Genomic DNA, 228,578 nt, shown 5'->3' with positions numbered 1-228,578 from the left:
ACCCGGGCGCCGTGCCGACCTCCGCCGTTCCGGCCGGGTCCGCGGGGGCGAGGGGCGAGCCGGCGTACGTTCCCGGCGCACCCAGCGCGCCGCGTCCCAGGTGACCGTCGGCGAGCAGCGTGTCGTGACCGCGGGACGATCCGGGGACGTACGCACGCAGTCCGCTGCCCCCGCGCAGCAGCGGGAGCACCTGGTCGGCGGCGCGCAGCCGCGCCGCGATCGCCGCGCGCCGCTCGGCCTGGTAGCTGTCGAGCAGCGCCTCGTGCGGCCCCTGATGCCAGGCCAGGGCGAGTTTCCAGGCGAGGTTGTCGGCGTCCAGCAACCCCTCCTCCAGGCCCTGGGTGCCCAGGGCACCCAGCAGGTGGGCGGCGTCCCCGGCGAGCAGCACGCGGCCCACCCGCCAGCGCCGGGCCAGCCTGTGGTGGACGGTGTGGACGCCGGTGTCGAGCAGTTCGTACGCCGGGGGCGCACCGTCGGACCAGCCGGTCAGGGTCTCGCGGACGCGGTTCACCAGCAGTTCGGGCGTGACCAGGTCCTTGCCGGGCGGCAGCAGCCAGTCCAGCCGCCACACGCCGTCCGGGAGGGGGCGGGCCACGACCTCCCCGGCCGACGGGCCGGACATCCGCCACGGCGGCATCCGGTGCAGCAACGCCTGGTCCGTCCAGGGGAGTTCGGTGCGCAGCGCGGCCACGGCGTATCGTTCCACCGCCGTACGGCCGGGGAAGCGGATGTCCTGGAGCTTGCGGACGGTCGAGCGGGGGCCGTCGCAGCCGACCAGGTAGCTGCCGCGCCACCAGGTGCCGGCGGGGCCGCGGGTGTGCGCCGTGACGCCCGACTTCTCCTGCTCGACGCTGTCCAGACGGCTGTCCACCGCGACCTTGACCAACGACTCGCGGGCGAGTGCCGTGCGCAGGACCTCGGTCAGCTCGTGCTGGGCGAGGTGCAGCGGCGCCGACCCGGCTTCGCCGAACTCGACCTCGCGGATCACCTGCTTGCGCCGCACCGACCGCCATCCGGCCCAACGGGAACCCAGCCCTGTCAGCGATGCGCCGGTCAGCCGCTCGACGAGCGCGACGGCGTCCGCGCGCAGGACGACGGTGCGGGCGGGGCGTGGTTCGTCCTTGCCGGGCCCTTCGTCGAGGACGACGCAGGGCACCTCCTGCCGCGCCAGCGCCAGGGCGAGCGTGAGCCCGACGGGCCCCGCTCCGGTGATGATCACCGGGTCCACGGCGCGGCGCCCCCTGCCCGTGGCGGTGTCCCGGGGGACGTAGGTGAACAGGACGTTGGAGCAGGGTGCACGGTCACAGAACGTATGCAACCTATTGCCGCTGCTTGCGTCAAGTGACGGAGGCCGTGGCGATCATGCCACGGCCTCCGCTTATGGCCATACGAGATGACCGAGTGTCAGGTGAGCTAGACCTTGCCGACGGATCCGGCGTCGGCGGTCTCCACGTCGTCCGCGCGCAGTACCGCACCGGTCGACTTCTTCGCCCGCCGCAGTCGGCGCTCCAGCCAGCTTGCAAAGCTGGTCAGGGCGAAGTTTATCGCGATGAAGATCACGGCCACCACCGTGAAGCTGGCGATGGTGTTGGCCCCGTAGTAGGCGCTCATCGTGTTGGCGGCGGCGAGCGTCTCGCCGAAGGTCAGAACCGCGCCACCGAGGGCGGTGTCCTTCACGATCACCACGAGCTGGCTGACGATGGCCGGGAGCATCGCCGTGACCGCCTGCGGCAGCAGGATCAGCCGCATGGTCTGACCCTTGCGCAGACCAATCGCCATCGCACCCTCGGCCTGGCCCCTGGGCAGCGCCAGGATGCCGGACCGGACGATCTCCGCGAGCACTGAGGCGTTGTACAGCACCAGGCCCGTGACGACCGCGTACAGCGGACGGTCGTCGGAGCTGACGTTCGAGTACTCGGAGAACAGGGCGAGACCGAAGATCATCAGGACCAGCACGGGGATGGACCGGAAGAACTCGACCACGACCGCCGCCGGCACCCGCACCCAGGAGTGATCCGAAAGCCGGGCGATACCGAGGACTGCGCCGAGCGGCAGGGCGATGACCACCGAGAGCGCGGCGGCCTTCAGCGTGTTCTGCAGGCCCGGCCAGATGTACGTCGACCAGGGCTCGCTGCTGGTGAAGAACATCTCCCACTTGGCCCACTCGAGCTGGCCCTTGTCGGAGAGCGTGCCGATGACCCACCACAGCACGGCCGCGAAGGCGGCGAAGAAGACGACGGTGAAGAGGATGTTGCGCCGCTTGGCCCGGGGGCCCTGGGCGTCGTAGAGAATGGAGCTCATCGCTTCACCGCCACCTTCTTGCCCAGCCAGCCGAGGAACAGGCCGGTCGGCAGGGTCAGGACCACGAACACGAGGGCGATGATCGCGGAGATCAGCAGCAGCTGTGCCTCGTTCTCGATCATTTCCTTCATCAGGAGCGCCGTCTCGGCGACGCCGATGGCGGCGGCCACCGTCGTGTTCTTGATGAGGGCGATCAGCACGTTCGCGAGGGGGACGACTGAGGAGCGAAACGCCTGGGGCAGCACCACGTGCCGTAGCACCTGGCCGAAGCTGAGCCCGATCGCACGGGCCGCCTCCGCCTGCCCGACCGGCACCGTGTTGATGCCGGAACGCAGTGCCTCGCACACGAAGGCCGAGGTGTAGAGGATCAGACCGAGAACCGCGAGCCGGAAGTTGATCGTCTCGAAGTCACCCTCGGCGCCGAGGGTGATCTGCAGCGTCTGGTTCAGACCCAGCGACGCGAACAGGATGATCACCGTCAGCGGGATGTTCCGCACGATGTTCACGTACGCGGTCCCGAAGCCGCGCATCAGGGGGACGGGGCCGACGCGCATGGCCGCCAGTATGGTTCCCCAGATCAAGGAGCCGACGGCCGACAGCACAGCGAGCTGCACTGTCGTCCAGATGGCTCCCGCCAGGTCGTAATCCTGAAGAAAGTCGAACACGATCTCCCGCGCTTCCGCGTGTAGGGATGCCCGCCCCGGTGCGCCGCCGCTGCCGGAGGGCGGCGCACCCTGTCAGGCCCGGCCTCAGCTCTTGATGTCGCCGATCTTCGGCGCCGGCTCGTTCTTGTAGTTGGCCGGGCCGAAGTTGTCCGAGACGGCCTTGTCCCACGACTTGTCGGAGACCATTTCCTCGAGGGCCGTGTTGATCTTGGCCTTGAGGTCGCTGCCCTTCTTGACGCCGATGCCGTAGTTCTCGTTGGTCATCTTGAAGCCGCCGAGCTTGAACTTGCCCTTGAACTGATCCTGGGAGGCGTAGCCGGCGAGGATCGAGTCGTCCGTCGTCAGCGCGTCGATGGCACCGTTCTGGAGACCGGTGAGGCAGGCCGAGTACGTCGGGTAGTTCTGCAGCTGGGCCTTGGGCGCGAGGTCCTTCTTGACGTTCTGCGCCGAGGTCGAACCCGTGACCGAGCAGAGCTTGGCGTCGTTCAGGTCCTCAGGCGACTTGATCTTGCTGTCGTCGGCGCGAAGGAGCACGTCCTGGTGGGCGAGCAGGTACGGCCCGGCGAAGTCGACCTTCTCCTGGCGCTCCGGGGTGATCGAGTACGTCGCGGCGATGAAGTCGACGTCACCGCGCTGCAGCATGGTCTCGCGGTCGGCGCTCTTCGACTCCTTCCACTCGATCTGGTCCTCGGTGTAGCCGAGCTTCTTGGCGACGTACGTGGCGACGTCCACGTCGAAGCCGGCGTAGCCGTCCGGGGTCTTCTGGCCGAGGCCGGGCTGGTCGAACTTGATGCCGATGGTGATCTTCTTGCCGTCACCGCCGGAGGAGCCGCTGTCCTTGTCGTCGCCGCCGCACGCGGTGGCGGTCAGGGCGAGGGCGAGCACGGCGGCCGAGGCGGCGGAGACCTTGCGAAGCTTCATGGTGAACATCCTTTGGCTGTGATCAGGCGATCAGGCGATCGGGCGATCGGGCGATCAGGCGCGGGAGACGAGGTCTCAGTGGTGCAGGATCTTCGACAGGAAGTCCTTGGCACGGTCGCTGCGCGGGTTGCTGAAGAACTGGTCCGGCGTCGCCTCTTCGACGATGCGGCCGTCGGCCATGAAGACCACGCGGTTGGCCGCCGAGCGGGCGAAGCCCATCTCGTGCGTGACCACGACCATGGTCATGCCGTCACGCGCGAGCTGCTTCATGACCTCCAGGACCTCGTTGATCATCTCGGGGTCGAGAGCCGACGTCGGCTCGTCGAAGAGCATGACCTTCGGGTCCATGGCCAGCGCCCGCGCGATGGCGACGCGCTGCTGCTGACCGCCGGAGAGCTGAGCGGGGTACTTGTCCGCCTGGGCGCCCACGCCGACCCGGTCGAGCAGCGCGCGCGCCTTCTCCTCGGCCTTCTTCGCGTCGACCTTGCGGACCTTGACCTGGCCCAGGGTCACGTTCTCCAGCACCGTCTTGTGCGCGAAGAGGTTGAAGGACTGGAAGACCATGCCGACGTCGGCACGGAGCCTGGCCAGTTCCTTGCCCTCCGCGGGGAGCGGCTTGCCGTCGATCGCGATCGACCCGGAGTCGATGGTCTCCAGTCGGTTGATGGTGCGGCACAGGGTGGACTTGCCGGACCCGGAGGGTCCGATGACCACGACGACTTCGCCGCGGGTGATCGTCAGGTCGATGTCCTGGAGCACGTGCAACGCGCCGAAGTGCTTGTTGACACTCTTCAGGACGACCAGTTCGTCGGTCGCGGCCTTGTCTTCCTTGGCCACCGATACTTCGGTCATCGCTCTCGGGCTCCGTCCTCCTCGGTTTCGGAGGACAGTAGTGACCGGGGACACTCCTCGTCTCTACATCTGAGGGAGATCTGAGCATCACGATCCGATAGCAATCGGACACGAGTCGTAGCACTTGTGAGCAGGGCGCATATCGGCCGGATAACTTCGAGCGGCCGCGACCGGAGACCTCTTGACGCGGTCCCTCCGCATCAGCGTCACTGCACAGGGCGCGCACGCGCGTGCACGCGTCTTTCGCACTTTCTACGCGTCCTGAGCGTACGGCCGATGAACCGAAGGGAGCCCGGATGAGACTGCTGCTCGTCGAGGACGACAACCACGTGGCCGCCGCCCTGTCCGCGATCCTGGCACGGCACGGCTTCGACGTCACCCACGCTCGCAGTGGCGAGGAGGCGCTCCAGGCGCTCGTCCCGGAGGTCGACGGCTTCGGCGTCGTCCTTCTCGACCTCGGCCTGCCCGACCAGGACGGCTACGAGGTCTGCGGCAAGATCCGCAAGCGCACCAGCACGCCGGTCATCATGGTCACCGCCCGCTCCGACGTCCGCTCCCGCATCCACGGCCTCAACCTCGGTGCCGACGACTACGTGGTCAAGCCGTACGACACCGGAGAGCTGCTCGCCCGGATCCACGCCGTCAGCCGGCGCACCGCCCAGGAGGACGCCACCGGGAGCACCGAGACGGTGGTGCGCCTCGGCGCGCTGCGCATCGAGCTGCCGACGCGCCAGGTGAGCGTGGACGGAGCGGCCGTCCAGCTCACCCGCAAGGAGTTCGACCTCCTCGCGCTGCTCGCCCAGCGCCCCGGAGTGGTGTTCCGCCGCGAGCAGATCATCAGCGAGGTCTGGCGGACCAGCTGGGAGGGGACCGGCCGCACCCTGGAGGTGCACGTCGCCTCCCTGCGCGCCAAGCTGCGCATGCCCGCGCTCATCGAGACCGTCCGCGGCGTCGGCTACCGCCTCGTCGCGCCCACCGGATAGCGGGGCCGGGTGAGCACACGCCTGCTCCCGCTGCTCATCGTCCTGATGGCGGCCGTACTGCTCGCGCTCGGCGTTCCGCTCGGCGTGAGCGTCGCACGCGCGGAGCAGCAGAAGGTCGTCATCGACCGCATAGACGACACCGCACGCTTCGCCGCGCTCGCCCAGTTCGTCACCGAGGACGCGCCGGGCGGCTCCCGCCCGACCAGCACGGACGAACGCCTGGAGACCCTTCAGACCGAGCTGACCAGCTACTACGAGGTCTACGGCATCAAGGCGGGCGTCTTCTACCGCAACCACATCCCGATGGCCAACGCGCCGACCACCTGGTTCCTGCCCCAGACCGGAGAGGTACGCGACTCCTTCGACGAGGCGCTGCTGAGCCGCCGCAGCCACGACCCGCGACAGGTGTGGCCCTGGCAGGACGGACAGCTGGTGGTGGCCTCGCCCGTGATCCGGGACGGCGACGTGGTCGCGGTCGTCGTGACGGAGTCGCCGACCGACTCGATGAGGTCGAGCACCCTGCGCGGCTGGCTGGTGATCGGCGCCGGTGAGATCGCCGCGATGCTGCTCGCCGTCGGCGCCGCGCTCCGGCTGACCGGCTGGGTGCTCAAGCCGGTGCGGGTCCTCGACGCCACCACCCACGACATCGCCACCGGGCGGCTCAAGTCCCGGGTCGCGCCGGCCGGCGGGCCGCCGGAGCTGAGACGCCTCGCCGGTTCGTTCAACGAGATGGCCGACCACGTGGAGGACGTGCTGGAGCAGCAGCGCGCCTTCGTCGCCGACGCCTCGCACCAGTTGCGCAACCCGCTCGCGGCCCTGCTGCTGCGCATCGAACTGCTCGCCCTGGAACTGCCGGAGGGCAACGAGGAGATCGCCTCCGTCCAGGCCGAGGGCAAACGCCTGGCCCGGGTCCTGGACGACCTGCTCGACCTGGCGCTGGCCGAGCACAGTCAGGCCGACCTGAAGGTCACCGACGTCGGCGCGCTGGCCGCCGAGCGGGTGGCGGCCTGGGCGCCGACGGCCGAGGCCAAGGGCGTACGGCTGGTGGGGGAGTGCCCGCCGACCACGGGCTGGGCCGACCCGGTGGCCCTCTCCAGCGCCCTGGACGCGGTCATCGACAACGCGGTGAAGTTCACGCCGCCGGACGAGACCGTCCGGGTCGAGGTCGCCTCCACCGGGGACGCCGCCACCGTCGTCGTCACCGATGACGGGCCCGGGCTCACCGACGAGGAACTCGCGCGCGTGGGCGACCGTTTCTGGCGCAGCGGCCGGCACCAGAACATCAAGGGGTCGGGGCTCGGCCTGTCCATCTGCCGGGCGCTGCTCGCGGCGGGCGACGGCTCGATCTCCTTCGGCCACCACGTGCCGCACGGCCTGGAGGTCACCGTCACGGTGCCGAGGACGGGCACGGCGCCCAAGGAGCCCGAGCGGCCCTACGGCTCCGGTGGCCGGTAGGCGGCAGGACGCCGCAGCTACGGCTTGACCGAGCGGTAGTAGCGCCGGGCGCCCTCGTGCAGCTCCAGTGGGTCGGTGTAAATCGCCGTGCGCAGATCCACCAGCTGCGCGGAGTGGACGTGCGCTCCGATGCCGTCGCGGCTGTCCAGCACGGTCCGGGTCAGCCACTCGGTGAGCCGCGGATCGACGTCCGCGCGGGTCACCAGCAGGTTGGACACCGCCATGGTCGGCACCACGGCGCCGTTCTGCACGGTGGGGTAGGCCGACTCCGGCATGTTGGTGGTGCGGTAGTACCGGGTCGCGCCGCCCGACTCGTGCAGCTCGGTCACGAGGTCGTCGCCGATCGGCACGAACCGGAAGGCGGACGTCTCCGCGATCTGCCTGAGCCCGTCGGTGGGCACGCCGCCCGACCAGAAGAACGCGTCCAGTTCGTCGCCGAGCCGCCCGGGGCCGGTGTCGATGCCGTCCGCGCGGGGCGTGATGTCCGTCTCCGGATCGATGCCGACGGCCTTCAGGAGCCGGGTGGCGATCAGCCGTACGCCCGAGTTGGGCAGCCCTATCGCGACCCGCTTGCCCCGCAGGTCGGCGACCGACTGGATGTCCGAGTCGGTCGGCACCACGAGCTGCACGTAGTCGTCGTAGAGGCGGGTGACCCCCCGCAGCGCCTCGGCCCCGGGGCGGCCGGAGAGTTTGTACGTCTCCACCGCGTCGGCCGCGGCGATCGTGAAGTCGGCCTCTCCTGACGCGACCCGCTCGACGTTCTCCTGCGAGCCCGCGCTGGTCATCAGCCGCACGTCCAGACCCGGCATGTCCTTGCGCAGCTCGGAGCGCAGCAGCTCGCCGTACTTCTGGTAGACGCCCGCGCGGGTGCCGGTGCTGAACGTGATGTTCCCGCCCGGCGGCTTCTCACCCAGCGGCAGCAGCCACCACAGCAGCAGTCCGAGCACGACGGCACCGGCGACCGCGCCCTGGGCGGCCCGGCGCCTGCCGATACGGGAGAGCAGCGTGGACATGGGGCCGATCCTGCCAGCCCGCACCGGCACTGACCAGGGCCGAGCTCACACCGCGGCACCGAGAGCGCGGGACCGTTGTCGGTGGCGGTCGCTAGAGTCCTCGGCATGAGCAACACCTCGCCCGCCGACCTGGTCCACGCCTTCCACCTCGCCTTCGGGCTGGACGCCCGCAGCGCCCCGACCGAGGTCCCGCCCGGCCTGGCGGCGCACAGAGGTGAGCTGCTCGCCGAGGAGGCCGCCGAGGTCGCGGAGGTGTCGGTGACGGGCCCGCTCGACCGGCTCGCGCACGAACTGGCCGACGTCGTCTACGTCGCCTACGGCACGGCCCTCGTCCACGGCATCGACCTGGACGAGGTGATCGCCGAGATCCACCGCTCCAACATGACCAAGCTCGGCCCCGACGGCAGCGTCAGCCGCCGCGCCGACGGCAAGGTGCTCAAGGGCGACCACTACGAGGCACCGGACGTCTCCGCCGTCCTGCGCCGCCAGGGGTGGACGCCACGGACGCCGGACGCGGCGGGGACGCCGCCGACACCGGACGGGACGGGGACGCCGCGCGGCTGAGGACCTGGCGGATGTCCGCGCGGCTGAGGCTCTCGCGGACAGTCCGCGCGGCCGAGGTCCTCGCGGATGTCCGCGCGGCCGAGGTCCTCGCGGACAGTCCGCGCGGCCGAGGTCCTCGCGGATGTCCGCGTGGCCGAGCCCGCCGTCAGTCGGCGACCGACGCCTCCGCGCCCGTCGTCGTCCGGGACGCCCTGTCGGAGACACCGCCGCCCGGGTGGTCGGGACGGTCCCGGCGGCCGAACAGGCGCATCCCCAGCGGCTCGGTGAAGCGGGCGGTGAGGGGGCCGAGGACGACCAGGATGAGGACGTAGGCCGTGGCGAGCGGGCCCAGGGACGGTTCGATGCCGGCCGAGACCGCGAGACCCGCGATGACGATCGAGAACTCGCCGCGCGCCACCAGCGCCCCGCCCGCACGCCAGCGGCCCTTGACCGAGATCCCGGCGCGCCGTGCCGCCCAGTACCCGGTGGCGATCTTCGTCACCGCCGTGAGCAGGGCCAGTGCGAGGGCCGGCAGCAGGACCGGCGGAATGCTGGCCGGGTCCGTGTGCAGGCCGAAGAAGACGAAGAAGACCGCCGCGAACAGGTCCCGCAGCGGGCTCAGCAGCGTGTGCGCGCCCTCCGCGACCTCCCCCGACAGCGCGATGCCCACCAGGAAGGCGCCCACCGCGGCCGACACCTGGAGCTGCTGCGCCACACCCGCGACCAGGATCGTCAGGCCGAGCACCACCAGCAGCAGCTTCTCCGGGTCGTCGCTGGAGACGAACCGCGAGATGAGCCGTCCGTAGCGCAGCGCCACGAAGAGCACCAGCCCCGCCGCGGCCAGCGCGACCGCCAGCGTGATGCTGCCGGTCATCAGCCCGGCACCGGCGACCAGCGCGGTGACGATCGGCAGGTACACCGCCATCGCCAGGTCCTCCAGGACCAGCACGCTCAGGATCACCGGCGTCTCGCGGTTGCCGACCCGGCCGAGGTCGCCCAGCACCTTGGCGATCACACCGGACGACGAGATCCACGTGACGCCGGCGAGGACGACGGCCGCCACCGGCCCCCAGCCCATCAGCAGCGCGGCCACCGCGCCCGGCACCGCGTTGAGCGCGCAGTCGACGAGGCCGGCCGGATAGTGGGACTTGAGGTTCGTGACCAGGTCGCTGGCCGTGTACTCCAGGCCCAGCATCAGCAGCAGGAGGATGACACCGATCTCGGCGCCGGTGGCGACGAACTCCTCGCTCGCGCCGAGCGGGAGCAGACCGCCCTCGCCGAAGGCCAGACCGGCCAGCAGGTACAGCGGGATGGGGGAGAGCCGGTAGCGACCGGCGAACCGGCCGAGCAGCCCCAGCCCCAGGATGATGGAACCGAACTCGATCAGGAGGACCGCGGAGTGCACTGGCTCACTCCTGCCCGAGTATCGCCGCGGCGGCGTCGACGCCCTCACGGGTGCCGATGACGATCAAGGTGTCACCACCCACGAGCCGGAAGTCCGGCGCCGGCGAGGGGATCGCCTCGGCCCTCCGCAGCACCGCCACGATCGACGCGCCGGTCTCGGTCCGCATGCATGTCTCGCCCAGCAGCCGCCCGTTCCAGCGGGAGGTGGCGGCCACCTCGATCCGCTCGGCGACCAGGCCCAGGTCCGTGGTGTAGAGCAGGTTGGCGCTGTGGTGCGAGGGCTTCAGCGCGTCGATCAGCGCGCCCGCCTCGGCGCCGCTCAGCCGCAGCGAGTGGGCGCACGAGTCGGGGTCGTCGGCCCGGTAGACGTTCACCGTGCGGGCGCCGTCGCGGTGTGCCACCACCGACAGATGGCCGTGTTCGCGAGTCACCAGGTCGTACTGGACCCCGATACCCGGCAGCGGCGTCGCCCTCAGGCGTGGTGCTGACACGAGCTGTCCCCTCATTCGTCTTGCTTCCTTTGCCGCACCTTCCCGCACGTACGCGACGTGCTCGCGGCCCCGCCATGCTGTCATCCGCACGTACGGTGGCGATATGGGTGTCGTGACGGATATACGCAGCCGGTCGCTGGCGCGCAGACTGGCAGCGGCGGTGTCGTGCGCGGAAGCCGGGAGGAGCGGAAAGAGGACCGTGTCGCTCTTCTGGCGGATCTTCTCGCTCAACGCCGCGGGCCTGTTCGTCGCCACCGCGCTGCTCCTGGGGCCGCTCACCGTCTCGACGCCGGTCCTGCCCGGCGAGGCACTGATCCTGCTCGTGGGCCTCGCGGCACTGCTCGCCGGAAACGCGGTCGTCCTGCGCGTCGGTCTGAACCCCCTGCACCGGCTCGGCCGCGCCATGGCCACCGCCGACCTGCTGGTGCCAGGCGCCCGCCCGGCGGTCGCCGGACCGGCCGAGGCCGCGCAGCTGATCGCCACGTACAACACGATGCTCGACCGGCTCCAGGCCGAACGCGCGGCCGGCGCCGGCCGCGCGCTCCAGGCGCAGGAACGCGAACGCCACCGCATCGCCCGCGAACTGCACGACGAGGTCGGTCAGACCCTCACCGCCGTCCTCCTCCAGCTCAAGCGGGTCGCCGACCGGGTCCCCGGCGATCTGCGCGAAGAGGTGTCGCTGGCGCAGGAGGCCACCCGGTCCGGCCTCGACGAGATCCGCCGCATCGCCCGCCGGCTGCGCCCCGGGGTCCTGGAGGAGCTCGGCCTGCCCAGTGCGCTGCGCTCCCTCGCCGCCGAGTTCACCCACCACGGGCTCTCCGTCGAGCACCATGTCCCCGGCGACCTGCCCCCGCTCGCCCCGGAGGCGGAACTGGTGCTCTACCGGGTCGCCCAGGAGGGCCTGACCAACACCGCCCGGCACGCCGCCGCCGACCACGCCGCGATCAGCCTGCGTCCGCTGGCCGACGGTGTCGAACTGCTCGTCCGCGACAACGGCACCGGTCTCGGCACGGCCGCCGAGGGCGCCGGGATCCGGGGCATGCGTGAGCGTGCCCTGCTGATAGGAGCCGAGATCCACTTCGAAACCGCCCCCGGAGGGGGCACCGACGTACGCCTGCGCGTCCCCGCCCCGCCCGGGGAGCGTTCCGCAGACCGAACCGGAGACAGCCCCTGATGTCCGCACGGCCCCCGATCCGCGTCCTGCTCGCCGACGACCACACCCTCGTACGCCGAGGGGTACGCCTCATCCTCGACGGCGAACCGGACCTCACGGTGGTCGCCGAGGCCGGTGACGGTGCCGAGGCGGTCGCGGCGGCCCGGGCCACCGAGGTCGACCTGGCCGTCCTGGACGTCGCGATGCCCCGCATGACCGGCCTCCAGGCGGCCCGCGAACTCTCCCGACGGCTGCCCGGGCTGCGCATCCTGATCCTGACCATGTACGACAACGAGCAGTACTTCTTCGAGGCCCTCAAGGCCGGCGCCTGCGGATACGTCCTCAAGTCCGTCGCCGACCGCGACCTGGTCGAGGCGTGCCGGGCCGCCGTGCGCGACGAACCGTTCATCTACCCCGGCGCCGAACGGGCCCTCGTCCGGTCCTACCTGGAGCGCATGGACCGGGGCGGCGACCTGCCGGAGCGGCCCATCACGGAACGCGAGGAGGAGATCCTCAAGCTCGTCGCCGAGGGGCACACCTCCAAGGAGATCGGCGAACTGCTCTTCATCAGCGCCAAGACCGTCGAACGCCACCGCGCCAACCTCCTGCAGAAGCTGGGCGTCCGCGACCGCCTGGAGCTGACCCGGTACGCGATCCGCGCGGGCCTGATCGAGCCCTGACCAGCCCCGATCCGGGTTGTCCACAGGTGGCCCGGGCCATCGCCGCCGACCGCCTACCCTTATTGCCATGAGCAGCATCGACCGGAGCCAGACAGTGGGCGGCACGCGCACCTACGAAGTACGCACCTACGGGTGCCAGATGAACGTCCACGACTCCGAGCGATTGTCCGGCCTGCTGGAGGACGCGGGGTACGTCCGCGCCGCCGAGGGCGCCGACGGCGACGCGGACGTCGTCGTCTTCAACACCTGCGCCGTCCGGGAGAACGCCGACAACAAGCTGTACGGCAATCTCGGCCACCTCGCCCCGAAGAAGGCGAGCCGCCCCGGGATGCAGATCGCGGTCGGCGGCTGCCTCGCGCAGAAGGACCGCGACACCATCGTGAAGCGCGCCCCCTGGGTGGACGTCGTCTTCGGCACGCACAACATCGGCAAGCTCCCGGTGCTGCTGGAGCGCGCCCGCGTGCAGGAGGAGGCGCAGGTCGAGATCGCCGAGTCCCTGGAGGCGTTCCCGTCCACGCTGCCGACCCGGCGCGAGAGCGCCTACGCGGCCTGGGTCTCCATCTCCGTCGGCTGCAACAACACCTGTACCTTCTGCATCGTCCCGGCCCTGCGCGGCAAGGAGAAGGACCGCCGCCCCGGCGACATCCTCGCCGAGGTCGAGGCCCTGGTCGCCGAGGGCGTCTCGGAGATCACCCTCCTCGGGCAGAACGTCAACGCCTACGGCTCCGACATCGGCGACCGCGAAGCGTTCAGCAAGCTGCTGCGCGCCTGCGGGAGCATCGACGGCCTGGAGCGCGTCCGCTTCACCTCCCCGCACCCGCGCGACTTCACCGACGACGTCATCGCCGCCATGGCCGAGACGCCGAACGCCATGCCGCAGCTGCACATGCCGCTCCAGTCCGGCTCCGACCCGGTGCTGAAGGCGATGCGCCGCTCCTACCGGCAGGAGCGCTACCTGGGGATCATCGAGAAGGTGCGGGCCGCCATCCCGCACGCGGCGATCACCACCGACATCATCGTGGGCTTCCCCGGCGAGACCGAGGAGGACTTCGAGCAGACCCTGCACGTGGTGCGCGAGGCCCGGTTCGCCCAGGCGTACACCTTCCAGTACTCCAAGCGGCCCGGCACCCCGGCCGCCGAGATGGACGGCCAGATCCCCAAGGCGGTCGTCCAGGAGCGCTACGAGCGCCTCGTCGCCCTCCAGGAGGAGATCTCCTGGGAGGAGAACAAGAAGCAGGTCGGCCGCACCCTGGAGCTGATGGTCGCCGAGGGCGAGGGCCGCAAGGACGGCACCACCCACCGCCTCTCCGGCCGCGCCCCCGACAACCGCCTGGTGCACTTCACCAAGCCCGGGCAAGAGGTCCGGCCGGGCGACGTGGTGACGGTCGAGATCACCTACGCCGCCCCGCACCACCTCCTCGCCGAGGGCGAGGTCCTCGACGTGCGCCGCACCCGCGCGGGCGACGCCTGGGAGAAGCGCAACGCGGCCGAGCAGGCCAAGCCCGCGGGTGTGATGCTCGGGCTGCCGAAGATCGGCGTGCCCGAGCCCCAGCCGGCGGTGGCGAGCGGCTGCGGCTGCGACTGACCGCGGGGGAGTGCGACCCCGGGAGAGCCGCGGGGTTACGCTGCCGATCATGCTTGTCGCCGCCGCCGTCTGCCCCTGCCCGCCGCTCCTCGTCCCGGAGGTCGCCGCGGGCGCCGCACCCGAGCTGGACGCCGCCCGCGCGGCGTGCACGGACGCGCTGGGCGTGCTCGCCGCCGCCCGGCCCGACCGGCTCGTGGTCGTCGGACCCGCGGACGCGGCCGGGCCGGAGATCTACCCGCAGGGGACGCCGGGCTCGTTCCGCGGCTTCGGCGTGGACCTGGACGTGCGGCTGGGGCCGGACACCGGGGCGGCCACGTCGGCGGCCGGGAGTGAACTGCCGTACGGCTTCGCCGTCGGGGCCTGGCTGCTGGCCCGTACCGGCTGGTCCCACGCGCCTGTCGAGGGCGTCGGGGTGGGGGAGGACCTTCCCGCCGACCGGTGCGCCGCCGTCGGCCGGGACCTCGCCGGGCGAGCCGGGCGGATGGCGCTGCTGGTGCTGGGCGACGCCAGCGCGTGCCGCACGCTCAAGGCGCCGGGCTACCTCGACGAGCGGGCGGCGCCCTTCGACGCGGTGGCGGGGCGGGCGCTGGGCGCGGCGGACGTGACCGCCCTCGCCGGGCTGGACGTCGCCCTCGCACGTGAGCTGAAGGTGTCCGGCCGGGCCCCGTGGCAGGTCCTCGCGGGCGCGGCCGGGGCAACGGGCCTGTCGGGAACGCTGCTGTACGAGGACGCTCCGTACGGGGTGGGGTACGTCGCGGCCGCGTGGTCGTAGTACGTAGTCGTGGCCACGCCTCGGCGGACGGCCACGGAGCCGGTCAGCCGACGCGCTGATCCGCTCCGTGACCGTCCGCCGACGCGGGGGTGACCCGCCGGTGTGACGGGTCAGGAGGCAGGAGGGGGCCCGGCCGGTGGCGGTCCGCCCGGGGCGCTGCCCGGCGTGCCGCCGCCTCCGCCCGTTCCCTCGTCCTTGTGAGCGAGACGGTCCACGGCACCCTTGGCCTTGCCCGTGCCGGTCTGGATCCGGTCGCTGTACTTGCCCTTGGTCTTCTCGTCGACGGTCCGCGCCATCTTGTCGAGGCCGCGTTCGATCTTGCCCTCGTGCTGCTGCGCGAGGTCGGAGACCTTGCCCTTCGCCGGTCCGAGTCTGGCCTTCAAGTTGTCCAGGAGACCCATGGTTCGCCTTCCCTCACGGGGCGGTCAGGTGCGGGCGCCCTTGTCGGCCTCGTTGTCGACGGCCTCCCCGGCGGACTGCTGCTTGGGGATGCCGACACCGTCCGAGTCGGCGGCCTCGGGGGCCGTGGCGGCCTCGTCGGTCTCCGCGGTGTTCCGAGGGCCGGACTCGGCCGTCTCCGCGGCCTCCGCCGTGGTCTCCTCCGCGACTCGCTCGGTCTCCGCGGCGTCGGCCCCGGTCTCGGCGACCGACGCCTCCTCGGTGTTCTTCGACTTCCGGAGAAGCCGTGCAAAAACGCCCATTTCAACTCCATACGTTACTCGTGCGGGCGAAATCCCGCGGCATCCGGTGCGTCCGACCGCGTGGCCGGGGCCATCGCCCCGGCCGTCCGGGGAGCGGGAACCTCGCAACGGGCAACGACCCCGGCAGCGGACCGTCACGTAACTCGTTCGAGGGCGAGGTGCGGGGTTTGCGAGACTGGTGCGGTGAGCAGCGCACCCTCCGCCCCCCGTGTCATCGCCGTAGTCGGACCCACCGCGGCCGGAAAGTCCGATCTGGGCGTCTTCCTGGCCCAGCGGCTGGGCGGCGAGGTCGTCAACGCCGACTCCATGCAGCTCTACCGTGGGATGGACATCGGCACCGCCAAACTGACCCCCGGGGAACGCGGCGGCGTCCCGCACCATCTCCTGGACATCTGGGACGTGACGGTCGCGGCGTCCGTCGCCGAGTACCAGCGGCTGGCCCGGGAGCGGATCGACGCCCTGCTCGCCGAGGGACGCTGGCCCGTCCTCGTCGGCGGCTCCGGCCTCTACGTCCGCGGCGCCGTCGACAACCTGGAGTTCCCCGGCACCGACCCCCAGGTCAGGGCCCGGCTGGAGGAGGAACTCGCCGAGCTCGGCTCGGGGGTGCTGCACGCCCGGCTGGCCGCCGCCGACCCGGAGGCCGCGCGGGCCATCCTCCCCGGCAACGGCCGCCGGATCGTGCGCGCGCTCGAGGTGATCGAGATCACCGGCCGCCCCTTCACCGCCAACCTCCCCGGTCACGACTCCGTCTACGACACCGTGCAGATCGGCGTCGACGTGGCGCGCCCCGAACTGGACGAGCGCATCGCCCGCCGCGTCGACCGGATGTGGGAGGCCGGACTGGTCGAGGAAGTGCGCGCACTCGAGGCGCGCGGGTTGCGCGAGGGGCGTACGGCCTCGCGCGCGCTCGGCTACCAGCAGGTGCTCACGGCGCTCGCCGGTGACTGCACGCTCGACGAGGCGCGCGCGGAGACCGTCCGTGCCACCAAGCGCTTCGCGCGCCGTCAGGATTCATGGTTCAGGCGCGACCCGCGGGTGCACTGGTTGAGTGGGGGTGTGGCGGATCGCACGGAACTTCCGCAGCTCGCCCTGTCGTTGGTCGAACGACCGGTTACAGCCTGATCACGTGATGGCATCGGGACGCCCCGGCCGTCATCCCGGCCTCCGACGGCGTGCCATCATCGAGCTTCGATCGACCGAGTGAGTCCTAGTTGGGAGGGCGCGTGGCGATGGAGGCCGGCCCTCGCGACACCGCACCGAGCACCGAGCACGGCACCGCCGGCACCGGTGGCCCGGAGCCGGACGGACCCGCCCTGAGCCCCGACGGCCCCGACGAGACCCCGCAGGGCGTGGCGGCCGACGGCCCCGAGCCCGACGCGATGTACGGGGACGAGGTCGAGGTCGAACTGCGGCCCCAGCGGCGACTGCGGATCTGGCAGCTCGCGCCCATCGTCTGCCTGGCCGCCGTCGGCTCCCTGATGTTCGCCTTCCCCCTCGCCTTCGACTTCGGCGACAGCGGCGCCGTGATCGCCATGCTGGGGCTGCTGATCTGCTCGTGCGCGGCCGGCTGGGGCATGATGGCCGCCCGCCGCGTCGGCTACACCTGGCCCGGCCTCCCGCAGCGCGGATCCGGGCGCCGCGCGGACTGGCGGATGATCACCGTCTACGCCCTGGCGGTCGTCGCGATCGTCGTCCTGGCCGTGTGGCGGGTGGCCCGCCTGCGGGGCTGAGACCCCCGCCCGCACGCACCCCCACGCTCCCGCTCCCGGCTCGTCGTACCCAACCCGTACGATCGAGGAATGAGCACGCGGATCGCCTTCCTCAAGGGTCACGGCACCGAGAACGACTTCGTGATCGTCCCGGACCCGCAGAACACCGTCGACCTGCCCCCCGCCGCCGTCGCCGCCCTGTGCGACCGCCGCGCGGGCGTCGGCGGTGACGGACTCCTGCACGTGGTGCGGTCCGCGGCGCACCCCGACGCCCGGGACATGGCGGCCGAGGCGGAGTGGTTCATGGACTACCGCAACGGCGACGGCTCGGTCGCCGAGATGTGCGGCAACGGCGTACGGGTCTTCGCGCGCTACCTCCAGCGCGCCGGGCACGTCACCGAGGGAGACCTCGCCGTCGCCACGCGCGGGGGTGTGAAGACCGTGCACCTCGCCAAGAACGGCGACATCACCGTCGGCATGGGCCGCGCGCTGCTCCCCGAGGGCGACGTCGAGGTGAGCGTCGGCCAGCGCCACTGGCCCGCGCGGAACGTGAACATGGGCAACCCGCACGCGGTCGCCTTCGTCGCCGACCTCGACCACGCGGGCGACCTGTACACCGCGCCGCCCGTCGGCCCGGCCGCCGCCTACCCGGACGGGGTCAACGTCGAGTTCGTCGTCGACCGCGGCCCCCGCCACGTCGCGATGCGGGTGCACGAGCGCGGCTCCGGGGAGACCCGCTCCTGCGGCACGGGCGCGTGTGCCGTCGCCGTCGCCGCCGCGCGCAGGGACGGCGCCGACCCGGCGGCCACCGGGACCCCGGCGACCTACACCGTCGACCTGCCCGGCGGCACCCTGGTGATCACCGAGCGCCCCGACGGCGAGATCGAGATGACCGGTCCGGCAGTGATCGTCGCGGAGGGAGAGTTCGACTCCGCATGGCTGGAAGGGGTACTCGCCACGACGACGGCCGGGTGAACCACAGCCCGGTCCATGACACTCAGTACGAAAACGTAAACCCTCGGCTCATCGCTCGAATGGGTGATCCGTTTCACGCTCGGCGAGAGGCGGTCGGCCGCACGTGGTGGGCTCGATAGCATCAAGCACCGGCCCGGACGGGGGACCGACACCATCCCCTGAGCCGTGTCCGCCCTGGGATACCCCGTCCGCCGGTTTACGCAGCCGGAGGTGCCCATGAACGCGGAGGCCGTGAATCCAGCGAGCCCCGGCCCCGTGACGCCCGCGAGCGTCGGCCCCGTCGCGCCCGCGGCGGCCCGCAGAAAGGCCCGCCCCCGGATCGATCTGCGCCGCCTCGGCCGCGCCGCGCTGCGCGGCTCCACCGCCCGCGGCCGGCTGCCCGACGCCATCGGCCACGTCGTCGAGGCCCACCGCGCCCACCACCCCGACGCCGACCTCGACCCGCTGCGCCGCGCCTACGTGCTGGCCGAGTCCTCGCACCGCGGCCAGATGCGCAAGAGCGGCGAGCCGTACATCACCCACCCGCTCGCCGTGACCCTGATCCTCGCCGAACTCGGCGCGGAGACCACCACCCTGACCGCCTCGCTCCTGCACGACACCGTCGAGGACACCGACGTGACGCTCGATCAGGTCGGCGAGGAGTTCGGCGCCGAGGTGCGCTACCTCGTCGACGGCGTCACCAAGCTGGAGAAGGTCGACTACGGCGCCGCCGCCGAGCCCGAGACCTTCCGCAAGATGCTCCTCGCCACCGGCAACGACGTCCGCGTGATGTCGATCAAACTCGCCGACCGGCTGCACAACATGCGCACCCTCGGCGTGATGCGCCGCGAGAAGCAGGAACGCATCGCCAAGGTGACCCGGGACGTCCTCATCCCGCTCGCCGAACGGCTCGGCGTCCAGGCGCTCAAGTCCGAGCTGGAGGACCTCGTCTTCGCGGTCATGCACCCCGAGGAGTACGAGCACACACGCGAGCTGATCGACGAGAACGCCGCCCGCGCGGACGACCCGCTGGCCGAGGTCGCCGAGGACGTCCGCAAGGTGCTGCGCGAGGCCGACATCAACGCCGAAGTCCTCATCCGGCCCCGCCACTTCGTCTCCCTGCACCGCGTCTCCCGCAAACGCGATCCGCTCCGCGGCGCCGACTTCGGACGCCTCCTGGTGCTCGTGCAGGAGGACGCCGACTGCTACGCCGTCCTCGGTGAACTGCACACCTGTATGACGCCCGTCGTCTCGGAGTTCAAGGACTTCATCGCCGTCCCGAAGTTCAACCTGTACCAGTCGCTGCACACCGCGGTGGCCCGCGCGCAGGACGGCCAGGTCGTCGAAGTCCTCATCCGCACCCACCAGATGCACAAGGTCGCCGAGGCGGGCGTCGTCGCGCTCGGCAACCCCTACGCCACACCGCCGGAGGAGCAGACCGCGAGCGACGGCGAACGCGCCGACCCGACGCGCCCCGGCTGGCTCTCCCGGCTGCTCGACTGGCAGCGCGGCGCACCCGACCCCGACACCTTCTGGTCCACCCTGCGCGAGGACCTCGCCCAGGACCGCGAGATCACCGTCTTCCGCCCCGACGGCGGCACCCTCGGCCTCCCCGAGGGCGCCACCTGCGTCGACGCCGCCTACGCCCAGTACGGCGAGGATGCGCACGCCTGCATGGGCGCCCGGGTCAACGGCCGCCTGGCCACCATGAGCACGGTGCTGCGCGACGGCGACGGCGTGCAGCTCCTGATGGGCCAGGACCCCGCCTCCGAGCCCGACGGCGACTGGCTGGAGCACGCCCACACGCCCGCCGCGCGGATCGCCATCCAGCGCCGGCTGGCCGCGCGTCCGGCGCCCACGTCCGCCGACCCGGAGACCGAGGCGGCAGCAGAGGCGGAGACAGAGGCAGCGGCCGGGAACCCGGCACGCGCCGCCGCCCCGGCCGACGACGCCCCCGCGCCCGCCGCACGCCCCGCGGCCGACGCGCCGGAGGGCCGCCCCGGCTCGGGAGCCGCTTCCCCCGATGTACTGGTCGACACGCCGGGCGCGACCGTCCGCCTGGCCGGCTGTTGCACGCCCGTGCCGCCGGACCGGATCACCGGCTTCGCCGTCCGCGGGGGAGTGGTGACCGTGCACCGCGCGGAGTGCCCCGCCGTGGCCCGCATGACGAGCGCCGGGCGCCCCGAGGTCGATGTGCGCTGGGGTGACAGCACCGAGTGCCGGGTCACGCTGCTCGCCGAATCGTTCGGCCGCCCGCACCTCCTGGCCGACCTCACCGAGGCCATGGCCCTCGAGGGCGCCGAGATCGTCTCGGCGACCGTCGAGCCCCCGGACCGGCAGCGGGTCCGCCACACCTACACCGTGCTGCTCCCGGACGCGGCCCGGCTGCCCGCCCTGATGCGCGCGATGCGCGACGTGGCCGGGGTGTACGACGTCAGCAGGTCACAGCCGCAGCCCACCGGGGCCTGAGTGGGACGTACCCGTTCGGGTGCCCCGGGCGCGCGCCGTCACCGCCGGGCACGCGCGCGCTGATAGCCGTGAGGGATGCCGCACACCCCTCACAGCGCTCACACCGCTCACGCCCCTCAGCCCCCGCATCCACGGCCCCGGGTACGCTCCCGCCGTCGACTCAGGGCGGCGGCGCTGCTCGCCTCCGCCGTCTCCGTCTGCCTGGTCGCCGCAAGCGCCCCGCCGGCCCCGCTCGGCGTCGGCGACCGCCTCTACCCGCACCTGGGCAACCCCGGCTACGACGTCACGGCGTACGACCTCTCCTTCACCTACTCGGGCAGCAACACCAAACCGCTGAAGGCCGTCACCACCATCGTCGCCCGGACGACGGCCGACCTGGACCGGGTCAACCTCGACTTCGCCCACGGCAAGGTCGACTCCGTCGAGGTCGACGGCGAGCCCGCGGACTTCGTCACGGCCGGCGAGGATCTGGTCGTCACACCCGCGGAGGCCCTGGACGAGGGCGAGCGGACGCGGATCACCGTGCGGCACAGCAGCGATCCCGTCTACGCCGAGGACCGCCCGGGCGGCTGGGTGCGCACCGTCGACGGCCTCGCCATGGCCAACCAGGCCGACGTCGCCCACCTGGTCTTCCCCTGCAACGACCACCCCTCCGACAAGGCGAGCTTCACCTTCCGCGTCACCGCGCCCGACGGGCTCACCGCCGTCGCCAACGGACTCCCGACGGGCGTCGAGCGCACCGGCTCCTCGACCACCTGGACCTACCGGACCCGGCACCCCATGGCGACCGAGCTGGCCCAGGTCTCCGTCGGCCGCTCCACGGTGCTGCACCGCACCGGCCCGCACGGCCTGCCGGTACGAGACGTCGTGCCGACGAAGCACCGCGCGGCACTCGAACCGTGGCTGCGGAAGACGCCGGACCAGATCGCCTGGATGGAGAAGAAGGTCGGGCGCTACCCCTTCGAGACGTACGGCCTGCTCATGGCCGACGCCACCACCGGCTTCGAGCTGGAGACCCAGACGCTCTCCCTCTTCGAGCGCGAACTGTTCACGGAGCCCGGCTACCCCGCGTGGTACGTCGAGTCGATCATGGTCCATGAGCTGGCCCACCAGTGGTTCGGCAACAGCGTCAGCCCGGGCACCTGGTCCGACCTGTGGCTCAACGAGGGGCACGCCACCTGGTACGAGGCGCTGTACGCGGAGGAGACCGCGGACAAGCCCATGGCGGCGCGCATGAAGGCCGCCTACGGCGCCTCCGACGGCTGGCGCGCCAAGGGAGGGCCCCCGGCCGCCCCCAAGCCGCCCACTTCCGGCAGCAAGACCGGCATCTTCCGCGCCAACGTCTACGACGGTGCCGCCCTCGTGCTCTACGCGCTGCGCCAGGAGATCGGCCGGACCGCCTTCGAGCGCCTGGAGTCCGCCTGGGTCGACCGCCACCGGGACGCCAACGCCACCACCGCGGACTTCGTCCGGCTCGCCTCCGAGATCTCCGGCCGCGACCTCGGCGCCTTCTTCCAGGGCTGGCTGTACGCAGAGAAGACGCCGCCGATGCCCGGCCACCCGGACTGGAAGCCGACGGCCGCCGCCAAGGCGTCCGCGTCCCACAAGGCTCACGGGTCCCAGAAAACGCACGGGTCCCAGAAGGCCCACGGGTCCCAGAAGGCGCACGGCGAATAAGCCGGTGACGAGACGGCCCGTGCCGTGCGACCATCTTCGGGACGGCGCGGTGCGGGCCGCGGGAATCTCCCCGACGGCTCGTGCGTTGTGCAGAATGTCGCAGCCGAAGTACCGCGCGATTTCCTACCCAGCTACGTAAGGATCCAATGACCTCCTCTTCTTCCCCCTCCCAGGACACCAAGCGTCTCGAGCAGACCTATCCCGAGGGCCTCCGGGCCGATGCCCTGATGGAAGAGGACGTCGCCTGGAACCACGAGAACGGCTCGCAGTGGGACGGTGAGCAGTTCGACCGCTCCGACCGCGCGGCCCTGCGCCGCGTCGCCGGCCTGTCCACCGAGCTCGAGGACGTCACCGAGGTCGAGTACCGCCAGCTCCGCCTGGAGCGGGTCGTCCTCGTCGGTGTGTGGACCTCGGGCACCGTGCAGGACGCGGAGAACTCGCTCGCCGAGCTGGCAGCCCTCGCCGAGACCGCCGGCGCCCTCGTCCTCGACGGCGTGATCCAGCGCCGCGACAAGCCCGACGCCGCGACGTACATCGGCTCCGGCAAGGCCGAGGAGCTGCGCGACGTCGTCCACGACACCGGCGCCGACACCGTCATCTGCGACGGTGAGCTGAGCCCCGGACAGCTGATCCATCTCGAAGACGTCGTCAAGGTCAAGGTCATCGACCGTACGGCCCTGATCCTGGACATCTTCGCCCAGCACGCCAAGTCCCGAGAGGGCAAGGCGCAGGTGGCGCTCGCGCAGATGCAGTACATGCTGCCCAGGCTGCGTGGCTGGGGTCAGTCGCTGTCCCGTCAGATGGGCGGCGGCAAGGGCGGCGGCCTCGCCACCCGTGGCCCCGGTGAGACCAAGATCGAGACGGACCGGCGCCGGATCCGCGAGAAGATGGCGAAGATGCGCCGGGAGATCGCGGAGATGAAGACCGGCCGCGAGATCAAGCGCCAGGAGCGCAAGCGCCACAAGGTGCCCTCGGTCGCCATCGCGGGCTACACCAACGCCGGCAAGTCCTCGCTGCTCAACCGCCTCACGGGCGCGGGCGTGCTGGTGGAGAACGCCCTGTTCGCCACCCTGGACCCGACCGTGCGCCGTGCGGAGACGCCGAGCGGCCGGCTGTACACGCTGGCCGACACCGTCGGCTTCGTCCGGCACCTGCCGCACCACCTGGTCGAGGCGTTCCGCTCCACGATGGAGGAGGTCGGCGACTCCGACCTGATCCTCCACGTGGTCGACGGTTCGCACCCGGTCCCGGAAGAGCAGCTGGCCGCCGTGCGCGAGGTGATCAGGGACGTCGGCGCCACCGACGTACCCGAGATCGTCGTGGTCAACAAGGCCGACATGGCCGACCCGCTGGTGCTCCAGCGGCTGCTGCGGGTCGAGAAGCGGGCCATCGCCGTCTCGGCACGCACCGGCCGGAACATCGACCAGCTGCTCGCGCTGATCGACAACGAGCTGCCGCGTCCCTCGGTCGAGATCGAGGCGCTCGTGCCGTACACCCACGGCAAGCTGGTCGCCCGCGCCCATGACGAGGGCGAGGTGATCTCCGAGGAGCACACCGCGGAGGGCACCCTGCTCAAGGTGCGGGTGCACGAGGAGCTGGCGGCGGAGCTGACGCCGTACGTTCCGGCGCCCGCCCTCTGACCCGGGTACCGCGGCGCCGCAAGCGCGAAGAAGGCCCGCCCCCGCACATCGCGGAGGCGGGCCTTCGGTCTGCCGGGAGCAGGAGCCCCCGGCAGACCGCGCGGTCACTGGCCGCCGTACGTCTCGCTCATGTTCTGGTACATCGACCGGGCCTCCGGGCCCAGTTGCGGACCCGCCAGCCAGGTGTTCTCCAGCGGGCCGATCGAGGTGTTCGAGACCAGCTTGGTCTCGCCGTCCACGACCCGGAACCAGCCGCCACCCGACGAACCGCCGGTCATGGTGCAGCCGATGCGGTACATCGTCGGCAGCGACGGGCTCAGCGAGAGCCGACCCGGCCGGTCGAGGCACTTGAACATCTTCAGCCCGTTGTACGGCGCCGCGGCCGGGTAGCCCCAGGCACCCATACTGGGAACCTCGGTCGCCGAGGGGGCGGAGAAGTCCACCTCCAGCGCGGCACCGACCGTCTCCTCCAGGGACTTGCTCCCCTGCTCGGGCTTCACGTGCAGCACGGAGTAGTCGTACGCGGCCCCGTCGCCGCCGTTCTCCGAACCACCCTGGATCCACTGGTTCGACGTCGACGCCCAGTTCGCCCACCAGGTGCCGTACGGCGCCATCTCGGTGGTGGACGCGTCGGCCAGCTGCGCCTCGGACTTGCCGAGGTCGTTGTAGGACGGCACGAACGCGATGTTGCGGTACCAGCCGCCGCTGCCGCCGGCGTGCACGCAGTGGCCCGCCGTCCACACCAGGTTGGACTTCCCCGGGTGGTTGACGTCCTTGATGACGGTGCCCGAGCAGACCATCGAGCCCTCGGGGGAGTCGAAGAAGACCTTGCCCACCGGGGCGGCGTTGTCGTGGTACGGCGTCTTCTCGGCGACGGCCTCCACCGGGGCCGGTTCGGGGTCGGTGGCGCCCTGGTCGGCGGACGCGTCCTTGGTGGTGACCGTCTTGTCCGCCTCCTTCGCGGACTTCATCCGGTCAGGCTTCCACAGGCCCTCGATCATCGGGTTGACGAAGTCCTTGGCCTCGGTGAGCCACTTGTCCTTGTCCCAGTTCTTCCAGCCGCCGTCCTTCCACCGGTCGACGTCTATGCCCTGCTCCTTGAGCCGGTCCGCGACACCCGCGGGCAGACCGCCCTCGCCACCACCGGTGTCACCGGCGTCGGCGGCCTGCGAGGTGCCACCGCCGGGCTTGGCCGCGGCCTCGTCCTCCTCCGAGCCGCCGCAGGCGGTGGCGGTGAGCGCCAGCGCGGTGACGAGACCGGCGGCGGTGAGTGCGGTGCGCCGCGCGCGCCGTGGCGCGCCGGACCTGGGTGTAGAACGCATGCTGGGTCGACCCCCGTTGGAACGTGTGTGAGTGAACTTGATCTAGCGCGGTGTACGGGCCGCGCTCACTGCCCGGCGAACTTGCCGCTCACCGCGTCGAGCACGCCCTTGGCGCCCTTGTCCAGCCGCGGACCGGCCAGCCAGCCCGCCGTCACCGGACCGATCGAGGTGTTGGACACCAGCGCCGGCTTGCCGTCGGAGCCGGTCGCGACCCAGCCGCCGCCGGAGGAGCCGCCGGTCATGGTGCAGCCGATGCGGTACATCGTCGGGTCGGCAGCCTGGATGGACAGCCGCCCGGGCTTGTCCTGGCACTGGAAGAGCTTCTGACCGTCGTACGGCGGCGCGGCCGGGTAGCCGGTCGCCTCGATGCTCTCGACCTCGGGCACCGCGGGCGCGTCGAAGTCCACCGGCAGCGCCGCCCCGACCGTCTCCTCCAGCGACTTGCCGCCGCTGCCCTTCTCCGGCGTCACATGGATGACGGCGTAGTCGTACGGGGCCCCGTCACCGCCCGTCGCACCGCCCTGTTCGATCCACTGGTCCGAGGTCTGCGCCCAGTCGCCCCACCACACGCCGTACGGAGCGACCTCCTCCTTGGTGGCGTTCTGCAGTTGCTCGGCCGACTTGCCGGCGTCGTTGTACGACGGCACGAAGGCGATGTTGCGGTACCAGCCGCCCTTCTTGCCGGCGTGCACACAGTGGCCCGCCGTCCAGACCAGGTTGGACTTGCCGGGGTTGGCCGGGTCCTCCACCACGGTCGCCGAGCAGACCATCGAGCCCTGGGGGGAGTCGAAGAGCACCTTGCCCGCGGTGGCGGCGTTGTCGTGGTAGTTGGGCTCGACGGCCCGTGCCTCGACGGGCGCCGGCTCGGGGTCGGTGACGCCCTGGTCACCCGAGAGGTCGTTCTCGTCGACCTCCTTGCCCGGCTCCTCGGCGTCCCGCATGCGGTCCGGGTCCCACAGGCCCGCGATGATCGGGTTGACGTAGTCCTGCGCCTCGCGCAGCCAGTCGTCCTTGCTCCAGTCCCGCCAGGCGCCGTTCTTCCAGTCGTCGACGTCGATCCCGCGTTCCTTGAGCTTGTCCTTGATGTGGTCCGGGATCCGGATCCCGCCGTTGCCGTCCTCCGCGGCCGTCGCGGAGGCGGAGGCGTCGCCGCCCGCCTCCGGGTCCCCGGACTCGCACGCCGTGGCGGTGAGCGCGAGCGCCGAGACGAGCGCCACGGCGGCCGCGGAGGAGCTCCCGCGCCGTCCGCGCCCCTTTCCGCGCATGCTGAACGACGGACGTATGGATCGCATGGTGTCGACTCCCCCTGCTGTGAACGAACGTGGTGCCGCGCCGGTCGCTCCGCTGCCCCGGCCCGGTCTCCCGGACTTCCCGAACTCCGCGGAGCGGCGGCGACCTGGAACGGGACCACACACTATGCGCCGCCTGTGGGGGAGTTCCGACGGAACGGCAACGGTTCGGCCACAGCCGTCCGGCCGGCAAGGATCTTCGGGCAACCCGTAACCCCCGGCACGCGCCGCGGTTGCTAGCGGTGGGGTCCGTCGACGGATCGCGTCCGGACAGCGGGAGGTGGGGGAGACCGTGATGGGTTCCGCGCACGAGGTGATCGCGGCCGGCGGCGGGAGTGCCGTGCGCTTGTGTGCCCGGCCGGAGGGCGAGAGCGGAAGCGGGGGTGGGGGCGGGGGCGCTCCTAGGCGTCAGCCGGCCCGCGAGACCGCGGCGCGTACCTACGCGCGCGCCCTGCCGGTGGTGCCCGTGCGGGCCCGGGGGCTGACCATCGAGGACGCCGACGGCCGCCGCTACCTCGACTGTGCCTCGGGAGCGGGGTCCCTGGCCCTGGGGCACAACCATCCCGTCGTGCTGGAGGCGATCCGCGGGGTTCTCGACTCCGGCGCGCCCTTGCAGGTCATGGGCCTCACCACCCCGGTCGAGGACGCCTTCGTCACCGAGCTGCTGCGCACCCTGCCGCCCGGTCTCGCCGACCACGCACGCGTGCGCTTCTGCGGACCCGGCGGAACCGACCCGGTCGCCACCGCCGTCGCCCTTGTCCGCGCCGCCACCGGCCGGACCCGCATCGTCACCCTCACCGGCGCCCACCACGCGGCGGACGCCACTGCGTTCTGCCCGGCCGACGCCGGTGAAACGCCCGCCGGAGTGCTCCTCGAACCGGTACGTGGCGAGGACGGCGTCCTGCCCGTCCCCGACCTCTGGCTGCGCGACCTGCGGCGGAGCACGGCCGAAGGGTCCGTGCCGCTCATCGCCGACGAGACCGAGACGGGCGTCGGACGGACCGGTGCCTTCTGGGCGGTGGAGCACAGCGGAGTCACCCCCGACGTGCTGGTCCTCTCCAAGGCGATCGGTGGCAGCCTGCCCCTGGCCGCGGTGGTCCACCGGGCCGACCTGGACGGCGGACACGCCGCAGGGCCCGGGACCGCAGCCTTCCGCGGCAACCAACTCGCCCTGGCCGCGGGGGCGGCGACCCTCGCCCACGTCCGCGAGCACCGCCTCGCCGGGCACGCCGCCGTCCTGGGGGACCGCATACTGTCCCGACTGCGCGGTCTGGCCGAGGAGTTCGCGTGCGTCGGGGCCGTGCGCGGGCGCGGACTGATGATCGGCATGGAACTGACGGCGCCGGGCGACGGGTGCGAGTTCCCCGGCCGTGGCGGTGGCCGCGACACCGCGAGCGAACTCGCCGCCGCCGTCCAACGGGAGTGCCTGCGCCGCGGGTTGATCGTGGACCTGACCGGCCCGGCCAGGAACGTCGTACGACTGCTGCCGCCCCTGATCGTCACCGAGGAGCAGACGTCGGCGGTCCTGGAGCGCCTCGCCGACGCCGTGCAGGCGGTGGAGCGGGGCCTCGGCGACCACGGCCCGCCCCACCGGCCGCGCACCGCGCGCTGAGACCGAGAGCCGCCGCACCCACTCCCGTACGTCACGAGGACCGCGTTGCACACCACCCCCACACCCGATCCGGCCGGTACCCGCCCGCCCGCCACCCCGCCGGCGGCACTCGCCGCGAGGACGGTCCCCGCTCCGAGACCGGCGACCGCAGCGGCTCCGGCAGCGCCTGCCGGTGGGCCAACGCTCGGTGTGCCAACGCCCGGTGTGCCAACGCTCGGTGGGCCAACGCCTGGTGCGCCCGCAACGCCTGGTGTGCCGGAATCGGCTGATGTCCCGACGGCAGGGCACCACGCCGCAGCCCAGGCGGCGACCGTCGAGAACCTGCTCCGCTGCTGGGTCCGCGAGGCCGGCCCGGACGCTCCGGACGACGGCGACCTGCACATCCCGCTCCCGGCCAGCGGCACCGCCCTGGCCGTTCCCGTCCGCTACCGGTCCCCCACCGGACACCACCGCTTCGGCCTCCCGAGGCTGGCCGGCGCCCCGGCCTCGGCGCCGCCCGTGGACGCGGTCACGCTCGCCGCGCTGCTCGCGCGGGAGTCGTCCGGCGACCCGGGACCCGACGGCATCGACCTCGTCGCACGCGTGGCCGACTCCGTCCGCCGCACCGCCGTGTTCCTCCGCGACCGCGAGACAAGCCCCGACGGCGGCTCCCCGGCCGAAGCCGGCACCGACTTGTTCCTCGCCGCCGAGCAGGCGCTCCTCCTGGGGCACCCGCTGCATCCCACCCCCAAGAGCCGCGAGGGCCTCACCGAGGCCGAGGCCCGGCGGTACTCACCCGAACTGCGCGGCTCCTTCCCCTTGCACTGGGTGGCCGTCGCCCCGTCCCTCCTTGCCACCGACTCGGCCTGGACCGAGCGCGGCCGCCGGGTCACGGCGCCCGACCTCACCGCCCGCCTGGCGGCGGACGGGCCGGCGCCGCCGGACGGATACGCGCTCCTGCCCCTGCACCCCTGGCAGTTCCGCGCCCTGCGGCACCGCCCCGCGACCGCCGCGCTGCTGGACGCAGGGCTGCTCAGGGACCTCGGGGCCCGGGGCGCCCCATGGCACCCCACATCCTCGCTGCGGACCGTCCACCGCAGCGGCGCGCCCGCCATGCTGAAGCTCTCGCTGGCCCTGCACATCACCAACTCCCGGCGCGAGAACCTCCGCAAGGAACTCCACCGCGGCGTCGAGGTCCACCGTCTGCTGCGCGGCGGACTGTCCCGCCAGTGGCAGACCGTCCACCCGGACTTCGACATCGTCCGGGACCCGGCCTGGCTCGCCGTGGACGGACCGGACGGCGGTCCCGTGCGCGGACTCGACGTGGTCGTCCGGCACAACCCCTTCCGGCCCTCGGACGACGTGTCCTGCGTGGCCGGCCTCGTCGCGCCGCGACCGCACGCGCGGGTGGACGGTTCCGGCGGGCCGGAGGACACCGACGCCGGCGCCCCCCGCTCCCGGCTGGCCGGCCTCGTCACCCGACTCGCCCGGCGGACCGGCCGCACGCGCGGGGCCGTCGCCGCCGAGTGGTTCCTGCGCTACCTCCACCACGTCGTACGTCCCGTCCTGTGGCTGGACGCGCACGCGGGGATCGCCCTGGAGGCGCACCAGCAGAACACGCTCCTGCTGCTGGACGCCGACGGCTGGCCCGCCGGCGGCCGCTACCGCGACAACCAGGGCTACTACTTCCGGGAGTCCCACCGCGCGGTACTCGACGCCCGCCTGCCCGGGGTCGGCGAGCGGAGCGACACGTTCGTCGCCGACGCCGTCACCGACGAGCGCTTCGCGTACTACCTCGCGGTGAACAACGTGTTCGGGCTCATCGGCGCCTTCGGCTCCCAGCGCCTCGCCGACGAAGCGCTGCTGCTAGCCGCCTTCCGGCGGTTCCTGAGCGGGTCGGCCCCGGGTTCCGCCCCGCCGGGCGGTTCACTTCCGGGGCACCTGCTCGACTCGCCCGTCCTGCGCTGCAAGGCGAACCTCCTGACCCGGCTGCGCGGACTCGACGAACTGGTCGGCCCGGTGGACACCCAGTCCGTCTACGTCACCATCGCCAACCCACTGCGTGCCTGAGCGGGGCGCCGCCCCGACTCCAGCCCATCGAGCCCATCCAGCCCATCCCAGCCCCCTCCCCCTTCCGCCCCCTCCGTCCCCGAAGGAGCGCACCCTTGGTTTCCACCGACGCGAGCGCCGACGACACTCTCGACCTGCACCTTCCCGCGGAGTTCGTCGCCCTCTACGGGAAGGCGGGGGACGACGACCTGCTCGGCCGGGTCGCCGACTGGGGCCCGGCCGACACACCCGCGGGCGTGTTCCACCTGGTGCCCGTCCACGCCGAGCGGGACGCGCCGCTCATCGCCCGCTGGATGAACGACCCCGCCGTCGCCGCGTACTGGGAACTGACCGGGCCGCCGAGCGTGACGGAGGACCACGTGAGGGCGCAGCTCACCGGCGACGGACGCAGCGTCCCGTGCCTCGGCGTGCTCGACGGTGTGCCGATGAGCTACTGGGAGGTCTACCGGGCCGACCTCGACCCGCTGGCGCGGTACTGTCCCGTCCGGCCGCAGGACACCGGCCTCCACCTCCTGATCGGCGACGCCGCCTACCGCGGGCAGGGCATCGGGACCACGCTCATCCGGGCCGTCACCGACCTCGTCCTCGCCGCGCGGCCCGACTGCACGCGGGTCCTCGCCGAACCCGACGTCCGCAACGCGCCCTCCGTCGCGGCGTTCCTCGGCGCCGGGTACCGGTACTCCGCCGAGGTCGACCTGCTCGCCAAGCGGGCCGCCCTCATGATCCGCGAACGGGCGCCGCGCGTGTCACCGTGAAGCGCGGACCCGCCCCCCTGGGGCCGCATCCCCCCGTCGGCCAGTCGCCCGTCCCGGAGACACTCTTGCCCCACCCGTCCCCACAGCCCCCCGCATCGCCTCTCCCGTCCCACGAACCCGCCTTGCCCGCCCGATTGTCAGTGCCGGGTCGTAGGGTGGTCGCGCTATGACGAAGCCCTCACTCCCCGAACTCCTGCACGCCGCCGTCACCGCCGTCGGCGGCACGGAGCGTCCCGGCCAGGTGGCCATGGCCGAAGCCGTCGAGGAAGCCATCGACGGCGGCTCCCATCTGCTGGTCCAGGCCGGCACCGGCACCGGAAAGTCCCTGGGCTATCTGGTGCCCGCGCTCGCGCACGGGGAGCGGGTCGTCGTGGCCACCGCGACGCTGGCCCTCCAGCGCCAGCTGGTCGAGCGCGACCTGCCCCGCACGGTCGACGCGCTCCACCCCCAGCTGCGCCGCCGCCCGGAGTTCGCGATGCTCAAGGGCCGGTCGAACTACCTGTGCCTGCACCGCCTGCACGAGGGCGCTCCGCAGGACGAGGAGGAGGGCCTCTTCGACCAGTTCGAGGCCGCCGCCCCGACCAGCAAGCTGGGCCAGGACCTGCTGCGGATGCGCGACTGGGCCGACGAGACCGAGACCGGCGACCGCGACAACCTCACGCCGGGCGTCTCCGACCGGGCCTGGTCGCAGGTGTCGGTTTCCTCCCGGGAGTGCCTGGGCGCCACGAAGTGCGCCTACGGCGCCGAGTGCTTCGCCGAGATGGCCCGCGAGCGCGCCAAGCTCTCCGACGTCGTCGTCACCAACCACGCCCTGCTCGCGATCGACGCCATCGAGGGCGCCCCCGTACTGCCGCAGCACGAGGTGCTGATCGTCGACGAGGCGCACGAGCTGGTCTCCCGCGTCACCGGCGTCGCCACCGGCGAGCTGACCCCCGGCCAGGTCAACCGCGCCGTGCGCCGCGCCGCGAAGCTGGCCAACGAGAAGGCCGCCGACCAGCTGCAGACGGCCGCCGAGGGCTTCGAGCGGCTGATGGAGCTGGCGCTGCCGGGCCGCCTGGAGGAGATCCCGGAGGACCTCGGCTACGCCCTGATGGCACTGCGCGACGCCTGCCGCACGGTCATCTCGGCCATCGGCGCCACCCGCGACAAGTCCGTGCAGGACGAGGACGCGGTCCGCAAGCAGGCCCTGGCCTCCGTCGAGGCCGTGCACGACGTGGCGGAGCGCATCACGAACGGCTCCGAGTGGGACGTCGTCTGGTACGAGCGGCACGACCGCTTCGGCGCCTCGCTGCGGGTCGCCCCGATGTCCGTCGCGGGCCTGCTGCGCGAGAAGCTCTTCACCGACCGCTCGGTCGTCCTGACCTCGGCGACCCTGAAGCTGGGCGGGGACTTCAACGGGGTCGGGGCCTCCCTCGGCCTCGCACCCGAGGGCACCGAGGGTGACGACGTGCCCCAGTGGAAGGGCGTCGACGTCGGCTCACCCTTCGACTACCGCAAGCAGGGCATCCTCTACGTCGCCAAGCACCTGGCCCGCCCCGCGCGCGACGGCGACCGGGGCGACATGCTCGACGAGCTGACGGAGCTGATCCAGGCCGCGGGCGGGCGCACCCTGGGCCTGTTCTCCTCGATGCGTGCCGCCCAGCTGGCCGCCGAGGAGCTGCGCTCCCGCATTCCGGAGTACCCGATCCTCCTCCAGGGCGAGGAGACCCTGGGCGAGCTGATCAAGAACTTCGCGGCCGACCCCGCGACCTGCCTCTTCGGCACCCTGTCGCTGTGGCAGGGCGTCGACGTCCCCGGCCCCAGCTGCCAGCTGGTCGTCATGGACAAGATCCCCTTCCCGCGTCCGGACGACCCGCTGATGAGCGCGCGCCAGAAGGCGGTGGAGGAGGCCGGGGGCAACGGCTTCATGGCGGTCGCCGCCACCCACGCCGCCCTGCTGATGGCGCAGGGCGCGGGCCGGCTGGTGCGGGCGTCGGGCGATCGCGGCGTGGTCGCCGTACTGGATCAGCGGCTGGCGACGGCCCGGTACGGCAGCTATCTGAAGGCGTCGCTGCCCGACTTCTGGTTCACCACCGACCGCAATCAGGTCCGCAGGTCCCTCGCCGCCATCGACGCGAAGGCCCGCGAGACGGAGAGTACTCAGGAGACTGAGGGCGCCTGAGCACGGGCCTCGCGCAGCACGCGGGGCCCGGACAGCGCTGGGCCCCGGAACCGGCGCAGAGGTTCCGGGGCCCGGTCGGGTCGGCGGGGCGCTGTCGTCGCGTGCCCGCCCGCCGTGGCGCTCAGACGCGACGCAGTACGGCCACCACCTTGCCGAGGATGGTCGCGTCGTCACCGGGGATCGGCTCGTAGGCCGAGTTGTGCGGGAGCAGCCAGACGTGGCCGTCCTCGCGCTTGAAGCGCTTGACGGTGGCCTCGCCGTCGAGCATCGCGGCGACGATGTCGCCGTTCTCCGCGACCGGCTGGCGGCGGACCGTGACCCAGTCGCCGTCGCAGATGGCGGCCTCGATCATCGAGTCGCCGACGACCTTGAGGACGAACAGCTCGCCGTCACCGACCAGCTGCCGGGGAAGCGGGAAGACGTCCTCGACGGACTCCTCGGCGAGGATCGGGCCACCGGCGGCGATGCGGCCGACGAGCGGGACGTACGACGCGGCCGGCTTTCCCGCGGTGTCCGTCGGCTGCACGCTGGCCGCCTGGTCGGATCCGCGCACCTCGTAGGCGCGCGGGCGGTGCGGGTCGCGGCGCAGGAAGCCCTTGCGCTCCAGCGCCATCAGCTGGTGCGCGACGGAGGAGGTGCTGGAGAGACCGACGGCCTGGCCGATCTCCCGCATCGACGGCGGGTAACCGCGGCGCTGCACGGAGTCGCGGATGACCTCGATCACCCGGCGCTGCCGGTCGGTGAGCCCCGAGCTGTCCGCCCGGATGCCGGGAGGTCGGCCCGGTAGGGAGCGCTTGTGTCCCTCGGGACTCGCGGCGTCGCTCATCGCGTGCGCCGGCTCAGGTCGGCCCTGGGGGCGGTCCTGGCCAGTGATGGTGGCACTGTCGGCGGTGGTGGTCACGTCGGCCCCTCTCGATGGTCTCCCTGCTGCACAACGGTAGTAGCTTTCGAAAGGTTGCGCCAAACACACGTTCGAGTGAAAAAACGTGAATCGCTCGCTCGTACTGCGTGTCTGGGTGTATGGCTACCGCGGTGGCCTACGGGCAAAAACGCAACAAAAGGGCACATTGCTGTACTCTTCACCGCCGTGGTGACAACCTCGGGGATGTCGCCCCAGTCTGCCATCCGGCAGCCCGTCCGACGGGGTGGGGCCCGCATCTGTTGCGGTAGTCCCACGTCCCCTCCGCGCGGTGCCCACGCTATCTCCGCATGCCTCCCGGCGATACGCCCGTCCGGGTGTGCCGGGCTCGAGCGGGCATGTGCGTACGGAGACGACATGCGTGCGGGGCGTGTTTGTATGCGCCAATCCCCACATCTAGTGGTTGGATTGCAGCAGCAGCCCATAAGTTGTGGTCCCCCGGGTCTTCGGGCCCGCCGAGATCGCCTATGCTGGGGGCTGCTTCGAGAGGCCTGAAGGGCCTTTCGAGGCTATGGAGTCTGCTGTGAGGAGGGTTCGGAAGCCATGCACTGTCCCTTCTGCAGGCACCCCGACAGCCGTGTCGTCGACAGCCGTACGACGGACGACGGCACGTCGATCCGCAGGCGCCGCCAGTGCCCTGACTGCTCCCGTCGGTTCACGACCGTAGAGACGTGCTCGCTCATGGTGGTGAAGCGGTCCGGGGTCACCGAGCCGTTCAGCCGCACCAAGATCATCAATGGTGTGCGCAAGGCATGTCAGGGCCGGCCCGTCACCGAGGACGCGCTCGCCAAGCTCGGCCAGCGGGTCGAGGAGGCGGTGCGGGCCACCGGAAGCGCCGAGTTGACCACCCACGACGTGGGGCTGGCCATACTCGGCCCGTTGCAGGAACTCGACCTCGTCGCCTATCTGCGATTCGCCTCCGTCTACCGGGCGTTCAACTCGCTCGACGACTTCGAGGCCGCGATCGCGGAGCTCAGGGAGGCGGCGGGTCATCCCGGCGACGACGGCGACGGGGCCGTCGAGGGGAGCCGGGAGAACGAGAAGGATTGCGGGTCCGCGGGGGCGGCACAGGTCCCCGAGCCCGCCGGCGCCGCCGACTGACCGGCGGGCCGGACCCGGTTTCGGCGCCAGGGTCCGGCCGGGCGGCGGCGCGTCACGAAGACCTGCCGGGGACGCAGTGAGAGATGTCCTCGGCACCAGACAGAAACACCGTGCCACGGGAACAAACGCGGCACTTCAGGGCGTTTTCGCCCGTACAGGGAGGCGGCATGACAGAGACGGCGAGCGGTCCGGCACGGAGTACCCGCGCCAAGGGCACCAAGGCGGGTAAGGGACTCCGCGTCGAGCGCGTCCACACCACTCCCGGAGTTCACCCCTACGACGAGGTGGCCTGGGAGCGTCGTGACGTCGTCATGACCAACTGGCGCGACGGCTCGGTCAACTTCGAGCAGCGTGGCGTCGAGTTCCCCGAGTTCTGGTCGGTGAACGCGGTCAACATCGTCACCAGCAAGTACTTCCGGGGCGCCGTGGGCACCCCGCAGCGCGAGGTGAGCCTCAAGCAGCTCATCGACCGCATCGTGAAGACGTACCGGAAGGCCGGTGAGGACAACAAGTACTTCGCCTCGCCCGCCGACGCCGAGATCTTCGAGCACGAGCTGGCCTACGCCCTCCTGCACCAGATCTTCAGCTTCAACAGCCCCGTCTGGTTCAACGTGGGCACGCCCCAGCCGCAGCAGGTCTCCGCCTGCTTCATCCTGTCCGTCGACGACTCCATGGAGTCGATCCTCGACTGGTACAAGGAAGAGGGCATGATCTTCAAGGGCGGCTCGGGCGCCGGCCTGAACCTCTCCCGGATCCGCTCCTCCAAGGAACTGCTGTCCTCGGGCGGCAACGCCTCCGGGCCGGTCTCCTTCATGCGCGGTGCCGACGCCTCCGCCGGCACCATCAAGTCCGGCGGTGCCACCCGCCGCGCCGCCAAGATGGTCATCCTCGACGTCGACCACCCCGACATCGAGGACTTCATCCAGACCAAGGTGAAGGAAGAGGAGAAGATCCGCGCCCTGCGCGACGCGGGCTTCGACATGGACCTGGGCGGCGACGACATCACGTCCGTCCAGTACCAGAACGCCAACAACTCGGTCCGCGTGAACGACACGTTCATGAAGGCCGTCCAGGACGGCGGCAAGTTCGGCCTGACGTCCCGGATGACCGGCGAGGTCATCGAGGAGGTCGACGCCAAGGCGCTCTTCCGCAAGATGGCCGAGGCCGCATGGGCCTGCGCCGACCCGGGCATCCAGTACGACGACACCATCAACGCCTGGCACACCTGCCCGGAGTCCGGCCGCATCAACGGCTCGAACCCGTGCAGCGAGTACATGCACCTGGACAACACGTCCTGCAACCTCGCCTCGCTGAACCTGATGAAGTTCCTGAAGGACGACGGCAAGGGCAACCAGTCCTTCGACGCCGAGCGCTTCGCCAAGGTCGTCGAGCTGGTCATCACCGCGATGGACATCTCCATCTGCTTCGCGGACTTCCCGACCCAGAAGATCGGCGAGAACACCCGCGCCTTCCGCCAGCTCGGCATCGGCTACGCCAACCTCGGCGCCCTGCTGATGGCGACCGGCCACGCGTACGACTCCGACGGCGGCCGCGCCCTGGCCGGCGCCATCACCTCCCTGATGACCGGCACGTCGTACCGGCGCTCCGCCGAGCTGGCCGCGGTCGTTGGCCCGTACGACGGCTACGCCCGCAACGCCGCGCCGCACCTGCGGGTCATGAAGCAGCACTCCGACGAAAACGCCAAGGCCGTCCGCATGGACGACCTGGACACGCCGGTCTGGGCCGCCGCCACCGAGGCCTGGCAGGACGTGCTGCGTCTCGGCGAGAAGAACGGCTTCCGTAACTCCCAGGCGTCCGTCATCGCCCCGACCGGCACCATCGGCCTGGCGATGTCCTGCGACACCACCGGCCTGGAGCCCGACCTCGCGCTGGTCAAGTTCAAGAAGCTGGTCGGCGGCGGCTCGATGCAGATCGTCAACGGCACCGTCCCGCAGGCCCTGCGCCGCCTGGGCTACCAGGAGGAGCAGATCGAGGCGATCGTCGCCCACATCGCCGACAACGGCAACGTGATCGACGCCCCCGGTCTCGCGCACGAGCACTACGAGGTGTTCGACTGCGCCATGGGCGAGCGTTCCATCTCCGCGATGGGACACGTCCGCATGATGGCCGCCATCCAGCCGTGGATCTCCGGCGCGCTCTCCAAGACGGTGAACCTGCCGGAGTCGGCGACCGTCGAGGACGTCGAGGAGGTCTACTTCGAGGCCTGGAAGATGGGCGTCAAGGCGCTCGCCATCTACCGCGACAACTGCAAGGTCGGCCAGCCCCTCTCCGCCAAGACCAAGGAGAAGGAGAAGACCGAGGCCGACGCCGTCACGGAGACGACCGAGGCGGCCATCCGCGCGACCGTCGAGAAGGTCATCGAGTACCGCCCGGTCCGCAAGCGTCTGCCGAAGGGCCGTCCCGGCATCACCACCTCCTTCACGGTCGGCGGCGCCGAGGGCTACATGACGGCCAACTCCTACCCTGACGACGGCCTCGGCGAGGTCTTCCTGAAGATGTCCAAGCAGGGCTCGACCCTCGCGGGCATGATGGACGCCTTCTCCATCGCGGTCTCGGTCGGCCTCCAGTACGGAGTGCCGCTGGAGACGTACGTCTCGAAGTTCACCAACATGCGCTTCGAGCCGGCCGGCATGACCGACGACCCGGACGTGCGGATGGCGCAGTCGATCGTCGACTACATCTTCCGCCGCCTGGCGCTGGACTTCCTGCCCTTCGAGACCCGCTCCGCGCTCGGCATCCACTCCGCCGAGGAGCGTCAGCGCCACCTGGAGACGGGTTCGTACGAGCCCTCGGACGACGAGGTCGACGTCGAGGGCCTGGCGCAGTCCGCGCCGCGCGCCCAGGAGCTGAAGGCCGTCGCCACGCCGAAGGTCGAGGCCGAGGCGGTCAAGCCTGTCCCGCAGCAGGCGCACACCAGCGCCGAGCTGGTGGAGATGCAGCTGGGCATCCAGGCGGACGCCCCGCTCTGCTTCTCCTGCGGCACGAAGATGCAGCGGGCCGGTTCCTGCTACATCTGCGAGGGCTGCGGCTCGACCAGCGGTTGCAGCTGATCACTGAAGCCTGATCACCGTTGAGTAAGGGGCGTCCGCCATGGCGGACGCCCCTTACTCATGCCGCTGGGGTCAGGAACGGCGCGCCGCCCCCATGGCGCGGGTGAACGTCGCCGGGTCCTCCTCGAAGCCGTGCACCCCGGCCCGGAACTCCCACGCCCCGGTCTCGTCCCGGACGAACTCCGCGACCGTCGCCGCGGTGGCGCCGAGGACACCGGTGAAGTCGTCCGCGGCCAGGTCCGTGTAGCCCTCCCGGATGCGCAGGCCCGGGTTGGTCACGTCGGCGAAGGTCCGGTCCTCGGTGCGCTGCTGTATGGCGACGCCCACCACCACGCGCGCGTACCGGGCGTCGAGCCGCTCCAGTTCGATCGTCATGACCTCGTCGAAGCCGAAGCCCTTGCCGTCCTTGCTGTCCCGGTTGAGATAGATGGTGCCGTCGGGGGAGCGGCTGTCGAAGTGCACGATGTACGAGGGCTCGCCGTACGGATCGTCCGCCGCATACGTTCCGGCGACGAGGTCCAGGTCGGCGGGTGGCTCTCCCGCCGGACTCGGGTCCCACCGCAGCGCGATCTCGACCTTGCCGGTCCCCTTGCTGAGGCCGTTCACAGACTTCCCCTTCCCAGGTCCCCCGCCCTGCCCGGCGACCTGAACTGCCGAGCGGTGACGGCCGGTTGTCCATCCTGCCACGCACAGCGACGCACGTGGGGCGAGCGGTCCGCCGGAGCGTGACCGGTGCCACGTTCTCTGGCCTTACCATGGCGCGGTGCTGGTCAAGTGGATTCGCTGCACCGTGGTGGACCGCCGCGGTTTCGAGCGGGGGCAGCGGAAGTGGGCGGGGCTTCCGGGGGAGCCGGGATTTCGGGGACAGGGGGGTGGCTGGAGCCGTCGGCAACCGGACGTGGCGCACGTCTTCGCGTTCTGGGAGAGCCGTGCCTTCTACGACTCCTTCATGGCGCGTTCCCACGACCGGCTGGCCTCCGCCCAGGTGGGCACCTTCAAGGACGCCCGCGTCAGGCTCTTCGACTACCGCTTCGACGTGAAGACGGGCTTCGAACCGCGCTTCACCGACGCCGACCTGCTGCGCGTGGCGCTCTGCCGGGTCCACGAGGAGCGGGCCGAGCACTACGTCCTCATGCAGGAGAAGGTCTGGAACCCCGCGATGGCCGGCTCGCCCGGCATGGTCCGCGGTCTGTTCGGCGAGGCCCCGGGGCACGAGTACCTGGTGCTGTCCATGTGGCGGTCGGCGGCCGAGCACGGCAAGTACCGCACCGAGCGCGTCGAACGGCTCGCCCTGCGCGCCCAGACGGAGGCCGACATCGCGGCGCTGACCGGTGACGTCGTCGAGATGGAACCCACCTGGACGATCTGAGATCCGGACCCGCGGCCCCGCCGCCGGGGTGTGGAATCTGTGTGACGTACGCCGTACGACGCCCGTTCGAGTGCTTGGTTCCGGCCGACTCGATCTAGGGTGCTGGCATGGCACGACCACGGCGCATCGTTCTTGTCCGGCACGGCGAATCGACCGGAAACGTCGATGACACCGTGTACGAGCGCGAACCCGACCACGCGCTGGCCCTCACCGACCGGGGCCGGGTGCAGGCCGAGGAGACCGGCAAGGAGCTGCGCGACGTCTTCGGCCGCGAGCCGGTCAGCGTGTACGTCTCGCCGTACCGCCGGACGCACGAGACGCTCCGCGCCTTCCACCTGGACCCCGGACTGATACGGATACGGGAGGAGCCCCGGCTGCGCGAGCAGGACTGGGGCAACTGGCAGGACCGCGACGACGTACGCCTGCAGAAGGCCTACCGCGACGCCTACGGCCACTTCTTCTACCGCTTCGCCCAGGGCGAGTCCGGCGCCGACGTGTACGACCGGGTCGGCGGCTTCCTGGAGAGCCTCTTCCGCAGCTTCGAGGACCCCGACCATCCGCCGAACGTGCTGCTGGTGACCCACGGACTGGCCATGCGGCTGTTCTGCATGCGGTGGTTCCACTGGACGGTCGCGGAGTTCGAGTCCCTGTCCAACCCCGGGAACGCCGAGATGCGGATGCTCGTTCTCGGTGAGGACGGCAAGTACACCCTTGACCGGCCCTTCGAACGCTGGCGAGATCCGGAACCGTACGGGATCACCGGATAGAGTGGCAGGGCGATGACCGCTCATTCATCTCCTGACGGGCGCCTGGACCGGGCCCTGTCCAGCCTGCGCGGACTGTCGGTGGGCGACGCGCTGGGCTCCCAGTTCTTCGTACCCGCGAACTATCCGCTCCTGAAGCGCCGCGAGCTGCCGCCCGGCATCTGGCAGTGGACGGACGACACGGAGATGGCCTGCTCCGTGGTCTCCGTCCTCGCCACCCACCAGCGCGTCGACCAGGACGCACTGGCCCTCTCCTTCGCCCGGCACCACGACTTCGACCGCGGCTACGGGCCCGCGGTCAACCAACTGCTGCGGCTGGTCCGCGAGGGCGGCGACTGGCGCGAGCTGGCCGCCGCCCTGTTCAACGGCCAGGGCTCGTGGGGCAACGGTGCCGCGATGCGCATCGCCCCGCTGGGCGCCTGGTACGCGGACGACCCGGAACAGGCGACCCACCAGGCCGAGATCTCCGCCTACCCCACGCATCAGCACCGCGAGGCGGTGGTCGGCGCCATGGCGGTCGCCGCGGCCGCCGCACTGGCCGCGGACCCGGCCGGACCGCCCAAGGCGCACGCGCTCCTCGACGGGGTGATCGCCCTGGTGCCGAAGAGCGCGGTGGGCGCCGGACTCCGGCGCGCCCGGGACATGCTGGACTACGGCGACGCGGCCACGGTCGCGGCGGTCCTCGGCTGCGGCAGGCGTACGACCGCGCACGACACGGTGCCCTTCGCCCTGTGGTCCGCCGCCCGCGCCCTCGGGGACTACGAAACGGCCTTCTGGACGACCGCCCAGGTCGGCGGGGACGTGGACACCACCTGCGCGATCGTGGGCGGGGTGATCGCGGCCGGCGAGGCGGGCGCGCCCCCGGCCGAGTGGGCAGGACGGGTCGAGGAACTGCCCGAGTGGATGGCGGCGCGGTCCTAGACGACGTCTCCCGCACGGAGGGAACTCTCCGTGCGGGATGGGAACTCTCCGTGACCGGTCGCGCGTTGTCGGGACATCCGCTGTGCGCGGTCCGGCCTCCGGACGGGGCCGGGAGGGTCACGAGGGGGTGGGACATGGGTGTGCTCGTACTGCCGACCGCCGGACACCGGCGGCGGGGCGGACGTCGGGAGGCGGTTCCGACGCCGCCCGATGCCCGCCTCCGCGGGAAGCCGCGGTCAGCCGACCCCCGGACCCGCCGAACCGGACAGGGCCTCCAGATCGCTCTTGCGGACCCGGATCACCAGCCATGCCGTGGCCAGGGCGAGTACGGCCATCGCCGCGGCCGGTATGAAGGCCGCCGAGATGCCCTGGGCCAGGACGTCGTGCCCCCACGGCGCCGGCAGCTGCTGCGTCTGGGCGAACTCGGCCTTCTGCTCCGGCGAGCCGTTGGTGAGGAAGTCCGGCACCTGCTTCTCCGCCTCGTCCCTGCTCGCCGTGCCGAAGACCGTGGTCAGGATGGCCAGGCCGATCGATCCGCCCACCTGCTGCATGGCGTTCAGCAGACCGGAGGCCGCGCCCGCCTCGTGCTGGGCGACTCCGGAGACCGCGGTCAGCGTCAACGTCACGAAGTTCAGGCCCATGCCGAAGCCGAAGATCAGCATCGGCCCCAGCACGCCGCCGACATAGGAGCTGTCGGAGCTGATGAGGGCCTGCCAACCGAGTCCCACCGCGGCGAGCGCCGAGCCCACGATCATGAACGGCTTGGGTCCGAGGACCGGCAGGAACCGCTGCGAGATCCCCGCGCCGAGCGCGATCACCACCGTGACCGGCAGGAAGGCCAGCCCCGCCTCGATGGGGGTGTAGCCCAGCACGTTCTGGACGAACAGCACGATGTAGAAGAACATGCCGAACATCGCCGCGGCCAGGCTCAGCATGATCACGTACGTGCCCGAGCGGTTGCGGTCGGCGAACATCCGCAGCGGGGTGATCGGTTCCTTGGCCCGCGACTCGATGAACGCGAAGGACAGCAGCAGCACCACGGCCGCCACGAAGGAACCGATGGTCAGGCTGTCCCGCCAGCCGTCGTCCGCGGCACGGATGAAGCCGTAGACGAGGGAGGCCATACCCGCCGTCGAGGTCACCGCCCCGGCGATGTCGAAGCGGCCGGAGTGCCGCTCGGACTCACTGATGTACATCGGGGTGAGCACCGCGATCAGCACGCCGATAGGCACGTTGACGAAGAGCACCCAGCGCCAGTCCAGCCACTCGGTGAGCATGCCGCCGGCCAGCAGACCGATGGCGCCACCGCCCGCGGACACGGCCGCGAAGACGCCGAAGGCCCGGTTGCGTTCCGGGCCCTCGGGGAAGGTGGTGGTTATGAGGGCGAGCGACGTGGGCGAGGCGATCGCGCCTCCCACACCTTGCAGGACGCGCGCCGCCAGCAGCTGCCAGGGTTCCTGGGCGAAGCCGCCGAGCAGCGAGGCGAAGGTGAACAGCAGGATGCCGGTCATGAAGACCCGGCGCCTGCCGAGGATGTCACCGGCTCGGCCACCGAGCAGGAGCAGGCCGCCGAAGGTGAGCGTGTAGGCGCTGACGACCCAGGTGAGGTCGGTGGTGCTGAACTTGAGCGCGTCTTGAATGTGCGGGAGTGCGATGTTCACAATCGTCGCGTCGAGTACCACCATGAGCTGGCAGGCCGCGATGACGGTGAGTGCGATGCCGGGATGCCCCTCCCGGCGGGCCGCTCCCGGCTTCTGGTCTCGGATCAGAGATGAGGTTGTCACTGTGTGTCCCCCACGAATCACTTAGTGAACGACCGCGTTCACTGTTGCGCCAACGTTAGTGACTCCCCGACAGTGAACGCAACCGTTCACTTGTGGCGTCGTCGTGTGTCCCGTCCCCCTTGTGGCCGCGCGGCGCTCCCCCTGCCCCCGAAAACCCGCTGCACCCGCTTACTGGAGACCCGCGACATGGTTGCTTCGAACTGGGCGGCCGCCTCCGCCCAGACGTCCTCGCGGCGGCGTGGAGCCGTCCTCGAACGCGCGATCCTCGATGCCGCGCTGGAGCAACTCGGCACCGTCGGCTGGAACGGCCTCACGATGGAGGGCGTCGCCGCCGGAGCCCAGACCGGCAAGGCGGCGGTCTACCGGCGCTGGCCGTCCAAGGAGGACCTCGTCGCCGACGCGCTGCGGTCCGGGCTGCCGCGCTTCGACACGGTGCCCGACCTCGGGAGCGTGCGCGAGGACCTGCTGGCGCTGTGCCGCAGGGCGCGGGACGCGATGTTCTCCCGGCCGGGGTTCGCCCTTCGCTCGGTCATTCACGAATGCGACAGCGTGCAGGCCGAGCGCTTCCACACGGTGATCTTCAAGGGCGTGGTCGAGCCGACGCTCGAGATGCTCCGCGAGGTCGTCAACCGCGGAATAGAGCGGGGAGAGGTCAGGCGTGACGCGGCCAACGGATACGTCTTCGACGCCATCCCGGCGATGATGATGTACCGCTCCAAGATTTGTGCAAGTGAATGGCCGGACCTGGAGCTGGAGGAAATGATCGACCAGTTGATGGTGCCGCTGCTGCGGCCCGACGGCGCCTGATCCTCGCCCCGGAGGGCCCCGGGCCCGTTTGGGGAACCGGGGTGTCGCCGGGGGTTCCCGGCGGCGTACGCTAGGTGCGCCATGCCGTACGAACCACCCACACACACCGTCGAGCGCTCCCTTCGCGCCACGACCGGAGCGAAGATCATTGCCGGTGTCGACGAGGTGGGGCGCGGTGCGTGGGCCGGTCCCGTGACCGTCTGCGCCGCGATCACCGGACTGCGCCGGCCCCCGGCCGGCCTCACCGACTCCAAGCTGCTCACCATCAAGCGACGCACCGAACTCGCCGTCGAGTTGCGGACCTGGGTCACCTCCTACGCCCTGGGGCACGCCTCTCCCGAGGAGATCGACGCGATGGGGATGACCGCCGCGCTGCGACTCGCGGCGGTACGCGCGCTGGAGACCCTGCCGGTCCGCCCCGACGCCGTCATCCTCGACGGCAAGCACGACTATCTCGGGGCGCCTTGGCGGGTCCGTACGGTGATCAAGGGTGACCAGTCCTGTGTGGCCGTCGCCGCGGCCTCGGTCCTGGCCAAGGTCCAGCGCGACAAAATGATGGCCGAACTGGGCATCGACCATGCAGACTTCGCTTTCGCGGACAACGCCGGGTATCCGTCACCCGTGCACCGGGCCGCACTGGAGGAGCGGGGGCCCACCCCGTACCACCGGTTGTCGTGGGCGTATCTTGATGCGCTGCCCCAGTGGCGGCACCTCAAGAAGGTCCGCAGCTGGGTGGAGGGAAGCGTTCCGGAAATCGAGGGTCAGCTCGGATTCGATTTCTGACGGTTCCGCTCACAGAGATGTGCCACCCGCCGACGCGAGTCGCACCAACGTTTGATAAATATCAGCTCATGCCTCTCATTCCCGAGGAGCCTCAGATTCACGAGAAGGCCCAGGGTCCCCGCGCCACTCCGGCCAGCGGCCGCACCGCGCCGACCCCTCGCCCCGTACCCGGCCCCCGTCCCGCGGCCCCGCCGCGCCCCGGTCGTCCCGGCCCGGTGCGGCCGACCGCACCGGCGCAACGCGTGCCACGCGACACGACCACCACCAAGCCCGGACCCCCGGGTCCGGCGGCCCCGGCCGCTCCGGCCGCTCAAGCCGCTCCGGCGGCGAACACGGCCACCGTCGCGGCCCCGCAGATCCAGCTGATCCCGGCCACCCCCGACGGCGCGCTCGACGCCGCCGAAGAGGCCGTGGACCTGCTGCTGGAGTCGGGTCGTACCCCCGGTGACGTGCTGGTGCTCACCACCGGCGAACCGCACCCGTGGGCCGCCCACGAACTGTCCTTCGGCGACGCCGCCTACTGGGCGCAGCACGACGCGGGCGACGACGTCTTCTACGCGGACGCCGCTCTCGCGGAGCGTGCTGCCTCGCGGGCCGTGGTCGTGGTCGCGGTCAACGGCGGCCCCGAAGCGGCTGCCGCCCGCGCCCTCGGCGTGGCCCACACCCGGGCCGGTGCCCTGCTGATCGTCTGCGGGGACCCGCAGCGGATCAACTCGGTGCTGGGCGCGGGCGTCTGAGCCGTTTCCGCCGCGTGCGGCGGATGTCGGTCAGGGGCACTGGCACGGTGGTCGCTGTGGCGTGCGCCTGTTCTTCCGTCCTCGACCGACCAGAGTTGAATCGGTGCGGACCGTCGTGGTGTGCCTGCGTGCACCACGGCGGTGACGCCGGGGTGCGTCGTGGTGTGTACGTGGCGCTCAGCGAGCCGCCGCGCGGCGCAGCACCTCCGAGGCGACACCGCCGGTGCGAGGTGGCGGGGGAGGCGTCTCCGACGTGGCGAAGGGCTCCGGCGCAGACGCCGCGTTGGGCCGGCGCCCACCGCGGCCCTCGCCGAGTACCTGCCAGCCGTCCCGGGTCAGCGTGATGTACGCGCCGCAGCGCAGCCCGTGCAACGTGCAGGCGTCCCGCAGCCCCCACATCCACGCGCCGTCCTCCTCCGTCCAACGCGCGTCGCCGTCACGGCAGTAGAGCAGCACGGCGGTGCGCACCGGTGTGCGGCGCCGCAGATCGTGCGGGATGACCCGGCGCAACTGCGAGAGCAGCGCGTTGCGGAACATCCAGCCGTCCGCTGGTGACCGGCGACTGGTGAACGAGGCGCTGGCGCGCAGCCTTTCGTCCGGATCGAGTACGGCCACGATCGCGGTCGCCGGCCTGGGGCGGTGCCGCGAATGGAGGCCGCTGACGACCTCCCGCGGATTGCGCAGCAGCGGGATTCCGGCGGCTGCCCACTCCGCCGGTTCGAGCAGCCGAGTGGCGGAAGCGGCGGACGAGGAAAACGAGGCGGCCGAGGACGGAGCGAATCCGAAGGTCACGTTCCTCCCTTCGGCTACGCGCCCACACTGCGGGCAGGGGTCGGATTCGGGGAGCGCGCACCGCAGTGAAGCCCTGCCGGATCACGGCCGGGCCGTGCGGGGAGCGGACTTCAATTCTTCCTGTCGAACTTGAATGCGGCAACGAGCAATTGGGACCGGCGACCGTTATCTGCTGATGCGCGTCCTATATCCCTACCCGGAGTGCCGCCGGGTGACGCCTGGGACGCGGCAGGCGCGCGGCGCGTGCGATCACCCCTGCACCGCCAGGACGAGCGGCAGCACCCCTTGAGCGCCGGCGCGGCGAAGCAACCGGGCGGCCACCGCGAGGGTCCAGCCGGTCTCGGTGCAGTCGTCCACGAGGAGAACCGGGCCGTCCAGCCCGCCGAGGGTCGTGGCCAGGGCGGGCGGTACCGTCAGCGCACCGTCCAGCGCCTTGAGTCGCTGCGCGCTGTTGCTGCGGGAGCCGCCGGGTGCCTCACCCGTGTACTCGACCGAACCGAGCAGCGGCAGCCTGCCGATCTCGGCGATGCGGGTGCCGAGGGAGTGGATCAGCTCAGGCCGCGTGTATGAGGCGACGGTCACCACGCCGCCGGGCCGTGGCTGGGCGTCGGCCGCGCCCGAGGCCCAGCCGCCGGGCCCCTTCGCCCAGTCGGCCAGCACCGTCACGACGGCCTGGGCGACATCGTCCGGCACCGGACCGTCCGGCGCCTGGGCCGCGAGCATCGGCCGCAGCCGGTTGCCCCAGCCGATGTCGGAGAGGCGGCCCAGCGCCCTGCCCGGCGCCGCCTGCTCCGCCGCCGGGATCCGGCCCTTCAGGTCGACGCCGATCGCCGGAAGCCCCGTCGGCCACATACGGCGCGGCTCCACCTCGACACCGGCCCGCCCCAGATCGACCCGCGCGGCGTCGAGGGAGTCGGAGGAGGTGTCGGCGGTGAAACGCGGGCCCGCGCAGTTGTCGCACTGGCCGCAGGGCTTCGCGCCCTCGTCGTCCAACTGCCGTTGCAGGAACTCCATCCGGCACTCGGTCGTCGCGGCGTAGTCGCGCATGGACTGCTGCTCGGCCCTGCGCTGGCGCGCGACCCAGTCGTAACGCTCCGCGTCGTACGTCCAGGGCTGTCCGGTCGCCATCCAGCCCCCCTTGACCCGCTTGACCGCCCCGTCCACGTCGAGGACCTTCAGCATGGTCTCCAGGCGGGAACGGCGCAGCTCCACCAGCGGCTCCAACGCGGGCAGCGACAGCGGGCGATCCGCGCGTGCGAGGACGTCGAGCGTGCGGCGCACCAGGTCCTCCGACGGGAAGGCCAGCGAGGCGAAGTACTGCCAGATCGCCTCGTCCTCCCTCCCGGGCAGCAGCAGCACCTCGGCGTGCTCCACACCGCGCCCCGCGCGGCCGACCTGCTGGTAGTACGCGATGGGGGAGGACGGCGAACCCAGGTGCACCACGAAACCCAGGTCGGGCTTGTCGAAGCCCATGCCGAGCGCCGAGGTGGCCACCAGCGCCTTGACCCGGTTGGCGAGCAGGTCGTCCTCGGCCTGTTGCCGGTCCGCGTTCTCGGTCTTGCCGGTGTAGGAGGCGACGGTGTGGCCGCGCTGCCGCAGGAAGGCGGTGACCTCCTCGGCGGCGGCCACGGTGAGCGTGTAGATGATGCCGGAACCCGGGAGCCGGTCGAGGTGGTCGGCGAGCCAGGCCATCCGGTGCGCGGCGTCGGACAGCCGCAGCACCCCCAGGCTGAGGCTTTCCCGGTCCAGCGGACCGCGCAGCACCAGGGCGTCGGACGTGCCACCCGTGCCGAGCTGCTCCGCCACGTCGGCGGTCACCCGCGCGTTGGCCGTGGCCGTGGTCGCCAGGACGGGGACACCGGGAGGGAGGTCGGTGAGCATGGTGCGCAGCCGCCGGTAGTCGGGGCGGAAGTCGTGGCCCCAGTCGGAGATGCAGTGGGCCTCGTCCACCACGAGCAGTCCGGTCGCGGCGGAGAGCTTGGGCAGCACCTGGTCGCGGAAGTCAGGGTTGTTGAGCCGCTCGGGACTCACCAGCAGCACGTCGACCTCGCCCGCCGCGATCTCGTCCTGGACCGTGTCCCACTCCTCGGTGTTGGAGGAGTTGATGGTCCGGGCGCGGATGCCCGCCCGGGCAGCGGCCTCGACCTGGTTGCGCATCAGCGCGAGCAGCGGGGAGACGATCACCGTGGGCCCGGCGCCCCGGTCACGGAGCAGAGCGGTCGCCACGAAGTACACCGCGGACTTGCCCCACCCCGTGCGCTGCACGACCAGGGCCCGGCGCCGCTCGGCGACCAGCGCCTCGATCGCCCGCCACTGGTCCTCCCGCAGCCGGGCGCCGCCGGAGGGGTCCCCGACGAGACGGGCGAGGACCGCATCGGCCGCTGTCCGTAGATCCGCGTTGTTCGTGTGCTCCATGCGTTCCATACAACAGGACGGGACCGACAAGCGGGCGACCTGTGGACGGGAGGACGGCGCCGAGGCCGGCTCGGCGTCCGAGGATGGCGTGTCCCTGATTGAAGTTATCCACAGGGCAAAGCGGAACGTCTCGATCCGCGAGATCGTCGGGCCATGACGAACCACAGCGAAACGACGGGACCCTCCGACAGCGGCGGCATCCCGCGCCCCGAGCAGCCGAGCCGAAAGGCCCTGACCTCGTACGAGGGTCCCGGTGACGAGCACCAGGTCACCCTGCGCACCCCCGCCGAACTGGCCGACGCCCTGCCCTATCTCCTCGGCTACCGCCCGGAGGACAGCATCGTCCTGGCCGCCCTGCGTGACAGGGAGGGACGTGGGCGCTTCGGCGGACGGGCGCGGCTCGGCATCCCCGCGAGTCCGGACGACTGGGCCTGCGCGGCCGGACAGTTGGTCCACGGCCTGGTCACCGGCGGCGAGCGCCGAGGTGTCCGTCCCGAGCAGATGGTCGCCTACCTCTGCCAGGAGCCGGCGCGGGGCGAGACCGGCCGGGACGTGATGGAGCGACTGCGACCACTCGCCCAGCGCCTGCGCGTCGAGTGCGGCACGCTCGACGTGCCTGTGGTCGAGGCGCTGTGCATCTCGGCCGGACGCTTCTGGTCGTACTGCTGCGACGACGAGGCATGCTGCCCGGCCGAGGGCCTGCCCATGGGGCTGCCGGGGACCTCGGTGCTGGCCGCGGCGGCCACCTACGCCGGCATTCAGGTGCGCGGCTCGCTGAGCGATCTGCGCGCCAGGCTGCAGCCGGGGGAGAGCGCGGTGGCGGACGAGCAGACCGCCGCCCTGGACACCGCCGCCAAGACTCTGGTCGCGCGGATCCTCGACCCCGAGGGCCGCTCGGAGGTGGCCCGGGAGACGCTGGAAACGGCGGAGCGGGTCATGCGACGGCTGGCCGGCGCCCCGCCGGTGTCCGGCATGCCGGCCGAGGATCTGCGCGACGACCACCTGCTCGGGCACCACGAGGCGGCGGCCCTGATCCTCGGCCTCCAGGACCGCACCACCCGCGACCGCGCGGCCGGGTGGATGGAGGGCGACGAGGCGGGACCCGCGCTGCGCCTCTGGCGGGCCCTCGCCCGTCGCTGCGTCGGACCGTACGGAGAACACGCGGCCGCGCCGCTCACCCTCGCGGGCTGGGTCGCCTGGTCCACGGGTGACGAACTGGAGGCACGCGAGGCGCTGGCCATGGCACTCGGCGCGGATTCCGACTACCTCTTCGCCAGGCTCCTGCATCAGGCGTGCAACGAGGGCCTGGATCCCGAGTCGATCCGCCGCTGTCTGCGCGCGGAGCGGGAGGACCGTGGCGGCGCGGAAGCCAGCGGCCCCGACGACGGCGAGCGGACCGGCGCGACCGGGTCCCGCCGGTCGGCTGAGCCCTCCCCTGCTCCGCGGCCGCAGTCCGGCCGTCGGCGCCGCACGCGTTCACTCGGCTCGGCGGAGAGCACCCGCCGCCGTGCGAAGCCGCAGAACCGCGAGCCGAGGCCGGACGACGGGCGCCCCCGCACCCCGTCCAGGGCTGAACGCTCCGGAGCCGGGCGGACTGGACGGACGTGTTCGCGTACTCCGGGGAAACCCGCCGAGGGAGGCGGCGAGTGATGGCGGAGTGGAGGTCGCGAGTCGATCCTGACCTGGCATGACGTGGCCCCGCCCGGTGATCGGGAGGAGACGGTGGGGTGCCTGTCGGACCGATGTGGATCAGCGTGCGAAGCGGTCGGGGAAGGGAGTGTTTATCGTCAGGCAGACGACTATGATCGCCGCATGCCCTACGACCCGTCAGCCTTTCCGCCCTTCGCCGTCACTGTGGACCTGGTCGTGCTGACCGTGCGTCGTCACTCCCTGTGTGCGCTGGCGGTGCGCAGGGGGGAGCCGCCGTTCCAGGGCCGCTGGGCCCTGCCCGGAGGCTTCGTACGGGAGGACGAGGATCTGGCGCAGGCGGCGGCGCGCGAGCTCGCCGAGGAGACGGGGCTGTGCGTCCACGACCCGGCCGCGCCCACCCAGGACAACGGTGCCCACCTGGAGCAGCTCGCCACGTACGGCGACCCCGAGCGCGACCCCCGGATGCGCGTGGTCAGTGTCGCCCACCTCGCGCTCGCCCCCGACCTCCCCGCACCGCGCGCGGGCGGCGACGCCAGCAACGCGCGCTGGGCGCCGGTCGAGGAACTGCTGGAGCAGAGCGGCTACGGCCGGGCGGGCGAGCCTCTGGCGCCGCTCGCCTTCGACCACGCCCAGATCCTGGCGGACGGGGTGGAGCGGGCCCGCTCCAAAATCGAGTACTCCTCGCTGGCGACCGCGTTCTGCCCGCCCGAGTTCACCGTCGGCGAGCTGCGCCGTGTCTACGAGGCGGTGTGGAGCGTGGCCCTCGACCCGCGCAACTTCCACCGCAAGGTGACGGGCACGCCCGGATTCCTCGTCCCCACCGGGGGCACGACCACCCGTCAGGGCGGCCGTCCCGCCCAACTCTTCCGGGCGGGCGGCGCGACGCTCCTCAACCCCCCGATGCTGCGTCCCGAGGTGTGAGGGTTCCTCGCCCTCGATAGGCCCTGCGGTGCCCGAAAAAACGGATATGGCACGCTATCTTGCTGCGGGTGATCCAGGCCTTCGGACTGACCAGCAACCCCCGCAAGGAGCTTTCGCCCGCCGTCGACGACGTCTCCTTCGAAGTGCGCGCGGGCCGCGTCACCGCACTGCTCGGAGCGTCGGGCGCCGGCAAGACGACAGCGCTCAGACTGATGCTCGAACTGCAACACGGTCGCGGGCTCACCTACTTCAGAGGCCGTCCCCTGCACCGCATCGCCCACCCCTCGCGCGAGGTCGGCGTACTGCTCGGAGACGTTCCGGGACATCCGGCCCGCACCGTGCGTGGGCACCTGCGCATGCTGTGCGCGGCGGCGGGCGTCCCGGTCCAGCGGGCAGATGAAGTCATGGAGTCGGTCGGGCTCGTGAGCCTGCGCGACGAACGCCTCGGCACCCTGTCCCGGGGCATGGACCGCCGCCTCGGACTGGCCTGTGCGCTGGTCCCCGACCCGCACACCCTGGTGTTCGACGACCCGGCGGGCGCACTCTCCGCGCGCGAGGCCCGCTGGCTGCACGGCGCCCTGCGCGCGCACGCCCTCCAGGGCGGCACCGTCCTGTTCAGCACCGCGGACCCCAAGGAGGCCGCGCGCGCCGCCGACCACGTCGTCACGCTGGAACAGGGTCGGGTGGTCGCCGACCAGGAGGCGGCGGACTTCTCCCGCACCCGGCTGCGCCCACGCGTCGCCGTCCGCAGCCCGCACGCCGCGCGCCTCGGCGCCCTGCTGGCCCAAGAGGCCCGCTCGGCACGGCGTTCCGTCGAGGTCGTGCGCGAGGGCGGCAACCGGCTCGCGGTGTACGGCAGCACATGCGCGGACATCGGTGAGACCGCCTTCCGGCACGGGATCCTCGTGCATCAACTCGCCGACGAGGTGGGCGACATGGGGCCCGGTGCCGGCGACGGCAGCGCCGCCTGTGCCGATGCCGGGGCCGGCGCGGTCGTTCCCCCGGCGCGTCATCGGGCGGCCGACGGCGAGCGGGCACCGGCCCCCCGCAGGCCGACCGTCACCCGGCCTTCACCCACGGGCCCACCACGCCCGACCGCCGCCACCGATCCACCGGCGCCCGAGCCGTCGGCGGTCGATTCCGCGGCGGTCGAATCCTCGGCGGTGGATCCTGCGGCGACCGGACCCTCGGCGGCCCAGCTGCCGGGGAACGGTCCCGCGGCAACCGATCGACCGGCGACCGAACCACAAGCGCATGAGTCATCGGCGGTCGACCCGCCAGTGACCGCGCTGCCGCCGACGGGCCCCTCGTCGCCCGCCTCCGCCCCTCCCCGCACCGACGCCCCACAGCCGCCCCCGGACGACCACTCCACAGTCACCACCGGCGACCAGGCGTCCTCCACCAGCGACGTCCGGACGCCCCCCGCCGACGACCGGACGCCCCCCGCCGACGTCCGCACGCCCGCCGCCGACGACCGGACGCCCCCTGACGACGTCCGGACGCCCCCCGCCGACGACCGGCGTCCCGAAGTCGCCGAGGCCACCGCCGTCGAAGCCCCCGCGGCTCCCACGACCCCCGCGATTAGCGACCCCACCGACCGCCCCCGGACCACCCAGCGCACGTACGCCGCCCTCACCCCCGGCGCGGCGTCCGTGCTTCCGCCGCCCATCTCCGTGCGCTCGGCCCCCAGTCCGCTCCGTCCGCTCCGGTACGAGATCCGGCGTGCGGCCGGCATCAGCACCGGCTTCGTCATCGGCGCCGTCGTGCTCGTCGTGTCCGCCGTCATGGCCGTCGTCCTCGCACGGGTCGGCCACACCCCCCAGGCGCGGCTCCTGGCGGCGTGGCCGCGGGAACTGCCCCTGCCGCCCGCGGCACTGGGCGCGGGGCTGCTCGGGGCGCTCGCCTTCGGTGACGAGTTCCGCCACCCCGCCCTGGCGGCGGACCGCGGCACGGTGCCGCGCAGGCTGGGGCTGCTGACCGCGAAACTGCTCGTGTCCGCCGCCGCCGCACTCGTGCTGGCCGCCCTGACGGCCGGCTGCAACGCCGAAGTGCTCCATCTCTTCTACGGGCGGGAACTCGCGCGAATTCCCGCAGACTGGTCCGTGCTGGGCGCCGGTTGGGCCGGGCTCGTCGTCGGGTGTGCCTGGGCCGGTGTGCTCGCCGCGGGCCTCTTCCGTTCCACCACCGCCGGACTCGCCGCGGTGGTCGCCGTTCCGGTCGTCGTCGTGCCGCTCGTACAGAAGGTCTGGGAGGGTCCGGACGTACGGACCGCGGCCGGACTTCCGTTGCGCGTGCGCGAGGTCCTCCTGACGCAGTGGCCGTTCGGGGGCGAGCGCTATGTGGCAGAGGTGCTGCGCGTCGTCGTCCAACCGGTGGGCGGCGCAATGACGTTGTCGCTGACCGCTCTGCTCTGCGCCTTCCTGCTCACGTCCCTGCGTAGCAGGGCCCGGTGACGGTCGTCGCGCTCTTCCGGTCCGACCCTGCGCGCAAGTCCCCGGGGAAAGCCCATTTCTTTCCGATAAGGCGTCAATTGCGACGGGGTGAGCGATCACCCTTTCGTGTGCTTTTCACCAAAGACCTCAAGGGAGTTGGGAACGGCGCCGACAAAGGATGCGTGAGTACCCTTGCGCACACCATGATGACCGCCGCCCGTTCCGCCGACTCCGGCCTCGCGAACCCGGGCGAACTCGACCGCTACCCCTACGCGGAGACGCCCGCCGTCGACCGCGTCGGGACGCCCTCCTGGGAGGGGGTGGAACCCGAGCTGGGGCGCGTGGGCCGGCGCACCGCGGGCAACCGTGGCCGCGGACTGCACGGGCAACTCGTCCAGCAGCTTGGCCAGATGATCGTTTCGGGTGACCTCGGTGCCGACCGCCCGCTGGTGCCCGAGGAGATCGGCCAGCGTTTCGAGGTGTCCCGCACCGTGGTCCGGGAGTCCCTCCGGGTGCTGGAGGCCAAGGGCCTGGTCAGCGCGCGACCGAACGTGGGAACGCGCGTGCGCCCCGTGAGCGACTGGAACCTCCTCGACCCCGACATCATCGAATGGCGTGCCTTCGGGCCGCAGCGCGACGACCAGCGCCGCGAGCTGAGCGAGCTGCGCTGGACGATCGAGCCGCTCGCCGCGCGCCTGGCCGCCGGGCACGGGCGCGAGGACGTGCAGCAGCGTTTGTCGGACATGGTCGGGATCATGGGCCACGCCATGGGGCAGGGCGACGCGCTGACCTTCTCGCGTGCCGACGCCGAGTTCCACACACTGCTCATTCAGGTCGCCGGAAACCGGATGCTGGACCACCTCTCGGGCATCGTCTCCGCCGCCCTCCACGTCTCCGGCGGCCCGGTCACGGGCTGTGACCGGCCGAACGATGTGTCGCTGGCCCAGCACGGCAGGATCGTCGACGCCCTCGCCGCGGGCGACGGCGCGGCGGCCGAGGCCGCCATGCGCCAGCTTCTGACCGTCCACCCCGAGGTGGAACGCGTGGTGCCCGCCCCCCGCGAGCACTGACCGCGTCCCGCCGGAACGGCGCGGTCCGGGCACGCCAAACCCCTCCTGTGGCAGTGACCGGACCAGCGCCGCCACCGTCGGACCCCGTGGAGTCCTCCGTGACGCCACGGGGTCCGACCGTGTGATGAGAGGCTGAGCCCTCCCGCTCGGTCGAATCGTGTGAGTTGATGGCCTTGTTTATCCGCGTATGACCGGATTTGATTGCTTACGGGGTGTGACTCGGGCCACGCGGATTGGGCGTAACGCTCCTGGGAACAACACGATGACCTAAGAGGTGACAGCCGCGGAGGGAATACGGGCGCCGTTCAAGGCGCTGTGCATCTCCCCCGGCGCCGCCCGCACCGTCGGCCCATCCCCAAGCCGGTGGTCGGCTCCAGTCCGCCGTGGACGGGGCCGGAAGCCGTTTTCCAACGTTCCGAGAGGTTGTTCGTGTCGGCCAGCACATCCCGTACGCTCCCGCCGGAGATCGCCGAGTCCGTCTCTGTCATGGCGCTCATTGAGCGGGGAAAGGCTGAGGGGCAGATCGCCGGCGACGACGTGCGTCGGGCCTTCGAAGCTGACCAGATTCCGGCCACTCAGTGGAAGAACGTACTGCGCAGCCTCAACCAGATCCTCGAGGAAGAGGGTGTGACGCTGATGGTCAGTGCCGCAGAGCCCAAGCGCACCCGAAAGAGCGTCGCAGCGAAGAGCCCCGCCAAGCGCACTGCCACGAAGGCGGTCGCGGCGAAGGCGGTGCCCGGCAGGAAGGCCGCCGCTCCCGCCACCCCGACGGCGCCCGCCCCCGAGCCCGCCGCCGAGGAAGAGGTGGAGGCGCCCGCGAAGAAGGCGGCGGCCAAGAAGACCACCGCCAAGAAGGCGGCGGTCAAGAAGACGACCGCCAAGAAGACCGCGGCCAAGAAGACGACCGCCAAGAAGGAAGACGGCGATCTTCCCGAGGACGAGGCGATCGAGGAGCCGAAGGCCGCGACGGAGGAGCCCGAGGGCACCGAGAACGCGGGCTTCGTGCTGTCCGACGACGACGAGGACGACGCCCCGGCCCAGCAGGTCGCCGCCGCCGGTGCCACCGCCGACCCGGTCAAGGACTACCTGAAGCAGATCGGCAAGGTCCCCCTGCTCAACGCCGAGCAGGAGGTCGAGCTCGCCAAGCGCATCGAGGCCGGCCTCTTCGCCGAGGACAAGCTCGCGAACTCCGACAAGCTCGCCCCCAAGCTCAAGCGCGAGCTGGAGATCATCGCGGAGGACGGGCGCCGCGCCAAGAACCACCTCCTGGAGGCCAACCTCCGCCTGGTGGTCTCCCTGGCCAAGCGCTACACCGGCCGCGGCATGCTCTTCCTGGACCTCATCCAGGAGGGCAACCTCGGTCTGATCCGCGCGGTGGAGAAGTTCGACTACACCAAGGGCTACAAGTTCTCCACGTACGCCACCTGGTGGATCCGCCAGGCGATCACCCGCGCGATGGCCGACCAGGCCCGCACCATCCGTATCCCGGTGCACATGGTCGAGGTCATCAACAAGCTGGCCCGTGTGCAGCGCCAGATGCTCCAGGACCTGGGCCGCGAGCCCACCCCGGAGGAGCTGGCCAAGGAACTCGACATGACCCCTGAGAAGGTCATCGAGGTCCAGAAGTACGGTCGCGAGCCCATCTCGCTGCACACCCCGCTGGGCGAGGACGGCGACAGCGAGTTCGGTGACCTCATCGAGGACTCCGAGGCGGTCGTCCCGGCCGACGCGGTCAGCTTCACCCTCCTGCAGGAGCAGCTGCACTCCGTTCTCGACACCCTGTCCGAGCGCGAGGCGGGCGTCGTCTCCATGCGCTTCGGTCTCACCGACGGTCAGCCGAAGACCCTCGACGAGATCGGCAAGGTGTACGGCGTCACGCGCGAGCGCATCCGCCAGATCGAGTCCAAGACCATGTCGAAGCTGCGTCACCCGTCGCGCTCCCAGGTGCTGCGCGACTACCTCGACTAGGACTCGCCGTACGAGCGACAAGGCCCGGTTCCGGCACAGCGGAACCGGGCCTTCGTGTTGATCAGCGGGTGCGCGTCCGGGCGTACTGGATCACTCTGGGTGTCCCACGACCACCTAGGAGTGAGGAGCCTGCATGCGTCGCCTCTTTGCCCGGGCACTGGCCCGGCCGCTGGTCCTGGCGGCCGCGGCGACCGCGATACCGCTGGGATCAGCCGCCCCCGCGTCCGCCGACAGCGTCGTCGTCGGGGGCTTTCCGGTCGAAGTCTCCGACAGTCCATGGACCGTCGCCCTGTCCAGCCGTGACCGGTTCGGAGGCGCGCGGGCGGGACAGTTCTGCGGGGGAGTGGCCGTCGGCCGGACCACCGTACTGACGGCCGCCCACTGCCTGGGGGAGGAAGTGCTCGGCTCGCCGCCGGAGCAGGTGGACGACCTGAAGGTCATCGCCGGCCGGACGGACCTGATGTCCGACCAGGGCCAGGAGATCCGCGTCCAAGCCGTCTGGGTCAATCCGGGCCACGACGATGCCAGCAACGCCGGCGACTTCGCGGTACTCACCCTCTCCGAAGCCCTGCCCGCAGGCTCGGTCATACACATGGCGGCCGACGGCGACCCGGCCTACACGCCCGACACGGGAGCACTCGTGTACGGCTGGGGGGACGCCTCGGGGGCCGGGGACTACGCGAACGGCTTGCGGGCGGCACGCGTGCGCGTCCTCCCCGACGCGAGCTGTCAGCGGGCGTACCCGGGGAGTGACGACGGGCGCTATCTCGCGGGCAGCATGCTCTGTGCGGGCGAGGACGTCGGCGGGCGGGACGCCTGCCAGGGGGACAGCGGGGGGCCGCTGGTCGGCCAGGGCAGACTCATCGGCCTGGTCTCCTGGGGGAGCGGCTGTGGGCGCCCGGGCAGTCCCGGGGTGTACACGCGCGTCTCCTCGATGCTGCGGACGCTCGGCTGGGACAGACCCGCAGTGAGCGCCGCCGAGCCGCGGCGCGGGGCGCCTGACGGCCGCTGAGGGCCCTTGGGGCACGAGCACGGGCGGCCGCCTCCGGGTTCCGGAGGCGGCCGCCCGTTCATCGGCCTAGCGCCGATTCGGCTCGTCGTCGGGCGCGTAGTGTCAGCGCTCTTCCTCAGGGGAAGAAGCCGGAACGGCCGTGAGCCGCTCCGTCTCGTCCTGTATCTCAGCGGCGATCTTCTTGAGTTCCGGCTCGAACTTGCGCCCGTGGTGGGCGCAGAAGAGCAGTTCTCCGCCGCTCAGCAGGACGACGCGCAGGTATGCCTGGGCGCCGCAGCGGTCGCAGCGATCGGCGGCCGTCAGCGGGCTTGCGGAAGTCAGAACAGTAGTCACGTCGCCTCTTCTCTAGCTCGACGAGCTGTCGTACCAGGGTCAACATCCAACCAGCCCCAAAACGTTCCCGCTCGTGGCTTTTCCTCGAAAAAACTTTCCGAGGGGCCGGCTGTTGCCGATTGGCGGCGAATGTGCCGTATTGCGTGTCTCTGTGTCGTACGGGTTCGCGCTGTCGGTCAGTGTCGGTCCGGCCGGCTGGGTTGCCGGTTTGTTCATGAGGACGTGCCCGGAGCCTAAATGGTTCATGCCTCGAAGGGAACGTGATGTGTACTTCACCCCATCGAGGGATCGAACAGGCATGCGACTCTGGACTAGGGTGAGACAGCGACGAGGGTGGCGTTGCAACGGCTCTACCAGGGCTCGGTACCCTCTGACCGGTGAACCGAGCCGCGCCCTTACCCAGCGGGGCCCCATCTGAAATTCAGCGAGGAGCGAACCGCGTGACCGCCGAGACATCCGTGCCGTCCACTGCGCTGCTGGCAGGAGCAGACCGGGACGGATCCAACTACACCGCGCGGCACCTGCTCGTCCTCGAGGGGCTCGAGGCCGTACGCAAGCGTCCGGGCATGTACATCGGATCCACCGACAGCCGCGGCCTGATGCACTGCCTGTGGGAGATCATCGACAACTCCGTCGACGAGGCCCTGGGCGACTACTGCGACCACATCGAAGTGATCCTCCACGACGACGGTTCGGTGGAGGTCAGGGACAACGGCCGGGGCATCCCCGTCGACGTCGAGCCCAAGACCGGCCTCTCCGGCGTCGAGGTCGTCATGACCAAGCTGCACGCCGGCGGCAAGTTCGGCGGCGGCTCGTACGCCGCCTCCGGCGGTCTGCACGGCGTCGGTGCCTCCGTGGTGAACGCCTTGTCCGCCCGCCTGGACATCGAGGTGGACCGCGACGGGCACACCCACGCCATCAGCTTCCGGCGCGGTGTCCCCGGAGCCTTCGCGGGGGCGGGCGCGGACGCCAAGTTCGAGGCGAAGAACGGGCTGCGCAAGGCCAAGAAGATCCCCAAGACCCGCAGCGGCACACGCGTGCGCTACTGGGCCGACCGTCAGATCTTCCTCAAGGACGCCAAGCTCTCCCTGGACACGCTGCACCAGCGGGCCCGCCAGACAGCCTTCCTGGTGCCGGGACTGACCATCGTCGTCCGGGACGAGCTCGGCCTCGGTGACGGCGGCAGCAAGGGCGAGGAGTCGTTCCGCTTCGACGGCGGCATCAGCGAGTTCTGCGAGTTCCTGGCCAGTGACCGGCCCGTCTGCGACGTCCTCCGCTTCAGCGGTCAGGGCAGCTTCAAGGAGACGGTCCCGGTGCTCGACGAGCACGGCCAGATGACGCCCACCGAGGTCACCCGCGACCTCGGCGTCGACGTCGCCATGCGCTGGGGCACCGGCTACGACACCACGCTCCGGTCCTTCGTCAACATCATCGCCACCCCGAAGGGCGGCACCCACGTCGCCGGCTTCGAGCAGGCGGTGACGAGGACGATGAACGAGGTGCTGCGGACCAAGAAGATGCTGCGCGTCGCCGAGGACGACGTCGTCAAGGACGACGCCCTGGAAGGGCTCACGGCGGTCGTCACGGTGCGGCTCGCGGAGCCCCAGTTCGAGGGCCAGACCAAGGAGGTCCTCGGCACGTCGGCGGCCCGCCGGATCGTGAACAACGTCATCACCAAGGAACTCAAGGCGTTCCTGACCTCCACCAAGCGGGACGCCGCCCAGCAGGCCCGCGTGGTGATGGAGAAGGCCGTCGCCGCAGCGCGGACCCGGATCGCCGCCCGCCAGCACAAGGACGCCCAGCGCCGTAAGACGGCCCTGGAGTCCTCCTCGCTGCCGGCGAAGCTCGCGGACTGCCGCAGTGACGACGTCGACCGCAGCGAGCTCTTCATCGTCGAGGGAGACTCCGCGCTGGGTACGGCAAAGCTCGCCCGGAATTCGGAGTTCCAGGCGCTGCTGCCGATCCGCGGCAAGATCCTCAACGTGCAGAAGTCGTCCGTGACCGACATGCTCAAGAACGCCGAGTGCGGTGCGATCATCCAGGTCATAGGAGCGGGGTCCGGCCGCACCTTCGACATCGACGCGGCCCGCTACGGCAAGATCATCATGATGACCGACGCCGATGTCGACGGCTCCCACATCCGTACCTTGCTGCTCACCCTGTTCCACCGCTACATGCGGCCCATGGTGGAGGCCGGCCGGGTCTTCGCCGCCGTGCCGCCGCTGCACCGCATCGAGCTGATCCAGCCGAAGAAGGGCCAGGACAAGTACGTCTACACGTACTCGGACCGCGAGCTGCGGGACAGGCTCATGGAGTTCCAGAGCAAGAACATCCGGTACAAGGACTCCATCCAGCGGTACAAGGGCCTGGGCGAGATGGACGCCGACCAGCTCGCGGAGACGACCATGGACCCCCGGCGCCGCACGCTGCGCCGGATCAACCTGACCGACCTGGAATCCGCCGAGCAGGTCTTCGACCTGCTGATGGGCAATGACGTCGCGCCGCGCAAGGAGTTCATCTCCAACTCGGCGGCGACGCTGGACCGGTCGCGCATCGACGCGTGACCACACTCTGCCGCTGAAGCCGGGCCCGGGACCCGTATCCGGGCCCGGTACTGGTTTCTCCACCCATGGGTGGAGTTCTCGGCCGTGCCGGGCTCCACCCATGATCCACCCGGGCTCCGATCCCGTGGCCTCGCCGTTTCCGTAACGTCGAAGGCGTCGGCGGGATCCGCCGCCGGCACATCCTTCTCCCGCTCACGGAGGCATGATGTCCGGGCCGCGCGCCGCCCTCGGAGTCCGCCAGGACAGCTCCGCCCCGCTCCTCGCCCTCGCGCAGGGAGCGACCCGGCCCGCCCGCGGTGCCGCCGTGTCCCGGCCCGCCCGGAAGGAGCCCGCGTGACGGAGAGCGTCTGGACGAGGTGGCCCTCCAAGGAGGCGCTCCGTCACGCGGGAGTCTCCACCCCCCGACGCCTGCTGGCCTGGTTCGCGCGCCTGGTGGTGTTCGGGGCACTGCTGTGGGGAGCGTTCACGACCAGCCATGTGCACGGCTGGGGCGCGGCCGCGGCGGCCGCCGGCCTGCTGATGGCGGTGTTCCTGGCATGGGCCTACTCCAGGACCACGCTCGCGCACCGGCTGTGGCCCTCCCTGGCGCTCCTCGCGGCGCTGCTGGGGGTGGCGGTCGCCGCGCAGGGCGGAGGCTTCCGGGTGCCTGCCCTGGTCATCTGGTGCGCCGGCTCCGTCGCAGCCCTGGAGAGGATGCCCCTCGTGGCGGCACTGCCCATGACGGCGGTGGCCCTGACCTCCTACGCCGCCGCCGCGGACGACCCGTGGCTGACCACCTTGGCGACGACGTCCGGACTGGCCCTCGCCGGGTACGTGCTGCGGCTGGACGCCGAGGGCAGGGGCAGCACCATGCGGCTGCTGGCCCAGGAGCGAGCCGCGCGCGCGGCCGAGGCCGAGTCCGCCGCGCTCGCCGAGCGGGCCCGCATCGCCCGGGAGATCCACGATGTACTGGCGCACAGCCTCTCCGCGCAACTGGTGCACCTGGAGGCGGCCCGGTTGCTGATCGAGCGGGGAGCCGACCGGGAGCGGATCCTCGACCGGGTGGTGGCGGCGCGCGGCATGGCCCGCGACGGACTCACCGAGACCCGGCAGGCGCTGTCCGCCCTGCGCGGTGAGCTGACGCCGCTGGAGGACTTCCTGGCCCACCTCGTCCGGACGGCCGGGAGCGACGCCGAGGTCACCATTACGGGGGACCGCAGACCCTTGCCGGCGGAGGCGTCACAGGCCGTGCGCAGAGTGGCGCAGGAGGCTCTGACGAACGCCCGCAAGCACGCCCCGGGCGCCGGCGTGCGGGTGCGCCTGGACTACGGCGCCCATGAGGTGATGCTCGACGTGCGGGACTCCGGAGGCTCGCCCGGCGAACTCACCACCACCGGAGGTGGGTACGGTCTGCTGGGCATGCGGGAGCGTGCCGAACTGCTGGGTGGCTCGCTGCGGGCCGGTCCGGGCGAGGAGGGGTTCGTGGTGACGTTGAAGGTGCCGGTATGACGGACGAAGCCCGGGGGACGCCCGCGCGGGTGGTCGTCGCGGACGATCAGACCGTGGTGCGGGAGGGGATCGTGATGCTTCTCGGACTGCTGCCCGGTGTCGAGGTGGTGGGCGCCGCGGGCGACGGCGAGGAGGCGGTGCGTCTGGTCGCCGAACTCGCCCCGGACGTGGTGCTGATGGACCTGCGCATGCCGCGATGCGACGGCGTCGAGGCGACCCGCAGGATCCGCTCCGAGCACCCCGGGACGCAGGTCGTCGTGCTCACGACGTACGCGGACGACGAGTCGCTGTTCCCGGCGTTGACGGCGGGTGCGCGCGGCTATCTCACCAAGGACGCGGGCGGGGACGAGATCGTCCGGGCGGTGCACAGCGTCCTGTCCGGGGACGCGGGGCTATCACCGGGCATCCAGCGGCGACTGCTGGAGCACCTGGCCGAGTCCGGGCTCCGGCCGGCCGGTCCGCAGGAGCCGCCGGACGGACTCACCACCCGGGAGACCGAGGTCCTGGTCCTGATCGCCGAAGGGCTCAACAACCAGCAGATCGCGAGCAGAATGCACGTCTCCACAGCGACCGTGAAGACCCACATCAACAACCTGTTCGCCAAGACGGGTCTCAAGGACCGTGCACAGGCTGTGCGTTACGCCTACGGGAAGGGGCTGGTCCCGCCACCCAGGGGTTGAGTCACCTGATGGGGTGAAGCGGTAAGGGAAGAAGAGTCGGGGATCTTCCCGTTCTGTCCATCCTTGGGCATGCAGTCAAGCAATGACCGTTCCCGCGGCGCCGGGAGTGGTCCCGAAAGCGCGGTCGACCCCCGCGCCGTGCCGGACCGGGCGTACGCCGAAGTGTCACCGGAACCCCGGTACGACGACATCCGGTACGACGACCCGTGGTACGACGCGCTCGCCTCCGGCTGGGGTGAGTCCGCGGATGCCGGGCCCCCCGAGCCGGTGCTGCCGGGGATGCGCGGGGAACCGGCCGGGGAACCGTCCCGGGGTGCGGCCGAGGTGTACCTGGAGGTGCAGCGCAGCCCCGCCTTCCAGGAGGTGCGCAGCCGGTACCGGAGGTTCGTGGTGCCGGCGGTCGCCGCCTTTCTCGTCTGGTACCTCGCCTACGTGGTGGCCGCCACCACGGCGCCCGAGCTGATGGCCCGTCCGGTGACGGGAGCGGTGAACGTGGCGATGGTCGCGGGGCTCGGCCAGTTCCTCACCACCTTCCTGCTCACCTGGGCGTACGCCCGGCATGCCCGGCTGCGCAGGGACCGGGCCGCGCTCGAACTGCGCTGGGACACCCAGGAACTGACCCGCGGCGTACGAGGTGGCGCGTCATGACCGGCGACCACCAGACGCTGGCGCTGCTGCTGTTCAGTACGTTCGTCGCCGTCACGCTGGGCATCACCACGTGGGTGAGCCGCCACCGGCAGGGGTCGGCGGAGGAGTTCTACGCGGGCGGCCGTCTCTTCTCACCGATGGAGAATGGTTTTGCCATCGCGGGCGACTACATGTCGGCCGCGTCCTTCCTCGGCATCTCGGGGCTCATCGCGCTCTACGGCTACGACGGCATGCTGTACTCGGTGGGCTTTCTGGTGGCCTGGCTCGTCGTGCTCTTCCTCGTCGCCGAACTGGTGCGCAACTGCGGCAGGTTCACCCTCGCCGACGTGGTGGCCTCCAGGATGCGGGAGCGGCCGGTGCGGATCGCGGCGGGGACCTCCTCGGTCACCGTGTCCGTCCTGTACCTGGTGGCGCAGATGGTCGGCGCGGGCAGTCTGGTCGCCCTGCTGCTCGGCGGCACCACCGAGGCGGCGCGCACCTGGACCGTCATCGGCGTCGGCGCACTGATGGTCATCTACGTGTCGCTGGGCGGGATGCGCGCCACCACCTGGATTCAGATCGTGAAGGCGGTGCTGCTGCTCGGCGGCACCGTGGCGCTGACCACGCTCGTCCTCGTGCGCTTCCAGGGCGACTTCGACCGGCTGTTGCGCACGGCGGCCGAACGCAGTGGCCACGGCGAGGCGTTCCTGGCGCCGGGGCTGGCGTACGGCGGGGACTGGACCTCCCGCTTCGACTTCATCAGCCTGGGGCTGGCCCTGGTGCTGGGCACGGCCGGGCTGCCGCACATCCTGTCCCGCTTCTACACGGTGCCCACGGCCCGCGCCGCGCGGCGGTCCGTCGTCTGGTCGATCGGACTCATCGGCGGCTTCTACCTGATGACGATCGTGCTCGGCTTCGGCGCCGCCGCCCTGGTCGGACCGGACGCCGTGCGCGCGTCCAACGCGGCCGGCAACACGGCGGTCCCGCTGCTCGCCCTCGACCTGGGCGGCGGCGCGGGCTCCACCGGAGGGACGGTGCTGTTCGCGGTCGTCGCCGCCATAGCCTTCGCCACCATCCTCGCGGTGGTCGCCGGCATCACCCTCGCGTCCTCCGCGTCCGTGGCCCACGACCTCTACGCGTCCCTGCGCCGCCGCGGGAAGGAGCCGCGCAGCGAGGTCGTCGTGGCGCGGATCGCCGCCGTCGGGATCGGTGCCGTCGCGATCGGACTCGGCCTGCTCGCCCGCGATCTCAACGTCGCGTTCCTGGTGGGCCTCGCCTTTGCCGTCGCCGCCTCCGCAAACCTGCCCGTGCTGCTCTACTCACTGTTCTGGCGCGGCTTCACCACGCGCGGAGCGGTGTGGGCCGTCTACGGCGGCCTGGTCCCGGCGGTGGTGCTCGTGCTGCTGTCCCCGGTGGTGTCGGGTGGTCCGCAGTCGCTCTTCCCGGACGTCGACTTCCAGTACTTCCCGCTGCAGAACCCGGGTCTGGTCTCGGTCCCCCTCGGCTTCCTCGCCGGCTGGCTGGGCACGGTCACCTCGCCGGAGGTCCCGGACGAGGCCAAGCACGCCGAGACCGAGGTGCGGTCACTGACCGGGGCGGGGGCCGTGTAGCGCGTGGGTGGGAGTGCGACCCGCCCGGTTCACGGGCGGGTCGCCCACTCGTAGCGGTGTTCCGGGCGGCCCGCGTCGCCGTACTTGAGCGTCAGCCTGGCCCGTCCCGTGCGCTCCAGGAGCTTCAGATAGCGCTGTGCGGTCTGGCGGCTCACCCCGGTCCGTTCCGCGATCTCCTGGGCGGAGAGCGGTCCGTCGGACTTCATCAGGCACTGGCGTACCGACTCGGCTGTGGTGGGGGAGTGGCCCTTGGGCAGCCCCGGTTCCGACGGCGCCGACAGGGCGCCGAAGATCCGGTCCACCTCCGCCTGCTCCGCCTCACCGCCACCGTCGAGGGTGCGCCGCAAATCCGCGTACGCCTCCAGCTTGGCGCGCAGCCCCGCGTAGGCGAAGGGCTTCACCAGGTACTGGAGTGCTCCCTGCCGCATCGCCGCCTGGACGGTCGACACGTCCCGGGCGGCCGTCACCATGATCACGTCCGTCTGGTGGCCGCGCCGCCGCATCTCCTGGACGACCTCCAGGCCGGTCCGGTCGGGCAGATAGTGGTCGAGCAGGACCAGGTCGACGCGCGGCAGCCGTTCCACGCTGCGCAGGGCCTCCACGGCGCTGTGCGCCTGGCCCGCGACGTGGAAGCCCGGCACCTTCTCCACGTAGGCGGCGTTGACCCGCGCGACCCGCGTGTCGTCGTCCACGACCAGGACCTCGATCATCGGGACTCCTCCTCGGCAGCGATGTTCACGGGGGCGGGGGCGGGTACCGCGCGGGGGGCGGGGACGGGTTCCAGGTCCGCCTCCGCCAGTGCATCCGCCAGTGCCTCGGGCAGGACGACCACGAATTCCGCGCCTCCGCCGTACGCGGCGTCGACGGTGGCGCTGCCGCCCTGCCGCTCGGCCAGCCTGCGCACCAGCGACAGCCCGATACCGCGCCGCCGGTGCGCCGGCGGCTCCTTGGTCGACCATCCCGCCGTGAAGACCAGCTCGCGGTGTTCCGCCGGAATCCCGGGCCCGGTGTCGCGCACCTGGAGCGTGACGGCCCGCCCCCGTGCGCGCAGCTCGACCTCCACGCGCGCGTGCGGCGTCCCCGCGGTGGCGTCGAGAGCGTTGTCCACCAGGTTGCCGACGATCGTGACGAGCCCCCTGGGGTCGACCAGCCCATCCGGCAGCCGCGTCCGGTCCGACACCCAGAGGGTCACTCCGCGTTCCGCCGCGACGGTCGCCTTGCCGACCAGCAGGGCGGTCAGCAGCGGGTCCTGGATCCGCTCGGTGATCTGCTCCGCGGTCACCCGGTGATCGCCGACCACCTCCCCGACGAACTCCACGGCGTCGTCGTACATCTCCAGTTCGAGCAGCCCCAGCAAGGTGTGCATGCGGTTGGCGTGCTCGTGGTCCTGGGCGCGCAGGGCGTCGATCAGGCCACGCGTCGAGTCCAGCTCCCGGCCGAGCTGCTCCAGCTCGGTGCGGTCGCGGAGGGTGACGACCGCACCGCCGTCGTCGGTGGGCATCCGGTTGGCGACCAGGACCCGCTGGCCGCGGACGGTCAGCAGGTCGGTGCCGGTCACCCGGCCCGCCAGGACATCGGCCGTGCGCCCCGCGCCGAGCGCCTCGTCGGGGGAGCGGCCGACGGCCTCGGCGCCGACGCCGAGCAACCGCTGCGCCTCGTCGTTGAGCAGCCGCACCCTGCCCCCGCGGTCCAGGGCGACCACACCCTCCCGGATGCCGTGCAGCATGGCCTCGCGCTCCGCGAGCAGGCCCGCGATGTCCGAGAAGGCCAGGTCGCGGGTCTGCCGCTGCACCCGGCGCGAGATGAGCCAGGCCGCCAGCGCGCCCACGGCCAGGGCGCCGCCGGCGTATGCGAACAGGCCCGGAATGGCGTGGATCAGCCGTGCCCGCACGCTGTCGTAGGCGATGCCGACCGAGACCGCTCCCACGATGTCGCCGTCGGCGTCGCGCAAGGGCACCTTGCCGCGTGCGGAGCGTCCGAGGGTGCCGTCGTCGATCTCCATCACGTCACGTCCGGCCAGCGCCTGCCCGGGGTCGGTCGAGACGACCTCGCCGATCCGTGACGGGTCGGTGTGCGACCAGCGCACGCCCTGCCGGTCCATCACCACGACGTACTCGGCCTGCGTGGCCCTCCGGATCCGCTCCGCCTCCGTCTGCACCGCGCCGTCCGTCGCCGGACGGGTGGTCCGCAGTTCCTCGGCGATCTGCGGCTGCTGCGCGGTGGTCTGCGCGATCGCCAGCGCCCGGCGCATCGCCTGGTCGTCCAGCTGGTCACCGAGCGGCGCCAGGAACAGACCGGTCGCGAGCACCGCGACTCCCGCGGCGATCGCCAGCTGCATCAGCAGCACCTGCGAGAACACCCGCCGGGGCAGGCCGAGGCGCCTGCGGCGTACGGGGGGAGTGGAGCTCATACCCATGACCGTACGTGGGAGGCGGGGGCATCCCGTAGAGGGATGTGGCGCGGATCTCCCGTTACGCACTCCGGGCGGGCCGGTGCGTCCACGCGTTCCCGGGCGGGCCGGCACATCCACGCGTCCGGGCGGGCCGGTGCGTCAGCTCGCGAGCGCCGCCGTCACGGTCAGTGCGCGCACCGCCGTGATCTCCATGCGCGCCGGCGAGCCCAGGACCGAGGCCCCGCAGCTCTCCGGGCGCGGCGGCGACGACGCGCCCTGGGCGACGGTGACCCGCCAGAGCCGTCCGTCCTGGTGGGCCAGGGTGACCTCCCAGCGAGGTGCGGTGCCGTCCGTCCGTACGACGCTCAGCGCCCCGGCCGCGTCCTCGCCCAGCGTCGAGCGCAGGGCCAGCTCGGCGGCCTGTCCGGGACGTTCCCACGCCGAGTTCCCGCGGCAGCCCTCGACGACGATCCGGCCCTCCCGCGCGCCGTGCAGGATCTCCTTGACGTCGTGGGCCTGGACGCGGCCGTAGACGTATCCGTGGGGCAGGACGAGCACGGTCGGCGAGAAGCGGTGGCCTCCCAGGTGCGTGACCTCCCAGACGCCCGCCGCCCCGGAGGCGGCGAGTTCGGCCGCCAGCGGGCGGCCGAGGAGTGCGCAACAGCGGTCCCGCTTGCCGTTGGTGCAGACGAGAGCCAGGGGATCGCCGAGATGGGGGCCGCCGTCGAGGGCCGAGTCGAAGCCGCGGTGATCGCCCCGGCCGAGCGCCGCGAAGTCGAGGTCGAGCAGCCGTCGGGGATCCCTGATCGTGGTGGCGTGCACCCACACGTTTCCCGGCACGGTGTGGGCCGCGTACACCCGGCGTTCGACCGGAGTGCCGCGGTCCGCGTGTCGTCCGGGCCGGCGGATGAGCGCGACGCGCACGCCCGTACCCTTCACCGCCTCTTCCAGGGTGCGGCCGAGTGCGGGGTCCAGGTGGCTCGACGTCAGCGCCTTGGCGCCCCACGGGCCGGGCTGTTCGAGAAGCAGCCAGGTCGTCGCGATGGGCGCGGTGCCCGAAACGGGCTCGTCGAGGTCCCAGGAGACGGTTGAGCACGTACTCACAGAGGTGAGCCTAACCTGACTTGCCGCGCGGTGGCTGCCCACCGCGCGGGAACGCTACTCCGGCAGAGGCTGCGGCGGCCGCGGGCCCGTGTAGAGCCCACTGGGCCGCATCCGCAGGGGGCGCTCTCCGTACTCCTCCAGCGCGTGCGCGATCCAGCCCGCCGTGCGGGCCACCGCGAAGATCGTCTCGGCCGCCGAGGGCGCCATGCCGGAGGAGGCGGTGAGGACGGCGAGGGCCAGGTCGACGTTGGCGTGCAGCGGGGTGTGGCGGGCGGCGGTGGACTGGACGTCCCGGGCCGCGGCGAGCGCGGGCCCGGCTCGCGGAATGTCCTCCAGGAGCGCGAACAGGGCACGCGCGCGTGGGTCCTCGCCGGGGTAGAGCCGGTGGCCGAGGCCCGGGATGCGCCGGCCGGCCCGCAGTTCCTCGGCGACCACGGGTGCCGCGTTGCCCTGGTCGAGCACCTCCAGCAGCATCCGGTGCGCGAGCCCGCCGGCGGCACCGTGCAGCGGCCCCTCGATCACGCCGAGCCCGGCGGACACTGCGGCGTAGGCGTGCGCCCGGGCCGACGCCGCCACGCGCACGGCGAGCGTGGAGGCGGCCAGGTCGTGGTCGACGAGCAGGGAGAGAGCGGTGTCCAGGGCGTGCAGCGTCGGCTCGTCGGCGGGACGCCCGCTGAGCCGGGTCCACAAGCGGTGGGCGAGGGGGGCCCGGTCGTCGCCGTCGCGCGCTACGGGCGGCAGCGCGGCGACGAGGGTGGGGATGAGGATGCGCGCGGTGCCCAGGACCGCGTCCTCGGACAGGTCGAAGCGGAGCGGGTCCGCGACCGCGGCGGCGATCGCCGCGACCCGCAACCGGTCGGTGGGGGCGGCGTGTTCGGGCAGGGCGCCGACGGCCCGGCGGGCGACGGTCACGGAGGACTCGGGCGCGGAGAAGGCGGCGCCGGAGCGCAACTCCCCGGTCCAGAGCCATTCGGCGACCTCTTCGTAGCTGTGGCGCGCGGCGAGTTCGACCGCGTCGACGCCCCGGTAGTAGTAGCGGTCGCTCTCGATGAGCGTGATGCGGGTGCGCACGGCCAGTTCCTGGCCGGAGGCCGCCGGTGTGCCGGTGTCGCGCCGGTTGCGCCGGGCGAGGGCCCGTACCTCCTGTGCGTCGAAGGTGCTGCCCCTGCCGTCGTGGGTGCGTCGGCTGCCGAGCCGGCCGCGGCTGACGTACGCGTACACGGTCTCGGGTTTCACGCCGAGGAGTTCGGCCGCCTCCTTGGTGGTCAGGCGCCGTTCGGCGTCGCCCGGGCGGCCGGGGTCTTGATCGCGCATGGGGTCACCGTATCGATCCTGAGGGTCTGTCCTGAGCCGCACATTGATTTAATCAATATTGACAGGTAGATAGTCAAGTATAGACAGTTGACTCAAGTTCGAGGAGGCAATCATGTCTGTCAACAGAACCGCTGCCGACCTGTCGCCGACGGCGCCCGTCGAGGTGCCGCGCGGGCTTGCCGGTGTCGTGGTGGCCGAGACCGAGGTCGGCGACGTCCGGGGGCTCGAGGGCTTCTACCACTACCGCCAGTACTCGGCCGTCGAACTCGCGCGCAGCCGCGGCTTCGAGGACGTCTGGCATCTCCTGGTGCACGGGGAACTCCCGGACGCGCGGCGCGGGGCGGCCTTCGCCGCCGAGACCGCGGCGATGCGGAGCCTCCCCGACACGGTGCGCGCGGCGCTGCCCGCCATCGCGGCGGCCGGCGGGCACTCCGGCCCGCTCGCCGGCATGCGCACGGCCCTGTCGCTGCTGGGCGCGGCCCGGGGCTTCAGGCCCGTGTACGACCTGTCGGCCGAGCAGCGCCGCCAGGACACCCTGGTGGCCGCGGCCGCCGTCCCGACGCTGCTGACCGCCCTGCACCGGCTGGCACGCGGACTCGACCCGGTCGAGCCGCGCGAGGACCTGTCCTACGCGGCGAACTACCTCTACATGTTGACGGGCGAGGAGCCGGACGCCCGGCGCACGCGGGCGATCGAGCAGTACTTGATCTCCACCATTGACCACGGCTTCAACGCGTCAACGTTCACCGCGCGGGTCATCGCCTCGACGGGCGCGGACGTCGCGGCGGGCCTCACCGGAGCCGTGGCGGCGTTGTCCGGGCCCTTGCACGGCGGTGCGCCGAGCCGGGCGCTGGACACCCTGGACGCCATCGGCACCCCGGAGCGCATCGACGGCTGGATCCGCGAGCGGGTGCTCGCCGGTGACCGCATCATGGGCTTCGGCCATGCCGTCTACCGCACCGAGGACCCGCGCTCCAGGATGCTCCGTGAGGTGGCGCAGGGGTTCGGCGGTCCGCGCGTGGAGTTCGCCGTCGAGGTGGAGCGCCGGGTCGAGGCGATCCTCGCGGAGCTGAAACCGGGACGGGAGTTGCACACCAACGTCGAGTTCTACGCGGGCGTGGTCATGGAACTGTGCGGTCTGCCGCGCGAGATGTTCACCCCGACGTTCGCCGCGGCGCGGGTGGTGGGCTGGAGCGCGAACATCCTGGAACAGGCGCGGGACTCGAAGATCATCCGTCCGGCGGCACGGTATGTGGGGCCGGGGGCGCCGGTCGGGGTGCCGGTGGTGGCCTGAGAAACGAGCGGCCTGGTGCCGTTCGGGCGCCAGGCCTGGTCGAGGGGGCGTCGGGCATGGACGGGGTGCCGGATGCCTCGACGGTGGGGTGTCCGGCGCGGGCGGCGGTGGGTGCGGCCGGAGACACGGGGGTGCCGTCAGGCGTCGGGGATGTCCGCCTTGGCCCGGATCAGGGTCTCCCGGCTCACGACGACGATGCGTTCGTAGTCGGCGCGGGCGGCGTCGGCGGGCAGTTCACGCTCCAGCGCCTCGGTGGCCTCGGTGCCGATGACGGCGAAGTTGCCGTCGCTCAGTTCGAAGACGTCCGGGCAGGTGGATCCCGTGGTACTGCCACGAGCGCTGGGAGGCACACCGATGCGGCGCACGATTTTCAAGGGGTACCGGTCCTTAGAGACAAAGCTGGCGGAGTGACGAGGCCACACCGTACTGGGTGATCGCGGACCACGTCGGCCCGTACGCCGAGAGACACTCCGTCGCTAACTCCGTTGGGTGGCCTCAGTCGTTCGGAGGCGTGCCCACGACCCACCACTCGTCCGTGTCGGCCTCGTCCAGGTCCCTGACGAGAGCGTCGACCACCCGCCCCAGTCGGGCTTCCTCGGAGCGCTCGTCGAGGGAGGCGCGCATGTTCCTCGACGCCTCCCAGTACTCACGGAAGATCGGACTCTGGAAGAACTCCCGCAGGCGCCCCTGGAGCCCTTCCTGATCCAGGAGTCCTGCCTGATGCACGTGGTAGAGGTTCACGTACCAGGCGTTCGCGTAGAAGAACTGGCGGCGTCGTTCGGCCGGGATTCCCTTGTCGTAGGTGTCGATCACCTCGGCCAGGGACGGGTCGTCGATCGCCCTGGTGAGCAACTCCCAGTGCATACGCTGCTGATGCGCCAGCGACTGCCGCCGACTGGTCAGCTCCTCCAGCTCCAGTATTCGCTCCTGCAAGCGCACCGTCTCCAGCCGCCACTGCCGCGCGGCCAGCGACAGTCCCGCCGTGGCGAGCAGCAGCCCGGTCGCCGCGGAGCCGAACCTCCCCGTGATCTTCTTGCGTGTGGCCATGTCAACCCCCGAATCAGGCGACCGCCCGCCGGTCGTCGAGTGCGGGTCGGCTGACGGGGGCCGGCGAGCGATGGGCGGCGCGTGCCACCTCCAGAGTGCCGAGCGGCGCTGATCGGCGGGGAGGCGGAGAGGAGGCGCACGGAGGGAAGCGAGGGTCGCACACTCCGGCGCCTTGCCAGACGCATGCCCCGAGAGCGCTGCTAACAATCGTTCACTCCGCGCCGGTCGCGGCGACTCGTATCCTGAGCAGGCCATTCCGCGCGCGGTGCACGACTTGCCGCGCAACGGCGTACGCGTAGGTGAGAGAGAGGTCGCACGGTGGGGCAGCGCCCGACACGGCAGCAGATTCCGGTCGTCGTACTCGCCGGGTTCCTCGGCTCCGGGAAGACCACGCTCCTCAACCACCTCCTCCACCGCAGCGGAGGCAACCGGATCGGCGCCGTCGTCAACGACTTCGGCTCGATCGAGATCGACGCGATGGCCGTCGCCGGAGCCCTCGGCGACTCCACCGTGTCGCTCGGCAACGGCTGCCTGTGCTGTGCCGTCGACGTAGGCGAACTCGACGGGTACCTGGCGCGGCTCGCCCGGCCCGAGGCCGGCATCGACGTCATCGTCATCGAGGCGAGCGGCCTGGCCGAGCCGCAGGAACTCGTGCGCATGGTGCTCGCCGGCGAACAGCCGGAGGTCGTCTACGGCGGACTCGTCGAGGTCGTCGACGCCGCCGAGTTCGACGACACGCGGGCCCGGCACCCCGAGATCGACCGGCACCTGGCCCTCGCCGACCTGGTCGTGGTCAACAAGACCGACCGGGCCGAGGACGCCGAGCGCGTGCTCGCCCTCGCCCGCTCGCTCAGTGACGGCGCCGCCGTCGTCCCCGCGACCTACGGCCGTATCGACCCCGCGTTCCTCTACGAGTGCCGGCCGAGCGAGGAGCGCGTGGGGCAGCTGTCCTTCGACGACCTGCACGACCGCGACGCGGACGGTGCGCACGCCGAGCACCTGCACGCCGCGTACGACACCCTCTCGTTCGTCTCCGACGAGCCGCTGGACCCGCGCCGGCTGATGCGGTTCCTCGACAGCCGGCCCGAGGGCCTGTACCGGATCAAGGGGTACGTCGACTTCGGTCCGTACGACGCGCGCAACCGATACGCCGTGCACGCGGTGGGACGCTTCCTGCGCTTCTACCCGGAGCCCTGGCCGCCCGGCGCCGCCCGCCGCACCCAACTCGTCCTCATCGGCTCGGGCATCGACGCGCCCGCCCTGGACAAGGAACTCGACGCCTGCCGCAGCGACACCCCGCACGCCGACGAGCACGGCATGTGGGGCGTCCTGCGCTACGTACCTTCCCCGGACGGCGCATCCCCGGACGGTGCGGAGCCGCCCACCGTCTAGGCGGGGCCCGCCACCACCGACACCGTCTTCGGCAGCGAGACGCCGGAGCCGTCGCGGCGCGGGTCGATGTCCGGGAGCTGGGCCGGTGTGCCGTTCTTCTGGGCGGCCAGCGCCGGGGTCGGGCCCGCCCAGGCGAAGGCCAGGCAGTCCTCGCCCTTCAGGAAGCGCTGGCAGCGCACGCCACCCGTGGCGCGCCCCTTGCGGGGGTACTGGTCGAACGGCGTGAGCTTGGCCGTGGTCTGCACGGAGTCGTCCAGGGTGCCGCGCGAACCGGCCACCGTGAAGACCACCCCGTCCACGGCCGGGTCCACCGCCGTGAAGGAGATGACCTTGGCTCCGTCGGTGAGCTTGATGCCGGCCACACCGCCCGCCGGGCGGCCCTGCGCGCGCACCTGTGAGGCCTGGTAGCGCAGGAGCTGCGCGTCGTCCGTGATGAAGACCAGGTCCTCCTCGCCGGTGCGCAGCTCGGCGCCGCCGACGATGCGGTCGCCCTCCTTGAGGGTGATGACCTCCAACTCGTCCTTGTTGGACGGGTAGTCGGGCACCACCCGCTTGACCACGCCCTGTTCGGTGCCGAGCGCCAGGCCCGGCGAGGACTCGTCCAGGGTGGTCAGGCAGACGACCGTCTCGTCGTCCTCCAGGGACACGAACTCGGCCAGCGGCGCGCCGCCCGCCAGGTTCGGCGCCGGCATGGACTCGGGGAGCTGGGGCAGGTCCACGACGTTCACCCGCAGCAGTCGTCCGGCGGACGTCACCACGCCGACCTCGCCGCGCGCGGTGGCCGCCACCGCCGAGACGATCAGGTCGTGCTTGACGCGCTTGGCACCGGCTTCCGTGACCAGCGGATCGGCGTTCGCGGTGCGGGCCAGCAGGCCCGTCGAGGAGAGCAGCACCCGGCACGGGTCGTCCGCCACCTGGAGCGGCACGGCGGCGACCGGGACGCCGCCCGACTCCAGCAGCGTCGTACGGCGGTCGGTGCCGAACTTCTTGGCGACCGCCGCCAGTTCGGTGGAGACCAGCTTGCGCAGCTCCGCGTCCGAGTCGAGGATCCGGGTCAGCTCCTCGATCTCCGCGTTGAGCCGCTCCTTCTCGGCCTCCAGCTCGATGCGGTCGTACTTGGTGAGCCGGCGCAGCGGCGTGTCCAGGATGTACTGCGTCTGGACGTCGCTCAGCGAGAACTGCTCCATCAGGCGCTGCTTGGCCTGCGCGGAGTTCTCGCTGGAGCGGATGACGCGGATGACCTCGTCGATGTCGAGCAGTGCGGTGAGCAGGCCCTCCACGAGGTGCAGCCGGTCGCGCTTCTTGCCCCGGCGGAACTCGCTGCGCCGCCGTACGACGTTGAAGCGGTGGTCGAGATAGACCTCGAGCAGCTCCTTGAGGCCCAGGGTGAGGGGCTGGCCGTCCACCAGGGCGACGTTGTTGATGCCGAAGGACTCCTCCATCGGCGTCAGCTTGTAGAGCTGCTCCAGGACCGCCTCGGGCACGAAGCCGTTCTTGATCTCGATGACCAGGCGCAGTCCGTGTTCGCGGTCGGTGAGGTCCTTGACGTCCGCGATGCCCTGGAGCTTCTTCGAGCCCACCAGGTCCTTGATCTTCGCGATGACCTTCTCGGGACCGACCGCGAAGGGCAGCTCGGTGACGACGAGGCCCTTGCGCCGGGCCGTCACCGTCTCCACGGACACCGTCGCACGGATCTTGAAGGTGCCGCGGCCCGTCTCGTACGCGTCCCGGATGCCGGGCAGGCCCACGATCCGGCCGCCGGTGGGCAGATCGGGGCCCGGCACGTGCTTCATCAGGGCGTCGAGATCGGCGTTCGGGTGCCGGATCAGGTGCCGGGCGGCGGCGATCACCTCGCGCAGATTGTGCGGCGGCATGTTGGTCGCCATGCCGACCGCGATGCCGGAGGCGCCGTTGACCAGCAGGTTCGGGAAGGCGGCGGGGAGCGCCACCGGCTCCCGCTCCTGCCCGTCGTAGTTGGGGCCGAAGTCGACGGTGTCCTCGTCGATGGAGTCCGTCATCAGGCTGGTGGCCTCGGCCATCCGGCACTCGGTGTACCGCATGGCGGCCGGCGGGTCGTCGTTGCCCAGCGAGCCGAAGTTGCCGTGGCCGTCCACCAGGGGCACGCGCATCGAGAAGGACTGGGCCATGCGCACCAGCGCGTCGTAGATGGACGCGTCACCGTGCGGATGCAGCTTGCCCATGACCTCGCCGACGACGCGGGCGCACTTCACGTAGCCGCGCTCGGGCCTGAGGCCCATCTCGCTCATCTGGTACACGATCCGGCGGTGCACCGGCTTGAGGCCGTCGCGGGCGTCCGGCAGTGCACGGGAGTAGATGACCGAGTACGCGTACTCGAGGAAGGAGCCCTGCATCTCGTCGACGACGTCGATGTCGAGGATCTTCTCCTCGTACGAGTCGTCGGGCGGCGGGGTCTTCGTACTACGGCGGGCCATCGCTGCCGGCTCCTTGCTGAAGCGTGAACGGTGATCTGACGCCGTCCATTGTGGACTGCGGCACTGACAGCCACCGACCAGGACCCGTCACGGGCTGCCCGGCCCGGCGCTGCCCGCAGAGTACGCCCTCCTCCCGCGCCCTCGTCCCCGGCGGGCCGCCAACCCCGTTCTCGCTCTCGGCGTAGGAGGCCCGGGAACTCCACCGGCGTCCCGCACGCTTGCATACAGTGGCAGGATCGGCGGAATTCCGCAGTTCCGCCCAATGATCCACCCAGTGATTCCACCAAGGATTCCGCGATCGAAGGGACGTACATGCCCATGGGTCACACGGCCACAGCCCAGGCAGACTCCGGCGGCCTGACAGCGACCGAGCACCGCCTGGCCAACGGCCTGCGCGTGGTGCTCTCCGAGGACCACCTGACCCCGGTCGCTGCGGTCTGCCTCTGGTACGACGTCGGTTCCCGCCACGAGGTCAAGGGACGTACCGGCCTGGCTCACCTCTTCGAGCACCTCATGTTCCAGGGCTCCGCCCAGGTCAAGGGCAACGGCCACTTCGAGCTGGTGCAGGGCGCCGGCGGCTCGCTCAACGGCACCACCAGCTTCGAGCGGACCAACTACTTCGAGACCATGCCCGCCCACCAGCTGGAGCTCGCCCTCTGGCTGGAGGCCGACCGCATGGGCTCCCTGCTGTCCGCCCTGGACGAAGAGTCGATGGAGAACCAGCGGGACGTCGTCAAGAACGAGCGCCGCCAGCGCTACGACAACGTCCCCTACGGCACGGCCTTCGAGAAGCTGACCGCCCTCGCCTACCCGGAGTGCCACCCCTACCACCACACGCCGATCGGCTCCATGGCCGACCTGGACGCGGCCACCCTGGAGGACGCCCGCGCGTTCTTCCGCACGTACTACGCGCCGAACAACGCGGTGCTGTCGGTCGTCGGCGACATCGACCCCGAGCAGACGCTGGCCTGGATCGAGAAGTACTTCGGTTCCATCGCCTCGCACGACGGCAAGCAGGCCCCCCGGGACGGCTCCCTGCCCGACGTCATGGGCGGCCAGCTGCGCGAGGTCGTCGAGGAGGAGGTCCCGGCCCGCGCCCTGATGGCGGCCTACCGCCTCCCGGAGGACGGCACGCGCGCGAGCGACGCGGCCGACCTGGCGCTCACCGTCCTGGGCGGCGGCGAGTCGTCCCGCCTCTACAACCGGCTGGTGCGGCGCGACCGCACGGCCGTCGCCGCCGGGTTCGGCCTGCTGCGGCTCGCCGGGGCGCCCTCCCTGGGGTGGCTGGACGTGAAGACGTCCGGTGACGTCGAGGTGCCGGTCATCGAGGCCGCCATCGACGAGGAGCTGGCCCGGTTCGCCGAGGAGGGCCCCACCGCCGAGGAGATGGAGCGCGCCCAGGCCCAGCTGGAGCGCGAGTGGCTGGACCGGCTGGGCACGGTCGCCGGCCGCGCCGACGAACTGTGCCGGTACGCGGTGCTGTTCGGCGATCCGCAGCTCGCCCTCACCGCCGTGCAGCGGGTGCTCGAGGTGACGGCGGCGGAGGTCCAGGAGGTCGCCAAGGCCCGCCTGCGCCCCGACAACCGCGCGGTGCTCGTCTACGAGCCGACCGCCCCCACCGACGAGAACACCGCCGAGAACGACGCCACCGACGAGAACGAGGAGGCGGCCAAGTGACCGACCTCGCCACCATGGACTTCCACGCCCAGCCGCAGGCCGGCGAGCCCAAGCCGTGGGCGTTCCCCGCGCCCGGCCGCGGCAGCCTCGACAACGGGCTGACGGTACTGCGCTGCCACCGCCCCGGCCAGCAGGTCGTCGCCGTCGAGGTGCTCCTCGACGCGCCCCTGGACGCCGAGCCGGCCGGTCTCGACGGTGTCGCCACGATCATGGCGCGCGCCTTCTCCGAGGGCACCGACAAGCACTCCGCCGAGGAGTTCGCCGCCGAGCTGGAGCGCTGCGGTGCCACCCTCGACGCGCACGCCGACCACCCCGGCGTCCGGCTCAGCCTGGAGGTGCCCGCCTCGCGCCTCGCCAAGGCGCTCGGCCTCGTCGCCGACGCCCTGAGGGCACCCGCCTTCGCGGACAGCGAGGTCGAACGGCTGGTCCGCAACCGCCTCGACGAGATCCCGCACGAGCTGGCCAGCCCGGCCCGCCGCGCGGCCAAGGAGCTCTCCAAGGAGCTGTTCCCGGCCGGGAGCCGCATGTCGCGCCCGCGCCAGGGCACCGAGGAGACGGTCGAGGCCATCGACTCCGGCTCCGTACGCGCCTTCTACGAGAGGCACGTCCGCCCCGCCACGGCCACCGCCGTGGTCGTCGGCGACCTCACCGGCCTCGACCTGGACGCGCTGCTGGGCGAGACCCTGGGCGCGTGGACCGGCGCCGCCGCCGAACCCCGTCCCGTGCCGCCGGTGACCGCCGACGACCGGGGCCGCGTCGTCATCGTGGACCGGCCCGGCGCCGTCCAGACGCAGCTGCTGATCGGCCGCACCGGATCCGACCGGCACGACCGCGTGTGGCCCGCACAGGTGCTCGGCACCTACTGCCTCGGCGGCACCCTCACCTCCCGCCTGGACCGCGTCCTGCGCGAGGAGAAGGGCTACACCTACGGCGTTCGGGCGTTCGGGCAGGTGCTGCGGTCCGCGCCGGACGGCACCGGCGCCGCCATGCTCGCCATCAGCGGCTCCGTCGACACGCCGAACACCGGCCCCGCCCTGGAGGACCTGTGGACGGTGCTGCGCAAGCTCGCCGCGGAGGGGCTCACCGACCCCGAGCGCGACGTGGCCGTGCAGAACCTGGTGGGCGTGGCGCCGCTGAAGTACGAGACGGCCGCGGCCGTGGCGAGCACCCTGGCCGACCAGGTCGAGCAGCACCTGCCCGACGACTACCAGGCGACGCTCTACCGTCAACTGGCCGCCACGGGCACGGTGGAGGCCACGGCGGCGGTCGTGAACGCCTTCCCGGTCGACCGCCTGGTGACCGTCCTCGTCGGTGACGCAGCGCAGATCAAGGAGCCCGTCGAGGCCCTCGGCATCGGTGAAGTCACCGTGGTGGCGGCCGAGTAGGGCACGCGCGGAGAGCGGCCCCGGTGACCGGAGTGTCACCGGGGCCGCCGTTTGTCCGAATTGAGGGAGAGGCTGCCCGTCTGCCCTGTGGCATGCGCTACAAAAACGCTGTTGCGTTTGAGGATTGAACACAGCCGCGTTTAGCGTCATCCGGGCTGTTCGTCAGGCAGTGCGCCGCACCCGCGGCACCGGACAGTCATCGCCGAGTCCCCGTACGGCGCGAGCCAGGGGAGCCGGGGACCCACCGTAGTCCCTGGGGTGAATCGGACGCCCGCGCGTGCAGCGAGGGGGTCCGTAGGAGACCTTCCTGCTCCGAACCCGTCAGCTAACCCGGTAGGCGAGAGGGAAGGAAAGGACCAGCCTCTACATGGCGTTCACGCGCGCCACCGGGAAGCACCGGCGTCCCAGCAGGATGCATCGCAGTACCGCCCGCGCGGCGGGTGTCGCGGCCCTCGCCACCACCGGCGTCGTCGGCACCCTCGCGGCTCCGGCGCTCGCCGCCGAGCCCGAGGTGGAGCGGAGCGGACTCACCCCGGTCATCACCATCGGCGACTCCCTGGCCGAGGAGATCGACGCCCAGGCTCTCGCACAGCGGCAGGCCGCCGCGGACGCCGCGGCCCGTGAGGCGGCCCAGGAGGCCGCGCGCGAGCGGGCCGCCGAAGCGGCCAAGGAGGCACGCGAGGCCAAGGAGCGCGCCGCGCGGGAGGCCGAGCGCAAGCGTCTCAACACGTTCGTCCCGCCGATCACCTCGTCCTACGTCTCCACCGCGTACCAGGCCGGCAGTTCCCTGTGGTCCTCCGGCAGCCACACCGGCATCGACTTCCACGCCTCCAGCGGTACGACCGTGCACGCGGTCGGCGTCGGCACCGTCGTCGAGGCCGGCTGGGGCGGGGCGTACGGCAACCAGGTCGTGATCAAGATGCACGACGGCACGTACACGCAGTACGGGCACCTGTCGTCCGTCGGCGTCTCCGTCGGCCAGTCGGTCGACCCCGGCCAGCAGATCGGCCTCTCCGGCGCCACCGGCAACGTCACCGGACCCCACCTGCACTTCGAGGCCCGTACGAGCCCCGAGTACGGCTCGGACATGGACCCCGTCGCCTACCTCCGCTCCCACGGCGTGAACGTCTGACGGCGGACCCCGCGACACCACCCGAAAGCCCCGGCCGTGTGAGCCGGGGCTTTTGGTTTTCGCCGGCGCGCGGCCGCCCGCCGTAGGCCAAAAAACATCCATGAAATCCGCTCCGCCGTCGGAATATCCGCTTGATTGGCCTAGAGTCGCTGGAAACGTCAACCGTCGACGTTTCACGGGGATTAAGGCGGAGGTCGGTCATGCGTATTCCGGCGCATTCGGTGTGCACCGCGATCCGGGACGACATCGTCGCCGGCGTCCACGTGCGCGGGGGCCGGCTCACCGAGGAACTCCTCGCCCGTCGCTACGGCGTCTCCCGCGTCCCCGTCCGCGAGGCCCTGCGCACGCTGGAGGCCGAGGGCTTCGTGGTGACCCGGCGGCACGCGGGCGCGTGCGTCGCGGAACCGACCGAACAGGAGGCCGCCGACCTGCTGGAGACCCGTACGCTCCTGGAGCCCCTCGGCGCCGCCCGGGCCGCCCGCCGACGGACCGACGCCCACCTCAAGGTGCTGCGCGGCCTGGTCCGCCTGGGGCAGGAACGCGCCAGGCAGGGCAGTGGCGAGGATCTGCGCTCCCTGGGCGGCTGGTTCCACGAGACCCTGGCCCAGGCCGCCGGCAGCCCCTCCCTGACGGCGCTGCTGACCCAGCTGCGCCACAAGATCGCCTGGATGTACGACGTGGAGGCGCCGGTCGGCCCGGTGGAGTACTGGGCCGAGCACGGCGCGATCCTCGACGCGGTGGCCCGGGGCGACGGCGACCGCGCGCGGTCGCTCATGGCGCTGCACGCCGAGCGGTCGGCACCGGGGCACCGCCTTCGATTCGCCTCCGGCGGCGGCAGGACGGAGCGTGTGAGGAACTCGCAACGTCCCGTAAACACGGCAAGCCTGCGGCATTAACACGGGTCCCGTATACAAAGAGGAGGAAATTCGGAGGGCCTTTTTAGGCTGCCCGTATTCCTGTCGGTGGACGGGAATGGGGCAGCGAAATGGTGCGGAAAAGGAGCCCGCTCGGGCAACGGCGCTGCGAGAAGCGGGCGGATCCGTCAGCGGCTGCCGAAGGCGGGCAGGGTGAGCGCCGAATGGGCCGGGCGGGGCTCCGGTGCGGGCATGGCGCTGAGACCGCGCAGCCGGTCGTTGCGCTGCTCCAGGGCGCGCGCGGTGGTCGGGAAGAGGGTGGCGCCGCCCTGGCCGACCAGGTTCTGGTTCAGGGTCACGAAGTCACGGGTGGCGTGTTCGTAGGCGGCGAAGCCCGCGGCGTGGTCCCGGTCGGCCAGCGAACCGGCCAGCATGCAGGCGCCGACGAGGGCGAGGCTGGTGCCCTGGCCGGTGAGGAACGAGGGCGCGTACGCGGCGTCGCCCACCAGCGCGACCCTGCCGCTGGACCAGCGGGGCATGCGGATCTGTCCGACCGCGTCGAAGAACACGTCGTCCGCGCCGTGGAGGGCGGCCAGGATGCCCGGGACCTCCCAGCCGGCGTCGGCGAAGACCTCGGCGAGCAGGTCACGTTGGGCGTCCGGGCTGCCGAAGGCGTCGAGGGACGGCTCCGGCCGGGCGAAGTTCAGGAAGGCGTGCACTTCGTCGTCGTCCCCCACGGCGTAGAGGGCGGCGGCCCTGCCCGGGGTGTTCCACATGACCGTCTCGTGGGAGAGGCCGAAGGTGTTGCGCATGGTGAACACGGCGAAGCAGTAGCCGAGGTACCTGCGGAACCGCTCCTCGGGACCGAAGACCATCTCCCGGGTACGCGAGTGCATGCCGTCCGCGCCGAACACCAGGTCGAAGGTGCGGCTGCCGCCACCGCGGAAGGTGACGTCGACCCCGTGCCCGGACTGGTCGAGGATGTCGACGGAGTCGTTGAAGAGGAACTCCACGTCGTCCCGGACCGTCGTGTACAGCGCGTCCGTCAGATCCCCGCGGCGTATCTCCAGGTCCCGTCCCGCGGCACCGCCGGTGACGGCGTGCGGGTGGAGCGAGGCCACCTCGCCGCCGTCCCCGTCCCGGAAGGTGATCCGGCGCAGGTCGATGTGCGCGTCCCGCAGTCGCGGCAGGATCCCCATCCTCTCCACGACGTCGAGTGCGGTGCCGCGTACGTCGACGGGGTAGCCGCCGCTGCGCAGCGTGCCGGCCTTCTCCACCACGGTGACCTCGAATCCGTGGCGGTCGAGCCAGAAGGCCAGGGCGGTACCGGCGATGCCGGCCCCGGAGATCAGGACCTTGGGCCCCGGTGCGGTGCGGATCATGCCTTGACTCCTTTGCTCATGGTGCGGGTGACGAAGAGGGCCAGCGACACGACGACGCCGGCGACGACGAATCCGGTGACGTAGGCCGACTCGGCCGCGACCTTCGACCCGGAAGGGGTTCCGGCGGTGAGGAGCGCGCCGCCCAGCTGCCCGCCGACGGCGGAGCCGACCACGCGGCTCACCAGGATCAGACTGGTCGCGATGCCGGTGTCGCCCTTGTCGACGGCGGCGGCGGTGCTGGTCATCATCGCCGTCACGCACAGGCCGTTGGCCAGCGCGATCAGCGCCTTGCCGACGACCAGGTGCCACACCTCGGTGTGCACGGCCGCCACGGCGAGCAGGCCGGCGGTCATCATGACGACGCCGGTGTTGACCACGGCACGCGAGCCGAAACGCCGGTCCCCGATCCCGCCGAGCGGCCCGGCCAGGGTCGCGGCGATGGCGCCGGGCAGCAGGAAGAAGCCGATCTCGGTGGCACCGGCCCCGAATCCGTACCCGTCGCCCCGCTCGTCGAGCAGTTGCGGAATCAGATAGACCGCCATCGTGGCACCGAGGCAGATGACGAACGTGAGCACGCACGCCTTCCATATCGCGGGCCGTGCCAGCATGCGCAGGTCGATCATCGGTGCCGCCGCGCGCCGTTCCACCCTCACCCATCCGGTGACGAACGCGGCCAGAACCAGCACGAGGGCGACGAGCGCGAGCGGCTGCGATCCGGCTTCGGGCGCCAGCGCGAGGACGAGCATGAGGGTGACGAGCATCCCGCTCAGCAGCAGCAGGCCGGGCCAGTCGATCCCGGAGTCGTCCGACCGGCCCGGTGGATCCGTCGGCATCAGCCGGTTCACCAGCAGGGTGGCGCCGATGACCGCGAGTGTGGGGAGGGCGAACATCCAGTGCCGGGAGAGCTGCTCCGCCACCGGACCGGCCGACAGCATGCCGACCATCGACCCGCCGACGAAGAGTCCGCTGACCACACCGATGGCCACTTTGGACTCCCCGGCGGGGAGGTGTTTGCGGACCACTATGAACGACAGGGGCAGCGCGCCGATCATCGCGCCCTGCAACACCTGGCCGACCAGCAGCACGGGCAGGTTCGGGGCCAGGGCGGACACCGTGCCGCCGACCGAGACCACCGCCATCAGCCGGATCAGGATCTTCTTGCCGCCGTAGCGGTCGCCGAACTTGCCCGCCAACGGGGTGATGAGCGCACCGGTGATCAGGAGGATGATGCTGAGCAGCGCCCCCTCGGACTGGCTCATGTCCAGTTCGCGTTCCAGGAGCGGGATGGTCGGTGCCACCACCGACTCCAGGGCGCCGGTGGACAGCGCCAGTATGCCGAGGGCCCCGACAGCGGACTTCCCGATGGGGACCGGGGGAGCCAGGGTTGTGGTCATGGGCGTCCTTTCCGTCATGGCCGGGGTGAGGGCCGTTGACGGAGGACAGAGTGGGTGGACGGCCATGCGGCGGGCGTCATACCCGGGAGCCAATGTGTGCGTGATACCGCGGTAGGGGGTGTGGGCGGGACGAGGCGGTCGGCCGGCGCGGGACAGACCCGCCTCCCGCAGCAGGTCCCGGCCCTCCCGCAGATCGAAGATCACATTGCTGAGGAAGAGGGCGTGCTCAAGCGGCGCGTCCGGGGCGTGCTCAAGCGGCGCGTCCGGGCCGGCCCGGTCATGACGACGACGGCCCGCAAAGCCCCGGCCGGGGCTGTGCGGGCCGTCGTCACGCGGCCGCCGTCCGTCAGACGGTCTCGGGAAGCTCCTCGAGCCCCTCGGCGACCAGCTTCGCCAGCCGGTCCAGGGCGATGTCCGCGCCCTCGGCGTCGGAGGCGAGGACGATCTCCTCGCCGCCCTGCGCGCCGAGGCCGAGGACGGCCAGCATGGAGGCCGCGTTGACGGGGGACCCGTCGGCCTTGGCGATCGTCACGGGGACGCCTGTGGCCGTGGCGGCTCGGACGAAGATGGAGGCGGGGCGGGCGTGGAGACCCTCGGCCCAGCCGACGTTGACGCGGCGCTCAGCCATGTGATGCTGCCCTTCAGGTGTTCAGAGGGTTGAGGTTGTCTAGACCAGTGTTGTCTAGACCAGTTTCCCACATCGTGAAGCATGCCGGGACGGCCCTGTGCCGTCCCGTGTGGTGGTCGGACCGCGGCCTCGGTCCGGGTTCGTGCCGTCCTCGTGTACCCCACAGACTGCCCCGCGCCGTTGTCGTACGCGAGCCGTACTCTGGGGCCCATGCAGACCTCGTCGGACCGGCACGAGTACCCCGCCCACTGGGAAGCCGACGTGGTGCTGCGCGACGGCGGCACCGCGCGCGTACGCCCCATCACCGTTGATGACGCCGAGCGCCTGGTCAGCTTCTACGAGCAGGTTTCCGACGAGTCGAAGTACTACCGCTTCTTCGCGCCGTACCCTCGCCTGTCCGCCAAGGACGTCCACCGCTTCACCCACCACGACTTTGTGGACCGGGTGGGACTCGCGGCCACCATCGGCGGCGAGTTCATCGCCACCGTACGCTACGACCGGATCGGCCCCACCGGAACACCTGCTTCCGCACCGGCCGAGGAGGCCGAGGTCGCCTTCCTCGTCCAGGACGCCCACCAGGGCCGAGGCGTCGCCTCCGCGCTCCTGGAGCACATCGCCGCCGTCGCCCGCGAGCGCGGGATCCGCCGCTTCGCCGCCGAGGTGCTGCCCGCCAACACCAAGATGATCAAGGTGTTCATGGACGCCGGGTACACCCAGAAGCGCAGCTTCGAGGACGGCGTGGTCCGCCTGGAGTTCGATCTCGAACCCACCGACCGCTCCCTCGCCGTGCAGTACGCGCGCGAGCACCGCGCGGAGGCCCGCTCCGTCCAGCGCCTGCTCCAGCCGGGTTCGGTGGCCGTCGTCGGCACCGGCCGGACACCGGGCGGTGTCGGCCGCAGCGTCCTCGGCAACCTCCGCGACGCGGGCTACACCGGCCGGCTCTACGCCGTGAACAGGTCGTTCGCCGACGATCTGACGGACCTCGACGGCGTGCCCGCGCACCGTTCCGTGCGCTCCATCGACGGCCCCGTCGACCTCGCCGTGGTCACCGTCCCCGCCGAGCGGGTCCCCGAGGTCGTCGACGAGTGCGGCGAGCACGGGGTGCAGGGGCTGGTGGTGGTCTCCGCCGGATACGCCGACAGCGGCGCCGAAGGACGCGAACGCCAGCGGGCCCTCGTACGGCAGGCGCGCAGCTACGGCATGCGGATCATCGGCCCCAACGCCTTCGGGATCATCAACACCTCACCGGAGGTCCGGCTCAACGCCTCCCTCGCCCCCGAGATGCCGCGCCCCGGACGGATCGGCCTCTTCGCCCAGTCCGGCGCCATCGGCATCGCCCTCCTGTCCCGGCTGCACCGGCGCGGCGGGGGAGTCACCGGCGTCACGGGCGTGTCGACCTTCGTCTCCTCCGGCAACCGGGCCGACGTCTCCGGCAACGACGTCCTTCAGTACTGGTACGACGACCCGCAGACTGACGTCGCGCTGATGTACCTGGAGTCCATCGGCAACCCGCGCAAGTTCACCCGCCTGGCGCGCCGGACCGCGGCCGCCAAGCCGCTGGTCGTGGTGCAGGGCGCACGGCACGGCGGCGTGGCCCCGCAGGGGCACGCCGTACGGGCGACCCGGCTGCCGCACGCCACCGTCTCCGCGCTGCTCCGCCAGGCCGGCGTGATCCGGGTCGACACGATCACCGACCTGGTGGACGCGGGGCTGCTGCTCGCCCGCCAGCCGCTGCCCGCGGGACCCAGGGTCGCCATCCTGGGGAACTCCGAGTCACTGGGCCTCCTGACCTACGACGCGTGCCTCTCCGAGGGGCTGCGACCGCACCCCCCGCTGGACCTGACGACGGCGGCCTCGCCGGACGACTTCCACACGGCGCTCTCCCGGGCCCTCGCCGACGACACCTGCGACGCGGTGGTGGTGACCGCCATCCCGACGGTGGGGGAGGGACCGGCCGAGGACGCCGCGCTGGCCGAGGCCCTGCGGTCGGCGGCGGCCGCGGTGCCCGCCAAGCCGGTCCTGGTGGTCCACGTGGAGCTGGGCGGCCTGGCGGAAGCCCTCTCGGCCGCGGCCAGCACCGCGCCGCAGGCGCCGCCGCCCGCGGAGCCCCGGCGGCCGACACCCGCCGACCCCGAAGCGGCCACGGCCCCGGAGCGCCCCGAGCCCCGGGAGGCTCCCGCCCCCGGCGACGGCACCCGCCTCATCCCCGCCTACCCCGCCGCCGAACGCGCCGTCCGCGCCCTCGCCGAGGCCGTTTCCTACGCCCAGTGGCGCCGCGACGCCGTGGACCCCGGCAAGGTCCCGGAGTACGACGACATCGACGAGAAGGGCGCCGCCGAGCAGATAGCCGGGTACCTCGCGCGCGGGCAGGGGCTCACCCTCGGCTCGGCGGAGACCTGCGAGCTGCTCGGCAGGTACGGCATCGACGTCCACCGCGCGCTGCCCGCCCCCGACCCCGACGAGGCCGCGTCCGCCGCCCGGACCATCGGCTACCCCGTCGCCCTCAAGGCCACCGCCCCCCACCTGCGCCACCGCGCCGACCTGGGCGGTGTACGCCTGGACCTCGCGGACGAGGAGCAACTGCGCCGGGCGTACACCGAGTTGACCGAGCTGTTCGGCAAGCCCGCGGAGCTGCGCCCGGTGGTGCAGGGGATGGCACCGCGCGGCGTCGACACCGTCGTCAGGGCCGTCATCGACCCGGCGGCCGGCGCGGTGCTCTCCTTCGGACTCGCCGGGGCCGCCACACAGCTGCTCGGCGACACGGCGCACCGGCTGATTCCGGTCACCGACCGCGACGCCACCTCGCTCATCCGCTCGGTCCGCACCGCCCCCCTCCTCTTCGGCTGGCGCGGTTCGGCGCCGGTCGACGCCCCGGCCCTGGAGGAGCTGCTGCTGCGGGTCTCCCGGCTGGTCGACGACCACCCGGAGGTCGTCGCGGTCACTCTGGAACCGGTGGTGGTGGCCCCGCACGGCCTGAGCGTCCTCGGCGCCTCCGTCCGGCTCGCGCCCCCTCCGGCCAGGGACGACCTCGGCCCCCGGACCCTCCCCGCGTACTGACCGCGCACGGCCGGACCGGGTCCCGCGGGAGCGTGCCGCACAGTCAGTGGGCCCCCTTAGGATGGAGGGCATGGCCAAGACCAGTACGACGACCCAGGGGCTGCGAGCGGCGATCGAGCGCAGCGGCTACTACCCGGCCCTCGTGGCCGAGGCGGTGGAGGCCGCCGTGGGCGGCGAGCCCGTGCGGTCGTACCTGGTCCACCAGGAGACGACGTTCGACCAGAACGAGGTGCGCCGGCACGTGACCGTGCTCGTGCTCACCGGCAACCGCTTCATCGTCAGCCACACCGACGAGCAGGCCGCCGACGACACCTCCCCGACGCCGTACGCCACGACGTCCACGGAGTCCGTCAAGCTCGGCCGGATCTCGTCCATCGTCGTCAGCCGCGTCGTCGCCAACCCGGAGCAGTACAAGCCGGGCACCCTGCCCCGCGAGATCGTGCTCACCATCGGCTGGGGCGCCGTCTCGAGACTCGACCTGGAGCCGGCCGCCTGCGGCGACCCCAACTGCGAGGCCGACCACGGCTACACGGGCAGTTCGACGGCCGACGACCTCAGCCTGCGGGTCAGCGAGGCGGGGGACGGCCCCGAGACGGTGCGCCAGGCGCTCACCTTCGCGCAGGCCCTCTCCGAAGCGACCGCGGAGACCGGCCGCTGATGGTGCAGCCCGCCCCCTGGGACACCGATCCGGAACCCCTCCCCGTCGACTCCGCCCCCGTCCCCGAGTACGGCAGGGGCTCCCTCGCCGACCTGCTGCCCACCCTGGCCGCCGGACTCGGCGTCCCCGGAATGACCGCGGGCATCACCGAGCTGTCCCCGGCCGACCGGAACTGCGTGTTCCTGATCGACGGCCTCGGCTGGGAGCAGCTGAGGGCCCACCCGGACGAAGCCCCCTTCCTGTGCTCGCTCCTCGGCACCTCGCGCGGCGGCACCGGGCGTCCGATCACCGCCGGCTACCCGGCGACCACGGCGACCTCCCTCGCCTCCGTCGGCACCGGCCTGCCGCCCGGCGCCCACGGCCTGCCCGGATACACCGTGCGCGACCCGGCCACCGGCGCGCTGATGAACCAGCTGCGCTGGCAGCCGTGGACCGCGCCGGCCGTCTGGCAGCCGTACCCCACCGTCTTCCAACTCGCCGAGCAGGCGGGCGTGCACGCGGCGCAGGTGTCCTCGCCGACGTTCGCGAACACCCCGCTGACCAAGGTCGCGCTCAGCGGCGGCACGTTCGTGGGGCAGCTGTCCGGCGAGGACCGGATGGACAGCGCCGCCGCGCAGCTGGCCGGAGCCGACCGCGCCCTCGTGTACACGTACTACTCCGAGGTCGACGGCGCCGGCCACCGCTTCGGCGTCGACTCCGACACCTGGCGGGGCCAGCTCGGGCACGTCGACCGGCTCGTCCAGCGCCTCGCCGAGCAGCTGCCGCCGCGCAGCGCCCTCTACGTCACCGCCGACCACGGCATGGTCGACGTGCCCTTCGACGAGGACCACCGCATCGACTTCGACGAGGACTGGGAGCTGAAGGCGGGCGTCGCCCTCCTCGGCGGCGAGGGCCGCGCCCGGCACGTGTACGCCGTCCCGGGTGCCCGGGGCGACGTCCTGGCCTGCTGGCGCGAGGTGCTGGGCGAGCAGTTCTGGGTGGCGTCCCGGGACGAGGCGATCGAGGCGGGCTGGTTCGGCCCCCGGATCGACGACCGGGTGTACGACCGCATCGGCGACGTGGTCGCCGCCGCGCGGGACGACGTCCTGCTCATCGCCTCCGAACGCGAGCCGAAGGAGTCGGCGATGGTCGGCAACCACGGTTCGATGACCCCTGCCGAGCAGCTCGTCCCCCTGCTCGAAGTACGCTCCTGACGCCCTGCCGCACACCCGACCCCGTTGCCGAAAGGTGCCCAACCCCTCATGCCCGAGCTGGTGTTCTTCTCCGGAACGATGGACTGCGGGAAGTCGACACTGGCTCTCCAGATCGAGCACAACCGCTCGGCGCGCGGACTCGCCGGGATGATATTCACCCGCGACGACCGCGCGGGCGAGGGCAAGCTCTCCTCGCGCCTCGGCCTGGTCACCGACGCGGCGGAGGTCAAGGACGGACAGGACTTGTACGCCCACGTCGTCGACCACCTCTCGCAGGGCGGACGCGTGGACTACGTGATCGCGGACGAGGCGCAGTTCCTCGCGCCGGACCAGATCGACCAGCTCGCGCGCGTGGTCGACGATCTCGACATCGACGTGTACGCCTTCGGCATCACCACCGACTTCCGCTCCAAGCTCTTCCCCGGCTCCCAGCGCCTGGTCGAACTGGCCGACCGGGTCGAGGTGCTCCAGGTCGAGGCCCTGTGCTGGTGCGGCGCCCGCGCCACGCACAACGCCCGCACCGTGGGCGGTGTCATGGTCGTCGAGGGCGCCCAGGTGGTCGTCGGCGACGTCGCCCAGTCCCCCGACGAGATCGGCTACGAGGTGCTGTGCCGACGCCACCACCGTCGCCGTACGACCGCTGCGACGGCCCGCGCGGCGGCGCTGTCGCCGGACGTGCTGCCGGTGTCACCTGCCTGAGGGACCCGTGGGGCTCGGAACCCCGCCCGCCGCGTTCTGCAGCAGCGAGAACCGTGCCCCTTCCGGATCCGCGACCATGGCCGTCCGGCCCCGGGGCGAGTCCTGGACCGGCTCGAGCACATGGCCGCCGAGGCCGACGAGCCGCTCCAGGGCCGCGTCCGCGTCGGCCACCTCGAAGTACGTCAGCCAGTGCGGCCCCCGTTCCCGGGGAAGCGCGCTGCCCAGACCGTGGATGCCGGCGACCGGGCGGCCGTCGAGGCGCAGGGTCACGTGGTCGAAGCCGGCCGAGACCGACGGCGTCGACTCGAAGCCGAACACCGTCTCGTAGAACTTGGCGACGTTCGCCGTCTCAAACGTGATCAGTTCGTTCCACGCCGGTGTGCCGGGCACGCCCGTGACGGCGGTGCCGACGTGTTCCGCCGCCTGCCAGACCCCGAAGACGGCGCCCGAAGGGTCCGAGGCGATCGCGAGCCGGCCGGCCTCGCCCGCGTCCAGCGGGCCGACGCCGACCGTGCCACCGCACAGGCGCACCGTCTCGGCCGTGCGGTTCACGTCGTCGGAGGCGAAGTAGGGCGTCCAGGCGATGGGGAGATGGCGGTCCGGCGGCAGTTGGCCGATTCCCGCCACCTCGTACCCGTCGAGCAGGGCCCGCGCGTAGGGGCCCAGTTGCTGGGGTCCGGGCTGGAACTCCCAGCCGAACAGGCCCCCGTAGAAGTCGTGGGTCGCGGCCGGCCCGTGCACCATCAGACTCACCCAGCAGGGTGCGCCGGGTGTGCGCCGGGCGTTCGTCTCGCCGTTCCGGCCGGTCGACCCCCGTGCGTCCGTCATCGTCACTCTCTTCTCGGCCCTTGCGCGGGCCGTGCGTCCGCTTTCGCTCCGACGGACCCCGCGCCGATGCCGGCACCGGTCCCGGCGCCGTGCGCCTCGGGTGCGCTCGTGGGGCAGCCCGGCTGCCCGGGTGGTACAGCATGTGCCCGAACCCGCACGCCTCGTGATCGGTACTGTCCGGCGGGCAGAGTAGCCCGACATCGACGCCTCGGCCACTCGGTACGCCAGGATGGGGCCATGAACGCCATCATCTCCGCATCCGAACTCATGCAGGAGCTCGCGGGCGCCAACCCGCCCGTCCTGCTCGACGTCCGCTGGCAGTTGAGCACGGCCGGGGCGGCCGGCGCCCCGCCCTTCGAGGGCCGGGCCGAGTACGCGGCCGGGCATCTTCCCGGAGCCGTCTACGTCGACCTGGACCGGGAACTCGCCTCCGCGCCCGGCGGGCGCGGCCGGCATCCCCTGCCGGACGTGGCCGGGTTCGGCGCGGCGATGCGCAGGGCGGGCGTGTCGTCGGACCGGCCGGTCGTCGCCTATGACGGCGGGCAGGGGTGGGCGGCGGCCCGCGCGTGGTGGCTCCTTCGCTGGACGGGTCACCTGAACGTGCGGGTCCTCGACGGCGGGTTGCCGGCCTGGGAGGCGCCGCTGTCGACGGACGTCCCGGCCCCGGAGGAGGGCGACTTCGCCCCGTCGCCGGGCGCGTCGGGACTGCTCGACGCTGACAGTGCCGCCGCTCTGGCCCGCTCCGGGGTGCTGTTCGACGCCCGCGCGGGGGAGCGTTACCGGGGCGAGGTCGAGCCGATCGATCCCGTCGGCGGCCACATCCCGGGCGCCGTGTCCGCACCGACGACGGACAACGTGACGGCGGACGGACGCTTCCTGCCCGTCGGTGAACTCCGGGCGCGTTTCAAGACACTCGGCGCCACGGAGGGCGACGACGTCGGCGTCTACTGCGGCTCCGGCGTGTCGGGCGCCCACGAGGTGCTCGCCCTGGCGGTGGCGGGCATCCCGGCGGCGCTGTACGTGGGCTCGTGGTCGGAGTGGTCCTCGGACCCGTCCCGGCCGGTCGCGGTGGGCCCGGACCCCCAGTAGGGGAGCGGAAGGCACGTACAGGGCGGGCCTGTTCGCGGGCCGGGGTGCACGCCGGGCTCCGGTGACGCCTGTCAGTGGCGACCGGAGCGAACGGGCCGTGTGTGCGCTTGGCCGGGGAGGCGGACGCGGGCGGGGCGGACAGGGCGCACCCGACGGGTGACCGGTCGGCCCGCGACCGAACAGCGCAAGGTCCCGCGCACGGCACCGGGGCCGCACCCGCGTGGGTACGGCCCCGGTCCCGGACGTAAGGGTGCCTAGTCCTGCTTCTTGCGGCGGGTGCCGAAGACGATCTCGTCCCAGCTCGGCACCGCCGCGCGGCGGCCCGGACGGACGCCGTCGGCCTCCGCCTGGCGGTCGGTGGAGCCGGTGAGCCGGTCGCGGTGACTGGCCACCGAGCGCGGCATCAGCACGTCGGCGTAGGCGGAACCGGCCGACGCGGCGGGCGCCGGGGGCTCCTCGACCTCGGGCTCCTCGACCGGTTCCTCCACCACCGGTTCCGGGGCGCGCTCGGGCACCACCAGGTCGCCGCGGAAGCTCGGTACGGCCTCCAGGAGGCTGGTGAGCGAGTCCCGTTCGCGTTCGGCGGAGGCGGTGGCCGCGGTCTCCTCGGCGGGCTCGGACGGCGCCGGGGGCAGGCTCGGCCGCTCCCGCTGCTCCCGGTCGAGGGAACGGTCCAGCGGCCGGTCGCGCGGCAGCCGGGCGATGCGCGGCACGAACGGGAAGCTGGGCTCGGCCGCGGCGAGGTCGTCGGACTCGCCGATCAGCGCGCGTGCCTCCGAGTCGACGGCCTGGACGAGCCGCCGGGGCGGGTCGTACGTCCAGCTCGCCGAGTGCGGTTCGCCGGCGACCACGTAGACCAGCAGCACTTCCCAGGTGCCGTCGTCGCGGCGCCAGGAGTCCCACTGGACCGTGTCCTTGTCGGCGCCGCGCAGCAGCAGCCGCTCCTGGACCGCCTCGCCGAGGGGCGGCCCGGAGTTCTCGCCGGGGCGGCGGACGGGGGTCTTGCGGGCCCGCTCCGCCATGAAGGCGCGCTCGGCCAGCACGGGGCCCTCGAAGCGCCGTACGCGGTCGACGGGGATGCCGGCCATCTGGGCGACCTCTTCCGCGGTCGCGCCGGCACGTATACGAGCCTGGATGTCGCGGGGGCGGAGATGGCTCTCCACCTCGATCTCGATCTGGCCGAGGCGGGGACGGTCGCCGCGCACGGCGACCCGGAGTCGTTCGTCGATCGGAAGCGTGTACTCCGTGCTGTCCGCAGCCTTCAGCACCAGCCGTGTGCCGTCATTCGAGACGGCCACGACACGCAGTTCGGGCATGGGGACCTCCCGGGTGGTGCCTGCCGACGTCACGTGCGTCGCTGCTTCCGCTCTGTCGAGTGTGGCCTGCCCGGGTGCAGCCTGCCACAACCTTGCCGAGTTGCCCGGCGTGTCGGGCGCTGGCCCTGGATCGCCGTTATGGCACGGTTACCTGTTCGCAACGCTAAGTGACCAACTCCGTCACCCTGTGCAACTAGCCCCCTCCCGGCGGTCCTTCAAGGCTCCGAACCCCCTGTCGGGAGACCGGACCCAGGGCTCGCAACAGTACTCCATTCGGGCCACGTGCGTGGATTGGCACGCCGCCCAACTTCTGGCAAGAGGGGGCACTTGGCCGCCCCCGCCGCGATTTACGCGATCTTGGACGTGGCGTACTTCACGCAATCACCAGAAACGGAACTAATGGTTTCGGCCGCACGTCCCTTTCTCGTGCAGTTGATCGGTCCCGTAGGGGAAAGGCAGGCAAGGTCAGAGGATGCGTGAAAAGTCCGATGGCGCCGGGGAGGCGGACGTGCGTACGGAGGGGGAAGCCAGGCGGATCGACCTGAGCGTGGCCCAGGTCGCGGGCAGCGCGCTGGCCGCGGTGGTGGCCGCCAAGCTCGCCTCTTCGTTCGGCGTCTACGGCACGATCCTGGGCGCCGGTGTGATCAGTGTGGTCGCCACGTGCGGGGGCTCGGTCCTTCAGCACTTCTTCAAGCGCACCGGCGAACAGCTCCGGGTGAAGCGCACGGCTGCCGTCGCCCAGGGGGCGGGACACGCGGCGGCGCCGGCTCCGGGCGAGTTCTCCAAGGGCACCGTCTACCGCGCGCGGACCACGGGCTGGAAGCGCCCCGTGCTCGCGGCGGCCCTCGTCTTCGGGGTCGCCATGGCGGGGATCACGACGTACGAGATGGCCTCCGGCGAGAACCTGAGCGGCGGCCACCGCACCACGGTCGGCAACGCCCTCTCCGGTCACAACAAGTCCGCTCCGGATTCGGGAAACTCCGATGACCCGGGCGATTCCGGCGGGTCCGGGAACTCCGAGAACGGCAAGGGTGACCCGGGCGGTTCCGGGGACTCCGGCGACGACGGCTCGGGGAGCGACACCCCGGCCGCCACCCCTTCCGGCACCCCGAGCGGAACTGGCGACGACACCTCCTCCGGCGACGACGCCGGGCAGGACGGCGGTACGGAGACCAGCCCGACGCCCACTCCGGAGGCCACCGGGGACGAGGGCTCCGGCGACTCCGGGAGCCCCGCCCCCGACGACTCGGCTACGGCCCCAGAACCCGGCGCAAGTAGTCGTTCAGGAACAGACGGTCAGGGTCAAGGCGGTCCCGCAGCGCAGTGAACTCGCCGAAGCGCGGGTAGACCCCGGAGAGGTAATCGGCGTCCCGGGTGTGCACCTTGCCCCAGTGCGGCCGCCCCTCGTGCGCCGTGAAGATGCGTTCGGCGGCGGTGAAGTACGCCTGGTAGGGCGTGCCCCGGAACATGTGCACGGCGATGTACGCGCTGTCGCGGCCCGATGCGGTGGACAGCGTGATGTCGTCGGCCGGGGCCGTGCGCACCTCGACCGGGAAGCTGATCCTGAGCCGTGACCGGTCCACCATCGCCTTGAGTTCGCGCAGCGTCTCGACGACCGCCTCGCGCGGCACGGCGTACTCCATCTCCACGAACCGCACCCGGCGCGGCGATGTGAAGACCTTGTGCGGGGTGTCCGTGTACGTCCGCGCGGAGAGCGCCTTGCTGGAGAACCGGGCGATCGCCGGGATGGTGCCGGGGGCGGCGCGGCCGACCCAGTTGGCGGCCTGGAAGGCGCCGTTGGACAGGAACTCGTCCTCGAACCAGCCCTGGAGACGGCCGACCGGCTGCTCCGGTCCGGCGCTGCGGTTGTTGCGCTTCGTGTTGGTGTTGCCGGTGTGCGGGAACCAGTAGAACTCGAAGTGCTCGTTCTCGGTCCACAGTTCGTCGAAGTCGGCGAGGACCCGCTCGAAGGGCATCGGTTCCTCACGCGCGGTGAGCAGGAAGAGCGGCTCCACCGCGAAGGTGATGGCGGTGACGACGCCCAGCGCGCCCAGGCCGATCCGGGCGGCGGCGAACACCTCGGGGTTCTCCCGCTCGGAGCAGGTCAGCACCGAGCCGTCCGCGGTGACCATCTCCAGCCCCCGGATCTGAGCGGCGATCGAGGCCGACTCGCGGCCCGTGCCGTGGGTGCCGGTACTGGTGGCCCCGGAGACGGTCTGCTCCACGATGTCGCCCATGTTGGTCAGCGACAGCCCCTCACGCGCGAGGGCCAGGTTGAGCCGCTTCAGCGGAGTGCCGGCCTCGACCGTGACCGTCATGGCGGCACGGTCGATGTCGCGGATGCCCGTCAACAGTTGAGGCCGGATCAACAGGCCGTCCGTCGCCGCTATGGAGGTGAACGAGTGCCCGGTGCCGACCGCCTTGACCCGCAGCCCCTCCCTGGCCGCCGCGCGGACCGCGTCGGCCAGTTCCTCGACGGAGGCGGGAGTGACCTCCCGCGCGGGGCGCGCGGAGACGGTGCCGCCCCAGTTACGCCATGTGCCGTTCCGGCCGTTCGTCCTGCCGCTCGCCGTGCGTGTGCTGCTCAACGGTGCCTCCCCGACGCGGATCCGGCCGCTTGAGCCGGCGGTACCCGAGGAAACCGACCGCGACCGCGACGGCCCCGGCCACCGCCGGAACCCAGTACCCCGTACGCGCGCCGGAGGCGTCGATCACCCAGCCGCCGCCGGAGGAGCCGAGCGCGACCCCGACCGCGAGTCCGGTGCTCACCCAGGTCATGCCCTCGGTGAGCTGTGCGCGTGGTACGTGCTGGTCGATGAGGGACATCGTCGTGATCATCGTCGGAGCGATGGACAGACCCGCAACGAACAGCGCCGCGGCCAGAAACAGCAGGTTTCCGACCAGTAGCAGGGGGATCATACTCACGGCCATCGCACACACGCCCAGCAGCCAGCGGCGCTCGGGCGGACCGGCGAAGCGCAGCAGCCCGAAGATCATGGCCGCCGTGCACGACCCGGCGGCGTACAGGGCGAGGACGAGGCTGGCGGCGGCCTTGTGCCCCTCCTCCTCGGCGAACGCCACGGTGACGACGTCGATGGCCCCGAAGATCGTCCCCGTGGCCGCGAACGTGCCGACCAGGACCTGGAGTCCGCGCGAGCGCAGCGCGGTGCCGCCGCCCTTGTGCTCGCGCGGGTGCGGTACCGGCTCGGTGGCCCGCTGCGCGGTCAGCCAGAAGACGCCGGTGGCCAGGAAGCAGGCGGCGAGCAGCGGCCCGGCCTCCGGGAACCACGCCGTGGACAGGCCGATGGAGATGATCGGCCCGAAGATGAAGCAGACCTCGTCCACCACGGACTCGAAGGAGTACGCGGTGTGCAGCTGCGGGGTGCCCCGGTAGAGGGCCGCCCAGCGGGCCCGGACCATCGCGCCGAGGCTCGGCACGCAGCCGATGCCCACGCAGGCCGCGAACAGCACCCAGTCCGGCCACCCGTAGTGCGCGGCCGGCAGCAGCACCGCCGCCGCGGTCAGCGACACCAGGGTCGCCGGGCGCAGCACCCGCCGCTGCCCGTAGCGGTCCACCAGGCGGGAGACCTGCGGTCCGGCCACGGCGGCGGCGAGGGCGATGGTGGCCGACAGCGCCCCGGCGAGCCCGTACCGCCCGGTGAGCTGCGAGATCATGGTCACCACGCCGATGCCCATCATCGACAGCGGCATGCGGCCGAGGAAGCCCGCGGCGGAGAAGCCCTTGCTGCCGGGGGCGGCGAACAGGGCGCGGTAGGGGCTGGCCAACGAGGTCTCCGGAAAAGGCTCGGTATCGCGCTCAGTAAGGTGCGAACACAGTCGATACAGATTACTCGCCGAAACGCCCGGAAACACCCCCGCGGACCTGGTGGAACGCACGGTCGGCACCCCGCCGTTTCCTCGCTGTCAGTGCCTGGTGGCAGGATCGAGACATGCCAGACGTGCTCGATGTCAGTCCGTACGACGCCCTGCTCCTGCTCTCGTTCGGCGGCCCGGAGGGCCCGGACGACGTGGTCCCCTTCCTGGAGAACGTGACGCGCGGGCGGGGCATCCCGAAGGAACGCCTCAAGGAGGTCGGGCAGCACTACTTCCTCTTCGGCGGGGTCAGCCCGATCAACGACCAGAACCGCGCCCTGCTCGACGCCCTCCGCAAGGACTTCGCCGAGCACGGCCTGGACCTGCCGGTCTACTGGGGCAATCGCAACTGGGCGCCGTACCTGACGGACACCCTGCGCGAGATGGTCCGCGACGGCCGCCGCCGGGTCCTGGTCCTCGCGACCAGCGCCTACGCCTCGTACTCGGGCTGCCGCCAGTACCGGGAGAACCTCGCGGACGCGCTGGCCGCCCTGGAGTCCGAGGGGCTTCAGCCGCCCCGGGTCGACAAGCTCCGGCACTACTTCAACCACCCGGGGTTCGTCGAGCCCATGGCCGACGGGGTGGTCCGGTCCCTCGCCGAGCTGCCCGAAGAGGTCCGCGACGGCGCGCACATCGCGTTCTCGACCCACTCGATCCCCACCTCGGCCGCGGACACCTCCGGTCCGGTCGAGGCCCACGGCGACGGCGGGGCCTACGTCCGCCAGCACCTCGACGTCGCCCAGGTGATCGCCGACGCCGTCCGCGAGCGCACCGGCGTCGACCACCCCTGGCAGCTCGTCTACCAGTCGCGCTCCGGCGCCCCGCACATCCCGTGGCTGGAGCCCGACATCTGCGACCACCTGGAGGAGCGCCGGGCGGCCGGTGCGCCCGCGGTGGTGATGGCCCCCATCGGGTTCGTCTCCGACCACATGGAGGTCCTGTACGACCTCGACACCGAGGCCACCGCCAAGGCCGGGGAGCTGGGGCTGCCGGTGCGCCGCTCGGCGACCGTCGGTGCCGACCCGCGGTTCGCCGCCGCGGTCCGCGACCTCGTCCTGGAGCGGGCCGCCGGCGAGCGCGGCCAGGACGTCGCGCCGTGCGCCCTCGGCGCCCTCGGTGCGAGCCATGACCTGTGCCCGGTCGGCTGCTGCCCCGCCCGTGCCCCCCGGCCCGCCGCGGCGGGCGCCGACAGCCCCTACGCGTGAGGAAGCCCGTGACCGACCAGACGACCGACCCGCTCCACGCCGAGCTGCTGACGATCGCCCGGGAGGCCGCCCACCGCGCGGGCGCGCTGCTGCGCGACGGACGGCCGGCCGACCTCGCGGTCGCCGCCACCAAGTCCAGCCCGATCGACGTGGTCACCGAGATGGACATCGCGGCGGAGAAGCTGATCACCGGGCTGATCGCCGAGCGCCGCCCCGAGGACGGCTTCCTCGGGGAGGAGGGCGCCGCCGCCGAGGGCACGAGCGGCGTCCGCTGGGTCATCGACCCGCTCGACGGCACGGTCAACTACCTGTACGGACTGCCCACCTGGGCGGTCTCCATCGCCGCCGAGCAGGACGGCGAGCGGGTGGCGGCGGCGGTCGTGGCCCCGATGCGGGGCGAGGCCTACCACGCGGTGCTGGGAGGCGGAGCCTGGGCGACCGGAGCCTGGGAGGGCGAACGCGCGCTCGCCTGCCGGCCCGCGGCCCCGCTGGACCAGGCGCTGGTCTCCACCGGCTTCAACTACGTCGCAGACGTCCGCGCGGAGCAGGCCGAGATCGCGCGGCGGCTCATCCCGCTGGTGCGGGACATCCGGCGCGGTGGCTCGGCCGCGATCGACCTGTGCGACGTGGCCGCGGGACGCCTCGACGGCTACTACGAACGCGGGCTGCACCCCTGGGACCTCGCGGCGGGCGACCTGATCGCCCGTGAGGCCGGCGCGGTGACCGGCGGACGCCCCGGCGAGAGCCCCTCGGGCACCCTGACCATCGCGGCCACCCCGTCCGTCTTCGAACCGCTCCAGCGCCTGCTGACGGACTTCGGAGCGTAGGCCTCCGGCGGTGGAGCAGGGGTGGCGGCCGGCGCCGCCCGCGCGGACGCGGGCGCCGCACCCCGCGGGCCGCTCTGCGGGGCACCCGGGGCCGCGCAGCCCCGGGTGCCTGTCGTCGCGGGCCCCGGCCCGAGCCCGTTCGCCGGCCCCGTCGCCCCGCGCGGCAGCGCACCCGGACGCGACGAAGCCCCGGCGCTGGATCGCCGGGGGCTTCGTCGTTCCTGGTTCGGTCAGGCGTTGGTCGCCCTTACCTCCACGCCGTGCTCGGCGGCGAGGCGGCGCAGGTCGTCGAGCTCTCCCAGTTCCACGTCGACGAGGAACTCGTCGCCCTCGTCTCGGGCCCGGGACAGGTCGGACTCGGTCGTCTGTATGCGCTGCAGAAGTCCTGCGGTGAAAGCGTCCATGCTGCGCCCCCTCGTCCTGGGTCGTGGGTCGTTGGCACGGGGGTGTGCCGATCGGAAGGGGCGATCACGTCTCCGGTGGAGTGCCCAGCGCTGCCCTGCTGGGCGGCGACGGTGCCGGACACCCACGCCCGCTCTGCGGAAGCGGACTGCGGCGTACCGCGCGGTAACGCGGTACAGGCAGAGCGTGATCGCGGGGTGTAAAGCCGTCCTCCCCCCGCTCCTCTTCGCGGAAACCTCAACCACGCGAGAAAATCGTTCATTCCCGCCCGCGGGACTTTCCGCGTCGCCGCCCCGTCTCCCGCCTTACAGCCGACTTATGGCCGAAAAGGGCAGGATGGAGGCAACACACCCACCAGGCCCCTGCCCTCGTGCGCCGATCAGCGCTACGCGGGTGGACAGAGGAAGGACAAGCGACGTGCGCGTACTCGTCGTCGAGGACGAGCAACTGCTCGCCGATGCGGTGGCCACCGGACTGCGCCGGGAGGCCATGGCCGTCGACGTCGTGTACGACGGCGCGGCCGCCCTGGAGCGCATCGGCGTCAACGACTACGACGTGGTCGTCCTCGACCGCGACCTCCCCCTCGTGCACGGCGACGACGTGTGCCGCAAGATCGTCGAACTCGGCATGCCCACGCGCGTACTGATGCTCACGGCCTCCGGAGACGTCAGCGACCGCGTCGAGGGCCTGGAGATCGGCGCCGACGACTACCTCCCCAAGCCCTTCGCCTTCAGCGAGCTGATCGCCCGGGTGCGCGCCCTGGGCCGCCGTACCAGCGTGCCCCTGCCGCCCGTTTTGGAGCGCGCCGGGATCAAGCTGGACCCGAACCGCCGCGAGGTCTTCCGCGACGGCAAGGAGGTCCAGCTCGCCCCCAAGGAGTTCGCCGTGCTGGAGGTGCTCATGCGCAGCGAGGGCGCCGTGGTCTCCGCGGAGCAGCTCCTGGAGAAGGCCTGGGACGAGAACACCGACCCGTTCACCAACGTCGTACGCGTGACCGTCATGACCCTGCGACGCAAGCTGGGCGAGCCGCCGGTCATCGTCACCGTCCCCGGCTCCGGCTACCGGATCTGACCGGCCGTGGCGACGACACCCGCGCCCCCCGGGGCGCCACCCAAGCCCACGTGGGACCCGCGCTCGGCCACCCCCCTGCCGTGGCTGCGCCCCACCATCCGCATAAGGCTCACGCTGCTGTACGGCGGCATGTTCCTGATCGCCGGCATCCTGCTGCTGTCGATCATCTATCTGCTCGCCGCCCAGGCGGTGCGCACCGGCAACGAACCGCTGTACAAGATCGTCGACTTCACCGACCTCAGGGTCTCCAGCAGCGACTGTCCGGTCGTGGACAACGGCAACCTGTCGTTGTCCGCCTTCAACGCCGCGATCAGCGACTGCATAGACCACCAGCGCAAGGTCGCCCTGGACAACCTGCTCAGCCGTTCGCTGCTGGCGCTCCTCGGCCTCGCCGTGATCGCCTTCGCCTTCGGCTACGCCATGGCCGGGCGCGTCCTGTCGCCGCTGGGCCGGATCACCCGCACCGCCCGCGCGGTGGCGGGCTCCGACCTCTCCCGCCGGATCGAGCTGGACGGGCCGGACGACGAGCTGAAGGAGCTGGCCGACACCTTCGACGACATGCTGGAGCGGCTGCAGCGGGCGTTCACCGCCCAGCAGCGCTTCGTCGGCAACGCCTCCCACGAGCTGCGCACGCCCCTGGCGATCAACCGCACGCTCCTGGAAGTGCACCTGTCCGATCCGAACGCCCCGGTGGAGCTCCAGCAGCTCGGCAAGACGCTGCTGGCCACCAACGAACGCAGCGAGCAGCTCGTCGAGGGCCTGCTGCTCCTCGCCCGCAGCGACAACCAGATCGTCGAGCGCAAACCGGTGGACCTCGCCGAGGTGGCCGGTCAGGCCATCGACCAGGTGCACGCCGAGGCGGAGAGCAAGGGCGTGGAGGTCCGCGGCGCCCGCGAGGCCGCGGTGGTCCAGGGCAACGGCGTCCTGCTGGAGCGGATCGCCCTGAACCTCGTCCAGAACGCCGTGCGCTACAACGTGCCGGAAGAGGGCTGGGTCGAGGTCTCCACCGCCGTGGAGGGCGGCCAGGCGGTCCTGGTGGTCACCAACACGGGTCCGGTCGTACCGGCGTACGAGGTGGACAACCTCTTCGAGCCGTTCCGGCGGCTGCGCACGGAGCGGACGGGCAGTGACAAGGGCGTCGGGCTGGGGCTCTCCATCGCGCGGTCCGTGGCCCGGGCGCACGGCGGGCACATCTACGCGCAGCCGCGCGAGGGCGGGGGGCTCGTCATGCGCGTCACGCTGCCCGTCTGAGATCATGACCCCGACATCTCACCGAGAACCGAGGATGTTCGCTTTGAGCGGAATTTCCAGGCCAGCAGCCCTGGAGTCGCGTGTGTGATCGATCACAGCGGCGGCTTTCGCGCCATCTACTCTCCGTGATCATGCACCCTGTCGGAAAGCCGGGAAAATCCTGGTTTTCAGGGGTCCTGATCACGGGAAGTACACGGTGGGACGCCTTTGAAGTGCGGTATTAGGACCGTGTACGGTCCCCATCGCCATCCAAGCCGATCACTCATGAGGGGTCCGGTTGGGTGTCGATTGAGTAACAGACCTTGATGTGAGGCAAAATCTCCGCCTCAGGTCGGGCACAAGTCCGGCCTCTCACGCGTTACGTGCGCTGGAGACACCGCAGACACCCAGAGGGGGAGAGCGACCATGGCAACCGATTACGACACTCCACGCAAGACCGACGACGACGTCGACTCGGACAGCCTCGAAGAGCTGAAGGCGAGGCGGAACGACAAGTCCGCCTCGGCCGTCGACGTCGACGAGTTCGAGGCCGCGGAAGGCCTCGAACTTCCCGGCGCCGACCTCTCGAACGAGGAACTGGCGGTCCGTGTACTGCCGAAGCAGCAGGACGAGTTCACCTGCATGAGCTGCTTCCTGGTGCATCACCGCAGCCAGCTGGCCCGGGAGAAGAACGGCCAGCCCATCTGCCGCGACTGCGACTGAGGCGGGGTCGGCCGTGACAGGCTCGACCCCTCCCTGGAAGCGCCGCTTCCCCCAGCGGGGAGCGGACCAAGGACCGTCCGACGGTCCGCACAGCGCGCGTGACGACGAGCGAGGCACGACCGACACCGGTACGGCCTCGCTCGAAGCAGTGGCCGGCCGGAGTGACCTCCCGGCGACCACCAACACCCCGGCGCCCGCTGCCCGGCGCAGGGCAGCGGCGTTCCGGGAGAAGGCCGGAAACAGCGTCCGCAACGGCGGCACCCGCGCCAGAGCCGCCCTGGGGCACCTCGCCGACCGGATCATCGATCTGGCCCCGCGCGTGCCCGTACGGGACCTGGCGACGCTGCGCGGGCAGTTCCCGGGCCTCGGCCCCGAAGAGCTCGCCGACCGCCTCGTGGCCGGCGCCGCCAAGGGCACCGCGACCGTGGGAGCGGGGATCGGCGCGGCGGCGATGATGCCCGTACCGCCCGCGATGCCCACCGAACTGGCCGCCGAGGTCACCGGCGTCGCGGCGATCGAGCTCAAGATGATCGCCGAACTCCACGAGGTCTACGGCGTACGCCCGCCCGGTGGCCTCGGGCAGCGCAGCACCGCGTACCTGAACTCCTGGTCGGACGAACGCGGCGTCGACGTGGCCAAGCCGTCGACCCTCGGCGCGGCGATGAACAGCCACATGAAGCGCCAGCTGCGCCAGCAGATCATGAAGCGGATGGTGCGCAACCTGCCGAACCTGATGCCCTTCATGGTGGGAGCGGCCGTGGGAGCCGTCATGAACCGCCGTGACACCAGAAAGCTCGCCGACAAGATCCGCAACGACCTGCGCAAGCGCCAGGTCCCCTGGAGCGCCCTCGGCGACCTCCCCGCCCTGGAGCGGCCCGCGGACGCCCTCGAGATGGGCGAGCCGGGCAGAGGACTCGGACCCGGCGGCCGGCCGGGCCACTGACCACGCGCGCGCCCCCGCGCGTGTGCGGTCCGGCTACGCGGCCGCCTTCGCCGCCGTGAGGGCCTCGATCAGCCGCTCCGGCTCGCGCGTCGACAGGTACAGGTACGGAGTCGGGTCCTGCGGGTCCGTGACCAGCACGCGCACGGCCCTCGGGATGTAGGCGCGCAGCAGCAGGAACGCCCGGGTGTCGGCCTTGTACGTGCGCCAGGCGCGGGCCTCCTCCGGATCGAGGACCTCCGCCTCGCCCAGCGCCGAGAGCGGCACCCGCGCCTCGCCCGCGATCAACGAGTCGCCCACGACACGGATACGGACCGCGCCGTACGAACTGGCCGCCACCGCCGCCACCGCGGTGCCGCCGGCGAGGCCGCCCAGCATCGGCAGCGTGCCGAAGGGCAGCAGGATCAGCGCGAACGCGAGCCCCACCAGGAAGGAGACCAGCCACCAGGAGCGGGGCGCGGTGAGGCGTTCTTCGTACGGGGCGGGGGAGGGCTGCATGCAACAAGCTTGGCACGGTGGCGGTGTTCGGCCGACGCGCGGGTAAGGTCTGCGCCTGTGAGTGGTACTTCCCCAGGTCTTCAGCCTCCCGCCGACGCCGTGAAACCCGTACGGCACCCCGACGCGCCCGCCCCCGGCGAGCTGCTCGGCGCCCACTACGGCCAGTGCTTCGGCTGCGGCGGCGACCAGCCCCACGGACTGCACCTCCAGGCCCGGGCCGGCGAGGGCGTGTCGATCACCGCCGAGTTCCTCGTCCGGCCCGCCCACCAGGGTGCGCCCGGTCTGGCGCACGGCGGCGTGCTCGCCACCGCCCTGGACGAGACCCTGGGCTCGCTGAACTGGCTGCTGCGGACGATCGCGGTGACCGGACGGCTGGAGACCGACTTCCGGCGGCCGGTGCCCGTGGACACCACGCTGTACCTGGAGGCCGAGGTGACCGCGGTGGCGGGCCGGAAGATCTACTCCACCGCCACCGGCCGGATCGGCGGGCCGGACGGGCCCGTGGCCGTCCGTGCCGACGCCCTGTTCGTCGAGGTCAAGGTCGACCACTTCGTCAACCACGGCCGCGAGGAGGAGATCCGCGCGGCCATGGACGACCCCGACCAGATCCGCCGCACCCGTGCCTTCGAGGTGAACCCGTGACCCGCGCCGAGCTCGAGGTGCTGATCCGCCGCGTCGACCCCGACGTACCGCTTCCGACGTACGCGCAGCCCGGCGACGCGGGGGCCGACCTGCGCACCACCGTCGACTGCGAGCTGGCCCCCGGCGAGCGTGCCGTGCTGCCCACGGGCGTGTCTGTGTCGCTTCCGGAGGGGTACGCGGGGTTTGTGCACCCACGTTCCGGACTGGCCGCGCGCTGCGGTGTCGCCCTCGTGAATGCCCCGGGGACGATTGATGCCGGGTACCGTGGGGAGATCAAGGTGATCGTGGTGAATCTCGACCCGCGCGAGACGGTGCGGTTCGAGCGCTTCGACCGGATTGCCCAACTGGTCGTCCAGCAGGTCGAGAAGGTCCGCTTCCGGCAGGTCGCGGAGCTTCCCGGCTCGGCGCGGGCCGAGGGGGGCTTCGGGTCCACCGGCGGCCACGCCGGGACGGACCGTGCAAGCGGCACAAGCGGTCAGGTCGCCGAGGGCGGCCCGACGGGTGGGAATCGATACGCTTCGGTCGTATCCGACCGGGAAGGACAGTGACGTGTTCGGACGTCGCAAGAAGAGGGATGCCGCCGAGGACGCGGCCGGCGAGACCGAGCAGGTCGTCGACAGCGTCGACACCGAGGCGGACGAAGAGCGCGAGCGCGTGCGGCTCGACCCCGAGCCGCGGCCCGACGGGCCCTGGGACAGCACCGAGGTCCGCGACCCCGCCGAGGGGCGCGTGGACCTGGGCGGCATGTTCATCCCCGGGGTCGAGGGCATGGAACTGCGGGTGGAGGTCGCCGGGGACGCGATCGTCGCCGCGACCGTCGTGCTGCGCGACAGCGCCATCCAGCTCCAGGGATTCGCCGCGCCCAAGCGCGAGGGCATCTGGGGCGAGGTGCGCGAGGAGATCGGCTCCGGCATCACCCAGCAGGGCGGCATCATCGACGAGGTCGAGGGTCCGCTGGGCTGGGAGCTGCGTGCCCAGGTGCCGGTGCAGCTGCCGGACGGCACGGGCGGCTTCCAGGTCGTGCGGTTCGTCGGCGTGGACGGCCCCCGCTGGTTCCTGCGGGGCGTGATCTCGGGCCAGGGCGCGGTGCAGCCGCAGGCCGCGGGTCTGCTGGAGCAGATCTTCCGGGACACGGTCGTGGTCCGCGGTGAAGGCCCCATGGCCCCCCGGGACCCGATCGTCCTCACCCTGCCGAACGACGCGCAGATGGTCCCCGAGGGTGTCCAGCAGGAAGAGGGCTCCCGCTTCTCCGGAGGCATGGGCCAGCTCCAGCGCGGGCCGGAGATCACCGAGGTCCGCTAGGTAAAAACTTCGTGCGGTTTCTCCGTACGCGCGCCATCAGGGCCGCATCCCCGGGGGATGCGGCCCTTCGCGCTGCCGGCCCGGCGGACCGTGGTGCCGGGCCGTTGAATCCGGCGGCCTCCGCTGGCGATACTGGCGCCCGGTCGTCCGGCGGGGGAGGGGCTCATGAGCCAGGTGGTGGTCACCGAGACCATGGTGCGGGTCGAGGACGTGCGCAAGTCGTACGCCCAGGGGACCGCCGTCGTGCACGCCCTGCGCGGCGTCTCCTTCGAGGTGCCGCGGGGCGTGCTGGTCGCCCTCAAGGGGCGGTCGGGGTCGGGCAAGACCACGCTGCTCAACATCGTCGGCGGACTCGACGTACCGGACGCCGGACGCGTCGAGGTCGACGGCCGTGACCTGGCGGACCTGGACGAGGACGGGCTGCTCGCCCTGCGCCGGGACCGCGTCGGCTTCGTCTTCCAGTCCTTCGGGCTCATCCCGATCCTCACGGCCGCCGAGAACGTGGGCGTGCCGATGCGGCTGCGCCGGGCCGCGCCCCGTGAGCGCGAGGAGCGCGTCGCCCTCCTGCTCGCCCTGGTGGGCCTCGCCGACCACGCGGCCCAGCGGCCCGGCGAGCTGTCCGGCGGGCAGCAGCAGCGGGTCGCCATCGCCCGCGCCCTCGCCAACAACCCCGCACTGCTGATCGCCGACGAGCCCACCGGCCAGCTGGACGCCGAGACCGGGCACGCCGTGATGGAGCTGCTGCGGGCCGTCGTACGCAGCGAGGGGGTCACCGCCCTGGTCGCCACGCACGACGCCACCCTCCTCGACCTCGCCGACCGGGTGCTCGAACTGCGGGACGGGGAGATCGTCGGGCAGTGACACCGGGCGTCAGGGTTCCGTCAAAGACGGCCCGCAACCGCACCCCGCCCCCGTTATGTCGCGATTGTGGGCCGTAGGGTCGACGCTGCGCAGTCAGCGGTTGACCGGAAGACAATGAGGCCATGGGACGCGGCAAGCTTCGGATCTACCTGGGGGCGGCCCCGGGCGTCGGAAAGACGTACGCGATGCTCGCCGAGGCGCACCGCCGCGTCGAGCGGGGCACGGACTGCGTGGTCGCCTTCGTCGAGCACCACGGCAGGGCCCGCACCGAGGTCATGCTGCGCGGCCTTGAGCAGGTGCCGCGCCGGGAGCTGGAGTACCGCGGCGGGACCTTCACGGAGCTGGACCTGGACGCCGTACTGGCCCGCAGGCCGCAGGTCGCCCTGGTGGACGAACTGGCGCACACCAACGTCCCCGGCGTCCGCAACGCCAAGCGCTGGCAGGACGTCGAGGAACTGCTGGCCGCCGGGATCGACGTGGTCTCGACCGTCAACATCCAGCATCTGGAGTCACTCGGCGACGTCGTGGAGTCGATCACCGGCGTGCGGCAGCGGGAGACCGTGCCGGACGAGGTGGTGCGGCGCGCGGACCAGACCGAGCTGGTCGACATGTCGCCCCAGGCGCTGCGCAGGCGCATGGCGCACGGCAACATCTACCAGCCCGACAAGGTCGACGCGGCCCTGTCCAACTACTTCCGCCCCGGCAACCTCACCGCCCTGCGGGAACTGGCCCTGCTCTGGGTGGCCGACCGGGCCGACGAGTATCTCCAGCAGTACCGCAGCGAGCACCGCGTCTCGAAGATCTGGGGTTCGCGCGAGCGCATCGTGGTCGGCCTGACCGGCGGTCCCGAGGGCCGCACGCTGATACGCCGGGCCGCCCGCCTCGCGGAGAAGGGCGCCGGCGGCGAGGTGCTGGCCGTGTACATAGCCCGCAGCGACGGGCTGACCTCGGCGTCCCCGAAGGAGCTGGCACTCCAGCGCACCCTCGTCGAGGACCTCGGCGGCACCTTCCACCACGTCCTGGGCGACGACATACCCGCCGCCCTCCTCGACTTCGCGCGCGGCGTCAACGCCACCCAGATCGTCCTCGGCTCCTCGCGCCGCAAGACGTGGCAGTACGTCTTCGGCCCCGGCGTCGGCGCCACGGTCGCCCGCGAGTCCGGCCCCGACCTGGACGTCCACATCGTGACCCACGAGGAGGTCGCCAAGGGCCGCGGACTGCCGGTGGCCAGGGGCGCGCGCCTGGGGCGCTCCCGGAGCGTCTGGGGCTGGTTCGTGGGCCTGGTCGGCCCGGTGCTGCTGACCCTGCTGCTCAACGCCGTCAACCTCGGGCTCGCCAACGACGTGCTGCTCTACCTCGCGCTGACGGTGGCCGCCGCGCTGCTCGGCGGGCTCTACCCGGCGCTGGCCTCGGCCGCGGTCGGCTCGGTCCTGCTGAACTGGTTCTTCACACCGCCCGTCAACCGGATCACGATCGCCGACCCCAGGAACATCCTTGCGCTCGCCATATTCGTCGGCGTCGCGCTCTCCGTCGCCTCGGTCGTCGACCTCGCGGCCCGCCGTACGCACCAGGCCGCCCGGCTGCGTGCCGAGTCCGAGATCCTCTCCTTCCTGGCCGGCGACGTCCTGCGCGGCGAGACCAGCCTGGAGACGCTCCTGGAGCGGGTGCGCGAGACCTTCGGCATGGAGTCGGCCGCGCTGCTGGAGCGGGAGAGCGACGTGGCTCCCTGGACCTGCGCCGGGCGTGCCGGGTCGGGGCCTCCGGTGGAGCGCCCGGAGGACGCGGACGTGGACATGCCGGTCGGGGACCACATGGCGCTCGCGCTGACCGGCCGCGTGCTGCCCGCCGAGGACCGCCGCGTGCTGGCCGCCTTCGCCTCCCAGGCCGCCGTCGTCCTGGACCGGCGCCGGCTGCGCGAGGAGGCCGACCGGTCCAGGGCGCTGGCCGAGGGCAACCGCATCCGCACCGCGCTGCTGGCCGCCGTCAGTCACGACCTGCGCACCCCGCTGGCCGGGATCAAGGCCGCGGTCACCAGCCTCAGGTCCGACGACGTCGCCTGGTCCGACGAGGACCAGGCGGAGCTGCTGGAGGGCATCGAGGCGGGCGCCGACCGGCTCGACCACCTCGTCGGGAACCTGCTCGACATGTCCCGCCTCCAGACCGGCACGGTCACCCCGCTGATCCGTGAGATCGACGTGGACGAGGTGGCGCCGATGGCGCTCGGCGGGGTGCCCGAGGGAAGCGCGGAGCTGGACATCCCGGAGACGCTGCCCATGGTCGCCGTGGACGCCGGGCTCCTGGAGCGGGCACTGGCCAACCTCGTGGAGAACGCCGTCAAGTACAGCCCGGACGACCGGGGCGTCCTGGTCACCGCCAGCGCCCTCGCGGACCGCGTCGAGGTACGGATAGTCGACCGGGGCCCCGGAGTGCCGGACGAGGCCAAGGAGCGCATCTTCGAGCCCTTCCAGCGCTACGGCGACGCCCCGCGCGGAGCCGGCGTCGGGCTGGGGCTCGCCGTGGCCAGGGGCTTCGCCGAGTCGATGGGCGGCACCCTGAACGCGGAGGACACCCCCGGCGGCGGCCTCACCATGGTTCTCACCCTCCGCGCGGCGGGCGCCCCCGCGGCGCCCCCGCGCCCCACGCCGGCAGAAAGGCAGGCCGCCCGATGACCCGGGTCCTCGTGATCGACGACGAACCGCAGATCGTGCGGGCCCTCGTCATCAACCTCAAGGCGCGCCACTACGAGGTCGACGCCGCCCACGACGGCGCGGGCGCCCTTCAGCTGGCCGCCGCCCGCCACCCCGACGTGGTCGTCCTCGACCTGGGCCTGCCCGACATGGACGGCGTCGAGGTGATCAAGGGCCTGCGCGGCTGGACCCGGGTACCGATCCTGGTGCTGTCCGCCCGGCACTCCTCCGACGAGAAGGTCGAGGCGCTCGACGCGGGCGCCGACGACTACGTCACCAAGCCCTTCGGCATGGACGAGCTGCTGGCCCGGCTGCGGGCGGCCGTACGCCGCGCCGAACCGGTCCCCGGCGACGGGGACGACGTGATCGTGGAGACCGAGCGGTTCACCGTCGACCTGGCCGCGAAGAAGGTCAACCGGGACGGGAGGGACGTCCGCCTCACGCCCACCGAGTGGCATCTGCTGGAGGTACTGGTGCGCAACACGGGGCGCCTGGTCAGCCAGAAACAGCTGCTCCAGGAGGTGTGGGGGCCGTCGTACGGGACGGAGACCAACTACCTGCGGGTCTACATGGCCCAGCTGCGCCGCAAACTGGAGGCGGACCCCGCGCACCCGCGGCACTTCATCACCGAGCCCGGCATGGGATACCGCTTCGAGAAGTGAGCCTCGCCATCCCTTCCCCGGAGGGTGCGTGCCTGTCGGCGGGCCCCGGTACGCTTCACATATGAGTGCTGCTCCGCGTTCCGACAAGCCGGTGGGCCGGTTCCGGCGCATGTTCGACCGGCTCTCCTCGTCGCAGGAGGACCTGGAGTCGGAGGAACTGCGCGAGGACGCCGACACCGCCGGCTGCACCCGTATCTGCGACTGTCAGGACCGGCAGATCGTGTCGGTTACTGGTACCTTGCGCACGGTCACCCTGCGACCGCGCGCGGGCGTTCCGGCCCTGGAGGCCGAGCTGTTCGACGGTTCCGCGGCCTTGGACGTGGTGTGGCTGGGCAGACGCTCCATCGTGGGCATAGAGCCGGGGCGCAAGCTCATCGCATCGGGCCGGATCTCGATGAGCCGGGGCCGCCGGGTGCTCTTCAACCCGAAATACGAACTGAGACCCCTCGGACGGGAGTAGCCGGTGACGTCGCTCGACAAGCCGACCGAAGAGAAAGAGGCGGACGACTCCCGGGCGGTGACCGAGGCCGCGCTGTTCGAGGCGTTCGGCGGCGTGCGGGGCATGGTCGAGACGGTGCTGCCGGGCCTGCTCTTCGTCACCATCTTCACGCTCAACAACGACCTGCACATGTCCGCGATCGCGGCGCTCGCCGTGTCGCTGGTCCTGGTCGTGGTGCGGCTGGTGATGAAGGACACCGTGAAGCACGCCTTCAGCGGTGTCTTCGGCGTCGCCTTCGGTGTGGTCTTCGCGATGATGACCGACAACGCCAAGAACTTCTATCTGCCGGGCATGCTCTACACCCTCGGCCTGGCCCTGGCGTACATCGTCACCTCGCTGGCCGGAGTGCCGCTGATCGGCCTGATCCTCGGCCCGGTCTTCAAGGAGAACCTCTCCTGGCGCACCCGCAACCCGGGCCGCAAGAAGGCGTACACCAAGGCCAGCTACGCCTGGGGCCTGATCCTGCTCGCCAAGAGCGCGATCCTCTTCCCGCTGTACTGGTGGGCGGACACCGAGCAGCTCGGCTGGGTCCTGGTCACCCTGAAGATCCCGCCCTTCCTGCTCGCCGTCTGGCTGACCTGGGTCTTCCTGGCCAAGGCGCCGGCCCCGATCGACGTCTTCGCCGAGATGGAGGCCGCCGAGGAGGCGGAGAAGGCCGAGAAGGAGCGGGCGGAGCGCGAGAAGGCCGCCGTGTGGCAGCCCGCGGACGCCGGGAGCGACGCCGCCGACACGCACGGCGGCAGGCACCGCAAGAGCTGACGGGCGGCGCCGTCCACACCCGTGGCGGTACGACGGTGGGGGCGCCCGGAGATCTCCGGGCGCCCCCACCGTCGTACCGCCGTAACGTCAGCGCGCGGGGTTGCCGCGCCGCGCCGACAACAGGTCCTCCAGCTGCTCCTCGCGGGCCTGCGCCGCGACGAACAGCAGCTCGTCGCCCGCCTCCAGCGAGTCCTCCCGCGACGGGGTCAGCACCCGGGTGCCGCGGATGATGGTCACCAGCGAGGTGTCCTCGGGCCACTCGACGTCACCGACCTGGATCCCGGCCAGGGCCGACTCCTCAGGCAGCGTCAGCTCGACCAGGTTGGCGTCGCCGTGGCTGAAGCGCAGCAGCCGGACCAGGTCGCCGACGCTCACCGCCTCCTCCACCAGGGCCGACATCAGCCGCGGGGTGGAGACGGCGACGTCCACGCCCCAGGACTCGTTGAACAGCCACTCGTTCTTCGGGTTGTTCACCCGGGCGACGACGCGCGGGACGCCGTACTCCGTCTTGGCCAGCAGCGAGACGACGAGGTTGACCTTGTCGTCGCCGGTCGCGGCGATGACGACGTTGCAGCGCTGGAGCGCCGCCTCGTCCAGGGACGTGATCTCGCACGCGTCGGCGAGCAGCCACTCCGCCATCGGGACGCGCTCGACCGAGATCGCGGTCGGCGCCTTGTCGATCAGCAGGACCTCGTGGCCGTTCTCCAGCAGCTCGCCCGCGATCGAGCGGCCGACCGCGCCGGCTCCGGCAATGGCGACCCTCATCAGTGACCGCCCTCCTCTTCGGGACCCTTGGCGAACGCCGCCTCGACCTTGTCGACCTCGTCGGTGCGCATCATCACGTGCACCAGGTCGCCCTCCTGCAACACGGTCTGCGAGGAGGGCAGGATCGCCTCCCCGAGCCGGGTGAGGAAGGCCACCCGCACACCCGTCTCCTCCTGGAGCCGGCTGATCTTGTGGCCGACCCAGGACGGGGACGTGTGCACCTCGGCGAGCTGGACCCCGCCGGTGGGGTCGCGCCACAGCGGCTCGGCGCCCGAGGGGAGCAGCCGGCGCAGCATCTGGTCGGCCGTCCAGCGGACGGTGGCCACCGTGGGGATGCCCAGGCGCTGGTAGACCTCGGCGCGGCGGGGGTCGTAGATGCGGGCGGCGACGTTCTCCACGCCGAACATCTCGCGTGCCACGCGGGCGGCGATGATGTTCGAGTTGTCGCCGCTGGAGACGGCCGCGAAGGCGCCCGCGTCCTCGACGCCCGCCTCGCGCAGGGTGTCCTGGTCGAAGCCGATGCCGGTGACCCGGCGGCCGCCGAACGAGGAACCGAGACGTCGGAAGGCGGTGGGGTCCCGGTCGATCACGGCGACCGTGTGCCCCTGCTGTTCCAGGGCCTGAGCGAGGGCGGAGCCCACGCGCCCGCAGCCCATGATGACAATGTGCACGGCTCTACACCACTCTTCTTCCGAGCCCTCTGACGTAGGCGTACGTCCCGCTCATTTTCCTCTTTCGGCTCGACGGGCAAACACGTGCGGCCCCTGTCCGGGGGCGCCGGGCACCATCATGCCGGTCCGGCGGGTCCGGCCCCCGTCCGGGTGGTCCCCCGACGGCCCGTCGACGGTCCGAGCCTACTGACGCGCGGGTCCGGGCATTGCGCCTCAGCTCTCCACCGACGACCCCCGGCGCCCGATGCTGCGGATGCTGGCAAAAGTGAGGATTCCGAGGCCGGCGAGTGAGAGAAGGCCGCCGATCAGCTCCGCGGACAGGTGCATGAGACCTCCAGGGTGGCAACGGCCGGGCATCGGGCGGTGATTGCGCGGTGTTCGTCATATAGGCATGCCGGGCCCCGGACCTGCGGAATCCGCAGCCCGACCACCCGTCGAATTCACCCGTAGAGCAGACGGCGGGTGGATCGGGGGTGGCGGGTGGGCGCGCGCCCGTTCGAACGCTTACGATCCTCTGTTGTGTCCAAACTGACCGACGTGCCCAAGCGGATCCTGATCGGGCGCGCACTGCGCAGCGACCGGCTGGGCGAAACGCTCCTGCCGAAGCGCATCGCCCTCCCCGTCTTCGCATCCGACCCGCTCTCCTCGGTGGCGTACGCGCCCGGCGAGGTGCTGCTCGTCCTGTCCATCGCGGGCGTGTCGGCGTACCACTTCAGCCCTTGGATCGCGGTGGCGGTCGTCGTCCTGATGTTCACGGTCGTCGCCTCCTACCGGCAGAACGTGCACGCCTACCCCAGCGGCGGCGGCGACTACGAGGTGGCCAACACCAACCTGGGACCCAAGGCGGGCCTGACCGTCGCCAGCGCCCTGCTGGTCGACTACGTCCTGACCGTCGCCGTCTCGATCTCCTCCGGCATCGAGAACCTCGGCTCCGCGGTCCCCTTCGTGGTCGAGCACAAGGTCCTCTGCGCGGTCGCCGTGATCCTGCTGCTGACCCTGATGAACCTGCGCGGCGTCAAGGAGTCGGGCAAGCTGTTCGCGATCCCGACGTACGTCTTCGTCGGCGGCGTCTTCATCATGATCGCGTGGGGCGCGTTCCGGGCCCTGGTGCTCGGCGACACCATGCGCGCGCCGACGGCGGACTACGAGATCAAGCCGGAGCACGGCGGGCTCGCCGGATTCGCCCTGATCTTCCTCCTCCTGCGCGCCTTCTCCTCCGGCTGTGCCGCGCTCACCGGTGTCGAGGCGATCTCCAACGGCGTCCCGGCCTTCCGCAAGCCCAAGTCGAAGAACGCGGGGAACACCCTCGCGATGATGGGGCTGCTCGCCGTCACCATGTTCTGCGGCATCATCGCGCTCGCCTCCGCGACGGACGTGCGCATGTCGGAGAACCCGGCCACCGACCTCTTCCACAACGGCGTCGCGGTCGGCGCGGACTACGTCCAGCACCCGGTGATCTCGCAGGTCGCGGAGGCTGTCTTCGGCGAGGGCAGCTTCCTGTTCATCGTGCTGGCCGCGGCCACCGCACTGGTCCTCTTCCTCGCCGCGAACACCGCCTACAACGGCTTCCCGCTGCTCGGCTCGATCCTCGCCCAGGACCGCTACCTGCCGCGCCAGCTGCACACGCGCGGTGACCGCCTGGCGTTCTCCAACGGCATCGTCCTGCTGGCCGGCGCCGCCATACTCCTGGTCTTCGTCTACGGCGCCGACTCCACGCGCCTGATCCAGCTCTACATCGTCGGCGTCTTCGTCTCCTTCACGCTCAGCCAGATCGGCATGGTCCGGCACTGGAACCGCCACCTGGCCACGGAGAAGGACCAGGCCGTGCGCCGCCGCATGATCCGCTCCCGGGCCATCAACGCCTTCGGCGCCTTCTTCACCGGCCTCGTCCTGGTCGTCGTCCTGGCCACGAAGTTCACCCACGGCGCCTGGGTCGCCCTGCTCGGGATGTGCATCTTCTTCGCCACGATGACGGCGATCCGCAAGCACTACGACCGCGTCTCCGCGGAGATCGCCGCCCCCGAGGACCCGGACGAGGCGCAGAGCGACGACATGGTGCGCCCGTCCCGGGTCCACTCGGTGGTGCTCATCTCCAAGATCCACCGCCCCACCCTGCGCGCGCTCGCCTACGCCAAGCTGATGCGCTCCGACACACTCGAGGCCCTGAGCGTCAACGTCGACCCGGCCGAGACCAAGGCCCTGCGCGACGAGTGGGAACGGCGCGGCATCGCCGTACCGCTGAAGGTCCTGGACTCGCCCTACCGCGAGATCACGCGGCCGGTCATCGAGTACGTCAAGAGCCTGCGCAAGGAGTCCCCGCGCGACGCGGTCTCGGTCATCATCCCCGAGTACGTGGTCGGCCACTGGTACGAGCACCTGCTGCACAACCAGAGCGCCCTGCGCCTCAAGGGCCGCCTCCTGTTCACGCCCGGCGTCATGGTCACGTCCGTCCCGTACCAGCTCCAGTCCTCCGAGGCCGCGAGGAAGCGGGCCCGCAAGCGGCAGGACTGGAACGCACCCGGCGCGGTCCGGCGCGGTCCGCTCCACCACGACCGGGCGAAGGACTCCTCGCCGTCGAAGTAGAGTGGACGGCTGCGGTCCCTTCCCGCCGTCCCTCACACCCCCGTTCTCTGGAGCCACCCCGCCATGCAGGCAGAACCGAAGAAATCGCAGGCGGAGTCCGGAGCGGTCTCGCTCGTCGGCGAGGAGTACGAGGTCGAGATCGGCCCCGTCGCGCACGGCGGCCACTGCATCGCCCGTACCTCCGAGGGGCAGGTGCTGTTCGTCCGGCACACGCTGCCCGGCGAGCGCGTCGTGGCCCGGGTGACGGAGGGCGAGGAGGGCGCCCGCTTCCTGCGCGCCGACGCCGTCGAGATCCTGGACGCCTCCAAGGACCGCGTCGAGGCCCCCTGCCCCTTCGCCGGCCCCGGCCGCTGCGGGGGCTGCGACTGGCAGCACGCCAAGCCGGGCGCCCAGCGCCGCCTGAAGGGCGAGGTCGTCGCCGAGCAGCTGAAGCGGCTGGCGGGCCTCACTCCGGAGGAGGCCGGCTGGGACGGCACGGTGATGCCCGCCGAGGGCGACAAGCTGCCCGCGGGCCAGGTCCCGGCGTGGCGCACGCGCGTCCAGTACGCGGTGGACGCCGAGGGCCGTGCCGGCCTGCGCAAGCACCGCTCGCACGAGGTCGAGCCCGTCGACCACTGCATGATCGCCGCAGAGGGTGTCAGCGAGCTGGGCATCGAGGCCCGGGACTGGCCCGGCATGGCGTCGATCGAGGCGATCGCGGCGACCGGCTCCCAGGACCGCCAGGTCATCCTGACCCCGCGCCCCGGCGCGCGGCTCCCCATCGTCGAACTGGACCGCCCGGTCTCGGTCATGCGGGTCGGCGAGAAGGACGGCGGCGTGCACCGCGTCCACGGCCGCCCCTTCGTCCGCGAACGCGCCGACGGCCGCACCTACCGCGTCGGCAGCGGCGGCTTCTGGCAGGTCCACCCGAAGGCGGCCGACACCCTGGTGACCGCGGTCATGCAGGGCCTCCTCCCGCGCAAGGGCGACATGGCCCTCGACCTGTACTGCGGCGTGGGCCTCTTCGCCGGCGCCCTCGCCGACCGGGTCGGCGACCAGGGCGCGGTGCTCGGCATCGAGTCCGGCAAACGCGCGGTCGAGGACGCCCGCCACAACCTCGCCGGCTTCGACCGCGTCCGCATCGAGCAGGGCAAGGTCGAGACGGCCCTGCCCCGGACGGGCATCGACGAGGTCGACCTCGTCGTCCTGGACCCCCCTCGCGCGGGCGCGGGCAAGAAGACGGTGGAGCACCTCGCGTCACTGGGAGCGCGGAGGATCGCCTACGTGGCGTGCGATCCGGCTGCGTTGGCCCGGGACCTCGGGTACTTCCGGGATGGGGGGTACCGGGTGCGGATGTTGCGGGTGTTTGATCTGTTTCCGATGACGCATCATGTGGAGTGCGTGGCGATCCTCGAGCCTGCGGGCAAGGGTAGCTGACCTGCGCTTTTCCTCGGAGCGGGTTGGCGGCTCCGTTCCCCCGCGACGCGGCTCGACCAGTGCCGGCGTGATACCGGTCAGGTATCATGCTGGCATGGCGATGACACTCCGACTTCCCGACGACCTGGACGCGAAGCTCACCGAGCGGGCTCGTCGGGAGGGCCGCAGCAAGCAGGAACTTGCCATCGAGGCCATCCGTGACGCTCAGGCCCGGGCCGAGCTGAAGGTCGATGACGTCCTGGCCGAGCTGATGGACAGCGATGCGGAAATTCTGGACTACCTGAAGTGACCGGCGGCGTGCGGTACGTCCAGCTCGACGAGATCCTGGCCATCGCCCGCGCGGTCAACGGTACCGAGCAGAGCGTGCGTGACATGGGCCTTCTGGTGTCGGCGATCGAACGGCCCCGGACGAACGTGTTCGGGGCCGAGCTGTATCCCACTCTGCACGACAAGGCCGCCGCGCTGCTGCACTCCGTCGCCCGCAATCACGCGCTGATCGACGGCAACAAACGCACCGCCTGGCTCGCGACGCGTGTCTTCCTGCGCTTCAACGGCGTCAGCGCGAGTACCGTCCCGCCGCACGTCTCCATTGCCGGTCCGTTCGTCGAGGAAGTCGCGCAGGACAACGTCGATGTACCGGCCATCGCCAAGCGCCTCTCGACCTGGTTCCCCGTTTCCTGACCGCCGGGTGGCGACGACCTGAGGTCTCTCGTGGCAGCGGTCGAGCGCGCGGCCACCCCAGCGAGGCCACGACACGGCCTCATCGCTCCGGGCACGTGTAGGCGAACCGGGCGGTGAGGGCCTGCGCGCCGCGCAGTTCGTCCCAGGTCGTCTGCGCCGCCTACGGCCGGGATGTCTGCCCAGCGACGTTTCCGGTCTCGGTCACCACGGGACCGGCGACCTGGAGGTCCAGCTCCGTTCGCCGAGGTGCGTGGAGCGGGCGCGGGATCTGTTCCGACGGGCACCGCGAGCGGCGCAGGTCATCGCGCCGGGGTCACGTCTCCACCCGCGTTGCACATCATGCGTTGCAGTACCTTCAGGGTGATCAGGTATTCCTCGTCCGGGATGCCCGCGTGTACCTGTGTCCGGCTGGCGCGCTGGGTCTCGGCGGCGGGCTCGTGCAGCGCCCTGCCTTCGTCGGTGATCTGGAGCCGGCCGGTTCTGTCCAGCACGAGCAGCTTCCGCTCCACCAGAAGGTCGATGTCGGGAGCGAGGCCGGCGCCGACGTCCAGGTTGCTCTGCTGGGCACTGATCACCTCGTCCCGCGTGGCACCGGTTTCGCTTTGCAGCACCTGATGCAGCACCCACCACTGAGGCTGTGTGATTCCGATGCTCGCGAGCCGCCCCCTGACGTACGCCGTGAGCGTCTTGTTCGCGGCCCACGTCCAGTACCCGATCGGCTGGTTCACCAGCTCTTCGTCGTCGTGCGAGTACTCCATCACGTCACCTGCTCTCTGCCGGGTCGCCCCCGGTGCTGTCCGAGCGGCCGGGCCGCGTGGACAGCCGGGTGCCTTCCCGGCTCACTCTGGTCGTCTGCAACGGCTCGATCCCGACTGCGGTGCAGTGCACGCAGCACCGTGTCGGAGTCAGTCGTCTGCGCGCACGGCTGGGAGCTCGCGCCCGTAGGCAAGCAGCAGGAGCTCTTGAGCGGGGCGCGCCACCTGGCTGCTGCCCCTGCCGTACGACCACTCCAGGTCGGTGGCCCGCAGTTCGACATCGTCGAGGTGTGCCCGGAAAAAGCGGAGCGTGCTCGGCTTGACGGTCTTCAGCACGATCCGCAAGCGGCCCCTGGGGACTTGTCGGCCGAGCCCAAGCGCGACGGTGATGTCCAGTCCGTGGATGACGTCGTGGCCGAGTGCCGCCGCCGGCCCTCCCACCGGCGGCTTCCAGGGGTGGTGGACGTTGTCCCGCAGTGCTGTGACGAGGTCGTGGGGCGTGCGGACAGCGGCGTCGCGGCGCGCGACGCGGTCGGTCATGCGGTGCAGGTTGCCTCCCGACCGAGCGAGCTCCAGCGCGGTTCTGCCGAACGAGTACCTGAATCCCATACTCATGTGTGCGGCGACCTCTCGCACCCGCCACCCGTTGCACAAGGTCGGCGCATTCCACTGGTCTTCGGTCAGTCGGGCCAGCACATCTGCCAGTTCGCGCCGCTCGGCCGCGATCTCGGCACGGATGTCCACGGCTGCACTCTTCATGATCACCAGCCTCTCGGGCGCTGGGCCAGAAGTCCAAGAGACAGTAGTTCTCGCAACTAGCATCTCTGCTTATGGAGTTCCGCCAGCTGCAGTACTTCCTCACCGTCGTCGAAGAGGCCAACTTCACCCGCGCTGCGGCGCGCCTGCATGTGGCGCAACCGGGGGTGAGTGCCCAGATCCGGCAGCTGGAGCGGGAACTTGGGCAGCCCCTGCTGGACCGGTCCGGCCGAAGGGTGACCACCACCGAGGTGGGCGAGGCGGTCCTTCCCTATGCGCGGGCGGCACTTGCAGCCATCGAGGGGATGCGGCAGACGGTGGACGAGTTCACCGGTCTGGTTCGAGGACATGTCACCATCGGAGTCGTGTCAGGGGCGGTCACCGACGAGTACGATCTGGCTGCCTTGCTCGCCGACTTCCACGACGAGCACCCGCAGGTGGAGATCTCCCTCACGGAGGACACTTCAACACGCATGCTCACCGCCCTGCGCGGCGGTGAACTCGACCTCGCCATCGTCGGCGTCACCGACGACGATCCCCCGCCGGGCACCAGCCTCCAGGTGGTGATCGACACTCCGCTGGTCGCCGCCGTGACCTCAAAGGATCCACTGCTTCTCCCCGCCGGCCGCGCGGCACTCCCACTGGCCGCGCTCGCCGACCGCCCACTCATCAGCCTTCCACGCGGCACCGGCATACGCGGCGCACTCGAACGCGCCTGCCGGCAGGCCGGTTTCCAGCCACGCATCGCCTTCGAGGCCGCCGCGCCGAACCTGCTGACACGCTTCGCCGCCCGCGGCCTCGGAATTGCCGTCCTCCCCGAGATTCCGCCAAAGGCCGCAGCCGCTCTCGGCCTCCGCACCCTCCCGCTCACCTCCCCCCGCCTTCGCGGCCGGATTGCTCTCGCATGGCCGACGGACGGTCCCACCACTCCGGCAGCCAAGGCCCTCCTCCTCCGCATGAGGGAGGCTCTTCCACCGGTCGAACCTGCGTGGGACTGCTAGGGCGTGTACCGAAAGTGCCTGGTGAGGATGGCGGAGAGCCACCTGTGATCAAGAATGATCGGATGGTCATGCTTGAGACTCCCCGTCTGATCCTGCGTCGCTGGCGCGAGGAAGACGTTGCGCCTATGGCTGCTGTCAATCCGGTCCACTGGCAAGTTGGCCGGATTCACCGGCCTTTCGGTGCCCAACTACTTGCCGGAGGTGCTGCCGGCGGTTGAGGTCGGCTGGCGGCTGGGACGTGCCCACTGGGGGCAGGGCATGGCCACCGAGGCCGCTGCGGCCGCTTTGCGGTTCGGGTTCGAAGAGCGAGGGCTGGAGCGGATCGTCAGCATCGCTCAAGTGGGCAACGACGCCTCCGAACGGATCATGGTGTCGACGGTGTCGTCCAGGACCGCGGGGAGCAGCCGGTCGATGTAGGAGCAGACGACCGGCGGCGGCCAAGACCGGGCGTGGCCGCCCCTGTTGTCATCAGCCCGCTCGTCGCGGCCGTCCGGGAGCGGTCGTCCTGTTCGACGGTGTGCGGCCACTCGATGTGGCCGGACCTGTGGACGTGTTCCCGGCGGCGGTCCGCTACGCGGGAAGTGAGCGCGCGCCCCTACGCCGCCAGGCGGGGTCGGCCGGGCGGCTCGGCCTGCGCACGGACCACCTGGCTCCTCCGTCCCTCCACCCTGTCCGGAGGTCGGCTCCAGCGCGCCGTGCCCGTCCGTGCGGTGACACCGGTGGCGCCGGGCGCCGTCGTCCCGGTCCCGGTCCCGGGCGAGGCGGCCGAGCCGACCTGGCACGCCGCGATGGCCGTAGGCATGGCGGTGATGTTCGTCCTCCCGCTGTGACGCGCCCCACCATCGGCCGCCGGAACTCCTTGCCCCGCGGGCACGACTACTGGCGAGGTAGGGCTGCGCATGCCGCTTGGGCAGGACAGCTCGACGCGACCAGGAAAGGCCGGGCATGACCGATGTTCCGCCGTCACTCCGCCCTCTCGGCGTGACCGTCCGCAGGTTCCTCCCCCCTCCCGCGCTCTGCGGCTTCCTGCTGCTGCTCGTGCTGGTGTTCTCGGTGTCCTACGCCGCCGGTTCGGCGGCGGGACCCGTGGCGCCCGGTATGCATGGCACCGGAGGCGGTGGAGGCGGCGGTGACGGCACCGGCGGGGGCATGGAGGACATGCCGGGCATGGACCACGGGAGCGGTCACTGATGGCGGGCGAACCGACGGCGAGCCTCGTGGTCACGGACCTCACCGTGGGCGGGATGACCTGCGCGGCATGTGTGCGCCGGGTGGAGAAGAAGCTCGCCAAGCTGGACGGGGTCACGGCCACCGTGAACCTGGCCACGGGGCTCGCCCGGGTCAGCCATCCGGCCGGTGTCGCTCCCCAGGACCTCGTCGTGGCGGTCGAGCAGGCCGGGTACGAGGCGGCGCTGCCCGCGCCGCCCGAGGACACCGCGGACGGTGAGGAGACGGACCGGGGCAACGCCGAGGCCCGCCGGGATCGGGAACGGCTGCTGGTCACGGCGCTGCTGGCGGTGCCCGTGCTGGTGCTGTCGATGGTCCCGGCCCTGCAGTTCCGCAACTGGCAGTGGCTGTGCTTCATGCTGGCCGCCCCGGTCGTGGTGTGGAGTGCCTGGCCGTTCCACCTCCGGGCACTGCGCGGGCTGCGGCACTCCTCGGCCACCATGGACACCCTGGTCTCGCTCGGGGTGGTGGCCTCCTTCTCCTGGTCGGTGTACGCCCTCTTCCTCGGCGGCGCGGGCGAGCCCGGGATGCGGATGTCGTTCAGCCTGGTGCCGTCCGCCTCCGAGGGCATGGCCCACCTGTATCTCGAAGCCGCCGTGAGCGTGCCGTTGTTCGTGCTGACCGGGCGCTTCCTGGAGGCACGGGCCAAGCGGGGGACCGGGGCGGCGCTGCGGTCCCTGGCCGAACTCGCCGCCAAGCGGGTGTCCGTACGCGACGGGCACGGTGAACGGTCGATCCCCATCGAGCAGTTGCGCCTCGGGCAGGTCTTCCTGGTACGGCCCGGCGAACGGGTCGCCACCGACGGGCGGGTCGCCGAGGGAAGCTCCGCCGTGGACCTGTCCCTGGTCACCGGCGAGAGCAAGCCGGTGGAGGTGGGGCCGGGCTCGGCCCTGGTCGGCGGCGCCGTCAACGAGGGCGGCCTGCTGCTCGTCACGGCCACGGCGGTCGGCGCGGACACCCGGCTGGCCCGGATCACCCGGCTCGTCACCGAGGCGCAGGCCGGCAAGGCGCGGGCGCAGCGGCTCGCCGACGCCGTCGCCGGGGTGTTCGTTCCCGCCGTACTGGCGATCGCGGTGACCGTCCTCGGGTTCTGGCTGGGCGCCGGCGCCGACCCGCAGGCGGCCCTCACCGCCTGCGTCGCGGTCCTCGTCGTGGCCTGCCCCTGCGCCCTCGGGCTCGCGACGCCCACGGCCCTGATGGCCGCCACCGGGCGCGGTGCCCAACTGGGCGTGCTGGTCAGCGGACCGCAGACCCTGGAGGCGCTCCAGCACGTGGACACCGTCGTGCTGGACAAGACCGGCACGCTGACCGCCGGCCACATGACCGTGTCCACGGTGACCACGCTGCCCGGCACGCTCGGGCAGGACGAGGTACTGGAACTGGCGGCCGCGGTCGAGCAGGGCTCCGAGCACCCGATCGGACGGGCGGTCGTCGCACACGCCCGCCGCACGCTGCCCGCCGGGCCGCTGCCGGACGTCACGGACTTCACCGCTGCCCCGGGCCACGGGGTCAGCGGCCGGGCCGACGGCCACACCGTCGAGGTGGGCGCCCCGGACGGCAAGCTGCCGCGCGCGCTGGCCAAGGCGCTCGCCGAGGCGGAGAACGCCGCGCACACACCGGTCCTGGTGAAGGTCGACGGCCGGGCCAAGGCGCTCATCGCCGTCGGTGACCTGCTGCGTCCGGACGCCTACCGGACCGTGGACCGGCTGCGCCGGCTCGGCATCCGCGCCGTACTCGCCACCGGCGACCGCAAGGCGCCCGCCGCCGCCGTCGCCACCGCCCTGCGGATCGACGAGGTGCACGCCCGCTGCACGCCCGAGGGCAAGGCCGCGCTCGTACGGGAACTGAAGGAGGAGGGTGCCCGGGTCGCGGTGGTCGGCGACGGGGTCAACGACGCCGCCGCACTCGCCGCCGCCGACCTGGGCATCGCCATGGGCGGCGGCACCGACGTCGCCATCGGCGCGGCCGATCTCACCCTGGTCCGCGGGGACATCGAGGCCCTCGTCGACGCGGTCCGGCTCGCCCGGCGCACGCTCGGCACGATCCGGGCCAACCTGGCGTGGGCGTTCGGCTACAACGTCGTCACCGTGCCGCTGGCGATGGTGGGACTGCTCGACCCCATGGTCGCCGCCGCGGCGATGTCCATGAGTTCGGTACTGGTGGTCGCCAACAGCCTGCGGCTGCGCGGTTGGGAGCCCTCACCGGCCCGGGGCCGCGGCCACCGGGGCGGGCCCGGCGGGAAGGCCGGTGTCCGATGAGGCGTCTCACGGAACGCGTGTCCGGACCCGGGCGTCCCGACCGGCGACGGCTGCGGGACGGAGCGCTCGCCGCGCTGGTACCGGTCGCGGCGTGCAGTGTGGCGCTGGGCGGTCTGACCACGTGGGTGGGCGCGGGGCGGGCCGGCAGCCCGGCACGCATCGACGTCGTCCACGGTCTCGTGCTCCTGCCGTCCGCGGGGGTCCCGGAGACCGCGGCGTTCTTCGACATCACCAACGACGGCGGTTCGGCCGACACCCTGACCAGGGTCACGGCGCGTGGTGTCGCGGGCGAGGTGACGCTCTCCGAGCACCGCATGCGCAAGGGGAACTCCGCCTACCGGTCCGAGACCGACTCCCTCACGGTCGCGGCGGGAGACACCCTGGTCATGTCACCGCACGGGACGGACCTGACGGTGCCCGTGCCCTCGGCTCCGTGGCAGGTGGGGGAGACCGTGACGTTCACGCTGGAGTTCCGGCGCAGTGGCCCCGTGAAGGCGCGGGCGGTCGTCGTCCGGCCCGGCGGGCTGTCCTTCAAGTCGTGACCCTCGTTCCATGAGTTGCCGACCGCCGGAAGTCACGCCGTGCGTCGCCTCGATGCGGTCGAGTCAGAGGACGGGGGCGCGTACGTACCTCTTGCCGACGATCGAACGCCGGGTGCGAGGATGAACCGGATATGACTGTCCGAGGAGGGTGCCGTGCGGCGAGGGCGGGGGTGTTCGCCGCCGTCTGCGTGCTGCTCGCCGCTCTCGGGCACGCGACCATGTCGGGGGTCCCGGTCCCCTGGTGGACCATGGCGGCCGGCGCGGGCGCGACCGGCGTGGCGGGCTGGCTGCTCGCCGGGCGGGAACGTGGACTCCCCCTGATCGTCGCGGTCGTGACCGGTGCGCAGTTCGTGCTGCACGAGGCGTTCTCCCGGGCACAGACGCTCGCGTCGGCGCCGGTGACCCGTCCGGCGGCGTCGACCGGCATGGACTCCACGGACCCGCACTCCATGCACATGGACAGCATGCACCTGGACTCCATGTCCGGGATGCCCGTGGGCGCAGGTGCGCACACGGGCCACGGCATGGCCGGTCTCGACCACGTGCACGGCATGAGCGGTGCTGCGTCGGTCGGCATGTTCGCCGCGCACCTGCTGGCCGCGGTCCTGTGCGGGCTGTGGCTGGCCCATGGTGAGCGGGCCGTCTTCCGGGTCCTGCGGGCCGCGGCGGCCTGGCTGGCGGCGCCCCTGCGGCTGCTGCTCGCCCTGCCCACGCCCGTCGGCCGGCCGTCCGTACGCGGGCGCCGTACCGCCGTGGTGGACGCCGCGGTACGTCTGCTGCTGTGCTCTTCCCTCACCTTCCGCGGGCCACCCGTGGGTGCCGCTGTCGTCTGAGACAGCCGGAACCACCCGGAGTACCTCGCCCCGTGCCCCGCGCCGCCTCCGCGTGCGCGGAAGCCGCCTAGGGCTGCCTTCCTCCCGCCGTGTGCGCCTGCCCCGCGCCACCGCGAACGGCCGCCCTCGTCAGGGGTCCCGGGCATCGCCGTACCTCTCGCGTACGGACGCACCCGCACACCCGGTGAGCCGTGCCCTCTTCGAGGCCGGAGACCGGAAGACCCGAGAAGGACATCACGTGATGATCTCTGTCCTGCCCGCCTCCCGGGCGAGCCGCGCCGCCGCGGACGCGTCGGCGACCGCCTGGGCGCTGGCCGCCCGCGGTGGGGACCCGGACGCAGCCGACCGCTTCGTCCGCGCCCTCCACGGTGACGTGCTGCGCTACGTGACCTACCTCAGCGGCGACCCTCAGACCGCCCACGACCTGACCCAGGACACCTTCGCGCGGGCGCTCGGCAGCCTGCACCGCTACGAAGGACGCGCCTCGGCCCGTACCTGGCTGCTGTCGATCGCCCGCCGCGCCGTCGCCGACCACCTGCGGCGTGCCGCGGTACGCCCCCGGATCGCGGACACCGTCGACTGGGAGACGGCGCTGGAACGCGCCCAACCGCCCGGCCTGCCCGGCTTCGAGGACGGCGTCGCCCTGCTCGACCTCCTGGACACGCTGTCCGACGAACGCCGTGAGGCGTTCCTGCTGACGCAGGTCGTCGGGCTGTCGTACGAGGAGACCGCCGGATTCACCGGATGCCCCGTGGGCACGGTCCGCTCCCGGGTGTCCCGCGCCCGCGCCGCCATGGAACGGCTGCTGCGGGAGGCCGAGACACCGGGCGCCCTCGCCGCCTGAGCCGGCCGAGACGCTTCCCGGCGGCGCTGCTCACGAGGAGCCGTGCCGCCGGGAAGCAGGACTCGCCGTTCGCCGGCAGCGACGGTGGGAGCCCCCGTACCGGTGGACGTCCCCCTTCGGCGCGCGGACCGAAGGGGCGGCCGGGCACTCAGGGTGTGCTGATCGACGCTCCGGGGCCGAGAGGGAGGTCCAGGCCGTAGAAGATGCCCAGGACCGCCAGCCAGGCCACCAGGAAGGGCACGACGAACACCGCCAGCCGGGAGAGCAGCGAACCCAGTTGCGCCTCGGGTTCGTACCTCCGAAGGACCGTCAGGAGGAGGAACACGTAAGGGTTCAGCGGGGTGATCATCTGAGTGGCCGAGTCGCCGATGCGGAAGGCGGCCTGGGTGACCGCCGGTTCCATGCCGAGCAGCATGAACGCGGGGACGAACACGGGCGCGACCAGCGACCACAGCGCCGAGCCCGAGGTGATGAACAGGTTGAGCAGGCACACCAGCAGGACGAAGGCGAGCAGACCCAGGTACCCGGTCAGACCGACCGACTCCAGCATCGCCGCGCCCTTGACCGCGAGCAGCGTCCCGAGGTTGGTCCAGTCGAAGACGCCGATCACCTGGGCGATGACCAGGATCAGCACGATGTACGCGGACATCCCGGTGATCGCCTCGGCCATCATGCGGGGCACGTCCTCGAAGCGGGTGACCGCCTTCACGGTACGGCCGTACACGGCACCGGCCAGCAGGAACGCCACGAACAGCAGCGGCACGACGCCGTTGAGCACGGGCGAGGGCACCAGCGCGCCGCCCTCGCCGCGCAGGGGGGAGCCGGGGAACAGCCAGCAGGTGACCACGACCGCGGCGTAGGCGAGGACCGCGAGGCCCGCGCGGCGCATCCCGGTGCGCTGGAGCGGGGTGACCTCGGTGGTCACCGCCGGTCCGCCGTCCGGGTCCGGCGTGGCCGACGCGTCCTCGGGCCGGGGGAGGCGGGGCTCCAGGACCCGGGAGATGAGGAAGCCGCCGATGGCGGCGAGCACGACGCTGGCCGCCGCCGTGTAGAAGTAGTTGATCAGGATGTGCGTGGGAGCGTCGGCACCCTGCGGCAGCACCTGGGCCGCCTGGTGCGTGATGCCGGTGTAGAGCGCGTCCAGGGCGCCGATGGTGAACCCCGCCGCATACCCGGCACACACGCACGCGAAGCCGCCGATGAGGCCGGCGACCGGGTTGCGCCCGGCGTTCTTGAACACCAGGGCGGCCAGCGGCGGGATCACCAGGATCGCCACGTCGCTCATCAGGTGCGCCTGCGCCGAGACGAACGCGACCAGGTACGGCAGGAGCGCGCGGGGGGCCCGGGAGATGGAGGCCCGTACGACGGTCTCCAGCAGCCCGGTCCGCTCGGCGACGCCGACGGCCGCCATCATCAGCAGGACGGTGCCCAGGGACGGGAACCCGGTGAAGTTGGGGATGAAGTTCTCCAGGAGCCACACCACGCCGTCCCCGGTGAACACCCCCTTCACCGCGACCGTCTCGTTCTCGCCGGGGACGCGCACCGTCGACCCGGCCGCGGCGAGGACGGTGGACACGGCGCCCACCACGACGAACAGCCCGAGGAAGAGCAGCACCGGATGCGGCAGCCGGTTGCCGACCCGCTCGATACCGGACATGGCCCTGTCGATGAAGCCGTGCCGCGCGCCGGCCGGCGCCCGGACGCTCATGTGCCCAGTCCGTTCTTGCGGATCGCGCCCGCCTGGGCGACGAGGACGACGTTGGCGGGGTCGGCGAGCAGTGCGATGTCCGCGAGCGGGTCGCCCTCGCACAGGATCAGGTCGGCGCGCTTGCCCGGTTCGAGGGTTCCGGTCTCGTCATCCAGACCGAGGAGTTCGGCGGCGGTGCGGGTGCCCGCGGTGATCGCCTGGAGCGGGGTCATGCCGAGGGCGACGAGGTGCGTCAGCTCGCGCAGGTTCCGCCCGTGCGGCACCATCGCCGCGTCGGTCCCCATGGCGATCCGCACGCCCTCCGCGATCGCCGCGGAGATGTTCTCCTTGGTGATCGAGGACCAGCGGACCTTCTTCTCGTAGTGGTGGGGCTCCATCGTGGCCTTGTCGATGCCGTCGAAGACGGTGGAGAGGGTCGGTACGACGAACGTGCCCCGTTCTCCGGCCAGCGCGCGGGCCTCGGCGGTCATGCCGTAGCCGTGCTCCACGCTGGTGACCCCGCCGCGGATGGCGTTGAGGATGCCCGCGGTGCCCTGCGCGTGGGCGGCGACGGGGCGGCCCCCGTGCCGGGCCACCTCCTCGACGACCGTGCGGATCTCGTCCTCCGTGAGGCCCTCGTCGTCGGGCTGGTCGTAGGGGCTGCTCATGCCGCCGGTGGCGCAGACCTTGATGACGTCGGCGCCCGAGCGCAGCAGCCGCCGTACCGCGAGCCGCACCTCGTCCGGGGTGTCGGCGATCTCGCCCATGCCGGAGCTGGGGTCGAAGCCGCATTCGGAGGTGAAGTCGGCGTGGCCGCCGGTGTGGCTGAGGATGCGGACGGCCGTGTGGATCCGCGGCCCCTCGGTGAGGCCCCGTTCAACCGCGGTGCGGTACCCGGCGGGCAGCCCGCCCAGGTCCCGGACGGTGGTCACACCCGCGTGCAGAGTGGCACGCAGCCGCTCTGCGGTACGGAAGACCTCGACGGTGGAGTCCTGTTCGAAACGTCGGACCATCTGCCGGGCGGACTCCACACCCAGGTGCACATGGGTGTCGATGAAGCCCGGCAGCAGGGTGCGGCCGGCCGCGTCGACCGTGCGGACCGCCGGGCCGGCGGGCGCCTGGTCGCCGGGGCCCGCGTGTACGACGACGCCTTCGCCGTCGACGACGAGCGTGGCGTCCTCGACGGGGGCGGCGCCGGTGCCGTCGACCAGGCGGGCGCCGGTGATGACCAGGGAGAAGGGCTGTTCGTGGCTCATGGGCGACCACCGTCGGGATCCGCGATGACAGATGCGTAAAATCGCAGGAACACGTCTTCGAAACGCCTCTGGCGCAGGATTCCGGCCATTAAGACCATGCAGTATTCAGAAACCCACGGGGTGCCGTCCGCCGGACCCGACGAACTCGACCTGGCGCTCGTGCACGCGCTCCAGATCAACACCCGCGCGCCCTGGTCCCTGGTGGGCAGGGCCCTGGGGATCGACCCCGTGACCGCCGCCCGCCGCTGGGACCGGCTCTCCCGCACGGGCGCCGCGTGGGTCGACGGCTACCTGGCCCTCGACCGCGACGAGGGCTCCGTCTACGCGCAGGTCGAGATCGACACCGGCGGGCACCTGCCCGAGGACGTCCTCACCTCGCTGGCCGCGGACCGGCGGATGCTGAGCCTGAAGCAGACGTCGGGCGGCCGCGACCTGCTCGCCATCGTCGGCGCCTCCTCCTTCGACGACCTCGCCCGGTACACCGGCGAGCGCGTCTCCCGGCTCCCCGGCGTCCGCGGCACCCGCATCCACGTCATCACCGCCGTCCCCGTCGAGGGGGCCCAGTGGCGGCTGCGGAGCCTCACCCCCGCCCAACGTGCCCTGCTGCGGCCCGACCACGGCGATGCCACCGCGGCGCCGGACGAGCCCGTCCGCCCGCTGGACCGGCGGATCGCCCACGCGCTGGGGTCGGACGGCCGGATGCCGATGACGGAGCTGGCGCGGGCCACCGGGGTGAGCGCCCCCACCGTGCGGCGCAGGTTGCGGGCGCTGCTCTCGGGCGGGCGGCTCTCCCTGCGCTGCACCCTGGCCCGCCCGCTCACCGAGTTCCCGGTCTCCGCCGTGTACTTCGGGGCGGTACCGGCAGAGAACCTGGACGCCGCCGTGCAGGCGCTGCGTACCCTGCCGGGGCTGCGCATGTGCAGCATCACCGCGGGCACCCACAACCTGATCCTGGACATCTGGGTCCGCTCGCTGACCGAGGTGCACACCACGGAGGCCCTGCTCAACAGCCGTCTCGCGCAGCTCGGTCTGCGGATCACCGAGCGCGCGGTGGTGCTGCGCACCCTCAAGCACGCGGGCCGGCTCCTGGACCGCCGGGGCCACAGCGTCGGCGCGGTCCCGCTGAACTCGGCCGGTCCGCAGGCGACATGACGCGGGTGGGGACACCAGCGGGCCGGTCGGTGTCCCTCCCGTGCGGGGTGGTGCCGTGGCCGGGGCCGCACCCTCATCCGCAGCGGTTGCGGCCGGATGCCTCGCCCGGCTCGTACGGACCTCGCGGGGGCGTCCTGCCCGGGCAGGGCGGGCGCCAGAGCCGTGGGAGCGGGCGGTGGTCCTACGCAGACGCTGCGAGCGAGGCGGTCCGGCGGCCGAGGGCGCGCATCGCCACGGCGCCGGCGAGCGGGCCGGGGGCCAGCAGGAGGAAGGCGTAACGCCAGCCCGCGGCGTCGGCCAGCAGGGGGGTGAGCTGGATGGTGACGACGGTGAGGGCGAAGCCGATCGCGGTCTGGGCGGTGAGGGCGGTGCCGACGTAGCGCTGGTCGGCGACCTCGCTCAGCGTGGTCGAGAAGACGCCGGAGTCCGCGATCACGGCCGCGCCCCACACCGTGCAGAAGGCCAGCAGCAGTGCGGGCGGTGAGTGGAACAGCAGCGGGGAGAGCAGGCAGCACGCGCCGCTGACCAGGAGTGCCGCGAGGGCTGCGGGCGGGCGGCCGTACCGGTCGGCGCAGCGGCCGCCGACCAGGCAGCCGATCACGCCGCCGATTCCCATGGTGAGGAACACGGCGGTCCCGACCGGAACGGGCAGTTCCGCGGCGCGTCCGGTGGCCAGGAGGAAGGTGGGGATCCAGGTCCACAGGGCGTACAGCTCCCACATGTGCCCGAAGTAGCCGAGGTTGGCGAGGCGCGGCCCGCGTTCGGTGAACATGGTGAGCGCGTAGCGGGGGTTGCGGACGGGCGCGGCCGGTGCGGCGTGCGGGCCGGGCCGCACGAGGAGCAGGGCGATCACGGAGGCCAGGAAGCCCGCGCCCGCAGCCGCGAGCAGGACACCGCGCCAGGGCAGGGAGCCCAGACCGGCGATGAGATGGGGGAGGGTGGAGCCGAGAGTCAGGGCGGCGATGAGGACGCCCATGGTCAGGCCCCGCCCGGCACGCCCCGCCCAGGAGGCCATGAGCTTCATGCCCACGGGATAGACCCCGGCCAGGAAGACCCCGGTCAGCAGCCGCAGCGGGACGGCCAGGGCGAGCCGGTCGACGGACACCGCCAGCAGTACGGTGCAGGCGGCGGCCGCCGAGGCGCTGACGGCGAGCAGGCGCGGTGCCGGGACCCGGTCCGCCAGGTTCAGGGCGGTCGAGGTGAGTGCTCCGGCGACGAAACCGAACTGAACGGAGGCGGTCAGCCACACGGCTCCGCCGTCCGTGAGCCCCCACTCGTCGCGCAGGCTTGGGACCACGGCCGACATGGAGAACCACACGGCCAGGCCGAGCACCTGCACGGACGCGATCGCGCTCCGCTGCAGTCCGACGTTCAAACGGGGTCCCCCTGCTTCGGGATTTCCGGTGGGCACGCACACGGTAGGCGACGGGCGGTACCGGCCATGGAGGCGGGGACGGGCCTCGCGCTCTCCGCCCGGACGATCCGTCGTCTCCGTGTCCTCGCGCACCGTGCCCCCACCCACTCGCGCCGCCGCCCTCGGGACCGGTCGCGTCGGTACATTGACGCTTCGGTCCACGGCGGGAGGCAGGCGGATGAGAACCGAGGAGATCGGACCGCGAACGGTGGGCGGGAAGCTGATGTACAACCGGGCCGTCCGGGTCGACGAGCCGCGCAGCTGGCTGTTCGTGTCGGGGCACGAGGCGCGGGACGACGACGGCGCCATCACGCACCGGGGTGACATGGCGGGGCAGATGAGGCTCACGCTGCGGCGGCTCGGGGAGACCGTGGAGGAGGGCGGCATGTCGATGGCGGACGTCGTGCAGATCCGGATCGTCACCACCGACCTCGACTCGTGCAAGGCCCACTACGACGTGCTCATGGACGGACTCGCGGCGGTGCGCTGTCGGCCCGCCAGCCTGTTGGCGGAGGTCAGCGCCCTCTCCGACCCGGACATGCTCATCGAGATCGAGGCCGTCGCGGTGCGCTGAGCCCGGCGGCACCCGTCCGCGAGAGGCCGCGGACGCACGAGCCGGGTCTCCGCGGCCGAGGCACCCAGCGCCGGGCGGGCGTCGCAGGACGGTGCCCCGCGAGCCGGTCCGGGCCGCCGGAGTCGTCGCCGACCGGGGCCGTCCGGGGGCCGCGGAAGTGCCCGCCGTCCCGGTGACGGGGCGACGCCGGGCCCTCAGCCGGCGAGGGCGGTCAGCGGTGTCGCACCGGGCCCGGGTTCCCGTCGCGGGCGGAGGCGGCCCACGTGGTACGCACCCGGCGGCCGATCGCGTCCTCCGCCCAGTCGGCGTCGCCCTGCCCGTCGGGGTGGGGTGCGCCGGGGCCCCGCTGGGTCACCCAACAGGCCGGACGCCAGGCCGGACTCTCCGGTGCGAACACCTGACGCCGCACCGAGGCGACCGGTCCGGCCCGGACCGGACCGACGGCGAGCCGCCGGCCCGGGCGTCGCGCCGGGTTCAGGACAGCTGTTTCGGCGGGTGCCCGTCCGCGGAGGCGGGAGCGGGGACCGGCTCCTGGTCGGACGCCGAGGTCGATGCCGGCTCCGGCGTCCGCTCCTGCTCTTCCTCCGCGACGAACGCGATCTCGCCGTCGAGGACCTTGCGTGCGCGTTCGTGGTCCAGGGCCTTCTCCCACTTGGACACGGCGAACACGGCAACGCAGTTGCCCAGGAGGTTCGTGGCGACCCGCATGGTGTCCATGATGCGGTCGACCCCGAGCAGCAGCGCCACGGCACCGGCGGGGATGACCCCGAGGGCGGAGGCGGTCGCGGAAAGGGCCAGGAAGGCCGAGCCCGGGACGCCGGCCATGCCCTTGCTGGTCAGCATCAGGACGAGTACGACGGTGATCTGCTGGCCGAGGGTCAGGTCGACGCCAACCGCCTGAGCGATGAACAGGGTGGCGATCGACAGGTAGATGGAAGCGCCGTCGAGGTTGAAGGAGTAGCCGGTGGGCAGCACCAGCCCGACCGAGTCGTCGCGGCACCCCGCCTGCCGCAGCTTCTGCATCATGCGGGGCATGACCGTCTCGCTGGATCCCGTTCCCAGCGCCAGCACGAGTTCCTCGCGGGTGTAGCGCACGAACTTCCACAGGCTCACGCCGGTGAACAGCTTCAGGGCGGCCCCCAGGACCAGCAGGAAGAGCAGGGCCACGGCGTAGCAGACCCCGATCAGCTTCCCGTAGGTGGAGAGGGCGCCGAGGCCGTACTCCCCGACCAGGTGGGCGGTGGCGCCGAAGACGGCCAGGGGTGCCAGGCGCATGACAAAGCCGACGATCGCGAAGATCACGTGCTGGGCCTGGTCCACGGCGGGGAGGATCGCGGGCACCTTGGTGTGTCCCAGGTGCAGCAGGGCGGCGCCCACCAGGCAGGCGAGGACCAGGACCTGCAGCAAGGAGTTCTCGGCGAAGGCCCCCACGGCGCTGTCGGGGAGCGAGTGCAGGAGGAACTCGCTGGTCGAGGGCAGTTCGCCGCCCCCTGTCTTCGCGTCGACGGCGGAGGCGTCCAGGGAGGCCGGGTCCACGTTCATCCCGTCGCCCGGCCGGACGAGGTTGCCGGCGACGATTCCGATCACGAGAGCGACGGTCGTCGCCGCCTCGAACCAGATCAGCGCCTTGAGCCCGATCCGACCGAAGGACTTGAGGTCGCCGGCCTTGGCGATCCCCGTGACCACCACGCAGAAGACCAGTGGGGCGATCATCGCCTTGATCAGCCGGACGAACCCGTCGCCGAGCGGCTGCACGGCCGAACCCGCGTGCGGCCAGACACCCCCCACGACGACACCCAGCACGAGTGCGCCGAGGACCTGCGCGAACATGGATTTCCTGAGCCCTCTGGCGAGACGACGGAGCGGGGACGGGCCGCGTGTCGACATGCTCTACACCCTTCGCTATTCCGAACTGCGGAATAATTATTCCGATGACCTTGGTCGCCTACTATTCGGCGGCCCGGTCCGTCAGGGGAAGGGCCGAGTCCCTGCCAGGTGAAAATTCGGTGGATCCTCCAAAAGGGCCGTCCTCGGGCCAACGCGCGAAAGGCAGGAGGCGCACGCACCCGACGGCAGACCGCCGGCATGGCTGCTGTCGCAGAGGAGAACCGTCGCAAAGGAGAACCGTCGCAAAGGAGAACCGGGCATCGGCTGGCAAGCCCGCCGCAGTTCGACCGACTCCGGTCTCCAACTCCGGTCTCCAACCCCGATCTCCGGGCCGCCTCGCCTGGACCATGGCATGCGACGGTCTACGGCCGGTCCAGGAGGGTGAGCCTTCGGGGGGCGGCTCTCCGGGAGATGCCCTGCGGACGCTTGTACCGTTGATGACAGTTGCCGCCCGGCAGTGACCGCGACAGGCAGGAGGGTTCGGGAGACCCGACGGGTTTCCCGGAGGAGATGGACGTTCCCGCCCCGTTCACGCACGACGTGCTCCGAGCCCGGGTCACCGACCTGGACCGGGTGCCGCACGCCGCTGTGACGCTCGCTCCCGACGGCTCCCTCATCGGCCTCAACACACAGGCCGGACGCCTGCTCGACGGGGCAGGTCCGGCCGCCGTGCCGGCCTGGCTCGCCGAGGCACACCGCCGCCTGCGCGGTTCCGGCGGCGCGGCCGACGAGTGCTGCTCCGGACCGGTCGGTGACCGGCACGTCGAGGCCCGTCCGGTACCGGAAGGCGACGGCAGCGTCGTCTGGTGGCTGCTGGACGTCACCGACCGGGTGCGCGCCGAACGCGACCTGCGGGAGGAGCGGGAGCGGTCCGCGGTCCTCGCGGAGGTCTCCACCGCCCTGGCGTCCGCCCTGAACACCGACCGCTGCCTGGAGCTGACGGTGCGCACCGCGGCGGACCACCTGGCCGACGCGGCCGTCGTCGTCACTCCGGCCCGAGGCGGCCGGCACTCCCTCGCTCTGGCCCGGCGCGGCGGCCCCGTCACCATGACCCGGCGGGCCATCGATCCCACGGCGCTGCCAGGACTGGCGGACGCCCTCGAGGGCTTCCCGCCGGTCACCGCGTGCTGGATACCCCCGGGCGACCTGCCGCCCTGGGCCCTCGTCGCGGAGCTGCCCGCACCCGTGCGATCCGTCAGCGTCACGCCGCTTCCCGGGCACGGCGAGTCGGCGGGGGCGCTGGTCCTGCTCCGTACCGCCTCCAGGGCGTCCTTCACCCCCGCCGAGGAGGAGTTCGCCCGGTCGTTCGCGGTGCGGGCGGGAGCGGCGCTGTCCTCCGCCCGCGCCTTCGCCGAGCAGGCCGACATCTCCTCCGTCCTCACGCGTGATCTGCTGCCGCCGGTCCTCGGCCCGCTCGGCGGCGTCGAGTACGCGGGCGCCTACCGGTCGGCGCAGGACGCCGATCAGGTCGGCGGTGACTTCTACGACGTCCATCCGGGCGCCGGTGACGGGGAGGAGACGCTCGTCGTCCTGGGCGATGTGGCGGGCAAGGGACTCGAGGCCGCCGTCCTCACGGGGCGCATGCGCAGCACGCTGCAGGCCCTGCTGCCCTTCACCGGGGACCACGGGCGGGTGCTGAGCCTGCTCAACCAGTCCGTGCTGATCTCTCGGCACAACCGCTTCGCCACCCTTGTCCTGGCCTCCGTACGCCGTGTCCCGGGCGGTGTCACGATGCGTGTGACGAGCGCCGGGCACCCGCCGCCGCTGGTCGTACGGCGCGACGGCACCGTGCGGGAGGTGCCCACCCACGGCATGGCGGTCGGCGTGGTGGCGCAGGTGACCTCGCGGACGGCCGAGATCGTGCTCGGACCGGGTGACACCTGCCTGCTGTACACCGACGGGGTCACCGAAGCCCGCGGAGGGCCCTTCGGGGACGAGTTTTTCGGCGAGGCGCGCCTGGCCAAGGTCCTCGCCGAATGCGGCGGCATGCTGCCCCACGCGGTGGTGGAGCGGGTACACATGGTCGCCGGCGAGTGGATCCGCGGGGGGCGGCACGACGACATCGCCACCGTCGCCGTCGGCGTTCCCCGGGCCGACGACTCCCCGGCTCCGCAGTCCGGGGACGGAACGTGACCGGGGTGACGCCGGACGCCCTGCGCGACGACCTGTGGCAGGCGGTGGCCGACGGCGACGAGGGCACCGCCCTGGCCCTGGTCCGGCGTGCCCGAAGGTCGGGCGCCGACCCCGAGACGCTGCTGGTGGACGTCGTGGCCGGCATACAGCGACGGATCGGCGCGGCCTGGGCCGCGGACCGGCTCTCCGTGGCGCAGGAGCACGCCGCGACCGCGATCAACGACCGGGTCGTCACCCTGCTCACGACACCGGACGAAGGCGCCAAGCCCTCACCGCCGCGCGGCCGCGTGGTGGTGGCCTGCGTGGAGGGGGAGTGGCACGCCCTGCCGGCTCGCCTGGTCACCGAAGTGCTGCGGCTGCGAGGCTGGCGGGTCGACTTCCTCGGCGCCCGGACACCCGTCCGGCACCTCGTCAACCACCTGCACCGGTCCGCCGCCGACGCCGTGCTGCTGTCCTCGTCGCTGCCGACACGGTTGCCGGCGGCCCACGCCGCCGTCACCGCCTGCCAGGCCGTCGGTACCCCCGTCCTGGCGGGCGGCGCGGCCTTCGGCCCCGACGGCCGTTACGCCCGGCTGCTCGGCGCGGACAGCTGGGCGCCGGGCGCCCGGGAGGCCGCCGACGTCCTCGCGGCCGGACTCGAACGCCCGGGGAACGCCGCGGTCCGGCACCCCGTCGACGACCTGCCGCACCTGGCCGACCAGGAGTACGCCCTGCTCACCCGGGCCCGCTCCCGGCTGGTCAGGCAGACCTTCGCCGACCTGTCCGACCGCCTTCCGGCAGTACGCCGCTACGACGACGAGCAGCGTGAACGCACCGCCGAGGTCCTGGCCCACACGGTGGACTTCCTCGCCGCGGGCCTCTACGTCGACGACACCGACCTCTTCACCGGCTTCCTCACCTGGACGGCGGAGATCCTCACCGCCCGCGGCGTCCCCGGGCCCTCCCTGCTGCCGGTCCTGGCCTCCCTCGGCGAACAGGTGCACGACTTTCCGCGGGCGCGACGCCTGCTGGACGAGGGAGCCCTCGCCCTCGGGGACCCCACGGGCCCGGTGACCGCCGGCAGGAGCTCGCGGTAGCCCGTTCCCGGCGCGGGCGAGCGGGGGTGCTCGTGTCCTGCCCGCCGGGCCGTGCTGCGCGTGACTGCTTGAGCATCCCGGGGGACGTGCGAGGCGCGCCGCCACGGCGCTCGCGTGCTCGCTCCGCCGCCGGTGCGCCGTACCAGGGTCAGGCCGGGGGCGAGGCGGCGGTGAGCAGCGACAGCAGGCGGCCCGGCGCGTCTTCCTGGAGCAGGTGGCCCGCGTCCTCGATCCAGTGCAGTTCGGCGTGCGGGATCCGGTCGCGCAGCCACTCGGCGTACTGAGGCGGGAGGATGCGGTCCTCGCGGCCCCAGACGATCCGCACGGGAAGCGGGATCTCACCCAGCAGGTGCTCGTACGCGACGGTGTCCGCCTGCCTGATCTGGCTGTACTGACGGTAGAAGGCGGCCTGCCCCTCGGCCCCCAGCCAGGGTGTGAGGAACCCTTCGAGGACCTCCGGGCGGAGGCCGGCCTGCGTGGCGTGCCGCAGGTGGCTGGTGACCAGTGCCTCGTGCGCGTAGCCGGGAAGCTGCTCGAAGACCTCCCGGTGCTCCAGCATGAGCCGGAAGAGCCCTCGCTCCCACTGACCGCCGCTCACCGCGTCGAACAGGGTCAGATCCCGGTACTCCCTCTTCTCCAGCAGGAGCGTGCGCAGCGCCACCGCCCCGCCGATGTCGTGCGCGACGACGCTGGGGCGGTCCCGCCCCCAGTGGTCGAGGAGCCGGGCGAAGTTCCGTGCGTGGGCCACCAGACTCAGGTCCTGGCCCTCGTGCCGGTCCGACTGGCCGAAACCGAGGTGGTCGAAGACGAAGACCGTGCGGGTGCGGGCGAGGGCCGGGGCGATGTCCCGCCAGAGGAAGGACGAGTACGGCGTGCCGTGCACCAGCACGATCGGGTCGCCGCTGCCCATGACGTCCCACCGGATCACCCCTTCGGGCGTCTCGAATTCCTCGCCGAGCCTCCAGTCCATCACCGGTCTCCCTTTCGGTCTCCCGTAACTCCTGTCCCTTGGAACCTGCCCGACGCGCCGCGGGCAAACGCCGCGGGCGAACATCGCGGGCTGACAGAGAGGCCCGAGTCCAATCCGGGACGCCGGTGGCCCTCAGGCGCGGCCGCTGCCGCCCCGCCGACACCTGACATCGTTGTCGACAAGGCGGCCCGCCGGTTGGCGCCCTACGGCGTGTACACGGCGTCGCTCCCGTACAGCTCCCTCGTGAACGCCGAGACGTCCGCGCTGCGGTCGGAACCGTCGAGGTTGTAGGTCAGGTAGACGCCGTAGCCCTCACTGACCGTGCGGCGGGCGAGGCTCGTGACCGTGCTCTGCGAGGTACGGCCGATCTCGACGGCCGCCGGGGACAGCCGCGACTTGGGCAGGCCGATGCCGGGGACCTGCCAGGTGCCGTAGTACGGATTCCAGGCGTAGTCGAACTTCGAGGAGACGTCGACGCCGCCGTAGGACAGGCGTGATGCGGCCGGGCCGATGTTGTAGAGGCTGATGATCTTGTCCGGCATGTTGGCGCGCAGTGCCGTCACCAGGTGCACGAACGAGCTGTCGTTGGGCTGGGCGGTGCCGTTCTTGCCGTACTCGGCGTATTCGTCGTCGAAGTCGATGCCGTCGAGGCCGTACTCGGCCACGGTGTCCGACATCTCCTTCGCGAACGCCGAAGCCGTCTGCTGGGACGTGAAGTTGGCGAACCCCGCGCCCTGGTGGTTGCCCAGCACCGAGAGGACGACCTTGATGCCCTTCTGCTGCAGCGGCCGTATCTCCGTGGCGGCGTTGTCGAGGACGCGCTGCACGTTCTCGTTGAAGTGCAGGTAGGCCTTCTTGGAATTGGTGTCGTAGTTGATGTTCGCCGCGAAGATCACGGCGACGTCGAAGGCGTTGCCGCCGCCGTCGGCAAGTGTGTACTTGCCGGCGTTGAGCATGCTGTGGTTGTTCACCTCGATGTAGGCCACCGAGGTCGGTCCCTGCTTGGCGGAAGCGGACGCGGGCGAGGGAGCGGGATCAGGGGCGGGAGCCGCCGCCGCGCCGGTCGTGGCGGTGGTGCCGAGAGCGAGGACCGCGGCGGCCGAGAGTGCGAGGGCGGCAGTGCGTACTCTGCTCCGTATCGGATTGGACATCGTTGTCGGTCTCCCATCGCGTGGCGGCGCCCGACGGGTTCGGAAGCGCCGGGTGAGCCTCCGAGTGTTCCGTCGACGTGACCGAATCCCGGGAAGCGTGCGTCATTTCTTCACGACTTCTACGCACGGACCGCCCCCGGCTCGGCCCAACCGCGCCTCGAACTGGGCCAGAAGGAGATCGAGGGTGTCGGGGAACGCAGAGTGCGCGCCCCCGGGCAGGTGCTCGCGGACGGCGCGGATGTGTGGATAGGCATCCGCGGGCAGGTTGCCGTAGACGTCCTTCCAGACCGTGCTCTCCTGGCTGCGCTGGGCCTCGGTGAGGTCGCAGAGCTGCGCGTCGAGAGCGGCGTGGGCGAGGACGGTGTCGATGAAGGCGAGGTAGAGGCGCAGCGCGTCCGGGGGCGCGAAGCCCGCCCCCAGGAGGATCCCGATGCCCGTGTCCACGGCGCGGCGTTCCGCCGGGCCCGCGGTGACCCGGCCGGCCCTGATCGTGGCCAGGCGCGGATGGCGGAGGACCGAACGGTGCACCCGCGTCCCGAAGTCCCGGAGCGAGGCGACCCAGTCCTCCCCGGGCGTGAAGCCGTCGAGCGAGTCGCCGATCAGCCGGTCGGCCACCGCCAGGAGCACGGCGTCGGTGTTGGCGAAGTAGCGATAGACCGCCGACGGATCGCACCCCAGCGCCTCGCCCAGCCGGCGCACGGTGAACGCGCTGCTGCCCGGCGCCTCGACCAGTTCCAACGCCGCCGTGACGATCCGCTCCTCGCTCAGGACGGTGCCGCCCCGAGTCGGCCGCCTGCGCTTGCGTCCGACGGGGATGCGCTGCGACTCCACCTTCTCGCCCTCCGCCTCATCCTTACGACAACTTATTGACGTAAGTATGGCGCAGTTGATTCATCGGCGCACCCCCTCGCCACGAGAAGGAGCGCACCATGGCCGTTGTCCAGCCGGCGACGAAACCGCCCGGCCCGCAGCTGCGCCGCACGCTGGGCGTGCGCGACGGAATCGCGATCGCGGCGTCCAGCACGGCCGCCACGACCAGCATCGGCATCGGCATGGGCGCCCTCGCCCTGTACGCGGGCCGGCAGACGCCGGCGCTGCTGATCGTCGCGGTCCTGCCCATCCTCGGCATCGCCCTGTCCTACGCGCGGCTCAACCGCACCGAACCGAACTGCGGCAACGGGTACACCTGGGTCGGACGTTCGGTCGGAGCCTGGCCCGGCTTCCTCACCGGCTGGGTCGTGCTCGTCGCCAGCGTCGTCTTCATGGCGTACACCGGTGCCGTCACGGGTTCGGTGATCCTCCAGTTCGCCAACAAGCTCGGCGCGCACACGCTGTTCGGGATCGCGCTCGACCCGGGCTCCACCGGGGTGAGCACGGTGATCGGCCTGCTGGCCCTGGTGGTCGTCACCGTGACGGCCGTGACGGGGGTGCGCTCCGCGACCCGGCTGCAATGGGCCCTGCTGGTCTTCGAGTACGCGGTGCTGCTGGTGTTCTGCGCCTGGGCGGTCGTGGCGGGGGACCAGCCGTTCTCGTGGTCCTGGCTGAACCCGTTCGCGATCGGCTCGGCCCACTCCCTGGCGCAGGGTCTGGTGCTGGCGGTCTTCGTCTTCTGGGGCTGGGACGCCGCCTTCACCGTGAACGAGGAGACGAGGAACGCCTCCGACGCCTCCCGCGGCGGGTTCATCGCCCTGCTGGCCATGCTCGGCCTGCTGGTGTTCGCCGCCGTCGCCTTCCAGCGGATGATGGACACCGGCGAGCTGGTCGCCCAGGGTCCGCAGGCGCTGACCCGCCTCGGCGCCATGCTCGCCCCCGAGCCCTGGGCGTCAATGCCGCTGGCGGCGCTGATGTGCTCAGCCTTCGCCTCCCTCCAGTCCTCGGTGATCCCCACCGCACGCGGCGCCCTGGCCATGGGCCGGGACCAGACGCTGGGACGCCTGTGGACCAGGGTCCACCCCCGCTACGGCTCTCCCGCGGCCGGCACCGTCATGATCATGGGGATGGCCGCGGCCGTCGCGGTCCTCGCGGTCGGCATCCCGAGGATCAACCTGATGATCCTGACCGCGGTCAACTCCATCGGCCTGATCGTCTCCCTCTACTACGGACTCACCGCGCTGGCCTGCGCCGTACGGTTCCGGGGCGCGCTGCGCGACGGCCCGCTGGAGGCCGTGCGCGGCGTGATCGTCCCCGGCGCCGCCGCCCTGGCCCTGTTCGGACTCGGGGCCTTCCTCGCCTACCGCTACGCGACGATGAGCGACCACTTCGCGGTGTCTCCGGACAACGGCTGGTTCATGCTGCTGATCCCGGCCGTCTTCGTCCTCACCGGGCTGATCGCCGCCGCCGTCGCCAAGTGGCACCGCCGCTCGCCCTACTTCGGCACCGGCCGGGGCACCGACGCCGACGCCCTCGCCCTGCCGATGGACGCACCCTGACCCCCGTACGCCGCCGGACACCACCACCCACCTGCCCTGGAGAGCCACCTTGCCCGCCCCCGCCACCGCCGACCTGGTCCTCACCGGCGGCCCCGTCCACACCGTCGACCCCCTCCGCCCCCTCGCCACCTCGGTCGCCGTCCGCGGCGACCGGATCGTCGCCGTCGGACACGACGAGGTCACCGACCTGATCGGGCCCGCCACCGAGGTCGTGGACCTGCGCGGCAGGCTGCTCGTCCCCGGCTTCCAGGACGCCCACGCCCATCCCGTCGGGGCGGGGGTGGAGATGGGCCAGTGCGACCTGTCCGGCGCGGCATGCACGGACGCCTGCGCGGCCGCCGTCCGCGCCTACGCCGACGCCCACCCCGAACGCCCGTGGATCACCGGCGGCGGATGGTCCATGGAGGCGTTTCCCGGCGGGCGGCCGGACCGACGGCTGCTGGACACGCTCGTCCCGGACCGGCCCGCCTACCTGGTCAACCGCGACCATCACGGGGCCTGGGCCAACAGCCGGGCGCTGGACCTCGCCGGTGTCACCCGGGACACCCCCGATCCGGCCGACGGACGGGTCGAGCGCGACGCCGACGGCGTGCCCACCGGGATGCTCCAGGAGGGCGCCATGGACCTGGTCGCCCGGCACGTTCCGCCCGTAACCCCCGACGAGCAACTGGACGGACTGCTGCGCGCCCAGTCCGTGCTCCACTCCCTCGGCGTCACCGCCTGGCAGGACGCCCTCCTCGGGGACCACGCCTCCACCACCGACCCGGCGCCCGCCTACCGCCGGGCCGTCGAGCGGGGCCTGCTGACCGCCCGGGTCCGCGGCGCCCTGTGGTGGGACCGCGCGCGCGGACTCGACCAGCTCCCCGAACTGCTCGCGCGCCGATCCGAGTTCACCCTCGGCACACTGAACTGCCACACCGTCAAGATCATGCAGGACGGCATCGCGGAGAACCACACCGCGGCGATGCTCGCCCCCTACCTCACCGCGTGCGGATGCGCGTCCGACAACGCGGGGATCTCCTTCGTCGACTCGGGGGAACTCGCCGGGATCGTCACGCGCCTGGACGCCGAGGGCTTCCAGGTCCACTTCCACGCCCTCGGCGACCGGGCCGTGCGCGAGGCGCTCGACGCCGTCGAAGCCGCCCGCCGTGCCAACGGGTACCGGGACAACCGGCACCACCTCGCCCACCTCCAGGTGGTCGACACCGCGGACGTCCCGCGCTTCCGGGCGCTCGGCGCCACCGCGAACGTGCAGCCCCTGTGGGCCGCGCACGAGCCGCAGATGGACGAGTTGACCATCCCGTTCCTCGGTGACCGGCGGGCCGCCCGGCAGTATCCCTTCGCGGACCTCGTGCGCGCCGGGGCGCCGTTGGCCTTCGGCAGCGACTGGCCGGTCTCCAGCCCCGACCCGATCGCCGCCCTCCACACCGCCGTCAACCGCCACCAGCCCGGATCCGGACTGCCCGTCTTCCTTCCCGAGCAGCGCGTCACACTCGCCGCGGCCCTGACCGCCTACACGGCGGGCAGCGCCTACGTGAACCACCTCGACGGCACCGGCACCATCGCGCCGGGAATGCTCGCCGACCTCGTCGTCCTGGATCGCGACCCGTTCGCCCACCCGGCCGAGGAGATCGCCCTGACCCGGGTGGAACAGACCTTCGTTGGGGGGCGCCGGGTGCACCACGCGACCTAGCCGAGCCGTGTTCTGAAGCCGGTGCGCGACGGGGCCGGCCGCCACCGATCGAAGGAAGCGTCGTCAGCGGCCGGCCCGGCCATGTGTGGTTCCGCGTGCCCCGGTTCCGGGCGGTGGGAGAAGCCGCGGGAGGACGGGACCAGGGCGGCCGCGGCCGGCGCCGCGAAGCACACGGTCGCGCCGCCGTCGAGGAGTTGGCGCCCCGTTCGTTGGCCTCCCCGGACGCCCTCGCCCTGTCGTGGTCGCGCATGGAGCGGAACGGCTCGCCCGCGCCCCGGAACGGAGTGGTCAGGGAGGACCTCGCAACCGGGGTCAGCCCTTCGCACCGCGGGCTCTCACCGCTCCCGCCGGGCATCCGTTCTGGGTGATCGCGCGCAACCTCGTCGTCACAGGCTGCGCGCGCTGATGTCTCCGTAGGACGTCGTCGCCCGGATGTGCAGGGCGGCGGTGTCGTCGGCGTTCTTCAGGGCGTTGTGGACGCGGCCGTACGAGGTGCCGGCGTCCAGTGACGCGGAGACGCCGCGGGCGGCGCCGATCGACACGTCGCCGGACTCGGTGCTCAGCTCGACCGTGCCGCTCAGCGCCTCGGCGACGCGGATGTCGCCCTTCTGCGTGCCGAGCCGCGCGTCACCGCCCAGCCTGCCCACCGTGACGTCGCCGGCGAGGAGGATGAGGCGGGCGCTCGCGGCCTCGTCGAGCTTGACCGAGCCCTTCGCCCCCTCGAAGTCGACGTCGCCGAGCCGGCCGACGCCGCGGAACTCGGAGTCGGCCGTCTTCGCCTCGACGCGGGAGCCGGCGGGCAGCCGGACCGTCACCTCTATGGCGCCGGAGTTGGCGAGCATGCGGTTCTTCGCCGGTGCGGCCGCGATCCGCAGCACGCCGTCGCCGTACGCCACCGTCGCCTGCTCCGCCGCCTTCGCGTCGGTGCCCTTCCCGGGGTCCGCGGGGAGGATCTCGACCACGGTGTCGACCCGGTCTGCGGCGATGAGGCGGATGCTGCCCGCGGGGACGTCGAGGAGGACCGAGACCGGGGCAGGGGTGTCGAAGGTCTGCATCGTTGCGCTCCTTGGCCTTGTGGTTTCTGTTGATGGAAACGCTACGTTGCGTTCGCGGAACGTGCAATGCATTGGTTGCATTCGAGTAGAGAATGTGCAGCTCAAAGCGGTGAAAGTGTTGCAATGGGATGCTGGATAATGCAACGCGCGTCAAGGGTTCGTTGCAATGGAATGGTCGCGAACGCTACACTCCACGCGCCACGGAACACGAGGGAGGCCGCGATGCCGGGAGGCAGACTCACCGAGCAGGAACGTCAGCAGATCGCGCTGGGGGTGGCCGACGGCCTCGCCTACGCGGAGATCGCCAGACGTCTCGACCGGCCGACCTCCACCGTCACCCGGGAGGTCATGCGCAACGGCGGCCCCACCGCCTACCGCGCCGACCTCGCCCACCGGGCCACCGAACGCCGCGCCCACCGCCGCAGGCAGCCCGCGCCCCGGGCGGTCGAGGCGCCGTCGGTGGCCGACGGGCGGGACGCCGAGGGTGTGCGGGAGTTCGAGGAGGTCTTCACCACCGTCCTCATGCAGTCCGGTATGCCCAAGATGATGTCCCGCGTGATGGCCTGCCTCACCATCACCGACTCGGGCAGTCTCACCGCCGCCGAACTCGTCGAGCGCCTCCAGGTCAGCTCGGCGTCCGTGTCCAAGGCCGTGGCGTTCCTCGACGGCCAGGGCTTCGTCCGCCGGGAGCGCGACGAGCGCCGCCGCGAGCGCTACGTCGTCGACGACGACGTCTGGTACCAGTCGATGATGGCCAGCGCCCGCACCACCCTCCAGATCGTCGAGACCGCGCGGCAGGGCGCCGGCGTCCTCGGCTCCGGCACCCCCGCCGGGGTCCGCCTGGAGAACGTCGCCCGGTTCCTCGACTTCGTCTCCGAGGGCATCGCCCGCGCCGCCGAGCAGGCCCGCGACATCCTCTACGTGAAGGCCGGGACGCCCGCCGGTGACCGCGCCGAGCCGGTCGAGGAGCGCTGATGATCGGCGGCCACGCTCCCGCGTACGCCACGTGCCAGAATGGAATCTTCGTCACCCCCGCCGTCCCGCCACCCCCGCAACGCCGCCCCGAGGTCGCCGTGTCCAAGCCCGTCGCCCGTGCACCGCAGCGACGCAACGCGCGGTCCAACCGGGCGCGCATCCTGGCCACGGCCCGCCGGGAGCTGGGGCGGAACCCGGACACCACGCTGGAGGAGCTGGCCCGCGCCGCCGGTGTCGTACGGCGGACCCTCTTCGGTCACTTCCCGGGACGCGCGGCGCTCCTCGAGGCCCTCGCCGAGGAGGCGTCCGAGGTGCTGCGCGGCGCGATGGCCGACGGGGCGGAGCGGGTCGGGCCCGGCGAACCGGCCGACCGGGCGCTCGCGCACTTCGTGCTGCTGATGTGGCCCGTGGGCGACCGCTACCGGATGCTCCTCGCGCTGGCCCGGCACGACCTGGGCGTGGAGCGCGTCGCCGAGATCCTGGCCCCGGCCCGCGCCGAGGTCACCGCCATCCTGGAGCGCGGCCAGCGGGACGGCGTCTTCCCCGCACATCTGCCGCCGGCCGTGCTGAGCGCCGGACTGGAGGCGATGACCGTCGCCCTCCTGGAACAGGTCAACACCGGGGCCCTGGAGGACGACGGCACCCGGGCCGCCGTCGCCACGCTCATCGCGGCCGGCGTGCCCCGGCGCCGCGCACACACGGTGGTCGCGGAGGCCGGCCCGGCACCGGTACCGGAGGAGTCCACTCCCGACACGTAGGCCACCGACCGCTCCCGTCGGCTCAGCGACCGCTCCCGCCGGGCCACCGGCCGCTCCCGCCGGGTCAGTGACCGCTCCCGCCGGGTCAGCGACCGCTTCCGCCGGCTCAGCGGCCGCGCCCCGGCCTCGTCCCCGCGGAGAGCCGTGCGCCTCCCGCCGGGTCAGCGACCGCTCCCGCCGGGTCACCGGCCGCTCCCGCCGGGTCACCGGCCGCTCCCGTCGGCTCAGCGACCGCTCCCGCCGGCTCAGCGGCCGCGCCCCGGCCTCGTCCCCGCGGAGAGCCGTGCGCCTCCCGCCGCCTCCGCCGCCGCCCCGCGCTCCACCCCCGCCACCATCAGCGCCGCCACCGCCGCCCCCGTGCCGTCGTCCTCCCAGGTCCCCGACCGCGCGCAGCCCAGCAGCGCCAGCAGGTGTGCCTCGAGGGCCGCCCCGAGCACCCCCGCCGGAACGCCGGTGTGGAAGACGCCCGCCCGCTGCCCGCGCGCGATGATCCCCGTGACCGTGGAGCGGGCGGGGCCGAGGACGGCGTTCACCGGGTCGGGGCCGAGTCCTCGGCGGCGGGCGAGGACGATGAGCGTGCCGTAGCGGTCGCCGACCGGCCACAGGGCGCGAACGAAGCGGCCCAGCGCGGTCGCGGGGTCGTCGCCCGGGGCGGACGCGTCCGCTGCGGCGAGGGCGTGCCGTACCGCCCGCGCGGCCTCCTCGACCAGCCCTTCGACCAGTGCGTCCCGGCCGGTGAAGTGGACGTACACCGTGCGGCGCGCCACGCCGGCCGCCGCGGCGACCTCCGCGAGGCTGCTGTCGGGATCGCGGACCAGCAGCCGCTCGGCCGCACACAGGATCCGGGCACGGGTGCTCGTCCCGCCGCCTCCGCTGCTCGCGCCGGGTCCCCTTCGCATGCCGCCTCCCTCCTCCTCGACCTCGCCGAACAGTCATATTTGCACACCGCTGTGCAACAAACTACGCTGAGATTTGTCTGCACATCGATGGGCAATTAACTTGCCCGCGCCTTCCCGGAGCCCTCCATGCCCCTACTGGCCACCACCCCCGTCGAGAAGATGAACGGGCCCTACCCACGGCGCTGGTGGGCCCTCCTCGTGCTGTGTCTGAGCCTGCTGATCGTCGTCATGGCCAACACGTCCCTGATCGTGGCCGCGCCGGACATGACCGCCGACCTGGGCCTGAGCAGCAGCGACCTGCAGTGGGTCATCGACGGCTACACCGTCCCGTACGCCGCGCTGATGCTGGTGCTCGGCGCGATCGGCGACAAGTACAGCCGCCGCGGCGCCCTGATCGCCGGACTGGTGATCTTCGCGGGCGGCTCGGTGATGGGCAGCCTGGTCGAGGAGACGGGGCTGGTCATCGCGGCCCGCGCGGTCATGGGCGTGGGCGCCGCCGTCGTCATGCCCGCCACCCTCTCCCTGCTGGTCGCGGTCTTCCCCAAGGGCGAGCGGGCCCGCGCCATCACCGCCTGGACCGCCACCTCCGGACTCGCCATCGCGGTCGGCCCGCTGGTCGCCGGCTGGCTCCTGGAGGACCACGCCTGGGGCTCGACCTTCCTGGTCAACGTCCCCATCGCGGTCCTCGCGGTCGTCGGCGCGCTGCTCCTCGTACCGCCGTCCAGGGCGGCCGGCATGGGCCGGATCGACTACGTGGGCGGTCTGCTCTCCATCGTCTCCGTCGGCTCCCTGGTCTACGCGACCATCGAGGGCCCGCACTTCGGCTGGGGCGCCGGCCCGGTCACCGCCGCAGTCGTGGCGGGCGTCGGCCTGGTGGCCTTCGTCGCCTGGGAGCTGCGTCACCCGCACCCCATGCTGGACGTGCGCCGGTTCCTGCTGCGGCCCTTCAGCGGCTCGATGCTGGCCGTGCTGTTCTTCTTCTTCGGCACCTACGGCGCCATCTACTACGCCACGCAGTTCCTCCAGTTCGTGCTCGGCTACGGCGCGCTGGAGACGGGTGTGCGGCTGCTGCCGCTGGCCGGGGCCGTGTTCGTCGGCGCCGCGGTGACCGGGCGGCTCACCCCGAAGCTGGGCGTGAAGGCCATGGTCGGCTCCGGCATGGCGATCGGCACGGCCGGTGTCTTCCTGCTGGTCCTGATCGACCAGGGCTCCACCTACGCCGACTTCCTCGCCCCGATGCTGCTCCTCGGCCTCGCGATCGGCCTCAGCGTCTCCCCGGCCACCGACACGATCATGGGCACCTTCCCGGAGGACGAACTGGGCGTCGGCGGCGGCGCCAACGACACCGCGCTCGAACTCGGCGGCTCGCTCGGCATCGCCGTCCTCGGCTCCCTCCTCGGCACCGCCTACCGCGACGAGCTGGCGAGCCTGGTGGGCGACCGCCTCCCGGCCGCCGCGCTGGACACCGCCCAGGACTCGGTGGGCGGCGGACTCGCCGTCGCCCAGCGGCTGGCCACCGACCCGGCCGCCGGGCCCGAGCAGGCGCAGGCCCTCACCGACGCCGTCGACCGGGCCTTCGCCCACGGCGTCTCGACGACCAGCCTCGTCGGCGGCATCATCATGGCCGTCGGTACCGTGATCGTCCTCGCGGTCCTGCCGGGCCGCCGCGGCGGCGGCGCCGAGGACCGTCCCGAGGGCGAGCCGACCGCGGCCACCGCCGATCCGGAGCACAGCGACTCCGCGCGCTGACCCCGGGCCGCCCCGGCCGGCGCACGCGTCAGTCGGCCAGGGCGGCCAGCTCCTCCGGAGTGCGGGGTCCGGAGGCCGACTCCGGCAACAGGCCCCGCGCCCGCAGCAGTTCGGCCGCCGCGACGCCCCAGGGCAGCCGCAGCCCCGCCTGCCGCAGCAGATCCGTGCGGGCCAGCGTCGCGGCCGTCGGACCGGTGCGCACACCGTCCGGGGTGAGCAGCGCTGCATCGTCCGACCAGCGCAGGGCGAGGTCGACGTCATGAGTGGCCATCACCACCGTGGTGCCGCCCGCCCGGAGCCGGTCCAGCGTGGCGAGCAGCCGCTCCTGGCCGTCGGGATCGAGCCCGGCGGTCGGCTCGTCCAGGATCAGCACCCGCGGCCGCATCGCGACCGCCCCCGCGATCGCCGTCCGCTTGCGCTGCCCGTACGACAGCAGATGGGTCGGCCGGTCGGCCAGCGCCCCGATGTCCAGCGCGGCGAGCGCCTCGCCGACCCGGGACCGGACCTCCGCGTCCGGCAGGCCCAGGTTCAACGGTCCGAAGGACACGTCCTGCCCCACCGAGGCCGCGAAGAGCTGGTCGTCCGGATCCTGCACCACCAACTGCACCGTGCTCCGCAGCCGGGTCAGCCCCTTGCGGTCGTACGCCACCGGCTCCCCGCCGAGCGTCAACGTCCCCGCACGCGGCCTCAGTCCGCCGCTCAGCAGCCGCATCAGCGTGGTCTTGCCGCTGCCGTTGCGGCCGAGCAGCGCCAGCGCCCGCCCCTCGCGCACCGAGAAGTCCAGCCCGGCCAGCACGTCCGGGCCCTCCTCGTAGGCGAAGGCCGCACCCCGCAGGGCGACCAGCGCCTGCGCGGTCGCCTCGCTCGTCCCACTCACGACAACGGCCTTTCCAGTACGAGGGTGAGGGCGGCCAGCGCCGCGAGCAGCGCGCCGCTCGCCGCAGTGAAGGCCACCGAGACGCGGGCCTCGGGCACCAGGACCCGCAGGGTGCCGTCGTAGCCGCGGCCCGCCAGACCGGACTGGAGCCGCGCCGCCCGGTCGAAGGCCCGCACGAACGCCGTGGCGCCGAGCCCGCCCAGTGAACGCCAGGTCGCCGCCCGGGTGGTGTGCCCCAGCCGCGCGGCCTGCGCCTCCCGGACCCGGCGCACCGAGTCCAGCAGCAGGAAACTCATCCGGTACGTCACCAGCGCCACGTCCACGACCGGCGCGGGCACCCCGGCCCGCACCAGCCGGGGCAGCAGGTCCGACATCGGCGTGGTGAACGCGAACAGCAGCACCCCGAGCGAGGCCGCGGAGGTCCGCAGCAGCAGCTCACCGGCGCGCACCGGGCCGCCCTGCGCCACCGTCAGAAACCCGCCCGCGCCCCCGACCTGGACCAGCAGCGGCAGCGCGCCCGTCACACAGAAGCCCAACGGCACCCGGTACGCCCGCCACAGCCGCCGTCCGGGCACCCCCGCCGGGCCGAGCAGCACCGCCAGCGCCGTCACCAGCACCAGCGCCGCGCCCGGCCAGGGCGGCAGCGAGATCGCGAGCACGGTCAGACCGAGACCGAGCACGGCCTTGTCCACGGGGTGGCGGCGGCGCCACCGACTGCTGTGGGCCGCCGCGTCGATCGGCAGCACTCAGTCCCCTGCGGGAGTGTCCCGCAGTGCCGCCGCCGCCCGCTCCTCGCCCTGCCGCCGGCCCCGGCGCACACCGAAGTAGTACGCCAGCACACCCGCGCCGAGCGCGGCCTGCACCGCGAACAGCGCCGACTCGATCTCCCCGGACGGCGGTTCGTACAGCGGCGAGAACCACGGCTCGTAGTCCGGCTCGATCTCCGTGATCGCCGTCTCCGCCTCCGCGTCCGCGCCGGCGAACGGCTCCTCCTTGTGGTCGCCGAGCCCCAGTACCAGCGGCAGCACCGCGAGCGCGGCCACGGCGAGCAGCAGCAGGGCGTTGATCTTCGCGTTGCGGGTCATCGGGCCACCGCCTCCTGCTCGTCGGTCGTGGTCTTGCCCGACCGGGTGAGCAGCACGCCCAGCCGGGTCAGTTCGCCCTTGCTGGACTGCACCAGCAGCCGCATCACGATGACCGTGAGCAGGCCCTCGCTGACCGCGAGCGGGATCTGCGTGACGGCGAAGATGGATCCGAACTTGCCGAGGGCGCCGGTGAATCCACTGCTCGGGTCCGGGAAGGCCAGCGCCAGCTGCACGCTGGTCACGCAGTAGGTGGACAGGTCGGCGACGAACGCGGCGAAGAACACGGCGACCATCAGCGGCACGTCGTAACGGCGCAGCAGCCGGTAGACGCCGTACCCGGCCCAGGGACCGACGATCGCCATCGAGAAGACGTTGGCGCCGAGCGTGGTCAGCCCGCCGTGGGCGAGCAGCAGCGCCTGGAAGAGCAGGGTGATGGTGCCCAGTACCGCCATGATCGGCGGCCGGAAGAGGATGGCGCCCAGACCGGTGCCGGTCGGATGGGAGCAGCTCCCGGTGACCGAGGGCAGTTTCAGGGCGGACAGGACGAACGTGAAGGCACCGGAGGCGCCGAGGAGCAGCGTGCTCTCCGGGTGTTCCCTGACCTCACGGGTGAGTGACCGGACTCCGTGGACGACGAACGGCGCGGACGCGACACCCCAGGCGATCGCGTGCGCCGGTGGCAGAAAGCCCTCGGCTATGTGCATGGCTCAGCAGACCCTCTCCAGCACCTCGTGGATGGACGACGCGCCCTGGCCGGTCTCCTGGCTGACGGGTACCGCTGTCCGTGCAACGCCTTCCCGGGTCACGAGGACCCAGTGGCTGCCCGCGAGGGCCGGAGCCGGACTTCCCGATTCACAGTGGCGAGGGCCGCACCGGCATCACACCGGATTTCCCGTTCACCAAGGCGTGGCGACAGTAGTGCTCCCACGGGGCTGGTGACAAGCAGGCATCCTGCCGCGCCGACCCGGCGGACACGGCTCGGGGCTGCGGAAACGTCAGCCGGACCGGTCCCGTTCCGTGCGCCGGACCACCATGGCGCGGGCCCGCGTGCTGAGCGCGGTCGCGGCGGCGGTGAGGAACACGAAGCTGTAGGCGATCTGGATCAGGGTGACGATCCGGGCGGACTGCCCGCTCGGCGTGATGTCCCCGTACCCGACCGTGGCGAGCGTGACCACCGTGAAGTAGAGCGCGTCGACACGGGTGTGCAGGCCGGTGAACTCGCCGGGCTCCTTGGCGAGGGCGTAGTACGTGGCCGAGAAGATGTGCACGGACAGGATGATGAGCAGGGTGATGACCATGCCGGGCTTGGTCTCGGGCCGGTCCACGAGGACGTGGTGGATCTGCCGGAGCAGCAGCGCGGCCACGAGGGCCAGCAGCAGGGCGCACAGTACCCAGCTCAGCACGGGCCGGTGCGGCCCCAGGTGGTCGAGGGGGAGCAGGAAGTAGGCCACGGCCACGGCCACCGCGACGCAGCCGCGAACGACCCAGGGCCGGGCGGTGTGCCAGCCGGAACGGGTCCGTACGGTGCGGCGCTCCGTCACCCGGTCGTTCCCGTCGTCGGGGCGTGGGCCGCCTCCGGTTGCGTCCGGCGCACCACCTGGGCGACGACGAAGGAGACCACCGACGCGGTCACGATCAGCGGCATCTGGTCGTACGCGTCCCCGCCCGTCAGCAGCACCGCGAGGACCGCGCTGGACAGCGGCAGCCCCGTCACGGCGGCCGCCGCGGCGGAGATGCCGAGGGCGAGGGCGGGGGTCACGCCGAAGCCGGGCAGCCCGGAACAGGCCATCGCCGTCGCCGTGCCCAGCAGCACGGACGGGAAGATCGGACCGCCGCGCAGGCTGCCCAGCGCGATGCCCCACGCCAGCCCCTTGCACGCGACCAGGGCGATCAGCGCGCCCACCGGCCAGGCGTGCGGGTCGGCCGCGAGCTGGGCGAGCGCGGCCTGCCCGGAGAGCGCCGCCTCGGCCGGGGAACGGCCGGTGATCAACGCGTACGCCGCCACGCACACCCCGACCGCCGTGGCGCAGACGACCGTGCGCACGGCCGTGTGCCGCCGGGTCCACGAGACGGTGCGGTGCCCCAGCTCGCGGGCCAGCGTGATGAGCACGGCGATCAGCGCCGCCGTCGGGATGCCCCACAGGAAGTCGCCCACGTCCGGGTTGGCGGCCGGCGGCAGGTCGGGCAGGGCCAGTGCGCCGATCTTCAGGCCGGTCCACTGCCCGAAGCCGGTGAAGACCAGGGAGCCGGTGGCGCTGGCCAGCAGACAGGGCAGCAGCAGGACCACCATCTGCGCCCCGGCCAGGCCCGCGCCCTCCATGAGCAGGACGGCCGCGGCCACCGGACCGCCGAGGATGGTGGAGATGGCGGCCGTGGAGCCGGCCGTCGCGAGGATCGCCCCGGCCCGCTGGTCGCCGCCTGCCCCCGCCCGCCGCCGCACCGCCAGCAGCGCGAGTCCGCTGCCGACCGCCATGAGCGGGGCCTCGGGACCCAGCACCACGCCGAGCGGCAGGGTGGCCAGCGCGGCCAGGACCGCGCCCGGCAGCGCCTTGGGGCCGACGGGCGGCCCGCCCAGACCGTTCACCGGCAGATGCCCGCCGGCGCCCGGCATCCGGGTCACGATCGGCGCGAGGATCAGCCCGGCCAGCACCAGCGCGGGCAGCGGCCACCACCAGGGCGGGGTGTCGTAACCGGCGGCCTCGGGCAGCGAGGTCCACACCCAGTGCTGCAACTGGTGCTGGAGACCGACGAAGAAGAAGCAGGCGAGCGCGATCGGCACGCCCAGCAGCACGCACAGCAGCAACAGCCGCCGGTAGCCGGGGCTCAGCAGCATCTCCCGCAGCGACTGCTCGGCCCGTCCCGGGGCGGCGTTCGCCGGCGCCGGCCGACTCGTCACGTGCCCTCCTTCGTCCGCTCCCGCGGGTGCGGCTCAGTTAACGCGAGGGGGCGCGGGGCCGCATGCGCACGCCGGGGCACCGTTCACCCGTACGGCGGACCCGCGTGGCCGGGGGGCCCGGCGCCCCGCAGGCTCGGAACGACCCGGCGGCGCCGTGCCGGTGCCGGTGGGCCGAGGCCCGTACGGGGGACACGCAGAAAGGACCGCGCACATGAGCCAGCACGCCGAACCCACTCCCGGACGCCCGTCCCACGGCGACGGCACCTGGTCCCAGCGCTCGGCCGGCCGGCCCGGCGGCTGGGCGGCCGGCGGCGTCGTCTTCGCGGGCGTCCTGCTGATGCTGAACGGCGCCCTCGCCGTCCTCCAGGGCATCGCGGCCATCGCCGAGGACGACGTGTACGCCCGCATCGGCACGTATGTCTACGAGATGAGCCTCACCGGCTGGGGCATCGTCCACGTCGTCCTCGGCGCCCTCGTCCTCTTCGTCGGATACGGACTGCTCAAGGGCATGGCCTGGGCGCGGGTCGCGGGCATCGTCATCGCCTCGCTGAGCCTGATCGCGCAGTTCCTGTTCCTGCCGTACGCGCCCGTCTGGTCCGTGATCATGATGGCGATCGACGTGTTCGTCATCTGGGCCCTGGCCAGCCGTCAGGACGCCGAGTCCGGGGTCTGAGCCTCGCCGACCGTGTCGCAGTTGGGCCGAACGGGTGACTTGACGTAAGAATTGGCTGGTGCAGGCAATAACGGCGAGTGGAATGCGGGGGAGCCGGTGAACAGCCACGACGTCACCGATGAGCAGTGGGAGGGGCTCGCCCAGGTCGTTCCGCTGCGCGGACGCGACGCCTGGCCCTCGGCGGTCGGTCACCGGGCGATGCCCGAGGCGGAGACCGAGCGGCGCCGCCGCTTCGTGGTGCTGCGGGTCAACGTGTTCGCGGACGCGCGCGAGGTCGCCGAGACCCTGATGGCGGGCATCCCGGTCCTGCTGGACCTGACCGGCGCCGAGGGCGATGTCGCCAAGCGGGTCCTGGACTTCAGCACCGGCGTCGTCTTCGGACTGGCCAGCGGGATGCACCGGGTCGACCGCAACGTCTTCCTGCTGAGCCCGGCGGGCACCGAGGTCAACGGACTGATGGAGGACGCCGTCGGGGTCCCCGGGGTGTGACGGCGCCGCCCGGCCCCTGACGGCGCCGTCCCCCGATCGTAGGAACGCACTCCGGGCAAAACGGTTCGCCGTACGGGGGAGTACCTACGGTCCGCATATGGCAGCGTCATCCGCGTCGACGGCGTCCGTCGCACCGCTCCCCGGCCGGCCCCGCGTCACGGAGCTGCGGTTGTCCGCCTTCGCGGGGCACCGGCGCGCGGTGCTGCGGCTGGGGCCGCTCACCCTGCTCGCCGGGCCCAGCGGCTGCGGCAAGACCACCGCCCTCAGGGCCTATGACGCCCTGGCCCGGCTCGGCGGCGGCGCGGAACTCGGCGCCGTGTTCCCCGACCCCCTCGCCTGCGTGCCCGAACGGGCCCGGCCCGACGCCCAGCGGCGCCGGGGCTTCCGCATCGGCTGCACGGCCGACGGCGCCGAGGGCCCGGTCCACCTGGACGTCGCCGTGCAGGCGGAGCCCGAACTGCGGGTCGTGGGGGAGCGGCTGTCGGCGGACGGCGTCGTGCTGCTGGAGACGGCCCTGCGCGACCCCGGCCGGCGTGCCGTGCAGGCCGCCTGGCACACGGCCGGTTCGGCGCCGGTGACCCGCGCGCCCCTGCCCGACGACCGGCTCGGCACCCCGCTGCTGCCGCTGCGGGTGGCCGGCAAGACGGACGGGCAGCGCAGGGTGCTGGCGGCCGCCGAGCAGATGGTGGTCGCGCTGCGCTCCGTCTTCGCCTGCGACCCCCGGCCCGGCCGGATGCGGGAGCCCGTACCGACCGGCTCCGGACGCCTGCTGGGCGGCTGCGACAACCTCGCCGACGTTCTGTGGCGCACCCGCACCGAATGCGGTCGGCGGCACGCGCAGTTCGTCGCGGCGGTCCGCACCGGCTGCGCGGGCCCCGTCGCGGACGTACTGGCCGAACCCGCCGTCGGCGGCGTGGTCCGCGCCCTCCTCGACCGGGGTGACGGGGTGCGCACCGGCCTGGCCCGGCTCGGCTACGGCGAACTGCGCTACCTCGCCCTCGCCCTTGTGCTGTTCACCGGGCCCGGGGTGCTGGAGGTCGACCCGGCCGGCGAGGTCCCCGCCGCGCTGCAGACGCTCACCGTCCTCGCCGACGGCCTCGACCGCGGCCTGGACGTGCGCCAGCGAGCCGAACTCCTGCGGCTGGCGGCGCGGATGTGCGATCGTGGCCACATCCGCCTCGTCGGGGCGGTCGCCGACGCCTCGTGGGCGGCGGGGGCGGCCGGCGTCACGGTGGTACACCTGGACCCGTGACCGATCACCCCCAGGACCTCGCCGTACTGCAGCGCAGGCTCGCCGAGTTCGCCGCCGCCCGGCACTGGCAGCCGTACCACACCCCCAAGAACCTCGTCGCGGCGCTCAGCGTGGAGGTCGGCGAACTCGTCGAGATCTTCCAGTGGCTGACGCCCGAGCAGTCGGCCGCCGTCATGGCCGACCCGGACACCGCGCACCGGGTCCGGGACGAGGTCGCCGACGTCCTGGCCTATCTGCTCCAGTTCTGCGAGGTGCTGGGCGTCGATCCGCTGGCCGCGCTGGCGGCGAAGATCGAGCGGAACGAGTCGCGCTTCCCCGTGCCGGACCCGCGGGACGACTGAGCGGCAGGACGGCCGGGTACGGAGGAGCCGACCACTCCGTTATCACTCTCCGAAGTCAAAATCCGGCCAGTTATCGAGATGTTGTCCGAAGATTTCCGCCTTCCTCTGGCTTTTCGCCCCACACGCATTCACTCTGGGTAGTGAGTAGCGGAGTTCGGGCGGACGCGCCGCGCGCGCGTCGCAAACAGACGGGGGCAGCGCATGGACGCTGTGCGGCTCATCGTGACCAGTGGGCGTGCCCTGGCCGCCGGCGGAGAGGTGCCGGACGTCCTGACCGAGGTGTGGCAGGTGCAGGCCCTCGCCCAGGCGATCGGCAGCCGGCTGGCCGTCCACGGCCCACCGGAACTGCGCGGCGAGGCCATCGGCCTGACCGAACTGGCGGGCCGCGGCTGCGGAGTCCTGCACACCCCGGACCTCGCCCCGGGCGAACTGCGCGCCGCCCAGCTCACCGAGCTGGGCGACGCCCGCCAGGCCCTGATGCGCCTGGGCACCCTGCTCGGCGAGACCGGCATAGCCCTGGTGGGCATAGCCTGCGCCGCCGACGACGAGGCCACCTACTGGCAGTGCGTGGAGGCGATCGACGCGGCGGACGAATCACGCGACCGGGTCCTGGAGATGCTGCGCAAACTCACCGACCGCGACGCCGGGTTGCCGGAGCGGGAGGCCGGCTGACGCCGGGAGAGCCTGTCCGGCGCACCCGCGTCGAACAGGCAGGATGGAACGTATGGATCTCCGTATCTTCACCGAGCCCCAGCAGGGGGCCACCTACGACACCTTGCTCGCCGTGGCCAAGGCCACCGAGGACCTCGGCTTCGACGCCTTCTTCCGCTCGGACCACTATCTCCGCATGGGCTCCTCGGACGGCCTGCCCGGCCCCACCGACGCCTGGATCACCCTGGCGGGCCTCGCCCGGGAGACGAAGCGCATCCGCCTCGGCACCCTCATGACCGCGGGCACCTTCCGGCTGCCCGGCGTCCTCGCCATCCAGGTCGCGCAGGTGGACCAGATGTCGGGCGGCCGGGTCGAGCTGGGCCTGGGCGCCGGCTGGTTCGAGGAGGAGCACACGGCGTACGGCATCCCCTTCCCGAAGGAGAAGCTCGGCCGCCTGGAGGAGCAACTGGCCATCGTCACCGGTCTGTGGGCCACCGAGACCGGCAAGACCTTCGACTTCCACGGCACGTTCTACGACCTCACCGACTCGCCCGCGCTGCCCAAGCCGGCGCAGCCGAAGGTGCCCGTGCTCATCGGCGGCCACGGTGCCACCCGCACCCCGCGCCTGGCCGGCCAGTACGCCGACGAGTTCAACATGCCGTTCGCCTCCGTCGAGGACACCGAGCGGCAGTTCGGCCGGGTGCGGGCCGCCGCCGAGGAGGCCGGCCGCGGGGCCGGCGCCCTCACCTACTCCAACGCGCTGGTCGCCTGCGTCGGCAAGGACGACGCCGAGGTCGCCCGCCGCGCCGCCGCGATCGGCCGCGAGGTCGACGAGCTGAAGGCCAACGGCCTCGCCGGCTCCCCGGCCGAGGTCGTCGACAAGATCGGCCGGTACGCCGCCGTCGGCGCCCGTCGGATCTACCTCCAGATCCTCGACCTCGACGACCTGGACCACCTGGAGCTGATCTCCTCCCAGGTCCAGGCACAGCTGTCCTGACGCCCCCACACCCGCCCGATAACCGAAGGCGCCGGTCACCGGCCCTGTGCGATGGTGTGACCGTCGTCCTGCCGGAGCCCCCCGGGATCACTCACCCCGGGGGCTCCCGCGCGTACGGCGCCTCCTAAGCGTCCACCGGCCGGAGAGGCCCTCACCATGTTCCTGACCGTCACCACCACCGGCACCCCCGAGCGCCCCGCGACCGACCTCGGTTTCCTGCTGCACAAGCATCCCGACAACGCGCAGGCGTTCTCCACCTCCTTCGGCACGGCCCACGTGTTCTACCCGGAGGCGGACGAGCAGCGCTGCACGGCGGCGCTGCTGCTGGAGGTCGACACGGTGAAGCTGGTCAGGCGCGGCAAGGGCAAGGGCCGGGGCGGCGCCCCCGACGCGGCCCTCGCGCAGTACGTCAACGACCGCCCCTACGCGGCCTCCTCCCTCCTCGCCGTCGCCCTGAGCAACGTCTTCTCCAGCGCGATGCGCGGCGTGTGCAAGGCCCGCCCCGGGCGTGCCGCCGAGCCGCTGCCGCTGCGCGTCGAGATCCCGGCGCTGCCCGCCCGCGGCGGCCCAGGCCTCGTCCGCCGCCTCTTCGAGCCGCTCGGCTGGGACGTCACCGTCGAGGCCGTACCGCTGGACACCGAGTTCCCCGAGTGGGGCGACTCCCGTTACGTCCGCCTGGTCCTGGAGTCGGGCGCCCGCACCCTCTCCGACGCCCTGCGCCACCTGTACGTCCTGCTGCCGGTGCTCGACGACGCCAAGCACTACTGGGTCTCGCCGGACGAGGTCGACAAGCTGCTGCGGGCCGGCGAGGGCTGGCTGCCGGGCCACCCCGAGCAGAGGCTGATCACCAGCCGCTACCTGTCCCGCCGCTGGTCGCTGACGCGCGAGGCGATGGAGCGGCTGGAACTGCTCCGGCTGGCGGAGACCGACGACAGCGAGGTCGAGGAGATCGACAACGCCGTCGCGGCCGAGACCGAGCAGGAGGACCGGCCGACCCCGCTCGCCGTGCACCGCCGCGAGGCCGTCCTCACCGCGCTCCGCGACCACGCCGCCGCCCGCGTCCTCGACCTCGGCTGCGGCGAGGGCCACCTGGTGCGCGAACTGCTCAAGGAACCGCGGTTCACCGAGATCACCGGCGTGGACGTGTCGGTGCGCGCGCTCACCATCGCCTCCAGGCGGCTGGGGCTGGACCGCATGGGTGAGCGGCAGGCCGCGCGCGTGAAGCTCTTCCAGGGCTCCCTCGCCTACACCGACAAGAGGCTGGGGGGCTACGACGCCGCTGTGCTCAGCGAGGTGATCGAACACCTCGACCCGCCGAGGCTGCCCGCCCTGGAGTACGCGGTCTTCGGCGCCGCCCGCCCCCGCACCGTCGTCGTCACCACGCCGAACGTCGAGTACAACGTGCGCTGGGAGACCCTCCCGGCCGGCCACGTCCGCCACCGCGACCACCGCTTCGAGTGGACCCGCGAGGAGTTCCGGACCTGGGCCGAGGCGGTCGCCGAACGACACGGGTACGAGGTCGGGTTCCGCCCCGTCGGTCCCGACGACCCCGAGGTGGGACCGCCCACCCAGATGGCCGTCTTCAGCACCAGGACCCCGACCGAGAAGGAGGCGAAGGCCGCATGACCGCCAAGGACACCCCCGGGACCACCGACACCACCGCGAGGACCCGGATCCTCCCCGTCACCGACCTCTCCCTCGTCGTGCTGATCGGCGCCTCCGGCTCCGGCAAGTCCACCTTCGCCCGGCGCCACTTCAAGCCCACCGAGGTCATCTCCTCCGACTTCTGCCGGGGCCTGGTCGCCGACGACGAGAACGACCAGAGCGCCAGCCGGGACGCCTTCGACGTCCTGCACTACATCGCCGGCAAGCGGCTCGCGGCCGGCCGGCGCACCGTCGTCGACGCCACCAACGTGCAGCAGGACGCCCGCCGTCAGCTGATCGAGCTGGCCAAGCGGCACGACGTGCTGCCCATCGCGATCGTCCTCGACGTCCCCGAGCAGGTGTGCGCCGAGCGCAACGCCACCCGAACCGACCGCGCCGACATGCCCCGCCGGGTCGTCCAGCGCCACACCCGCGAGCTCCGCCGCTCCCTGCGCCACCTGGAGCGCGAGGGCTTCCGCAAGGTGCACGTGCTGCGCGGCGCGGCGGAGGCCGAGCACGCCACCGTCGTCACCGAGAAGCGGTTCAACGACCTCACCCACCTCACCGGACCGTTCGACATCGTCGGCGACATCCACGGCTGTGCCGCCGAACTGGGCGCCCTGCTCGGCAAGCTGGGCTACGCCGACGGCGTCCACCCCGAGGGCCGCACCGCCGTCTTCGTCGGCGACCTGGTCGACCGCGGCCCGGACAGCCCCGGCGTCCTGCGCCGCGTGATGTCCATGGTGAAGTCGGGCAACGCGCTGTGCGTGCCGGGCAACCACGAGAACAAGTACGGCCGCCACCTCAAGGGCCGCAAGGTCCAGCACACCCACGGACTCGCCGAGACCATCGCGCAGATGGACGGCGAGAGCGAGGAGTTCCGCGCCGAGGTACGGGAGTTCATCGACGGACTGGTCAGCCACTACGTCCTCGACGGCGGCCGGCTCGTGGTCTGCCACGCCGGTCTGCCGGAGAAGTACCACGGCCGCACCTCCGGCCGGGTCCGCTCGCACGCCCTCTACGGCGAGACCACCGGCGAGACCGACGAGTTCGGGCTGCCGGTGCGCTACCCGTGGGCCGAGGACTACCGGGGCCGCGCGGCCGTGGTCTACGGCCACACCCCGGTCCCGGAGGCGACCTGGCTCAACAACACCATCTGCCTCGACACCGGTGCCGTCTTCGGCGGCAAGCTGACCGCGCTGCGCTGGCCGGAGCGCGAACTGGTCGACGTACCGGCCGAGCGGGTCTGGTACGAGCCGGCGAAGCCCCTGCGAACCGAGGCCCCCGGCGGACACGACGGACGCCCGCTGGACCTGGCCGACGTCCAGGGCCGCCGGGTGGTGGAGACCCGGCACGCGGGCCGGGTCACCGTGCGCGAGGAGAACGGGGCGGCGGCCCTGGAGGTCATGAGCCGCTTCGCCACCGACCCCCGGCTGCTGCCGTACCTCCCGCCGACCATGGCACCCACCGCCACCTCGTCGGTGGAGGGCTACCTGGAGCACCCGGAGGAGGCGTTCGCGCAGTACGCGGCGGACGGGGTGGCACGGGTCGTGTGCGAGGAGAAGCACATGGGTTCGCGGGCGGTGGCGCTGGTGTGCCGCGACGCGGACGCCGCGCGTGCCCGCTTCGGGGATGGGGGCACCTCCCGCTCGAGCGGAGCCGAGAGTGGGGGAGGGCCCACGGGCTCCCTCTACACCCGTACCGGCCGCCCGTTCTTCGACGACGCGACCGTGGCCGAGGCGGTCCTGGACCGGCTGCGCGCGGCGATCGGCGAGGCCGGACTCTGGGACGAACTGTCCACCGACTGGCTGCTCCTTGACGCCGAGCTGATGCCCTGGTCCCTGAAGGCCTCCGGGCTGCTGCGCTCCCAGTACGCCGCCGTGGGCGCCGCCTCCGGCGCGGTGTTCCCGGGCGCGCTGGCCGCGCTGGAGGGTGCCGCCGCGCGCGGCGTCGAGGTCGCCGGCCTCCTCGCCCGTCAGCGCGAACGGTCCGCCGACGCCGCTGCCTTCACGGACGCCTACCGCCGCTACTGCTGGACCACCGACGGCCTGGACGGCGTCCGCCTCGCCCCGTTCCAGATCCTCGCCGCCCAGGGCCGCAGCCTCGCGTCCCTGCCGCACGACGAGCAGCTCGCCCTCATCGACCGCCTCGTCGAGCACGACACCACCGGACTGCTGCACACCACACGGCGGCTGTACGTCGACACCGGCGACCCCGAGTCGGTCGCGGCCGGCGTCGACTGGTGGCTGGAGATGACCGGCCGGGGCGGCGAGGGCATGGTGGTCAAGCCGGTCGGCGCCCTGGTGCGGGACCCGCGGGGGCGCCTGGTCCAGCCCGGCATCAAGTGCCGCGGCCGCGAGTACCTGCGGATCATCTACGGCCCCGAGTACACCCGCCCCGACAACCTCACCCGCCTGCGCGGACGGTTCCTGGGCCACAAGCGGTCCCTGGCCATCCGCGAGTACGCCCTCGGCCTGGAGGCCCTGGACCGCCTCGCGGACGGCGAGCCGCTGTGGCGGGTGCACGAGGCGGTGTTCGGGGTGCTGGCGCTGGAGTCGGAGCCGGTGGACCCGCGGCTGTGAACCGGGTGACGCGGCGGCACCGCCGCGTCACCCCGCGGACGGCTTCACGGCGGTGTCCGGGACCGGGGCCGCGCGGCGGTCCCGGTCCGCCAGGCGGCGGGTCAGCAACAGGAACGGCTGGGTCAGCAGGGTGGTGGTCAGGGCCATGAAGACCAGGACCGTGTAGAGCGGGCCGCTCAGCAGCCCCGCCTCCAGGCCGGCGCCCAGGGCGATCAGCTCGGTCAGGCCCCGGGCGCTGAGCAGCACCCCGACCGTGCGCGCCTCGTGCCGGTCCAGTCCGCCCAGCCGGGCCGCCACCGTCCCGCTGCCGATCTTCGTCGCGACCGCCAGCACCGTCACCACCAGCAGGGCCGCCCAGCCCGTGCCGGTCATGCTGTTCAGCGCCACGGACTGCCCCGAGAGCACGAAGAAGAACGGCAGAAGCAGGGAGCCGACCTCGTGCAGCGGCCGCAGCAGATCGGGGTCGAGCGTGCCGCCCTCCTCGCGCGGGACCACCACCCCGGCGAGCAGCGCCCCGAAGATCACATGCAGCCCCAGGGAGTGCGTCACCCAGGCCGACCCGAGCGCGAACCCGATCAGCAGCGCCAACCGCAGCGACGGCTCCAGGCGGGTGCGCCACAGCAGCCGGCGCAGCACCGGCCGGGCGGCGAGCGCCATCACGGTGACGAAGCCGACGGCGAGCGCCGCCCGCCACGGCCAGCCGAGCGCCGCGTCCCCCGCACCGCTGTCCAGCAGCGCGGCAGCCAGCACCGTCCAGCACACCGCGTCCAGCATTCCGGCCGCCGAGACCGCCACCACCCCCGGCACCGAACGCGACAGCCCGTTCTCCCGCACGATCGCGGTCAGCACCGGCACCGCCGTTATCGACAGGGCGATCCCCGCGAAGAGCACCGTGGCGACCGATGGGTCCCGCTCCATGCCCAGGTCGTGCAGCGCGTCCCGGAACAGCAGCGCGCTGCCGCACCCCACGGCCATCGGCACCGCGAACGAGGCCAGGGCCACCATCACCGAGGTGCGCGCCCGGTCACCGAGGACCTTCAGATCCAGCTCGTAGCCCACCGCGAACAGGAACACGACCAGGGCGAACTGCGCGAAGCCGGTCAGCGCCGGGCCGATGGCCGCCGGGAACAGAGCGGCGTACGCGTCGGGGGCCAGACTGCCGAGCAGGGACGGTCCGAGGGCGATCCCCGCCGCCAGCTGTCCCACGATGCGGGGCTGGCGCAGCCGCCGGGCCAGCCAGCCGCCGGCGTGCGCGGCCACCAGGATCAGCGCCGAGGCACCCACGAAATGGGCGATCATCGAATCGGGACTCACCCGGACTCCCCCCTGACACGTGGCCGGGTGCTCCGGCCCTCGCTCTGGTCTACGCGAGGGCCCCGGGGCACACCGACGTCGCACGGGTGCACCGGGAGGGCGCACTTGTGGCCACGGGCACGTGAAAGCAGGGGGTGAAGGCGCGCCCGAATGGTCAGGATGGAGACATGGGATTCCACGTCGCATCCGAAGCCGGGCGGCTCAGCCGCGTCATCCTGCACCGGCCGGATCTCGAGCTCAAAAGGCTCACCCCCAGCAACAAGGACGCCCTTCTCTTCGACGACGTGCTCTGGGTGCGCCGGGCGCGCGCCGAGCACGACGGGTTCGCGGACGTGCTCCGCGACCGCGGGGTCGCCGTCCACCTCTTCGGCGACCTGCTCACGGAGACCCTCGACGTCCCGGCGGCCCGCCGGCTCGTCCTGGACCGGGTCTTCGACGAGAAGGAGTACGGAGTGCTGGCCACGGACCATCTCCGGGCCGCCTTCGAGAACCTGCCCGCTCACGAACTCGCCGAGGTACTGGTCGGCGGCATGACCAAACGTGAGTTCCTCCAGGCGCACCCGGAGCCGACCTCCGTGCGCTTCCACGCCATGGAGCTGGACGACTTCCTGCTCGGCCCGCTGCCCAACCACCTCTTCACTCGGGACACCTCGGCCTGGATCTACGACGGGGTCTCCATCAACGCCATGCGCTGGCCCGCCCGGCAGCGCGAGACGGTCCACTTCGAGGCGATCTACCGGCACCACCCGCTGTTCCGCGACGAGACCTTCCACCTGTGGTCCGAGGGGCAGGCCGACTACCCCTCCACCATCGAGGGCGGCGACGTCCTCGTGATCGGCGACGGCGCCGTGCTCATCGGCATGAGCGAGCGGACCACGCCCCAGGCCGTCGAGATGCTCGCCCACAAGCTGTTCGCCGCGGGCTCGGCCCGCACCATCGTGGCCCTCGACATGCCCAAGCGGCGCGCCTTCATGCACCTCGACACCGTGATGACGATGGTCGACGCCGACACCTTCACCCAGTACGCCGGGCTCGGCATGCTCCGCTCCTACACGATCGAGCCCGGCGCGGGGGAGAAGGACCTGAAGGTCACCGACCATCCGCCGGAGCACATGCACCGGGCGATCGCCGCCGCGCTCGGCCTGGGCGAGATCCGGGTCCTGACCGCGACCCAGGACGTGCACGCCGCCGAACGCGAGCAGTGGGACGACGGCTGCAACGTCCTGGCCGTCGAGCCGGGGGTCGTGGTCGCCTACGAACGGAACGCCACCACCAACACCCACCTGCGCAAGCAGGGCATCGAGGTGATCGAGATCCCCGGCAGCGAGCTGGGCCGGGGCAGGGGCGGCCCGCGCTGCATGAGCTGCCCGGTGGAGCGGGAGCCCGTGTAGCGGCCCGCACAACGGCGGGGATGTATAGAAATTCAGAAGTTCGTATAGACTTCCAGGAGTCAGCCCCGACCCTGTACCTCTGGAGCGCCCCATGGCGACAGTCCCGACCGCCCTCGCCGGCCGTCACTTCCTCAAGGAGCTGGATTTCACCGAGGAGGAGTTCCGCGGCCTGGTCGAGCTGGCCGCGGAGCTGAAGGCGGCGAAGAAGGCCGGGGCCGAGACACGGTATCTCCAGGGCAGGAACATCGCGCTGATCTTCGAGAAGACCTCGACGCGCACCCGTTGCGCGTTCGAGGTCGCCGCCGCCGACCAGGGCGCCTCGACGACCTACCTCGACCCCGCCGGCTCGCAGATCGGCCACAAGGAGTCCGTGAAGGACACCGCCCGCGTCCTGGGCCGGATGTACGACGCGATCCAGTACCGGGGGGACAGCCAGGCCAAGGTCGAGGAGCTGGCCGCCTCCGCAGGTGTCCCCGTCTACAACGGCCTGACCGACGACTGGCACCCCACCCAGATGCTCGCCGACGTGCTCACGATGACCGAGCACACCGACCGGCCCCTGTCGGAGACCGCCTTCGCGTACCTCGGTGACGCCCGCTTCAACATGGGCAACTCCTACCTGGTCACCGGCGCCCTGCTCGGCATGGACGTGCGCATCGTGGCCCCGCGCGCGTACTGGCCCGCTCAGGGAGTCGTCGACCGGGCGAGGGCGCTGGCCGAGTCCAGCGGGGCGCGGATCACCCTCACCGAGGACGTGGACGAGGGGGTGCGCGGCGCCGGGTTCGTCGTCACCGACGTCTGGGTCTCCATGGGCGAGCCCAAGGAGGTCTGGGCCGAGCGGATCAAGGCCCTCGCCCCCTACGCGGTGACCATGGACGTCCTGCGCGCCACCGGCAACCCGGACGTCAAGTTCCTCCACTGCCTGCCCGCCTTCCACGACCTGGGCACCAAGGTCGGCCAGGAGATCTTCGAGGCCCACGGCCTGGAGTCCCTGGAGGTCACGGACGAGGTCTTCGAGTCCGCGCACTCCGTGGTCTTCGACGAGGCGGAGAACCGGCTGCACACCATCAAGGCCGTACTCGTGGCCACCCTCGCCTGAACAGGCCCTATGCTGTCCGGCGGCCCCGGAGCCACCCCTTCCGGAGCCGCCGCCGCGACCACCGTCGCGCCCCGCACCACCAGAAACGAGCACCACCCGCAATGCCCGCTTCCCGCATCAAGTCCCCCCAGGTCCTCATCGCCGAATCCGGCGCCGACCGCGAAGGCCACGGCCTGCAGCGCACGATGGGCCTCTTCCAGCTCGTCTGCTTCGGCGTCGGCGCGATCGTCGGCACCGGCATCTTCGTCGGCCTGTCCGACTCCGTCGCCGAGGCCGGTCCGGCCGTCGTCGTCTCCTTCGTGCTGGCCGCGATCACCTGCGTCTTCACCGCGTTCGCCTTCGCCGAGCTGGGCGGCGCGATCCCGGTCTCCGGCTCCTCGTACTCCTTCGCCTACGCCGGGCTCGGCGAGCGCACCGCCTTCCTCGTCGGCTGGTGCCTGCTCCTGGAGTACGGCGTCTCGGTCTCCGCGGTCGCCGTCGGCTGGAGCCAGTACGTCAACGAGCTGCTCGACAGCGTCCTCGGTGTCCAGCTGCCGCACGCCCTGTCCGCGGGCCCCGGCGACGGGGGCGCGGTCAACCTGCCCGCGGTGATCGTCATCGCCCTGGCCTGCGTCCTCCTGGTGCGCGGCGTGCGGGAGAGCGCCCGGGCCACGGCCGCGATGGCCGTCCTCAAGCTGGCCGTCCTGATCGCCTTCTGCGCCATCGGCTTCGTCGCCTTCAAGGACGGCAACCTCAGCCCGTTCTCACCGGCCGGCCTCGGCGGCATCGGCGCCGGCACCACGGCCGCCTTCTTCTCGTACATCGGCTTCGACGCGATCACCACGGCCGGCGAGGAGGCCAAGAACCCGCGCCGGGACATCCCCGTCGCGATCCTGGTCTGCATCGGCCTGGTCACCCTGCTCTACTGCGCGGTCGCCGTCGCCGCGATCGGCGCCGTCGGCGGTGACGCGGTCGGCGACCGGCCCGCCGCGCTCTCGTACGTCGTCAACGAGGTCACCGGCTCCACGGTCGGCGGCGGCGTGGTCGCCTTCGGCGCGGTCGTCGCCATCGCCTCGGTGGTGCTCGCCGTCATGTACGGCCAGACCCGCATCCTGATGTCGATGTCCCGGGACGGACTGATCCCGCGGGTCTTCGAGAAGGTCTCGCCGCGCACCGCCACCCCGGTCGCCGGAACCCTGATCGTCGGCGTGGTCTTCGCCCTCCCCGCGGCCTTCGCGCCGCTGGACGCGGTGGTCAACCTGTGCACCATCGGCACCCTCGCCACCATGGCCGCCGTGAACGTCTCGGTCATCGCGCTGCGCCGCCGCGAGCCGGGCCTGGCCCGCACCTTCCGGGTGCCGCTGTACCCGGTGACCCCGCTCCTGGGCGTCGGTTTCTGCCTCTACCTGATGTACGAGACGGGCGGCGCCACCTGGCTCCAGTTCGCGGTGTTCCTGGCGGTGGGGCTGCTGGTGTACACGGCCTACGGCCGCAGGCACTCCCGCCTCACCCGTGCGGAGGTCACTCCGGAGAGCAACGCGGAGCGGGTACCGCAGGAAGCCTGAACCAGACCGCCTTGCCCGAGCCGGCGGGCCGGTGACCGCAGGACGAGCTGAGGGCGCGGATCAGCAGCAGACCGCGCCCGTGTTCCTGCCACGGGTCGGGCGGCTCGATCCCGGGGCGGGTGAGGTCGGCGGGCGGTGCCGGGTCCGGATCGTGCACCTCGACCTGGCAGCCGGTCGGCCTCAGCTCCACCACCAGCTCGATCGGCGTCCCGCCCGAGGTGTGCTCCACGGCGTTGGCGACCAGTTCCGCCGTCAGCAGCTCCGCGGTGTCGCCGTCCGCCGTGTGCTCCAGCTCGGCCAGGGCCGTGCGCACCAGGGCACGGGCCACCGGCACGGCCGCGGCGGAGTGCGGCAGCGCGATGCGCCAGGAGGCGGGAGCTTTGGAGTGATCTTGCACGGCGGGTCCGTTTCGTGGAGCAGGGCGTCCTGTCCTGCTTTCAACCGTATGAATGGTACGGCGCCACCCGGCAGAGCCGTTCGACGGGCACCCCCGGGACCTTCGGCCCTCCCGGCACGGGACTGAAGTATCGCGCCCTCGTGACGACGGTCACGGAAGGGTGATAACTTCGAAGGGCCGCGAGACACCACGCTCAGTGAGGCCGTGCCCGCCCTAGGAGGCCCCGCCCGTCATGAGTCCCTTCACCGGCTCCGCCGCCCCCACCTCCGACTGGCGGCACCTGCGCGTCGAGCGCGCCGACGGCGTCGCCACCGTCACCCTCGCCCGCCCCGACAAGCTCAACGCCCTCACCTTCGAGGCCTACGCCGACCTGCGCGACCTGCTCGCCGAACTGTCCCGGGAGCGGTCCGTGCGCGCCCTGGTCCTGGCCGGCGAGGGCCGCGGCTTCTGCTCCGGCGGCGACGTCGACGAGATCATCGGCGCGACGCTGTCCATGGACACCGCCCAGCTCCTGGACTTCAACCGGATGACCGGCCAGGTGGTGCGCGCGGTACGGGAGTGCCCGTTCCCGGTGATCGCCGCGCTGCACGGCGTCGCCGCGGGCGCGGGCGCGGTCCTCGCGCTGGCCGCCGACTTCCGCGTCGCCGACCCGTCCGCCCGCTTCGCCTTCCTCTTCACCCGCGTCGGCCTCTCCGGCGGCGACATGGGCGCCGCGTACCTGCTGCCCCGCGTCGTCGGCCTCGGCCACGCCACCCGGCTGCTGATGCTCGGCGACACGGTGCGGGCGCCCGAGGCCGAGCGCATCGGCCTGATCAGCGAACTGACCGACGAGGGCCGCGCCGACGAGGCCGCCCACGCCCTCGCCCGCCGCCTCGCCGACGGCCCCGCCCTCGCCCACGCCCAGACCAAGGCCCTCCTCACCGCCGAACTGGACATGCCCCTGGCCACGGCGATCGAACTCGACGCCGCCACCCAGGCCCTCCTGATGACCGGCGAGGACTACGCGGAATTCCACGCCTCCTTCACGGAGAAACGCCCCCCGAAGTGGCGAGGGAGGTAGACGGATGCTGCCAGCCCAGGGGAGCGCACCCACCCCAGGGGCGCGGGGAACTGCGCGACCAGCCCCAACGCACCCGCAGCCGCCCACGAAGAGCAACCACCCCCACCGCATCGCCGTCGTCGGCGGAGGCCCCGGCGGCCTCTACACCGCCGCCCTCCTCAAACGCCTCGCCCCCGACCGCGAGATCACCGTCTACGAACGCAACGCCCCCGACGACACCTTCGGCTTCGGTGTCGTCCTCTCCGACGAAACCCTCGGCGGCATCGAACACGCCGACGCGGACGTCTACGCGGCCCTCAAGGCCCACTTCGTCCGCTGGGACGACATCGACATCGTCCACCGTGGCCACCGCCACACCTCCGGAGGACACCGCTTCGCCGCCCTCGGCCGCCGCCGCCTCCTGGAGATCCTGCACGACCGCTGCCACGCCCTCGGCGTCGGCCTCCGCTTCCAGGCCGAGGCCCCCGACCCCGAGACGCTGGCGCGGACGTACGACCTCGTCGTGGCCGCCGACGGCGTGCACAGCGCCACCCGCGAGGCCTTCCGCGACGTCTTCCGCCCCCACGTCACCGGCCACCGCTGCCGCTACATCTGGCTGGCCGCCGACTTCGCCTTCGACGCCTTCCGCTTCGAGATCGCCGAGACCGAGCACGGCGTCATGCAACTGCACGGCTACCCCTATGCGGCCGACGCCTCGACCGTCATCGTGGAGATGCGCGAGGAGGTCTGGCGGGCGGCCGGCTTCGACGAACTCGACGAGGCGGAGTCCACCGCCCGCTGCGCCAAGATCTTCGCCGACGCGCTCGGGGGCAACCCGCTGCGTTCCAACAACTCCGCGTGGACCACCTTCCGCACCGTCGTCAACGAACGCTGGTCGCACGGCAACACCGTCCTGCTCGGCGACGCCGCCCACACCGCGCACTTCTCCATCGGCTCCGGCACGAAGCTCGCCGTGGAGGACGCCCTCGCGCTGGCGGCCTGCCTGGAGGAACAGCCCTCCCTCGAAGAGGCCCTGGCCGCCTACGAGGAGGAGCGGCGGCCCGTCGTCGCCTCGACCCAGCGCGCGGCCAAGGCCAGCCTGGAGTGGTTCGAGGACCTGGCCCGCTACGTCGGCCAGCCGCCCCGCCAGTTCGCCTTCAACCTGCTCACCCGCAGCCGCCGGGTCACCCACGACAACCTGCGGCTGCGCGACGCGGGCTTCACCGGGTCCGTGGAGCGCGAGTTCGGCTGCCCGCCCGGCACGCCTCCGATGTTCACCCCGTTCCGGCTGCGCGACCTGACCCTGCGCAACCGCGTCGTGGTGTCGCCGATGGACATGTACTCCGCCGTCGACGGCGTCCCCGGCGACTTCCACCTGGTCCACCTGGGCGCCCGCGCCCTCGGCGGCGCCGGCCTGGTCATGACGGAGATGGTGTGCGTCAGCGCCGAGGGCCGCATCACCCCCGGCTGCGCGGGCCTCTACACCGGCCGGCAGAGCGAGGCGTGGCGGCGGATCACCGACTTCGTGCACGCGAGCGCCCCGGGCACCGCGATCGGCGTGCAGCTCGGCCACAGCGGACGCAAGGGCTCGACCCGGCTGATGTGGGAGGGCATGGACGAACCGCTGCCCGACGGCAACTGGCCCCTGGTGGCGCCCTCGCCGCTGCCCTACCGGCCGGGCGGCCAGACGCCACGCGAGCTGTCCCGGGCGCAACTGACCGACATCCGCGAGCAGTTCACATCCGCCGCGGCACGCGCCGCCCGGGCCGGCTTCGACCTGCTCGAACTGCACTGCGCCCACGGCTACCTGCTCTCCGGCTTCCTCTCCCCGCTCACCAACCGGCGCACCGACGCCTACGGCGGCTCACTGGAGAAGCGGCTCCGCTTCCCGCTGGAGGTGTTCGACGCCGTACGCGGGGTGTGGCCCGGGGAACGGCCCATGACCGTGCGCGTCTCCGCCACCGACTGGGCCGAGGGCGGCACCGGTGCCGAGGAGGCCGTGGCGATCGCCCGCGCCTTCGCGGCGCACGGCGTGGACGCCGTCGACGTGTCCACCGGGCAGGTCGTGTCCGACGAGCGGCCCGAGTTCGGGCGGTCGTACCAGACGCCGTACGCGGACCGCATCCGCCACGAGGCGGGCGTCCCGGTGATCGCCGTCGGCGCGATCTCCTCCTGGGACGACGTCAACTCGCTGATCCTGGCCGGGCGCACCGACCTGTGCGCCCTCGCCCGCCCGCACCTCTACGACCCGCACTGGACGCTGCACGCCGCGGCCGAGCAGGGGTACGAGGGCCCGGGGGCGGTCTGGCCGGCACCGTACCGGGCGGGCAGCCGTCCGCCGCGCACCGGACGCACCGACGCCCCGAGGCCCCGGCTCACGCTGCACGGCGGGCCTCAGGAGGCGTAGCCCCAGGCCTCGCAGACCGGGCGCAGCGGCTCCGGGACCTCGTCCGCGTCGGGCAGCGCGCGGCCCGGCTGCACGGTGCCGGTGCGGATGTTGTCGCGCCAGTCGCCGAGCCCCCTGACCAGCTCGCCGCCGCTCTTCCTGCCGTAGTTCAGCATGGCCGGGTCGTAGTCGACGCCGAGGAACGCGCACAGGCGGCGCATCTCGCGTTCCGGGTCGTCGGTGATGTCCTCGTAGCGCACGGTGAAGCCCTCGGTGTCCGCCGCGCGGGCCTCCTCGACGGCCGTCAGGTACTTGAGCACGTCGGTGACGGCCGTGTCGTACGGCCGCTTGACGGGGTCGGTCTCGTGCCAGGAGCGGGCCACCGACACGGGGTGGCGCAGCAGGAAGACGAAGCGCGCGTCGGGCCAGCAGTCCTTGAGCCGCTGGAACATGTAGACGTTGGCGGGGGTCTTCTCGACCACGAAGTCCTTGCCGGACCTGGTCAGTTCGCGGTGCAGGACGCGGTCCCACAGCAGGTGTTCCAGGTCACCGCGCTTCAGGTCGAGGGCACCCATGGCCCGCTCGGAGAACCAGTTGGTGCAGCTGACCTCCAGCCTGCCTATGTGCAGCTCGTGCGGGGCGTGCAGCCGCGGGTGGGCGCCCAGCATCATCCGCAGCAGGGTGGAGCCGGAACGGATGGACGAGATGATGAAGACGGGCCGACGCAGCAGGCGCTCGGTGGGAAGTTCCTCGGGGGACGGACATCGGTAGGCGGCCGCGGGGCGCGCCGCCGCCGGCTTCGGCGCGGCGCATTTCTCCTTCTCCTTCACGGCCTGGGGTGCTCTCCGCACCTGGAGGCCGGTGGTGACGGTGAGGGCCCGGTTCAAGTTGCGCGCGAGACTCATGCATCCGAACGGTAGGTGAGAAACCTGAGAAGAGGGTCTGAGAAGGCTGAGGGTTCCCTGATCCCGGAAAAGTGTGATGCAGGTCACTCGGTGGGACTGGTTGATGCTCCAAGTGCCGCGAAGCGGGAGCCCGCGTCGCGCAGCCGCTCGTGCAGGGCGCGGAAGACCGCGGCCGAGCGCGTGCCGGGCCACTCCGCCGGCAGCAGTCGGGCGGGCAGCCCCGGATCCGCGTAGGGCAGGTGGCGCCAGGAGTCCAGGGCGAGGAGGTAGTCGCGGTAGGCGTCCTCCGGTGGGGTGTCCGGCCGGCCCTCCCAGTCGCGCAGTACCCGTGCGTGGCGGTCGAGGAACGCCTCGTGCTCCTTGGCCATCGCGGCCAGGTCCCACCAGCGCGCCACGGCCTGAGCGGTCGGTGTGAAGCCCAGGTGCTCGCCGCGGAAGAAGTCCACGTAGGAGTCCAGGTCCAGCCGGCCCAGCGTGTGCCGCGTCTCCTCGTACAGCCGGGCCGGGGCGATCCACACGCCGGGGGCCGCACTGCCGAAGCCGAGGCCGGCCAGGCGGGAGCGCAGGACGTGCCGCTTCTGCCGCTCCGACTCCGGCACGGAGAACACGGCGAGCACCCAGCCCTCGTCGTCGTGCGGGGCCGTGGCGTAGATGCGCCGATCGCCGTCGTCCAGCAACTGACGTGCCTGGGACGACAGTTCGTAGCCCGCGGCGCCCTCGGCGGTACGGGCGGGCAGCAGCAGCCCGCGCCGCTTCAGCCGGGACACCGACGAGCGCACGGAAGGAGCGTCCACCCCGACCGCGCCCAGCAGCCGGATCAGCTCCGCGACGGGCACCGGGCCCGGCGCGAAACGGCCGTAGGCGCCGTAGAGCGTGACGATGAGGGACCTCGGGGCGTGCTGCGCGTGCTGGTCGTACACGTTGATCATCTTATGTCGTCGGACAGGAGCCGGTACCGCTGGAGCTTGCCCGTCGCCGTGCGCGGCAGCGCGTCCAGGAAGACGATCTCCCGCGGGCACTTGTAGGGCGCCAGCTCCTCCCGCAGGAAGGCGCGCAGTGCATCGGCGTCCCGGGCGGCGCCCTCCCTCAGCACGGCGTGGGCCACCACGATCTGCCCGCGCCGGGCGTCGGGCCGGCCCACCACGGCCGCCTCCACGACGTCCGGATGCCGCAGCAGCGCGTCCTCGACCTCCGGTCCCGCGATGTTGTACCCGGCAGAGATGATCATGTCGTCGGCCCGGGCCACGTAACGGAAGTAGCCGTCGGGCTCACGTACGTACGTGTCCCCGGTGATGTTCCAGCCGTCGCGCACGTACTCCCGCTGCCGCGGATCGGCGAGATACCGGCAGCCCACCGGACCGCGCACGGCGAGCAGTCCCGGCTCGCCGTCGGGCACCGGCACGCCGGAGGCGTCCTGCACGCGCGCGTGCCAGCCCGGCACCGGGACGCCCGTCGTGCCCGGTCTGATGTCGCCGTCGGCGGCGGAGACGAAGATGTGCAGCAGCTCGGTGGCGCCGATGCCGTTGATGACGCGCAGCCCGGTGTGCTCGTACCAGGCCTGCCAGGTGGCCGCGGGCAGGTTCTCGCCCGCCGAGACGCACCGTCTGAGGCTCGACACGTCGTACCCGTCCAGCTCGTCGAGCATCGCGCGGTACGCCGTCGGCGCGGTGAACAGCACCGACACCCGGTGCTCGGCGACGGCCGGCAACAGCTGCCTGGGACCCGCCTGTTCGAGCAGCAGGGCGCTCGCCCCGGCCCGCATCGGGAAGACCACAAGGCCGCCGAGCCCGAAGGTGAAGCCGAGCGGCGGGCTGCCCGCGAAGACGTCGTCCGGGTCCGGCTTGAGCACGTGCCGGGAGAAGGTGTCGGCGATGGCCAGCACGTCACGGTGGAAGTGCATGCAGCCCTTGGGGCGTCCGGTGGTGCCCGAGGTGAAGGCGATCAGCGCCACGTCGTCGGCCGCGGTGTCCACGGCCGGGTACGGCGTGCCGGGCGCCGTGTCCGCCGCCGTGCGGGCCAGCAGGTCGTCGGGGGCGTCCCCGCCGTACGTCGTGATCCGCAGTCCGGGGACCTCCGCCTTGGCGAGGTCGTCCACGGACCGCACGTCGCACAGGGCGTGCCGCACCCGGGCGATCTCGCAGATCGCGCCCAGCTCGTGCGGGCGCTGCTGGGCCAGCACGGTGACCGCCACCGCGCCCGCCTTCAGTACCGCCAGCCAGCAGGCGGCCAGCCAGGGCGTGGTGGGGCCGCGCAGCAGCACCCGGTTGCCCGGTACGACGCCCAGCTCGCCGGTGAGCGCGTGGGCGATCCGGTCGACGCGGTCCTGGAGCACGCCGTAGCTCCAGGTGTCCCCGGTGGCGGTGCGGAAGACCGGGCGATCACCGGGCGGGCCGGCGAGCAGCTCGGCGGCGCAGTTCAGCCGCGCGGGGTAGCGCAGCTCCGGCAGGTCGAAGCGGAGCTGCGGCCACTGGTCGGGGGGTGGCAGGTGCTCGCGCGCGAAGGTGTCGACGTGGGCGGAGCGGCTCGGTTCCGCGCGGTGCGGAGCTGCCATGGCGGTTCGCCCCCTTTGTCGTGGTGGGCACGCGCATCGAGCGTATCGCGTTGGTGACGACAGTCAACGGGGCGCGATAACCTCGGGTGGGACCCAGCGGCCGCAGCGGAGCAGGGGAAGGACCGGCGATGACCGCATTCTCGCTCGAACCGGCACAACTCACCTGGTGCGGGGAGCTGCGCGCCCTGGCCGCCGAACGGCTGCGTCCGTTGGCGGACAAGGGGGAGCCCGGCCACGTCAACCGTGCCCTCGTCGCCGAACTCGGCGCGCTCGGGCTGCTCTCCCGCCTGTTCACCTCGGGCGCGCTCGACCTGTGCCTGATGCGCGAGTCCCTCGCCTACACCTGCACGGAGGCCGAGACCGCCCTCGCCCTCCAGGGCCTCGGCGCCCACCCGGTGCACGCCCACGGCACCGAGGCCCAGCGCGCCCGCTGGCTCCGCGGCGTCGTCGCCGGCACGACGGTCGCCGCCTTCGCCCTCAGCGAGCCCGACGCGGGCTCGGACGCGGCGGCCCTGACCCTCACGGCGACCCCGTCCGCGCCGCGGCCCGCCGCGGGGGAGGCCGGGGGTCCGGCGGGGGAGGCCGCGGGGACCGGCACGAGCACGGCCCCGTCGGCCGAGTCCGCCTGGGCCGGCGGGGGCACCGGCACCGGACGGGACGCGGTGACACCCGCCGCCGAGGACGACGCGGACGTGCCCGCCCCCGGAGGCCGCACGGGAGCCGCCGACTCCCCACCGGGCCCCGTCGCTCTGGACGCCGACCCCGACGGCGGCTCCGGCTGGCGGCTCACCGGTGAGAAGTGCTGGATCTCCAACGCGCCCGAGGCCGACTTCTACACCGTGTTCGCCCGCACCACACCCGGCGCAGGCGCCCGCGGCGTGACCGCCTTCCTCGTGCCCGCCGATCGGCCCGGCCTCTCCGGCAGCCCGCTCGACATGCTCTCGCCGCACCCCATCGGCGCCCTCGCCTTCGAGGCCGTGCCCGTCACCGCGGACGACGTGCTCGGCGAGCCGGACCGTGGCTTCCGGGTCGCGATGGACACCCTCAACCTGTTCCGGCCCAGCGTCGGCGCCTTCGCCGTCGGCATGGCGCAGGCCGCCCTCGACGCCACCGTGGCGCACACCGGCTCCCGTGACGCCTTTGGCGGCAAGCTGCGCGACCTCCAGACCGTCGCCCACCAGGTCGCCGAGATGTCCCTGCGCACCGAGGCCGCCCGCCTGATGGTGTACGCGGCGGCGACGGCGTACGACGAGGGCGCCCCGGACGTCCCGCGGCGCGCGGCGATGGCGAAACTCCTCGCCACCGAGACCGCCCAGTACGTCGTCGACCGGGCCGTCCAGCTGCACGGCGCCCGCGCCCTGCGCCGCGGCCACCTCCTGGAACACCTCTACCGAGAGGTGCGCGCACCCCGCGTCTACGAGGGCGCGAGCGAGGTGCAGCGCGGCATCATCGCCAAGGAGCTGTACCGCACGCACGACACGACGACCGAGGAGGCCGGTACATGACCGCCGAACGGGTGAACCCGCCCGCACTCTCCCCGCCCACCGGCTTCTCGCACGCCGTCGTCGCCACCGGCACCCGCGTCGTGTTCCTGGCCGGCCAGACCGCCCTGGACACCGACGGCAAGGTCACCGGCGACACCCTCCCCGCGCAGTTCGAACAGGCCCTCACCAACCTCCTGACCGCCCTGCGAGCCGCCGGCGGCACCCCCGCCGACCTCGCCCGCGTCACCGTCTACGCCACGGACGTCGCCGCCTACCGCACCCACGCCGCCGACCTCGGCCGCACCTGGCGCCGACTGGCCGGCCGCGACTACCCGGCGATGGCGGTCGTGGAGGTCGTACGCCTCTGGGACGAACGAGCGATGGTGGAACTCGACGGCTTCGCGGTACTGCCGTAACCGCCGTAGCGCCCACTGCCGCGACGCGCCCGCGGGCCCTAGAGTTCCGGCATGCCGGACATCGAACTGAGCGCGGGCACCATCGAGTACGAGGACACCGGCGGGGACGGTCCGGTCGTCGTGCTCCTCCACGGTCTCGTCCACGACGCCACCGTCTGGCGCGGGGTCCTCGCCGACCTGCGCGCCGACCACCGGGTGATCGCGCCGACCCTGCCCTACGGCTCCCACCGGCGGCCGCTGACCCGGCCGCCCACGCCGGACCTCGTCAACGAACTGATCGCGGAGTTCCTGGGCCGCCTCGACCTGACCGACGTGACCCTGGTCGAGAACGACTGCGGACGCGCCCAGACGGTGGCGGCCAGGCACCCGGACCGGCTGGCACGGCTGGTGCTCGTCGCGTGCGAGGCGTTCGACAACTACCCGCCAGGACTGCCGGGAAAGCTGATCGGCGTCGCCTGCCGCCTGCCCGGCGGCGTGCCCCTGCTGGTCCGCACCCTGGGTCTGAAGCCGCTGCGCCGCCTCCCCGTCGGTATCGGCGCCCTCACCAAGCGGCCCGTGCCGGACGCGGTCGTCGACGGCTGGTTGCGCCCTCTGCGCACCGACCCGGCGATCCGCCGCGACTTCCGGCACTACAACACCCACGTTCGCGGCGACGAACTGCTGGAGGCCGCGCAGGGACTGCGGAGGTTCGACCGGCCCGCGCTCGTCGTCTGGGCGACCGAGGACCTGATGATGCCCCGCGCCCACGGCCGGCGCCTGGCCGACCTTCTCCCGCAGGGGCGGCTGGTGGAGGTCGAGGACGCCCGGACGCTGATCCCCGAGGACCAGCCGGAGCTGCTCGCCTCCCTGCTGCGGGAGTTCATCGCCGAGAAGCACTGAACCGAGAAGCGCTGAGCCGAGAAGCGCTGAGCGGCACCCGGCGGCCGGTCGGGCTCAGGCCGCCATCGCCAGGCGCCCGGCGGGCATCCGGCGCGGCGCGACCACCCGCCCGTCGGGCCGCAGCTCACCGGTGTCGTCGAAGACGATCGTGCCGTCGCACAGCAGGTTCCACCCCTGCTCCGGGTGGGCGGCGACGATGTGCGGGACGACGGAGTCGGCCGCGGGGCAGGAAGACCGGTGGGTACACATGGCGCACCTCCACGTCGGGAGACCGTCCCGTCGTCGGGACCGTCGCATGAACAGACCGTGCGCCCGCCGGGAACTCGTCGCCAAGCCCCGGGCGGCAAGCGTGACAACACCCGGACAACCCGGCGACGGTTCACGGACGGCGGCCGACGCGGACTCGCCACCGAAGGGGTGACGGTCACCGGCACCGGCCCGTCCGCCCGGTACCAGTGGAACACCCGAACACCCCACGTCGCACTCCGACCGATTGGGAGACCCCCATGCCCGTACGATCCGCGGTCCTCGCCGCGGCCGCCGGTGCCGCCCTGTTCCTGCCGGCCGCCCCCGCCGCGACGGCGGCCCCCACCGACACCCCCGCCGACACCCCCGCGGTCACGGAGTCCGTGACGGTCGACCGGACCGGCCGCGTCGCCGCCGACGGCACCGTCACCCTCACCGGCACCTACCGCTGCACCGCCGCCGACGGCGCCGTCTTCGTCAGCTCCGTCGTGCGCCAGGGCGAGGACTCGTCCGTCCGCCACGGCATCGGCGGCACCCGCGCGGTCTGCGACGGCAAGGAGCACCGCTGGACCAACATGGGAACGCTCTCCACCGGCGCGCTCAAGCCCGGCGCGGCCAACGTCGAGGCGACTCTGATGGAGCTGCGGATCACCAGCGGCCTCCCGCTGCCGAGCTTCCACGCGCGGAAGGACCAGGACGTGAAGCTGGTGGCGGGCTGAGCGGACGGCGCCCAATTCCTCCACCACTTCCCGGAGAACGAATTACCCATTCGCCGGAGGCGGCGGGAAGGAATTGGGCGCCTTTCGTAAAGACTGTATTTGTCCCCGCGGCAAGTCACACAGAGTCACGTCCGCTTCTTGGGGCCCGTGCCCGGCCGAGGTGCGCGCTGGGTGCTCTGCCGCTGCTGCGGGAGGGGCACCGGGTCCTGGCCGGCCGTGTCCGCCGCCTCGTCGCCCGGCGCGGCCGCCGCACGCTGCCGGTGGCGCGGCACCGCCCGCCGGGGCGGCCGGGTGAGCGTGATCTGCCGGACGATCTGCTGGAAGCAGACCAGCGAGGCGAGACCCGGCAGGGCCGCGGCGGCCCCGTCGTTGACCGTGCGCGGCGCCTCCGCGATGCACAGCAGCATCGCGATCGCCGAGAACAGCAGGACGACGGCCCAGGAGTGGACCGCGCGGCGCTGGTGCAGGGCAGACCGCAGCACCGCCAGCGACGCCACCAGCCAGGGCCCGTAGACCAGCAGCGGCCACCAGGACACGACGCTGCCGCGCGTACGCGTGACGGCGGCCAGCCGCAGCGGCTCGTAGGCCACCATGCCGCCGAACAGGCTGACGGAGGCCGCGATGACCGCGGCCAGCGCCGCCACGAAGAGGCTCGCGGCGCGCAGCCGGCTCACCTTCGGGCGGCGGACCCGGCGGTGACTGGTGGGCGCGTCTCTCAACGGGGGCAGTTCCGCGGTGATTTCCTGCAGATTGCTCAGCGGCGTGCCCGGCACCGGAGGGATCGCCGAGGTGTCCATCCCGTACGGGACGGCGGGCTGCTGCTCCACCGCGTCCTGGAGCAGGAACGCGAGTTCCTCGGCCGGGTCCCAGCCGGGGTCGGGCGGGACGAGGGCTTCCCCGAAGGCTTCCTGGGGCGCCCGGTGCCGCCCGGTGCCCGTGGGGCGGAACGAGCCCTCGCCGTACGGCATGTGCGGGTACGTGTGTTCTTCGTGCACGACGCGCCGGTCACTCCGCCCGGGGGCAGGTCAGAGAGGACTGCGCCCTGCCCCAGCGCTCGGCGAGGCCGGTCTCCAGTTCCGTCATGACGTCCAGGAAGCGTTGCAGGACCGGTTCGGTCACCCGGAGGGGAACGGGGTGGCCGCCTCTGGTCAGGGTTCCGTCACTCGGTGACGGACAGTGATCTTTGCCGGGCCTGTAGGTGTACGGGCCGAGCGCCGTCAATTCCCCGTGTTCCTCGGTCATATCCGAAGTAACGTCTGCCTACTCCGTCGGATGCGCGGCAGTCGAGTGAACGATTTCTGCGATACTTACCCAATCCCGAATTCACACCGGCTCGGCCCCGCGGCTCGCGCCGGCCTGCCTGAGATCATCAACCGCGCGCATCTCGGGGGAAGTTGGGTGTGCGGTGTCCTCGCCGGGGTAGGCCCACCCGATCAGGATCACGATGCGAAGGACGTCATGAAGATCGGTTTCGCTCTTCCTCAGTTCCACCACCAGGCATCCGGCGTCGCCCGGGCGGGCGCGTTCGCCGCCGCGATCGAGGAGGCCGGGGGCGCCAGCCTCTGGGTGGGGGACCGCAACCTCGCCGCGGTCCGCCCCCTCGTGGGGTACGGCGGCCGGGGCGACACCATCCCCGAGGAACTGAACCCCGCGGCCGACCCGTTCGTCCTCCTCGGCGTCGCCGCCGCCGCGACCAGCCGCGTACTGCTGGGCTCCCACGTCCTGGTCGCCCCGCTCTACCCGCCCGTCCAGCTGGCCAGATCGCTGACGACCATCGACCTGATCAGCGGCGGGCGCCTGCTTCCCGGCTTCGGCGTCGGCTGGTCGCCCGAGGAGTACCAGGCGGCCGGCCTGGACTTCACCCGCCGCGGTGCCCGGATGGAGGAACTGCTCGACGCCCTCGACGCCATCTGGACCGACGACCCCGCGCGGTACGAGGGCGACCAGCTCTCCGTACCGGAACACCACGCCCCGCTGAAGCCGGCGCGGCGGCCGCGGCCGCCCTTCTACCTCGGCGCCATGTCCGAGCGCGCCCTGCGCCGGGTCGCCCGGCGCGGCGACGGCTGGCTGCCGCTGGTGGTCGTGCCCAGCTACGTCGACGCCGACGGGATCGCGGCCCAGCGCTCGGCGCTGGACAAAATGGCCCGCGCGGAGGGCCGCGATCCCGGCGCGATCGACACCGTGCTGCGGGTGAACATCGACGCCGGTACCAGCACGCGGCAGGTCGCGGACACCATCAGGGAGATCCACGACCGGACGGGCATCGAGCACTTCATGGTCGACTCGATGTACGACGTCGACACCGTTGACGGGTCCGTCGAGCACGCCCGGCAGATCCTCGAACTCGTCGCCAAGGGCTGAACCCGCCGGCGCCGTGCGGGAGGCCGGTTCCGGCACGCGCCGCTCGTGCCGGAACCGGCTGCCGCCGCCGGACTCGTGTCGTCAACGGCGGATCGACCAGCCGCGTTCGCTCAGGGCGGCGCTCAGCGCGGGGGCCGCCGCGGGGCTCACCATCAGCTGGGCCAGGCCCGCCTGCCGGCCCGTCGCGTGGTCGATGCGCATGTCCTCGATGTTGACGCCCACGCGCCCGGCGTCCGCGAAGATGCGGGCCAGTTCGCCCGGCTGGTCGCTGATGAGGACGGCCACCGTCTCGTAGGTGGCGGGCGCCTCACCGTGCTTGCCGGGCACCCTGGACCGGCCCGCGTTGCCCCGGCGCAGGACGTCCTCGATGCCCGCCGCGCCGCCGCGCCGCTTGGCCTCGTCGGCGGACTGCAGGGCCCGCAGCGACTCGACGGTCTCCTCCAGGTCGGCCGCCACCCCCGCGAGCACGTCCGCGACGGGACCCGGGTTGGCCGAGAGGATCTCGATCCACATCCGCGGGTCGGACGCGGCGATCCGGGTCACGTCGCGGATGCCCTGTCCGCACAGCCGCACCACCGTCTCGTCGGCGGCGCGCAGCCGTGCGGCGACCATCGAGGAGACGAGCTGCGGCGTGTGCGAGACGAGGGCGACGGCCCGGTCGTGGGCGGCGGCGTCCATGACCACGGGCACGGCCCGGCAGAGCGCGACCAGTTCGAGGGCGAGGTTGAGCGCCTCCGTGTCGGTGTCCGGCATCGGGGTGAGCACCCAGGGCCGGCCCTCGAACAGATCGGCGCTGGCCGCGAGCGGTCCGGAACTCTCCTTGCCCGCCATGGGATGGGTGCCGATGTACGAGCCGAGGTCGAGGCCCAGGTCCTCCAACTCGCGCCGGGGACCCCCCTTGACGCTCGCGACGTCGGCGTACCCGCGCGCCACCCCCGCGCGCATGGCCCCGGCCAGCACGGCGGCGGTGTGCGCGGGCGGCACGGCGACGAGCGCGAGGTCCACGGGGCCGGGGGGCGGCTCGTCGCTGCCGGCGCCGAGGGCCGCCGCCGTCCGGGCCCGGTCCGGATCGTGGTCGGTCAGATGGACGGTGACGCCGCGTCCGGCGAGCGTCAGCGCCGCGGACGTACCGATCAGACCGGCTCCTATGACCAGGGCGCTCCTCATCGGACACCGCCCTCGTGCCGGGTCGCCGCGCGGCGGGGGAGGGCTGCGAGCCCTGCGTGCTGCTGCTCGGTGTTCACGCGCTCCATCCTTTTCCGGAGGGACCGGCCACCAGGACCACGCCGGTCCGGTGTCAGTCGTCCCAGTGCTCGAGAACCCGGCGCCGGATCCGCTCCGGATACGCCTGGGCGAAGGAACTGTGCGGAAGCCGGCCCTCGCCGGGGGCGGGCAGCAGCCCGTCGTGGAAGACGATCGGCCCGGACTGGGCGGCGCGCTCCTCGTGGGTGTAGCAGTTCAGCAGCGGGTGGACGAAGCCGTACCAGGGCTCCGCCCGGTCCAGCGGGTGGATCCGGGTGGCCAGCGCCCACAACAGGTCGGTGTCGTCGGCCGGGTCGACGTCGTCGTCCAGGACGAAGGTGGCCGCCGTGGCGCGGCCCGAGTGGGAATCGGAGAGCACCTTGCCGATCCGGTGCGTGAGTTCGGCGGAGTCGACGCCGGGCAGCCGCTCCCGCCAGTCCGGCGGGACGGTCACCACCATCCAGTGCGACGCCGCGCGCAGCGGCGACCAGGCAGTGGTGACCGGCAGCCCGGCGGCGCGCAGTTCGGCCAGGACCTCGGCCGCCTGACCGACGCCCGTCACGGTGTGGAACTCGTCCACCGGCCGGCCCTCGGCCACCAGCGGCCAGATCGGGTCGTCGCGGTGGGTGATGGCCTCGACCGAGTACACGGGCTGCATCGACGTCTCGGTGGAGCCGTATCCGGCGAACTCGCCGAACGGCCCCTCCCGCGCGTCGCGGCCGACGGACAGGTGCCCCTCGATGACGATCTCCGCGCCCGCGGGCACGTCCAGGTCCACCGTCTCGCACCGTACGACGTCGACCGGCTCGCCGTGCAGCGCCCCGATGTAGCCGGCCTCGTCGGCCCCGGGCGGCAGCGGGACGCCTCCGACGAACGGGATGGCCGGGTCGCCGCCCTGCACCAGCGCGTACGGCATCGGCTCGCCGATCGCCACCCACTCCGACCAGATCATGCCGATGTGCTGCGCCGGGATCACCAGGCCGGTCATGTGCCTGCCGTCGATCAGCATGATCCGGGCGATGGACCAGTTGGTCCACCGGCCGTCCGGAGTTTTGGCGACGATGATGCCCCAGGTGTTGGCGTAGGGGCCGCCGTCGAACTCGTGGACCCGGGGGACCGGGAAGCGGTCGAGGGTGGCGTCGTCGCCCAGCAGCACGTTCTGCTTGCAGGGCGCGTCCTCCCGCGCGACCCGCCGAGGGGGCACGGGCTTCGCGACGCGGGTGGCGGCGAGGTGGTCGACCAGTTCGGCGGCGGTGGTCCCGGCGGGCAGGCCGACGGACAGGGCGACCCGGGCCAAGGGCTTGCCGGGCGCGGAGCTGAGCGCGGCGGGCGCCCCGAGCAGCCGGAAGCCCGGCGCGACGCCCTCCACCTTCTCGAACAGCGGGGCCGGGGACTGCCGTTCGCAGGAGAGCCGGGTGATCGCGGCGGCCTCCAGGTCGGCGCTCACCGGCCGGGAGACGCGGCGCAGGTCGCCGAGGGCTTCCAGCGTGTCGAGGTAACCGCGCAGCTCACCGAACCGGATCGGCTGCCTGGTCGTGGGGTCGGTCATGAACGGGCGCTCCTCTGCCTCGTACCGTTGTGGCGCATCGCGGGGACGTCGGCCGCGAGGCCCGCCCGCCCGGCCGGTGACCGCGGGAAGCCGCTCCAGCGGCGGGCGCCGGCGGTCTCGATCCCGAACTGGTCGAGAACTCGGGTGACGATGTGGTCGACGATGTCGTCGACCGACTCCGGCCGGTTGTAGAAGGCGGGCATGGGCGGCACGATCGAGACGCCCATGCGGGCGAGTTCCAGCATGTTCGCCAGATGGATCTCGTTGAGCGGCGTCTCCCGCGGCACCAGGACCATCGGGCGCCGCTCCTTGAGCGTCACGTCGGCGGCGCGGCCCAACAGCCCTTCTGCGTACCCGGCCCGGATGCCGGCCAGCGTCTTCATGCTGCACGGAATGATCACCATGCCGTCGGCGCGGAACGAGCCGGAGGAGATCGCCGCCCCCTGGTCGTCGGGGGAGTGGGCGACGTCGGCCAGCGCGGCCACCTCGCGGGCGCTCAGCCCGGTCTCCAGCTCCACCGTCGCCCGCGCCCAGCGGCTGACCACCAGATGCGTCTCCACCCGCGGGTTCCCGCGCAGTTCGCTGAGGAGTCGCACACCCAGCGCCGCTCCGGTGGCGCCGGTCATTCCCACGATCAGCCGCATCCTGCTCCCCCATCGAACCTTCCGTACACGGAATATCCTTGTACTGAATATACTGGTCGTCATGACGAACACAAGCCCCCGACCCCGGCCACAACTGGAAGACGCGCTGCCGCATCAGCTGCGCCGGGCCGGACAGGCGTGGACGGCGCTGTGGCAGCAGCGCCTGCCCGACCTGACCAGTCCTCAGTTCGCGGTGCTGCTCGCCCTGGACGACCACGGCAGCCTGGACCAGTCCGCGCTGGGGGCCCTGGCCGCCGTCGACCGCTCCACGCTCACCGTCCTGCTGGACCGCCTGGAAGCGCGCGGCCTGGTGACCAAGGAGATGGATCCGGCGAACCGCAGGCGCCGCATCGTCGCCCTCACCGACGCCGGCCGCCGGCGCCTGGCCGAGGGGGTCGAGGAGGCGGCGCTCCTGCACGCACGGGTGGAGGAGCTGCTCGGCGAGGAGCGGACGAGGCAACTGGTCGGGATGCTCCGCGTCATGGGAGACATGCCGCAGCCCACTTCCCCTCAATAGAGGGATGGGCCCTCCGAGCCGGCGCTGGAAGTGTGATCAGCGAACCGACTGGCTCCGTCTGGGAGGGCTGACGCATGTACAGACCGGCAACCGCGCACAGGCTTGCCGGACGCCTTTCCGGTCCGGTGCTGGGGCCCGGGGACGAGGGATACGCGGCCGAGGTGGCCGGGTTCAACCGCGTCCTGCGGCACCGGCCCGCGATGGTCCTCGGCGCACGGGACGCCACGCAGGTGCGCAAGGCCGTCGCCTTCGCCGCCGAGACCGGACTGCCGACGGCGGTCCAGGCGACCGGCCACGGCCCCTCGCGTGTCACCGAGGGATCCGGGCTGCTCATCAACACCCGCCGGATGACCGGCGTGCGCATCGATCCGGTGGCCCGGACCGCCCGGGTCGAGGCCGGGGCGCGCTGGCGGCAGGTCGTCGACGCGGCCGCCGTGCACGGCCTCGCCCCGCTCAACGGCTCCTCACCGCTGGTGGGGGTGGTCGGCTACACCCTGGGCGGCGGCCTCGCGCTGCTCTCCCGCGCGTACGGCTTCGCCGCCGACCACGTCACCGCGGTGGACATCGTCACCCCCGACGGCCTGCCCCGCACCGCCACCGCGCAGCGGAACCCCGATCTCTTCTGGGCGCTGCGCGGCGGCAAGGGCAACTTCGGCGTGGTGACGGCCCTGGAGTTCGGGCTCGTTCCGGTCACCCGGTTCTACGGCGGCGGCCTCTTCTTCCCCGGTGACGACGTCGCCCAGGTGCTGCACGCCTGGCGGGCGTGGACGGAGTCCGTGCCGGAGCGGACCTCCTCCTCGCTGGCGCTGCTGAGGATGCCCGACCAGGAGCCGATCCCGCCCTTCCCGCGGGGCGGGCTCGTCGTGCACGTCCGCGTCGCCCACCTCGGCCCGGGCGACGAGGGGGAGCGACTGGTCGGGCCCCTGCGGGCCGCCGCCCCGACGCTCGCGGACACGCTGGGGGAGATGCCGTACACCCGCTTCGCGGACATCCACAACGACCCGGCCTTCCCCACCCCCTACGACCAACGCTCCGTCATGCTGCGTGCGCTGGGCCCGGACGCGGCCGACGACCTGCTCCGCCTCGCCGGCCCCGGCAGCGGCTGCACGGACGTCATGGTCGAGCTGCGGCACCTGGGCGGCGCGCTCGGCCGGCCGGCCCCGGTGCCGGGCGCGACCGACCACCGCGACGCCCTGTACTGCCTGACCACGCTCGGACGGCCCGGCGGGCGCCCCGATCACGTCGTGGACGGGATGGCGCGCCACGGAACCGGCCGCAGCCACCTCAACTTCCTCGCCGGACCGGGCACCGCCCCGCCGGCCTCCCGGGGCTACGCGCCCGCCGACTACGCGCGGCTGGCCGAGATCAAGGCCCGCTACGACCCGGACAACCTCTTCCGGTTCGACCACACCCTCTCGCCACGCGTGACGGCCGTCTGAACGCCCCGCGTGACGCCCCCCCGACCACACGAAGACGCCGACTCGGCACACCTCACGAATCCTGGAAGGGACGACTCTCGATGACCACCAACAGCGCGGTGCAGGCCCCGCCGCGAACCGCACCCGGTGCGGGCTTGACCGGGCTCAGGCTCGGCGCTCTCTTCGGCCCTGTGATCTTCGGAGTGACCGCGGCCGGCGTGGCGCTGCCCGACGTCGCGATGGAGATGGAGGTCCGCCCGGCCGTCGCCGGCTGGGTGCTGACGGCGCACGCCCTCGCGCTCGGTGTGGGCACCGCGTTCTTCGGGCGGCTCTCCGAGAAGTGGGGCGTACGCAACTCCCTCCTCACCGGCGCCCTGTTCCTCGCCGTGGGCGCGGTGCTGTGCCTGGTCGCCCAGGACTTCGGCACCTTGATCGCCGGCCGGTTCGTGCAGGCGGCGGGCTCCGGCGCCATCACCTCCAGCGCCCTCACGCTCGCCTCGGCGGCGGCACCCGAACAACGGACCAAGATCCTGGCCATCTTCGGCGCGTCGATGGCCCTGTTCTCCTCCACCGCCACCCTCATGGGCGGCATGGTGACGGACTGGCTGGACTGGCGGCTGACCCTGGTGCTGCCGGCGCTCTCGCTGCTGCTGGTGCCCTTCTGCCTGGAGCTCGCGGCCTCCCGTCCCGGCTACGGCAAGGCCGTCGACGTGACCGGCGGGGTGCTGCTGGGCGCCGGCGCGACCTCGCTGCTGCTGCTCATCCAGGCATCCTCCCTCGACCTCGACACCCCGGTGGTCATCGGGCTCGCGGTGCTCCTCGTGGTGTCGGTGGCCGGCCTGCTGACCCGGATCGGCAAGCGGCCCGACGGCTTCCTCCCGCGCGACCTGGCCACCGACCGCACCTTCCTGACCTCCGCCATGATCGGCGTCGGCGGCTACGCCGGGCTGTTCGCCGCGATGTACGCGGTGCCGCAGATCCTCGCCATGCAGTACGGCTGGGGCGTGTTCAAGATCGGAGCCTGGCTGCTGCCGGGCGCGGTCGTCGGCGCCGTGGCCGCCCGGGTGGCCAGCAAGCTCACCGTCGGCAAGGGCGGCAGCCTGCTGCTCGCCGTGACCGCCGTGAGCTGCGCGGTGTTCCTCGGCATCGTCGGTCTCGTCGACGGCGGCATCGTCGTCATGCTCATCGGCACCTCCATGGGCATGGCGACCTTCGCCGCCACGCAGGTGCTCACCACCGCGGTGCTCTCCAGCCGCCTGGAGCCCGCCCGGCGCGGTGGCGCCATGGGCGTGCTCAACCTGCTGTTCTTCGTCGGCGGCGGGATCGGCTCGGCCGCGGCCGGGACCCTCTCCGAGCACATGGATCTCACCAGCGCGCTGGCCGTCGTCGCGGCGCTCCCGCTGCTGGCCGGTCTGATCGCCCTGACCCTGCCGCCCGCCCGGGCGCAGCAGGACGCCTGACCCGCACGGCGCCGAGCCGACAACGCCCCTCCTCCCGGTCCGCTTCGTCACAGACCGGGGGAGGGGCGTTGCCGTGCGACGGTTCAGACGGCCGCGGCGCCCGCGTCGCCGTCTTTCAGGTCCAGCCACAGGGACAGGATCCGGCGGAGCCCGTCGCGCTCCACACGGAGCAGGTCGTTCTCCAGTCGCAGCTGCTCCAGCGGGTCGACGCCGACGGCGTTCGGCGAGGTGCGTGAGAGCAGCGCGACCCCGGCCGGCCGGCCCTGCGTGCCGTTCGTGCGGGGGGAGGGTGGCGCCAAGACGTCCGAAGGTTGCGGGGTCGCCGAAGCGAGCCGTCCGACCAGGATCGACTGGTGCAGGACGTGCAGGTCACGCGCCGGCTCGATGCCGAGGTCCTCGGAGAACCGCATCCTGATGGCGCGGAAGGTCTCCAGGGCGTCCGCCTGCCGGCCGGCGTGGTACAGCGCCAGCATCAGCTGCGCGCAGGCGCGTTCCCGGAACGGGTTCTCGGCGACGAAACCCGTCAGGTCACCGATGATCTGCTGGTGGCGCCCCAACTTCAGCGCCACGTCGAAGTACTCCTCCTGTACGGTCAGCCGGTCCTCGTGGAGCCGGACCACGAGCGAGGCCAGCGCCGAGCTGTCGAGTCCCGTGACGACCGGTCCGCGCCACAGCGCGAGCGCGGACTTCAGCAGCCGCTCGGCGCGCTCCAGCTGGTTGTCGTGGACCATCGCCCGCCCCTGCGAGACGAGCCGCTCGAACGTGAACAGGTCCAGGGCGTCATCGTCGTGGACGCTGATGCGGTAGCAGGAGGGGTGCGTCTCGATCACGCTGTCGCGTTCGCCGCCCCTGAGCAGGCGGCGCAGGCCGGAGACGCAGATGCGGATCTGCCCGTGGGCGGACGCGGGCGGCTTGTCGTCCCACATGGTGTCGACGAGCCGGTCCAGGCTCACCATCTGATTCGGCTGCAACAGCAGCGCCGCCAGCAGCTTCTGCCGGCGGATCCCGCTGATTTCAATGGGTTCCCCGCCGTTGGTCACTAACAGCGGGCCAAGTATTCGGAATACGTAGTCGGCGCACATATCTATACCCCCGGTAGTGATGTGCGAGTGGTGCCAATGCAGTTGCCATCGGCATCAGTCAGAATGTCGATGGCAACTGTCGTCGGCGGCAGGAAGCTACTATTCGTAGCGATAGAACTTCGTGTGGTCCAGGAGATCTGCCGGTGTCATCGTGTACCACGGCGCGAGTTTCGTGTGGAGCGAGGGGACGTCCGGGTGCTCTTCCACCGGCAAGTACTGCGGGACGTCCGGGTGCTGCTTCTGCCAGATCGACCAGGCCCGGTCGAGGAAGGAGTGGTGCATGAAGAAGATGGGGTCGTTCGGCGACCCTATGTACAGCATGTGGCCGCCCACCCAGGTGTGGCCCGCGCCGTGCAGTTTGCCCAGGTTCGCCTCGTGGGGGAACTTCGCGTATCCCTCCAGGTGGTTGCGCAGTGACTGCGTCTCGGTGCCGTACCCCGAGGTGTAGTTGTAGGGCGGTGTGTCGTACGCCGTGAGGGCGAGGGTGTCCTCCAGCTCCTTGGCCGTCGGCAGAACGGGGTTCGTCGTACCGAAGTCGCGGACCAGGTAGTCCCGGTCGTCCGCGGTGTAGTGGCCGTTGAACGCCGGGTGCTCCTCGCCGACCGGCACCACGCTGACGTTGAGCTTCCAGCCGTTGCACCGCGCGAAGGGTCCGGTCATGACCCTGCGGTCGCCGGGCCGGCCGTTGCCGCCCATGAAGTCGTCGGCCCACAGGGGCGAGTCGGGGCTCTGGTCCTTGGTCCAGTCCCAGTACGGGATGGTCACGGTCGGATCGAACCGCTGCAGCGCGCGCTCCAGGACCAGCAGATACTGGCGGTGCCACGGGAACAGGCCCGGACTCATGTGACCCCAGCGCTTGCCGACCCCGCCGTCCTTGTCCAGGTAGTCACCCGAGTTGATCTTTATGTGTATCCGGACCAGCTCGTCGTAGACGCCTGTTTCCTTGACCCGCAGCAGCGCGCGGATGAAACGTCTCTTCTCCCGGGCGGTCATGTTGAGGTGGTTCTTGCGAACGGGAACCATCGGCTTCTTCCCTCTCGGTTCTCTCGCGGGCGGGTCAGACCTGGTGGTGGCCGCCGGAGGGCAGCAGGTTCGCCCCGCGCAGCTCGTCGACGGCCTGCCGGCCGGCGGCCAGCGGGGTGGACTCGAACCGGTAGTGGCACATCGAGCTGAGGTAGGCGCCCTCGCCCAGCTTCATGAGGTGCAGTTCCCTGCCGTCTATGTGCACCTTCTCGGAGCTCTTCGACACGGTGATCGTGCGGCCCTTGTACTGCTCGGTGTACAGGTCCCCCGACTCCTCCCCGGCCGCCCGGGCGACGGGCGCGTCCGCGTGCGACGCCGCCCAGGTGTTGCCCGCGTGGATGACGGCGGCGGGCGCCGCCGCGACCGCGGCGGCGCCCGCCACGCCCTTCATCACGTCTCGTCGTTTCACTGATGTCCTCCCAATTGACAAACCACCAAACAGTGGTATTGGTCCCGGTCAGCCTTGCAATGGGATGTATCGCCGAGATATCGCGCCCCGGGCGTCGCACCGGCAGTCGCGCCGAAGATGCGCCGGGGATGCGCCGGGGGCGCGCCACGGGGCGCGCCGAGGGGCGCGTGCGGGCTCAGACCCGCTGGGGACGCGGTGCGATGTTGTGGTTGAACCGGAAGAGATTGTCCGGGTCGACGCGGGCCTTGATCCCGGCCAGCCGGGCGAAGGTGGCCGGTTCGTAGCCGCTCTCGGCGAGGTCCGCGGTGTCGGGACTGGCCAGGAAGTTGAGGTAGCGCCGCCCGGTGCCCCACGCCGCCAGGCCGTCCACCACGAGAGGGGGCCGGTTGTCGGGCAGCGAGAGCGTCGACAGCGCGAAGGCGGCGTCCCGGTGGTCGACGGCGTTGGGCGTCCGCGGCGGCCGGCCGACCGCGCCGCCCAACTGCCGCAGTTCCACCGCCAGGTCGATGCAGTCGGCGCCCGGCCCCGCCAGCTCCAGCAGCGCGCGCACCGCCGCGTCGTCCAGCTCGCGGAGCATCAGCGACCGCTCGCTGTAGGGGATCGGCTCGGTGGGGTCGTTGTGGATCTCCCCGCACCTCGTGTACGGCATGTCGGCCAGTGTGTCGGCGACCAGTGGACCGGCGGCGCGCAGCGGCGCGGCCAGCTTGTCGCCGTCCTCGGCCGAGCCCAGGTAGGCGATCCGGACGTGCACGATCAGCCGGCCGCGCAGGAAGGGCGGGATCGACTCGACGTCCGGCAGCCGCAGCAGGGCCAGCGAGGAGGTGAGCTCCTCCGGTACGGCCGCGGTCCACTCGCGCCAGGCGTGCAGCACCTCGGCGGTGGCCTCGCCGTCGAAGAACAGCCCGCCGCCGTACAGCCGCTCCACCGGGAAGAGGCCGAACTCGAGGGCGGTGACGACGCCGAAGTTGCCCTTGCCGCCGCGCGCGGCCCAGAAGAGGTCGGTGTCCCGGTCGGCGGTGGCCCGGTGCGACTGCCCGTCGGGCGTGACGATCTCCAGGGCGGTGACGTGGTCGGCGGCGTAGCCGTACTTGCGGGCCATCAGCCCGAGGCCGCCGCCGAGCGTGTAGCCGATCACCCCGGTCAGCGGGGAGGAGCCGTTGAGCGGGGCGAGGCCGTGCTCGGCGGCCGCCGCGACCACCTCGAACCACTGCGTGCCGCCCTCGACCCGTGCCGTCCGCGCCTGGGGGTCGACGCGTACGCCCCGCATCCTGCGGGTGCTGATCAGCAGACCGCCGTCCGCGGCGGTCGACGGACCGTGGCCGGTGGCCTGGACGGCGACCGGCATCCCGCGGGCGGCGGCGAAGGAGACGGCGGCGCGCACGTCCTCGGCCCCCGCCACGACCGCCAGCAGGTCCGGAGCGTGCTCGGTGATCTGGTTGAACCCGTCCAGCTCCGGGGCGAAGTCGTGGTCTCCCGGCAGCAGGACCCGGCCCCGGAGCCGGTCGGAGAGCTCCGCCGCGGCCGGCTTCTCGATGCTCTTGCCTGTCGTCATGCTCAGTCCTCCCGGACCCGGTTGTTTGACGGGACGGAAGGACTCTTTCAACCGCTCGGGCCGCGTCCCATCCCCCGTTTGAGGAGGATGCGGCGGCCGGTCGCCGGGGCCGGGCCCGGCGACCGGCCGCCGTTACGGGAGGGAGGCGACGCCGTCGAGGACCCGGTGCGCTCCGGCCCGCTCGCCGCGCATGGCCGCGCCGAGTTCCGCCAGGTCCTCGTGGACGAGCGCCTGCGGCCCGTCGCACAGCGCGGTCGCCGGGTCGGGGTGCACGTCCACGATGACCCCGTCGGCGCCGACGGCCAGCGCCGCCCGGGTCAGCGGAAGCACGAGGTCGCGCCGCCCGCCCGAGTGCGAGGGGTCGACGATGACGGGCAGGTGCGACAGCCGCTGGACGAGGGGCACGGCGGCGATGTCCAGGGTGTTGCGCGTGGCAGTCTCGAACGTCCGGATGCCGCGTTCGCACAGCACGATGTCGAGATTCCCGCGCTGCGCCACGTACTCGGCGGCCATCAGCCACTCCTCGATGGTCCCGGACATCCCCCGCTTGAGCATGACCGGCCTGCCGACATCGCCGACGGCCTGCAGCAGCGCGAAGTTCTGCGCGTTGCGGGTGCCGATCTGCAGCATGTCGGCGTAGGAGGCGACCAGTTCGACGTCGTGGGCGTCCACCACCTCGGTCACCACGGGCAGGCCGGTCTCGGCGCGCACGTCGGCGAGGATTCTCAGCCCGTCCTCTCCCAGGCCCTGGAAGGCGTAGGGGGAGGTCCTGGGCTTGAAGGCACCGCCCCGCAGGATGGTCGCGCCGGCCGCCCGGGCCATCAGTGCCGCCCGCAGCGTCTGCTCCGGCGTCTCCACCGCACAGGGCCCGGCGATCAGCGTCGGCGCGCCGGGGCCGATCGGCGCCCCGCCCACCCGGACCACCGAGCGGTCCGGGTGACTCTCCCTGCTGATCAGCTTGTACGGCACCGAGATGCGCACCACCTCGGCGACCCCGCGCAGGGCGCCCAGGCTGAGCGTGCCGAACTGCTCGACGTCACCGACCAGTCCGACGACGGTGCGGCTCGTCCCGCGGCTGACGAAGGCCTCGCCGCCCGCCGACTCGACCCGCGCGACGACCGCGGCCACATCCGACGCCGTGGCGTGCGGCGCCATCACGATCACCATGTCTCAACCCCGGACAACGGCCTGCCCCCAGTCCTCGTCGGGCCCGAACAGCTTGCGCGGCTTCATGGCGTCCAGTTGCTCCGCCAGCAACGCGGTCGGCACCAGCGTGCCCTCGGGCACCGCGCCGGCCACACAGGGCACCCCGAGTTCCGCCTCGACGGACGCGGCGAGCGACACGGCCGCCGCCGCGCCGTCCGGGCCGGGTGCCTCGAACTCGACGACCAGGCGGTCCGCTTCGGCCCTGGCCCGCCAGAACAGCACGCCGTGCGAGGCGGGCAGCCGGTAGACCATCTCCTCCACCTGGATCTGGCCGATCCGCCGCCCGGCGACCGTGTAGCCGTGGCCGAGCCGGCCCATGACCCGCACGGTGGGGAGCTGCCACCCGCAGGGGCAGTCCTCGTACCGCAGTTCCACCAGGTCTTCCAGGTTGTAGCGCACCAGCGGCATCGCCTCGCGGTACAGCGGGGTGATCACCAGCTGCCCGGCGCCCTCGGCGGCGATCTCCCCGGTCTCCGGGTCGTAGATCTCCGGCAGTACCCGGTCGGCCCAGAAGTGCATCCGGCCGTACGGGCAGTCGCTGCCCAGCGGGCCGACCTCCGTGCAGCCGTACTCCTCGATCACCGGGACGCCCCAGATCTCCTCGATCCGGCGGCGGCGCGCGTTGCTCATGGGCTCGCCCGCCACGTACAGCGCCCGCAGCGACGTGAACGACCCGGCGGGGTAGCCGGCGGCCCGGGCCGCCGCGACCCACAGCAGGCACTCGCTCGGCGTCGACCAGGTCAGCGTCACCTCGAGGTCGCGCAGCACGCGCACGACCCGCGAGTAGGGCACCGCGAGCGAGCGGCAGTCGCCGGGGACGACGGTCGCGCCGCCGCGCATCGCGGCCCAGTGGGCCATGTGCCCGGCGAGCACCAGTCCGTAGGGGATGCGCACCAGCATGGTGTCCTCGGGACCGAGCGGGACCGTCTTGCGGACGAACCGGTCGGCCAGGTCGGTCCACTCCGCCTCGGTGAAGTAGGCGGGGGTCGGGTTGCCGGTGCTGCCGCTGGACTCGTGGTAGGAGGCCAGCCGCTCCCTGGGCACGCCCAGCATGCCGAAGGGGTAGCTGTCGCGCAGGTCCGACTTCCCGGTGAGGCCCACCGTGGACAGTTCCTGTCCGGCCTCCAGGCGCTTGGCGTAGAACGGCGAGTGGAGGGCGTGCCGCAGCGTCGGCCCGATCCGCTCCCGCTGGAGCGCCCGGAGTTCGTCGAAGGTCTTCCAGTCGCCGATGGCCGGCAGCGGGCCGGGCGCCCGGCCGGAGGCGGCCGCTTCGGCGTCGAGGGCGACGGTCACAGATTCCCTCCCGCCCGGGCGGCCTCGGTGATGGCGCCGGAGGCGATCATCTCCACGACCGCGGCGATGTCACTGTCCATCTGCCGGTCCTTGGCGGCGAAGGGGACCTCCTTGCGGATGCGTGCGTGCACGGCCTTGGTGCGGGGGCTCATCTCGTCGACGCCGCGCAACTCGACGGCCTGGCAGGCGGCGAGGAGGTGGATGGCGGCGACCTCCCGGGTCAGCTCGATCACGTTGCGCGCGTCGCGTGCCGCGATCGGGGCCATGCTGACCTTGTCCTGGTTGTGGGCCTCGGTGGAGCGGGAGAACGTGGAGGCCGGACCGGCGTGCTTGAGCGCCTCGGCGGTGAGCGACGAGCACGCGATCTGCATGCCCTTGAAGCCGTGCTGCAGCCCGGCCTCGGTGTCGTCGTCGTCCACCCGGGCGATCAGGTTCGGGGTGAGGCCGTTGTTGAACTTCTCGTCGACCAGCAGCGCGAGCTGCCGGTCGAGCAGGTCGGCGACGCCGGCGACGGCCGTCTTCAGCGAGTCCATCGCGGTGACGACGTGCCCGCCGTAGAAGTTGCCGCCGCTGTACACCGCACCCGTGGAGGGGTCGAACAGCGGGTTGTCGCTGGAGGAGTTGATCTCGACCGTCATCCAGGTGCGGACCCAGTCGAGCATGTCCCGCAGCACGCCGTTGACGTGCGGGGCGCAGCGCAGCGAGTAACGGTCCTGGATGCTGCGCGTGAGCCGCTGGTAGTGGCGGCCGTCCAGCGGGACGTTCAGATCGACGACCTGGTCGTACGTCATCGCCAGCGAAGAGCCCTCCAGCATCTGGTGGATGGACGCGGCGCTGGCGCCCTGCCCGCTGTGCGGCTTCTCGTTGTGGATGAACGGCGCGTAGTGGCCCCGGTTGCCGAGCATCCCCTCGCTCGCCAGCGCGGTGCAGATGTCGGCCACCTCGGCGAGTTCGGCCGCCGCCTCGGTGTTCAGGACGGCGAACGCCGCGCTGAAGGAGGTGCCGTTGATCAGCGCGAGCCCGTCCTTGGCCTCCAGCGTCACCGGCTCCAGGCCCAGTTCGGCCAGCACCTCGGCGGTCTGCCGGGTCTCGCCGCGGTGGCGCACCTTGCCCTGGCCCGTCAGGGCGTAGGCGAGGTAGCAGAGCGGAACGAGATCACCGCTGGCGCCGACCGAGCCGCGCTCGGGGACGGCCGGCAGGATGTCGTGCTTGAGGAAGTCCAGCAGCAGCTGCACCACGGGGAGGCTGACACCGGAGTTGCCCCGGGCCAGGCAGTTGGCGCGGATCAGCACGGTGGCGCGCACGACCTCGTCGGAGGCGAGCGGGCCGGTTCCGTTCAGGTGGTAGCGGATCAGCTCGTTCTGGAGCCGCGCGGTCTTCTCCGGTGATATCTGCCGGTTGACGCTGTCACCGAAACCCGTCGTCACCCCGTAAATGGGCTTGCCGGTCGCGAGGATTTCCAGCTTCAGGTTCCGCGAGGCGTTCATCGCCCGCAACGCGTCCTCGGAGACCGCGAATTCCGAACCTTCGCGGGATGCGGCGGCCACGGTCTGGGAGATGGTCAGGCCGTGCCCGTCAATCTTCATGGTGGTCACTTTGTGGACACCTTTCTCGCCGGTTGCCCACGAGTCTTGACCGCCGATGTTTCTCGCCGATATCGGAAAGGCGCCGCACGCGATATACGGATGAGACACCGAAGATACGCGCCCTCTTCAGGGTTGATCCAAGACCGGCACGGAGAAATGAGGAACCCCCATGATCTCCAATGGCGCGTTCGGCAGGCGACTCCGCCTGCGGCGCCTGTACCGCAACGATTCCGAACGGCTGTTGGTCGTGCCGCTGGACCACTCGGTGAGTCTGGGACCGATCACCGGCGGCGAAGGGCTCGACGCGCTCGTGGGCCGCCTGGCCACCAACCGGGTGGACGTGATCGTCCTGCACAAGGGCAGCCTCCGGCACGTCGATCCCGCCTGGTTCGCCGGCACCTCGCTCATGGTCCACCTGAGCGCCAGCACCGTGCACGCTCCCGACCCGGACGCCAAGTACCTGGTGGCCGGCGTCGAGGAGAGCCTGCGGCTGGGCGCGGACGCGGTGAGCGTGCACGTCAACCTGGGCTCGGACGGCGAGCAGCGGCAGATATCCGACCTGGCGGTGGTCGCCGAGGCCTGCGACCGCTGGAACGTACCGCTGCTGGCCATGATGTATCCCCGCGGCCCCAGGATCAGCGACCCCCGCGACCCCGCCCTGGTGGCGCACGCGGTGACCCTGGCCGCCGATCTCGGCGCCGACCTGGTGAAGGCCCCGTACGTCGGCTCGGTGACGGAGATGAAGGAGATCGTCGCCCGTTCGCCGGTCCCGGTCATCACCGTCGGCGGTCCGCGCAACGACGACGAGAGCCAGGTCCTCGCCCACGTCAGCGAGGCGCTCAGCGCCGGCGTCGCGGGCGTGGCGATGGGCCGCAACGTTTTCGAGGCGCCCGATCCCGGCGTCATGGCCGCGAAGCTGGCCGACCTCATCCACAGTGAGTGACTTCTAGGAGCCCTGCACATGAAGCTCAGTTGGCTGGACATCCGCAACGTCGACGAGGCGCGGGACGCCATCGTCCAGGAGGCGCTGCACCAGCGGGTCGACGGCATCGTCGCGGCGGACCCGGCATCCCTGGAGGGTCTGCCCCCGACCGTCACCAAGGTGCTGTTCCCCCGCGGCAAGCCCCTCCCGGAGAACTTCGGCGAGGCCACCGTGGTCATCGTGGACCCGGACTTCCACAAGATCACCCCCGCCGAGCTGAAGATCCTCCACCCGGAGCTGGAATTCGGCCGGTTCGTGGAGATCATCGACGCGAAGACGCTGGAGGACGCCTGCGAGTCGGCGCGCACCGAGCAGTGGAGCCTGCTGCTGTTCCGCGACCCGACCAAGATCCCGCTGGAGATCGTCATCGCGGCGTCCGCCGCCTCCCGGGGCAGCCTCATCACGGTGGCGGCCGACGTCGAGGAGGCCGAGATCATCTTCGGAGTGCTCGAACACGGCTCCGACGGCGTCATGATGGCGCCCCGCAAGGTCGGCGACGCCATCGCCCTGAAGGCCGTGGTCAACGCCGAGACCCCCGACCTGACCCTGACCGAGCTGGAGGTCGTCAGCACCGAGCACGTCGGCATGGGCGAGCGGGCCTGCGTCGACACCTGCACCTACTTCCGCAAGGACGAGGGCATCCTGGTCGGGTCGCACTCCAAGGGCATGATCCTCTGCGTCAGCGAGACGCACCCGCTGCCGTACATGCCGACCCGCCCGTTCCGGGTGAACGCCGGCGCCATCCACTCGTACACGCTGTCCAAGGACGGCCGCACCAACTACCTCAGCGAGCTGAAGGCCGGCAGCAAGATCGTGGCGTCCGACGTCGAGGGCCGTACCCGGCTCGTCACCGTCGGCCGGGTCAAGATCGAGACCAGGCCGCTCATCTCGGTGAACGCGGTCTCCGCCGACGGCCGCGAGGTCAACCTGATCCTCCAGGACGACTGGCACGTGCGGGTGCTCGGCCCGGGCGGAAAGGTCCTCAACAGCACCGAGCTGAAGCCCGGCGACAAGGTGCTCGGCTTCCTGCCCACGGAGGACCGGCACGTCGGCTACCCGCTCGACGAGTTCTGCCTCGAGACGTGACGTGGTGGACACGCTCCTGTACGTCCCGGTCCGGGGCGGCGGCCCCGAGGGCGTGGCGGCCGTCCTGAGGACGGCCCGGCCGGGTGCCGGCCGGGAGCGGGTCGGCCTCGCCTTCACCGGCGAGGACCGGCTCCACGCCGCGCTGGGACCCACCCAGCGGTGGACCCGGTTGTCCCGGCCCGCGCTCCTGGCGCTGCTCCGGCCACTGGGAATCGAGCACCTCCGGATCGACCCGCTCTACGTCGGGCCGGAGATGCCGAGGATGCCGGAGGCCGCCGACCTGCCGGACGTGGACGTCCGCGAGGACGGGCGCGTCCTGGCCGGTGCGCGGCGGTACGCCCAGTGGCTGCCGGACGAGGTGTGGTGACGGTCGGTTCCGGCCACCGTCACCGGCCTGCCGTCGCCAAGTGGCGTACTGTGGTGGCAGATTGGGACAGGCAAGGCTTACCTCATCATCCGCGGACCACCCCGGAACGGAGTGCCGGAGATGCCCACTGCGCTCGGTCGCGACGAACTCCTCCTGCGTGCCGGACGCGCGGACAGCCCGCACACGCTGTTCAGCACGCTCGCGACACAACTGCGCAGGGCGGTCCCGTACGACGCGGCGGTCTGGCGGGCCACCGACCCCGAGACCGGCATGATCACGTCGCCCATCCTCGCGGAGAACATCGAGGACCACAGCTGCGCCGTCTACTGGCAGTACGAGCTGTTCACGGAGAAGATCAACCTGTTCCGGGACCTCGCGCGGGCGCCGGTGCCGGTGGCCAGTCTGTGGGAGAGCACCGGGGGAGAGCCCGAGCGCAGTTCGCTGTACCGGGGCTTTCTGGCGCCGCGCGGGGTGCACGACGAGCTGCGTGCCGTGCTGCGGGTGGACGGCCGGCCCCACGGGTACGTCAGCCTGTTCCGGGAGAAGGGGCGGGCGGAGTTCTCCACCGGGGAGCGCAGGTTCATAGAGGAGCTGGCCACGCCGATCGCCCGCCTGATCAGGGCGCACGCCAAGAAGCGCCCCGATCCCTCGGGCGGCGCGCTGACCGGCACCGGGCTGCTGCTGTTCGACGCCGAGGGCGCCCTCGTCTCCGTCAACGACGAGGCACGGCGCTACCTGGAGGAGATGCCGCAGGGTCCCGCCTCGCTCACCGCCCTCGGTCTGCGCGTACCCCTGTGGGTGCACGGCACCGCGATGCGGGCCAGGGCGATCGCCGAGGAGGGCGGCGGGGACACCGCGCGGATCAGGATGCGCACCCGCACGGGCCGCTGGCTGGTGTGCCACGCGTCCTGCCTGCGCGGGTCCGACGGGCGGCTGGGCGTCTCCGCGGTGATCATCGAGCGCGCCCCGGTCTCCGACGTCACCCCGCTCGTCGTGCAGGCCTACGAGCTGTCGGAACGGGAGCTCGAGGTCACCCGGCAGGTGGCGCGCGGCCTGTCCACCAGCGGGATCTCCGAGGAGCTCCACCTGTCGCCCCACACCGTGCGCGACCACATCAAGGCGATCTTCGAGAAGCTCGGCGTCTCCAGCCGCGGCGAGCTGGTGGGCCGGCTGTTCACCGAGTACTACGAGCCCACGGGCACCTCGGCCGCCGACCTGCGCGGTTAGGGCGCGGGCCCGCCGCCGCGGATCGGGCGGCGGACCCGGGCCCGGCCGCCGCGGATCAGGGGACGTGCCTGGGCCCGTAGCGTCGAGAGACCCGCGCGGTGGGCCGGACCCGCAGCGCCGAGAAGACGGCGTGGTGGATTTGGGCTCGCAGCGCCGAGAAGACGGCGCGGTGGATCTGGGCCCCCGGCGCCGAGAAGACGGCGCGGTGAACTTGGGCCCGTAGCGCCGAGAAGACGGCGGTGGACCCGGGCCCGCCGCGCCGAGAGAACCGACCCGACCCTCAAGAACCGACCGCACCGCGGCGCCGCACAGGCGGCCGCCCGAGCGGCCGTGCCCACGCGCGCCGAGGCCGTACACGCCCGGGGCCGTACACGCCCGAGGGCGTACGCGCCCAACCCCGTGCGCGGGGCCGGCCCGTGCCCGGACCCGGCCGCGGAGCAGCTACCAGGAAGTGAAGATGCCCATCCCACCCATGCCGTACGGCGCCCCGCCGTACGCGCCACCCCGGACCGGGGGCCCGAAGTTCACCGTGCTGCTCGGCCCCGACTACGCGGGCAAGTCGTCGGTGCTGCGGCGCTTCGCCGACAGCGGCTCCTGGACGGTGGTCACCTGCGACCAGGGGCCGCTCGACACGGACTACCCGTTGATCGGCCGGGCCCGCCGGGAACTGCTGCCCGAGGCGCTCGGGGCGCCGGCCGGACGCTACTCGCCGGACGTCCTCCTCACCCTGATGCAGCTGGCCGTGGTGCACATGCGCGACCGCGTGACCGGCGCACCGCCCGGACGGCCGGTGATCGTGGACTCGTACTACCTGAAGATCCTCGCCAAGTGCACGCTGCTCGGATACGCCAATCCGTCGCTGTTCTCCTGGTGGCGGTCGTTTCCGCAGCCCGACCGGGTCGTCTACCTCGACGTTCCGCCCGCCGTCGCCTGGGAACGCAGCGGGCGGGGAGCGGCGCTGAACCCCATGGAGCACTACGGCGACACCCCCACCGAGGAAGGGTTCACCCGGTTCCAGGACGACCTGCGCGACCTGCTGCGGACAGAGGTGGCGGGCATGAGGGTGACCACCCTCCCACTGGGCTCCGGCATCGACCGTACCGTCGACGCCGTGGACGCCGTCGTGCACGCGCCGGGACGCCGGGCCGGTGTCCGACATGGGTGAGGAACTGTTCCCCGCCTACCGGCAGAGGGTGCTGGCCGAGCGGGACGCGTTGCGGAAGGCGCTCGGGGACGTGCGGGCGGCACAGGACGGCGCCCTGCGGCACATGCTGGACGCGAACGCCGACACCGAGTTCGGGCGGCGCCACGGATTCGCCCGCTGCCGGGGTGTCGACGACTTCCGCGCGGCCGTCCCCATCGCCGACTACGAGGCCCTCGGCCCCTGGATGGAGGCCGCCGCCGCCGGCCGGCCCAACGTGCTGAGCGCCGATCCCCCCGTGGTCTTCTTCAAGAGCAGCGGCAGCACCGGCGACAGCAAGCGGATACCGGTCACCCGGGAGTTCATGCGGACCTGCTTCTTCCCGCCCTACTACGCGGCCTGGGCGAACATCGTCGAGCACCACCCGGAAGCCGTCCGCAGGCCGGACGCCACGCTCAACCTCAAGCACGACCCCGCGCCCGCCCCCGCCGCGACCCGCTCCGGTCACCCGCATCTCGGCGCCAGCCAGGTCGACTTCGGCCGCGCCTTCGGCGAACGGCTGTCGGCGGAGCCGGGCAGCCGCGCCCCCTGGAGCACCCTGCCGTCGTTCGTGGACCCGGCCGACCACCTCCAGCGCTCCTACGTACGGCTGCGCGCCGCCATGGCGCACGACGTGCGCTGCGTCATCGGGATCAACCCCGCCGTGGTGGCCGCGCTGCCCCACCAACTGGTCCACTGGTGGCCGCGCCTCGTCAAGGACGTGCACGACGGCACGGTCGACGGCCGCCCGGGGCCCGAGCCCGACCCCGAACGCGCCAGGCTCCTGGACCGGCTCGCCGAACGCGCCGGCGCCCCGCTGCCCGCCCACGTCTGGCCGCGCATGGAGCTGCTGTTCTGCTGGACCACCGGACTGTCCTCGCTCTACCTTCCCCGGCTGCGCGAGGCGTTCGGGCCCCGGGTGAGCGCGCTGCCCGCCCCCGCGGCGGCGTCGGAGGGCTTCGTCGCCGTGGCCCTGGACCGGCATCCCACGGCCGGGTCGCCCGCGGTCACCGGCGGACTGCTGGAGTTCGTCGACGCCGACGACGACCTGCTGCCCGACAGCGACACGCTGCTCTGCGACGAACTGACGCCGGGCGGCGAGTACCACGTCGTCCTCAGCCACGTCGGCGGCCTCTACCGGTACGCCCTCGGCGACGTGGTGCGCGTCGTGGACCGGACGGACGGCGTGCCCCGGCTCGAGTACGCCGGCCGCCGCACGCTGTCCGACGCCGCCGGTGAACGGCTGCGCGAGGGACACGTGGTGAGCGCCCTGCACGCCGCGACCCGGGCCACCGGCCTGGAGATCCGCAACGCCACCTGCCGGGTCACCGGGTCCCCCGCCCGGCCGGGCACGCCGGAGCCCGGTGCGGACGGTCCGCGGCGGTACGCCTTCGCCGTGGAGCCGTTCGGCCGCTGGTCGCCCGAGGAGACCGAGGCGTTCACCCGGGCCCTGGACACCGCGCTCGGCGGGCGGTCCGACGGCTACCGCGCGGCTCGCGTGAGCGCCCGCCTCGGCGCTCCCGAACTGCACCCCGTCGCGCCCGGCGGTTTCGCCTCCGAGTGGCAGGACAGGGTCGCCCGGGGCACGCGGCCGGCCCAGGTGAAGGACCGGGTCTTCCAGAACGACGACGCGGCGTGGCGCCGGCTGCTCGACGCCTGAGCGGCCCCCACCCCGCATCTTCCCGATCTTCGAGATCCTCAAGGAGCATCCGTGGAAACACTCGACGCGGTCGCCAGGACCTCCCTCCTGACGGCGGCTCTGCGGGCCCAGGAGAGCAGGCGCCCGGACCGGTTGTTCCGGGACCCCTACGCCGCCCGGCTGGCCGGCGTCCTCGGCACCGACCTGTTCGGCCGGATCGGCGACGCCACCCGGCCGAACCGCACCGGCTCCGCGCCGCCCGTACCGAGCACGTTCGCCTACAACGCCATCAGGACCCGGTACTTCGACGACCTCCTGCTCGCCCGCGTCGCGGAGGCCGACCGTCCCCAGGTCGTGATCGCCGCGGCCGGCATGGACACCCGGGCCCACCGGCTGCCCTGGCCGTGCCCCGTCGACGTCTTCGAACTCGACCGCCCGGCCGTCCTCGCCGCCAAGGAGTCCGTGCTGCGCGCCGAGCCGGCGCCCCCGCGGGCGACCCGGCACCCGGTCGGCGCCGACCTGCTCGGCCCGGACTGGACCACCGCGCTCACCGAGGCCGGCTACGACCCGGACCGGCCCTCGGTCTGGCTGCTCGAGGGAATCCTCTACTACCTCACCGAGGAACAGGTCGGACAGGTGCTGGGCCGGGTGCGGGACACTGCCGCGCCCGGCAGCACGGTCGCCGCGGACCTGGTCAGCGCCGCGGCCCTCACCGCACCCGCCGTCGCGCCGCTGCTCGCGGTGTTCGAGACCTGGGGCTGCCCGTGGCTGTCCGGGCACGACGAGCCGGAGGCGCTGTTCGCCGAGTACGGCATCGAGGCGACGGTCCACCAACCCGGCGAGCCCGGCGCCGACTTCGGCCGCTGGCCCGACCCGGTCCCGCCGCGGCACGTCCCCGGAGCCGGCCGCGTCTTCCTCGTCCAGGGCCGGCGCCTGTGACCGCGCCCCGCCCGCGCGTGCTGATCGCGCCCGTCACCGTCACCCCCACCAAGGCACTCGGCCTCAGCCACCTCAAGGGGCTGCTGTGGGTGGACGTGATGTACCGCGCCACGCGGATGCTGGCCGACCGCGACGTCGACTACCTCTACAGCAACACGACCTTCAACGGCACCCGGCAGACCGCCGGCTTCTGGGAGTACCTCGACCGCGTCCACGGCGACCTCGACCCGAGCACGGTCACCGAGGACGAAGTGGGCCTCCTCTACACGGAGTTCCAGACCCGCGGCGACCCTCCCGGCGACGCGGCCCTGCTGCCGTACGTCCGCGCCGTCGAACAGACCGGCTGGACCCACCCGGTGAGCCGACGGCTGCTGGAGCTGTGGCGCGGCCACTTCGCCCGGCTCGGCATGCACGACCCCGGCCTCACCGCGACACGGCGGCCCGGGCTCGACTTCGAGGAGACGGTCGAACGGCTCGCCAAGCACGGACTCTGCCTGGACACGCGCGACGACGGCGGCCCCGTCTACCTGGACGCCACCGCCCAGGGACTGCCCCTGCGCCCCGCCACGTCCGCCACCGGCCGCCCCAACTACCTGGGCTGCGCGCTGCGCGACCTGCTCCCGGCGGCGGAGGAGTACGACGAGATCGTCCTGCTCCACGACCGCGAGCTGACGGAGGACTACGTCCTGCTGCAGAAGCTCCTCGGCGCGCTCGGCGGCGCCCGCGCGCACCGCGTCTGTCTCGACCGGGTCCCGCTCGACGGCGTGGTGCGCTCCAGCCGCCACGGCGTCGCCCACGCGCACACCGTCGCCGGGCTGGCCGGCGCGCTGCGGGATCAGGCGTCACCCGAGGCCGTCCGGCTCGGCATGCGGCTGTACTTCGTCGCCGGGCTCGGCAAGGGCGAGAACGGGCAGTCCTACCGCGAGGACCTCCTGCGCCAGACCGTCCAGCGCGCCGCCGCACTGCTCGCCCGCGAGGACCCGCCGTCCGCCCCGGACACCCCGGACACCCTGGAGTTCGTACGCCGGCAGACCGGCGGGCGGCCCTACGTGGATCCCTACCGGCTCACCACCGCGCTGCTGCGCAGGCACCGGCGGGTGCCGCTGCGCGCCGTGGCCTCCGCCGTTTACCTCTGACCGCTCCGCAGAAGGGGGCACCGCCCGTGTTCACCCAGCAGTACCTCCAGGAGCACGCCGAACGCCGCGCCCGGGCCGCGAGCGCGGGCCCGCCGTCCGAACCGGGCCGGACGGCGGTGACGGTGGTGCTGCGGCGCTTCGAGCCCACGACGTTCGCGCGGTCCGCGGTGGGCTACGCCCTGGACCTGCCGGACACCCTGAGCGAGCCGTGGCTGCGCGCGTACACCCGCACGGTCTTCCTCTCCGGCAACCCCGACAACCTCCGCACGCGCTTCGCCTTCCACCACGTCAGCGCGGACGGCGCCATGGCGTGGACCCTGCCGGAGAGCAACGGCGAAACCCCGCCCCTGCGGCGCCTGCTGCGCCTCTTCCCCGCGGCCGCCCTGCCCCCGCTGCCCGCCCGGATAGACATCCCGCCCCGGACCGCCGTCGCCCCGGACACCCCCACCGCACGGCTCGACGTCGTCACCACCCGGGTCTCCCTCGCCGACTACCTCGTGCACGTCCACCACACCCTGGCCGAGGCGGTCCTGGCCGGTCTGATCGGCGTACGCACCGGGATCGTGCTCCGGCACCTGCCCGCACTCGACCCGGCCGACGGGCCCTACGCGATGCTGCGCGTCGTACCCGACCGGGACGCGCCCGACGACCGCCTGCGCGCCTGCGCGGGGGTGGCCGTGGCGACGTCCGTGCGGATGAAGCCGAAAGGTTCAGGCCTCTCCGAGGAACCCCGCCCACGCCTCGCGTGACACACGGATGACGGGTCCGGCCATGGCCTTGGAGTCCCGGATGTGTACGACTCCGGTGCCGGCCGCGACCTCGACGCACTGGCCACCCTCGGCTCCGCTGTAGCTGCTCTTGAACCACGCGAGGCCGGAGGCTACGTCTGAGGAATCAGAGCTCTTCATAGCGATCTCAGCAACCTTTCCACGAAGTCGAACGACTCTCGGGATGGGAGAGCCTGCGATCGGATGATCCCATAGCGGGCCGCGGCGAGAGTCGTCTGCTCCGGCTCCGTTTGAAGGGCGCTGGTTCCTTGAACTTCGGTATAGACGAACCTCATTCCGTCCTTGCGTGTGATCACCGTGAACGCGCCGTCCACCCCCGCGTTGCACTCGCGGTCTGTCGGCATGACTTGGAGCTCGACATTCTGCTTCTCGCCGACCAGGAGCAGATGCTCCAGCTGACCTCGATGCACGGCCTTGCCTCCCCAAGGGTGTCGCAGCGCAGCTTCTTCGAGTACGAAGCTCACTAGAGGCGCGGGCCATCGGTTGAAGATGTCCTGCCGGGCCAACCGGGCCGCCACCCGTTGCTCGACGGTCTCCCGGTCCAGCACCGGGCGCCGCATGTCGAGTACGGCCCTCGTGTACTCCTCCGTCTGCAGCAGACCGTTGAGAACGTGGGTGTCGTACGCAAGCAGCTCAAGGGCCTCCTTCTCCAGCGTCGCCATCCCCTGGAAGAACACCGGATACTGAGCCCGCTCCACCTGCTCCTTCCACACCGTGAGCAACCCGCCCGCGTCCAGAACCTCGTCGGCCCGCTCGATGGTCCTCGGCGACGGGATCCGCCGCCCCTGCTCGTACGACGCGACCGTGGACGCCGAATAGCCGATCCGCCGCCCGAGCTCCTCCCGCTCCAGACCCGCCCGTACCCGCAGTGTCTTCAGCGTCTGCCCGAACGCGACGACCACGGCCTGGCCGGACGTGTCCGCCGTCGCCCGTCCCGCGTCGTCCGTCACCACGGCGTCGGCCCCCTCGCGTGCCACCTCGGTCATCGCCACCGCCTCCCTGGCCCAACGCCGCCCCGGCGGCCTCGTCACGCCGCGCGTCTCGTACCCGGACCGCCCCGACGCGTACAACGGACCGCGTCGGTGCGTCACCACTGGTCACGCTACGCGACCGGCGACACCGTGGTCGGCATGACGAGCCAACTCCCCAGCCCCATCAGCACCTCCCAACCCACCTGCCCCAACATCGACTTGAACCGCACCTTCGAGATGTGTTTCACCTCCACCCCACGGGGCGCCCGCCTGGCCCGCCGACTGGCCGCACACCGGTTGGACGCCTGGGGAATCCCTTACGGCACCGACCCGCACGAGGAGATCGTGCTGATCGTCGGTGAGCTGACCGCCAACGCGGTACGGCACGGTCACGTCCCCGGCCGGGACTTCCATCTGCTCCTGCACGCCGGCGACCCCGCCCGCTCGGTCAGGATCGAGGTCACCGACACCCGCTCCGAGCGCACACCGCCCGAACCGGGCGCCCTGCCCGCCTCCGCCCCGCAGGACGCCGGCGGTCGAGGGCTGCTGCTGGTCGCGGGTCTCGCCACCCGCTGGGGCTGGCACCGCCGTCCGGGAGGCCCGGGCAAGACGGTCTGGGCGGAGTGCGTGCGGTACCGGGACGCCGACCTGCCCGGCGACCCCGAAAGGTGACTGTGCCGTCCCGTTGAGTGAGGCTTCTGCCTCCGCAGGGTGACGGGAGACGACCGCCGGGTGACCGCCTCTGTGAGGGCGCGCACAGGGCCCAGGTCACACTGCGCCGGGGTTAGTAGACGTTGGACGGCCGCTCGCCCGCGTGGTCGACAGCCGTCCGTGCGGTCACGCGGCCGGTCTGCGAAGCGGCGTAGTAGGTCACACACTTGTCGCGGCGCCCAGGCGTTCCGCAATGTGTTCGGCGTACCGGGGAGCCGAGCGCCGGGACCGGACGGGAAGAGCCCGTCCGTGATCCAGACACCGGCCCTGATGACGCGAAGCCGCGTCCCACGCGGACACCGCGTCGCCGACCCCCCGTCGGCCTCCCCATCACGTTCCCGAATGGAGAGGTACACCCATGCACGCCATCCTGCGCCGTCCCCACATCCGCAAGTCCGCCGTGGCCTCCCTCGCCGCCGCGGGCGCCGCCGCCGTCACCCTCACCCTCGCCCCCAGCCCGGCGCACGCCGCCGAGCCGGCCAAGGCCTCCTCCGCGCAGACGAAGGCCCAGACCGACAAGATCAAGGACATCGTCAAGGCCGGCGAGAAGAAGCACGGCGACGACCTGGACGGCTGGATCCGCACCGCCCTGGACGTCATGGACGCCAAGAACATCCCGGGCTCCTACGAGGGCCTGCACCGCAACATCATGCGCGAGTCGTCCGGCAACCCGATGGCGCAGAACAACTGGGACGTCAACGCCCAGAACGGCATCCCCTCGAAGGGCCTGCTCCAGACGATCCAGCCCACCTTCGACGCGTACCACGTCAAGGGCACCAAGGACTCCATCACCGACCCGGTCGCCAACATCGTCGCCGCCTGCAACTACGCGGCCGACAAGTACGGCTCCATGGACAACGTCGACTCCGCCTACTGACCGGCGGACCCACAGACCGCCTGAGCCCCAGGGACACCGGTCCCACGCGGAGGCCGGCGGGGCCCAGGTAGCACGGCGGGGCCGGAGGGACGACACGTCCCTCCGGCCCCGCCTGCGTCGGGTGGTGTTCAGGTGGCCGCGGCCGGTTTCGCCATGGGCCCGTCGTGGTCCTGGAGCGGGGTGTCCTGTTCCGCTACGGGGATGGCGAGTTGCGCCGTGCCCTGTTCCCAGCTCTGCACGACTCCTCCGAAGCCGTGGAAGTGCTGGAGGGCGGGTGCGTTCTCGCCCAGGACGTCGGCGTACACGGTGCGCAGCCGGGCCCGTGCCGCGGTGTGCAGAATGCGTCGGGTCAGCCAGGTGCCGATGCCCCGGCGCTGCCAGGCGTCCTCCACCATGAGCGCGAGTTGGGGCTGCTGTCCTCGGGTCGCCGGTGCGAACTCGCCCAGCGCGATCGCCTGCGAGGACGGTGTGGTCACCACGAAGTAGTCGCTGTGGCCGGCCAGGAAGTGCTTGAGCAGCATGCGCGGAGCGCCGTGGACGGGGGCGTGATAGCGCCGGTAGAGCGTGTGCGGGGAGCAGCGGGTGTGCAGTGCTTCGACGGCGGGCACGTCGGCGGCGACGGCGGACCGCAGGAGGAGACTGCAGTCGTGGATCGTCTGCTGTTCCGCGTCGCCGCGTACGGCGTGGGGGTGCGGAGTGGTCATGCGCGGGATCTCCGTTCTGTGGTCGGCCCCTGCGACAGGCGCAGGGCGAGACCGGTGGCGTGGTAGATGCAGGTGCCGTCGACGTGCAGCCAGCCGTCGCCGCTGAGGACGACGCCGTCCGCGTCGTCGCGGCGGCCGGTGACGTCCACGTCCACCGTGACCAGGGTGTCGGTGGGGGCGACCTGCCCGCGGTACTTCCACCGAAGGGGGCCGGATGCCGCCGCCGGTTCGGTCCGCGGGGAGGTGGTTTCCGCGTCGAGGCCTTGCTGGATCAGGTGGCAGTGCAGCAGCTGGTACATGGCTTCGATGCCCAGGGACCCTGGTTGTACGGGGTCCTGGAAGAAGTGCGCGGCGAAGTACCAGTCGCCCGGGTCGACGCGTTTCTCCGCCCGCAGTCTGCCCAGTCCCGCGTGACCGCCCCGGGGCCAGAATCCGGTGAGCCGGTCCAGCATCAGCAGCGGCTTGGGGGGCAGTGGGATCCGGCCGCCGAACCAGCGCGGCGGCCGGATGCCGAGGTCGCCGTCCGCGATCGGTTCCCCGGTCGTGTCCGGTGCGTGCGGCGGCGGACCGGGCAGGCCCGTCCGCGTGGCGAACGCGTCTGGTGGAAAGAACCCGAAACCGGTGGTGCCGGTGAGGACGCGCACGCCGTCGGCCGTGCACTCCAGGTCGAAGAAGACCAGGGCCATCGTGCCGTCGTCGACGTGTTCGCGCAGAGTGGCCCGCGTGGTCAGGGTGCGTGCCCCGCGGGGCACGGGTGCGGTCAGCCGTGCTTCGCCGTCGAGGTTGCGGAACACCGGGGTGCCGCCCGGTTCGCCGGCCGCGCCGACGTACTGGGCGAGCCAGCCGCACGGTTGCAGAGCCGCTTCGAGGAGCAAGGCCTGGGGCAGGGGCGGTCGGTTGTCGTCGTGGTGGAACCAGGCGGCCGCCGCGATGTCGTACTCCGCCTCGATGACACTGTCTACGGCCGGTACGCCGGGCGCCGCCGACAAGCGCGTGATCCGGGTGAGGCACTGGTAGGGCGGTGCGGGCAGCCTGATCACGCGTGGCTGTCGGTCGAGCGCGCGGTGAGCGGGCCCGAGCGCGTCACTCGGGCGCCCCCAGGCAGCTGCCAGCATCGACACCTGATCCAGGCGCAGTCCGTCGCGTACCAGGGCTCGGGGGTCGGGTTCCGGCGGGCGCAGGGCCGGCAGGGCGGCCGGCGGAATGTGCGGTGCCACGTCCTGTGCGGGCGCGGCGGCCAGGCGCCGCCACTGCTCCAGCGGCCAGTCCTGGGCCAGTTGGAGTGCCACACCCTGTGCGTACAGCACGGCCGTCGTGCCGCTTGTACACACCACGTCCGCCCACACGCGGGGTTCGTGGGAGTCCATGTCGAGGGCGGTGACGGTCACCTCGCACGTCACGGTGTCCGCGGGGCCGGTGCCGGGGGTGTGCCGGAGGGTGCAGTGGGAGCCCGGCAGCGGCTGGAAGCGCCAGCCGTCCCGGTCCCGGGTGAGCCCCGAGGCCGAGAGGAGGAAGGCCAGGGCCTGGTGGACGCCTTCCAGGAGCCAGGGCAGGCCGCCCGTCTCGGCCAGGGTGCCGCCGGTGTGCGCGCGGGCGGTCGGGTGCCGCAGATGTGCGGTCAGGTGTCCCAGGCCGTGCGGGCCGCCGTGCGGATCGAGGGAGGTGACCTGGTGCAGGACCGCCGTGTCGGCGGTGCCGCTGCGTGGGCTGCGTACGTGGGAGCGGGTGGCCACCGTCCACTGGGCGTCGAAGCAGTCGTAGGGGCGGCCCTCGCGGAAGGCGCCCACCTGTGCGGGGGTGAACCGCAGGACGGGTGCGCCCGGCGTGTGCGGCGGCGCGGACCGGTGGGGGAGGGCGGCACGGTCCGAAGCCGCGCAGGGCGTGCGCAGCGTCAGCACGGGACGGTCCGAGCCGTGAACGACGTGCTGGAAGGGTTCGCCGGGCCCGCTGCGCCGGTGCCGCAGCCGCTCGTCGGGCCCAGGGAGGGGGCCGTGGAGGATCAGCTCCCAGAGGGACGATCCGGCAGGAGCGTTCGGTGCCGACTGCGTGGCGGCCTGGAGGACCGTGGCCAGGCACACGTGTCCGGACGCGTCGAGCAGCAGCCGGTCGGCCGCGGCGGGGACACGCGGTCCGCGGGCGGCTCCGGGCGCCACGTGGGCATCGTGGCGTTGCAGCAGCAGGGTGTGCAGGTGCCGATGGTGTGACATCAGCGCGACATGAGCGGCTGCGGCTCGGGTGAAGTCGTTCGTCCGACCGGGCGGGGGCGGCTGGACGGCGACCCGGGCGGGGGCCGGAGCCGGGCGGCGGGCGTCCGTGTCCGGTGGGGGCAGGGGCGGCGCGGGCGCCATGACCACCGCCGGGCTCGCGGCCGGGCCGCGGACGGTTGCGCCCGCGGGGGACTGGTGCGGCAGGCGCACGTCGTGCGGCGATGTGCCGGCCGCCGCCGACAGGTGGGCGAGGAGTGCCTCGTCGTCGGCTTCGACTCCGGCGGCGACGAGTTCCGCGCACACGGCGAGCAGCCGGTCCAGGCCCTGTCCGTCGGTGGGGTCCAGGGCGAGTGCCAGGTGCGGACGCTCGCCCAGGATCTCGCGGATCCACTGGGTGCAACGCTCCTTGGGCCCGTGCTCCACGAAGACCCGGACACCGTCCGCCCATGCCTGCTCCACGGCGCCGGGGAAGTCGATCGTTCCCAGCGCCTGGGCGACGCTGGCCTCGGCGATCCCGTCGGGAGTCGGGGAGAAGCGGAAGGCGCCCGCGCAGGTGTAGAAACGCACGCCGCCGGACGGGCGCACCGGACGGTGGAAGTACGCACGCCACCGGTCGGCGGCGGCCGCGGCCATCGGCGTGTGGACGGCGATGTCGTAGTCGAGCGGCATGGCGTACTCGTGCGGAAGCCGCGCCAGCACACGGCGGCAGGCTTCGGCCTCGCCGCCGAGCGTGCAGCTGCCGGGTGCGTTGACCGTGAGGAGATGCACGCCCGGCTCGTCCTCGACAGCGGCGGCGGCCTGCCGCGGGTCGGTGCCCACGAGATGGGCGGCCCACGTGGTCCCGGTGACACCGGCCTGCCGCCACCCGTCGCGGATGGCACGCCAGGGCCGGGTCAGCAGACCGTCGAAGAGCGGGTTGTCGTGGGTGTCGGCCAGGACGGCGCCCACGTCCGGCCACACGCCGGTCGCCAGCAGTGCGCTGATCTCCCCGGAGGAGTAGCCCAGGACGGCCTGCGGGCGCAGCCCGAGGACCTCGCGGGAGATGTGGGCGTGGACCAGGCTGAGGAACGAAGCGCCGTAGATCTTGCCCGCGGCGTCGGGTGCGCTGCCGGCGCCCGAGTATGCCCAGCCGGCCATCTCCTGCGGATTGCCCCGGCGGCGTACCTCGTCGACGGCGCGGGGGAAGGCGAGCAGCTGCCGGCGGCCCATGCCCGGGTGGGCGGCGGCCCCGTTGGGGAAGACGAACGCCAGGTCGCCGCGGAGGGGTTGCGGCCAGAAGTACACGCCGGGCGGGCGTGGCCGGCGGCGGCCCTCGGACAGCCAGCGGCGGGCCTGCCGGACGCGGTCGGTGTACTCGTCGTGGCCGGCGACGACGACCAGGCGGGCCGGGCCGCCTCGGGACTCGCGCCCGCTCTCCAGGTCACGGAGGATGTCTCCGGTGCCGGCGCCGGAGAAGACGTACAGGCGCCGGCCCGGTGCCCGAGGCGGTGCCCAGGCCGCGGGGCTCTCCTGTACCGAGCGCAGCCGCAGGGACAGGCCGCCGTCCCCGGTCAGCACGACCCGCGCGGTGCGCCGGGGGGCGAGCCAGGGCTCTGCGTGTGCCGCCGCCCGGGGCCGGGCGCCGTGGTGCACCGCTGTCACCGCGGCGGCCACCGCCTCCAGAGCGGCGATGCCGCTGCCGTCCCACAGCAGCACGTCCGCCTGCGGCGAATGGCTGCGTGGCCCGCGATCGGCACGCAGAACCAGCAGGTCTTCCCGCTCACCGTCGGTCCCGTCCCCCGTGGTACCGGCGTCCGCGACGGCGAGTGCCCCGGAGAGGCCGGGGGTGTGCGGGGCCAGGAGCACCGCTACGGCGGCGGACCGGGAAGGCTCCTGTCCGCGGGCGTCGGACGGGCCGGGCAGCCCTGCCGCGACCGCCGCGACGATCACCGCACCCGCGTGTCCGGTCCCCGCGGTCCAAACCGAGTCGTGCAGGACCGAGGCGTCGGCGGCGGTTTCGACGCGCACGTCCGCGGCGGCCAGTTCCGGGAGGGCGGCCAGTGCGGTACGGGCCTGTGCGGCCGCTGTCCCGCCGGGCCCGGAGCACAGGACGACGGCGGTGCCTTCGGGCAGGTGCGGAAGGCAGGCCACCGTCTCCCGGACCACGGAGACGAGAAGGTCTGCCGCCTCGCCGCACGGAACCGCCGCCGGTGTCCCGGCCCTCGTGCCTCCGGCTTCCGGCCGGCCGGTGACCAGCCGTTCGACGAACGCGCGCGTGTCACCACCGTCCGACGTGCGCACGGCGAAGGCCCGCACCGCTGCCCCGGGCAGCGCCTCACCTGGCACCCGGGCGCCGTCCTCCTGCGATTCGTAGGATGCATGAGCTGCGTCCATGAGAGGTGTGCTGCTCCTGACGTGGTGTCCTCCGCGGCGGTGCCGGCGGAGGCAAAGTGGTCATGACGGGCGCAGGACCTGCTGTACGCCCAGGAGTTCGGCGACCGGCGCCTGAGGACTGCCGAGCAGGACGTCGCAGACGGCGAGCCCGTCGTCGGCCTCTCCGGCGTACACCGTGCACGGCACGGTGCCCGCGACCGGCCCGGGCCGGTGCCAGCGGAAGTGGCCGATGCCCATGGGCAGGGTCGGACCGCCCAGCAGGTGCTCGGCCCACAGCCCGGCCAGTTGCAGGGCACCGTCGACGGCTGCCGGATCGGTGATCCACGGCTCCGGCCGCCAGTCCATGCCCCGCACACCCGCCAGCTCGCCGCGCGCACCCGACGGACCGACCCCCTTGAAGCCGCGCACCACCTGGAAGGCGGGACCGTGGAAGAGGACATGCCCGTCGTACAGCTCGGTCCGCGGCAGCGGTCCCAGATCCTGTGCGAGGGTGCGGGTCTCCACCCCGAACCCGTCCACGGTCGGGGCACCGCCCGGTGTGACGCGGTAATGCGGTGCGCCATCGCCATCGCCGTGACCCTGCAACTGCCACGCTTCCGGCCTCCCGTTGGTCCGGACGCGACGGACCAGCAGGCGGCGCTCCGCGGTGCCGAAGTCCTCCAGGGCGATGCCGCGCAGGACCCGGAGGTCGCTCAGCTCGACGGGCGCGTACGGATCGTGCTCGCGCAGCAGCCGGGCGAACCACTCCGCCACATACGCCAGGGGCACCACCGGACGGCCGCCCACCGCGTGTTCCGCGAAGTGCGGGTGGCTGCCGGCCCCGACCCGCAGTTCGGCCAGCGGCGCGTCGACCTCCGCCGGCACCAGCTCGGTACCCGCCGCCTGCGGGACCAGGACCCTCTGGACGGGGCCCTCCTGGGCGAGTTCCTCCACCAGGGCCCGGGCCCCGGCTGCCCGGCTGATGAGCGGTGTCCCCGCGGCCGCGAAGTACTCGGCCAGATGCGGAGTCACCATCCCGCCGTCCCAGGCGCCCCACACCAGGGCCCTGGCGCGCAGCCCAGGACGCGCGCCGGCGTGTACGGCGACCAGGTGGTTGAGCGTCTCGTTGGCCATCGCGTAGTCGCTCTGCCCCGCGTTGCCCGCGCGGCCCGCGACGGAGGAGAAGACGTACAGCCATCGCAGCGGATCCGGGTCGGTGACCGCCAGCAACGCCTCCAGGCCGTCCACCTTGGTGGTGAAGACCCGGTCGAACTCGTCGTCGGTCTTGTCTTCGAGGCGCCGGTCCGCGAGGACCCCCGCGCCGTGCAGAACACCGGTGATCGGGCCCCACTCGGCCCTGACCTCGTCCAGGGTCCGTGCGAGCGCGTCGCGGTCACGGCTGTCGACGGCCGCGTACCTCACCTGGGCCCCTGCCTCCCGGCAGGCGGCGAGTGTCGCGGTGATCTCGCGCGCTGCCACCACCTGCCTCGCCCGGGCAGCGGCGTGGGCGGGCTCGGGAGCGGCGCCCTCCCGGCGGGCGTGTTCGATCAAGGCCGTGCGGACAGCCCGTTCGTCCCCGGCCGCGCCGAGATACGGCGGCTCCTCCCGCAGCGCACTGCGCCCGAGGAGCAGCAGCCTGGGGCGGTGGGCCCGCGCCAGCGCGACGACGCATTCGGCGGTCACCCCGCGGGCGCCACCGGTGACGACCAGGACGTCCTGCGGGCCGGGCACCTCCCTGAGTACGCCGCCTTCGGACGGGGTGTGCGCCGTCCCCCGGGCGGGCCGCCGTACCCTGACCAGCACTCGTCCCGCGTCGTGGTCGGGCAGGCCCACGTCGGTGGCGGCCCCGCCGTGCAGCAGTTCCTCGGCCAGTACGCGGGCGATCGCCCGCGCGTCGCGCTGTCCGCGAGCGCAGTCGACGGCCTTTACCCGGGCTGCCGGCCACTCCCGGGCGGCGGTGCGGGCCAGACCGGCGATCCCGCCCAGCCCGGCACGTGCCCCGTGCGTGCCGGCGAGACCGAAGTCGCCGCCGGTGTCCTGCACGGTGACCCACACGCCGCCCTCCCGCATCGCGGGCGCGATGCGCCGTGCCGTGCGGAAGAGGTCACGGGCGAGGGCGTACGCGGTGTCGATGCCGTCGACCGGCCGCAGACCGTCCAGGGACACGAGCGCGTGCGTGTCCGCGGGCACCTCCCCGGTGCACACGCTCGCCTGCAGGCCGCGCGCGGTGAGTTCCTCCACGAGCGCGGCCGCGGTCCCCGCCCCGTCGTCCGTGATCAACAGGGGGTGGTCCGCAAGGCCGGGCAGCATCATGTCCGGAGCGGGAACCGGTGCCGCCGACACGTCGAGGCGCTGGAGAGGGAGGTCCCTGTCCGCCTGCTCCGGCAGGGCTTCAGGACGGGCCGTTCGCAGTTCCGCGGACGCCGCTATGGCAGGCTGTTCGTCCTCCTCGTCCCGCAGGTTCTCCCTCAGCACGGCGGCGACCTCACCGAGGGTCCGCAACCCGGCGGCTCGCCCCGCGTCCAGCCGGGGCAGTTGCGGGAAGCGCTTGCGCAGCGACGACAGGATCTGCACCCGCTTGATGGAGTCGATACCCAGGTCGGTGTCGAGCATCAGCTCCGGCTTGAGGACATCGGCCGGGTAGCCGGTCAGCTCGGCGACCACCTCGAGCACGGCGTCCTCCGCCGACTCCGGTCCGCTCCCGGAAGGCCCGCCGGGCCCGCTGCCGGGCTGCTCGCCGCGGGGCGGTTCGACGACCGCGGTCACCGGCGTCTGCGCCACCCTCTCGCCCGGGACCGTTGCGGCGTACGAGACCGGCTCACGCGACGTCACCGGGAAACCGCCTTCGGCAGGCCGGGCGTCCTGCCCTCCGTCCGAGGCGGCGAAGGGTGACGGGGCTGCCGCCGGGTGTGCGGGAGCGGGCAGCAGGACGGGGGCGGGCTGCATGTGTCCGGGCGGCGGCTCCTCCCACGTGGTGGCCTCGTACCCCGGCCCGCTCACGTGTCCGGCATGCGGCTGCACCGCCGCACCGGGCGCGAGAGCGGGCGACGGCAGGGCGGCCGGGGCCGCGCCCATCGCGGCGGACATGCCGTGCACGACGGCTTCCACCGTGCGCAGGAAGGCGATGTGACTGTCGGCCATCGAGCGCTGGAACGACGCGTGGGTCTCCGTGGCCTGCCGCTGTGCCTCCTGCAGCGCGTGCAGCCAGGGCGACCCGTAGGGAGTGGGGATGCCCTGAGCCGCGGGCACGGTGGCCGGGGTGTGCGGCAGCGGCGGCGCGGAACTCTGCGCGGGCAGAACCCGGTGAGCGGGGGCAGGGACTTCATGGGCCGGTGCGGCAGCGGCGTCCTCGGTCCGCGGGGCGGAGACCGGTGAGGCGCCGTCGAGGGGCTCGCCGGAGTGCGGATAGGGCTTGCCGTAGTTCGTGCCGAGAATGGTGATCCTCCTGCTGGCTGCTGGTCCGTCGGGCTCCGCGGCGTCGGCGGGAGCGGAAACGGGCGGGTCGGGGAGATGGGCCCACAGGGGGGCGAAGTCGACGGGACGGCCCTGCGCCGCCAGAGCCCCCAGAACGTTGTGGAGGCCGCGCAGCGCGTCCTCGCCGCGGCGGTCCACGGCCACCGCGAGATGGGTCCGGCCCTGCAGGATCCGGCCCGTCAGCGACGTCAGCGCGTTGCCCGCGCCGAGTTCGACGAAGGTGCGTGCCCCTCGCTCGTACATGGCCTCGATCTGGTCCGCGAAGCGCACCGGAGAGGTCAGCTGCCCGGCGAGGTGCTTCCGGATCTCCCGTGGCCGCGAGGGATAGGGGGCGGCCGTGGCGTTCGCGTAGACGGGACGGTCGGGCCCGCTCACTTCGAGCCCGTCGAGGAAGCCGGCGAACGGCTCGGTCGCGCTCTGCACCAGCGGCGTGTGGAATGCGCCGCTCGTCCGCAGCCGCCGTACCACGATGTCCGCTTCGCCGAAGGCACGCTCGGCCTCCTCCAGGGCCGCCAGCGTCCCGGACAGGACGGTCTGCTCCGGGCCGTTGTGATTGGCGACCCACACCTCCCGGGCGGCGCAGTGCTCCAGTACCTTCTCGGCCTGCCGGGCGCCGCACCCCACGGCCGTCATCCCGGCGGGCTGCCCGGCCGCGTCCCGCAGCAGTTCACCGCGGCGCCTGGCCGCCGCCAGCAGATCCGTACGGCTCAGCACCCCGGCGGCATGCAGGGCCACCAGTTCGCCGAAGCTGTGCCCGGCCAGGAGGTCGGCGGTCACACCGACCGCGTCCAGGACGGCCAGTTGCGCCAGTGCCTGGGCGGCCAGTGCCGGCTGCGCCCATTCGGTGGCGGTCAGCCGCTCCGCCTGCGCGTGCCGTTCCCGCTCGTCGAACGCGGGTGGCGGAAAGACGACGTGGTGCAGGGCCGTCCCGTCCTGCGATCGCCAGTCGGCCAGCTGGTCCCACACCTCCTGCGCCTGCGGCACGTGCAGCGCCAGCCCGCCTCCCATGCCCGGGTACTGGCTGCCCTGCCCGGAGAAGAGGAACGCCACCGGCCCCGGCTCGGGGACGCCCACCGCACAGTGCACGCCACGGGCATCGTGCAGCGGGGCGTCGGGCGCGGTGTCCAGGTGCGCGGCCGCCTCGTCGAGCAGCCGGGCCAGTTCCTCCGCATCGGCCGCGACGACGGCCAGCCGGGCGTGTGCCGACGGATCGAAGGCGAGCTGCGCGGCCCGCGCCCTGTTGGCCAGCGGTGCCCGGTCGGCGGACGCGGAGCGCGCCCGTGCGGCCAGATCAGCCGCGCCGTCCGCACCCAGGACGAAGAGGTGGCAGGGGGCGGCGTCCACCCGGGGCGGCAGGCACGCCCGCGACCCGGCCGGCGGCCGGTACTCCTCCACCGTGAGATGGAAGTTGCTCCCGCCGAACCCGAAACTGGACACCGACGCACGTCGCGGATGAGCACTGTCGCGCACCCAGGGGCGGGCCTCGGTGTTCAGATACAGCGGCCCCTGCCCCAGCGGCAGCCGCGGATTGGGTCGTTCCACCTTGTAGGTCGGCGGCAGGACACGGTGCCGCAGCGCGAGGATCGCCTTGAGCAGACCGGCACCGCCCGCCGCTCCCTTGGTGTGCCCGATCTGCGACTTCACCGAACCCACCGCGCACCACGGCGGGTCCCCCTCCTCGGCGGCGGCCCCGAACACCGAGGCCAGCGAACGGAACTCGGCCACGTCCCCGGCCGCGGTGCCGGTACCGTGCGCCTCCACCAGCTCCACCGTGCGCGGACTGTAACCGGCCTGGTCGTACGCGCGCCGCAGGGCCCGCTCCTGCCCCTGGGGCAGGGGCGCGTAGATGGCCGTGCCCCGGCCGTCCGACGAGGCTCCCAGGCCACGCAGTACCGCGTGGACGCGATCACCGTCGCGTTCGGCGTCGGCGAGGCGCTTCAGCGCGAACAGCACCAGCCCCTCACCGAGCATGGTGCCGTCGGCGTTCTCGGAGAAGGGCCGGCAGTCACCGGTCGGCGACAGCGCGGGCGTCTTGCTGAAACTGAGGTACCACAGGATGTCGTTGAGGGTGTCGGCCCCGCCTGCCAGCATCATGTCGCAGCGGCCCAGGACGAGTTCGTCGGTGGCCATGGTCAGTGCCGCCAGCGAGCTGGCACAGGCGGCGTCCACGGTGCAGTTGGGGCCGTTCAGGTCGAAGCGGTTGGCGATCCGGCCCGCCACCACGTTGCCCAGCAGCCCCGGGAACGTCGCCTCCTGCCACGGCACGTAGTGCCCGGCGATGCGGTCGCACATCCGCTGAGCGGAGTCCTCGTCCATACCGCCTTCGCGTAGCGCCTTGAGCCACACCGGCCGCTGCGTTCGTGCCGCCATGTCGCACGACAGCTGTAGCACCCCGGTACCCACCACCACCCCGACACGCTCCCGCCGCAGGCGGCTCAGGTCCCCGCCGGTCGCGTCCTCCAGGGCATGCTGTGCGGCCACCAGGGCCAGGAGCTGGGTGGTGTCCGTGGCCTCGAGCGCCTTGGGCGGGATACCGAAGGCCAGCGGGTCGAAGGCGACGGGATCGAGGAAGGCCCCGCGCTTGGCGTACGTCTTGTCCGCCGCCTGCGGATCCGGATCGTAGTAGTCGTCGATCAGCCAGTGCGTATCCGGAACGTCCCGGATCAGGTCACGGCCGGACAGGATGTTGCGCCAGTACGGCTCAGGACCGTCCGCCCCGGGCAACAGGGCACTGAGGCCCACCACGGCGATGTCCAGTGCACCCGGGCCGGCGGCCCGCTCACCCGTGTTCGCGTCCTGCCCCGCACCATGTTCAGTGGAACTCTGCATCACTCTCTGCGCCTCAATCAGGTAAAGCGGCCGGCACGGCGGCCGGACCGCTCAGGCCAGGGGACGGGGTACGAAACGGAACGCCGTGTCGGGCACGGGGAGCCCGCAGGTCCGCAGCTGCTGCGCCCGGGTGACGACCGCCGCCCCCTCCAGGAGATTGCGCGCGATCTGTACGACGGTGCGCTCCCCGGGGGCGGCCAGGAAACTGTCCGCCACCCACGCGTTGAAGGCCCCCAGCGCCGGACCGGCCCACAACTGGTAGTCGGCGCGCCGGTCCGCGCAGCCCTCGATCGCCCACCGGGTGGACTGCCCCAGGTACCAGCGGAAGAGCAGCGCCATCCGGTGCTTGTCGTCGGTGGCGGCACGAGCGCACTGGCCGGGATCACGCCCCCGCCAGTACCGCTCGGTCTCCCGCCACACCTCCGCCACCGGAGCGCGCAGCACCTCACGCTCCAGCCAGGCCAGGTCCTGCCCGGGCAGCTCGTCGAGACCCGAGTGACGGCGGTACAGCTCATAGAGCCGCTGCGCCCGGACAGCGAACATCGTCCCCTTGGACAGCACTTGCACGCGGGCACCGAGCTCGAACATGTCCGCGGAGGGCGCCATCGTCACCTCATCCACGTCAGCCGCCGCCAGCAGCTGCCTGGCCTGCGGCGACATGCCCGCCTCCACCGCCGTCTGGTTCACCGACCCGGTCACCGCATAGGCGGCACCCATCGCGAACGCCGCCGCGACGGCGTCCGGCGTGCCCAGCCCACCCGCGGCGCCCACACGCACCCGATGACCGTGGGCGCGCTCCACCGCGTCACGCAGCCGAAGGATCCGCAGCAGCAGCGTCGTCAGGGACCGGTTGTCGGTGTGGCCGCCGCTGTCCGCCTCCACCGTCACGTCCTCGGCCACCGGCACGCTCTCCGCCAACCGCGCCTCGTGCACGCTGATCCGGCCGCTGCGCACCAGTTCGTCCAGCAGCTCACGCGGCGCCGGCGACATGAACATGCGCGCCGTCTCCGGCCGCGACACCTTGGCGAACACACGACGCGCGCGCACCACCGCACCCGCCCGGTCGGTACGCAGCCCCGCGACCGCGCACCGCACCACCGGCGCGGTCAGCTCCATGAACGCGGAAGCGGAGACGCACGGCACCCGGTGGCGCAGCAGAAGCTCCACCGTCTCCTCCTCCGCCCGCGGCTCGGCGGGGGAATGGATGAGGTTGACACCCCAGGAGGCGTCACCGCACCGCCGGCCCAGGGCGAGCACGGCCTCCTCCACCCGCCGGGGAGCCAGCCCCGCCGCACCGAAGAAGCCGAGCACGCCGCCGGCGGCGACCGCCGCCACGAGGTCGACGGTGCTGATGCCGTTGGCCATCTCACCGCAGACGTACGGGTAGCGGACTCCGTGCGCCTGCAGAAAGCCCCGGTCGCCCAGCCACTCCGGATAGACGCCGGGCAGCACCCCCAGCTCGGTACATCCGTCCGCGGCCACCGTCACCGGCACGGCACCGCGCGCACCGTCCCCCGGCCGGGCCAGCAGCCGGACCGCACTGCGCGGCTGCTGCACGAGCCGGACCAGCCCCTGAGGAGAGAAGGCGCCCAGCCTCTCCGCTGCCGGCCCATGCCGTCCGTGCTGGTGGGGATCGACCGTGGTGGGTGACGGTGCCGTCGGCGTGCTGTGCATGGCGTGATGGGTGCCTCTCTGATGTCCGCATGTGTTCTACGACCATCACGAGCTGCGGTTACGCGACAAACGAATGAACCGGAACCCAATATTCCGCCCACCGGAGGCCTTGCGGTGTTCGCGAACGCATCGAGAGCACTTGCGCGACCGGGACGGCCGGCACTTTGCCTGTGGAACCGGCGCTGTTGACGTGGCGTCACGGTCGGGGAGAGCGTTGCCGCGGAGAGACGTTCACAGGGGGTGACGTGGAGGATTTGCGGGCCGGTGATCCGCGGGAGGTCGGTTCGTACCGGCTGCTGAAGCGGCTCGGCGGCGGTGGCATGGGGCAGGTGTATCTCGGGCACTCGCGCGGCGGGCGGCTGGTGGCGGTGAAGGTGGTCCGGGCGGAGTACGCGGCAGATCCGGAGTTCTGCCGGCGGTTCGCGCGCGAGGTGGAGGCCGCCCGGCGGGTCGGGGGGTTCTACACGGCACAGGTGGTGGACGCGGACACGGGTGCCGATCCGCCCTGGCTGGCCTCGGCGTATGTCCCCGGGCCGTCCCTGGAGGCGGCGGTGCGTCGGCACGGGCCGCTGCCGGAGCGTGCGCTCGGGCTCTTGGTGCCCGGCCTCGCCGAGGGGATCGCGGCGGTGCACGAGCGGGAGATGGTGCACCGCGACCTCAAGCCGGGCAACGTGCTGCTCGCGGCGGACGGCCCCCGGCTGATCGACTTCGGCATCGCGCAGGCGGCGCGGGAGACGCGGCTGACCGGAGTGGGACTGGCGATCGGAACGCCCGGATTCATGGCACCGGAGTACGTGGTGGGCGGCGAGGCGGGGCCGGCGGCGGACGTCTTCGCCCTGGGCGCGGTCCTCGCGTACGCGGCCACGGGCCGCGCACCGTTCGGCACGGGTGCGCCGCACGTGGTCAACTACCGGGCGGTGCACGAGGAGCCGGACCTCACCGGGGTACCGGCCCGCCTGGCCGGGCTTGCCGCCGAGTGCCTGGCCAAGGACCCGGCCGCGCGGCCGACGCCGGCCCACATCCTCGACAGGATGCCCGCGGCGAACGGCATGGCGCAGTCGTGGCTGCCGCCCGAGGTGGCGACGATGGTCGACGAGCGGAACCATGACGCGCGAGACGTCGGAGGGAGGGGGCCGGGGCCGACCACGACCGTCGCGCAGGGCGGACGCGAGCCGGTGCCCACAGCGCGGGAGTGGGCACTGGAACGTCGGGAGCGGCAGCGGCAACGGGCAGCGCGCAGGCACCCCCGGTTGCTGACCGGCGCGGAGCTGGTGGCCGCCAGGATCACCGAAGCCGGGGCCCGGGCGCGGGCACTGGCCCAAGTGGCTGCCGGAAGACTTCCCGGCGACACCCATCAAGGGGCGGTCCTGGTCGTGGAGGCGTGGCGCGCTGCCGAGGGCGCGCCGGACGTGGTGGCGCGGGCGTGGGCGCTCGCCGAGGTGGCCGCGGCACTGGCACCGGTGGATGCACAACGCTCGAAGGCGGCCGCGCAGCGGGCGCTGGACCTGGCAATGGGGGTGAAGGGCTTTCGCACGAAGCCGACGCGCGCGGCGGCGCTGAGCGCGGCGGCGGCAGCGCTGGCCCCGGCTGAACCCGCCCAAGCGGAGGCCGTCGCCAGAGGAATCGGTGCCGCCCCGGCACGGATCGAAGCGCTGGCGAACGTCGCCGAGCGGGTGGCGATGACGGACCCGCACCGTGCCGAACGGATCGCCCGGGAACTGCCCGCGGAGACTCACCAGTGGCGGTCCGCGGGCATCCTCGACCAGGTCGTGAAGGGAATGGCGGCCCAGGATCCCCGGCGCGCCGAGCGAGTCGCCCGCGACCTCCCCACACCGATCCAGCGGAAGGGCGCGCTGCTGGAACTGGTGACCACGCTGGCACCGTTGGATCCACAGACGGCCGAGCGCGTCGCCCGGAGCCTCTCCGACGAGAACGACCGGACTTCGGCACTGTCCCGGATCTTCCAGCGCGTACTGGAGACGGACCTGGACGCCGCCGAACGACTCGCCCGCACCATGGTCGACGAGGAGGAACGGGCGGACGCTCTGCACGCCGTGGCCGCCGAACTGCGGGACACGGACCCGGAGCGGGCCCTGGCCGTGGCGAGTCGCATCCCGGAGGACTGGCGGACCCTGGCCCTCGCGGACATCGCTCAGAGCCTGGCCCCCGAACACCCCGCGTGGGCGGAGCAGCTGTACCGGGAAGCCGAACTGCTCGCGGCCGAAGTACAGGGCGAGGAGCAGGGCCTCACCGCCAGGCTGTGGGTCGCCGCCGCCCGGGGCTCGGCGGACCCTGAACGCAGGCGGCAGGGGCTCCTGGAATTCCCGCAGGCCGACTACGCGTTGGGGCTGGTCCTGCTGTCCTCCGGGCTGGTGCGCGCACGGCCCGCGCAGGCGCTGGAGCTGCTGGAGGAGTGCGAACGGATGGCCCGCGACCTCACCGCGGACGACCGGATGCCGGTGCTGACGAGCCTCGTCGTGGTCGGCGTGGAACTCGATCCGGACTGGGCGGCCCGGGTGGCCCTGAAAGCCTCCCCCCCTGGAGGCGCAGTTCCGCCAGTACGCTCTGCAGGAGATGGCCAGTACGCTGGTCGACATCGCGCCCGAGACCGCCGCGACCATCGCGGCGGAGGCGGTCCACGCCATCCGCAAGAAGTACGGCGACAGCACCGAGATCGTCCGTGACGCGTTGGTCACCCTGGCCGAGGCAGACACCGAGAGCGCGGTACAGCTCGCCACGGCGGGCCGCAGCGCCCGGGACGCGGACAGACTGCTGGCGAGGCTCGTCGAAGGCTTGCTGGCGGAGGCCGCCGAACAGGCCGGGCGCGCGGGGAGACCAGGCATGGGTCCAACAACGTGACTGAAGGCCAAGCCTCACCCGAGACCAACCTGGGCTCGGTGCACCACTTCTTCCCGGGCGGCAATCGAGCCCGCGGGTCGACCGACCTTGGCCATGTTGTGCCCCTTGCTTCCAAGGGGCACAACACCCCGCCCCTCAGATGTCCCGGAAGAGACCGGTCGACCCTGCGACCTGCTCGCCGACACGTGCAATCCGTCGATCTACGCACGAGGCGGACTTTGGGTTGCGGTCGCGGAGGGGGTCGTTGACTTCGACGACGGGCAGGGTGCATGGATCCGAGGTCATGGCAGACAGTCTGGCCCCCGTCTTCGGAGGACGAGCCCGTGACTGCGTGACGGGCGCCGGTTCACCGCCCCGCGGGTGTGCCGTCGGTCAGCGCGGCGGCCTGTGTGTAGTACTGGGTGCTGCCGGTCAGGTCGCCCAGGGTGCGCAGGATGGTGGCTTGGGCGGGACGGTTGTCGACGGCCTTGGCGCCGGCGAGGGCCTGGAGGAAGTGCCGCTCGGCTGTGGGTCGGTCGTCGCGTCGTCGTGCGATGTTGCCGAGCCCTATGTGAGCGTTCGCCCGGCCGATGTCGCTGGAGAGTCTCTCGGCCAGCGCCAGGGCGCGACGGTAATGGCCGACGGCGGTGTCCAGATCGGTCTGGGACACCGCTGCCCGGGCGAGTCCGTTGAGCGCGTTGAGCAGGCCGAGGTCGTTGCCGATCTCCTCGGCGATCATCAGTGCTGCCCGGTGGTGGCGGATCGCGATTTCGGTGGCGTCGCCTGCCAGCGCGGCGCTTCCGAGGCCGTTCAGGGCGTTCATTTCCGCGAGCCGGTTGCCGATGACGACGGCCATCGCGCGTGCGTGGTCCAGGTGCGCCGAGCTACCGGGGAGGTCGCCGGTCGCCTGCGCCACCCTGGCGAGGGCGATCAGCACGTTGATCTGCGCGGGGCGGTTCTGCTCGGCCTCGAAGAGGACGAGTGCCTTCCGGTAGTTCAGTGCCGCCGCCTCGTGGTCGGCCTCGCCGAACAACCGGTCCGCCAGGGCGACCAGGTCGTGTGGTCGAGGCCGCGCGGACGGGGCCGAGGCGGCATGTACGGTGGCGCCGGATGGCGGCGGTGCGTACGCGCGGTTGCGCGTGAGGACGGTTCGAGCGCCTGTGCCGCGGGAGCCGAAGCGGGGCGTGGGAGCGGGCGCGCGCCGTCTCATCCGGTGGGTCAGCTCGGTGTAGAGGGTACTCATGTCGAGGAGTTCGGGTCCGCCGGCGATGCCGTCCCGCAGCACCGCTATCAGCTCGCCGGTGAAAGCCGTATAGGTCGCTCCGACCGGGGCGAGTGCCTTTCTCGTCGCGGCGGACGCGGTTAGCACGCAGGCGCCGGGGAGTCTGGTCTCGCGGGCGACGACATCGGGGAGTTGTCCGGGCGATACGATCCCTTCGCCGCTCATCTCGCCGTCGAGAGCCTGGCCGCTGAAGCAGCAGTCGAGTATCACGACGGTCTGAAGTGCGTCTTTGCCGCACTCCAGGATGCGGGTGCGTAGGCTCTCGTAAGGGAGGCATTCGTCGGGCCAGCGCGTTCCGCACAGCGCGAGGTAGAGGTCGCGCTGCCGTCTTCCCTCCAGCAGCCCGTGTCCCGCGTAGTAGATCAGGAGCGTGTCGGTCGTTTGGGACGCCGCGTGTTCGACCGGGCGGAGGATCTCATGGGGATGCGAGGGCTGTTCCACCCGCACACAGTGGTCGGGTCGTAGGCCTGCGACTCCGCCAACGGTCAGCAGCCTGTGCAGTTCCGCAATGTTGCGCTCGACTGCCGGTAGATCCGCCAGGCCCAGGTCGTCGCAGCCGGACCAGGCGCCGATGAGGACGGCTCGGGATCCTGGGCCGAGTGGGTCAGTCGAAGGGGTCATCACCGGTCGCTTCCGTCTGCGCGCACCATGGACAGGCCGGCAGGTGGACGTCGTGGGCGTGGTGCGGCCGTAGGGGACAGGGACGGAGGTTCTCCAGCGCGTGGTCGAGGCAGGTGAGCCATTCGTCGGCGCGGGGGCGTGCCGCCGGATCCCTCAGTCCGGGGCCGAAGGCGGCCCTGAACATTTCCAGGAGGCGTGGTGCGAGGACGGTCTCTGGATCCGGCATCCACTTCGGCACGATCATCCGATCGCCGCGGACGACATATGACCGGCCGCCGATGATGTTCTGGTCGATGCTCACTTCCGTGCTCCCGTTATCGACCGGTACTCCAGCGAAGGGATGGTTTCCGGCGGTCAGGAGCAGGTAGAGGAGGATCGCCAGGGCGAAGGCGTCGGTTGCCTTCGTCGCCTGCTGTCCCCGGAAGCGTTCCGGCGCGCTGTAGTCGGGGGTGTACAGGGTGCTCGGGAAGAACTCGCCGGTGGCGGGATCGGTGAATGAGACCGAGTCGCAGTCGAGCAGCGTGACGAAGCCCTTGAGATCGACCACGACGTTGCGGTCCGAGAGATCCCCCACGACGATTCCCCCCCGGTGCATGACCGCTAGGACGGAGGCCAGATTCCGGCCGGCCCGGACGAGGGCCCCGGAGGCGACGCTGTGCTTGAAGTAGCGCAGACGTGCTCGTCGGTAGATCAGGGCCGCGAGCGGAAAGTGGTCGGGGTGACCGAAGTAGCGCATCGCGTACCCGATCATCGCGCCGTTCGGCGTGTAGACCAGTGCCGAAGGCCAGGCCAGCTCCGGTGATCGGTTCGCGATGCCTCCCTGGCGCGAGGGCGGTGTCATCGCCACGATGCGGGCCAGGCGCCGCGCGTCCCTTCCCTCTATCCGTTCGCGGTAGATCTTCACGACCAGGTCGGGGCGGTCGCGGACATGGAAGATCTCGGCCTGGCCTCCGCTGTGAGCCGGCCCGAGGAGGGCGACCTCATCGCCGTCGAGCACAACGGCACCGGTCATCTACGAGCCACCTCTTACCAGGTCTCGTCGGCTTCGTCGCTGGACCAGGAACGCCTTTGTGACTTGAATTGAGAGAAGATTTTCTCGATCACCTCGTCATTGATGTACGAGTCTGTCTCGTTCCGCACGCTGACGGAAATCATGGAAAGGACCTCGTGGATGGGAAATCCGTCGAGTTTGGCGTTGTAATGGGGTGACAGCGTGCGCAGCATGTCCATTGCGTCGTCCGCGAGTTCGCCGGCCCCAATGGCGAAGAGGCGGAACTTCCTTTCCTCGGTTCCCCGGGCGAGCACGGGAGCGAGGCGCATCCAGTCCCGGGTGACCTCGCCTTCCCGGTCGGTGGGAACACTGTGGGTCACCAGCAAAATCTGCGGGCGGTGATAGATCAGACCGGAGTTGCGCAGCCGGCTCTTGAAGGACTCCAGGATGTGCAGACTCGTCTCCACCGCGTCGGTCATTGGTGCGGGTCCGAACGCACCGAGCTGTGGCGGCTCGAAACGAAAGGCGGGAACGAAGGCATTGGCATCCGCTGTCGGCGGAAGAAGGTAGGGTCCCTGCCACACGCTGACACCGCGTCCGCCGAACGTCACGATCGCCACGTCGACCGCGTCACTGATCCCGGGGTCCTCCGTCAGAGCCACAGCCCAATTCCGCAAAGCGTCATTGAGCTGCTGGATCGGCTGTCCGGCCATGGTTCCCGAGGTGTCCAGACAGAGCAGCAGGGGCAGACGCTGCGCGGTCTGGCTCGGCACCTCGGCAAATTCGACGGGGAGTTCCGGAAGGTCACGAAGCGCGGGAATCGACATGGACCGCTGCGCGTGGGATGGCGGTATGTGTACGTATACCTCTTCATTCCAGCCCGGCAAACGCACGGCCTCGAACTGCCAGGGCCGCAGCCCGCCCAACTCGGCCAGTACCGCCCGCCGGTGAACGTCAGCGGAGATCACCTGTACGAGGGTGGTCTCACCGGCGTGGAAAATCTGCCAGATGTCCCGAGTGGTGCGCAGCCGGGACCAGACGTCGGCGGAGCCCATGTACATCAGAACCAGTGCCCTGAGCTCTGACTCGGGGCTGTGGCCCTCGTGGAGGTGATCCATCAGCTGCAGGTCGAGTTCCGTGACCATTCTGTGGACTACGCCCGCCAGATCCGCCTCCTCCGCAAAGACACCCGTGACCCCTCCGCTCTCCTTGTCGAGCGACCAGTCGGGCGGCCCGAGGCCGGCCTCGGATACCGCGGTGGCGAGCAGACCGGCGAGGCGGCGTACGCTCACTGCGCGGTGATGGTGGTCGCGTACCTCGAAGCCGTGGATGTAGACGGCGCAGTGCAAACGGCCGGTCTGCGAACCGGCCGAAGAATCCCAGGACACTCTCCCGCCCCCCTCGCAGACGGCTAGGTCGCGCTGTCGTCGGCGAGCAGGGCGTCGACGACGCGGTCGATCTCCTCCGGATCGGCACCGCTGACGACGATCGGCGTTCCGTTTCGCTCGATGGTCACCGTCGGCGTCTCGGCCCTGCTGACGTGTGAGTCCCGCCAGGCCGCGATCGCCACGACCAGGCTGCCCAGGCTGGTCACATCGGTGACGAGAGCCTGCACGATCTCGCCGGCGCCCATCGAGTCGGCGGCGGCAGGGGCCGGCGCGAACCGTATGTCCCGGGCGACGGAGTCCCGAGTCAGCCATCGCAACAGGGGTTCCCGACCGGTGTCCTCGTCCGTATGGATCAACAGCTTCATGTGCTCCGCTCCTCCTCACCCAGTGTGCCGGATCACACACGCTGACGGGATCCCAACGGTAGTGGTCGATGCTTCCGTTGGCTCCGTTTTCCGCAAGTGCCGCAAACGTCATGTGGAG

Annotated in this window: 198 protein-coding genes, 1 pseudogene and 2 riboswitches (1 of these 201 only partly in view); of the genes and pseudogenes, 119 read left to right on the top strand and 80 right to left on the bottom strand. The window is 72.3% G+C overall.

Annotation, left to right across the window (positions count from 1 at the left end; genetic code table 11):
- The 5 genes from ACGF3J_RS11580 to ACGF3J_RS11560 all read right to left on the bottom strand — a co-directional run.
- Positions 1-1,228, bottom strand: partial view of an FAD-dependent monooxygenase gene (locus ACGF3J_RS11580; RefSeq protein ID WP_393854040.1) — the 5' portion only. It extends 398 nt beyond the left edge of the window; only the first 1,228 of its 1,626 coding nucleotides appear in the window; its start codon is at positions 1,226-1,228; its stop codon lies off the left edge, out of view.
- 185 nt (positions 1,229-1,413) lie between these two features.
- Positions 1,414-2,301, bottom strand: a complete 888-nt coding sequence (locus ACGF3J_RS11575; RefSeq protein WP_161326404.1) for an amino acid ABC transporter permease — start codon at positions 2,299-2,301, stop codon at positions 1,414-1,416.
- On the bottom strand, positions 2,298-2,966 hold the full coding sequence (locus ACGF3J_RS11570; protein WP_161326405.1) for an amino acid ABC transporter permease: 669 nt from the start codon (positions 2,964-2,966) through the stop codon (positions 2,298-2,300). The genes ACGF3J_RS11575 and ACGF3J_RS11570 overlap by 4 nt, the downstream gene beginning before the upstream one ends.
- An 84-nt stretch (positions 2,967-3,050) precedes the next feature.
- Positions 3,051-3,887: a glutamate ABC transporter substrate-binding protein gene (locus ACGF3J_RS11565; RefSeq protein WP_161326406.1), complete on the bottom strand. Its 837-nt coding sequence runs from the start codon at positions 3,885-3,887 to the stop codon at positions 3,051-3,053.
- 75 nt (positions 3,888-3,962) lie between these two features.
- Complete coding sequence (locus tag ACGF3J_RS11560; protein ID WP_122618525.1) at positions 3,963-4,739, bottom strand: amino acid ABC transporter ATP-binding protein; 777 nt, start codon at positions 4,737-4,739, stop codon at positions 3,963-3,965.
- A gap of 296 nt (positions 4,740-5,035) precedes the next feature.
- Between ACGF3J_RS11560 and ACGF3J_RS11555 the strand changes: the two genes are divergently transcribed.
- Together ACGF3J_RS11555 and ACGF3J_RS11550 are read left to right on the top strand one after the other, a co-directional pair.
- Positions 5,036-5,722: a response regulator transcription factor gene (locus ACGF3J_RS11555; RefSeq protein ID WP_161326407.1), complete on the top strand. Its 687-nt coding sequence runs from the start codon at positions 5,036-5,038 to the stop codon at positions 5,720-5,722.
- A gap of 9 nt (positions 5,723-5,731) precedes the next feature.
- Entirely contained in the window at positions 5,732-7,177 is a 1,446-nt protein-coding gene (locus tag ACGF3J_RS11550; protein WP_393854017.1) for an ATP-binding protein, read from the top strand.
- A 17-nt stretch (positions 7,178-7,194) separates the two neighbouring features.
- Here the strand turns inward: ACGF3J_RS11550 and ACGF3J_RS11545 are convergent, their stop codons facing one another.
- The gene (locus ACGF3J_RS11545) at positions 7,195-8,190 is read right to left on the bottom strand and encodes a TAXI family TRAP transporter solute-binding subunit (protein ID WP_161326409.1); all 996 of its coding nucleotides are present in this window, start codon (positions 8,188-8,190) and stop codon (positions 7,195-7,197) included.
- 105 nt (positions 8,191-8,295) lie between these two features.
- Between ACGF3J_RS11545 and ACGF3J_RS11540 the strand changes: the two genes are divergently transcribed.
- A complete protein-coding gene (locus ACGF3J_RS11540; RefSeq protein ID WP_161326410.1) occupies positions 8,296-8,754 on the top strand; it encodes a MazG nucleotide pyrophosphohydrolase domain-containing protein in 459 nt (152 codons plus the stop codon).
- 145 nt (positions 8,755-8,899) lie between these two features.
- Here the strand turns inward: ACGF3J_RS11540 and ACGF3J_RS11535 are convergent, their stop codons facing one another.
- Entirely contained in the window at positions 8,900-10,138 is a 1,239-nt protein-coding gene (locus ACGF3J_RS11535) for a cation:proton antiporter (RefSeq protein WP_161332296.1), read from the bottom strand.
- A 4-nt stretch (positions 10,139-10,142) separates the two neighbouring features.
- Positions 10,143-10,628 (bottom strand): cation:proton antiporter regulatory subunit, encoded by a 486-nt coding sequence (locus ACGF3J_RS11530; protein ID WP_386933971.1) that lies wholly within the window; start codon positions 10,626-10,628, stop codon positions 10,143-10,145.
- A 103-nt stretch (positions 10,629-10,731) separates the two neighbouring features.
- Between ACGF3J_RS11530 and ACGF3J_RS11525 the strand changes: the two genes are divergently transcribed.
- The 4 genes from ACGF3J_RS11525 to ACGF3J_RS11510 all read left to right on the top strand — a co-directional run bounded on the left by ACGF3J_RS11525 (position 10,732) and on the right by ACGF3J_RS11510 (position 14,818).
- Complete coding sequence (locus ACGF3J_RS11525; protein ID WP_393854016.1) at positions 10,732-11,802, top strand: sensor histidine kinase; 1,071 nt, start codon at positions 10,732-10,734, stop codon at positions 11,800-11,802.
- The gene (locus ACGF3J_RS11520) at positions 11,802-12,461 is read left to right on the top strand and encodes a response regulator transcription factor (RefSeq protein ID WP_161332293.1); all 660 of its coding nucleotides are present in this window, start codon (positions 11,802-11,804) and stop codon (positions 12,459-12,461) included. Before ACGF3J_RS11525 ends, ACGF3J_RS11520 begins: the two co-directional genes overlap by 1 nt.
- Before the next feature lie 67 nt (positions 12,462-12,528).
- Entirely contained in the window at positions 12,529-14,046 is a 1,518-nt protein-coding gene (gene miaB / locus ACGF3J_RS11515) for a tRNA (N6-isopentenyl adenosine(37)-C2)-methylthiotransferase MiaB (protein WP_161332292.1), read from the top strand.
- 49 nt (positions 14,047-14,095) lie between these two features.
- Positions 14,096-14,818: a class III extradiol dioxygenase subunit B-like domain-containing protein gene (locus ACGF3J_RS11510; protein WP_393854015.1), complete on the top strand. Its 723-nt coding sequence runs from the start codon at positions 14,096-14,098 to the stop codon at positions 14,816-14,818.
- Between the two features lie 110 nt (positions 14,819-14,928).
- On the opposite strand, the gene ACGF3J_RS11505 is transcribed toward ACGF3J_RS11510, so the two are convergent.
- Positions 14,929-15,219, bottom strand: coding sequence for an antitoxin (locus ACGF3J_RS11505; RefSeq protein ID WP_161331571.1), 291 nt, complete (start codon positions 15,217-15,219; stop codon positions 14,929-14,931).
- 24 nt (positions 15,220-15,243) lie between these two features.
- The gene (locus ACGF3J_RS11500) at positions 15,244-15,519 is read right to left on the bottom strand and encodes a hypothetical protein (protein WP_386933965.1); all 276 of its coding nucleotides are present in this window, start codon (positions 15,517-15,519) and stop codon (positions 15,244-15,246) included.
- A gap of 183 nt (positions 15,520-15,702) precedes the next feature.
- Between ACGF3J_RS11500 and miaA the strand changes: the two genes are divergently transcribed.
- The 6 genes from miaA to hflX all read left to right on the top strand — a co-directional run bounded on the left by miaA (position 15,703) and on the right by hflX (position 23,968).
- On the top strand, positions 15,703-16,641 hold the full coding sequence (gene miaA / locus ACGF3J_RS11495; protein WP_393854014.1) for a tRNA (adenosine(37)-N6)-dimethylallyltransferase MiaA: 939 nt from the start codon (positions 15,703-15,705) through the stop codon (positions 16,639-16,641).
- Positions 16,642-16,748: 107 nt separating this feature from the next.
- The gene (locus ACGF3J_RS11490; RefSeq protein WP_393854039.1) at positions 16,749-17,249 is read left to right on the top strand and encodes a hypothetical protein; all 501 of its coding nucleotides are present in this window, start codon (positions 16,749-16,751) and stop codon (positions 17,247-17,249) included.
- Positions 17,250-17,318: 69 nt separating this feature from the next.
- Positions 17,319-18,203: a diaminopimelate epimerase gene (dapF, locus tag ACGF3J_RS11485; protein WP_393854013.1), complete on the top strand. Its 885-nt coding sequence runs from the start codon at positions 17,319-17,321 to the stop codon at positions 18,201-18,203.
- Between the two features lie 216 nt (positions 18,204-18,419).
- On the top strand, positions 18,420-20,651 hold the full coding sequence (locus ACGF3J_RS11480; protein WP_393854012.1) for a RelA/SpoT family protein: 2,232 nt from the start codon (positions 18,420-18,422) through the stop codon (positions 20,649-20,651).
- A 75-nt stretch (positions 20,652-20,726) separates the two neighbouring features.
- The gene (locus ACGF3J_RS11475) at positions 20,727-22,328 is read left to right on the top strand and encodes a M1 family metallopeptidase (RefSeq protein WP_393854011.1); all 1,602 of its coding nucleotides are present in this window, start codon (positions 20,727-20,729) and stop codon (positions 22,326-22,328) included.
- 146 nt (positions 22,329-22,474) lie between these two features.
- Complete coding sequence (gene hflX, locus ACGF3J_RS11470; RefSeq protein WP_161331577.1) at positions 22,475-23,968, top strand: GTPase HflX; 1,494 nt, start codon at positions 22,475-22,477, stop codon at positions 23,966-23,968.
- A 104-nt stretch (positions 23,969-24,072) separates the two neighbouring features.
- On the opposite strand, the gene ACGF3J_RS11465 is transcribed toward hflX, so the two are convergent.
- Together ACGF3J_RS11465 and ACGF3J_RS11460 are read right to left on the bottom strand one after the other, a co-directional pair.
- Positions 24,073-25,290, bottom strand: a complete 1,218-nt coding sequence (locus tag ACGF3J_RS11465; RefSeq protein WP_393854010.1) for a trypsin-like serine peptidase — start codon at positions 25,288-25,290, stop codon at positions 24,073-24,075.
- A 65-nt stretch (positions 25,291-25,355) separates the two neighbouring features.
- The gene (locus tag ACGF3J_RS11460; protein WP_161331579.1) at positions 25,356-26,582 is read right to left on the bottom strand and encodes a serine protease; all 1,227 of its coding nucleotides are present in this window, start codon (positions 26,580-26,582) and stop codon (positions 25,356-25,358) included.
- A 292-nt stretch (positions 26,583-26,874) separates the two neighbouring features.
- Between ACGF3J_RS11460 and ACGF3J_RS11455 the strand changes: the two genes are divergently transcribed.
- From ACGF3J_RS11455 to ACGF3J_RS11440, 4 genes are all read left to right on the top strand, one after another.
- Positions 26,875-28,191 (top strand): aminotransferase class III-fold pyridoxal phosphate-dependent enzyme, encoded by a 1,317-nt coding sequence (locus ACGF3J_RS11455; protein ID WP_393854009.1) that lies wholly within the window; start codon positions 26,875-26,877, stop codon positions 28,189-28,191.
- A 45-nt stretch (positions 28,192-28,236) separates the two neighbouring features.
- Positions 28,237-30,240, top strand: coding sequence for an IucA/IucC family protein (locus ACGF3J_RS11450; protein WP_393854008.1), 2,004 nt, complete (start codon positions 28,237-28,239; stop codon positions 30,238-30,240).
- 95 nt (positions 30,241-30,335) lie between these two features.
- A complete protein-coding gene (locus tag ACGF3J_RS11445) occupies positions 30,336-30,995 on the top strand; it encodes a GNAT family N-acetyltransferase (protein WP_393854007.1) in 660 nt (219 codons plus the stop codon).
- A gap of 166 nt (positions 30,996-31,161) precedes the next feature.
- Complete coding sequence (locus tag ACGF3J_RS11440) at positions 31,162-33,156, top strand: ATP-dependent DNA helicase (RefSeq protein ID WP_393854006.1); 1,995 nt, start codon at positions 31,162-31,164, stop codon at positions 33,154-33,156.
- A gap of 121 nt (positions 33,157-33,277) precedes the next feature.
- Here ACGF3J_RS11440 and lexA read toward each other — a convergent pair whose 3' ends face one another.
- Positions 33,278-34,057: a transcriptional repressor LexA gene (gene lexA / locus ACGF3J_RS11435; protein ID WP_161328806.1), complete on the bottom strand. Its 780-nt coding sequence runs from the start codon at positions 34,055-34,057 to the stop codon at positions 33,278-33,280.
- Between the two features lie 561 nt (positions 34,058-34,618).
- On the opposite strand from lexA, the gene nrdR reads away from it, so the two are divergent.
- Together nrdR and ACGF3J_RS11425 are read left to right on the top strand one after the other, a co-directional pair.
- The gene (nrdR, locus tag ACGF3J_RS11430; RefSeq protein ID WP_161328807.1) at positions 34,619-35,176 is read left to right on the top strand and encodes a transcriptional regulator NrdR; all 558 of its coding nucleotides are present in this window, start codon (positions 34,619-34,621) and stop codon (positions 35,174-35,176) included.
- 167 nt (positions 35,177-35,343) lie between these two features.
- Entirely contained in the window at positions 35,344-38,247 is a 2,904-nt protein-coding gene (locus ACGF3J_RS11425) for a vitamin B12-dependent ribonucleotide reductase (RefSeq protein ID WP_393854005.1), read from the top strand.
- A gap of 72 nt (positions 38,248-38,319) precedes the next feature.
- On the opposite strand, the gene ACGF3J_RS11420 is transcribed toward ACGF3J_RS11425, so the two are convergent.
- Complete coding sequence (locus ACGF3J_RS11420) at positions 38,320-38,853, bottom strand: TerD family protein (protein ID WP_393854004.1); 534 nt, start codon at positions 38,851-38,853, stop codon at positions 38,320-38,322.
- Between the two features lie 157 nt (positions 38,854-39,010).
- On the opposite strand from ACGF3J_RS11420, the gene ACGF3J_RS11415 reads away from it, so the two are divergent.
- From ACGF3J_RS11415 to ACGF3J_RS11405, 3 genes are all read left to right on the top strand, one after another.
- Positions 39,011-39,616, top strand: a complete 606-nt coding sequence (locus ACGF3J_RS11415) for a YdbC family protein (protein WP_161328810.1) — start codon at positions 39,011-39,013, stop codon at positions 39,614-39,616.
- 107 nt (positions 39,617-39,723) lie between these two features.
- Positions 39,724-40,383 (top strand): histidine phosphatase family protein, encoded by a 660-nt coding sequence (locus tag ACGF3J_RS11410; protein WP_161328811.1) that lies wholly within the window; start codon positions 39,724-39,726, stop codon positions 40,381-40,383.
- A 12-nt stretch (positions 40,384-40,395) separates the two neighbouring features.
- Positions 40,396-41,301, top strand: coding sequence for an ADP-ribosylglycohydrolase family protein (locus ACGF3J_RS11405; protein WP_393854003.1), 906 nt, complete (start codon positions 40,396-40,398; stop codon positions 41,299-41,301).
- Positions 41,302-41,537: 236 nt separating this feature from the next.
- On the opposite strand, the gene ACGF3J_RS11400 is transcribed toward ACGF3J_RS11405, so the two are convergent.
- On the bottom strand, positions 41,538-43,085 hold the full coding sequence (locus ACGF3J_RS11400; RefSeq protein ID WP_161328813.1) for an MFS transporter: 1,548 nt from the start codon (positions 43,083-43,085) through the stop codon (positions 41,538-41,540).
- Positions 43,086-43,271: 186 nt separating this feature from the next.
- Here ACGF3J_RS11400 and ACGF3J_RS11395 point away from each other — a divergent pair, with 186 nt between their 5' ends.
- The 3 genes from ACGF3J_RS11395 to ACGF3J_RS11385 all read left to right on the top strand — a co-directional run bounded on the left by ACGF3J_RS11395 (position 43,272) and on the right by ACGF3J_RS11385 (position 45,412).
- Positions 43,272-43,892, top strand: coding sequence for a TetR/AcrR family transcriptional regulator (locus ACGF3J_RS11395; RefSeq protein WP_161328814.1), 621 nt, complete (start codon positions 43,272-43,274; stop codon positions 43,890-43,892).
- A gap of 81 nt (positions 43,893-43,973) precedes the next feature.
- Entirely contained in the window at positions 43,974-44,675 is a 702-nt protein-coding gene (locus ACGF3J_RS11390) for a ribonuclease HII (RefSeq protein ID WP_161328815.1), read from the top strand.
- A gap of 68 nt (positions 44,676-44,743) precedes the next feature.
- The gene (locus tag ACGF3J_RS11385; RefSeq protein ID WP_393854002.1) at positions 44,744-45,412 is read left to right on the top strand and encodes a hypothetical protein; all 669 of its coding nucleotides are present in this window, start codon (positions 44,744-44,746) and stop codon (positions 45,410-45,412) included.
- Between the two features lie 177 nt (positions 45,413-45,589).
- Here the strand turns inward: ACGF3J_RS11385 and ACGF3J_RS11380 are convergent, their stop codons facing one another.
- Together ACGF3J_RS11380 and ACGF3J_RS11375 are read right to left on the bottom strand one after the other, a co-directional pair.
- Positions 45,590-46,204, bottom strand: coding sequence for a hypothetical protein (locus tag ACGF3J_RS11380; protein ID WP_122618494.1), 615 nt, complete (start codon positions 46,202-46,204; stop codon positions 45,590-45,592).
- Between the two features lie 249 nt (positions 46,205-46,453).
- Positions 46,454-48,619 carry a RecQ family ATP-dependent DNA helicase gene (locus tag ACGF3J_RS11375; RefSeq protein WP_393854001.1) on the bottom strand — a complete coding sequence of 722 codons (2,166 nt, stop codon included), beginning with the start codon at positions 48,617-48,619 and terminating at the stop codon, positions 46,454-46,456.
- Positions 48,620-48,772: 153 nt separating this feature from the next.
- Here ACGF3J_RS11375 and ACGF3J_RS11370 point away from each other — a divergent pair, with 153 nt between their 5' ends.
- The 6 genes from ACGF3J_RS11370 to ACGF3J_RS11345 all read left to right on the top strand — a co-directional run bounded on the left by ACGF3J_RS11370 (position 48,773) and on the right by ACGF3J_RS11345 (position 57,672).
- Positions 48,773-50,269 carry a DUF4192 domain-containing protein gene (locus tag ACGF3J_RS11370; RefSeq protein ID WP_393854000.1) on the top strand — a complete coding sequence of 499 codons (1,497 nt, stop codon included), beginning with the start codon at positions 48,773-48,775 and terminating at the stop codon, positions 50,267-50,269.
- A gap of 162 nt (positions 50,270-50,431) precedes the next feature.
- Positions 50,432-51,190: an NUDIX domain-containing protein gene (locus ACGF3J_RS11365; protein ID WP_161328819.1), complete on the top strand. Its 759-nt coding sequence runs from the start codon at positions 50,432-50,434 to the stop codon at positions 51,188-51,190.
- A gap of 68 nt (positions 51,191-51,258) precedes the next feature.
- On the top strand, positions 51,259-53,643 hold the full coding sequence (locus tag ACGF3J_RS11360) for an ATP-binding cassette domain-containing protein (RefSeq protein ID WP_393853999.1): 2,385 nt from the start codon (positions 51,259-51,261) through the stop codon (positions 53,641-53,643).
- A 161-nt stretch (positions 53,644-53,804) separates the two neighbouring features.
- Complete coding sequence (gene whiH / locus ACGF3J_RS11355; protein WP_161328821.1) at positions 53,805-54,692, top strand: sporulation transcriptional regulator WhiH; 888 nt, start codon at positions 53,805-53,807, stop codon at positions 54,690-54,692.
- A gap of 429 nt (positions 54,693-55,121) precedes the next feature.
- A complete protein-coding gene (locus ACGF3J_RS11350; protein WP_161328822.1) occupies positions 55,122-56,660 on the top strand; it encodes an RNA polymerase sigma factor in 1,539 nt (512 codons plus the stop codon).
- Between the two features lie 133 nt (positions 56,661-56,793).
- Positions 56,794-57,672, top strand: coding sequence for a trypsin-like serine protease (locus tag ACGF3J_RS11345; RefSeq protein WP_161328823.1), 879 nt, complete (start codon positions 56,794-56,796; stop codon positions 57,670-57,672).
- Positions 57,673-57,774: 102 nt separating this feature from the next.
- Here ACGF3J_RS11345 and ACGF3J_RS11340 read toward each other — a convergent pair whose 3' ends face one another.
- Positions 57,775-58,005 carry a hypothetical protein gene (locus ACGF3J_RS11340; RefSeq protein ID WP_122618489.1) on the bottom strand — a complete coding sequence of 77 codons (231 nt, stop codon included), beginning with the start codon at positions 58,003-58,005 and terminating at the stop codon, positions 57,775-57,777.
- 440 nt (positions 58,006-58,445) lie between these two features.
- Between ACGF3J_RS11340 and ACGF3J_RS11335 the strand changes: the two genes are divergently transcribed.
- The 6 genes from ACGF3J_RS11335 (at position 58,446) to ACGF3J_RS11310 (ending at position 64,974) form a co-directional block, all read left to right on the top strand.
- The gene (locus ACGF3J_RS11335; RefSeq protein WP_122618488.1) at positions 58,446-60,569 is read left to right on the top strand and encodes a type IIA DNA topoisomerase subunit B; all 2,124 of its coding nucleotides are present in this window, start codon (positions 58,446-58,448) and stop codon (positions 60,567-60,569) included.
- A 202-nt stretch (positions 60,570-60,771) separates the two neighbouring features.
- Positions 60,772-60,906, top strand: coding sequence for a hypothetical protein (locus ACGF3J_RS11330; RefSeq protein WP_393853998.1), 135 nt, complete (start codon positions 60,772-60,774; stop codon positions 60,904-60,906).
- Positions 60,903-62,057, top strand: a complete 1,155-nt coding sequence (locus ACGF3J_RS11325) for a sensor histidine kinase (RefSeq protein ID WP_393853997.1) — start codon at positions 60,903-60,905, stop codon at positions 62,055-62,057. Before ACGF3J_RS11330 ends, ACGF3J_RS11325 begins: the two co-directional genes overlap by 4 nt.
- Complete coding sequence (locus tag ACGF3J_RS11320) at positions 62,054-62,737, top strand: response regulator transcription factor (protein WP_161328826.1); 684 nt, start codon at positions 62,054-62,056, stop codon at positions 62,735-62,737. The genes ACGF3J_RS11325 and ACGF3J_RS11320 overlap by 4 nt, the downstream gene beginning before the upstream one ends.
- Positions 62,738-62,806: 69 nt before the next feature.
- Entirely contained in the window at positions 62,807-63,385 is a 579-nt protein-coding gene (locus ACGF3J_RS11315) for a DUF485 domain-containing protein (protein ID WP_393853996.1), read from the top strand.
- On the top strand, positions 63,382-64,974 hold the full coding sequence (locus ACGF3J_RS11310; protein ID WP_393853995.1) for a cation acetate symporter: 1,593 nt from the start codon (positions 63,382-63,384) through the stop codon (positions 64,972-64,974). The genes ACGF3J_RS11315 and ACGF3J_RS11310 overlap by 4 nt, the downstream gene beginning before the upstream one ends.
- Positions 64,975-65,003: 29 nt before the next feature.
- On the opposite strand, the gene ACGF3J_RS11305 is transcribed toward ACGF3J_RS11310, so the two are convergent.
- From ACGF3J_RS11305 to ACGF3J_RS11290, 4 genes are all read right to left on the bottom strand, one after another.
- Complete coding sequence (locus ACGF3J_RS11305; RefSeq protein WP_393853994.1) at positions 65,004-65,684, bottom strand: response regulator; 681 nt, start codon at positions 65,682-65,684, stop codon at positions 65,004-65,006.
- Positions 65,681-67,384: an ATP-binding protein gene (locus ACGF3J_RS11300; protein ID WP_393853993.1), complete on the bottom strand. Its 1,704-nt coding sequence runs from the start codon at positions 67,382-67,384 to the stop codon at positions 65,681-65,683. Before ACGF3J_RS11300 ends, ACGF3J_RS11305 begins: the two co-directional genes overlap by 4 nt.
- 141 nt (positions 67,385-67,525) lie before the next feature.
- Positions 67,526-68,470, bottom strand: coding sequence for a sucrase ferredoxin (locus tag ACGF3J_RS11295; RefSeq protein WP_393853992.1), 945 nt, complete (start codon positions 68,468-68,470; stop codon positions 67,526-67,528).
- A 54-nt stretch (positions 68,471-68,524) separates the two neighbouring features.
- Positions 68,525-69,784, bottom strand: coding sequence for a citrate synthase (locus tag ACGF3J_RS11290; RefSeq protein WP_161328832.1), 1,260 nt, complete (start codon positions 69,782-69,784; stop codon positions 68,525-68,527).
- Between the two features lie 112 nt (positions 69,785-69,896).
- Here ACGF3J_RS11290 and ACGF3J_RS11285 point away from each other — a divergent pair, with 112 nt between their 5' ends.
- Complete coding sequence (locus tag ACGF3J_RS11285; protein WP_393853991.1) at positions 69,897-71,078, top strand: citrate synthase/methylcitrate synthase; 1,182 nt, start codon at positions 69,897-69,899, stop codon at positions 71,076-71,078.
- 137 nt (positions 71,079-71,215) lie between these two features.
- On the opposite strand, the gene ACGF3J_RS11280 is transcribed toward ACGF3J_RS11285, so the two are convergent.
- Entirely contained in the window at positions 71,216-71,452 is a 237-nt protein-coding gene (locus ACGF3J_RS11280; RefSeq protein ID WP_122618478.1) for a hypothetical protein, read from the bottom strand.
- A 121-nt stretch (positions 71,453-71,573) separates the two neighbouring features.
- Positions 71,574-72,125: a DUF6082 family protein gene (locus tag ACGF3J_RS11275; protein ID WP_125495366.1), complete on the bottom strand. Its 552-nt coding sequence runs from the start codon at positions 72,123-72,125 to the stop codon at positions 71,574-71,576.
- A gap of 318 nt (positions 72,126-72,443) precedes the next feature.
- Between ACGF3J_RS11275 and ACGF3J_RS11270 the strand changes: the two genes are divergently transcribed.
- Positions 72,444-73,517: a GTP-binding protein gene (locus tag ACGF3J_RS11270; RefSeq protein WP_161332794.1), complete on the top strand. Its 1,074-nt coding sequence runs from the start codon at positions 72,444-72,446 to the stop codon at positions 73,515-73,517.
- Here ACGF3J_RS11270 and ACGF3J_RS11265 read toward each other — a convergent pair.
- The gene (locus ACGF3J_RS11265; protein ID WP_393853990.1) at positions 73,514-75,970 is read right to left on the bottom strand and encodes a DNA topoisomerase (ATP-hydrolyzing) subunit A; all 2,457 of its coding nucleotides are present in this window, start codon (positions 75,968-75,970) and stop codon (positions 73,514-73,516) included. The genes ACGF3J_RS11270 and ACGF3J_RS11265 overlap by 4 nt on opposite strands.
- Before the next feature lie 312 nt (positions 75,971-76,282).
- Between ACGF3J_RS11265 and ACGF3J_RS11260 the strand changes: the two genes are divergently transcribed.
- From ACGF3J_RS11260 to ACGF3J_RS11245, 4 genes are all read left to right on the top strand, one after another.
- On the top strand, positions 76,283-77,647 hold the full coding sequence (locus tag ACGF3J_RS11260) for a M16 family metallopeptidase (protein ID WP_393853989.1): 1,365 nt from the start codon (positions 76,283-76,285) through the stop codon (positions 77,645-77,647).
- Complete coding sequence (locus ACGF3J_RS11255; protein WP_393853988.1) at positions 77,644-79,032, top strand: M16 family metallopeptidase; 1,389 nt, start codon at positions 77,644-77,646, stop codon at positions 79,030-79,032. Before ACGF3J_RS11260 ends, ACGF3J_RS11255 begins: the two co-directional genes overlap by 4 nt.
- 190 nt (positions 79,033-79,222) lie before the next feature.
- A riboswitch (cyclic di-AMP (ydaO/yuaA leader) is annotated at positions 79,223-79,387 on the top strand.
- A 12-nt stretch (positions 79,388-79,399) separates the two neighbouring features.
- Positions 79,400-80,164, top strand: coding sequence for a M23 family metallopeptidase (locus tag ACGF3J_RS11250; protein ID WP_161332798.1), 765 nt, complete (start codon positions 79,400-79,402; stop codon positions 80,162-80,164).
- Positions 80,165-80,364: 200 nt separating this feature from the next.
- Complete coding sequence (locus tag ACGF3J_RS11245; protein ID WP_393853987.1) at positions 80,365-81,060, top strand: GntR family transcriptional regulator; 696 nt, start codon at positions 80,365-80,367, stop codon at positions 81,058-81,060.
- Positions 81,061-81,206: 146 nt separating this feature from the next.
- Here the strand turns inward: ACGF3J_RS11245 and ACGF3J_RS11240 are convergent, their stop codons facing one another.
- From ACGF3J_RS11240 to ACGF3J_RS11230, 3 genes are all read right to left on the bottom strand, one after another.
- Entirely contained in the window at positions 81,207-82,400 is a 1,194-nt protein-coding gene (locus ACGF3J_RS11240; RefSeq protein WP_393853986.1) for an FAD-dependent monooxygenase, read from the bottom strand.
- Entirely contained in the window at positions 82,397-83,794 is a 1,398-nt protein-coding gene (locus ACGF3J_RS11235) for an MFS transporter (RefSeq protein WP_393853985.1), read from the bottom strand. Before ACGF3J_RS11235 ends, ACGF3J_RS11240 begins: the two co-directional genes overlap by 4 nt.
- A gap of 346 nt (positions 83,795-84,140) precedes the next feature.
- The gene (locus tag ACGF3J_RS11230) at positions 84,141-84,422 is read right to left on the bottom strand and encodes an HPr family phosphocarrier protein (protein ID WP_122618470.1); all 282 of its coding nucleotides are present in this window, start codon (positions 84,420-84,422) and stop codon (positions 84,141-84,143) included.
- Between the two features lie 210 nt (positions 84,423-84,632).
- Here ACGF3J_RS11230 and ACGF3J_RS11225 point away from each other — a divergent pair, with 210 nt between their 5' ends.
- The 4 genes from ACGF3J_RS11225 to ACGF3J_RS11210 all read left to right on the top strand — a co-directional run bounded on the left by ACGF3J_RS11225 (position 84,633) and on the right by ACGF3J_RS11210 (position 90,029).
- Positions 84,633-87,479 (top strand): GNAT family N-acetyltransferase, encoded by a 2,847-nt coding sequence (locus tag ACGF3J_RS11225; protein ID WP_393853984.1) that lies wholly within the window; start codon positions 84,633-84,635, stop codon positions 87,477-87,479.
- A 61-nt stretch (positions 87,480-87,540) separates the two neighbouring features.
- On the top strand, positions 87,541-88,137 hold the full coding sequence (locus ACGF3J_RS11220; protein WP_161330192.1) for a DUF5998 family protein: 597 nt from the start codon (positions 87,541-87,543) through the stop codon (positions 88,135-88,137).
- Positions 88,137-89,330, top strand: coding sequence for an alkaline phosphatase family protein (locus ACGF3J_RS11215; RefSeq protein ID WP_161330193.1), 1,194 nt, complete (start codon positions 88,137-88,139; stop codon positions 89,328-89,330). Before ACGF3J_RS11220 ends, ACGF3J_RS11215 begins: the two co-directional genes overlap by 1 nt.
- A 48-nt stretch (positions 89,331-89,378) precedes the next feature.
- On the top strand, positions 89,379-90,029 hold the full coding sequence (locus ACGF3J_RS11210; protein ID WP_122618467.1) for a thymidine kinase: 651 nt from the start codon (positions 89,379-89,381) through the stop codon (positions 90,027-90,029).
- Here ACGF3J_RS11210 and ACGF3J_RS11205 read toward each other — a convergent pair.
- Positions 90,018-90,857 (bottom strand): VOC family protein, encoded by an 840-nt coding sequence (locus ACGF3J_RS11205; protein ID WP_393853983.1) that lies wholly within the window; start codon positions 90,855-90,857, stop codon positions 90,018-90,020. The genes ACGF3J_RS11210 and ACGF3J_RS11205 overlap by 12 nt on opposite strands.
- 237 nt (positions 90,858-91,094) lie before the next feature.
- Here ACGF3J_RS11205 and ACGF3J_RS11200 point away from each other — a divergent pair, with 237 nt between their 5' ends.
- Entirely contained in the window at positions 91,095-91,946 is an 852-nt protein-coding gene (locus tag ACGF3J_RS11200) for a sulfurtransferase (RefSeq protein ID WP_393853982.1), read from the top strand.
- A 254-nt stretch (positions 91,947-92,200) separates the two neighbouring features.
- Here ACGF3J_RS11200 and sepH read toward each other — a convergent pair whose 3' ends face one another.
- Positions 92,201-93,262: a septation protein SepH gene (sepH, locus tag ACGF3J_RS11195; RefSeq protein WP_161330196.1), complete on the bottom strand. Its 1,062-nt coding sequence runs from the start codon at positions 93,260-93,262 to the stop codon at positions 92,201-92,203.
- 472 nt (positions 93,263-93,734) lie between these two features.
- On the opposite strand from sepH, the gene ACGF3J_RS11190 reads away from it, so the two are divergent.
- On the top strand, positions 93,735-94,589 hold the full coding sequence (locus ACGF3J_RS11190; RefSeq protein WP_393853981.1) for a hypothetical protein: 855 nt from the start codon (positions 93,735-93,737) through the stop codon (positions 94,587-94,589).
- Here ACGF3J_RS11190 and ACGF3J_RS11185 read toward each other — a convergent pair.
- Positions 94,513-95,850, bottom strand: a complete 1,338-nt coding sequence (locus tag ACGF3J_RS11185) for a D-arabinono-1,4-lactone oxidase (protein WP_393853980.1) — start codon at positions 95,848-95,850, stop codon at positions 94,513-94,515. The two genes, ACGF3J_RS11190 and ACGF3J_RS11185, sit on opposite strands and share 77 nt — an antisense overlap.
- Positions 95,792-97,048, bottom strand: a complete 1,257-nt coding sequence (locus ACGF3J_RS11180) for an MFS transporter (protein ID WP_393853979.1) — start codon at positions 97,046-97,048, stop codon at positions 95,792-95,794. The genes ACGF3J_RS11185 and ACGF3J_RS11180 overlap by 59 nt, the downstream gene beginning before the upstream one ends.
- Positions 97,049-97,212: 164 nt before the next feature.
- Between ACGF3J_RS11180 and ACGF3J_RS11175 the strand changes: the two genes are divergently transcribed.
- Complete coding sequence (locus ACGF3J_RS11175; RefSeq protein WP_161330200.1) at positions 97,213-98,340, top strand: ferrochelatase; 1,128 nt, start codon at positions 97,213-97,215, stop codon at positions 98,338-98,340.
- An 8-nt stretch (positions 98,341-98,348) separates the two neighbouring features.
- Entirely contained in the window at positions 98,349-99,167 is an 819-nt protein-coding gene (locus tag ACGF3J_RS11170; RefSeq protein WP_393853978.1) for an inositol monophosphatase family protein, read from the top strand.
- 230 nt (positions 99,168-99,397) lie between these two features.
- Here the strand turns inward: ACGF3J_RS11170 and ACGF3J_RS11165 are convergent, their stop codons facing one another.
- Positions 99,398-99,571 (bottom strand): hypothetical protein, encoded by a 174-nt coding sequence (locus tag ACGF3J_RS11165; RefSeq protein ID WP_163016070.1) that lies wholly within the window; start codon positions 99,569-99,571, stop codon positions 99,398-99,400.
- Positions 99,572-99,986: 415 nt separating this feature from the next.
- Here ACGF3J_RS11165 and ACGF3J_RS11160 point away from each other — a divergent pair, with 415 nt between their 5' ends.
- The 4 genes from ACGF3J_RS11160 to ACGF3J_RS11145 all read left to right on the top strand — a co-directional run bounded on the left by ACGF3J_RS11160 (position 99,987) and on the right by ACGF3J_RS11145 (position 103,536).
- Complete coding sequence (locus ACGF3J_RS11160; protein ID WP_003993508.1) at positions 99,987-100,640, top strand: response regulator transcription factor; 654 nt, start codon at positions 99,987-99,989, stop codon at positions 100,638-100,640.
- 6 nt (positions 100,641-100,646) lie between these two features.
- The gene (locus ACGF3J_RS11155; RefSeq protein ID WP_161330202.1) at positions 100,647-101,891 is read left to right on the top strand and encodes a HAMP domain-containing sensor histidine kinase; all 1,245 of its coding nucleotides are present in this window, start codon (positions 100,647-100,649) and stop codon (positions 101,889-101,891) included.
- A 405-nt stretch (positions 101,892-102,296) separates the two neighbouring features.
- Positions 102,297-102,593, top strand: a complete 297-nt coding sequence (locus tag ACGF3J_RS11150; RefSeq protein ID WP_003993510.1) for a DUF4193 domain-containing protein — start codon at positions 102,297-102,299, stop codon at positions 102,591-102,593.
- 13 nt (positions 102,594-102,606) lie between these two features.
- Positions 102,607-103,536, top strand: a complete 930-nt coding sequence (locus ACGF3J_RS11145; RefSeq protein ID WP_393853977.1) for a hypothetical protein — start codon at positions 102,607-102,609, stop codon at positions 103,534-103,536.
- Positions 103,537-103,569: 33 nt separating this feature from the next.
- Here the strand turns inward: ACGF3J_RS11145 and ACGF3J_RS11140 are convergent, their stop codons facing one another.
- Entirely contained in the window at positions 103,570-104,031 is a 462-nt protein-coding gene (locus ACGF3J_RS11140) for a DUF3093 domain-containing protein (RefSeq protein ID WP_393853976.1), read from the bottom strand.
- Positions 104,032-104,088: 57 nt separating this feature from the next.
- On the opposite strand from ACGF3J_RS11140, the gene ACGF3J_RS11135 reads away from it, so the two are divergent.
- The 8 genes from ACGF3J_RS11135 to ACGF3J_RS11100 all read left to right on the top strand — a co-directional run bounded on the left by ACGF3J_RS11135 (position 104,089) and on the right by ACGF3J_RS11100 (position 111,443).
- A complete protein-coding gene (locus ACGF3J_RS11135; protein ID WP_161330205.1) occupies positions 104,089-104,673 on the top strand; it encodes a PaaI family thioesterase in 585 nt (194 codons plus the stop codon).
- Positions 104,670-105,221, top strand: coding sequence for a dUTP diphosphatase (gene dut / locus ACGF3J_RS11130; protein WP_161330206.1), 552 nt, complete (start codon positions 104,670-104,672; stop codon positions 105,219-105,221). Before ACGF3J_RS11135 ends, dut begins: the two co-directional genes overlap by 4 nt.
- Before the next feature lies 1 nt (position 105,222).
- Complete coding sequence (locus ACGF3J_RS11125; protein ID WP_161330207.1) at positions 105,223-105,975, top strand: DUF3710 domain-containing protein; 753 nt, start codon at positions 105,223-105,225, stop codon at positions 105,973-105,975.
- A gap of 165 nt (positions 105,976-106,140) precedes the next feature.
- Positions 106,141-106,836 (top strand): ABC transporter ATP-binding protein, encoded by a 696-nt coding sequence (locus ACGF3J_RS11120; RefSeq protein ID WP_393853975.1) that lies wholly within the window; start codon positions 106,141-106,143, stop codon positions 106,834-106,836.
- Between the two features lie 122 nt (positions 106,837-106,958).
- The gene (locus ACGF3J_RS11115; protein ID WP_161327033.1) at positions 106,959-109,505 is read left to right on the top strand and encodes a sensor histidine kinase KdpD; all 2,547 of its coding nucleotides are present in this window, start codon (positions 106,959-106,961) and stop codon (positions 109,503-109,505) included.
- Complete coding sequence (locus tag ACGF3J_RS11110; protein ID WP_393853974.1) at positions 109,502-110,185, top strand: response regulator; 684 nt, start codon at positions 109,502-109,504, stop codon at positions 110,183-110,185. Before ACGF3J_RS11115 ends, ACGF3J_RS11110 begins: the two co-directional genes overlap by 4 nt.
- Positions 110,186-110,246: 61 nt before the next feature.
- The gene (locus tag ACGF3J_RS11105) at positions 110,247-110,645 is read left to right on the top strand and encodes an OB-fold nucleic acid binding domain-containing protein (protein WP_073731801.1); all 399 of its coding nucleotides are present in this window, start codon (positions 110,247-110,249) and stop codon (positions 110,643-110,645) included.
- A 3-nt stretch (positions 110,646-110,648) separates the two neighbouring features.
- Positions 110,649-111,443 (top strand): DUF3159 domain-containing protein, encoded by a 795-nt coding sequence (locus ACGF3J_RS11100; RefSeq protein ID WP_393853973.1) that lies wholly within the window; start codon positions 110,649-110,651, stop codon positions 111,441-111,443.
- Positions 111,444-111,530: 87 nt separating this feature from the next.
- Here ACGF3J_RS11100 and ACGF3J_RS11095 read toward each other — a convergent pair whose 3' ends face one another.
- On the bottom strand, positions 111,531-112,208 hold the full coding sequence (locus ACGF3J_RS11095) for a TrkA family potassium uptake protein (protein WP_161330528.1): 678 nt from the start codon (positions 112,206-112,208) through the stop codon (positions 111,531-111,533).
- On the bottom strand, positions 112,208-112,879 hold the full coding sequence (locus ACGF3J_RS11090; protein ID WP_161330527.1) for a TrkA family potassium uptake protein: 672 nt from the start codon (positions 112,877-112,879) through the stop codon (positions 112,208-112,210). Before ACGF3J_RS11090 ends, ACGF3J_RS11095 begins: the two co-directional genes overlap by 1 nt.
- Before the next feature lie 519 nt (positions 112,880-113,398).
- Here ACGF3J_RS11090 and ACGF3J_RS11085 point away from each other — a divergent pair.
- From ACGF3J_RS11085 to ACGF3J_RS11065, 5 genes and pseudogenes are all read left to right on the top strand, one after another.
- A complete protein-coding gene (locus tag ACGF3J_RS11085; protein WP_393853972.1) occupies positions 113,399-115,462 on the top strand; it encodes an APC family permease in 2,064 nt (687 codons plus the stop codon).
- Positions 115,463-115,525: 63 nt separating this feature from the next.
- A complete protein-coding gene (locus tag ACGF3J_RS11080; protein ID WP_393853971.1) occupies positions 115,526-116,878 on the top strand; it encodes a class I SAM-dependent RNA methyltransferase in 1,353 nt (450 codons plus the stop codon).
- A 94-nt stretch (positions 116,879-116,972) separates the two neighbouring features.
- The gene (locus ACGF3J_RS11075) at positions 116,973-117,167 is read left to right on the top strand and encodes a ribbon-helix-helix protein, CopG family (protein WP_161325952.1); all 195 of its coding nucleotides are present in this window, start codon (positions 116,973-116,975) and stop codon (positions 117,165-117,167) included.
- On the top strand, positions 117,164-117,559 hold the full coding sequence (locus ACGF3J_RS11070) for a type II toxin-antitoxin system death-on-curing family toxin (RefSeq protein WP_393853970.1): 396 nt from the start codon (positions 117,164-117,166) through the stop codon (positions 117,557-117,559). The genes ACGF3J_RS11075 and ACGF3J_RS11070 overlap by 4 nt, the downstream gene beginning before the upstream one ends.
- A gap of 184 nt (positions 117,560-117,743) precedes the next feature.
- A pseudogene (locus ACGF3J_RS11065) lies at positions 117,744-117,854 on the top strand (transporter); the annotation flags it as partial.
- A gap of 4 nt (positions 117,855-117,858) precedes the next feature.
- On the opposite strand, the gene ACGF3J_RS11060 reads toward ACGF3J_RS11065, so the two are convergent.
- A complete protein-coding gene (locus ACGF3J_RS11060) occupies positions 117,859-118,317 on the bottom strand; it encodes a MarR family winged helix-turn-helix transcriptional regulator (protein WP_161325954.1) in 459 nt (152 codons plus the stop codon).
- 147 nt (positions 118,318-118,464) lie between these two features.
- Positions 118,465-119,073, bottom strand: a complete 609-nt coding sequence (locus ACGF3J_RS11055; protein ID WP_393853969.1) for a maleylpyruvate isomerase family mycothiol-dependent enzyme — start codon at positions 119,071-119,073, stop codon at positions 118,465-118,467.
- 71 nt (positions 119,074-119,144) lie between these two features.
- On the opposite strand from ACGF3J_RS11055, the gene ACGF3J_RS11050 reads away from it, so the two are divergent.
- The 8 genes from ACGF3J_RS11050 (at position 119,145) to ACGF3J_RS11015 (ending at position 125,775) form a co-directional block, all read left to right on the top strand.
- Positions 119,145-120,071, top strand: a complete 927-nt coding sequence (locus tag ACGF3J_RS11050) for a LysR family transcriptional regulator (protein WP_393853968.1) — start codon at positions 119,145-119,147, stop codon at positions 120,069-120,071.
- 117 nt (positions 120,072-120,188) lie between these two features.
- Positions 120,189-120,488 carry a GNAT family N-acetyltransferase gene (locus ACGF3J_RS11045; protein ID WP_393853967.1) on the top strand — a complete coding sequence of 100 codons (300 nt, stop codon included), beginning with the start codon at positions 120,189-120,191 and terminating at the stop codon, positions 120,486-120,488.
- Between the two features lie 164 nt (positions 120,489-120,652).
- Positions 120,653-120,901 (top strand): hypothetical protein, encoded by a 249-nt coding sequence (locus tag ACGF3J_RS11040; RefSeq protein ID WP_393853966.1) that lies wholly within the window; start codon positions 120,653-120,655, stop codon positions 120,899-120,901.
- Between the two features lie 115 nt (positions 120,902-121,016).
- Positions 121,017-121,262, top strand: a complete 246-nt coding sequence (locus ACGF3J_RS11035) for a hypothetical protein (RefSeq protein WP_393853965.1) — start codon at positions 121,017-121,019, stop codon at positions 121,260-121,262.
- Positions 121,262-123,556, top strand: coding sequence for a heavy metal translocating P-type ATPase (locus ACGF3J_RS11030; RefSeq protein ID WP_393853964.1), 2,295 nt, complete (start codon positions 121,262-121,264; stop codon positions 123,554-123,556). Before ACGF3J_RS11035 ends, ACGF3J_RS11030 begins: the two co-directional genes overlap by 1 nt.
- Positions 123,553-124,098, top strand: a complete 546-nt coding sequence (locus ACGF3J_RS11025; protein WP_393853963.1) for a copper chaperone PCu(A)C — start codon at positions 123,553-123,555, stop codon at positions 124,096-124,098. The genes ACGF3J_RS11030 and ACGF3J_RS11025 overlap by 4 nt, the downstream gene beginning before the upstream one ends.
- Before the next feature lie 131 nt (positions 124,099-124,229).
- Complete coding sequence (locus ACGF3J_RS11020; protein ID WP_393853962.1) at positions 124,230-124,931, top strand: hypothetical protein; 702 nt, start codon at positions 124,230-124,232, stop codon at positions 124,929-124,931.
- 241 nt (positions 124,932-125,172) lie between these two features.
- The gene (locus tag ACGF3J_RS11015) at positions 125,173-125,775 is read left to right on the top strand and encodes a sigma-70 family RNA polymerase sigma factor (RefSeq protein WP_161330890.1); all 603 of its coding nucleotides are present in this window, start codon (positions 125,173-125,175) and stop codon (positions 125,773-125,775) included.
- Positions 125,776-125,923: 148 nt separating this feature from the next.
- On the opposite strand, the gene ACGF3J_RS11010 is transcribed toward ACGF3J_RS11015, so the two are convergent.
- Positions 125,924-127,483, bottom strand: coding sequence for an AbgT family transporter (locus ACGF3J_RS11010; RefSeq protein WP_393853961.1), 1,560 nt, complete (start codon positions 127,481-127,483; stop codon positions 125,924-125,926).
- Positions 127,480-128,718 carry an amidohydrolase family protein gene (locus ACGF3J_RS11005; protein WP_393853960.1) on the bottom strand — a complete coding sequence of 413 codons (1,239 nt, stop codon included), beginning with the start codon at positions 128,716-128,718 and terminating at the stop codon, positions 127,480-127,482. The genes ACGF3J_RS11010 and ACGF3J_RS11005 overlap by 4 nt, the downstream gene beginning before the upstream one ends.
- A 96-nt stretch (positions 128,719-128,814) precedes the next feature.
- Here ACGF3J_RS11005 and ACGF3J_RS11000 point away from each other — a divergent pair, with 96 nt between their 5' ends.
- Complete coding sequence (locus ACGF3J_RS11000; protein ID WP_161330894.1) at positions 128,815-129,870, top strand: Lrp/AsnC family transcriptional regulator; 1,056 nt, start codon at positions 128,815-128,817, stop codon at positions 129,868-129,870.
- A gap of 181 nt (positions 129,871-130,051) precedes the next feature.
- Here the strand turns inward: ACGF3J_RS11000 and ACGF3J_RS10995 are convergent, their stop codons facing one another.
- Entirely contained in the window at positions 130,052-131,245 is a 1,194-nt protein-coding gene (locus ACGF3J_RS10995) for an MFS transporter (protein WP_393853959.1), read from the bottom strand.
- A gap of 217 nt (positions 131,246-131,462) precedes the next feature.
- Here ACGF3J_RS10995 and ACGF3J_RS10990 point away from each other — a divergent pair, with 217 nt between their 5' ends.
- Entirely contained in the window at positions 131,463-131,858 is a 396-nt protein-coding gene (locus tag ACGF3J_RS10990) for a Rid family hydrolase (RefSeq protein ID WP_161330886.1), read from the top strand.
- Positions 131,859-132,332: 474 nt separating this feature from the next.
- Here ACGF3J_RS10990 and ACGF3J_RS10985 read toward each other — a convergent pair whose 3' ends face one another.
- Positions 132,333-133,745 (bottom strand): cation:dicarboxylate symporter family transporter, encoded by a 1,413-nt coding sequence (locus ACGF3J_RS10985; protein WP_161327952.1) that lies wholly within the window; start codon positions 133,743-133,745, stop codon positions 132,333-132,335.
- Between the two features lie 510 nt (positions 133,746-134,255).
- Here ACGF3J_RS10985 and ACGF3J_RS10980 point away from each other — a divergent pair.
- Entirely contained in the window at positions 134,256-135,878 is a 1,623-nt protein-coding gene (locus tag ACGF3J_RS10980) for a PP2C family protein-serine/threonine phosphatase (protein ID WP_393853958.1), read from the top strand.
- Positions 135,875-136,954, top strand: coding sequence for a B12-binding domain-containing protein (locus ACGF3J_RS10975; RefSeq protein ID WP_393853957.1), 1,080 nt, complete (start codon positions 135,875-135,877; stop codon positions 136,952-136,954). The genes ACGF3J_RS10980 and ACGF3J_RS10975 overlap by 4 nt, the downstream gene beginning before the upstream one ends.
- Positions 136,955-137,102: 148 nt before the next feature.
- Here the strand turns inward: ACGF3J_RS10975 and ACGF3J_RS10970 are convergent, their stop codons facing one another.
- The 3 genes from ACGF3J_RS10970 to ACGF3J_RS10960 form a co-directional block, all read right to left on the bottom strand.
- Complete coding sequence (locus ACGF3J_RS10970; protein ID WP_393853956.1) at positions 137,103-137,924, bottom strand: alpha/beta fold hydrolase; 822 nt, start codon at positions 137,922-137,924, stop codon at positions 137,103-137,105.
- Between the two features lie 203 nt (positions 137,925-138,127).
- Entirely contained in the window at positions 138,128-139,075 is a 948-nt protein-coding gene (locus tag ACGF3J_RS10965) for an endo-beta-N-acetylglucosaminidase H (protein ID WP_161330401.1), read from the bottom strand.
- Between the two features lie 102 nt (positions 139,076-139,177).
- A complete protein-coding gene (locus ACGF3J_RS10960) occupies positions 139,178-139,906 on the bottom strand; it encodes a TetR/AcrR family transcriptional regulator (protein WP_393853955.1) in 729 nt (242 codons plus the stop codon).
- 98 nt (positions 139,907-140,004) lie between these two features.
- On the opposite strand from ACGF3J_RS10960, the gene ACGF3J_RS10955 reads away from it, so the two are divergent.
- Positions 140,005-141,504 carry an APC family permease gene (locus ACGF3J_RS10955; RefSeq protein ID WP_161330399.1) on the top strand — a complete coding sequence of 500 codons (1,500 nt, stop codon included), beginning with the start codon at positions 140,005-140,007 and terminating at the stop codon, positions 141,502-141,504.
- A gap of 49 nt (positions 141,505-141,553) precedes the next feature.
- Positions 141,554-143,197, top strand: coding sequence for an amidohydrolase (locus ACGF3J_RS10950; protein WP_393853954.1), 1,644 nt, complete (start codon positions 141,554-141,556; stop codon positions 143,195-143,197).
- Positions 143,198-143,583: 386 nt separating this feature from the next.
- On the opposite strand, the gene ACGF3J_RS10945 is transcribed toward ACGF3J_RS10950, so the two are convergent.
- Complete coding sequence (locus ACGF3J_RS10945) at positions 143,584-144,252, bottom strand: DUF4097 family beta strand repeat-containing protein (protein WP_393853953.1); 669 nt, start codon at positions 144,250-144,252, stop codon at positions 143,584-143,586.
- A gap of 222 nt (positions 144,253-144,474) precedes the next feature.
- Between ACGF3J_RS10945 and ACGF3J_RS10940 the strand changes: the two genes are divergently transcribed.
- Positions 144,475-145,227 carry a helix-turn-helix domain-containing protein gene (locus ACGF3J_RS10940; RefSeq protein WP_393853952.1) on the top strand — a complete coding sequence of 251 codons (753 nt, stop codon included), beginning with the start codon at positions 144,475-144,477 and terminating at the stop codon, positions 145,225-145,227.
- A 98-nt stretch (positions 145,228-145,325) separates the two neighbouring features.
- Entirely contained in the window at positions 145,326-145,985 is a 660-nt protein-coding gene (locus ACGF3J_RS10935; protein WP_393854038.1) for a TetR/AcrR family transcriptional regulator, read from the top strand.
- 245 nt (positions 145,986-146,230) lie between these two features.
- On the opposite strand, the gene ACGF3J_RS10930 is transcribed toward ACGF3J_RS10935, so the two are convergent.
- On the bottom strand, positions 146,231-146,884 hold the full coding sequence (locus ACGF3J_RS10930) for a TetR/AcrR family transcriptional regulator (RefSeq protein ID WP_393853951.1): 654 nt from the start codon (positions 146,882-146,884) through the stop codon (positions 146,231-146,233).
- 126 nt (positions 146,885-147,010) lie between these two features.
- Between ACGF3J_RS10930 and ACGF3J_RS10925 the strand changes: the two genes are divergently transcribed.
- The gene (locus ACGF3J_RS10925; protein WP_393853950.1) at positions 147,011-148,633 is read left to right on the top strand and encodes an MFS transporter; all 1,623 of its coding nucleotides are present in this window, start codon (positions 147,011-147,013) and stop codon (positions 148,631-148,633) included.
- Positions 148,634-148,661: 28 nt separating this feature from the next.
- Here ACGF3J_RS10925 and ACGF3J_RS10920 read toward each other — a convergent pair whose 3' ends face one another.
- The 6 genes from ACGF3J_RS10920 to ACGF3J_RS10895 all read right to left on the bottom strand — a co-directional run bounded on the left by ACGF3J_RS10920 (position 148,662) and on the right by ACGF3J_RS10895 (position 153,428).
- Positions 148,662-149,510: an ATP-binding cassette domain-containing protein gene (locus ACGF3J_RS10920; RefSeq protein WP_393853949.1), complete on the bottom strand. Its 849-nt coding sequence runs from the start codon at positions 149,508-149,510 to the stop codon at positions 148,662-148,664.
- Positions 149,507-150,256, bottom strand: coding sequence for a cobalt ECF transporter T component CbiQ (gene cbiQ / locus ACGF3J_RS10915; RefSeq protein WP_393853948.1), 750 nt, complete (start codon positions 150,254-150,256; stop codon positions 149,507-149,509). Before cbiQ ends, ACGF3J_RS10920 begins: the two co-directional genes overlap by 4 nt.
- Positions 150,257-150,595, bottom strand: a complete 339-nt coding sequence (locus ACGF3J_RS10910) for an energy-coupling factor ABC transporter substrate-binding protein (protein ID WP_161326443.1) — start codon at positions 150,593-150,595, stop codon at positions 150,257-150,259. It abuts the gene before it with no gap.
- Positions 150,592-151,299, bottom strand: coding sequence for an energy-coupling factor ABC transporter permease (locus tag ACGF3J_RS10905; protein WP_161326442.1), 708 nt, complete (start codon positions 151,297-151,299; stop codon positions 150,592-150,594). The genes ACGF3J_RS10910 and ACGF3J_RS10905 overlap by 4 nt, the downstream gene beginning before the upstream one ends.
- Before the next feature lie 29 nt (positions 151,300-151,328).
- Positions 151,329-151,514, bottom strand: a riboswitch (cobalamin riboswitch).
- A 76-nt stretch (positions 151,515-151,590) separates the two neighbouring features.
- Complete coding sequence (locus ACGF3J_RS10900) at positions 151,591-152,136, bottom strand: potassium channel family protein (protein ID WP_393853947.1); 546 nt, start codon at positions 152,134-152,136, stop codon at positions 151,591-151,593.
- Entirely contained in the window at positions 152,133-153,428 is a 1,296-nt protein-coding gene (locus tag ACGF3J_RS10895; protein WP_393854037.1) for a chloride channel protein, read from the bottom strand. Before ACGF3J_RS10895 ends, ACGF3J_RS10900 begins: the two co-directional genes overlap by 4 nt.
- 274 nt (positions 153,429-153,702) lie before the next feature.
- Between ACGF3J_RS10895 and ACGF3J_RS10890 the strand changes: the two genes are divergently transcribed.
- The 8 genes from ACGF3J_RS10890 to ACGF3J_RS10855 all read left to right on the top strand — a co-directional run bounded on the left by ACGF3J_RS10890 (position 153,703) and on the right by ACGF3J_RS10855 (position 162,120).
- Positions 153,703-154,164, top strand: a complete 462-nt coding sequence (locus ACGF3J_RS10890) for a hypothetical protein (protein ID WP_161326441.1) — start codon at positions 153,703-153,705, stop codon at positions 154,162-154,164.
- A gap of 96 nt (positions 154,165-154,260) precedes the next feature.
- Complete coding sequence (locus ACGF3J_RS10885; protein WP_161326440.1) at positions 154,261-154,653, top strand: cell division protein SepF; 393 nt, start codon at positions 154,261-154,263, stop codon at positions 154,651-154,653.
- A 97-nt stretch (positions 154,654-154,750) separates the two neighbouring features.
- A complete protein-coding gene (locus tag ACGF3J_RS10880; protein WP_393853946.1) occupies positions 154,751-155,905 on the top strand; it encodes an ATP-binding protein in 1,155 nt (384 codons plus the stop codon).
- Positions 155,902-156,246: a nucleotide pyrophosphohydrolase gene (locus ACGF3J_RS10875; RefSeq protein ID WP_393853945.1), complete on the top strand. Its 345-nt coding sequence runs from the start codon at positions 155,902-155,904 to the stop codon at positions 156,244-156,246. Before ACGF3J_RS10880 ends, ACGF3J_RS10875 begins: the two co-directional genes overlap by 4 nt.
- 201 nt (positions 156,247-156,447) lie before the next feature.
- Positions 156,448-156,918, top strand: coding sequence for a DUF6099 family protein (locus ACGF3J_RS10870; protein ID WP_122618403.1), 471 nt, complete (start codon positions 156,448-156,450; stop codon positions 156,916-156,918).
- Positions 156,919-156,970: 52 nt separating this feature from the next.
- Positions 156,971-157,894: an LLM class F420-dependent oxidoreductase gene (locus ACGF3J_RS10865; RefSeq protein WP_161330646.1), complete on the top strand. Its 924-nt coding sequence runs from the start codon at positions 156,971-156,973 to the stop codon at positions 157,892-157,894.
- 156 nt (positions 157,895-158,050) lie between these two features.
- Positions 158,051-159,520, top strand: coding sequence for a 3' terminal RNA ribose 2'-O-methyltransferase Hen1 (locus ACGF3J_RS10860; protein WP_393853944.1), 1,470 nt, complete (start codon positions 158,051-158,053; stop codon positions 159,518-159,520).
- Entirely contained in the window at positions 159,517-162,120 is a 2,604-nt protein-coding gene (locus ACGF3J_RS10855) for a polynucleotide kinase-phosphatase (protein ID WP_393853943.1), read from the top strand. The genes ACGF3J_RS10860 and ACGF3J_RS10855 overlap by 4 nt, the downstream gene beginning before the upstream one ends.
- Before the next feature lie 27 nt (positions 162,121-162,147).
- Here ACGF3J_RS10855 and ACGF3J_RS10850 read toward each other — a convergent pair whose 3' ends face one another.
- Complete coding sequence (locus ACGF3J_RS10850; protein ID WP_161330649.1) at positions 162,148-163,434, bottom strand: cation:proton antiporter; 1,287 nt, start codon at positions 163,432-163,434, stop codon at positions 162,148-162,150.
- Between the two features lie 167 nt (positions 163,435-163,601).
- Here ACGF3J_RS10850 and ACGF3J_RS10845 point away from each other — a divergent pair, with 167 nt between their 5' ends.
- The 3 genes from ACGF3J_RS10845 (at position 163,602) to ACGF3J_RS10835 (ending at position 167,468) form a co-directional block, all read left to right on the top strand.
- Positions 163,602-164,825: an arginine deiminase gene (locus ACGF3J_RS10845; RefSeq protein ID WP_393853942.1), complete on the top strand. Its 1,224-nt coding sequence runs from the start codon at positions 163,602-163,604 to the stop codon at positions 164,823-164,825.
- Between the two features lie 91 nt (positions 164,826-164,916).
- Positions 164,917-165,924 carry an ornithine carbamoyltransferase gene (argF, locus tag ACGF3J_RS10840; RefSeq protein WP_393853941.1) on the top strand — a complete coding sequence of 336 codons (1,008 nt, stop codon included), beginning with the start codon at positions 164,917-164,919 and terminating at the stop codon, positions 165,922-165,924.
- A gap of 101 nt (positions 165,925-166,025) precedes the next feature.
- On the top strand, positions 166,026-167,468 hold the full coding sequence (locus ACGF3J_RS10835; RefSeq protein ID WP_161330654.1) for an amino acid permease: 1,443 nt from the start codon (positions 166,026-166,028) through the stop codon (positions 167,466-167,468).
- Here the strand turns inward: ACGF3J_RS10835 and ACGF3J_RS10830 are convergent.
- Positions 167,425-167,865, bottom strand: a complete 441-nt coding sequence (locus ACGF3J_RS10830) for an ATP-binding protein (protein WP_346346212.1) — start codon at positions 167,863-167,865, stop codon at positions 167,425-167,427. The genes ACGF3J_RS10835 and ACGF3J_RS10830 overlap by 44 nt on opposite strands.
- A gap of 232 nt (positions 167,866-168,097) precedes the next feature.
- On the opposite strand from ACGF3J_RS10830, the gene ACGF3J_RS10825 reads away from it, so the two are divergent.
- Both ACGF3J_RS10825 and ACGF3J_RS10820 read left to right on the top strand, forming a co-directional pair.
- A complete protein-coding gene (locus tag ACGF3J_RS10825; protein WP_161330656.1) occupies positions 168,098-168,925 on the top strand; it encodes an enoyl-CoA hydratase family protein in 828 nt (275 codons plus the stop codon).
- Positions 168,926-168,929: 4 nt separating this feature from the next.
- The gene (locus ACGF3J_RS10820) at positions 168,930-171,311 is read left to right on the top strand and encodes a bifunctional salicylyl-CoA 5-hydroxylase/oxidoreductase (protein WP_393853940.1); all 2,382 of its coding nucleotides are present in this window, start codon (positions 168,930-168,932) and stop codon (positions 171,309-171,311) included.
- On the opposite strand, the gene ACGF3J_RS10815 is transcribed toward ACGF3J_RS10820, so the two are convergent.
- From ACGF3J_RS10815 to ACGF3J_RS10805, 3 genes are all read right to left on the bottom strand, one after another.
- On the bottom strand, positions 171,299-172,195 hold the full coding sequence (locus tag ACGF3J_RS10815) for a sulfotransferase family protein (protein ID WP_393853939.1): 897 nt from the start codon (positions 172,193-172,195) through the stop codon (positions 171,299-171,301). The genes ACGF3J_RS10820 and ACGF3J_RS10815 overlap by 13 nt on opposite strands.
- Positions 172,196-172,278: 83 nt before the next feature.
- Positions 172,279-173,124, bottom strand: a complete 846-nt coding sequence (locus ACGF3J_RS10810) for a PaaX family transcriptional regulator C-terminal domain-containing protein (RefSeq protein WP_161330659.1) — start codon at positions 173,122-173,124, stop codon at positions 172,279-172,281.
- Positions 173,121-174,809 (bottom strand): AMP-binding protein, encoded by a 1,689-nt coding sequence (locus ACGF3J_RS10805; RefSeq protein ID WP_393854036.1) that lies wholly within the window; start codon positions 174,807-174,809, stop codon positions 173,121-173,123. Before ACGF3J_RS10805 ends, ACGF3J_RS10810 begins: the two co-directional genes overlap by 4 nt.
- Positions 174,810-174,874: 65 nt before the next feature.
- On the opposite strand from ACGF3J_RS10805, the gene ACGF3J_RS10800 reads away from it, so the two are divergent.
- Genes ACGF3J_RS10800 through ACGF3J_RS10790 form a run of 3 tightly spaced genes read left to right on the top strand, consistent with a single transcriptional unit; the run spans position 174,875 to position 177,525 of the window.
- Positions 174,875-176,251 (top strand): acyl-CoA dehydrogenase family protein, encoded by a 1,377-nt coding sequence (locus tag ACGF3J_RS10800; RefSeq protein ID WP_393853938.1) that lies wholly within the window; start codon positions 174,875-174,877, stop codon positions 176,249-176,251.
- Positions 176,248-176,646 (top strand): RidA family protein, encoded by a 399-nt coding sequence (locus tag ACGF3J_RS10795; protein WP_161330663.1) that lies wholly within the window; start codon positions 176,248-176,250, stop codon positions 176,644-176,646. The genes ACGF3J_RS10800 and ACGF3J_RS10795 overlap by 4 nt, the downstream gene beginning before the upstream one ends.
- Before the next feature lie 51 nt (positions 176,647-176,697).
- A complete protein-coding gene (locus ACGF3J_RS10790) occupies positions 176,698-177,525 on the top strand; it encodes an alpha/beta fold hydrolase (RefSeq protein WP_161330665.1) in 828 nt (275 codons plus the stop codon).
- A gap of 54 nt (positions 177,526-177,579) precedes the next feature.
- Here ACGF3J_RS10790 and ACGF3J_RS10785 read toward each other — a convergent pair whose 3' ends face one another.
- Positions 177,580-177,774 (bottom strand): DUF5999 family protein, encoded by a 195-nt coding sequence (locus tag ACGF3J_RS10785; protein WP_161330667.1) that lies wholly within the window; start codon positions 177,772-177,774, stop codon positions 177,580-177,582.
- Positions 177,775-178,031: 257 nt separating this feature from the next.
- Here ACGF3J_RS10785 and ACGF3J_RS10780 point away from each other — a divergent pair, with 257 nt between their 5' ends.
- Positions 178,032-178,490 (top strand): DUF6299 family protein, encoded by a 459-nt coding sequence (locus ACGF3J_RS10780; RefSeq protein WP_393853937.1) that lies wholly within the window; start codon positions 178,032-178,034, stop codon positions 178,488-178,490.
- A gap of 125 nt (positions 178,491-178,615) precedes the next feature.
- On the opposite strand, the gene ACGF3J_RS10775 is transcribed toward ACGF3J_RS10780, so the two are convergent.
- Positions 178,616-179,458: a DUF2637 domain-containing protein gene (locus ACGF3J_RS10775; RefSeq protein ID WP_161330676.1), complete on the bottom strand. Its 843-nt coding sequence runs from the start codon at positions 179,456-179,458 to the stop codon at positions 178,616-178,618.
- A gap of 490 nt (positions 179,459-179,948) precedes the next feature.
- Between ACGF3J_RS10775 and ACGF3J_RS10770 the strand changes: the two genes are divergently transcribed.
- The gene (locus tag ACGF3J_RS10770; RefSeq protein WP_393853936.1) at positions 179,949-180,851 is read left to right on the top strand and encodes a TIGR03619 family F420-dependent LLM class oxidoreductase; all 903 of its coding nucleotides are present in this window, start codon (positions 179,949-179,951) and stop codon (positions 180,849-180,851) included.
- Positions 180,852-180,932: 81 nt separating this feature from the next.
- Here ACGF3J_RS10770 and ACGF3J_RS10765 read toward each other — a convergent pair whose 3' ends face one another.
- The 3 genes from ACGF3J_RS10765 to bagM form a co-directional block, all read right to left on the bottom strand.
- Positions 180,933-182,018, bottom strand: a complete 1,086-nt coding sequence (locus ACGF3J_RS10765) for a prephenate dehydrogenase (RefSeq protein ID WP_393853935.1) — start codon at positions 182,016-182,018, stop codon at positions 180,933-180,935.
- A 130-nt stretch (positions 182,019-182,148) separates the two neighbouring features.
- Positions 182,149-183,642, bottom strand: a complete 1,494-nt coding sequence (gene bagN / locus ACGF3J_RS10760) for a bagremycin/ferroverdin biosynthesis UbiD family decarboxylase BagN/FevL (RefSeq protein ID WP_393853934.1) — start codon at positions 183,640-183,642, stop codon at positions 182,149-182,151.
- Positions 183,639-184,286 (bottom strand): bagremycin/ferroverdin biosynthesis UbiX family decarboxylase BagM/FevK, encoded by a 648-nt coding sequence (gene bagM / locus ACGF3J_RS10755; protein WP_161329630.1) that lies wholly within the window; start codon positions 184,284-184,286, stop codon positions 183,639-183,641. Before bagM ends, bagN begins: the two co-directional genes overlap by 4 nt.
- A gap of 61 nt (positions 184,287-184,347) precedes the next feature.
- Here bagM and bagL point away from each other — a divergent pair, with 61 nt between their 5' ends.
- The 3 genes from bagL (at position 184,348) to bagJ (ending at position 187,681) form a co-directional block, all read left to right on the top strand.
- Positions 184,348-184,803: a MarR family transcriptional regulator BagL/FevM gene (gene bagL / locus ACGF3J_RS10750; RefSeq protein WP_161329629.1), complete on the top strand. Its 456-nt coding sequence runs from the start codon at positions 184,348-184,350 to the stop codon at positions 184,801-184,803.
- 74 nt (positions 184,804-184,877) lie between these two features.
- Positions 184,878-186,242, top strand: a complete 1,365-nt coding sequence (gene bagK, locus ACGF3J_RS10745; protein WP_161329628.1) for a bagremycin/ferroverdin biosynthesis FAD-dependent oxygenase BagK/FevA1 — start codon at positions 184,878-184,880, stop codon at positions 186,240-186,242.
- Positions 186,243-186,322: 80 nt separating this feature from the next.
- Positions 186,323-187,681, top strand: a complete 1,359-nt coding sequence (bagJ, locus tag ACGF3J_RS10740; protein WP_161329627.1) for a bagremycin/ferroverdin transporter BagJ/FevB — start codon at positions 186,323-186,325, stop codon at positions 187,679-187,681.
- Between the two features lie 83 nt (positions 187,682-187,764).
- Here the strand turns inward: bagJ and bagI are convergent, their stop codons facing one another.
- The 7 genes from bagI to bagA form a co-directional block, all read right to left on the bottom strand.
- The gene (bagI, locus tag ACGF3J_RS10735; RefSeq protein WP_161329625.1) at positions 187,765-188,721 is read right to left on the bottom strand and encodes an AfsR/SARP family transcriptional regulator BagI/FevR; all 957 of its coding nucleotides are present in this window, start codon (positions 188,719-188,721) and stop codon (positions 187,765-187,767) included.
- A 141-nt stretch (positions 188,722-188,862) separates the two neighbouring features.
- Entirely contained in the window at positions 188,863-189,786 is a 924-nt protein-coding gene (bagH, locus tag ACGF3J_RS10730) for a bagremycin/ferroverdin biosynthesis o-aminophenol oxidase BagH/FevF (RefSeq protein ID WP_393853933.1), read from the bottom strand.
- 34 nt (positions 189,787-189,820) lie between these two features.
- Entirely contained in the window at positions 189,821-190,195 is a 375-nt protein-coding gene (gene bagZ / locus ACGF3J_RS10725; protein WP_346346150.1) for a bagremycin/ferroverdin biosynthesis copper chaperon BagZ/FevE, read from the bottom strand.
- A gap of 175 nt (positions 190,196-190,370) precedes the next feature.
- Entirely contained in the window at positions 190,371-191,747 is a 1,377-nt protein-coding gene (gene bagG / locus ACGF3J_RS10720; protein ID WP_161329623.1) for a bagremycin/ferroverdin biosynthesis FAD-dependent oxygenase BagG/FevA2, read from the bottom strand.
- Between the two features lie 132 nt (positions 191,748-191,879).
- Positions 191,880-192,914 (bottom strand): phospho-2-dehydro-3-deoxyheptonate aldolase BagF/FevY, encoded by a 1,035-nt coding sequence (gene bagF, locus ACGF3J_RS10715; RefSeq protein ID WP_393853932.1) that lies wholly within the window; start codon positions 192,912-192,914, stop codon positions 191,880-191,882.
- Positions 192,915-192,917: 3 nt separating this feature from the next.
- A complete protein-coding gene (gene bagE / locus ACGF3J_RS10710; RefSeq protein ID WP_393853931.1) occupies positions 192,918-194,246 on the bottom strand; it encodes a bagremycin/ferroverdin synthetase BagE/FevW in 1,329 nt (442 codons plus the stop codon).
- On the bottom strand, positions 194,243-195,832 hold the full coding sequence (bagA, locus tag ACGF3J_RS10705; protein ID WP_393853930.1) for a bagremycin/ferroverdin biosynthesis tyrosine ammonia-lyase BagA/FevW: 1,590 nt from the start codon (positions 195,830-195,832) through the stop codon (positions 194,243-194,245). The genes bagE and bagA overlap by 4 nt, the downstream gene beginning before the upstream one ends.
- Positions 195,833-196,001: 169 nt before the next feature.
- On the opposite strand from bagA, the gene bagB reads away from it, so the two are divergent.
- The 9 genes from bagB (at position 196,002) to ACGF3J_RS10660 (ending at position 205,137) form a co-directional block, all read left to right on the top strand.
- Positions 196,002-196,775, top strand: a complete 774-nt coding sequence (gene bagB, locus ACGF3J_RS10700; RefSeq protein WP_161329344.1) for a bagremycin/ferroverdin biosynthesis DhnA-type aldolase BagB/FevI — start codon at positions 196,002-196,004, stop codon at positions 196,773-196,775.
- A gap of 18 nt (positions 196,776-196,793) precedes the next feature.
- Entirely contained in the window at positions 196,794-197,900 is a 1,107-nt protein-coding gene (gene bagC, locus ACGF3J_RS10695; protein WP_161329343.1) for a bagremycin/ferroverdin biosynthesis 3,4-AHBA synthase BagC/FevH, read from the top strand.
- Position 197,901: 1 nt separating this feature from the next.
- Positions 197,902-198,267, top strand: a complete 366-nt coding sequence (locus ACGF3J_RS10690; RefSeq protein WP_393853929.1) for an SAV_915 family protein — start codon at positions 197,902-197,904, stop codon at positions 198,265-198,267.
- 120 nt (positions 198,268-198,387) lie between these two features.
- Entirely contained in the window at positions 198,388-199,494 is a 1,107-nt protein-coding gene (bagY, locus tag ACGF3J_RS10685) for a LuxR family transcriptional regulator BagY/FevT (protein WP_161331108.1), read from the top strand.
- A gap of 457 nt (positions 199,495-199,951) precedes the next feature.
- Positions 199,952-200,659 (top strand): hypothetical protein, encoded by a 708-nt coding sequence (locus ACGF3J_RS10680; protein WP_161331109.1) that lies wholly within the window; start codon positions 199,952-199,954, stop codon positions 200,657-200,659.
- Positions 200,652-202,334 carry a GH3 auxin-responsive promoter family protein gene (locus ACGF3J_RS10675; RefSeq protein WP_393853928.1) on the top strand — a complete coding sequence of 561 codons (1,683 nt, stop codon included), beginning with the start codon at positions 200,652-200,654 and terminating at the stop codon, positions 202,332-202,334. The genes ACGF3J_RS10680 and ACGF3J_RS10675 overlap by 8 nt, the downstream gene beginning before the upstream one ends.
- A 51-nt stretch (positions 202,335-202,385) precedes the next feature.
- A complete protein-coding gene (locus tag ACGF3J_RS10670; protein WP_393853927.1) occupies positions 202,386-203,252 on the top strand; it encodes a class I SAM-dependent methyltransferase in 867 nt (288 codons plus the stop codon).
- Positions 203,249-204,388 carry a hypothetical protein gene (locus tag ACGF3J_RS10665; protein WP_161329604.1) on the top strand — a complete coding sequence of 380 codons (1,140 nt, stop codon included), beginning with the start codon at positions 203,249-203,251 and terminating at the stop codon, positions 204,386-204,388. Before ACGF3J_RS10670 ends, ACGF3J_RS10665 begins: the two co-directional genes overlap by 4 nt.
- 26 nt (positions 204,389-204,414) lie before the next feature.
- On the top strand, positions 204,415-205,137 hold the full coding sequence (locus ACGF3J_RS10660; protein WP_393853926.1) for a DUF6182 family protein: 723 nt from the start codon (positions 204,415-204,417) through the stop codon (positions 205,135-205,137).
- Here ACGF3J_RS10660 and ACGF3J_RS10655 read toward each other — a convergent pair.
- Both ACGF3J_RS10655 and ACGF3J_RS10650 read right to left on the bottom strand, forming a co-directional pair.
- Positions 205,099-205,296 carry a DUF397 domain-containing protein gene (locus ACGF3J_RS10655; RefSeq protein WP_161329606.1) on the bottom strand — a complete coding sequence of 66 codons (198 nt, stop codon included), beginning with the start codon at positions 205,294-205,296 and terminating at the stop codon, positions 205,099-205,101. The two genes, ACGF3J_RS10660 and ACGF3J_RS10655, sit on opposite strands and share 39 nt — an antisense overlap.
- The gene (locus tag ACGF3J_RS10650) at positions 205,293-206,162 is read right to left on the bottom strand and encodes a helix-turn-helix domain-containing protein (RefSeq protein ID WP_393853925.1); all 870 of its coding nucleotides are present in this window, start codon (positions 206,160-206,162) and stop codon (positions 205,293-205,295) included. The genes ACGF3J_RS10655 and ACGF3J_RS10650 overlap by 4 nt, the downstream gene beginning before the upstream one ends.
- A 144-nt stretch (positions 206,163-206,306) precedes the next feature.
- Between ACGF3J_RS10650 and ACGF3J_RS10645 the strand changes: the two genes are divergently transcribed.
- Entirely contained in the window at positions 206,307-206,819 is a 513-nt protein-coding gene (locus tag ACGF3J_RS10645; RefSeq protein ID WP_393853924.1) for an ATP-binding protein, read from the top strand.
- Between the two features lie 397 nt (positions 206,820-207,216).
- On the top strand, positions 207,217-207,735 hold the full coding sequence (locus ACGF3J_RS10640; RefSeq protein WP_161329609.1) for a transglycosylase SLT domain-containing protein: 519 nt from the start codon (positions 207,217-207,219) through the stop codon (positions 207,733-207,735).
- Between the two features lie 128 nt (positions 207,736-207,863).
- Here ACGF3J_RS10640 and ACGF3J_RS10635 read toward each other — a convergent pair whose 3' ends face one another.
- Genes ACGF3J_RS10635 through ACGF3J_RS10620 form a run of 4 tightly spaced genes read right to left on the bottom strand, consistent with a single transcriptional unit; the run spans position 207,864 to position 220,975 of the window.
- Positions 207,864-208,439, bottom strand: a complete 576-nt coding sequence (locus tag ACGF3J_RS10635) for a GNAT family N-acetyltransferase (protein WP_161329341.1) — start codon at positions 208,437-208,439, stop codon at positions 207,864-207,866.
- Positions 208,436-213,019 (bottom strand): hypothetical protein, encoded by a 4,584-nt coding sequence (locus ACGF3J_RS10630; RefSeq protein ID WP_393853923.1) that lies wholly within the window; start codon positions 213,017-213,019, stop codon positions 208,436-208,438. The genes ACGF3J_RS10635 and ACGF3J_RS10630 overlap by 4 nt, the downstream gene beginning before the upstream one ends.
- A 60-nt stretch (positions 213,020-213,079) precedes the next feature.
- Positions 213,080-219,301: an SDR family NAD(P)-dependent oxidoreductase gene (locus ACGF3J_RS10625; RefSeq protein WP_393853922.1), complete on the bottom strand. Its 6,222-nt coding sequence runs from the start codon at positions 219,299-219,301 to the stop codon at positions 213,080-213,082.
- A 51-nt stretch (positions 219,302-219,352) separates the two neighbouring features.
- Positions 219,353-220,975, bottom strand: coding sequence for a PfaD family polyunsaturated fatty acid/polyketide biosynthesis protein (locus ACGF3J_RS10620; protein WP_393853921.1), 1,623 nt, complete (start codon positions 220,973-220,975; stop codon positions 219,353-219,355).
- A gap of 245 nt (positions 220,976-221,220) precedes the next feature.
- Here ACGF3J_RS10620 and ACGF3J_RS10615 point away from each other — a divergent pair, with 245 nt between their 5' ends.
- Both ACGF3J_RS10615 and ACGF3J_RS10610 read left to right on the top strand, forming a co-directional pair.
- Complete coding sequence (locus ACGF3J_RS10615; protein ID WP_393853920.1) at positions 221,221-223,659, top strand: protein kinase; 2,439 nt, start codon at positions 221,221-221,223, stop codon at positions 223,657-223,659.
- Positions 223,550-223,834, top strand: a complete 285-nt coding sequence (locus tag ACGF3J_RS10610; RefSeq protein ID WP_393853919.1) for a hypothetical protein — start codon at positions 223,550-223,552, stop codon at positions 223,832-223,834. Before ACGF3J_RS10615 ends, ACGF3J_RS10610 begins: the two co-directional genes overlap by 110 nt.
- Before the next feature lie 346 nt (positions 223,835-224,180).
- On the opposite strand, the gene ACGF3J_RS10605 is transcribed toward ACGF3J_RS10610, so the two are convergent.
- Genes ACGF3J_RS10605 through ACGF3J_RS10590 form a run of 4 tightly spaced genes read right to left on the bottom strand, consistent with a single transcriptional unit; the run spans position 224,181 to position 228,460 of the window.
- Positions 224,181-225,716: a caspase family protein gene (locus ACGF3J_RS10605; protein ID WP_393854035.1), complete on the bottom strand. Its 1,536-nt coding sequence runs from the start codon at positions 225,714-225,716 to the stop codon at positions 224,181-224,183.
- Positions 225,700-226,728 carry a protein kinase gene (locus ACGF3J_RS10600; RefSeq protein ID WP_393853918.1) on the bottom strand — a complete coding sequence of 343 codons (1,029 nt, stop codon included), beginning with the start codon at positions 226,726-226,728 and terminating at the stop codon, positions 225,700-225,702. The genes ACGF3J_RS10605 and ACGF3J_RS10600 overlap by 17 nt, the downstream gene beginning before the upstream one ends.
- Positions 226,729-226,742: 14 nt before the next feature.
- Positions 226,743-228,095 (bottom strand): hypothetical protein, encoded by a 1,353-nt coding sequence (locus ACGF3J_RS10595; RefSeq protein WP_393853917.1) that lies wholly within the window; start codon positions 228,093-228,095, stop codon positions 226,743-226,745.
- A 23-nt stretch (positions 228,096-228,118) separates the two neighbouring features.
- Positions 228,119-228,460, bottom strand: a complete 342-nt coding sequence (locus tag ACGF3J_RS10590; protein ID WP_393853916.1) for a hypothetical protein — start codon at positions 228,458-228,460, stop codon at positions 228,119-228,121.
- Positions 228,461-228,578 lie beyond the last annotated feature (118 nt).

It is taken from the genome of Streptomyces sp. NPDC048171 (assembly GCF_043202655.1).
Taxonomy (GTDB): Bacteria; Actinomycetota; Actinomycetes; order Streptomycetales; family Streptomycetaceae; genus Streptomyces.
The sequence above is the reverse complement of the archived record's forward strand: the minus strand, read 5'-3'. Positions and strand labels throughout refer to the sequence as shown.

Bases quoted from the DNA above. Each gene is read 5' to 3' on its own strand.
- ACGF3J_RS11245 (WP_393853987.1), top strand. From the start codon at position 80,365: ATGCGTATTCCGGCGCATTCGGTGTGCACCGCGATCCGGGACGACATC.
- ACGF3J_RS10765 (WP_393853935.1), bottom strand. From the start codon at position 182,018: ATGAGGAGCGCCCTGGTCATAGGAGCCGGTCTGATCGGTACGTCCGCG.
- ACGF3J_RS10860 (WP_393853944.1), top strand. From the start codon at position 158,051: ATGTTCCTGACCGTCACCACCACCGGCACCCCCGAGCGCCCCGCGACC.
- ACGF3J_RS10970 (WP_393853956.1), bottom strand. From the start codon at position 137,924: ATGGACTGGAGGCTCGGCGAGGAATTCGAGACGCCCGAAGGGGTGATC.
- ACGF3J_RS11260 (WP_393853989.1), top strand. From the start codon at position 76,283: ATGCCCATGGGTCACACGGCCACAGCCCAGGCAGACTCCGGCGGCCTG.
- ACGF3J_RS10775 (WP_161330676.1), bottom strand. From the start codon at position 179,458: ATGCCGTACGGCGAGGGCTCGTTCCGCCCCACGGGCACCGGGCGGCAC.
- ACGF3J_RS11390 (WP_161328815.1), top strand. From the start codon at position 43,974: ATGCCGTACGAACCACCCACACACACCGTCGAGCGCTCCCTTCGCGCC.
- ACGF3J_RS10835 (WP_161330654.1), top strand. From the start codon at position 166,026: ATGCCCGCTTCCCGCATCAAGTCCCCCCAGGTCCTCATCGCCGAATCC.
- bagY (WP_161331108.1), top strand. From the start codon at position 198,388: ATGCCCACTGCGCTCGGTCGCGACGAACTCCTCCTGCGTGCCGGACGC.
- ACGF3J_RS11225 (WP_393853984.1), top strand. From the start codon at position 84,633: ATGCAGACCTCGTCGGACCGGCACGAGTACCCCGCCCACTGGGAAGCC.
- ACGF3J_RS11095 (WP_161330528.1), bottom strand. From the start codon at position 112,208: ATGAGGGTCGCCATTGCCGGAGCCGGCGCGGTCGGCCGCTCGATCGCG.
- ACGF3J_RS11365 (WP_161328819.1), top strand. From the start codon at position 50,432: ATGCCCTACGACCCGTCAGCCTTTCCGCCCTTCGCCGTCACTGTGGAC.
- ACGF3J_RS11490 (WP_393854039.1), top strand. From the start codon at position 16,749: ATGGAGGCCGGCCCTCGCGACACCGCACCGAGCACCGAGCACGGCACC.
- ACGF3J_RS10855 (WP_393853943.1), top strand. From the start codon at position 159,517: ATGACCGCCAAGGACACCCCCGGGACCACCGACACCACCGCGAGGACC.
- ACGF3J_RS10820 (WP_393853940.1), top strand. From the start codon at position 168,930: ATGCTGCCAGCCCAGGGGAGCGCACCCACCCCAGGGGCGCGGGGAACT.
- bagF (WP_393853932.1), bottom strand. From the start codon at position 192,914: ATGGTGATCGTGATGGCGCCGCACGCCACGGCGTCGGATGTGGCCGCG.
- ACGF3J_RS10620 (WP_393853921.1), bottom strand. From the start codon at position 220,975: ATGCACAGCACGCCGACGGCACCGTCACCCACCACGGTCGATCCCCAC.
- ACGF3J_RS10940 (WP_393853952.1), top strand. From the start codon at position 144,475: ATGCCGGGAGGCAGACTCACCGAGCAGGAACGTCAGCAGATCGCGCTG.
- ACGF3J_RS11000 (WP_161330894.1), top strand. From the start codon at position 128,815: ATGCAGTATTCAGAAACCCACGGGGTGCCGTCCGCCGGACCCGACGAA.
- ACGF3J_RS11575 (WP_161326404.1), bottom strand. From the start codon at position 2,301: ATGAGCTCCATTCTCTACGACGCCCAGGGCCCCCGGGCCAAGCGGCGC.
- ACGF3J_RS11015 (WP_161330890.1), top strand. From the start codon at position 125,173: ATGATCTCTGTCCTGCCCGCCTCCCGGGCGAGCCGCGCCGCCGCGGAC.
- ACGF3J_RS11315 (WP_393853996.1), top strand. From the start codon at position 62,807: ATGCAGTCAAGCAATGACCGTTCCCGCGGCGCCGGGAGTGGTCCCGAA.
- ACGF3J_RS10675 (WP_393853928.1), top strand. From the start codon at position 200,652: ATGGGTGAGGAACTGTTCCCCGCCTACCGGCAGAGGGTGCTGGCCGAG.
- ACGF3J_RS11300 (WP_393853993.1), bottom strand. From the start codon at position 67,384: ATGAGCTCCACTCCCCCCGTACGCCGCAGGCGCCTCGGCCTGCCCCGG.
- ACGF3J_RS10965 (WP_161330401.1), bottom strand. From the start codon at position 139,075: ATGTCCAATCCGATACGGAGCAGAGTACGCACTGCCGCCCTCGCACTC.
- ACGF3J_RS10795 (WP_161330663.1), top strand. From the start codon at position 176,248: ATGACCGCCGAACGGGTGAACCCGCCCGCACTCTCCCCGCCCACCGGC.
- ACGF3J_RS11120 (WP_393853975.1), top strand. From the start codon at position 106,141: ATGAGCCAGGTGGTGGTCACCGAGACCATGGTGCGGGTCGAGGACGTG.
- ACGF3J_RS11555 (WP_161326407.1), top strand. From the start codon at position 5,036: ATGAGACTGCTGCTCGTCGAGGACGACAACCACGTGGCCGCCGCCCTG.
- ACGF3J_RS11210 (WP_122618467.1), top strand. From the start codon at position 89,379: ATGCCCGAGCTGGTGTTCTTCTCCGGAACGATGGACTGCGGGAAGTCG.
- ACGF3J_RS10815 (WP_393853939.1), bottom strand. From the start codon at position 172,195: ATGAGTCTCGCGCGCAACTTGAACCGGGCCCTCACCGTCACCACCGGC.
- hflX (WP_161331577.1), top strand. From the start codon at position 22,475: ATGACCTCCTCTTCTTCCCCCTCCCAGGACACCAAGCGTCTCGAGCAG.
- ACGF3J_RS11545 (WP_161326409.1), bottom strand. From the start codon at position 8,190: ATGTCCACGCTGCTCTCCCGTATCGGCAGGCGCCGGGCCGCCCAGGGC.
- ACGF3J_RS10905 (WP_161326442.1), bottom strand. From the start codon at position 151,299: ATGCACATAGCCGAGGGCTTTCTGCCACCGGCGCACGCGATCGCCTGG.
- ACGF3J_RS11480 (WP_393854012.1), top strand. From the start codon at position 18,420: ATGAACGCGGAGGCCGTGAATCCAGCGAGCCCCGGCCCCGTGACGCCC.
- ACGF3J_RS11220 (WP_161330192.1), top strand. From the start codon at position 87,541: ATGGAGGGCATGGCCAAGACCAGTACGACGACCCAGGGGCTGCGAGCG.
- ACGF3J_RS10625 (WP_393853922.1), bottom strand. From the start codon at position 219,301: ATGCAGAGTTCCACTGAACATGGTGCGGGGCAGGACGCGAACACGGGT.
- ACGF3J_RS10590 (WP_393853916.1), bottom strand. From the start codon at position 228,460: ATGAAGCTGTTGATCCATACGGACGAGGACACCGGTCGGGAACCCCTG.
- ACGF3J_RS11505 (WP_161331571.1), bottom strand. From the start codon at position 15,219: ATGGGTCTCCTGGACAACTTGAAGGCCAGACTCGGACCGGCGAAGGGC.
- ACGF3J_RS10910 (WP_161326443.1), bottom strand. From the start codon at position 150,595: ATGACCCGCAACGCGAAGATCAACGCCCTGCTGCTGCTCGCCGTGGCC.
- ACGF3J_RS10810 (WP_161330659.1), bottom strand. From the start codon at position 173,124: ATGATCAACGTGTACGACCAGCACGCGCAGCACGCCCCGAGGTCCCTC.
- ACGF3J_RS10955 (WP_161330399.1), top strand. From the start codon at position 140,005: ATGGCCGTTGTCCAGCCGGCGACGAAACCGCCCGGCCCGCAGCTGCGC.
- ACGF3J_RS10605 (WP_393854035.1), bottom strand. From the start codon at position 225,716: ATGACCCCTTCGACTGACCCACTCGGCCCAGGATCCCGAGCCGTCCTC.
- bagA (WP_393853930.1), bottom strand. From the start codon at position 195,832: ATGAAGATTGACGGGCACGGCCTGACCATCTCCCAGACCGTGGCCGCC.
- ACGF3J_RS10880 (WP_393853946.1), top strand. From the start codon at position 154,751: ATGGCAGCGTCATCCGCGTCGACGGCGTCCGTCGCACCGCTCCCCGGC.
- ACGF3J_RS11240 (WP_393853986.1), bottom strand. From the start codon at position 82,400: ATGATCCGCACCGCACCGGGGCCCAAGGTCCTGATCTCCGGGGCCGGC.
- ACGF3J_RS11250 (WP_161332798.1), top strand. From the start codon at position 79,400: ATGGCGTTCACGCGCGCCACCGGGAAGCACCGGCGTCCCAGCAGGATG.
- ACGF3J_RS10610 (WP_393853919.1), top strand. From the start codon at position 223,550: ATGGCCAGTACGCTGGTCGACATCGCGCCCGAGACCGCCGCGACCATC.
- ACGF3J_RS11285 (WP_393853991.1), top strand. From the start codon at position 69,897: ATGTCTGTCAACAGAACCGCTGCCGACCTGTCGCCGACGGCGCCCGTC.
- ACGF3J_RS11465 (WP_393854010.1), bottom strand. From the start codon at position 25,290: ATGCGTTCTACACCCAGGTCCGGCGCGCCACGGCGCGCGCGGCGCACC.
- ACGF3J_RS11060 (WP_161325954.1), bottom strand. From the start codon at position 118,317: ATGGAGTACTCGCACGACGACGAAGAGCTGGTGAACCAGCCGATCGGG.
- ACGF3J_RS11290 (WP_161328832.1), bottom strand. From the start codon at position 69,784: ATGCGCGATCAAGACCCCGGCCGCCCGGGCGACGCCGAACGGCGCCTG.
- ACGF3J_RS11025 (WP_393853963.1), top strand. From the start codon at position 123,553: ATGAGGCGTCTCACGGAACGCGTGTCCGGACCCGGGCGTCCCGACCGG.
- ACGF3J_RS10895 (WP_393854037.1), bottom strand. From the start codon at position 153,428: ATGCTGCTGAGCCCCGGCTACCGGCGGCTGTTGCTGCTGTGCGTGCTG.
- bagG (WP_161329623.1), bottom strand. From the start codon at position 191,747: ATGACGACAGGCAAGAGCATCGAGAAGCCGGCCGCGGCGGAGCTCTCC.
- ACGF3J_RS11115 (WP_161327033.1), top strand. From the start codon at position 106,959: ATGGGACGCGGCAAGCTTCGGATCTACCTGGGGGCGGCCCCGGGCGTC.
- ACGF3J_RS11175 (WP_161330200.1), top strand. From the start codon at position 97,213: ATGCCAGACGTGCTCGATGTCAGTCCGTACGACGCCCTGCTCCTGCTC.
- bagM (WP_161329630.1), bottom strand. From the start codon at position 184,286: ATGCGGCTGATCGTGGGAATGACCGGCGCCACCGGAGCGGCGCTGGGT.
- ACGF3J_RS10780 (WP_393853937.1), top strand. From the start codon at position 178,032: ATGCCCGTACGATCCGCGGTCCTCGCCGCGGCCGCCGGTGCCGCCCTG.
- ACGF3J_RS11405 (WP_393854003.1), top strand. From the start codon at position 40,396: ATGACCGCTCATTCATCTCCTGACGGGCGCCTGGACCGGGCCCTGTCC.
- ACGF3J_RS10925 (WP_393853950.1), top strand. From the start codon at position 147,011: ATGCCCCTACTGGCCACCACCCCCGTCGAGAAGATGAACGGGCCCTAC.
- ACGF3J_RS11150 (WP_003993510.1), top strand. From the start codon at position 102,297: ATGGCAACCGATTACGACACTCCACGCAAGACCGACGACGACGTCGAC.
- ACGF3J_RS11105 (WP_073731801.1), top strand. From the start codon at position 110,247: ATGAGTGCTGCTCCGCGTTCCGACAAGCCGGTGGGCCGGTTCCGGCGC.
- ACGF3J_RS11460 (WP_161331579.1), bottom strand. From the start codon at position 26,582: ATGCGATCCATACGTCCGTCGTTCAGCATGCGCGGAAAGGGGCGCGGA.
- ACGF3J_RS10845 (WP_393853942.1), top strand. From the start codon at position 163,602: ATGGGATTCCACGTCGCATCCGAAGCCGGGCGGCTCAGCCGCGTCATC.
- ACGF3J_RS11455 (WP_393854009.1), top strand. From the start codon at position 26,875: ATGGGTTCCGCGCACGAGGTGATCGCGGCCGGCGGCGGGAGTGCCGTG.
- ACGF3J_RS10930 (WP_393853951.1), bottom strand. From the start codon at position 146,884: ATGCGAAGGGGACCCGGCGCGAGCAGCGGAGGCGGCGGGACGAGCACC.
- ACGF3J_RS11050 (WP_393853968.1), top strand. From the start codon at position 119,145: ATGGAGTTCCGCCAGCTGCAGTACTTCCTCACCGTCGTCGAAGAGGCC.
- ACGF3J_RS11035 (WP_393853965.1), top strand. From the start codon at position 121,017: ATGACCGATGTTCCGCCGTCACTCCGCCCTCTCGGCGTGACCGTCCGC.
- ACGF3J_RS10990 (WP_161330886.1), top strand. From the start codon at position 131,463: ATGAGAACCGAGGAGATCGGACCGCGAACGGTGGGCGGGAAGCTGATG.
- ACGF3J_RS11165 (WP_163016070.1), bottom strand. From the start codon at position 99,571: ATGGACGCTTTCACCGCAGGACTTCTGCAGCGCATACAGACGACCGAG.
- ACGF3J_RS11345 (WP_161328823.1), top strand. From the start codon at position 56,794: ATGCGTCGCCTCTTTGCCCGGGCACTGGCCCGGCCGCTGGTCCTGGCG.
- ACGF3J_RS10800 (WP_393853938.1), top strand. From the start codon at position 174,875: ATGACCGCATTCTCGCTCGAACCGGCACAACTCACCTGGTGCGGGGAG.
- ACGF3J_RS11475 (WP_393854011.1), top strand. From the start codon at position 20,727: ATGCCGCACACCCCTCACAGCGCTCACACCGCTCACGCCCCTCAGCCC.
- ACGF3J_RS11375 (WP_393854001.1), bottom strand. From the start codon at position 48,619: ATGGAGCACACGAACAACGCGGATCTACGGACAGCGGCCGATGCGGTC.
- bagN (WP_393853934.1), bottom strand. From the start codon at position 183,642: ATGACCGACCCCACGACCAGGCAGCCGATCCGGTTCGGTGAGCTGCGC.
- ACGF3J_RS10865 (WP_161330646.1), top strand. From the start codon at position 156,971: ATGGATCTCCGTATCTTCACCGAGCCCCAGCAGGGGGCCACCTACGAC.
- ACGF3J_RS10640 (WP_161329609.1), top strand. From the start codon at position 207,217: ATGCACGCCATCCTGCGCCGTCCCCACATCCGCAAGTCCGCCGTGGCC.
- miaB (WP_161332292.1), top strand. From the start codon at position 12,529: ATGAGCAGCATCGACCGGAGCCAGACAGTGGGCGGCACGCGCACCTAC.
- ACGF3J_RS11425 (WP_393854005.1), top strand. From the start codon at position 35,344: ATGACAGAGACGGCGAGCGGTCCGGCACGGAGTACCCGCGCCAAGGGC.
- ACGF3J_RS11275 (WP_125495366.1), bottom strand. From the start codon at position 72,125: ATGGCCACACGCAAGAAGATCACGGGGAGGTTCGGCTCCGCGGCGACC.
- ACGF3J_RS11230 (WP_122618470.1), bottom strand. From the start codon at position 84,422: ATGGCTGAGCGCCGCGTCAACGTCGGCTGGGCCGAGGGTCTCCACGCC.
- ACGF3J_RS11395 (WP_161328814.1), top strand. From the start codon at position 43,272: ATGGTTGCTTCGAACTGGGCGGCCGCCTCCGCCCAGACGTCCTCGCGG.
- ACGF3J_RS11410 (WP_161328811.1), top strand. From the start codon at position 39,724: ATGGCACGACCACGGCGCATCGTTCTTGTCCGGCACGGCGAATCGACC.
- ACGF3J_RS11190 (WP_393853981.1), top strand. From the start codon at position 93,735: ATGCGTGAAAAGTCCGATGGCGCCGGGGAGGCGGACGTGCGTACGGAG.
- nrdR (WP_161328807.1), top strand. From the start codon at position 34,619: ATGCACTGTCCCTTCTGCAGGCACCCCGACAGCCGTGTCGTCGACAGC.
- bagL (WP_161329629.1), top strand. From the start codon at position 184,348: ATGACGAACACAAGCCCCCGACCCCGGCCACAACTGGAAGACGCGCTG.
- bagH (WP_393853933.1), bottom strand. From the start codon at position 189,786: ATGGTTCCCGTTCGCAAGAACCACCTCAACATGACCGCCCGGGAGAAG.
- ACGF3J_RS11055 (WP_393853969.1), bottom strand. From the start codon at position 119,073: ATGAAGAGTGCAGCCGTGGACATCCGTGCCGAGATCGCGGCCGAGCGG.
- ACGF3J_RS10600 (WP_393853918.1), bottom strand. From the start codon at position 226,728: ATGACCGGTGCCGTTGTGCTCGACGGCGATGAGGTCGCCCTCCTCGGG.
- ACGF3J_RS11310 (WP_393853995.1), top strand. From the start codon at position 63,382: ATGACCGGCGACCACCAGACGCTGGCGCTGCTGCTGTTCAGTACGTTC.
- ACGF3J_RS10635 (WP_161329341.1), bottom strand. From the start codon at position 208,439: ATGACCACTCCGCACCCCCACGCCGTACGCGGCGACGCGGAACAGCAG.
- ACGF3J_RS11305 (WP_393853994.1), bottom strand. From the start codon at position 65,684: ATGATCGAGGTCCTGGTCGTGGACGACGACACGCGGGTCGCGCGGGTC.
- bagC (WP_161329343.1), top strand. From the start codon at position 196,794: ATGAAGCTCAGTTGGCTGGACATCCGCAACGTCGACGAGGCGCGGGAC.
- ACGF3J_RS11385 (WP_393854002.1), top strand. From the start codon at position 44,744: ATGCCTCTCATTCCCGAGGAGCCTCAGATTCACGAGAAGGCCCAGGGT.
- ACGF3J_RS10770 (WP_393853936.1), top strand. From the start codon at position 179,949: ATGAAGATCGGTTTCGCTCTTCCTCAGTTCCACCACCAGGCATCCGGC.
- ACGF3J_RS11370 (WP_393854000.1), top strand. From the start codon at position 48,773: ATGACGAACCACAGCGAAACGACGGGACCCTCCGACAGCGGCGGCATC.
- bagJ (WP_161329627.1), top strand. From the start codon at position 186,323: ATGACCACCAACAGCGCGGTGCAGGCCCCGCCGCGAACCGCACCCGGT.
- ACGF3J_RS11525 (WP_393854016.1), top strand. From the start codon at position 10,732: ATGGGTGTCGTGACGGATATACGCAGCCGGTCGCTGGCGCGCAGACTG.
- dapF (WP_393854013.1), top strand. From the start codon at position 17,319: ATGAGCACGCGGATCGCCTTCCTCAAGGGTCACGGCACCGAGAACGAC.
- ACGF3J_RS11080 (WP_393853971.1), top strand. From the start codon at position 115,526: ATGCAGGCAGAACCGAAGAAATCGCAGGCGGAGTCCGGAGCGGTCTCG.
- ACGF3J_RS10985 (WP_161327952.1), bottom strand. From the start codon at position 133,745: ATGTCGACACGCGGCCCGTCCCCGCTCCGTCGTCTCGCCAGAGGGCTC.
- ACGF3J_RS11540 (WP_161326410.1), top strand. From the start codon at position 8,296: ATGAGCAACACCTCGCCCGCCGACCTGGTCCACGCCTTCCACCTCGCC.
- ACGF3J_RS10790 (WP_161330665.1), top strand. From the start codon at position 176,698: ATGCCGGACATCGAACTGAGCGCGGGCACCATCGAGTACGAGGACACC.
- ACGF3J_RS10680 (WP_161331109.1), top strand. From the start codon at position 199,952: ATGCCCATCCCACCCATGCCGTACGGCGCCCCGCCGTACGCGCCACCC.
- ACGF3J_RS11440 (WP_393854006.1), top strand. From the start codon at position 31,162: ATGACGAAGCCCTCACTCCCCGAACTCCTGCACGCCGCCGTCACCGCC.
- ACGF3J_RS11030 (WP_393853964.1), top strand. From the start codon at position 121,262: ATGGCGGGCGAACCGACGGCGAGCCTCGTGGTCACGGACCTCACCGTG.
- ACGF3J_RS10980 (WP_393853958.1), top strand. From the start codon at position 134,256: ATGGACGTTCCCGCCCCGTTCACGCACGACGTGCTCCGAGCCCGGGTC.
- ACGF3J_RS11265 (WP_393853990.1), bottom strand. From the start codon at position 75,970: ATGGCCCGCCGTAGTACGAAGACCCCGCCGCCCGACGACTCGTACGAG.
- ACGF3J_RS11075 (WP_161325952.1), top strand. From the start codon at position 116,973: ATGGCGATGACACTCCGACTTCCCGACGACCTGGACGCGAAGCTCACC.
- ACGF3J_RS11205 (WP_393853983.1), bottom strand. From the start codon at position 90,857: ATGACGGACGCACGGGGGTCGACCGGCCGGAACGGCGAGACGAACGCC.
- ACGF3J_RS11565 (WP_161326406.1), bottom strand. From the start codon at position 3,887: ATGAAGCTTCGCAAGGTCTCCGCCGCCTCGGCCGCCGTGCTCGCCCTC.
- ACGF3J_RS10890 (WP_161326441.1), top strand. From the start codon at position 153,703: ATGAGCCAGCACGCCGAACCCACTCCCGGACGCCCGTCCCACGGCGAC.
- ACGF3J_RS11520 (WP_161332293.1), top strand. From the start codon at position 11,802: ATGTCCGCACGGCCCCCGATCCGCGTCCTGCTCGCCGACGACCACACC.
- ACGF3J_RS11560 (WP_122618525.1), bottom strand. From the start codon at position 4,739: ATGACCGAAGTATCGGTGGCCAAGGAAGACAAGGCCGCGACCGACGAA.
- ACGF3J_RS11200 (WP_393853982.1), top strand. From the start codon at position 91,095: ATGAACGCCATCATCTCCGCATCCGAACTCATGCAGGAGCTCGCGGGC.
- ACGF3J_RS10785 (WP_161330667.1), bottom strand. From the start codon at position 177,774: ATGTGTACCCACCGGTCTTCCTGCCCCGCGGCCGACTCCGTCGTCCCG.
- ACGF3J_RS11510 (WP_393854015.1), top strand. From the start codon at position 14,096: ATGCTTGTCGCCGCCGCCGTCTGCCCCTGCCCGCCGCTCCTCGTCCCG.
- ACGF3J_RS11010 (WP_393853961.1), bottom strand. From the start codon at position 127,483: ATGAGCGTCCGGGCGCCGGCCGGCGCGCGGCACGGCTTCATCGACAGG.
- ACGF3J_RS10655 (WP_161329606.1), bottom strand. From the start codon at position 205,296: ATGAAGAGCTCTGATTCCTCAGACGTAGCCTCCGGCCTCGCGTGGTTC.
- ACGF3J_RS11235 (WP_393853985.1), bottom strand. From the start codon at position 83,794: ATGACCACAACCCTGGCTCCCCCGGTCCCCATCGGGAAGTCCGCTGTC.
- ACGF3J_RS10825 (WP_161330656.1), top strand. From the start codon at position 168,098: ATGAGTCCCTTCACCGGCTCCGCCGCCCCCACCTCCGACTGGCGGCAC.
- ACGF3J_RS11500 (WP_386933965.1), bottom strand. From the start codon at position 15,519: ATGGGCGTTTTTGCACGGCTTCTCCGGAAGTCGAAGAACACCGAGGAG.
- sepH (WP_161330196.1), bottom strand. From the start codon at position 93,262: ATGCCCGAACTGCGTGTCGTGGCCGTCTCGAATGACGGCACACGGCTG.
- ACGF3J_RS10645 (WP_393853924.1), top strand. From the start codon at position 206,307: ATGACGAGCCAACTCCCCAGCCCCATCAGCACCTCCCAACCCACCTGC.
- ACGF3J_RS11215 (WP_161330193.1), top strand. From the start codon at position 88,137: ATGGTGCAGCCCGCCCCCTGGGACACCGATCCGGAACCCCTCCCCGTC.
- ACGF3J_RS10945 (WP_393853953.1), bottom strand. From the start codon at position 144,252: ATGCAGACCTTCGACACCCCTGCCCCGGTCTCGGTCCTCCTCGACGTC.
- ACGF3J_RS10630 (WP_393853923.1), bottom strand. From the start codon at position 213,019: ATGGACGCAGCTCATGCATCCTACGAATCGCAGGAGGACGGCGCCCGG.
- ACGF3J_RS10870 (WP_122618403.1), top strand. From the start codon at position 156,448: ATGGACGCTGTGCGGCTCATCGTGACCAGTGGGCGTGCCCTGGCCGCC.
- ACGF3J_RS10650 (WP_393853925.1), bottom strand. From the start codon at position 206,162: ATGACCGAGGTGGCACGCGAGGGGGCCGACGCCGTGGTGACGGACGAC.
- bagB (WP_161329344.1), top strand. From the start codon at position 196,002: ATGATCTCCAATGGCGCGTTCGGCAGGCGACTCCGCCTGCGGCGCCTG.
- ACGF3J_RS11320 (WP_161328826.1), top strand. From the start codon at position 62,054: ATGACGGACGAAGCCCGGGGGACGCCCGCGCGGGTGGTCGTCGCGGAC.
- ACGF3J_RS11005 (WP_393853960.1), bottom strand. From the start codon at position 128,718: ATGAGCCACGAACAGCCCTTCTCCCTGGTCATCACCGGCGCCCGCCTG.
- argF (WP_393853941.1), top strand. From the start codon at position 164,917: ATGGCGACAGTCCCGACCGCCCTCGCCGGCCGTCACTTCCTCAAGGAG.
- ACGF3J_RS11140 (WP_393853976.1), bottom strand. From the start codon at position 104,031: ATGCAGCCCTCCCCCGCCCCGTACGAAGAACGCCTCACCGCGCCCCGC.
- ACGF3J_RS11110 (WP_393853974.1), top strand. From the start codon at position 109,502: ATGACCCGGGTCCTCGTGATCGACGACGAACCGCAGATCGTGCGGGCC.
- bagK (WP_161329628.1), top strand. From the start codon at position 184,878: ATGTACAGACCGGCAACCGCGCACAGGCTTGCCGGACGCCTTTCCGGT.
- ACGF3J_RS11330 (WP_393853998.1), top strand. From the start codon at position 60,772: ATGATGTCCGGGCCGCGCGCCGCCCTCGGAGTCCGCCAGGACAGCTCC.
- ACGF3J_RS11020 (WP_393853962.1), top strand. From the start codon at position 124,230: ATGACTGTCCGAGGAGGGTGCCGTGCGGCGAGGGCGGGGGTGTTCGCC.